Origin of the sequence: Devosia sp. Root413D1 (assembly GCF_001425235.1) — a bacterium.
Lineage (GTDB): Bacteria > Pseudomonadota > Alphaproteobacteria > Rhizobiales > Devosiaceae > Devosia_A.
In genome coordinates, this window is record NZ_LMEA01000009.1 from 341,361 (window position 1) to 570,534 (window position 229,174).

Below are 229,174 nucleotides of genomic sequence, written 5' to 3' on the forward strand. Positions count from 1 at the left end.
AGTCGGCGCGAGCCGCGTCGATGCGGCCGTAGAACAGCGCGACCGTTTCCTTGGCGACCACCGGGCAGCCATTGTCGCCATATTGCTTGGCGGCCCGCGCCAACTCCTCGAAGCCGGCATAGAACGAGACGAACAGTGCCAGGTTCGGCTCGCCCACCGAGATGAAGTTGGGCACGGCGGCGGTGTAGATCGGGGTGTCGCGCTGGAAGGCATCGACCAGCTCGTTCACCGTACCATTGCAGCCGGCGGGCTTGTTAGGGTCGCTTGGCATCAGCGTCTCGCGCAGCAACTGGGCCCGGGCGAGCACGCCGTCGAGATCCCTCGCTTCGACGCGCAGCGCGTTGCCGACCTGCACCAGCGCCTCCTGGTTGCGCCGTACCTGTGTCTCGTCCTGGATGGCGCTCGAGATCGCCAGCACCCCGGCGCCGGTGACGAAGCCGAGCATCGTGCCGATCAGCGTCTGCCACTGTCTGAGCGCATTGAGCCGACCCTTGGTGCCCAGGGTAAAGACGTCGAAGATGATGATCGCGACCAGGAGCGCGATGACGACGAGCACCAGCAGGACCGCCGTGGAGGTCATCTGCTGCTAACCGAACAGGCCGGGGCCGAGGCGCTGCAGCAGCGTATAGGCCTCGTCATAGGTGGTGGGAACTTCGTCGGTGGGGAGGCCGAAATTCTTCACCAGCATCCCCATCAGCGCGCGGCCGGGCGGGCTGAGCGGAGCCTTGCCGGCCGCCTCGGAGAATGGGCCGCCGGCTTCGGGGTTGGGCGGCACATATTGCGGCGTGGTCTCGGGCCAATCGGCTGCCGGGCGCGGATCCGTCAGGTTGATGGCGTTGCCGAGGTCGCGTGCCCCGGCGTCGCGGGCGGTGAGCGGTGCAAGGCCATAGCGGTTGCAGAGCGTCGCGATGGCGGCGGCGTGGTGCATCGGCTCGTTGATGATCGTTCCGGCTTGCGTATAGGCAGAAATGGCGATGGCCGGCACGCGCACCCCGAGCCGATCGAAGGCAAAACCCATCTCAGTATCGGTGAGGCCGGCCGGCGGCGTTGCCGCAGGTGGCGGCACGTGGTCGTAGGTGCCGCCATGCTCATCGAACGTAACCAGCAGCAGCGTGTTGCCGGCATTGGATCCGGTAGGCGAGGCGGAGAGGCGGATCGCCGAATAGACCTCGTGCAGCAGCTTCTCGCCGGCCCGCACGTCGGAATTGCCGCCGACCTGCACGGTGACGCCGTCGGCGCCGACGAAATCGAAGGCAGCGACCGGCGGATGCATGTCGTTGTGGTCGAAAATGATGCGCGGCTCGATGAAGGCATAGGCCGGCAACGTGCCGGCGGCGGCATCGGCATGGAATTGCTGCATGCCGCGAAACCTGGTCTTCCAGTAGGGCATGAGCGCCGGGCCATTGATCAGCCCGGTCAGGGAGACGATCTGCGTCTCGTCGAAATACACCGCCCAGGAGATGCCCGCTGCCTCGAGCCGGTTGAAGATGGTCGGCGCGGCATTGAGCTTGGGGTCCATCCACTTGAGATAACCCACTGCGCCACCGCTATTGGTGACGAAACCGGACGAGGTCGAGGCATTGAAGAAGGCGCGGTTGCAGAAGGTCTGCGACGGCACGGCGCAATGCCAGGCGTCGTAGACCGCAAAGCCGCGGGCCAGCGTGCTGAACACTGGCAGCATGTCGGGGCTGAAGCCGCCCATTACCACGGCATACTCGTCCGGTTCCGGCTGCCGGCTCTGCGTTGCGACGAAGTTGTTGATGTAGTCGGTGATGAAGCCGTTCATGCCCGGCGTGGAGCCGGCGGGTGGCGCGTTGAACGGCGCCGTCATGGCGCTGAAATCGAGCCCGGCATTGCCTGGCGGGTCGACCGTGCCGAACAGCTGCGTGTTGACGTGCGGGTATTCCTCGCCCGGGTCCGGCGTCGGGCTCGCCATGATCGCGTCGGTCGCGCCGGCATAGATATGCGCCGCGATATCACCGCTCGGCGACGGGTTGGCGAAGCTGCCATTGCCGATGCCGTCAAAACTCTGTCCGTCGGGGACCTGACTAGGCGGATAGAGGTGGCCCAAAAGGTTATCGAACGAGCGGTTCTCGAACATGATCACCACCAGGTGGTCGAGCGCTGCGGCCGGATCGCCCTTCGCCACCGCCTCGGCAGCATGGCCCGGCGTGGCGCTCGCCCCGGCCATCGCCGCAGCGCTCAGCTTGAGGAAGTTGCGCCGCGATGGGCCGGCGGCCTTGCTCAAGGCACGGGCGCCTGGCTGGTGGCGGCGATGGCGAGTTTCCAGCCCTCGGCCGGTGTCTCCTCGAGGTTGAGGCGGGTGACCATGTGGTAGAGCCGGTCAGTATCGCTGCCCGAAGCGGTGCAGAAGCGATCCTGCAGGTAGAAGGGCGGCGTCGCCTGGTAGTAGAGCGTGGCGCTGACGCTGGCCGGCTTGCCGCTGATCTCGCTGAGCGGCACCGCATAGGCGATGCTGTCCGAGCCGCCCGCGACGTAATCCGGGTCGTCGCCGATGCCGACCGAGCCGGCTTCGAGCGCCAGGTCGTCGCCGGCGCCCAGCGCATTGGCGATCTCGACCCGCTGCTCGAGCGGCAGGTAACCGTCGGGCAGCAGCCGGTTGTCCTTCACCGTCGAGCAGATCGAGAGGAAGCTCGTGGTCAGCTGACCCGAGGGGGACGAGCCGGCGCCGCAGACCGGCGCCGCGCCGCCAGGGGTCGAGACCAGCTCCTGGTAGACCTGCGCCTGCGATTGGCTGGTGATGGTCTCGAAATGCGGCTGGTGCAGCCGCTGCTCCGGTGCGATGCGGGCCTTGCAATTGGCATCCCACCAATACTCGCCGTCGAGCGGTGCAGCATTGGCGTCGACCAGCGCGCCCGCGGCGTTGGTGTTGCCCGAGCGCCACAACAGCTGGCCGCCGGCATCGAGCACCGAGAACTCGATGAAGGCGCGGCGGAACCCGACCCCCGAGGGGAATTTGTGCCCGACCTTGTTGGTCACCTTCACCGTGGCGGTGAGCGCCGTGTCGCTGACGGCGACACTGCCCACCGCGATATCGGCGGTGTGCTGCCTCGCCTGATCCAGCATGGCGCCCTCGGTCCAGAGCAGCGGGTCGGTGCCCTTGGTGCCCAGCATCGGATCGGCGATCGGGATGCCGAGGATATCGGGGAACTGCTGGGCCAGCTTGACCAGGAAGACATTGAGCCCGACCAGGGTGTGCAGCGCGAAGTTATCGCGCGTCTGGAGGTCGATCTTCTCCGGTGCGGTGGCGTTATCGGCCTGCGGGAAGTTCGAGTATTCCTGGATGCTGGCGATCTTCGACTTGTACGGCACGCCATTGGCGTCGCTGGTCGCCATGTGGCAGTCCTGGCAGGAGAGCGGGGTGGTGCCCGCCCCTTGCGGCAGCACCCCGTCGGGTGTCGAGCCGGTGCGAAAAGCGCTGAACGCCCACTCGGGATAGGTCGTCTGCTCATAGATATGGGCAATGATTTTGCCGTCCTGCAGCACCGGCAGGTGCACCGTGTGGCAGGAGCCGCAGACCTCCGACGCGGCGATGGTCGGATGCTCCTCGGGCGTGATGCCGAGCGCCTGCTTCATCGGCGTGGTCTGCGGCTTGTCGAACGGCCCGATCAGCGAATCCGGCGGGCCGACGAGAAAGCTGCCGGTGAAGGTCTTGGCAAAGCCGGTATTGTCGGGGTTGAGCAGCGCCTGCCGCTCGGCGACGCAGGCGTTCTGCGGCGCCGCGAGCAAGTTCTCGGTGACCCGATCGCCCAGCGCCATGCGGTGGCAGGCGGTGCACGAGACGCCGTCACGGGCCAGCATGGCGTATTGGGCGAGGTGCGACGTGCCGCCCTCCCAGGGCAGCGTCTCCAGCACCGAGCGCTCGAAGCTCGAGCACTGCCCGCCCGCCAGCTTGCTATCGATATTGAACTGCCGTTCCCCGGCAATGCCGTGGCATCCGAGGCAGACCGTCTGCACGGTGTCGGCGGAGTCCGGGTGGAAAGTCTGCGTCTCGCTCGCCAGCTGCGCGAAGAAGAACGGGTCGCGTCCGGCAAGCCCCATCGGCGACGACCGCCAGGTTGCATAGGGCGACAGGTTGTCGAGCGTATTGCCGTGCGGGTTGGGCTGCGTCATGTCGAACTGCAGCCCGGTGCTGCCGGCATCGTGGCAGCCGATGCACTGGCTCGACGTGAGGAAGGTGTCGGCAGCGGTCGGCCCACCCGCCGCCACCCAGGTATTGTCATAGGTCTGCGATGGCATCGGCTGCACGGTGGCGGCCGGCGGCAGCCCCTCGGCATAGGCCATCAGGTCTTTGACAATAGCGGGGTCGGGCGTGCTGAACGGCACCAGCAGGCGCGGCGCCCCGAAATCGGCCTGTGCCGCCGCCTGGTGCTGGGTTGGGGTCGCTGGCGTCGCCGGGTCGTCGACGAAGAAGTTCTGGCTGAGGAACACTGTCGGCGTGCCGGGATGCCCCTCGATATTCGCGGTGGTCGCGAAGGTCAGGTTGTCCTTGGCCGAGGCGTGGCAGTTCATGCAGTATTGGGCAAAGCCCATATCGGGGATCGAGTTGCCAGGCGGCGCCGGCCAGTCCGGGGTCCAGCCGCTCTTGGCGCCAAAGCCGTACCACCCCCAGAACCAGCCATCGAACGAAGCGTCGGGCGCGCGGATCATGACGGCCGCGCCGCTGGTCGGGAACAGCTTCATCGGGTCGACGCTGGCGCAGTCGGCGGCCGGGGCCGGGTACATCTCCTTGATCATTACCGCCCCGGCGGGCACCGGCGGCGGCGTTACATTCGGATCCGTGGCCTCGGAACGATATTGCTCAAGCCAGGCCAGCATCTCGGGCGAGTACCAGATCACCACCGGCGCGTGCGTGCCGTGCTCGCTGCCGATCCACTTGCCATCGGCAAGCGTCGCGGTGAACGGCCCGGTATCGCGCACCGTCTTGTCGCGGGCCCAGCCGCGGGCGGGATCGCGGTGGCAATAATGGCCAAGGAAGGCGTCGAGCTTCTTCTCATAGACATCGAGCGCGAAGCCACCGGGGTTGCGGATATCGGCGTCGAGCGAGAGGCAGAGCTGCGGATCGACCGGTGCCAGCGCCGTCTGCTGCTCGGCCGGGCAGGTACCCGCCACGGCGCCGGCCGCTGACAGCAGTGCCATCGCGAGGCCGCCGACGAGCGTTGCGAGCGAGCGCCTCGGCGTTATGCGCTTCCGTTGCGTGGAGCAGGCCGCCTCGATGGTCACGAGAATCCTCAGCTCGGTTGGGGGATGCCCTCGATCAGTCGTTCGGAGAAGATTTTGGCGATGGTGTAGAGCGACTGCATCGGATTGGCGCCGACCGAGGTCGGGAAGATGCTGCTGTCCATCACGTAGACATTTGGCACCTCGCTGCCATCGGCAGCCCACAGCCGATGGTTGAGCGACACCACGCCGGTACCGCTCGGCCCCATCTTGTTGGTCGCCTGCAGGTGCGCCGAGGTCAGCACATTGCGGTTCGGGATGAACTTGAGGTTTTCATCGATCAGGTCGGCCTGCTTGATGTCGGTGAAATAGGTGCCGACCATCGGATCGAAATTCTCGACCCCGAGCACGTTCTCGTTCGAGGGGATGATCACCTTCTTCGCGCCAGCGAGGAACATCATCCGCACCCCGATCGCCACTCCGATGCGGAACCGCGCCTTGTCGCTATCGCTGAGCGTGTATTCGAGCACCGTGTCGCCGGTCGCGTCGAGCACCACGCGATTGTCCGCCGACGGCGTATCGACAAGCATGCAGCCAAAGCCGACATAATTGTTGAACCGCGCCATCTCCTCGTAGACCTGCTTGCCGCTGCCCGGCACCAGCAGCGCGCCATAGGCGGGCAACCCGGCCATCGTCTCGTAGATGAAGCCGGGCGAGGCGCCGAACGAGGAGACATAGGTGGCGCTGTCGAGCCCATCGAGCAGGTCGATGACCTTGTCGAACAGCCCGAGCAGTGGCACCGATGGATGGAGGATCAGCCCGCGGCCGATCCGGTCATTGGCGACCTTGGGGTTGGCCTTGGCGGTGTTGAGCAGCACCCGCGTCGTGCCGATGGTGCCGGCCGAGACCACGATGTTTTCGGCCGCGATGCTCACCGGCACATCGGGTGTAATGCCGAGCTTTGACGGGTCGACCACCGTATTGCCGTAGTCGGTCCATGGCGCCGTCATGTGCAGGGTGACGCCGGTGGCGCGCGTGCCGGTTGCATCGAACACAATCTCGTCGACCGTCGCGTCCGGAATGATGCCGAGCGGATTGGCGGTGTCGGCGATCGCTGGGTAGAGCAGCTGCCGGGCGGCATCGAGCTTGTCGTTCACCGGCGACGGCGAGTCGCCGACCGGGAAGCGGTTGAGGTGATAGAGCGAGGGGTCGGCGCCATAGGCGGCGGCGCCGTCCCACAGCGCCTGGTTGTCGTTGTTGAGCTCGCTCTCGGCCAGTGTGCGCGTGCCGATCGCCTGGCGCACCCACTCATAGGCGGTGGCGAGCCGCTCGGTCGAATAATAGGTGCCATCCATCAGCCCATCGGCAATCCAGCCATTGATGCGGGTCTGCACCGTGGATTCGAGCGGCGAGAAGGCGAGGTCGATATTGACGGCCGAGCCGCCGCCCAGCGTCTCGCCGCTGCGGATCACCACCGCATTGTCGGCGGTAAAGGACTGGTCGCCCTTGTACATCAGGCGCGGGTAGCTGCGCGTCGTCATCGAGCCCCAGACCACGAACGGCCCCTTCTCGATCAGCACCACCCGCTTGCCGGCCGCCTGCAGCTGGCTGGCGACGGTGGCGCCGCCCGGCCCGCTGCCGATCACCAGATACTCGATCGGCCCGTCGGCATGGCTGATGGTCTTGCTCGCCGCATCGTAGCTGAGCCGGCTCGGTGCGATCGTCGGCGCGTTGAGCATCGAATAGACATCGGGCCGGCTGACGAACACCGGCGGGGCGAGGAAGTTGCTGAGCGGCTGCGCCAGCGGCAGGTCCCAGATCGAGGAGAGATAGGCCTCCCGCAGGATCGAGGCGATCTGCGTCGAGACGGGACCGGCCGTGCCCTCGAACAGGTACGAGTAGAGCGGCGTCCTCAGCGCCGGATCCATCGCGCCGAAGCCCCCCGGGGTGGTGATGAAGGCCTGCACCGCCGGATCGCTCGACGCCTTCAGCTCGGAATAGAACGGCAGCGCCTGCGGTTCGGTGAACCCGGCGAGCAGCTGCGCCACCGGCGAAGCCTCGAAGCCTGAAAGCATGGCCTTGCTGACTTCGGCGGCGATCTCGGCGATGGATTTGGCCGCATCGGGCGGCAGCCCCAGTTCGGCCTGCGGGAACCACAGGTCGAACAGGGCATCGTGGGTTTTCTCGATTGCTGCCGCGGCGGGCGCCGACTGCGCCCAGGCCGGAGACGAGGCAATCGCCGCCACGGCCGCGGCCAGCGACGCCATGAATTGACGCCGGTCCAATCCGGCAGGGCGGAAGGCAGAACTATCAGCCACGAGCCAACCCCTCAGATGACTACTCGGCGAAGTCAGGATTTACGCTGCCAGTCGTGCCGTCAATTCACGTTTCTACTACAATGCGAAGGACTTATTCGGAGTGCGGGCAACATCCGTTCCGGCAGCAATCACGGTGGCGGCGGCGACAGGATGGCCAGCGGCTCGATATCGCCGATGGTGTGGATCGAGCCGTGATAGCCCGGCTCATATGGCAGCCCCGGCCGGTTGTCGGGATAGACCAGCAACTGGCAGGTGATGGCCTCGATCGGGAAGCCGTCCTTCAGTTGCGTGCACAGCTCCTGGTTGAGCGTTTCCCAATAGGGATTTTTGGCAGGATCGACCGCATCCATGAACTTCATCGCATGGCTGCGCAGGTCTTCGTAGTTCGGGATATCGGCTTCGGCGATGCCGCTGTTGTAGCGGTAGTGGAAATACATGTTCATCGTCTGCCCGCCCTGGTTCTGGGTCTTGTACCCCGGCACCTCGAACAGGAACTCGCGCTTGATGGCGGGGCCCTCCGATTGCCCAAGCACTGGCTGTCCTACCGTCACCAGGGGCAGCACCAGGATAATCCATGCCAGTCTGTGAACCCGCATCGATGACATCTTGTCCTCGTCGGATAACTAGGGATCACCGAGCCTAACTCCCGCAAGCTGACAGAACGCCCACAGCCGGGACCAGAGGGCGAAACGCCTGCCGCTACCCCCTCCGGTTGGCATTGCGAAAACTGCTGGGCGACATGCCTTCGCGTTGCGCAAAGACGCGCGAGAAGTAGAAGGCGTCCTCGAAGCCGGTCTGGTGGGCAATCGCCTCGATGCCGGCATTGCTGATCGCCAGCATCTCCTTGGCCCGGTCGAGCCGCAGACGCAGCTGGAACGCTTTGGGCGGCACGCCAGTGGCGGCGATGAACTTGCGCCTCAGCGTCGCCGGCGACATGCCGAACTCCTCGGCGAAGCGGGTCAGGTCGACGGTCTCGAAGGCCCGCTCACGCAGCGCTTCGATCGCCGGGGCGATCGGGTGTTCGGCGCGTTCGCGCCGCTCGATCAGGCCCTGGTGCGCCGCAGTGAGCGCGATGCGCTGCATGCGGGCCCCGGCCGAGGCGCGGGCGAGGTGCGTGTCGTCGCCCATCTCCACCCGCAACAGCGCGAACAGCCGCTGCATTTCACCAAGCTCGTGCAGTTGCAGCAGCGGTTGGCGCGGCTCGATCAAGGCGCTGACCAGCACGTCGTTGGCGATCCGCCCTTCGAACAGCGCCCATTGCTCGTCCCAGTCGGTGCCCTCATCCGGCCCGTAGGAATGCACCATTCCCGGCCACAGCCAGAAGATGGCCGGCGCGACCACAACCTGGCTGCCGCTCGACGCGGTGTGCAACCGGCCGCGGCCACGTTCGACCATCACCACGGCGAACAGCTCGAGCTTCCGATCCTCGATCTGCGTCGAGATCCGGTGCGCCCCGTATTCGAGCACCCCGAGCAGCGGCGCGGTGCCGGGAATATGTGGGCGATAGGCGGCGACGGAAAGGTTGGCCATGAGCGAAAAGTCCAGATGGTGCTTTTGTCTATGGTGACGCTGACGCTCATACCATAGCGATACTGCATCACCAGTCGTTCCAATGGATGATCGAAATGTCAAGTTCCGTGGCTGCGGAGCGGCCTGCCGCTTCGCCCATGCCGCCGCTGCATGCCAATGGCCAGACGCTGTCCTCGGCGCCCAACCGCATGGGCTACCTGACGCCGACCAGTGCGACCACCAGCCTCGTTGAGATGCGCCGGCAGTACGAGGAGCAGGGCTACCTGTTCATCAAGGGGTTTCTGGACCGGCAGGACGTCATCGATTTCCGCGGCTGGGTGTTCGAGCAGCTGGCGGCGGGCCGGCTGACCGAGCCGGGCACCGATTTCGCCGCCGGCATTTCCGCCTCGCGCTCACCCGACAAGGCCTGGCTCGATCGCCGGCTGATGTCGCTGGTGCGCTCGACCGCCTATGAGGGCTTCTGCGCGCAGCCGCGGCTCGCCCGCTTCATGGACGCCTTCCTCGACGGGCTCTCCTACCTGCATAAGCGCAAGATCATGCGCTTCACCCAGCCCGGCACCACGACAGTGACGCCAGCGCATTACGACCTGGTCTACCTGCGCGGCGGCACCAGCCGCATCGTCACGGCCTGGATCCCTATCGGCGACACCTCGGTTGCCATGGGCGGGCTGACCTATCTCGAAGGCTCGCACCGCATCGGCAGCGATATGGAGGCCAAGTTCCAGATCGAGGGCATGGACCTGACGCCGGAGGAGCGGATCAGCGCCTACAACAAGAACATGACCGAAGGCGGCTGGGTCTCCAAGGACCTGCCCGAGATGGCCGAGCGCTTCGACACGCGCTGGCTGGTCGCCGATTACGAGGCCGGCGACGTCATGCTCCACAGCCCGTTCATGATCCACGCCTCGACCACCAACCAGGATCCCGAGCGGCGGATCAGGCTCTCGACCGATATCCGCTACCAGAACGTCGACGACGAGATCGACGCCCGCTGGAACAACCACTGGAGCCTCAACGACATGCTCTAGCAGCCTGTCGCCTCCCAAAAGCCGACCGACAAGCAAGAGGCGCCATACGCGCCCCGCGAGGAGAAACCATGCCGAAAACCACCAGGACTCTCAGCCTATTGGGCTGTGCCGCGCTACTGCTCAGTGCCTCGACGTCGCTGACCACGGCGCAAATGCTGGAGCCGACGACGCCACCCGACCCGCCGAAATTCGACGCGCAGGGCACGCCCAATTTCGTCGGCGTCAAGGACATGTTCGAGTACCGGGCGCTGCCCGAGTACCACGAACCGGCCTGGGTGACCGAGAAGTTCGTTGCGACCGGCAAGCTGCCGCCGGTGGGCGAGCGCCTGCCGAAAGAGCCGCTGGTCTACAAGGCCTCGAACCTGCCCGATGGCATTGGCGTCTATGGCGATGTGATGCGCCACGTCATCGGCGGCCGGCCGGAAGGCTGGAACTATATGGCCGGCCAGTCGCAGGGCTGGGGTGGCACCGATATCGGCACCATGGAGTGTTTGACCCGCACCGGACCGCTGTTCCAGGTGAAGGCCGAAGAGCTCGAGCCGCTGCCTAACCTCGCCAAGGGCTGGGAATGGAGCGAGGACGGCCACCAACTGACCATGCACCTGATCGAAGGGGCGAAGTGGTCGGACGGGGTGCCGTTCACCTCGGAAGATGTGATGTTCTACTGGGAGGACAATGTCGTCGACCCCAACGTTACGCCGCTCAACGGCGCCTCGCCCGAGAGTTTTGGTGAAGGCACCACGCTCCGCGCCATCGACGATTACACCATCGAGTGGACCTTCAAGGACGCCTTCCCCAAGCAGTATCTCTACCAGATGGCCTACGGAAATTTCTGTCCGGGCCCGGCGCACATCTTCAAGCCGCTGCACCCAAAATACTCGTCCAACACCTACGACCAGTACAAGAACGCCATCAAGCCGGAATACCTCAACATCCCCGTCATGGGCGCCTGGGTGCCGGCCGAGTATCGGGCCGACGACATCATCGTCATGCTGCGCAACCCCTACTACTGGAAGGTCGACGACGCGGGGAACCAGTTGCCCTATCTCGACGAGGTGCACTACCGGCTCTCCACCTGGGCCGATCGCGACGTGCAGGCCGTGGCCGGCACCGCTGACAATTCGGCGATGGAGCAGCCGGAAAACTACGTCGAGGCCCTGAAGCGCGCCGCCGACCCCAGTGCCCCGTCGCGCCTGCAGTTCGGCGCCCGTACCATCGGCTACACGCTTTATCCCAATCTCAGCGCCAATGGCTGGGGCGAACCCGACAGTCGCCGCCAGGCGGTGCGTGAGCTCAATCGCAACTTCGATTTCCGCAAGGGCGTCACCAGCGCGCTCGACCGCCAGTCGATCGGCGAGGCGCTGGTCAAGGGGCCGTTCACCGCCATCTATCCGGGCGGCCTCTATGCCGGCACCACCTTCTACGACAAGGCCTCGACGGTCTACTATCCGTACTCGGCCGAGACGGCAGAGGCTTACTTCACCAGGGCCGGCCTCGCCGATACCGATGGCGACGGCATCCTGAACTTCCCGGCGGACCAGGAAGGCGGGCGCAATCTCGAAATCACCATCCTCGCCAATGCCGACTATCAGACCGACAAGAACCTCGCCGAGGCGGTGATCGCACACCTCGAGCGGGTCGGCATCCGGGTGGTCGCCAACTTCATGACCGGCACCCAGTTCAATGCCGCGCAAAGCTCCGGCCAGTTCGACTGGGTGGTGATCCGCAACGGCTCGGAACTGGTGGCCGTGGTGCAGAACACCGCGTCGCTGGCGCCCACCGGCCCGCGCATCGCCGCACAGCACCAGGCCGGACCTGACGGCACCATGGACCTGCTGCCGTTCGAAACCGAGATGGTGGAAGCGGTGAACGCCTTTACTGCCACCGACGACGCGGCGGAGCGCATCGCGCTGATGCAGCGCTACCAGAGGCTCTATACCGAGAACATCTACGCCATCGGGCTGACCCAGTATCCGGGCGCTGAGATCATCAACAAGCGCTTCGCCAACGTGCCGGCCGGCGTGCCGATCTTCATGTTCAACTGGGACGTCGACAACATGATGCGTGAGCGGCTGTTCGTGCCGGCCGACAAGCAGCCGGGCTATGAGCTGCACCCGCAATCGCTGCCCGGCGCCCCGGGCATCGGCAACGGCCCGGTCTCTTAGATCGTTTCACCGTTTCAATGAAACGCCGAAACGCTCCAGGTCATTGGTTTTGTCGCGCTTTCGAACCGGAAAAGTCTGCAACTTTTCCTGAAAGCGCTCCTAGCCAGGATTACTGAACCTCCCGGTGCGGCGGTCGCCAGATCGTCAAAACCGATCACTGCTGCACCAAGGCCGGTGGGGGTGGCGCAAGCCATCCCCACTGCATTTGCTCTCAGCACTAGTTGGTATGTTCGACGCGCCTGACCCGCCCGGATCGGGCTTTCGTCTGTCGCGCACGACCTCAGCGGCAGTTGGCGGCGCTGGTCGCCATTGCAATCATGGCTAATTTTTTGTATAGCTCGGCACACAACTTGTATTCCGGCGCGAACCAAGAATACCGGGACAGCACCTCCGCTCGAATTGCGGAACGAGCTCATGGTGCAGAAGTAGAACTCCCGGCCGTACCATCCGATCTGCGCCGGATGTATTCTGCAACAATCAGAGGCCAACGGTAGATAAGGCTGTGTTGTCGATGATGTCGACAGCGCGGTCGATGATTTGTTTTATTCCGCAGGCGAATACAAAGCGTCAACACGTAAGCGGGGAGCAGTTACAAAACACTCTAGGGAGCAGTCATCATGGCAATCGTTCTAACAGGCGACGAATTCGTCGTGCTCGACGAGTCGCAAGGGCTACAGAACACCGGAGTATCCAGCACCAACGAGGACAACGACGACAACGATATAGTCTATACCGACCTGCCCGCCGCCTTCGCTACGCGGCTCTTCGACGCCGGCCAGCTCAACTTGAGCAGTGCATTTGCCCAGGCCAACGGCGCGGCCCAGAACGACTTCATTTCACTCACCGACGGCTCGACCCTCACCGGTTTCGTCAAGAGCGACGGCAGTGCGTTGCTGGCCTATGACGCCGGCACGACCGTTCCGACCACCGGCGTGCTCGCCGGCTTCACCACCGTTGATGGCGAGGCGATCTATCTGTTCGCCGACGAGGCGACCGGGCTGGGATCTTCCATGTTCCTCGGTGTCGACGTAAATGGCGACATCGTGCTCGCTGGCTACCTCGAGGCAGACGGCACCATCTCGACGGTGCAGTTCGAGGCCATCACCAATCCCGATAGCGGCAACCATGACGATCCGGTCGATCTGAGCGGCCTGCTCGACGTGGGGGCCAGCGGCACCATCGATTTCGATTTCGATGACCTGCCATCGAGCAACAACCTGTTTGCAACGCTGGGCGCGTCTCCCGACGGTCCGGCGATCGTCATCTTCGGCGCCGACATTCATCTTCAGGCCGATGGCACACCCACCAATACAAGCGACATGATGTTCATGTCCCAGGCCGGACCCAATGCCACGATCGGTATGAACAACCAGATGTTCAACCCCGGCGACGCGGCGTTCTTTGCCTATGTCAACGACGTGAACGCCGACTTTCTGTCGGGCTGGGAGCCCAATGGGCTGACCGGCACTGAGGCTGACGATGCCGACAACGCGCTCTATACCGGCGGCACGCTGGACGTGACGGCGGCCCAGTTCACCATCGCTCAGATCCAGGGCAACGGCACCGGCAGCATGAAGCTGACCACCTATCTTGGTGCGGCCGACACCGCCCGTGACCTGCTGACCGGCCCGACCGACGGTGCCACCTCGCCCAATATCATCGCGGTCAACGTCACCATTGGCGGGGTTACCACGACGTTCGACAACGATGCTGATCCGGCCGTGAGTGGCTTTGATGTGTCGGGCCTCGGCACCACCACGGTGACACTGACCGGCGTCGATGACGGCTACCTCATCGAGTTCGTCACCGACAGCGAGCACAACCGCGTCAAGATCGAAGGCACCGCCGGCAAGTTTGATATTGGCGGCTTCACCATCACCGAAGGCACGTTCGTCCACGAGCCGGTCGGTGACCGGATCGTATTCGAAGACGATGGCCCATCGGTCGGCGATGGCGAGGGCACGCCGGCGCTGACGGTCGATGACAGCGACTTCACCACCAATGACTCGGCCAGCTACGCCAACCTGTTCGATGTCGATTTCGGCACCGACGGCGGCAAGGACAGCGACAATGACGGCACCGTCGACGTTGATGCCGTCACCTACAGCCTCAGCATCGGTGTCGGCGCCAGCGGCCTCACCGACACGCTGACCGGCGATGCCGTCGTGCTCAGCATGGATGGTGCTGCGGTCGTCGGCAAGGCGGGGGCCGCTGGCCCCGAAGTGTTCCGCATCACGGTCGACGTCAACACCGGCGAGGTGACGCTCGACCAGAGCCGCGCCGTTGTCCACGACGATCCGGACGATGACGAGGAGAGCGGCTCACCTGCCCAACTGGCCTCGGCCGACCTCATCGCGCTGACCGCCACGGCCACCGATGACGATGGCGACACCGACGACCACACGGTCGGCATCGGAGACACGTTCAACTTCGAGGACGATGGTCCCTCGATCGACCGTAACCTGGTCGAAGTTCCGGCCCTCACGGTCGACGACAGCGACTTCGCCACCAACGACTCGGCCGACTTCTCGGTCCTGTTCACCACCGCCTTCGGCAATGACGGGCCCAAGGATACCGACGATAACGACATCCCCGATGCCGATGCCATCACCTATGAGCTCGGGATCAATGCCGGGGCCAGCGGCCTCACCGACACGCTGACCGGCGACCCTGTCGTGCTCAGCATGGATGGTGCCGTGGTTGTCGGCATGGTCGGCACCGAGGAGGTGTTCCGCATCACCGTSGATGCCGATACCGGCGAGGTGACGCTCGACCAGAGCCGCGCCGTCGTGCACGACGATCCGGACGATGACGAAGAGAGCGGCTCACCCGCTCAACTGGCGGCTGCCAACCTCGTCACCCTGACCGCTACCGCCCATGACGGTGACGGCGATCATGATGATGCCGTCGCTGACATTGGCCTCGCCTTCAACTTCGAGGATGATGGGCCGTCGATCGATCGCAACCAGGTCGAGGTTCCGGCCCTCACGGTCGACGACAGTGACTTCGCCACCAACGACTCGGCCGACTTCTCGGTCGTGTTCACCACCGCCTTCGGTAATGACGGGCCGCTCGATGCCGACGACGATGACGTGGCCGATGCCGATGCCATCACCTACGAGCTCGGGATCAATGCCGGAGCCAGCGGTCTCACCGACACGCTGACCGGCGACGCTGTCGTGCTCAGCATGGATGGTGCCGCGGTTGTCGGCATGGTCGGCACCGAGGAGGTGTTCCGCATCACCGTCGATGCCGATACCGGCGAGGTGACGCTCGACCAGAGCCGCGCCGTTGTGCACGATGATCCGGACGATGACGAGGAGAGCGGCTCACCCGCTCAGCTGGCGGCTGCCAACCTCGTCACCCTGACCGCCGTCGCCGTTGACGGTGATCTTGACCACGATGACGCCGTTGCCGATATCGGCCTCGCCTTCAACTTCGAGGATGATGGGCCGTCGATCGATCGCAACCAGGTCGAGGTTCCGGCCCTTACGGTCGACGACAGTGACTTCACCACCAATGACTCGGCTGACTTCTCGGTCGTGTTCACCACCGCCTTCGGCAATGATGGCCCTCTCGATGCCGACGATGACGACGTGGCCGATGCCGATGCCATCACCTACGAGCTCGGGATCAATGCCGGCGCCAGCGGTCTGACCGACACACTGACCGGCGACGCTGTCGTCCTCAGCATGGATGGCGCCGCGGTTGTCGGCATGGTCGGCGCCGAAGAGGTGTTCCGCATCACCGTGGATGCCGATACCGGCGAGGTGACGCTCGACCAGAGCCGCGCCGTCGTGCACGACGATCCGGACGATGACGAGGAGAGCGGCTCACCCGCTCAGCTTGCCGCAGCCAACCTCGTGACCCTGACCGCCGTCGCCGTTGACGGTGATCTCGACCACGATGACGCCGTTGCCGATATCGGGCTTGCGTTCAACTTCGAGGATGATGGCCCGTCGATCGACCGCAACCTGGTCGAAGTTCCGGACCTGGTGGTTGACGAGTCGGCATTCGGCAGCGTCTTCGCCGATTTCTCGAGCCTGTTCACCACCGCCTTCGGCAATGACGGGCCCAAGGACACCGACGACAACGACATCGCCGACGACGATGCGATCACCTATGCCGTGACGATCAGCAATGCCGGCGACGACACCGGTCTCGTCGACTCGCTCACCGGCGAGGCGGTGGTGCTCGGCGTCAGCGGCCTCGACGTGATCGGCGTTACCGAGATCGGCGGGCTGGAGGTGTTCCGCGTCTCGGCCGACGGGGAGACCGGCGTGGTCACCCTGACGCAGAGCCGGGCCGTCAAGCATGACGATCCGGACGATCCCGATGAGTCCAGCTCGCCCGCCACCTTCACCTCGACCAACCTGGTGAGCCTCGTGGCGACGGCCTATGACGGGGATGGCGACCACGACAGCGCCACCCTCGATATCAGTGCGACGTTCCTGTTCGAGGACGACGGCCCGGCGATCGGTCCGATCTCCGGCGGCATGGTGGACTTCGTCAGCGGCGATACCGTCTCCCACCTGCTTGGAGCGGTTCCCGGTGCCGACGGCGCCAATGCCAAGATCACCGACTTCACCGAGAGTTTCGATTTCGGTTTCGGCGAAGTGATCGGGGTGCAGGAAGGCGACCAGACGGTCACCTACTACCTGGACGAGAACGGTGACGGCTCGATCGGCGCCGACGAGGATACGGCGTTCTTCCGCCTGAGCCTCGATACCACCGCCACCAATCCGGCGAACTGGAGCTACCTGTTCGAGACGCTTGAGGATCCGGAACCGGCCAGTATCGAGTTCAACTTTGACGAGCTGCCTTCGGGTGCGAACCTGTTCGGCGTGGTCGGCGAGTCCTCCTCTGATCCGGCGATCCTCGTCTTCGGCAAGAAGACCGTCGTCAATGCCGCCGGCAACTACACCAACAAGAGCGATGTGATCCATACCTCGCAGGGCGGCACCGGAGCGACCATCGGTGTGAACAACCAGATGTTCGACCCCGGCGAAGGCGCCTACTTCGTCTACATCGACGACCCGGTGGCCAACTACCTGTCGGGCGTGCCCGGCGGGCTGAGCCCAACCGAAGCGGACGATGCCGACAACGTGCAGTACACCGGTGGCACCGTGGACGTGACCACGGCCTCGATCACCATCTCGCAGATGCAGGGCAACAAGGGTGCATCGATGAAGCTCACGACCTTCCTCGGCACCGCCGAGCAGGGCCGCGACATGGTGCTGACCCCGAACGGGACTTCGCCCAACATCATCGAGGTGCGCATCATCAAGCCCGACGGGACGGTCTATGAGTTCGACTCCGACTCCGACCCGGCGATCGGCTTCATCGATGTGACGGGCCTGGGTGGCACCTCGGTGGTCGTTACCGGCCTCGACAAGGGCTACACCGTCGAATGGGATACTGACACGCTTCATAACCGCGTTCTGGTTGAAGGCGTCGCCGGCAAGTTCGACGTCGGCAAGTTCAGCATCGGCGAAACCGGGACGACACCGGACGGCCAGCTCGACTTTGAGGTGACCATCGAGGACTTCGACACCGCGGGTGACACGGCAGTAGCCGACTTCACCATCGGCATCGATGGTGACCTCGACGGGGTGATCACCATCTAGCGGCAACAAGCCTTAGCCGGCCGGGGGCAAACCCCGGCCGGCGTCTTTTGCGGCGCGTTCCTTGCCAAGGCGGTTGTCATGCCCAAGACCCTCTACGAAACCATCATCGATCGCGTCCGGAACGAGCTTCCGGCGCTCATCCTGTTCAGTTGCCTCGTCAACCTGCTGCTGCTCGTCACCGTGTTCTACATGCTGCAGGTCTATGATCGCGTGCTGTCGACCGACTCGCTCGACACGCTGATCTGGCTGACCCTCGGCACGCTCGCCGCCATCATCGTCTACGGCATCATCGAGCATGCCCGGCGGCTGATGCTCACTCGCACCGGCGCCTGGCTCAATCTCGAGCTCACCGGCCCGGTGATCCGCCGCGCCATGGAAGCCCGGCTTGCCGGCGCCGGCCTCGAAGCCGGACCGCGCGATGTTTCGGACCTGCGCGCCTTCTTCGATGGCGACGGTCCGCTCGCCTTGCTCGATGCGCCCTGGGCCATCGTTTTCATCGCTTTCATCTGGCAGCTGCATCCGGCGCTCGGCCTCATCGCCATCGGCGGCGCCCTGGTGCTGTTCGGCCTCGCTGTCGGCAATGACATCGCCACCCGGCCGGCGCAGAAGCGCTCGACGGCCGAGCTGCGCGCCAACCACGACGCGGCGCTCCGCTACATCGACGGCGGCGAGACGCTGGCGCCGCTCGGCATGGCGCAACCGATCATCGAGCGCTGGCAGGAACGCGAGCAGCTCGCCACCGATCGCCAGCAGCGCCTCGCCGAAGACACCGCCACCGTCGTCAGCATCTCCCGCGCCATTCGCATGGCGCTGCAGGTGCTGATCCTCGGCACTGGCGCCTACTACGTGCTGCAGGGCCAGCTCACTGGTGGCGCCATGATCGCCGCATCGATCGTCCTCGCCCGGGCGCTCTCGCCCATCGAGCGTTCGATCAGCGCCTGGCGCCGGCTGCTCGCCGCCGCCGCGGCGCATCGCAATCTCAAGGCCCTGTTCAAGGGCTCTGCTTCTGACCACGAGGCGGTGCAGCTGCCACGGCCGCTCGGCCGCCTGTCCGTCGAGGCGGTGAGCTTTGCCGCGCAGGCTCGGCATGAGCCGATCCTCTCCAATGTCAGCTTCGGCCTCGAGCCCGGCACCAGCTGCGCCATCGTCGGCCCATCGGGGGCGGGCAAGTCGACCCTCTGCCGCCTGCTGGTCGGCGCCGCGCGCCCCAGCTTCGGCCATGTGCGCATCGACGGCGCCGATGTCTTTGCCTGGGATTCCGACGATCTGGGCCGCCACCTCGGCTACCTGCCGCAGCAGGTCGAACTGTTCCCCGGCACCGTCGGCCAGAACATTGCCCGCTTCCGACCCATCGACAGCGATAAGCTGGTCGAGGCGGCCCAGCTGGCCGGCGTGCACCAATTGGTGCTGGGCCTGCCCGGCGGCTACGAGACCGATATCGCGGCGGCCGGTAACCGGCTGTCGCAGGGCCAGCGCCAGCGCCTCGGCCTCGCCCGCGCCGTTTACGGCGATCCGCCGCTGCTGGTGCTCGACGAGCCCAACGCCAATCTCGACAGCGATGGCGACCTCGCACTCACCAAAGCGCTCGCCGAGCTCCGGCGCCGCCGGCGCACCGTGGTGATCGTCACCCACCGGCCGGTCGACCTGCAGGCCGTCGATAAGATCCTCATCATGCGCAACGGCACCGTCACCCGCTTCGCCGACCGCGACGGGGTGCTGCGCCCCTCCGGCGTTCCGGTCGAGGGCGAAGAGCCGCGGCGCATCCCGCAGCCCGCGCGCAAGCTCCCCAGAGCAAACGCCCCAAGTCATTGATTATGTCGCGCTTTCGAACCGGAAAAGTCTGCAACTTTTCCTGAAAGCACTCCAGGAGGTCGCTGCCATGTTCGAGAACCCCACCAAGCTCTGGCAGATGGCGTTGGACTGGTGGCAGGCCGAGGCCCTGCCGCTGGTCGATCGGGCCTGGATCGCCACCCGCGACGCCGGCCTCTCCCCCGAAGGCGTGCTCACTGCAGCCGCCACCGTGGTTGCACTGGGCATTCTGCTGCTCATGCTCGGGGAGCGCCACCGCCGCATCAAACCACGGGTCGAACTCTCCCGCGCCACCCGTGGTCCGCGCTGGCTCGGCTACGTCGCGGCGCTGCTGCTGGTCGGCGGCTTCGGCACCTGGGCCTATGGCGCCCGGCTCGCCAGCGCCGCCATCGCATCGGGCGTGGTGAGCCCCGACGGCTACCGCAAGACCATCCAGCATCTCGAAGGCGGCATCGTCCGCACCATTCACGTCAAGGAGGGAGATGTGGTCGCCGCCGGCGACCCGCTGGTCACCCTCGACGACACCCAGGCCCTGGCCCGTCGCCAGGAGCTGCGCGACCGCTACATTGACCTGCGCGCCCTCGAGGCGCGCCTCCTCGCCGAGATGCAGGGGCGCGATGCCATCACCGTCCCGGCCGAGCTGCTTGCCTTCCCGGCGGCTGACTATGCCAGAGCCATCGACGACCAGCGTGCCCTGTTCACGAACCGCCGCGCCTCGCAGAACGGCCGTGAACAGATTCTCGACCAGCGGGTGAAACAGGTGGACGAGCAGATCGCCGGCCTGACCGAGATGATCGCCGCCGAGGACGAACAGATCGGCCTGCTCGAACAGGAAGCAGCGAACGTCAAGCAACTGTACGACAAGGGCCTCGAGCGCCTGCCGCGCCTGCTCGAGCTGCAGCGCGAGGCGGCCAGCGTCGAAGCCCAGCGCGCCGCCAACCGCGCCGCCATCGCGCAGAACCGCCAGTTGATCGGCGAAACCCAGATGCAGCTCTTCGCGCTGCGCGACGAAATCGTCGAAAGCGTCAGCGAGGACCTCAGCAAGGTCCGCGGTGAGCTCGCGGAACTGGCGAGCCAGTTGGCTTCGCGCGAGGATGTGCTGGCCCGCACCGTGGTCACTGCGCCGATCGCCGGCACCGTCATGCATGTACGGGTCACCACCGTTTCCGGCGTGGTGAAATCCGGCGAGCCGATGCTCGAGATCGTGCCGGAGGGCTCGAAGCTGGTGATCGATGCGCGGCTCAGGCCGCTCGATATCGATACCGTCCATCCCGGCATGCCGGCGCGCGTTGTCCTCACTGCTTTCCGGCAGCGCAACCTGCCGCAGATCCACGGCGTGCTTCGCTCGATCTCGGCCGACAGCCTCATCGACGAGCGCACCGGCAGCGCCTATTTCCTCGCCAAGGTCGAAGTCGACCGGGCGAGCCTCGACGCGCTGGGCGAGGGCATCAGGATGCTTCCCGGCATGCCGGCCGAGATCATGCTGCTGGGCGACGAGCAGACTCTCCTGGACTATCTGGTGAGCCCGATCACCACGTCGCTCGACCATAGCTTCCGGCAGTAGAGCGCGATCAGGAAAAGTTGCAGACTTTTCCGGTTCGATCGCGCGACCAAGCAAAGACTCTCGCGGCATACGACTTTCAGCCTACTCCTCGTTGCCCGATCGGCGGTTGCCAACGCTGCCTCGGGCTGTAACCTGACGTACGTCCCTCGGGGAGGATCGGGGGACAAATAACGAGGGAGAGGCGACGTGAAGATCACTTCGGTGAAGACGGCGGCAACGAGCGGCCATTGCATGCATCTATGGGTCCGCATCGAGACCGACGCCGGCATCACCGGGCTCGGTGAATGCGTGCATGGCGGCTACCAGGCCATTGCCATCATCAAGGAGCTGGAAGAGCGCCTGATCGGCCGCGACCCCTTCGCCATCGATGCGATCTTCGAGGAGACCCGCCGCAGCCTGGTGTTCGAAGGCGGCTTCGCCGGCGCGCTGATCACCGCGCTCACCGGCATCGAAATCGCGCTCTGGGACCTGAAGGGCAAGGCGCTCAAGGTGCCGATCTATGAGCTGATGGGCGGCAAGTTCCGCGACGACATCCGCGTCTATTGCGATTGCGAAGTCTCGCCCGGCATGAACATGGACGAGGTGCAGGCCGAGGTCGACAAGGTGCTCGAGGCCGGCTTCTCCGCGCTGAAGGTCGATCTCGATATCCGCGCCTATGGCCACACCGGATCGGAGACCGGCTGGTACGAGAAGGACAGGTTCAACATGACTCCCAACAAGTGGGAGCATGACCGGATGGTGCAGCTGGCCGAGATGGTGGTGAAGGCCGCCGGTAAAGAGGTCGAGGTCGCTTGTGACCTGCATACCAGGCTCGACAAGCACTCCGCCATCCGCCTCGCCAAGGACCTCGAACATCTGCAGCTGATGTGGCTGGAAGAGCCGATCCCGCCCGAGAACATCGACGCCATGGCCGAGATCACCCGCTCGACCAGCGTGCCGATCTGCGGCGGCGAAAACCTCTATCTGCGTCACGGCTTCCGAAAGGTGTTCGAGCAGCAGGCGCTCGACATCATCATGCCCGACATTCCGAAATGCGGCGGGCTCTCGGAGTGCCGGAAGATCGCCGAGATGGCCGACCTCTATTCCATCCCCTTCGCCCCGCACAATGTCAGCTCGCCCATCGGCACCATGGCCTCGGCCCAGGTCTGCGCCACGGTGCCGAACTTCCTGGTGCTGGAGTTCCACTGGTTCCACCGCGACTACTGGAAGACCATCACCGATGGCGGCGAGATCATCCAGAACGGCCGCATCAAGCTGACCGATCGGCCGGGCATTGGTCTGGAGCTGAACGAGGACGTGGCACGGCAGCACCAGTATCCGGGGACGACCTGGTTTGCGTGAGGGGGACGGCCACGATGCTCTGAGCGTGTGGCCACCCCCACCCTTGATCCCTCCCCACAAGGGGGAGGGAGACGCGTACTGAAGCTGCGGTTCTGGCTCTCCCTCCCCTTGATGGGGAGGGCAGCGCAGCTTGGCGGCTCTGCCGCCTAGCGCAGCTGGGTGGGGCGGGGCGGTAAGATCGGAGCTGTGCTACCGCACCAAAGCCGGCCGCTTCGCGTCAAACGCCCACCCACCGATCAGATACTGCATCGCCGCCGCATCGTTGCGGCTGCCTGCCGGCAGCGAGCGATACCGGGCATGCGCCGCCTCGAGCTGCGCCTCGTCGATCTCCACCCCGAGGCCCGGCCGTTCCGGCACGGCGACGTGCCCGTCGCGGATCAGCGGCGGCTCCACCGTCAGCCGCTGCCCGTCCTGCCAGATCCAGTGCGTGTCGAGCGCGGTGATCGTCCCTGGCGCCGCGGCGCCGACCTGGGTGAACATCGCCAGCGAGATATCGAAATGGTTGTTCGAGTGGCTGCCCCAGGTCAGCCCCCAGCGCTGGCAGAGTTTTGCCACGTCGATCGAGCCGCGCGGCGTCCAGAAATGCGGATCGGCCAGCGGGATATCGACGCTGCCCAGCGTGATGGCGTGTCCCATCTGCCGCCAGTCGGTGGCGATCATGTTGGTCGCGACCTTCACCCCGGTGCGTAGCCGGAACTCCGCCAGCACCTCGCGTCCGGAAAAGCCGGCCTCGGCGCCGCACGGGTCCTCGGCATAGGCGAGGATCGGCTTCAGCCGGCCCGCGAGCTTCACCGCTTCCTCGAGCGACCACGCCCCGTTCGGATCGACCGTCAGCCGCGCCGCGGGGAAGCGCTCGGCCAGCGCCTCGATCGCCTCGGCTTCGGCCTCGCCGGCCAGCACGCCGCCTTTCAGCTTGAAATCGCGAAACCCGTAACGCGCCTCCGCCGCCTCGGCGAGCCGGACGATGGCGGCGGGCGTCAGCGCCACCTCGTCGCGCAGCCGGTCCCAGTCATCGCCACGCGTCGCGGCGCGATAGCCGAGCGGCGTTATGCTGCGGTCGCCGACATAGAACAGGTAGCCCAGCATCTCGACCCGGTCGCGCACCTGGCCGTCGCCGAGCAGCTCGGCCATCGGCACCCCGAGGAACTGTCCCATCAGGTCGAGCAGGGCGCATTCAAGTGCTGCCACCGCATGGATGGTGATGCGCAGATCAAAGGTCTGCGCCCCGCGTCCGCCCGCGTCCCGGCTGGCGAAGGTCTCGCCCACCTGCCGCAGCACCGAGCGATAGGCGCCGATCTCGCGTCCGACCACCAGTTCGCGGCTATCCTCCAGCGTTTTCGCGATCGCCTCGCCCCCCGGCACCTCGCCCAGTCCGGTCCGGCCGGCGCTGTCGGTGAGGAGCACGATGTTGCGGGTGAATAGTGGCCCATGCGCGCCGCTCAGGTTGAGCAGCATGCTGTCCTCGCCGGCCACGGGCACGACGCGGAGGGCGGTGATGATGGGGGTGGCGGTCACGTTTGCCTCAAGACAAGCTGGTGCGTGGGGCTCCACCCCACCCTTGATCCCTCCCCATCAAGGGGAGGGAGACATTGTGGCGCGGGCCGTGGTTCTCCCTCCCCCTTGTGGGGAGGGATCAAGGGTGGGGGTGGGCAACACGCACCGATCGAGCGAACTACCCCTTCACCGCCCCGACGGTCAGCCCACCGACCAGGAAGCGCTGGGCGTACATGTAGAGCACCGCCACCGGGATCGCAGTCAGCAACGAGGCCGCCATCAGTTCGCCCCAGGGCAGGATGTCGCCCACCACCATCGATTGCAGGCCAATCGGCAAAGTCCTGAGCGATTCCGAGGTGATGAACACGAAGGCGAACAGGAACTCGTTCCATGCGTTGGTGAAGGCGAACAGCGCCACCGACAGCAGTGCCGGCGCCGCCAGCGGCAGGGTGATGCGGATGAAGGCATAGAGCCGGCTCGCCCCGTCGATCATCGCCGCTTCTTCAAGCTCCACCGGGATCGAGCGGAAATAACCGATCAGCACCCAGGTGGCGAAGGGGACGAGGAAGGTTGGGTAGGTGGTCAAGAGCGCGCCATAGCTGTTGATCAACCCAAGGTCGCTCAGCGTCTGGTAGAGCGGGATGAAGATCAGCGTCCCGGGCAGCAGGTAGGTGATCAGGATCGCCGTGGTCAGCAGCCCGGCGCCGAGGAATTTGAGCCGGGTCAGCGCATAGGCGGCGAGCGCCGCGATCGCCACCGAGATGATGGTGCTCAATGCGGCAATCAGGATCGAGTTGCCCAGCCAGTGCAGGAACGGCGAGCCGAACAGCAGCTCCTGGTACTGGTTGAGGGTCGGCGGGTTCGGCCAGAAGATCGATTGCCGCTGGCTGATCTGTGTCGTGGTTTTGAACGAGGTGATCAGCACCCAGTAGAACGGGAACAGGACGAACGCCATGATCGGCAACAGGATCAGGATGCGGATGCCGATCCCCATGCGTTCGCGGCCCTGCGGCTTGAACACCGGCTTTTCGGTCGAACCGGTCATCCGCTTGCGCAGCGCCTTGCCCAGCACCTCGATGCCGCGGTTCAGCATGTCGAACGGCCAGAAGAAGACATCGAGCACGAAGCTGAACAGCCCGCCGAAGAACTTGCCGATGCCGAGCCCCTTCTTCTGCACCCCGGCGGCACGCTCGTCGTGGCGCATGTACTTGGAGAGCAGGTAGATCAGGAACGCCATCAGCGGCGCGACGGAAAGCGCGATGGCGCTGCCGGGGCCGTATTGCAGCGAGCCGATCGCCTTTTCATACGCGAGGATCGAGTAGAGGCGGGTGGCGCCGCTCGGTCCGCCGCCGGTCATCAGGAAGATCAGCCCGAACTGGTTGAAGGTGGAAATGAAGCTCAGCAGCAGCACCACGAGGATGACGTAGCGCATCCCCGGCAGCGTGATGTAGCGGAAGCGCTGCACCGCATTGGCGCCGTCGACCTCGGCCGATTCATAAAGCTCGGTATCGATCGCCTTGAGCCCGGCGAGCAGCAGCAGGGTGAAGAACGGGATGCCCTTCCAGACGTTCACCGCGATGACGCTGCCCAGCGCGAGGTTCGAGTCCGACAGCCAGCCCAGCGGCTTGTTGATGATGCCGGCGCCCTGCAGGATCGGGTTGAGGCCACCGAACAGCGGATCGTAGATCGACTTCCAGGCCAGCGCCGTGACGATCTCGGGCACGATCCAGGGCAGCAGCATGATCGCCGACATCAGGTTGCGCCATGGCAACTTGGAATGCAGAATCATGGCGATGGTCATGCCGGTGACGAACTTGATGCTGAGCGACCAGAAGGTGAAGTTGATCGTGTTAGAGAGGCTCAGCAGGTAGTCGGAATTGGTGTAGAGCCGCTGGTAGTTCCTCAGGCCCACCTGCACCGTCTCGCCGGTGTTGAAATTGAATGTCGTCATCGACATCAGGATGGCGCTGATGAACGGCCAGAAGATCAGCCCGGCCATCAGCAGCACCATGGGCAGCACGAACAGGTAGGCGATCCTCCAGTCGCGGCCCAGGATGTTCTTGAGCTTGAACCGCGGACGCGCGGCAGTGGTGGTGCCGCCGATGGGCATGTCGAGAGAGATGCGCTTGTCCAAGGTCAAGCCTCCTTCCAGCTGAAGCACCCGAGAAAGCTGGGTGCAGGAGTTGGGCACGGCCTGGCAGCACGAACTGGCTGCCTTGGCCGGCACGGGGATGGCTGAGGACGGCGGTGGCCGCCCTCAGCCAGGAAGCATCGCGGCCTTAGGGCTGCATGATTCCACCTTCTTCGAACAGGTCGCGCATCTTCTGGTGCGCGTCCTTGACGGCATCGGCGGGCGCCATGCGCCCCGAGATGACGTTGCCGACCGACTGCTCCAGCACGCCCTGGGCGCGGATGGCGTCGACGCCGGCGTTCGGGTTCGCCGGCCACGACTGGCCAAGGAACGGATCCTTGACGTCAACCGCCTGCTTGATCGTCGCCAGGTTTGGTTCGGCAGCAAGCAGTTCCGGGGTCCACAGGTTCTGGTAGGCCGGGGTGAACAGCACGCTGCCCAGAGCTGCGATCTTGCCGAAGTTGGCCGGGTCGAGCAGGTTGAGCGCCAGTTCCTTGGCGAGCGCCGCGTTCGGTGCACCCTTGAACACGGTCATCCAGCCGCCGACGTTGCCGCCGTCGCGGCTGTCGCCGTTGATCGCCGTCGGCGCCTGCAGCAGCAGCGTGTTCGGATAGACCGGGTTGGCGTCACGCTTCGACTGAGCGTAGATCGAGAAGGCGTTCTGGGTGAACCCGATTTGCCCGGCGAGCCAGGCCTCGTTGTTGCCGGTGTCGTTCCAGCTCTCGACGCCCGGCGGCAGCATGGCGGCATACTTGCCGTTGCGGTCGTAGGTTTCGCGCAGGAACTCGAAGGCGGCCACCGTCTCCGGCGAGTCGAAGGTAACGACCTGGCCGGTCTCGTCGGTGAAGTGGCCACCGAAGGCCTGCACCGTGGCGATCAGGAAGCCGAAGCCGTCACCGGACTGGTTGGGCGTAAAGCCCCAGCCGTAGAAGTCGGGACCCGAGATGGCGAGCGCCGCTTCGCGGCGGTCGACGATGGTCTTCAGGGAAGCAGGATCGATGCCCTTTTCCTTGAGCTTGTCGCCACGCGCATAATAGCCGGTGGTCGTGCCGATCAGCGGAACGGCCCACCACTTGCCGTCAAGCTGCGCGGTCTTGGCAGCGTTCAGGCCGGGCATGATGTCGCCGTAAAGCTTGACCGCTTCGTCGACCACGTCGGTCACATCCTCGACCAGGTCGAGCAGGTGCAGTTGCGAGATCGAGACGTTGGATGTGTAGGCGAAATCCGGCGGGTTGCCGGCTTTCACCGCCGCCGTCATCTTTCCCATGAAATCGCCGAATGACTCGGGGTTCGTGGTCGAGATGTCGAGCTGGACCCCCTTGCCGTCGGCAAAGGCCTGCACTGTGTCGCGGAACGCCGTCTGGGCCGCCTCGAAATACTCGGTGCGGTGAATGACGGTGAGCTTTCCCGAACCGCCGACCGGCAGCGGTGCGTCCGGCTTGGGTGCTGCGGCGTCCTGCGCAAAAACCGGAAGGCCGCTCCCCGCGGCGATAAGTCCGGCGCCGGTAGCAACGGTCCCCCTCAGGACGTCGCGACGGCTCAACTTCTTGATAGTCATCGTAGTTTCTCCTCCTCGTCGTTGGGCAGTCTCTCCTAGTCACGGCTCGTTGGTGGCTCTCGTGTCCACCTTGTATGACAACACGTGCAGCATTGAACAGATTTCGCTCTGCTGCAACACGTACCTCACGGTTCGGCTGTCCAGCCCTTGCAGGCCCCCCGTCCATTGCCTACCTTGTGCACAGGCATCGTGCCCGGCAAGAGGCCCGGCGCCCGCCTGTTTCCGCAACACCAGGACAAGAGCATGGATATCGATCCGACCTTGCGGTCAGTCGTGGCCGTCCGATCCACCATCCCCGACGACGCCTTCACCGCGGCCGGCCTCGGCACGCTGCGCGAAGGCAGCGGCGTAGTGATCCGCGAGAACGGCCTGGTGCTGACCATCGGCTATCTGATCACCGAAGCCGAAGAGGTGTGGTTGACCACCAGCGACGGCCGCGTCGTCGCCGCACATGCCCTCGCCTATGACCAGGAAACCGGTTTCGGCCTGGTGCAGGCGCTCGGGCCCCTCGACCTGCCGGCGCTCGAACTTGGTAATTCTGCCGACGCCCAGTTGGGCGATGCCGTGGTCTTCGCCGACGGCACCGGTCGTTCCATCCGCGCCACTATCGTCGCCAAGCAGGAATTCGCCGGCTACTGGGAGTACCTGCTCGACGAAGCCATCTTCACCGCCCCGGCGCATCCTTCGTGGGGCGGCGCGGCGCTGATCGGCGCCGACGGCAAGCTGCTCGGGGTCGGTTCGCTCCGCCTGCAGATGATGCGGGCCGGCGAGACCGCCGACATTAACATGGTGGTCCCCATCGATCTGCTCCGCCCCATCCTCGATGACCTGCTCACCCGCGGCGAGGCCAACCGCCCGCCGCGTCCGTGGCTGGGCGTATTCTCCGCCGAGAGCGACGGTGAAGTGGTGGTGATGAGTGTCGCCGATGGCGGCCCGGCCGCGCAGGCGGGGCTGCGCCAGGGCGATGTGATCTCCGACGTGCGCGACAGCGAGGTCGAAAGCCTCGCCGATTTCTATCGCAAGGTCTGGAGCAGCGGCCCGGCCGGCGCCGAGTTCCCGATGCGTGTCGTACGCGACGGCCGCGACACCTGGGTCCGCATCAAATCCGCCGACCGCAACAGCTTCCTGCGCAAACCGCATTTGCAGTAGGGCGCTTCAAAAGTACCTGTCACAGGACGGTGCGGGAAGATCACCCCCACCCCTGTCCCCTCCCCGCAAGGGGGAGGGAGACCAAAACACCAGCGCCGGTACGAGCGTCTCCTCCCCCCTTGCGGGGGAGGGACAGGGTGGGGGGTGTCTTCCCGCACTGACGGTCGCAGACGAAAGCGCAACAAACACAGGTCAGTTGATGGTCGGGAGCTTCGGCCGCAAGGGCTCGAGTTCCAGGATCTGCCCTGCCGTGCAAGCCCCCGGCTTGCCGGTCAGCGGCGGGATGCAGACGCATTGACCGCGGCGCAGGCGGCTGTCGTCCGGGCAGGCCGGGGTCTGTTCCTCGACGATATCCGGCCGGCAGTTGCCGGGCTCGCCGCTGGTGCCGGGCAGGCAGACGCACTGACCGCGGCGCAGGCGGCTATCGTCGGGGCAGCTCGGCTCCTCGATCACCTCGGGCCGGCAATTGCCCGGCTTGCCGAGTGTGCCCGGCAGGCAGACGCATTCGCCGCGGCGCAGGCGGCTGTCATCCGGGCAGCTCGGCTCCTCGATCACCTCGGGCCGGCAATTGCCGGGCTTGCCGAGCGTACCCGGCAGGCAGACGCATTCGCCACGGCGCAGCCGGCTATCGTCCGGGCAGGTCGGTTCTTCCACCACGTCCGGCCGGCAATTGCCCGGCTTGCCGTGGGTGTCCGGCAGGCAGACGCATTCACCGCGACGCAGGCGGCTGTCGTCGGGGCAGACCGGCTCCTCGACCACATCAGGCCGGCACTTGCCGGGGTTGCCATGCGTGCCGGGCTTGCAGACGCACTCGCCATTGACCAGCCGGCTGTCGCGGAAGTCGCAGCTTGGCGTCGACTGGTTGGGTTCGCACTCGCCCGGATCGCCATGGGTCCCCTTGTCGCAGACGCAGGCGCCGCTATCGGTCAGGTGGCTGTCGGCGGGGCACTTCGGCGCCGTCGGGCGCGGCGTGGCGCATTGCTTGCCGTTCCACTGCGTGCCCGCTTCGCAGCAGTCGCCATTCGGCATCACCTGCTTGACCGGGCATTGCTCGGGCTCGGGCTCCGCGCCCGGCCGGCAGACGCTGGCCGGCAGCTGGGCTGCGGCCGAGGCGGTGTACTGCACCCCCTCGTCGCTGTGCAGCACGGCGGCCGAGATCGACGCATTCACCGTGTTGACGATATTGCACTGACCCGCCACCGCCACATCGGTCGGGATGTGGATGGTGATGGTCATCTCGGTGTATTTGCCCACCGGGATGGTCTTGAACGTCGACGAGCAGTGCATGTCGTTGTCGGTCGTCGGGACGCACGTCCAGTTGCTGGAGGACACAAAGCTCGTGCCGTCCGGCAGCAATTCGTCGACTTCGACCGTGCCGATATAGGGGTCGGGTCCGGTCGATGTGGCCCTGACGGTGAAGGTCGCGTCGTAGCCGTCGCCGGCCTTGACGGTCTTGATCGCCGTCTTGGTCAGCTTGAGGCTTGGCGGGTCGCAATACACCGCGACCGGGCCGGGCCCCAGGTTGATGAACAGCTGCGGCACCTTCTGGGTGGCCTGGGCGAGGTAGCCCGGGTCGCCGCCGGAAGCCGGATTGGTGATCAGCACGGTGTTGATCACGTTGCAGTCGGCTAGCGTCACGCTGTTGGGATTGACGTGCGACGTCGCCTGGAAAGTCCAGTTCGACAGCGCCGGCAATGCCGCCGGACGGGTGCAGAGCCACTGATCCACCCCCGAAGGAACGCAAGCGGCGCCCGAGAAGGTCGTGGGCTTGTCGTTGAAATCCTTGACCTGGATCGGTCCCGGCTGCGGGCCACCGCCATAGTTGAACACGGTGATGTCGAAATCGCAGAGCCAGTCCTCGCTGGATGGATCCGACGCACAGCCGGTGGCGGTCTTTTGGATGTTGAGCTTGGGCAGGCCCGGCGCGATGCAGGCAGGATTGGGCAGCGCCTGGCCGACCGTGTCCGAGTCGTTGCCACCGGGATTCTGTGGTGAACCCGGGTTCGGCGCCAGGATCGACAGGTTGTTGGTCACCGAGCAGACGCCCGGCCCATCCGGAATGAAGGTGTGGAACGGCACGACGATCGGCGTTCCCGGATTGACCCCCACCGCTCCCGGCGGCGTACAGGTGGTGACCGCCGCCCCGGTGCAGAATGGGTACATCAGGGTGAGGAAGTTGGTGGTCACCCCCGCCGAGCTGTCAACGAAGGACAGCGGCCCCAGATAGGGCGTGGTGCCGACATTGCTGATCGTCATCCGCCATTGGCAGAGATAGCCATTCACCCCGTAGAAGAAGGGCGAACAGCCGAGCGCCGTCTTCTGCATCTTGAGGTCGGTATCGAGCGCCGGTCCGGCACAGGCCGGATCCGGGATCGGCGCGGTGACCGCGTCGAAGTCGTTGCCGGCGACGAGGTTGGTCGGCGAGCCCCCGGCGGGCGCGCTGATATTGGCCTTGTTGTCGAGGCCGCAAAGCGCCGGCAGGATGCCCTTGGGGACATGCGAGGTCACGAGGAACCCCGAGGTCCAGCCGGGCGGCACGTTGACCGGTGGCGCGACGATATTGCAGGTCAGCACCGGGCCGGCCTGGACGCAGGCCCAGGGGCCCAGCGTCGTCGCCGGAGCGTTGATACCGAGCGTGTCGGTGACGGTGATCGGCCCGGAATAATTGCCCGGCCCGGCATTCTGCACCAGCACCACGTACGAGCAGTTCCAGGTCGCGCCGGCGTCGGCGCAACTCGGCGCGGCGATCTTTTCGAGCAGCAGGTCGCTGCCGGGTGCCGCAAAGCAACCGGGCGCCTTGATGCCCGCCACGCCGATGTTGAAATCGTCGCTCGGATCGTCGTCATTGCCCCAGAACCAGTCGAGTTCGGCTGCGTTGGCGAGGTGGCAATAGTTCACCAGCGCCTTGGGCAGCTTCACCACCTCGTGCAGCACCACCCCGTCGCCGGGATAGAGCAGCACCGGGCCGGTGACGCACTGATAGGCGGTCGGTCCGGTCGGGCCGCACGACCATGGCGGCTGCGGCCAGAAGCTCATGCTGGCGCCCGGATTGTTGGCCGGCAGGTGATCGTTGACCACCACCGGACCCCAATAGGGCACGCTGCCGGTGTTCTCGACCCGGATGGTGAAGTTGCACCACCAGTTGGCGCCGCCATCGACGCAGAAGAACGGCTTGGCCCATTTTTCCAGCGTCAGATTGCTGTACTCGGGCTCGTCGGGTTCATCGGGTTCGTCCTCGTCCGGCTCATAGCTCGGCGGCAGGTAATCCGGCGGCGGGAAGGCCGGCGGCGGGACGTAGGTAGCCGGTGCGCTCTCGCACACCTGCCAGATGGTGACCGCGCCGACATGGCCCTGCGCCGTCGCCTGGTCATCATCGGTATTGCCGTCATAGTCGGCAAAGAAGGCCAGCGTCGGCGGCTCGTTCTGCGGCCGCACCAGCGCCGCGGCATTGCCCTGCAGGCCATGCACCTGGGTCGGCGGATCGAGCGGCGCATCGACGTTCAGATTGTCGCGCAAGGCATCGCCGGTCGACCACAGATAGGCGCTGCAGGCGCCGCTGAGCGTGCCGGCCTCGTCGTCGAAATCCGGGCCGAGCGCGATGCCGCCCGAGGCGTTGCTGCCTTCCGGCGCCATGCCGATGGCGTAGCTCTGGGGTGTCTCCACCCAAGTGCCCGGCGTCGTCGGGTCGTCCGGGAACTCGCGCTCGTAGCGCACCACCGACGAGGTCAGCGGCGTGGCAAACACCGAATAGTCATAGCTCCCCACCGGCGCGCCGCGCTGCGCGAGGAGCATCCGGCCCTGCGGGTCGAAGACGATGCTGGCGATCTCGTTGCTGGAGGGCAGGTCGGCAATATCGAGTTCCCAGCGTGCCGTGCCGAAGCTGCCGTCGGCATTGATGCGCACCGACCAGATCTGCGCGGCGACGGCGTAGAACAGCCGCCCGCCATTGACCGCGAGGCCGAACACCTTGCGCTCCGGCTGGGTGAAGCCCCAGGTCGCCGGATCCTCGCTGTTGAACGCCGGATCGGTGACCGACATGGTGCTGCCGTCGTCGGCGACGGGTTCGAGCTCGTGCGTCGGTCGTCCGGCGACGCCATGGTCGAAGGTGTCGATGATGACGCCGTCCGCCGCCAGCCGGTAGACGAGGCCGGTATCGAGATCGGAAACGAAGAACTGCGCGCTGGCCGGGTCGAACACCAGGTTGCCCAGCCCCGCGCCGCTATTGGCCGCGATGGTGGTGAACAGCGAGATCTCTCCGGTGCTGCCATCGACTTTCCAGATCGAGCCGGGATAGCCCGCCGTCCCGCCGGCCGTGCCCCACTGGCCCGCCATGAAGCTCGCCTCGGGCGCGCCGAGCTTGCTGCGTACCGGATTGCCATCGGCATCCGGCACGACGATGTTGAGCCCGAAGGCCGAGGTGGCCGCGAGATAGATATTCGGCGCTGCGGCGCCGCTGAACTCGGGAGCATCGTCGAGCGCCACCCCGAAGGTCTGCCCGACATCGGCTGCGGTTGCCGAGAATACCGGTTCGGCCGGGATCAGCTGACCGGTCGGCGGTCCATCCGGCTGCAGCTGCTGGATCACCATCGACGCGCCGGCCGGATCGATGAAGGTGTAATCGAGCGGCTCGCCGCTGGCCGGGGGTGTCGCCGGCGGCACCACGCCCGAGAAGCCGGTGACGACAGGCTCGCCGGGAGCAAAGATCGCCTCGTCCGCCGCCAGGGCGAACGATGTCAGGAGTACCGTGGAAGCAATAACAGTCGCGACAAGTGCGCCGACGAACTGACCCGGGGTCCGCAGACCGAAATACGACGCCATGGCCTCTCCTCGCCATTAACGCCCCTAAGCTCACGCGTCCCCTTCGCGTGCACTCCGCATGAGTACAATACCACGCCACCACGCTGTCGGCACTGCTAATCTTGTGCCGGCGGCAAACGATGCTGCCGCCGGCCTTCGGATGACTTTCAACCGCGATGACTTTTGAAGATCTTCAGCGCCACCACCGCCGCAGCGAGCGCAATGGCGAGGCCCATTGCGGGGTGCAGCATTGAGGACATGCTGGCCTCGGGATCAGTGCGCAGCAGGTACTGCACGAACGGGATGGCGTAGAGCAAGGCGGTGAGCCCGCTCCACCAGCGCAGCGCCCGAACGCGCCTGTCGGTCCAGGTGCCCCAAGTCATCAGCGCCACGGGCACGGCGGCGATGAAGGCCCAGCCGGTCAGCACCAGCACGGGGGCGACGATGGCCGACCAGGTGAGGTAGTTCGGTGCAAGCTTCTGCGACTTGTCCTGGCGCGGGGCGGCGAAGTTATCGGTGGTCATATCAGCTACTCCTTGGGTTAGGGGAAGGGCACCGGCGCGGCGTCGCGCCGGCGCCGGGTGTCACTTGCGGGTGGCGACGGCGGCGATCAGCGCGGCCAGCAGCGCCAGCCCGGCGGCGCCGAGATAGGCGGCCGAGTAGCCACGGGCGAGCGCGGTGATCTCGTCTGCACCACCGGCGCTGAGGCTGCTGGTCAGCGTCGTCGCCAGTGTGAACAGCACGGCCAGCCCGAGGGCGCCGCCAATCTGCTGGCTGGTGTTGACCAGCCCGCTGGCGAGCCCGCTATCGGCTTCGCTGACGCCCTGCACCGCGAGTTCGGTGCCGGCGATGAACGCGCCGCCCAGACCGGCGCCGATGATGATTGTCGGGCCCAGCAGGTGCAGCACGAAATCCGCCCCGACCGGCGCCAGAGCCAGCCAGACGAGGCCGATTGCGAGACCAACCAGCGACACCGCCAGCGTCCGCGCCGAGCCGACCTTCGCCATCACCGGCGGCAACACCCCGGCCGTGACGATCAGCGCCAGCGCCAGTGGCACCTGGGTCAGGCCGGTCAGCATCGCGTCATAGCCGAGGACGTTCTGCATATGCAGCGACAGGACGAAGAACAGCCCGACCACCGCGCCGCCGATCAGCAGCACCACCAGGTTTCCCAGCGTCACTGCACGGTTGGCAAAGATCGCGAACGACACCAGCGGGTCGCGCGAGCGGAGCTCGATCACGGTGAACAGCCCGAGCAGCACCACGCCGGCTGCCCCGAGGCCGAGCGTCACCGGCGACAGGAAGCCGACCTCGAGCACCATCGAGAACGCCGCCACCAGCGCCACCACGCCGAGCGTGATGGTGATGGCGCCCCAGAGGTCGAGACGCGCCTGGCTCTGCGCCACGTCGCGGCTCAGCAGTGAGGGGATCGCGGCGAGCACCACGAGGCCCACCGGCACGTTGATGAAGAAGATCGCCGACCAGCCGATGCTGGCGGTCAGCACGCCACCGAGCAGCACCCCGGCAACACTGCCGAGCCCTGCCACCGCGCCCCAGATGCCGAGCGCCTTGGCCCGCCCGTCGGTCACCGGGAACAGCTGCATCAGCAATGCCAGTGCCGCCGGCGCGAGGAGCGCTGCCGAGGCGCCCTGCACGGCGCGCGCCACGAGCAGCATCGGCCCATTGATCGACAGCCCCGCTGCCAGCGAAGCCACGATGAAGCCGGACACCCCGGCGAGGAACACCCGGCGGTGCCCATAACGATCGGCCAGCCGCCCGCCCAGCATCAGCAGCCCGCCGAACGGCAGCACATAGGCGGTGATCACCCAGGTGAGGAGGTTGTGGTCGAGCCCCAACCCGGCCCCGAGGCTGGGCAGTGCGATGTTGACGATCGAGGCATCCAGCACCACGAGGAACTGCGCCAGCGCCAGGATGGTGAGGGCCAGCCAGCGATTGCGGCTGCGCTCGGTCGGTGGTGCTGCCTCGGCAGCGGTTGCGATCACGGTGGTCATTGCTGTTCTCCCATATCAATAGAGTGACTAGTCACTCACCGGTTGGTTTCAAGAAATGGCGCCTTTGTTCCCGCGCTTGAGCGGGTGAGGGCGCCACGATGGACGTCGTCATAAATCGCCGGGGGGATGCCCCGGCCGGATCAGATCGCCGGCACGTGCCGGATGCCGCGCGCCACCAGGCGGGCCCAGTCCTCACCGAGCTCGTCGATATCGGTGGTGGTGATCAGGTGGCAGAGCTGGCCGAAGGCGATGAAGCGCTGCACGGCTTCGTCGCTGGCGCCCGTACGCTGCTTCACATAGGTGACGATCCGCTTGAGCCCGCCTCGCATGGTGGCGCGGATCGCCGGAACATCCGAGGCACTTTGCGCATGCACCTGGATCATCAGGATGCTGCGGTCGGCAATCAGGCTCGCATAGCCGTCGCCCATCGCATAAAGGATCGCATCGGCATCGCCGTTGCTGACCGTCTGGGCGCTCTTTTCCAGCGTCTCCTCGATCCGGGTGAAGCAGCGCTCCACCGCGGCGATGAACAGCTCTTCCTTGGTGGGAAACAGCTTGAACACATAGGCCTGGCTGATCCCGGCCCGGACAGCGACCGCCGTTACCGGCGTCGCCTGAAACCCCGCATCGGCAAACGCCACCAGCGCCGCCTCGACAATGGCTTCTCTTCGGGTGTCCGCATCGGACAGGTTGGTGCGCGTGTGCTTCATGGTGAGTGAGTGAATACTCACTTGCACTAAGCATGTCAATGGCCAAACAATCTCCGAGCCCTTGGCATCGAAACCGCCCCTCCGGCCGTTTGGCCATCTCAACGAGGGTGCCCCCATGTCCAGCAACGACATCGCCGACCGCCTCAACCACTTCGGCAGGAACATCGAACGATGGCGCACCGAAGCGGCGCGCCTGACCCTGCTCGCCGCCCAGGCCCGGGAGCAGAAGCCCGACGAAGCGCAACTGATCCATCTCGAAGAGACGGCAACAGCCGTCTACACCGACATCACCGAGTTTCAGCGCACCGTCGAGGAAATCGCCACCACCAGCCCCGCTGCCGCCGCTGAACTCGCCCCGGTCGGCGACGCCATCCACCTGGTGCTGCTGGAGATCACCGAACTCGGGATCAAGCTCTACAGCTCTCGCACCGAGCTGCCTGAGGTGACGTGACTTCGCCTCGGCAAGGAGCCGTGCAGTTGGGATACCCTCTCCCGCTTGCGGGGGAGGGGGGACCGCGCGAAAGCGTGGTGGGAAGGGGGTGCCCCACGCACGAATGGTAGGCGGACTGGGCAGAGGCCAGTGTTTGCGGCACCCCCCTCCCACCAGCCTTTCGGCTGGTCCCCCCTCCCCCGTAAACGGGAGAGGGTGCGCCGACTGCAGGCCTCAGTGGCCCGAAATCTCCGCCAAGATCCCCTTGGTCAAACTCCCGGTCGCTGGGTACAGCGGGATCAGACACGCCTGCAGCGCGTGGTAGATGTCGCCCTTGCCGCCGAACAGCGTGTAGCTCGGCTGCAGGTCCTCGGTCAGCTGCTCGTGCCAGCCGCCGTTCTGCTCGTCGATGAACGAACTCGCGATCACGTCCCAGATGTGGCGGTACCACTCCTCGTGGAAGGCGCTCGGCCGGTGCTCGCAGAGGAACGCCGCGGCGCCGATGCCCTCGGAGGCCGGCCACCAGAGCTTGTCGCGCATGTCCGGCTTGTCGTTCCAGTCGAGGTTGTAGAAGAACCCGCCCTTAGCCTTGTCCCAGCCGAGTGCGATCGACTGGGCAAACAGAGCTTCGGCCGCATCGGGCATCCAGGCGTGCTGTTTGCCGCCCAGCGCCCAGAGCTGCAGCACCAGGCGCGACCATTCCAGCCAGTGGCCGGGCGTGGTGCCAGGCGGCCGGAACATCTGGTCGCCGAGATAGCCCTTGTCGACCTGCCAGTTGCCATCGAAGTGCTCGGCCACGCGAAAACCGTTCTCGCCGGCCTTGCGCCGGATGATCAGGTCGGCGATGCGCTCGGCCTTGTCGAGATAGCGGCGCTCGCCGGTGGCCTCGAACGCTGCCATCAACGCCTCGGTCAGGTGCATGTTGGAGTTCTGCCCATGATAGGGCGCGATCACCGACCAGTCGGCGTTGAACTCTTCGGCAATGGCGCCGTGCTGCTCTTCCCAGAATTTGGTCTCGAGGATCTCGGTCACATCGGCCAGCATCTTGTCGGCCAAGGGGTGCCCGACCAGCTTGGCGCTCGAGGAGGCGAGCAGCACGAAGGCATGGCCATAGCCTTGCTTCCGCCCGTCGCGCGGCCCGTTATCGTCCACCGTCCAGAAATAGCCGCCGGCCTTGGTATCGCGATGCCGCTCCCACAGGAACTTCATGCCGTGGTCGACGATCAGGTCCGAGCCCGGCCGGCCGAGCAGGCTGCCGATGGCGAAGCAGTGCACCATGCGCGCCGTCGAGTGGATGCCGCGCACCGGATTGGCGGCGTTCAGCGGCTTGCCGGTCGCATCGAGGTCGAAGAACCCGCCCTTCGGGTTGAAGGCCCGATTCTGGAAGAACCCGAACAGCGCGTCGGCCTGCTCCAAGAGCCAGCGCCGATGATAGCTACGGTTGCGCCAGGGTTGGGTGGTCGTCGCCGGCATGTTCAGCTCCCTTTTTGCTGCGCCAGTTCTACCCAGCGGGCAGCGCAGCGTCGAGGGCTACCATACGAGCATCAGGCCTCGAGCCGCGCCCGGATCGCCGCCTTGGTCGCGTCGTCGGCGAAGGCTCGCCCGATCGCCGCGAGGTTGGCCGCCCGGAACCGCGCCGTGTCCCAGCCGAACACCTGCTGCAGCCGGCCATACTCCTGGGTCAGCGTCAGATCGGTCGGCCCGCGCGCGTCGGTATTGACCCCCACCGACACGCCGCGCCGCACCAACTTGTCCACCGGGTGATCTTCATAGCGGTCGAACACATCGATCTGGATGTTGCACGACGGGCAGACCTCGAGATGCACGTCGCGCTCGAGCAGCAGCGCGATCACTGCGTCATCCTCGATCGAGCGCACCCCATGCCCGACCCGCCGCACGCCCAACTGCTCCACCACTTCGCGCACCTTCTCGGCGCCGCCTGCCTCGCCGGCATGCGCCGTGACGTTGAGCCCGCGCTCGGCGGCCTTGCGAAACACCGGGATGTGCTCGCCGAGCCCATAGCCGGTCTCGTCACCGGCGAGGTCGACACCGCCGACCCCCTGGTCCCGATAGGTCTCGGCGATGCGCACCAGGTCGAGCCCCTGCGCCGTATCGTCGGGCCTGAGGGTGCAGAGGATCAGTCGCGCTTCGACCGGATAGGTCTTTCGCCCCTCGACCAGCGCTGCCAGCACCGTCTCCACCACGTCGTCGGTGGTGAGCCCGGTCTGTCGGTGCAGCTGCGGCGCGAAGCGGATTTCGGCATAGACCACGCCATCCTCGGCCAACTGGCGCAGCAGGTCGATGGTCGACACCGTCAGCGCCCGACGGCTTTGCAGCAGCGCCAGCGGCGGCGCCAGATAGCGGAAATAGTCGACGAGGTTCACGCACTTCTGCGGCGCGAGGAACTCGGCCCGATAACGCTCCGGCGTCACGCTGGGGTCGAGTGCGTTCACCGAGTCAAAGCTCATCGAGCAATCGAGGTGGAGGTGCAGCTCGACCTTGGGAATCGCCCTGAGTTCGTCGCGAGTCATCATCAACCCTTGATACCAGCGCTCGCCAGGCCCTGCACGTAGTAGCGCTGTAGCGGCAACAACAGGGCGATCGGGATCAGCGCGGTGATCACCGATACTGCAAAAAGCTGGTTCCAGATCGTCTGGTACTGCTGCTGGAACGCCGCCATGCCGACCTGGATCACCTTGAACTGCTGGGAGGGCATGGCGAGCAGCGGCCACAGGAACGCCTCCCACTGGAACACGAAGAGGAGCAGCCCGGCGCTGATGCAGGTGGGGATCGAGAGTGGCACATAGATGCGAACGAGGACATCGAACCAGTTGGCGCCATCGAGCTTGGCCGCCTCGAGGTAGTCCTTCGGGACTTCCTTGAAGAACTGGTAGAACAGGAACACCGCCAGCCCGTTGGCAACACTGGGAACGATCAACGCTGCCACGTTGTCGAGCCAGCCCAACTGCAGCGTGACGGTGTAGAGCGGCAGCGCGATCGCTTCGAAGGGCAGCATGAAGCTGATGATGATCAGCGTCAGAATGGCGTTCTTGCCCTTGAAGTCGAACACCGCGAAAGCAAAGCCGGCCATGCCGTTGACGATCAGTCCGCCAATCATCGTGACGATCGCGACGAACATCGTGTTGGCGATGATGATGCCAAAGCCGCGGTCGAACACGCCCTGGTAGGCCTCGAGCGAGAATGGCGAGGGGATCAGCGCCTTGGCGGTGAACGGGAAGATATCGGCGAAGACTTCGGTGTTGGGGCGGAGCGACGAGACGATCGCCCACCACAGCGGCAAGACGAAGATGAACGCAATGGCGATGTAGGCGACGTGCTTCAAACCGAAGCCGATGCCCTTGCGGAGCGCGTGCGGGGTGCTTTGCATCACTTCTTCTCCGGCTTGCCGTTGAGCAGCCGGAACTGCAACCCGACGATGACGAGGAGGATCGCGACCACCACGACGATGATCGCCATCGCCCGGCCCATGTCGCCGAAGATGAAGCCCGACTTGAAGGCCTCGTACATCAGCACGTTCGTGCTGTCGGCCGGCCCGCCCTGGGTGATCATGAAGATGGGCGCGAACAAGAGGAAATTGATTGAGACATCGGCCACCAAGACGAAGAGCAGCGTCGGCCGCAGCAGCGGGATGGTAATGAAGACCAGGCGCTGCCAGGCGCGCGCGCCGTCGATCTTGGCCGCGTCATAGATCTCGGGCGAAATGTTCTGCAGCCCGCCGATGATGAAGATCATCCAGTACGAGATGCCCTTCCAGGTGGCGATGGCGATGATCGAATAGAGCGCCAGGCTCTCCGAGGTCAGCCATGGCTGCCCGGGAATGCCGGCAATGTTGAGCACGCCGTTGGCGAGCCCATCCGGGCTCAGCATGATGCGCCAGATGATCACCGCGGTGGGCAGCGACACCCCGATGGGGATGAGGAACAGCACCCGGTAGAACGCCACGCCCTTGAACTTCTGCACGTAGAGCAGCGCCAGCCCGAGCGCGAGGGCGATCTGGATCGGGTTGATCAACAGGTTGAACCACAGCGTCACCTGCAGCGATTTCCAGAACGCGGAATCGGTGAACAGCGCGACGTAGTTGTCGAGCCCGACAAACACCTGGTTGCCGCGCAGCATGTTGAAGAAGCTGTCGCTGACCGCCAAGGCGATCGGATAGAGGCGGAACACCACGAGGCCGACCAGCGCCGGCGCCAAGAGCACCGCGAGCAGGAAGAGGGGAGTCTTGCTTCTGACCATCTAGAGCGGTTCACCTAGTGGAGAGTCACGGGCACGATTGCTTCGGTGATCGCTTTCTCCCCTTGTGGGAGAAGGTGGCCGAAGGCCGGATGAGGGGGCCGCGCAACGAAGTGTAGCGCGATCCGAGCGTAAGCGAGGAGCGACCGAGTACGCGGAGAGATACCCCTCATCCGCCCTTCGGGCACCTCCGGGCGAGGGCTGCGCCCTCGTCCCGCGCCCACAAGGGGAGAAGGCGCTCCGTCGATTGGCCGGCGACTGGGTCGCCGAAGACAGACTACTGCGCGACGCGCGCTGCCGCGGATTCGAACTTCTGCACGGCGCTCGCCAGTGCATCCTTCACCGCCACGCCATTCGCCATGTCGATGAAGGCAGTGCGGAACGCGTCCTGCAGCTGGCCATAGGCCGCGGTGACCGGACGGGCCTTGGCGGTGTTGAGCGAGTCGTAGACGCCCAGCCGGAACACGTTATTGGGGAAGGCATCGAAATCGGCTGCGGTGCTGATTTCGTCGAGCAAAGGCTTGCTCACCGGCAGCTGGTTCAGCGCCTTGAACCAGACGCGTGTGCCTTCGTCCGAGGTGGTCAGGAACTTGGCGAAATCGAACGCTTCGGCCTGGTTGGTCGAGGCGGCGCTGACGCCGACATACCAGCTCCCGGTCGGGGTCAGCACCTTGCCGCCCTCGAAATACGGGAACGGCGCCACGCCGAAATCGACGCCGGTCTGCGCGAGGATCGGCAGGTTCCAGGTGCCGCCAGCAAACATCGCCAGCTGGCCATTGCCGAACAGCGAGGCCGCTTCGCCATAGCCGAGGCTCTTCGGGCTCACTGCCCATTCATTGTAGAGGTTGGCCCAGTAGGTGCCGGCTTTGGTCCAGGCCTCGCTGTCGAGGTAGCCCTTGGCGGTCACCCCATCGGGCGCGATCACGTCGGTGCCCAGCGATTCCCCCAGCGGCTGCAACTGGTAGAGCTCGCCGAACTGCTCGACCGTAAAGCCGTACTGCGTGGTACGGCCGCCATCTTTGACCGTCAGCTTCTGCGCCGCGTCCGCCACCTGTTCCCAGGTCCAGCGCTTGGTCGAGCCGAGCGCATCGACTTCCGCCTGCGTGGCGTTCTGCCCGGCGGTCAGCCCTTCCGGCGCGGTGATGCCGGCATCGGCGAACAGCTTCTTGTTGTAGAACAGCACCTGCGCCGAATTGTTGATCGGCAGCGCGAACTGCGTCGCATCATACTTGCCGGCATCGATCGCCGCTGGCACCAGGCTCGACGTATCGATGCTGGCGTCAACAGGCGCGAGGAAGCCGCGCGACGCGTAGCTCGCAACCAGCGGCGCATCGACATAGACGAGGTCGATGCCGGCGTCCTTTGAACGCAGCCGCAGCTCCGCCACCTGGAAGAACTGCGCGAACGGATAGGGCTGCAGGTTAATCTTGGTGCCCGGATGCGCCGCCGTATAGGCATCGACGACGGCCTGCATGGCCGTGGTGTCGCCGCCTTCGATGACGATCATGTTGAGCGTCTTGTCCTGCGCCAGCGCCGGTGCCGCGGTCATCGCCGCCACCACGCTGATCGCCAGAGCCGTGTTCCACATCTTCATATTACGCACCCTTCTCTTGTAGCTGAAGAAATCAGGACTTTGCCGCAAACCGCCTGGCGCCCCAGACGAGGCCAGGGGTCACCAGTTCCGTGAACCGCCTCGCATCGACCGTCATCGCGACGCCGACATTCTTGCTGCGCGTGTCATGCTTTGGGTCCTGCGGACGGAAATCGATCAGCGTCTGCCCGTAACCCGGGCCATCGCCGATGATCACCTCGCCCGGCAACTGCGCGACGCCGAAGATTGTCGGGTCGATCAGGTAGGCCACCGCGCAGGGGTCGTGCAGCGGTGCGCCCGGCTTGTCCTCGCCGGCAAAGGCGTAATACGTGCCGCAATAGAACGTCATGATGTCGGCCACCGGATTGTCGCCGGCCACCGCGGCGCGCACTTCGGCGATGTCGGCGCGGCTCAAGAGCGTCTGGTGCGTCAGGTTCAGCCCGAACATCACGAGCTTGGCGCCCGACTTGAAGACGATCCGCGCCGCTTCCGCATCGGCCCAGGTGTTGAACTCGGCCGCCGGGGTCACGTTGCCTTCGGTGGCCGAGCCGCCCATGAAGACGATCTGCTTGAGCTTCTGCGCCAGGTCAGGCCGCAAGGCCAGCGCCAGCGCAACATTGGTCATCGGCCCGATCACCACCAGGGTGATCTCGCCCGGGTTGGCGTCGGCCTTGGCGATGATCGCCTCGACGGCGCCGACCGCATCGGCCTTGCGCTCGGTCTGCGGCAGCTCGACGCCGGCGCTGTCCATGCCCGACGGGCCATGGAACGCCGCGGGGAACTCGTAGCGGTGCAGCAGCGGCAGCACGGCGCCGGCATGCACCGGCACGTCGAGCCCGAACGCGTCGACTATCCGCAGCGCATTGCGCGTGGTGTTCTCGAGCGACGCGTTGCCGCACACCGTGGTGATCGCCTCGATCCGGATCGCCGGGTGCGATGCCGCGAGCAGGATCGCCGCCATGTCGTCATGGCCGGGATCGCAATCGATGATGATGCGGTGGGGAGTCGAAACGGACATAAGAAATCTTGCTCTAGGGAGTGAAAGAGGACGTCGCCGTGCGTGGATCCGGACACGAGGGCGCCAGGCTTCGAAACCTGGAGAGGGAGGAACCCGGTTCCGGCGGCCTGGCGCCTCGCATCCGAGCCAAAACACTAGGCTGGACGGGCCTCGGCCAACAATTTACAAATCGGCCGTTCGATTGAGTTTTCGTCAATGGTTGAGACTGGCCACCTGCTGAATGCCCTGCGCGCCTTCGAGGCGGCGGCCCGGCTCGGCAGCGTCAAGAAGGCGGCGCAGGACCTGAGCGTCACCGATGGCGCCGTCAGCCGCCAGATCAAGCATCTCGAGGATGCGCTGGGGGTCGAACTGTTCGAGCGCGGCAACCGCTCGATCCGCCTCACCCCGGCCGCCGCCGAGTATGCCGCCACCATCTCCGAGGCCTTCGCCTCGATTGCGCGCGGCACCGAGCAATTGCGCCACGCCCATAACCGCCAGACCATCATGCTTACCGCGCCCGATGCGTTCCTGCTCCGCTGGCTGGTGCCGCGGCTGCAGAGCCTCGAGGCGCTGCTCGACGGCACCTCGGTGCGCCTCACCACCTGGAGCCGCGAGATCAACCCGGCCGATCGCTCCATCGATATCTATATCGGCGTCGGCCCCGTGCCCGAGATTCCCGGCATGACCGTTGCCACCGTGGCGCCCGAAACCTTCGGTCCGGTGGTCAGCCCGATGCTGATGAAGGGCCGCGAGGCCGATCTCGAGCATCTGTGGAGCCTGCCGCGCCTCGATACCGTCTGGCCGCCCTACATGTGGTCCAACTGGGCCCGCGAGGCCGGCGTGACGCTCGAGCCGCGCGAGTTCATCTCCTACGACCTGTTGTTCTACACCCTGCAGGCCGCCGAAGCCGGCCTCGGCGTCACCATCGGGCCCGGTCCCGCTGTTTCCGATGCCATCAAGCAGGGCCGCATGCTGGCTCCGCTCGGCCTCGTCACCCGCCCCGGCTCCTGGTACCTCGCCTGGCGCAACGATCGCTCGATCCGCGTCATGAACCTGGTGAAGCGCTGGTTCGAACGTGAGTTCGCCGAGTGATCAGACCGCCGCGTAGTGACCGGGGCTGACCTCGGTCCACTGCCCCACCTCCGCCCTCGCCATGCCGCGCACCCGGGCGACTTCCACGGCGAACGCTGCGGCCGCGGCGCTGTCGCCATCCAGTCGCTCCGACGCATTGGGCACCGCCGACAGCAGCACCCTGGTGTAGGGGTGAACCGGCCGGGCGATCACCTCGCGCGATGGCCCCCATTCGACGATCCGCCCGCCGAACATCACCGCCGTCTCTTCGGCGATATAATGCGCCGTGGCGATGTCGTGGGTGATGTAGAGCAGGCTGAGGCCGCGCTGCGTCTTCAGCCGCGCGATCAGCTCGAGCATCGAGCGGCGGATCGAGACATCGAGCATCGAGGTCGGCTCGTCCGCCACCACCAGCTCGGCCCCCACCGCCAGCACCCGCGCCAGGTTCACCCGCTGCCGCTGCCCGCCGGACAGCTCATGCGGGTACTTGTCGAGCGTGTGGTCGGGGTCGAGCTCGGCCTCCGCAACGATCCCCGCCACCCGTTCGCCGAGCGCCACCCCGCTCAGCCCATGGTGCAGGCGCAATGGCCGCTCCAGGTGATGGCGCACCGTATGCGCCGGGTTCAGCGCCGAGAACGGATCCTGGAAGATCATCTGCACGGCGCGACGATGCTTCAGCCGGGCCTTGCGTCCACGGATCGTCGCGATGTCGCGCCCGCGGAACAGCACCTGGCCCGAACTCAGCGGAAACAGGCCCGTGGCAGCCCGCCCGAGCGTCGATTTGCCCGAGCCGCTCTCCCCCACGATGGCCAGGGCGCGGCCTTCGTCGAGCTTCAGCGACACCTGCTGCAATGCCGCCACCGACTTCTCGCCGCCGAAGATGTTGCGGATGCGGAAGGTCTTGCTGGCGGCGACCAGTTCGAGGATGGGCGGGGTCATGACAGGGTCTCCAGCCTCGGCATGGCGTCCCACAGCGCCCGCGTATAGGCCTGCTCCGGCGCCTCGACGATCTGCTGCGTCGCGCCCACCTCGATGATCCGGCCCTTGAGCATGATGGCGATGCGGTCCGCCAGTTGCGCCATCAGCGCCAGGTCATGGGTGATGAACAGCAGCGAAAAGCCGAGCCGCGCCTTCAGCGCCATGATCTCGGTGAGGATCTCGCGCTGCACCACCACGTCGAGGGCGGTGGTCGGCTCGTCCATGATGATCAGCTCCGGCTCGAGCGCCAGCGCCATCGCCAGCACGACGCGCTGCCGCATGCCGCCCGACAGCTGGTGCGGGTAATCGTCGAGCCGCGCCGCGGCGATGCCCACCAGCTTCATCAACTCCTCAGCCCGCGCCCGCGCCGCCTCGCGGCGCATCCCGGTATGGCCGACCAGCACGTCGCGGAACTGCTCGAAGATGGTCAGCACCGGGTTCAGCGAGTTCATGGCGCTCTGGAACACCATCGATACCTTGCGCCAGCGCCACCGCCTCAGCGCTTGCGGCGTCAGCGCCAGCACGTCCTCGCCATCGACCCGGATGCTGCCGCCCGAGATGATCGCCGGCGGCCGGTGCAGCCGCATCAGCGCGAAGGCAATGGTGGATTTGCCGCAGCCGCTTTCCCCAGCCAGCCCCATCACCTCGCCGCGCCGGATGTCGAGATCGACAGCGTTGACCGCCGTGAACAGCCCCGTCGTGGTCATGAAGTCGACCTTGAGGCCCCGCACTTCGACGAGGTTCGATTGCTGATCCATCGTCATGCCTCCGGCGCCGTCGCATCGACCCGCGCCCGGTCGATAGCGCGCTGCGCCTTCGCCGCCTTGGCGACGGTGCCGAGCGTCCTCAGCCGTGGGTTGGAGATCTCGTCGATGGCGAAGTTGATCAGCGACAGGCCGATGCCGATCACCGCGATGAAGCTCGCCGGCGCCGCCACTTCCCACCACGCCCCGATCATGATCGCTGACGAGGTCTGCGCATTGTAGAGCATGGTGCCCCAGCTCACCGCGTTCGGATCGCCGAGCCCGAGAAACTCCAGCGTCGCCTCGGTGATGATGGTGTAGATGACGCTGCCGATGAAGTTGAAGCCGATGATCGATAACAGGTTCGGCAGCAGCTCCACCGCGATCATCCGCCAGGTCGGCTCGCCCGCCAGCTCCGAGGCCTCGATGAACTCGCGTCGTCGCAAACTCATGGTCTGGGCGCGCGTCACCCGTGCGCCCCAGGCCCAGGAGGTGAGCCCGATGATCAGCGCGATCACCATCGGGCTCGCCTGCCCGACGAAGGCTGCGATGACCAGCAGCAGCGGCAGTTGCGGGATCACCAGCGCGATGTTGGTGAAGAAGTTGATCACCTCGTCGACCCAGCCGCCGAGATAGCCGGCGGTGATGCCGAGCGCCACGCCGATCACCGTGACGATCAGCCCGGCGAGAAAGCCGACGAACAGCGAGGTGCGGGTGCCCCAGATCAGCTGGGTGAACACGTCGCGGCCCATCCGGGTGGTGCCGAGCAACTGGTCCATCGAGGGCGGCTGATGCGGCCGCCCCACCCGCTGCATCGGCGCATGCTCGGTGATCCAGGGCGCTGCCACGGCGATCGCCACATAGGCGAGGACGATGGCGAGGCCGACCACCGCCTTCTTGTTGCGGAAGATGACTTCGAAGGAACCGCTCATTTCAGGCCCTCCTCAGACGCGGGTCGAGGAACACATAGGCGAGGTCGACGGCGAGATTGGCGGTCAGCATGGCCAGCGTCATGACCAGCAACTGCCCCTGGATCAGCGGGTAATCGCGGGCGACGATCGCGACATAGAGGGTGCGGCCGAGGCCGGGATAGTTGAACACCACCTCGGTCACCAGCGAGCCGCCCATCACCGAGCCGATGGTCAGCGCAAAGGCGGTGACGCTGGGCAGGAGCGCGTTGCGCGCCGCATAATTGTAGCGTACCCGCCGGTCGCTCAGCCCCTTGGCCAGCCCCATCACCACATGATCCTCGCCGAGCTGGCCGATCATGTTGTTGCGCATGGTGACGAGGTAGCCGCCGATATGGACGAAGGCCAGCGACACCACCGGCATGATGGCGCTGTGCGCCACGCTGCCGATGAATTGCGGGCTCCAGCCGGGGTCGAGCTTGGGATCGAACGCATAGCCGGTGGGCAACCATTTGAGCGCCACGCCGAAGACGAACAGCGCCGCCAGCGCCACCACCACCGCCGGGATCGCCTGCACCGCCAGCGCCAAAGGCGATGCTACCGAGTCGAAGGCGCCACCGCGCCGCCAGGCGGCGAGGATGCCGGTGATCGAGCCGACCGAGAAGGCGAGGATCGCCGAAGTGCCGGCGAGGAACACCGTCCAGGGCAGGGCATAGCCCAGCACCTGGGAGACGGTGAGCGGATAGAATTTCACCGAGTAGCCGAGGTCCCAGGTGAAGACGCTCCTGAGATAGGCGAGGAACTGCTCGTGCAGCGGTCCGACGGCAAAGCCGAAGGTCTTCAAGAGCGCGGCGCGCGCTTCCGGCGGCAGCGTGTTCTCGGCCTTGGCGAACATGAAGTCGATCGGATCGCCGGGCATCAGCCGCGGGATCAGGAAGTTGATCACCGCGGCAGCGCAGAATGCCACGATGTAAAAGCCGATGCGGCGCAGCACGAACGGCATGCGAACCCTCCCCCGTCGGTTACGAGATCCAGGCGGCGCCGCGTGGGGAGCGTGCCGCCTGGATCAGGCTCTGGTCGTCTCGAGGCCTAAGGTGTCACTGGCCTGAGGGCCAACAGGTGCAGCACGCGCTCCGGCACGCCGCCATAGACCACCGGCCGCGCCACCGGATTGTCGGCGTTGAACCAGCCGGTGAAGCGCTTGGTCGAGTACTCGTACCAGAGCGGGTTGTTGAACACCGCGACATAGGGCAGGTCACGGCCGACGATCTCCTGGATCTGGTCCATGAGCTTGCGCTGCTCGGCCTCGTCGCTGGTCTGGTAGAAACCATCCAGCAGCTTATCGAGTTCGGGGTTCGAGTAGTGCGAGGCGGCCTGCCGGGTCTTGCCGACATTGGCTGAATAGAGCGCCAGGTCGAACATGAAGTGCGGGGTGACGCCGCCGCGGATCGAGTTGATGCCCACATCAAAGTCGCCGGACTTCAGCATGTTGTCCCACGGCCCTTCCTCGGGGGTCGACAGGCGGGCTTCGATGCCGACCTGAGTCAGCCCCTCGACGGCGAGCTGCACGCTGTTGACCCAGTCGGTCCAGCCGTTCGGCACGATGATGTCGAAGCTGATCTTCGAGCCGTCAGGATTCTCGACGAAGCCGTCGCCGGTCACGTCCTTGTAGCCGCTGTCGGCCAGCAATTGCTTCGCCGCATCGAGGTTGTATTTCGAGAACTGGCCATACTCGGTGTCGACCTTGGGGTTGTTCCATGAATGGAAGGCCGCCCCGAGCCCCGACGGATATTCGTTGAGCGTCGGATAGCCATAGCCGGCGATATCCACCATCGCCTGCCGGTCCATCGCCATCGAGAAGGCGCGGCGGAAGTTGATGTCGTTGAAGGCCGCCTTGTTGCCGGCATTCTTGGTCTGCTGGTTGAGGTTGAACACCACCATCGAGCCGCCCGGGAACCAGTAGGCGTTGTGGTCGGGGTCGAGCCCCACATAGGTCTTCTCGATATCGGGCAGGAAGGCGCCGAACCAGTCGAGCTCGCCCTTGGTGACCTCGGTCAGCGTCTGGTCGTTGCCGGCGATCTGCGGGAAGCGCAGGCAGTCGACGAAGAGGTTCGCGGCATCCCAGTAGTTGGGGTTGCGGCACTGCATGTATTCCTGCGGGGTGAAGCGCTCGATCTCGGTCATCGGCCCCGAGCCCACCGGCTTCTCGTTGGTGAAGGTCGCGGGGTCCGCAACGTCCTTCCAGGTGTGCTCGGGCACCACATAGACCTGCACCAGCTTGTAGATCAGGCCCGAATTGGCGGCATTGTAGGCGATGGTGACGTTGTTGCCGTCGACCTCGACGCTCTTGATCTGCGTCCAGATCGCATTGAGGTCGAGCTCCGGATGCACCTTCAACAGGTTGAAGGTGAACAGCACGTCGTTGGCGGTGAACGGCTGGCCGTCCGACCACTTCACCCCGTCGCGGATCTTGAAGGTTACCGCCGTCAGGTCGTCATTGTAGGTGAAGCTCTCGGCCAACCGGTACTCGGGCTTGCCGCCCTGCAGCACGTTGAAGATCACCAGCGGCTCGTACATGAAGTCCTCGACCGTCGACAGCCGCGTCGAGGTGTTGAACGGATTGAAGTTGGCGACGAACGCCGTGGTTTCGGTCGGAAACGCCGTCAGGATGGCCTTGGCCTCGACCGTGGCGGGCGCTCCCAGCGCCGCTGCCACGAGGACGAGGCTGAACGTCGTCGATCTCATCATGTCCACTCCCTGTTTCGCCCGGGCCGTCGCCGGCCGGGACCCCTCGAGACATGCGCACCGCTTGCCGCATCCACCCCACGTCCCTTGCGGCAACCACATCAGCCTTGCCACCCGCCTCCCGTCACCCGGGCAAAAGCGTGCAATTCGTCACGCAAGATCGTCAAAATCGGCAAAATCCCGGGTTAGACGAAAGTGGTATTCTTGCGTCCCGGCGGAAAATTATCCGACAATAGGCTGCGCATTGCAGAGGGCTGGGGATGGGACGTCTGCGACTCGTGCCTAATGGCTTTCGCGGCCGGCTGCTGCTGATCTTCCTGTTGATCAGCACGTTGCCGCTGGTGGCGACCGGCTTTGCCTTTTTTGCCATCCTCAGCGCCAATGTCGAAGCCCAGACCTTCGGTAAGCTCGGCTTCGTGCGCGACGCCAAAAAGAGCGAGATCGAGCAATATCTGGGCTTTGCCGAGCGCCAGGCAGCGAGCCTCGCCCGCTCCAACGCCGTGCGCTACGCCATCGGCGATTTCTACGGCTTCAGCTACGCCTTCCGCCAGATCGACGGCTCACCCGAGCGCGCCACGGCGCTGCTGCAGCAGATCTTCGCCGTCAGCGACCAGGCGGCCGATCACCAGCAGCCGGTGGATGACGATCAACTGCTCAGCCAGGCGCTCGAATATGCCAACGCCCATGTCCAGTTCCACGAGGATTTCGCCAGCTTCGTTCGCACCTCCGAGTTCGACAATGTCTACCTCGTCACCCCGGAGGGCCGCGTCGTCTACTCGATGCTGAAGGACCGCTATCTCGGCCGCGACCTGAGTCTCGGCTTCAGCGGCACGCCGCTCTCCGAACTCATCGAGCGCTCCCGGCTCGCGGCGCCGGGCGCGCCCCCGCTGGTCAGCGATTTCGACCGCGATCCGATCACCGGGGTGTTTGGCGCCTATGTGGCGGTGCCAGTCGAATTCTACCATAAGTTCCGCGGCACCGTGGTGCTGCGACTGCCGACTGCCGGGCTCGACCGCCTGACCCAGGCGCAGAACAGCGAGACGGCGCAGCTCTATTTGCTGAGCGCCCATCACGCCCTGGTCTCGGCGCCGACCGGCGCCAGCGCAGTGATCGGTATCCCGACCCAGGCGGCAGCGGCCGCCGGCGCACCGCGGGCCGCCATCGTCGCGGCGGGGCTTGGCGGCGCGCCGGCCCTGTCGGCCTCCGTCCCGGTGCAGTTCGGCGACCTCGCCTGGACTCTCGTTGCCGAAGTGCCGACGGCGCTGGCCTTCGCCAATGCCGACGAGCTGAAGCGCGTGCTGATCATCGTCGCCGGCATCTCGCTGCCGCTGCTGGTGTTGATCGTCGTGCTGCTGTCGCGCACCATGACCGCGCCGATCGTGCGGCTCACTGGCGTCGCTGAGGCCATCGCCCGCGGCGATCTCGATCGCGACATGCCGGCCATCGCCTCACCCCGCGAGCTCAGCCGGCTGGCCACGAGCTTCCGGCGGATGCGCGATGCGTTGCGCAGCCAGCTGTCGCTGGTCGGCCAGAAGAATGCCGAGCTCGAGCAGCAGGTGCGGGTCATCGCCGAAAAGAACAGCGCGCTGGAGCTGGCCGATCGCCACAAGGATACCTTCCTTGCCAATACCTCGCACGAACTGCGTACCCCGCTGAACGGCATTATCGGCATCGCCGAAACCCTCGCCGGCGGCGTCGTCGGCAAGCTCAGCGGCCCGCAGCGCAGCCAGCTCGACCTCATCACCTTCAGCGCCCGGCGGCTGTCGCGCATCGTCGACGACCTGCTCGACCTTTACCGCATTCGCCAGGGCCGCATGCGGCTCGATATCCATCCGGTGCATGTGGCGACCAGCGTCCGCAACGTGCTGCAGCTGTGCGAGCCGATGCTGCGCGGCGAGCCGGTGATCCTCACGGTCGACATTCCCGACGACCTCGGCTTCGTCCTCGCCGACCCGGTGCGGCTCGAGCAGATCCTCTACAACCTCATCGGCAACGCCATCAAATACACCGACCAGGGCGCCATCGCGATCAGCGCCGAGGCGACGCCGGAGGGCACGGTGCTGATGCATGTCGCCGACAGCGGTCGCGGCATCTCGGCCGGCAGCCTCGAGCGGATCTTCCAGCCGCTCGAACAGGTGGATGGCTTTGATACCGCCCGCCAGTCCGGCGGCACCGGCCTCGGCCTCACCATCGCCCGCCAACTGGCGCACCTGCTCGATGGCGAAATCCTGGCGCAGTCGGCGGAGGGGCAGGGCTCGCGCTTCACCCTCAGGCTGCCGCGCGCCACCCCCGCTGCGGCCACTGACCTGTTGGCCGATGCGGACCTCACCGGCCTTCACTCGGCGGTCGATCACGCCCTCGACGCCCCGATGTTCCTCGCCCAGGACGGTGACGATGCCGCCCCGCAGATCCTCGTCGTCGACGACGAGCCGATCAACATCCAGGTGCTGCGCAACGTGCTGCAGCCGCAGGGTTACGTCGTCCGTACCGCCGATAGCGGTCGCGCCGCGCTCGAGGCGGTGGAGCGGCACGCTCCCGACCTCGTCATCCTCGATGTGATGATGCCCGATATCGGCGGGCTCGACGTGGCGCGGCAGCTGCGCCGCACCCACAGCCTGCTCGACTTACCGATCATCATGATCACCGCTCGCAGCCGCACCCGCGATACCCTCGCCGGCTTCGAAAACGGCGCCAATGACTATGTGATAAAACCCTTCGTCAAGGAGGAGCTGCTGGCCCGCATCGCGACCCTGCTGGAGGCCCGCCGGGCCCGCGGCACGGCGCGCGAAAACCTCGACCTGCGCCAGGAGATCGACCGCCGCGTGCTGGTCGAGGATGCGCTGCGGCTGTCGCAGCAGCGGCTGGCGCGCCTGCTCGACGCGCTCAATGCCGGCCTCGTCTGCGTCGCTGAGAACGGCGCCATCACCTATGCCAACCATGCGGCCTCGACCCTCATGGCGCGGCGGATCGAGCCGGGCGTCACCGCCTTCGCCGATGTCATTCCGGCGGCGACGGCTGCCACGGTGATCGGGCTGGTGCGCGCCGACGGCAAGGCAATGCTCGAGGCGGTGCCGCTCGATCCCGGGCGGCCGCCGGTGCGGCTCAGCGCCTTCGAGCTCGAGGCCGATGCCGGCGGCGGCATCGCCTGCGTCTTGACCGCCGATACCGGCGAAAGCTTCGCCCAGACCGAGGGGCTGGTCCGCGGCCTCCGCGCCGCCATCGACACGGTCGGGCCCGCCCTCACCAACCCAGCGCCGCTACCGGCCACCGCGTCTCCGCTCGATGACGGCGACGATTACCGCCGCATCCTCGTCGAGGTGACCAGCGCCAGCCTCAGCCTGTGGCGCCGCGTCACCGGTCGCTCCAAGATCGATTTCGCCGAAGCCAGCGGCATCTGGCGCGCCAGCTTCGATCGCTCGTCGCTGCAGGTGCGCACCCTCGACAAGTACCTGCTGATCGAAACCCTGCCGGCCAACCCGCGCTGGCGCGACGTGGTGCAGACTGCCGAGTTCGTGCTCGGCGACACCGAGGCAGCGGCCGCCGATCCGGCCATCGCGGCCCTTCGCGCCGAGCTGTCCGAGCGGCTGACGGTGCTGCGCACCCACCTCAAGCTCCACCTCCGCCGCGTCCCCCAGGGCGAACCCGCCGGCCTCGCCTGACACCTCAGCCAAGAAGAAGCACATGACCGATCTGCCCAGCTACGACCTCACCGGCAAGACCGCGCTCGTCACCGGCGCCGCCCGCGGCCTTGGCCGCGCCATTGCGCTGGCCCTCGCCAATGCCGGCGCCGACATCGCGCTCGGTCTTCGCGACAAAGCCTCCAGCGCCGAGGTCATCGCCGAGATCGAGGCGCTCGGCCGCCGCGCCGTGCCGTTGCAGATGGACGTGATGGATCTGCCCCAGGCCTATACTGCGGTCGATGCCGCCATCGCCGCGCTCGGCCACCTCGATATCCTCGTCAACAATGTTGGCGGCGGCACCGAGGGGCCGATCGAGGATTTCACCGAGGACGAGTTCGATTTGACCATCAACCTCAACGTCAAGGCGAGCTTCTTCATCGCCCAGCGCGTTGCCCGCCACATGATTGCTCGCGGCCAGGGCGGCGCCATCGTCAACATGAGCTCGCAGGCCGGCTTCATCGCGCTGCCCGGCGAAGCCATTTACTGCCTCTCCAAGGCCGCCGTCGCCCACATGACCAAGTGCATGGCGGTCGAGTGGGGCAAGTATGGCATCACCGTCAACGCCGTCGCCCCCACCTTCATCGAGACCGACGGCACCGCCGAGGCGCTCGGCCGCCCCGGCTTCCGCGACGACGTGGTGGAGCGCATCGCCGCGCTGCATCGCGTCGGCCAGCCCCGGGAAGTCTCCGGCGCCGTCGCTTTCCTCGCTTCGCCGGCCGCCTCTCTGATCACCGGCCAGACCCTCATCATCGATGGCGGCTGGACCTCGCGCTAAGCTTTGACCAGCCGGTCAACTTCTCGCGCCCGCCACCTAAGCTTTGCCGAGCAAATACAAATCAGTAACCACGCGTAACATCGCCAGCGGGCCGCTACGCAGTTTTTGATATTGTTAACTCGGGCCCGCTTAGGTGCTGTGGTCCAACCGCCGCTTTGGGGCTCAGCCGGTGCGTGTGCTTATCGTCGATGACTCGCGTTCGAGCCTGGCCTTCATCAGCCATGTGATCGGCGCCCTCGAAGATGTCGAGATCGCCGCCTCGCTGCTGCCGAGCAAGGCATTGGCGCTCGCCGCCACCACGCAGTTCGATCTCGTCCTCGTCGATCACGTGATGCCCGAGATGGATGGCGTCGAGCTGACCCGGCGCCTGCGCGCCGAGGAGGCCTACCGCCTGGTGCCGATCGTCATGGTCACCTCCGACAACGCTCCGGCTTTGCGGGTCCGCGCCATCGCCGCCGGCGCCACCGATTTCGTCAATAAGCCGTTCGATTCCACCGAGCTGCAGGCCCGTGTCCGCAACCTCCTCGCCCTGCGCCGGTCGCAGAGCGAACTCGCCGACCGCGCCGCCTGGCTCGCCCGCGAGGTCGAAAGCGCCACCCGTCATTTGGTCGAGCGCGAGGAAGAGATCATCTGGCGCCTCGCCCGCGCCATCGAGTATCGCGACGGCGATACCGGCGAGCATGTCTCGCGCGTCGCCCAGGTCTCCTCGATGATCGCCGCAGCCATCGGCTTGAGCCCCGAGCGCTGCCGCATGATCTACCTGGCAGCGCCGTTGCACGATATCGGCAAGATCGGCATCGCCGACGCCATCCTCAGTAAGCCCGGCAAGCTGACGCCGGACGAGTTGCGCGTCATGCGCACCCACGTTTCGATCGGCGCCCGCATTCTCGAACACGGCTCGTCCGAGGTCATCCGGACTGCCGAGCTGATCGCCCAGAGCCATCACGAGCGTTGGGACGGCACCGGCTATCCCGATCGTCTCTCCGGCACCGATATTCCGATCGAAGCGCGCGTCGTCGCCATCGCCGATGTGTTCGATGCCCTCTGTTCCGAGCGTCCTTACAAGCGCGCCTGGCCGATCGAAGAGGCCTATCGCGAGATCCTGTCGCTCGCCGGCACGCATTTCGACCCTGCCTGCGTGGCCGCTTTCGAGGCCCGCTGGGCGGAAATCCTCGCCCTGATGCTGGCCGTCCCCGAGGACACCCGCCTCGCCGGCTGAACCGGGCTCCTTCCCCGCAAGTCATCGTAATCCGGCGACGGCTGGGCTCGCCCGACGAGATCAGGCACTTCGCCGTGCGGACATCTGTCGAACGCCTCCAATTCCTGAGTATCGGCAGTATTGGCTGTCAGGCGCAGGTCGCCGATGACTCCCGGCAAGCATCCGGCGACTCGATCAGAGTCGCGTGACGATTCTTGTGAGTCATGACAGCGGGTTCGGCTGACTCAATACGCCGCACGCAATACTTGCGATTACTTCATCGCCATAATTCTACCAAATACTGCTTAGCGGTAATTGAGACTTAACAAATAGCGCTGATCATCGTGGTCATCAGGGGCAAACAGCAATTCCGTGGACGCGGGGACTGTTTTCGGGCTGGGGCGACAGAACCGTCGTTCCCGCCGAGGTCGCGGTTTTGCCTCTGAAAACAAGACGTTACGTATCGCAGAAGCATACTTGTCCGGGGCCAGAACGAAGCCATGTCGCGACCATCAGCGCACCCGCTCCATTTGAGCGGCGACCTTTCCCTACGCAATATTTCCGAACTCCATACTCGCATCAAGCAAGCTTTGGCCGAGCATCGGGCTGTCGACCTCGACATCGCCGCCGTTGAGAGCGTCGATGTCGGCACGCTGCAGCTGCTGGTTTCGGCCACCAAGAGCGCTGCCGCCGACGATCGCACCCTCAGCCTTGCTGCCGATGCTGCGACGCCGATGGGCCGCGCTCTGGTGCGCGCCGGCTTCTTCACCGCGGCCGGCCGGCCACTGGTGACAACCCTTTCCTCCTGGACCCTGACGCGCGAGGCGGCATGAGCAAGACCATCCTCACCATCGATGATTCCGCCTCCATCCGGCAGATGGTCGCCATGACGCTGAAGAGCGCCGGTCTCACCGTGCTCGAGGCCGGCAACGGGCTCGAGGGCTACAACAAGGCCACCACCGAGACGGTGCACGCGGTGGTCACTGATCTCAATATGCCGGTCATGAACGGCCTGGAATTCCTGAAGAAGTTCCGGCAGCACCCCGCCGGTAAAGGCATCCCGGTGATCCTGTTGACCACCGAGTCCGACGAGGAGCTGAAGCGCCAGGCCCGCGAGGCCGGCGCCACCGGCTGGATCGTCAAGCCGTTCAAGCAGGACCAGCTCTTGGCCGTGATCAGGAAGGTGACTGGCGCATGAGCTCCGACCCCACCGACACTTTCCGGCAGGAAGCCCGCGAACTGCTCGAGCAGCTCGAGCAGGGCCTGCTCGATCTCGAGCAGAACCCTGGCGATGCCGACCTGGTCAATTCCGTGTTCCGGGCGCTGCACACCATCAAGGGCTCGGGCGCCATGTTCGGCTTCACCGATGTGGCGGCGTTCGTCCACGAGTTCGAGACCGCCTTCGACAAGGTGCGCAAGGGCCTGTCGCCGATCACTCCCGAGCTGGTCGCCGTGGCGCTCGACGCCAAGGACCATGTGCATCACCTGATCGAGACCCCCGACGCCGCGACCGATGCCGGCGACGCCATCCTGGCTGCCCTCCGCGGCATCGTCGAACCCGACCGCTTCCCGGCCGCGCCGATGGCGCAGAGCGCCACTGTTGCTGCCAATGTCGCGCCTCAGGTAACCGGCCGCTGGCGCATCCGCTTCAAGCTGCCCGAGGATGCGCTGGTGCACGGCACCAACCCGCTGCTGCTGCTCGGCGAAATCGCCGACCTCGGTTCCTGCGAGGTCACGGCGCTTATCGACAGCGTCCCCACCCTCGATGTGCTCGATCCCGAAGCCTGCCACCTCGGCTGGCAGGTCGACCTCGCCCATCCCGACCCCACCGCTGCACTCGACGATGTCTTCCTGTTCCTGAAGGACGGGATGGAGCTATCGATCGAACCGCTCGCGGCTGTCGTCGCGCCCGAGCCGATATCTTCGCCGGTGCTCGACATCCTCGCTGAGGATGTACCGGTGCTTGAGGCCGACGAACCCATCGCTGACGCCGCCCCGGTCCGCACCCAACGCGAGCCGAGAGAACCGAAGACCGAAACCGCCGAGCGCGCCCCGACGTCCTTGCGCGTGCCGGCCGAGCGGCTCGACGAACTGATGGATCGGGTCGGCGAGCTGGTCATCGCTCAGGCGCGCCTGTCGCAGATGGCGGCGCAGAGTTCAGACGGCAATCTGAAAACCATCGCCGAGGAGCTGGAGCGCCTGAGCTCCGGCCTGCGCGACACCACCATGGGCATCCGTATGGTGCCGATCGGGTCGCTGTTCTCGCGCTTCCGCAGGCTCGTGCACGACCTGAGCCGCGATCTCGACAAGGAAATCGAGTTCATCACCACGGGTGAGGACACCGAGCTCGACAAGACCATGATCGAGCGGCTCGCCGACCCGCTGGTCCACCTGATCCGCAACTCGGTCGATCACGGCCTCGAGACCGCCGAGCAGCGCATCAGGGCGGGCAAGCCGGTGAAAGGCACCGTGCGCCTCTCCGCCGTCTATGCCGGCGCCGAGGTGGCGATCTCGGTCACCGATGATGGCGCTGGGCTGAACGCCGCCCGTATCCGGGCCAAGGCGGAAGAGCAGGGGCTGCTGACGCCGGAGTCGCGCATTGCCGACCACGATCTGTTCCAACTGATCTTCGCGCCCGGCTTCTCGACCGCCAAGGAGGTGACCTCGCTCAGCGGCCGCGGTGTCGGTATGGATGTGGTCAAGCGCACTATCGATGGCCTCCGCGGCAAGATCGAGCTCTCCACCAGGCCTGGCGAAGGCACCACGGCGACGCTCCGCCTGCCGCTCACCCTGGCCATTATCGAGGGCATGCTGGTCCGCGTCGGCAATGGCCGCTACTCGATCCCGCTCTCGGCGGTCGAGGAGTGCGTCGAGCTGCCGGCCGAAGTCGCGACCCATTCGCGCGGGCGCAACTTCCTCGATATCCGCGGCAGCCTGGTGCCGTTCCTGCGGCTGCGCGACCTGTTCAACACCCCGGGTGACGCCGATACCCACCAGAAGGTGGTGATCATCTCGTCAGGCGAGGGCCGGGCCGGCCTGGTGGTCGACCAGATCATCGGCAACAACCAGACCGTCATCAAGCAGCTCAGTAAGCTCCACACCGACCTCGAGACCTTCTCGGGCGCCACCATCCTTGGCGACGGCACCGTGGCGCTGATCCTCGATACCTCGCGGCTGGTCTCCTACGGCCAGGCGCATGAGGAGAAATATCGCAATACCGAGGGGAGGGCCGCGGCATGACCGCCTTCACCGAACCGATGCGCGCCCTGACCCTCAGGCTCGACGACGAACTCTTCGCCATCGAGGCGCGGAGCGTCCGCGAGATCCTCGATCTGGTGCCGGTCACCGAGGTGCCCAACGCCTCGCCTTTCGCCGCCGGCCTGATCAACGTGCGCGGTCGCGTCGTGCCGCTCACCGATCTGAAGGTGGCGTTCGGCATGCAGAGCGCCGAACCCGACCAGGACACCCGCATCGTCGTCATCGAAACCGAGATCGAGGGCGAGCCGAGCGTTGTCGGCATTCTTGCCGACAAGGTCTACGACGTCACCGATATCGAGCCTGCCGCCATCGAGGAGGCGCCGCGCGTCGGCATGCGCTGGCGGCCCGACTACGTGCGCGGCATCGGCAAGCGCCGGGGCGAGTTCATCATCATCCCCGACATCCACCGCATCTTTGAACTAGAGGGCCGCAGAAGCGGCTCGCCTAACGCATCAGAAGAAAGGGCCGCATCGTGAGGCTAACTATCAAGGCAAAGCTGGCGGCCGTGTTCGGTGCCGTCATCGTCATGTCGGGCGTCAGCATGCTGATCGCGCTGCAGAACCTCGACAGGCTGAACCAGTCGCTCGACACAATCGTCAACGTCCGTGCCGCCAACACCATGGCGATGATGGAGGTGCAGACCCACCTCGAGTCGATCGGCTCGCGCCTGCGCGCCATGATCATCAGCGATGATGCCGCCGAGATCGCCGACTATGTGGAGAAGATCGGTGAGGATGGCGCCGAGATCGAGAAGTACTCGGCCTTCCTCAACGACAACGTCAAGGATGCCCAGGTCCGCGAGAGCCTCGATGAGTTCGCCGCGCAGACTGCGGCCTACAAGGTCGGCGCGCAGAAGGTGATGGATCTCGCCTCGCTCAACACCGATACAGAGGCGCTCGAGATCACCACCACCGATGGCAGCAGCGCGCTCGGCACGCTCGAGGAGGCGATGACGGCTCTCGTCACCGGCCTCTCCAACCGCGTCAGCGCTGGCGACCTCTCGGCCTTTCCCGCCTTCAAGGCGGCGTCCGAGGCCTTCATGACCATCACCGATGCTTTCCGCCAGCAGCGCAACGTGCTGCTCGCCTCCTCGCTCCCGGCCAAGCAGGACGAGTGGTATGCCGACTACAAGGCCGGCATCGAAGGCCTGGCCCAGCTGTTCCCCACCCTCGAGCGCACCGTTCCCGCGACGGAAGCCGGTCTGCTGAAAACCGCTCACGAGGCTTATGACGGCCTGGTCATAGCCATGGACAAGGCGGTCGGGGTCTCGATCCAGCGCGGCGATTACAACGCCCTGTTGGCTGCCAATGAAGCGGCTGAACTGCGCCGGGTTGCCAATGCGGCGATCGACACAATGATCGTGCGCAACAAGGAGCTGCTCAACGCCGCCGACGATGAGGCCCGCCAGCTCTATGAGGGCGCAATGACCCTGCTGATCGGCCTGCTCATCGGCTCGGCCGTCATCGCCATCCTCGCTGCCCTGTGGATCGTCTTCTCGATCTCGAAGTCGCTCGGCGCCGCGCTTGGTCTCGCCAATGCGGTCGCCGGCGGCGATCTAAGCGCCGAAGCCAAGGTCAAGTCGAACGACGAGATCAAGGATGTGATCGACGCGCTCAACCTGATGACGCAGAAGCTGCGCGAAGTGGTGAGCGAGGTCACTGCTGCGGCCCGCAACGTCGCTTCCGGCAGCCAGGAGCTGTCGGCTACCGCCGAGCAACTGAGCCAGGGCGCCACCGAGCAGGCCTCCTCGACCGAAGAGGCGTCCGCCTCCATGGAAGAGATGGCCTCGACCATCAAGCAGTCGGCCGACAACGCCAGCCAGACCGAGAAGATCGCCCGCCAGTCGGCCGCCGATGCCAATGCCTCCGGCGAAGCCGTCGGCAATGCCGTCACCGCCATGCAGACCATCGCTGAAAAGATCATGGTGGTGCAGGAGATCGCCCGCCAGACCGACCTGCTCGCGCTCAACGCCGCGGTGGAAGCCGCCCGGGCCGGCGAACATGGCCGGGGCTTCGCGGTGGTAGCCTCCGAGGTGCGGAAACTCGCCGAACGCAGCCAGGCTGCCGCCGCCGAGATTTCCACCCTCTCGGTCGACACGGTGAAGGCGGCGCGCTCGGCCGGCGACATGCTGAGCAAGCTCGTGCCCGATATCCGCCGCACGGCCGAACTGGTGGAAGAGATTTCCGCCGGCTCGCGTGAGCAGAATGCCGGCGCGGCGCAGATCAACACCGCCATCCAGCAGCTCGACAAGGTCACCCAGCAGAATACCTCGGCGGCCGAGGAAATGTCGGCCACCTCCGAGGAGCTGGCCAGCCAGGCCGAGCAGTTGCAGAGCGCCATCAGCTACTTCCGCATCGACCAGGGCCAGCTGGCCCGCGTCGATGCCGCCAACGACCGCGCCCCGCAGCGCGCCCGTCGCACCGCCCAGTTGCAGGAAGAGATCCTCAGCAAGGCGCCGCACCTGACGCGCAAGAAAACTCCGGCCCGCGCCACCGGCGGCGGCTTCGACCTCGAGCTCGATGACATCGGCGACGATCTCGACAGCGAATTCACCCGCCGCGGCACTGCCTGATCCGACACCGACTGAGTCCGGCCGGGGTGTTCGCTCGCCCCGGCCAATCGCAGAACGCCGATCTTACTGACTGCAGATTTTGGGCAGAGGACCGCAGAAGCGGTCCGTGGGCTAGGGGGCCACGCCAAATGAGATTGACCATCAAGACCAAGCTGATCGCGGCCTTCGCCACGGTCATCGTGCTCAGCGCCATCAGCATGGCCATTGCGCTGCTGAACCTCGGGGCGCTCAACAGCTCGTTCAACGCCGCCATGGAAGGCAACGTCAAGCGCATCCAGCTCGCTGCCGAGCTGGAGACCTCGACCCTCAAAGTGGCGCGCGACGAAAAGAACCTGATCCTCACCCAGGACCCCGGCGCCATCACCGCGCTGGTCACCCAGATGGACGCCGAGATCGACGCCGTCGACGCCGATACCGCGAGACTGCGCGAACTCTCCAGCGAGGTCGGCAAGCCACTGGTCGACAAATTCGGCGCCGATTATGACGCCTACCTGGTCCAGCACGCCGAAGTGCGCCGCCTCTCGACCCTCAACCTCGATGCCGAAGCCTTCGCGCTCGCCGCCGGCAAGGCCGCCGAAGTCCGTGCGGCTTCGGTGGCCCGCCTCGATGAGATCGTCGCGCTCAACGACACCCAGCTCGACGAAGCCATCGCCAACGCCGAAGCCCTCTACGGCTCGTCTTCGCTGCTGCTGACCGCGCTGCTGGTCGGCTCGACCATCATCGCCATCAGCGCTGCCGCCATGATCATCATCGGCATCAGCCGCGGCCTCGGCAAGATCAGCCAGGTGGTCAGCGCCGTCGCTCTTGGTGATCTCGACCAGAACATCGAGATCAAATCCAATGACGAAATCAAGGATCTCGTTGCGACCGTCAACGTGATGACCGCCAACCTCCGCGCCACCGCCGCCATCGCCGACCGCATCGCCGATGGCGACCTCACCGTCGAGCCGCAGCCACTCTCCGACCGCGACACGCTCGGCCTCGCGCTGCAGCGCATGGTCGAAAAGCTGCGCGATGTCATCGCCGAAGCCATCACCTCGGCCAACAACGTCTCCGCCGGTTCGCAGGAGCTCTCCGCCACCGCCGAGCAGTTGAGCCAGGGCGCCACCGAACAGGCCTCATCCACCGAAGAGGCGTCCGCCTCGATGGAAGAGATGGCCGCCACCATCAAGCAGTCCGCCGACAACGCGCTGCAGACCGAAAAGATTGCCCGGCAGTCCGCTGCCGACGCCATCGCTTCGGGCGCCGCGGTCAACGACGCCGTCGCCGCCATGCAGACCATCGCGCAGAAGATCATGGTGGTGCAGGAAATTGCCCGGCAGACCGACCTGTTGGCGCTCAACGCAGCGGTGGAAGCTGCGCGCGCCGGCGAGCATGGCCGCGGCTTCGCCGTCGTTGCCTCCGAGGTACGCAAACTCGCCGAGCGCAGCCAGGCTGCCGCCGCCCAGATCTCGACCCTCTCCGACACCACGGTGAAGACCGCCCAGTCGGCCGGCGAGATGCTGACCCGCCTGGTCCCCGACATCCAGCGCACGGCCGAGCTGGTCGAGGAGATCACCGCCGGAGCGCGCGAGCAGAATGCCGGCGCCAGCCAGATCAACACCGCCATCCAGCAACTCGACAAGGTCACCCAGCAGAACACCTCGGCGGCCGAGGAAATGTCGGCCACCTCGGAGGAGCTGGCGAGCCAGGCCGAGCAGTTGCAGAACGCCATCAGCTACTTCCGCATCGAGGCGAGCCGCGAGGTTGCTGCCGAAGCCACCAAGAAGCCGGCGGCAAAGCGCAGCAACGCCATCCGCAGCGAGATCATGGCCAAGGCCCCACACCTGAAGCCGCGGCCCCGTTCGGCCGGCAAGCCGAGCAGCAATGGCGGCTTTGATCTCGATATCGACGATGCCGGCGACGAGCTCGACAGCGAGTTCACCCGCCGCGGCGCAGCCTGAGGAGAGCCGCGATGGCCGAGAGAGCCCAGTACGTGACGCTCGGGGTCAATGGCGAGTTGTTCGCCGCCCCGGTGGACAAGGTCCAGGAGATCCTCGAGATGCGTCCGGTGGCGCGCCTGCCGCAGGCCCCCGCCAACCTGCTCGGGATGACCGATGTGCGTGGGCAGGGCATCCCGGTGCTCGACCTGCGCCTGACCCTCGGGCTGCCGGAAGCCGAGGACACCGAGAACACCCGTATCGTGGTGCTCAATGTCAGCGGCGGCGCCGGCCCGATGACCGTCGGGCTGCGCACCGACCGGGTCTTCGAAGTCACCGTGCTCGACGCCGCAGAGCTCGAACCGCCCCCGGCCATTTCGGGCAACTGGCGCGGCCACGCCGTCGCCGGCATCGGCCGCCGCAACGGCAGCTTCGTCACCGTGCTGGATCTCGACCGGTTATTGGGCAGCGTGGCTGAGGCGGCGTGATGTTGGGATTGACTGCCACCCCCCTCCCAACCTCCCCCACAAGGGGGGAGGTGCCCGCCAGTGCGCTGGGCACGACCGAGCCACACGCTCAACTCTTCACCTCCCCCTTGATGGGGGAGGCCGGGAGGGGGTGGGGCAGCGCGCGCCAGAACTCTCCGAGGGCGTCCAATGCCTAACCTCGCCCAGAAGCCCCAGCCCGACGACGCCGACGATCATCTCAGCGCGCTCGATTTCGGCCGTATTGCCAAGCTCATCGAAGGCGAGGCCGGTATCAAGCTGCCGCCGGGCAAGCGCCTGATGGTCGAGGGCCGGCTGCGCAAGCGCATGCGAGCGCTCGGTCAGCCCGATTTCGCCAGCTATTGCAGCTTCCTGTTCAAGCAGGGCGGGCTCGAGCGCGAACTCACCCATCTGATCAACGCCGTCACGACCAACAAGACCGACTTCTTCCGCGAGGCCGAGCACTTCGATTTCCTGGTCGAGCACATGGTGCCCGCCCTGCTCAAGACCCGCGAGCGCAACCCGCTGCTGAAGATCTGGAGCGCCGCCAGCTCCACCGGCGCCGAGGCCTATACCCTCGCCATGGTGCTCGACGACTTCGTGGCCCAGCGCAACGACTTCCGCTTCGCCATCCTCGGCACCGACATCTCCACAGCCGTGCTGGCGCAGGGGCGTCGTGCCGTCTACCCGGCCGAAATGATCGCGCCGGTGCCGCCCGAAATGCAGGCGCGCTACCTCATGCATGCGCGCCGCCCCGGCGCCCGTCGCGAGGTGCGCATGGTGCCCGAGCTCCGCCGTCAGGTGCGCTTCACCCATCTCAACCTGATGGACCAGAGCTATCCGTTCGATCGCGATGTCGACGTGATTTTCCTCCGCAACGTGCTGATCTATTTCGAGAAGGCCGATCAGGATGCCGTCGTCGCCCGCCTCGTCGATCACCTCCGCCCCGGTGGCTACATCGTGCTCGGGCATTCGGAGTCGATGATCGGCACCTCGCTCGCCGTGCGGCAGGTCGCCCCCGCCGTGTTCCAGAAGCTCTGAGATCCCCCCGATGTCCGCCTCCGCTGAGCCCGACCGCAAGATCCGTGTGCTGATCGTCGACGATTCCGCCGCCGTGCGCACCACGCTCTCGGACATCATCTCGTCCGACCCCGAGCTCGAAGTGATGGCGACGGCGGCTGACCCCTATATCGCCGTCGAGCGGATCCGCGCCGAAGTGCCCGATGTCATCATCCTCGATATCGAGCTGCCGCGCATGGATGGCATCACCTTTCTCAGGAAGCTGATGTCGCAGCGTCCCATCCCGGTGGTGATCTGCTCGTCGCATGCCGGCGAGGGCAGCGACACGCTGATCGAGGCGCTGGAAGCGGGCGCCGTCGATGTGGTGCAGAAGCCGCGCGTCGATACCGCCCAGTTCCTGCACGATTCCCGCGTCCGCATCTGCGAAGCGGCCCGCTCCGCTGCCCATGCAAGGCTCAAAGGGCGCGTCCGTCCCCCGGCGCCGAAACTCGCAGTCGAAAAGAAACTCACCGCCGACGCAGTGATCCCGCAGCGCTCCGCTGCCCGCGCCGCCTCGGCTGCCGCCTCGATGCCCACCACGGCGCCGGTGATCTGCATCGGCGCCTCCACCGGCGGCACCGAGGCGCTGCGCGATGTGCTCGAGGCGCTGCCCGCCACCACACCCGGCATCGTCATCGTCCAGCACATGCCTGAGCGCTTCACCGCCGCCTTCGCCCGCCGCCTCAATGGCCTCTGCCAGATGGAGGTGAAGGAAGCCGAGGATGGCGATGTGGTCGAACCCGGCCGCGTGCTGATCGCCCCGGGCAACCACCATATGTCGCTGCAGCGCTCGGGGTCGCGCTACACCGTCAGCATCGTCGACGGGCCGCACGTGTCGCGCCATCGCCCTTCGGTCGACGTGCTGTTCCGCTCCGCTGCCTATGCCGCCGGCAAAAACGCGCTCGGCATCATTCTGACTGGCATGGGCGACGACGGTGCCCGCGGCCTGCTCGAAATGAAACAGGCCGGCGCCGCCACGCTCGCCCAGGACGAAGAGAGCTCGATCGTCTTCGGCATGCCCAAGGAAGCCATTGCGCTCGGCGCCGCCGACAAGGTGGTCTCGCTCCGCCGCGTCGCCACCGAAATCACCACCTACGCCGCCCGTGCCCCGCAAAAGGACACCGCATGACCTCGTCCCCTGCCACTGAGCTCTCCGTTATCCTCTCGCGCGTGGCGGGGGAGGGGGCCCATGCAGAGCATGGGGGAGGGGGCGGACAGACTCTCAGTAGTGCTGACGCAGATCTCCTCTCGCCCCGCATTCTCACCCTCGCCGCCGACCTCGCGGCCCCCCGCGACGCCATCGATGGCGCCTTCGTCGCCGTTGGCGGCCGGCTTGCCGAGTGCGCCGAGATCCTGTCGCGCCTCACCGACACCTTCGAAACCCTGCCGGTCGATCTCGAAGGTCCGGACCTCGCCGAGGCCACCGATCGCCTCGCCGTGGTCGGCCGCCGTGCCGGCGAGATTTCCGTCACGCTCGGCGCCGAGCAGGCCGATCTCAACCGCCTCGTCGACGCGCTGCGCGGCGCTTCGCACCCGATCTCGGAGCTGCGCCGTACCGTCAAGATGATGGGCATCGTCGCCATCAATGCCCGCGTCGTCGCCGCCAGCGTCGTCACCGACACCGAGGATTTCGGCGTTTTCACCACCGACATCGCGCAGCTGTCGGACTCTGCCACGACCACCATCCAGCGCTTCTCGCGCACCTATGAAGCGCTCAGCATCGTCGTCGGCGAAGCCGCCACCGCCCGCGCCAGCTTCGAGCAGGCGCACCGCGATACGCTCTCGACTCTCGCCACTGAGCTCGAGCGCGACCTCGCCGAAGTCACCGAGCAGCGCCTCACCTCGGTCCGCTCCAGCGCCGTCACCGGCCAGATGTCCCGCGCCATCGCCGACAAGGTCGCCACCACCGTCATGGCCCTGCAGGTCGGCGACGCCACCCGCCAGCGCGTCGAACACGTCGAAGCCGCCCTCCGCGATCTCTCCACCCTTACCCTCCCCCGCGGGGCGGGGGAGGGGGCCCACGCTGAGCATGGGGGAGGGGGGAGCTCGACACTGAGTGACCCCATCACCGAACTGCAGCGCCAGCAGCTCGCCGGCGCGCGCGAAACCCTCGTCTTCGAAATGGCCTCTGGCGCCGAGGCGCTCACTCAGCTGGCCGACGACGTCGAAGCGGTGCTCGAGCATGCGCGCCAGGTCTACGGCTCTGCCGAGAACCGCTCGGCCCTCTCCGAACTGCACAGCGCCGTGCGCCGCGCCGTCACCGTGCTGCGCGATTGCGAAAGCGAGCGCGAAAAACTCGATCGCGTCGCGGTCGCCGTCTCGGAGACAGTCGGCGTCCTGCTCAACCACGTCGAGGCGGTGCAGGAGATCGAGTACAAGATGCGCCTCGTCTCGCTCAATGCCGCGGTCAAATGCGCCCAGCTCGGCCCGCGCGGCCGTGCTCTCGACGTCATCGCCCAGCAACTCAGGACCCTCACCGGCGAGACCGTGGTTTCGGCGCATGAGGCGGTCGAACGGCTGAACGAAGCTGCCCGCTTCTCCGCCGCCTTCACCAACGCCACCGGCGCCGGTGCCGGCCGCGTTGGCGATCTGGAGCGCGAGGCCGCGGCCTCGCTCACCCAGCTCGAAACCGTCGGCATGCGGATGAAGAAGGCGCTGGTCGAACTCTACGACGACGGCCCCAAGGTCGCCGACCGCCTGCACCAGGCCGTCGACAGCCTCGCCAACCACGGCGCCATCTCGGAAGCCCTGAGCGATATCGAACTGGGGATTGCCGCTCTTATCCTCCCTCGCGGGGCGGGAGAGGGCGACCAAGCGCAGCTTGGTGGAGGGGAGCTCCCCTCCATCGAACTGACCGAGTTCCTCGCCACCCTGCGCAAGCGCTACACCATGGACGCCGAGCGCCGCGTCCACGACGCCTTTACCGGCATCGAAATCGCCCCCGAACCCGCCGCCGACACCGACGCCGCCCTGGACGACCTGTTCTTCTGAACGATTGCGTCCAGGTCAGGACGCTCGGCCCCCACACCCACCTTGGATGACATCGCGTGTGGGGTGATAGCTGCGATCAGCTCGACCACCGGTACTCCCAAGCCTCCCGCTGGTCCACACCCGGGGAGATCACCGTCCAACATGTGATTTGACGTAGCGGGAACTGGTCCGACATATATGCGTTTACACGTATACAGGGGCGGCGGGCCTATCGTTACGTGAGTCTGTCGGGGGCCAATCCGATGAATGACTTGGATAACCATGAGCTCGTCGAGCTCCTGGCGATGTTGCGCCGCAGCGACGAGAACGTCGATACGCAGCGCCTTACCAACTTCTCAGATGCGACGCTGCTCGCGGTCATCAACCCGTTGGGCGACGACCGGCTGGTGACCAACGTGCCGAGCTTCGTCGCAGTCCGCGCGGAACTGCGTCGTCGCGGCCTCTTACCGCGCGACCACTGACAAAAACTCATGGCCGGTCAGCAGGCTGGCGCCGGCGATGAGCACCAAAATCCACGCATCCTGGGCCATCTAGACTCCGGCGTTAACTTCCGGTAACGTTCCCAATAGATGCCGGGAACGGCACGGGAGGGTTGCATGGGCAGACGGCCCACCATCATTGATGTGGCAAGGCTTGCCGGCGTGTCGAAGAGCACTGCCGCACGCGCCCTCTCCGATTCCCCTGATGTCAACGACGCCACCCGGGAAAAGGTGCGCAAGGCCGCCATCGCCAGCGGCTACGAGCGCAACCACCTTGCGGTCGGCATGCGGTCCGGCCGCTCGGGCCTGTTCGGCCTCGTCATCCCCGATATCACCAACCCGTTCTGGGCCGAGGTCGCCCGCGGCGCCCAGGATATCGTCGGCGAGAACGGCGCCTCGCTCTTGGTCTTCTCATCGGACTGGGACCACGATCGGGAAGCCAGCCACCTGCGCGCCTTGCGCCAGGCCCGGGTCGAGGGCGCCATCGTCAACCCGGTGTCCGACAATGCCGAAGATTTCGGCCGCTTCGGGGTGCCTTTTTCACTGATCGGCTCCAGCGCCGAGCGCTTCCCCGATACCCCAAGCATCGGCTCGGACATCCGGCAGGCCGTGCGGCTCGGCCTCGATCATCTGGTCGCCCGCGGCCACGCCGCGCCCGCCCTGATCCTTGGTCCGAAATCCCGCCTGGCTCGGGCCCGCTTCCTGCGTTCGGTGCATGAGCACTGCCTCGAGCGTGATATCGACCCGGCCGTGCTGCTGGTCGAAGATGGCGACTATACCTTCGAGGGTGGCCATGCCGCCATGCAGCGGCTGATGGCGCGCCAGCGCAGCGGCCACCTCACGGTGTTCTGCGCCAACGACCTGATGGCGCTCGGCGCCATGCTGGCAGTGCGCGAAGCCGGCCGCGAGTGCCCGCGCGATGTCTCCATTCTCGGCTTTGACGGGGTGCCGGCCGGCGCCTTCTCCTGGCCCGGTCTCACCACCATCGAGAAGCCGGCGCGTGAGCTTGGCCGCCGCGCTGCCCAGGCGCTGTTCGATGAAATCGCCGGTCGTCCGCAGGATGGTCGCACCTATTTGCCGTGCCGCCTGATAGAGCGAGGCTCACTCGCCGATCTGACGGTACAAACGCCCCTGCGCGTCGCAGGAGCGGGGAGGAGCTAGAAGCATGTCGAGCGTCGAGCAAAACGCGACGGTCATTGCACGCGTCACCGGGAACGTTCCCAGATCGCAGCGCTTCGCCAATAGCGTTCGTCGCTGGTGGCCCTACTACGTCATGCTCGCCCCCGGCCTGCTGTTCTTCCTCGTCTGGCACTATTTCCCGATCTGGGAAGCCAAGATGGCATTCGAGCAGGTGCGCATCATCCCGCCCAATCTCTGGGTCGGGCTGAAGCACTTCCAGACGCTGTTCGCCTCGCCGGTGTTCTACCAGGTACTGGCCAACACGCTGATCATCTCGACGCTGAAGATCCTCTTCGTCTTCCCGGTGCCGATCATCGTCGCGCTGCTCCTGAACGAGGTGCGGAGCGGGCGGCTCAGAAAATTCGTGCAGTCGGCGATCTACTTGCCGCACTTTCTGAGCTGGGTGGTGATCGCCGGCGTGTTCATCGCCATCCTGTCGCCGTCCGATGGCGCGGTGAACCAGATCACCGGCTTCTTTGGCGCCAAGCCAGTGGCCTTCATGACCGATGGCAACTCCAGCCGCTGGGTGCTGGTGTTCTCCGAGATCTGGCGTTCTGCCGGCTGGGACAGCCTGCTCTATCTCGCCGCCATCATCGGCATCGATCAGTCGCTCTACGAGGCCGCCGAGCTCGATGGCGCCAACCGCTGGCAGAAGGTCTGGCACGTCACCATCCCCGGGATCGTCCCCACCATCGCGACGCTGTTCATTCTCAACATGGGCATGTTCCTGTCGGCCGACCTCAACCAGGTCATCAACTTCCTCAACGACGTGAACCGCGGCCAGATCGATATCCTCGATACCTATGTCTACCGCATCGGTTTGCGCACCGGCGAATACTCGCTCGCCACGGCCGCCGGCCTGTTCAAGGCGGTGTTCGGCATGATCCTCATCCTCTCTGCGCATTTCGTTTCGAAGCGCCTCACCGGCAAGGGAGTCTGGTGATGGCCGCGCCCCGTGGCACCGCGATCCGTCGCACCCCGCTCGAGCGCATCGAGTACGCCATCATCGTCACGACCCTGCTGGCGATGGTGGTGGTGATGCTGCAGCCGATCCTCAACTTGCTCGCCGTGTCATTCTCCGATCCGAGCCGGGTCGCCGGCAAGAGCGGCCTCGACATCTGGCCGTCGGGCTTCTCGCTCGATGTCTGGATGCTGCTGCTGCAGCACCCCAACGTGCAGCGCGGTATCCTCAACTCGATCTTCATCACCGCCACCGCGACCTTTATCGGCGTCGTCGGCACGGCGCTGATGGCCTGGGGCCTGAGCCGGCCGAACCTGCCCGGCCGGCGGGTCATCTTTCTGCTGGTCCTCGTCACCATCGTGTTCGAGCCAGGCATCATTCCCGACTACTTCCTGATGAAGCGGATGGGCCTGCTCGACAGCTACTGGAGCGTCATCCTCTACAAGGCGGTGAACGCCTGGTACCTGATCATCCTGGTGCGCTTTTTCGAGGAGATCCCCGAGGAGCTGCTCGAGGCCGCCGAACTCGACGGCGCCAATGCCTTTCAGATCTTCTTCCAGGTGGTGCTGCCGCTGGCCAAGCCCGCTCTGGCGACCATCGCCCTGTTCTACCTGGTCTTCCACTGGAACGAGTTCTTCCGGGCGATGATCTACCTCAACGACCAGACCAAGTACCCGCTGCAGGTGGTGCTCAGGCAGTTCGTGGTCGAAGGCGACAAGCTCGCTATCGTCGGCGCCGACAACGCCGCCAACAATATCGGCGTGGCGCAGATCAACCTGAAGGCGCTGAAGGCCGGGATGATCATCATCACCATCCTGCCGATCCTCGCCATCTACCCGCTGATCCTGAAATTCTTCACCAAGGGCACCATGTCGGGAGCGCTGAAGGGATGATGGATTGCGCTGTCATTGTCGGCCGAAATCGGGTCATCCTGCCGCTCGAGGGCAAGGGAGAGCCGCATGACCGATACCGCGGTACGCCCGAAGACGCCCTGGCTGCGCAATACGATCTTCGTCCTCACCGGGCTGCAGATCGCCCTGTTCATCATCATCGAGGCCGACTTCCTGTTGCGCGCCCCGCAGATGGAACTGATCACCCGTTCGATGAGCCAGGGTTTCTCCCTCATGCTCATCGTGCCCTTCGTGATGATGACCATCCCGGCGCTGGTGCTCGCCATCCTGCGTCGCTGGCTGGTGCTGGCGCTGATCCTCGCGGTGCTGCCGATCCTCGCGGTATCGGGACTGCTCGCCCTCATCCACTTCCGCTAGCCGCGAGCGCCATCTCGTCAAACCCACCGGCCCCCACCTCCCCCTTGATGGGGGAGGCAAGCGAAGCTTGTCGCGTCAGCGACTTAGCGAAGCTCGGAGGGGGTGGGGCCGACGCACTGGCCCAACCGCCATCCCATGAACAACAACAAGCATAACGGAGGAGAATCCATGCTTAAGACCCTGCTTCTGACCACCACGGCGCTGGCGCTCAGCCTGTCGCTGGCCATGCCGGCCAGCGCCCAGACGGTGATCCGCCTGGTATCCAAGGACCTGCTCTCGACCAACCCGCCCGACGTCGCCCATATCGAGCGCATCGAAGCGGCGCTGAAGGCCCAGGGCACCGATCTCGACATCCAGATCGTCGACCTGCCGTCTTCGGGCTACGCCGACGCACTCGGCGTCATGCTGCTTTCGGGCGATATCCCCGACCTGATCTACTTCCAGGGCGGCGATGCCAAGATGGCCGACCAGGGCATCCTCGAAGACTTGAACCCCTGGATCGAGAAGTCGCCCAACCTCAAGGCGGCGCTCTGGCCGCACAATGTCGAGCGCCTGAAGAACTACCCCTATCTGCTCTATGTCTATCCGCCGCGCGCCCCGCAGCCGGTGATCCGCAAGGATTGGCTGGAAAAGCTTGGCATCCCGGCCCCGACCACCGTCGATGAGTACGAGGCCTTCTTCAAGGCCATCCACGATGCCGATCTCGATGGCGACGGCACCCCGGGCAACACTTTTGGTGTCACCACCGCCGACAACACCAATGAGCTCGACTCGATCTTCAACCAGGCCTTCGGCATCACCGGCACCTGGATGAAAGACGCGGCTGGCGAGTGGGTGAGCTCGCGCATCACCGATGCCGAAAAGGCCAAGCTCACCTGGTACGCCAAGCTCGGCGCCGAGGGTCTCTACGACAAGGAATATGTCACCTCGAAGTTCGACGTGAAGGAAGACAAGTTCTACACCGGCAAGGCCGGCGTGATCTTCGGCTCCTCGGCAGAAGTCATCGACATCTATGGCGGCAAGATGCGCCAGGCACATCCGGAAACCCCGATCGAGCTGGCGCTGCTGCCGATCCCGTCGGGTCCGGGCGGCCAGGGGCTCTCGGCCACTGATGTCTCGAAGGAAAGCCGCGGCTTCGCCATCTCGACCACCTCTGAGCACAAGGAAGAAGTCGCAAAACTCCTCGACTTCATGGCGTCGACCGAAGGCCAGATGATGGACCGGATGGGCTTCGAGGGCGAGGAATACACCAAGTCCGGCGACACCTACACCATCACCGACAAGATGAGCACCTGGTACGCCCGCTTCTTCGCTGCCGCCAACTTCGTGCCGCCGGTGGAGTGGAAGTCGACCGCCGCCCAGGAGTCGCTGAAGAACATCACCACCTGGTTCAAGCCGGACAACGCCTTCGTCTGGCCGTCCGACTACGCTGCTGACCTCGACGCGACCGAGAACGTCTACCGCGCCTGGGTCTACAAGTTCATCTCCGGCGAAGCCTCGATGGACCAGTGGGATGCCTTCGTCGCCGAATGGAAGGCCGCCGGTGGCGACCGCCTCAACGAGTACGCCCGGACCAAGCTGAACGGCTAAGCCCGGACCACCGCGTCCCGCCCGTGGCGTCCTCCCACGACCACGGGCGGGTGCGGTGACAGATTTAGACAAGCGGAAGTAGACCATCATGCCCACCTCACTTCGCGGCCGCGTCCGCGCCATGCTGCACGGCATCGCCCTGGGCGACGCGCTCGGCGCCCCGGTCGAAAAGCTCTCGGCTGCCGATATCCGGGCCCGCTATGGCCGGGTCACCTCGCTCGAGGCGCGCTGGCACAAGATGGATCTGCCGCCCGAGCAGCGAAATCACCGCATCCGCGGCAACGGCATCGTCACCGACGATACGCTGATGACCCTGGCGCTGATGGATATCTACGCCGAAACTAACCATCACCTCGACGCCTGGGACATGGCCGACGGCATGGTGCGCCAGATCGCCTGGACCCCCCGCTGGATTCCGGAGATGCAGCGCGAGGCCAACCTGATCGACCGCCTGTTCTACCCCGAAAAGTGGATCTTCCAGCGTCACCAGCTGGCCAATTGCGACCCCCGCCAGGGCGGCATCGGCAACATGGTCAACTGCGGCGCCGCCATGTACATCGCCCCGGTCGGCGTGGTGAATGCCTGTGATCCCAAGGCCGCCTATGACGAGGCCATCGCCTTCGCCCAGGGCCACCAGGAGAGTTTCGGGCTCGAAGCCGCCGGCGCCTTCGCCGCTGCCGTCGCCGCCGCCTTCACCCCAGGTATCGGCATTGAAGAGATCGTCGAGCGGGTCATTGCCCTCAGCAAGGACGGCACGCGCGAGGCGATCCGCGCCATCGCCGAAGTCGCTTCGCGGCTCAAGGGTGCCGAGCACGCCGAGGTGGTCGCCGCCTTTCACGCCGCCATCGCCCCGTTCTCGCCGATGGGCGACGACGTGAACCACACCAAGGCCCGCGCCGGCCGGCTCTCAATGGCTTACCAGCCGTCGCGGCTGGGCTCGATCGAGGAATTGCCGCTGGCGCTCGGCTTCGCCCTGGTCAATGGCGGCGACTTCCGCACTGCCATCGAGGACGGCATCAATTCCGGCCGCGACACCGACTCGATCGGCGTCATGGCCGGCGCCATCCTGGGCGCGCTGCACGGCGAGAGCGTCATCCGCGATGCTGACCGCCAGACCCTCGACAGCGCCAACCGCCTCGATCTCACCGCCGCTGCCGATCGCTTCACTGCGACCGTCACCGATATCCTTCTCGCCGACCGGCGGGCCCGCGAAGCTGCCGAACGCAGCCGCGACAGCCTCCTCGCCGATCTCCCGACCGCCAGCGTCGTCAATCTCTGACCACCGGACCGTTCATGCCCCTGACCACTACCGAAATCTTCGATCGCATCTATGCCGGCTTCATCGGCAAGGCCATCGGCGTCCGCCTGGGCGCGCCGGTCGAGCCGACCATCTGGAGCTATGACCGCATCCGCAACACCTATGGCGAGGTCACCCAGTACCTGCGTGACTTCAAGAATTTTGCTGCCGACGACGATACCAATGGCCCGGTCTATTTCATCCGCGCGCTGCGCGATTACGGCTTGAAGGCCACCGCTGCCGATGTCGGCCGCACCTGGCTGAACTATGCCGCCGAGGAACACGGCATGTACTGGTGGGGCGGCTTCGGCAATTCCACCGAGCACACCGCCTACAAGAACCTCAAATCCGGCATGGAGGCGCCGGAGTCCGGCTCCATCGCCACCAACGGCACCACTGTCGCCGAGCAGATCGGCGGCCAGATCTTCATCGACAGCTGGGGCTGGGTGAACCCGGGCAATCCGACGCGTGCCGCCAAGATGTCGGCCATGGCGGCTTCCGTCGCCCATGACGGCGACGGCCTCAACGGCGCCCGCTTCTGCGCCGCCGCCATCGCCCAGGCCTTCGTCGCCAAATCCATCGACGAGATCGTCGAAACCGGCCTCTCGACCATCGATGCCAGTTCGACCTACGCCCGCGTCGCCCGCGCCGTCATCGACTTCCACAAGGCCAACCCGACCGACTGGCGCCTTTGCCGCGACATGCTGACCGCCGATTGGGGCTATGACCGCTATCCCGGCGTCTGTCACATCATCCCCAATGCCGGCGTCACCGTGATGGCCATCCTCTACGGCGCGGGCGAACTGACCCGTACCGCCGAGATCGCCACGATGGCCGGTTGGGACACCGATTGTAACGCCGGCAATGCCTGCGCCATCGTCGGTACCTTCCAGGGCGTACAGCCGAGCTGGGACAAGTATCGCAAGCCCATCAACGACTTCGTCATCGCCTCCGGCGTCATCGGCACGCTCAACGTCGTCGATATCCCGAGCTTTGCCCGCGAGCTCACCGTCCTCGCCCTCCGCCTCGACGGCAAGGAGCCGCCGGCGCCGTGGGTCGAGGATTTCGAGCGCCGTGGCGTGCGCTTCGATTTCGACGCGCCGGGCGCCACGCATGCCTTCCGCACCGAGCCGTTCAACCAGATCGAGGTGAAGTCGGCGACCGGCAAGCAGGGCCCCAACTCGCGCGGCGCGCTCGAAGTGCTGCTCGATCGGCTCGAGCGCGGGCAGGGCGGTCGCATCTTCTGGAAGCCGTTCTACCGTCGTGCCGATTTCGACGACGAGCGCTACCGCCCGATGTTCACTCCGCTCGCCGATGCCGGCCAGACGGTGAAGTTCAAACTGCAGCTCGACCCCTGGAACGGTGACGGTAACCTTCGCGTCGCCCCCTATGTGCGCCGCGCCATTTCCGGCGAGATCGTCGAGACCGGCGCCTGGCACGTCCCGAGCTCCGCGGGCTGGCAGGACTACGAGTTCGTGATCCCCGAGGGCGACGAGGCGATCGACGAGATCGGCGTCTTGGTCGAGTATTTTGGGCGCCTGAAGTTCCTCGGCCGGCTCTACCTCGCGGAGTTCTCGGTGTCGGGGAAGGGCAGGCTCGCCATCGACCCCAGCACCGAAAAGCAGGAATGGGGCGGCATCACCCGCTTCACCTGGAACCGCGGCCACTGGTCGCTGCAGGACGGCGCCATCCACGCCCACACCGCCGAGGACGCCGACGCCTGGACCGGCAATGGCTATCTCCGCGACGTCACCGTCAGCGCCGACCTGACCCCGCTCGCCGGCAAATCCCACCTCGTCGCCGCCCGCGTCCAGGGCACGTCCCGCTTCTATGCGGCCGGCTTCGAGAATGGCGAAGCCGTAATCCTGAAGCAGGACCATGGCACGACGGTACTGGCGCGGGCGCCGTTCGCGGCGAAGCCGGGCGAGGCGCACAAGCTGGCGCTTACTGTGGTGGGCGATAAGCTGACGCTCAGCGTCGACGGCAAGGAGCTCGTTTCGGCGACCGACGGTCAGTTCCGCTACGGCCAGGCCGGTTTGCGCATGGCCTCGGCCGGCCGGATGACTGTGGCGCGGCTGGAAGTGGTCGAAGTCTGATGCTGGTGCGTGCGGCCACCCCCCTCCCAACCTCCCCCACAAGGGGGGAGGTGTCTGCCGGTGCGTGGGGCACCGTCGCGCCAACAACTCGATCGGCACCTCCCCCCTTGTGGGGGAGGTTGGGAGGGGGGAGCCACACGCTGTGACCCTGCAGTTCAACCCCCTCGCCACCGGCCCGCTCGATGGCATCCGGGTCATCGATCTCAGCCGCCTCGTCGCCGGCAACATGCTGTCGCTGCAGCTCGCCGATTTCGGCGCCGACGTCATCAAGATCGAGCCGCCGCAGGGTGATCCGTTGCGCGAGTGGCGCGATGACGGGCACTCGCTCTACTGGAAGACCTACGGCCGTAACAAACGCTCGGTGCAGCTCAACCTGCGTGAAGCCCCGCACATGGCAGCGCTCAAGGCGCTGCTCGCGACCGCCGACGTCTTCATCGAGAATTTTCGCCCCGGCACGCTCGAGGAGATGGGCCTCGCGCCCGACGCGCTGCTTGTCGCCAACCCCAACCTCATCGTCGTCCGTATCTCCGGCTTCGGCCAGACCGGCCCCTACGCGCAATTCCCCGGCTTCGGCACCATCGTCGAGGGGATGAGCGGCTTTGCCTACCGCACCGGCTTTCCGGATCGCGAACCGGTGCTGCCGCCGCTGGCGCTGGCCGATATGATCGCCGGGGTCTACGGCGCCAACGCCACCGTCACGGCGCTATTCGCGCGCTTCCGGGGCAAGGCCAAGGGGCAGGTCATCGATCTCAGCCTGCTCGAACCGATGTACTCGGTGCTCGGTCCGGAAGCCGCGATCTTTCAGGTGACCGGCAAGGTCAAGGAGCGTTCCGGCTCCGCCTCCAACACCGCCTCGCCGCGCAACGTCTATCGCTGTTCCGACGGCAAGTATGTCGCGCTCTCGGGCTCCACCCCGCAGGTCGCCCGTCGCATCTTCGAGGTGATCGGCAAGCCCGAAATGAACAGCGACCCGCGCTTTGCCACCAACTCCGACCGGGTGAAGCATCGCGACCTCGTCGATGCGGCGGTCGGCGAATGGTTTCTGCGTTACGGCCATGACGAGGCGCTCGCCATTATGCGCGAGGCCGGCGCCACCGTCGGCCCGATCTATTCGATCGCCGATATCGCCGCGGACCAGCATTTCATTGACCGTGGCATCATTGTCGATGTCGAAGACAAGGATTTCGGCGCCCTGCCGATGCACAACATCCTGCCGCGCCTCAGCGAAACCCCCGGCACCTTCCGCCGCCCGGCGCCCGACCTCGGCGAGCACACCGCCGAAGTGTTGCGCGAAGCCGGCGTCGATCCTGCTACGGTACTTGGATGAAGCTCCGCTCCCTCCTCTACGTTCCGGCCCATTCCGAACGCTTCGTCGCCAAGGCGCATGAGCGCGGCGCCGACGCCATTGTCCTCGACCTCGAGGATGCGGTGCCGGAGGCTGACAAGGATGCGGCGCGGGCCAGCCTCGCGGCCACGGTTCCTGCCGTCAGCCGCAACGGCGCCGCGGTTTTCGTCCGTATCAACTCCGGTGCTCGCCAGCGCGAGGATACGCTCGCGGCCTGCCGTGCCGGCGCCACCGGCGTGATGGTGGCCAAAGCCAGTTCCTCCGCCGCGCTCGATGCTCTCGCCGGCGCATTGCGCGCCGAAGAGGCTAAGCTCGGCCGCCCCGCCATGAGCTTCCTGGCCCTGATCGAGGGCGCCGCCGCGCTGCTCGACGCTCGCGTCATTGCCGCCAATCACCGCGTCATCGGCCTGCTGCTCGGCAGCGAGGATCTCGCCACCGAGCTCGGCGCCACGCCGACGCCCGAGGTCCTGCGTCATCCCAAACTGCTGCTGCATTACGCCGCCAAGGCGGAGAAGAAGCTCAGCTTCGGCCTTCTGCAATCGAGCGCCGATTACACCGATCTCGAAGCGCTGGCCGCTGCCGCCGCCGAGGCCAAGGCGCATGGCTTCGATGGCGCCACCTGTGTCCATCCTTCCGCCGTCGCGGTATTGAACGCTGGTTTCTCGCCGAGCGACGCCGAGCGCGACTGGGCCCAGCGCGTTCTCGCCGCTGCGGCGGAGCATGCCGGCGCCTTCCAGCTCGATGGCCGGATGGTCGACGCCCCGATTGTTGCCCGGGCGCGGAGGATACTTGGGAGTTAGTGCGCCCTTGGGGGGCACCACCTGGTCCCCCCACTCGATGTCATCCCAGCGAAAGCTGGGACCCAACTCACCGCTGGCTCGGGCTGCGAAAGGGGTCCCAGCTTTCGCTGGGATGACACCCGCTGGAGGAGGCGAGAGCGTGGACCATCACGGGTGCGGCGCACTGCGGCCGGTGGTTCAACGAAACGCTTAGTCCTAAGCCGCGATCCCGGTGAACTCGAGGAACGCCTCGAGCGGCAGCGGTTTTGACAACAGGTACCCCTGCAGCTCGTGGCAGCCGCGCGCCATCAGGTAATCGCGCTGCTGCTCGGTGGCGACGCCCTCGGCGGTCACCTTCATGTTCAGCGACCGCGCCAGGTCGATAATGGTCCTGACGATCACCTCGGCATCGGTAGATTGGCCGAGCTGGCCGACGAACGAGCGGTCGATCTTCAGCTTGTCGACATTGTAGCGCCTGAGGTAGTTGAGCGACGAATAGCCGGTGCCGAAATCGTCGAGCGCCAGCCGGATACCTGCTGCCCGCAACCGGGTCAGCCCGCTCTCGGTGGCTTCCGACGTATCGAGCAGCACGCCCTCGGTGATCTCGAGCTGCAACCGTGCCGGACTGATGCCGAGCAGCCGCAGCTGCTCGATCACCCGATCGACAAAGCGCCGGCTCTTCAGTTCCACCGGCGAGACGTTCACCGCCACCCAGGGGATTGTCGTCCGCGCCAGCATGCGGCAGGCCTCCTCGAGCACCCATTCGCCGAGTTTCTCGATCAGCCCGCGTTCTTCCGCCACGCCGATGAACACATCAGGCGCCAGCCGGCCGCGCTCCGGGTGCTCCCAGCGCACCAGCGCCTCGGCGCCCGCCACGGTGCGGCCGTCCGCAGCGAAGATCGGCTGGTATTCGAGGGTCAACTCGCCGCCGGTGTCGAGGGCTCGGCGCAGATCCTGCTCGATGCGCCGCTTCTCCTCGACCGTCTCGGCCATCGGCGGCGTAAACACCTCCCAGCGCCCGCGGCCGCGCGCCTTGGCTTCGTAGAGCGCGATGTCGGCCTCGCGCAGCATGCTGAGCGCGTCCGATCCCGGCCGCCATGGTGCGATGCCGAAGCTGGCAGTGATGAACGCCGGATCGTCAAACAGCCGGAACGGCCGCCCGAACTGCAACTGGATCGCCCGGCACAGCGATTCCGCCGCGCCTGCCGCAGGCCCGGAGAGCAGGATTGCGAACTCGTCGCCACCCACCCGCGCCAGCGTCCCCGCCGGCCCCACCAGCTGGAACAGCCGGTTGGCCAGCTGGCGCAGCAGGTCGTCGCCCGCCACGTGCCCCAGCGTGTCGTTGATGTGCTTGAACCGGTCGAGGTCGATCAGCACCAGCGTCGCCGGCACGCCCTCCGCTGCCCGCCCGGCAAGGGCCGCGAGGTCGCGTTCGAACTGGGCCCGGTTGGGCAGCCCGGTCAGCGAGTCGTGGTAGGCGAGGAAATGGATATGCGCTTCGGTGCGCCGCCGCTCGGTGATGTCGCGGGCGCTGCACACCAGCCCGATGATCTGACCCTCGGGGTTGCGCAGCGGCAGCTTCGAGGTCGAGAGCCAGAGCTGCGTGCCGTCCGGGCGGACCACATATTCCTCGTGGTCGATCAGCGCCTTCTCGCCGCGGATGACGCTCATGTCATCTTCGTAGTAGCGCCGCGCCAGCTGCGGCGGATGCACATCGAGATCGGATTTGCCGATCAGGGTATTGGGATCGCCATGCCCAAGGTCCGCCGCCACCGCGCGGTTGGCAATGACGAAGCGTGCGTCCTTATCCTTGATGTAGAGATAGTCGGGCACCTGGTCGATCATGGTGCGCAGCCAGCTGCGCTCCACCTGGGCCCGCTGCTGCTCCCCTGCCAGCTCCGCCGCAAAGCGCTGCAGCCGCTCGTTGGCGGCCACCAACGCGGCAAGCGATTCCGGTGGCTCGGGGCGAGCGACGTGCTGGACGGGAGACCGCTTCACAACCATCGGGGCCTCGGAACCGGATAGTTCGGGCGACTATCATGCTAGGCAGCAATGGATAAGCAACTCCTAATCTACGCTAAGTACAAGGCCTGCCCTCAGCGCCCCGCCGCAGCAGCGGAGCGATAGTCGCTCGGCGAGATGCCGTTGAGCCGCCGGAACGCCTTGGCGAAATAGTTCCCATTGGCGAATCCGGTTGCCGCGGCGATGGCGGCGACTGGCTGGTCGGTGGCGATCAGCAGCCGGGTTGCCCGTTCCATCCGTGCTGCGAAGACGAAATCCGAGGGGCTCTGCCCGGTCTCGCCGCCAAAACGCCTGACGAAATGCGCCCGGCTCAGCCCGGCCACGCGCGCCAGCCGGTCCACCCCCAGCGGCTCGCCCAGGTGCTCGGCGACAAAACTCTGCGCCCGGGCGATCGGCGGCGCCACATTGCTGGCGAGCGGCGTCGCGCCGAACAACCCGTCATGCAGCGCCATCATGGCGTCATACGCCGCGGCCGAGGCCTCGCCGCTGAGCAGTTCGGGTGATCGCATCAGCCGCACGCAGGCCTCCGCCATGCGGTCGACCGCGCCTGCTCCCGGCGTCACCACCGGTCCCTTGAGATCGATGATCGCCCGCATCAGCCGCAGCGCCTCGCGCCCATTGGCGCCGATCCAGAAATACTCCCAGGTCTGGCCCCGATCGAGCCAGTAGCGGTTGGCATGCGGAAAGCTCAGCACCATGGTAGAGCCAGGCAGCAGCACGTGCCGGGCCCCGGCATAGTCGAGCTCGCCCCGCCCGGCGATGGTGTGCTGGATGATAACGAACGGTACGTCGCCGCGCTTCAGGCCCTCCCAGTTATAGACCTCGTTGACGCGCTTCTCGAAGCCGGCGCCGGTGGCCATCACGTGAAAGCCCAGCGGCCCGCGCGGTGGCGCGATGGCCTGGATCTTGTGCCCATGGGCAATCAGGTCGGACAGCATGAAATTACCCGCGATCGCATGTCTTTCCTCTACACCCTCGACCCGCCTTGCCGCTAGATGGAGCCCAATTCAAAGGGGAGGAACGCCATGTCGTTCAAAGTCGCGATCATCGGCGCCGGTTCGGTCGGGTTCACCAAGACCCTGATCTCGGATCTGCTCAAGGTGCCGGAATTCGCCGATGTCGAGTTCGCGCTGACCGATATCAACGCCCACAACCTCGACATGATCCAGCAGATCATCTCGTCGATCGTGGCGGTCAACAACCTGCCGGCCAAGGTCACCGCCACCACCAACCGGCGCGAAGCTCTGTCAGGCGCGCGCTACATCATGAGCTGCGTCCGCGTCGGCGGGCTCGAGGCCTTCGCCACCGACGTCAACATCCCGCTGAAATACGGTGTCGACCAGTGCGTCGGCGACACCATCTGCGCCGGCGGCATCCTCTATGGCCAGCGCAACATCCCGGTCATTCTCGATTTCTGCAAGGATATCCGCGAGGTCGCCGAGCCGGGTGCGCTGTTCCTCAACTACGCCAACCCGATGGCGATGAACACCTGGGCCGCCGATCTCTATGGCGGCGTGGACGTGGTCGGGCTTTGCCATGGCGTGCAGCATGGCGCCCACCAGATCGCCCAGGTGCTCGGCGTCGATGACCGCGACCTCGACTATGTCTGTTCGGGCATCAACCACCAGACCTGGTACATCGACATCCGCGCCAAGGGCCGCAAGATCGAGGCGGACGAGCTGATCGCCGGCTTCGAAAAGCACCCGGTCTATGCAAAGCAGGAAAAGGTCCGCATCGACGTGCTGAAGCGCTTCGGCGTCTATTCGACCGAGTCGAATGGTCACCTCAGCGAATACCTGCCCTGGTACCGCAAGCGCCCGGAAGAGATCTCGCGCTGGATCGACATGAGCGACTGGATCCACGGCGAAACCGGCGGTTATCTCCGCCACTCGACTGAACGCCGGAACTGGTTCGAGACCGATTTCCCCAAGTTCAAGGCCGAAGCCACCAAGTCGCTGTCGGAGCATAAGCGTACCACCGAGCACGCCAGCTACATCATCGAGGCGCGCGAAACCGGCCGCACCTATCGCGGCCATTTCAACCGCCGCAACAACGGCATCATCAAGAACCTTCCGGCTGACGCGATCATCGAGAGCCCGGGCTTCGTCGATCGCTTCGGCATCAACATGGTCGAGGGCATCGAGCTGCCAATCGCCTGCGCCGCCACCTGCTCGGTGTCGATCTCCGTGCAGCGCATGAGTGTCGAGGCGGCGATGACCGGCAATATCGACATGCTGAAGCTCGCCGTGCTGCACGATCCACTGGTCGGCGCCATCTGCACCCCCGACGAGGTCTGGCAGATGGTCGACGAAATGGTGGTCGCCCAGGCCCAGTGGTTGCCGCAATATGCCGACGCCGTCCCCGCCGCCAAGGCCCGGCTGGAAAAGGCCACGGTGAAGACCAGGGATTGGGCCGGCGCCGCCCGCAAGGTGGTCCGCTCGGTCGAAGAGCTGCGCGAGATGAAGGGGGCTCATCACTGAGGTCTCACCAGCGCCGGTGGAGGCCGCCCCCCACCCTTGATCCCTCCCCGCAAGGGGGAGGGAGACGCATGCTGAGATGCTGGTGTGAGGGTCTCCCTCCCCCTTGCGGGGAGGGGACAGGGGTGGGGGTCCGCAACCACCGGCGGGCTGACGAGGCACAAGTTAACTCCCGTTAACCCGACTCCCTGCATGGTGGCGGCATGTCCGATGTCGCCACCGCGCTGCTGCAACTGATCGGCCGTACCGAGCCCGCCGCCGACCCGGCGCTGGCTGCGGTAAAGCTGGCGCGTGCCAGCCTCGACGCGCTGATCCTCCGCCTCGGCCAGAGCATCGACGCCAAGGTCACCGCGCAACTCGCCGGCGGCCTGACCCAGCTCACTGCCGGCGGCGAGAGTTTCGTGCTGAAGCTCGAGACGCCGCTGCCGGTCAACACCGCGGTGACCCTGAAGATCACCCCGACGCCGACCGGTCAGCCTGCCGTCACTGTCAACGTGCAGCCGCAACCTGCAGTTGCCCAGCCGGCTCCGCCAGCGCCACAAGCGCTGCCGCCGCTGCCACCACCGCCTGCCGCCACAACGGCGCCGCCTCCACCGGTTCCGTCGGCTGCGCAACCCGCACCTCCCGCGCCACCACCGCCCGGCGCTTCACCGGCTGCGGCAATGCCGGCGACCCCATCCGCTTCTCCGGCTGCCCCGGCGCTGCCAACCCCCACCCAGGCTCAGCCGCCGATCCCGGCCGCTCAGCCGCCGGCGACCCCGGCGCTACAAGCCGCGCCCGCGGCGCCCCCGCCGGTTCCCCACGCGTCGGTTCAGCAGGCGGCGGCTGCCATGGTGCCAGCTGTGGCGACGCCAACGCTGCCATCAGCTCCAGCCCCGGCAATGCCGGCGCCGCGAACCGCGCCCGCCCCAGCAGCGCCGGCTCAACCAGCGTCGACGGCAGTCCCGCCGCTCAACCAACCGACCACACCTGCCGCCGTCTCGACGCCGCCAGCGCCGGTTGCGGTTTCCACGCAGCCCGCGATCGCCCAACTCCCTCCGTCCGCGCCGACCGTCCCTGCGAGCAACTCCCCCACGACGAGCAGTCCGACACCGCCGCCGATCTCGCAACCCGCGGCCACCACGTTGCCTACGCCAGTTGTCGCAAGCGGTCCGGCACCGGCCGGTGCGCCGCAGCTCGTATCCGCCGTGGCGTTGCCAACCCCCGCACTTCAGGCAGCGGCCCCAGCGACCGCGCTGGCACCGCCCACAGTCGTACCGCCAATGCTCGCAGCACCGATATCGACCCCACGCCCGGCGTCGCTGCCCGCCTCTCCGCTACTCGCCCAGATCCTCGCCGATCCCGTCCAGGCCGCGGCGCGCCAGGATAGCGTCCTGCCGCTGATCGTCCGGCTTGCGACACTCGCCGCGCCCACCGCTGCGGCACTGCCGCGTCCCGCCCTCGAAGCCATCGCCATGCTGCTCGGCACCCGGCTCGACCTCAACCGCGTCCCGCCCGACGGCAAATCGCTTCGCGACGCCGTGCTGCGCACCGGCATCATCACCGAGCCCGGCACTCGCACCCCCACCGATGCCAAATCCGCCCTGCTGCAGCTGCGTTCGGCGCTCTCCGGCTTCCTCGGCGGCGAAGTCGAGGCGATCGCTCCGGTGACGCGCCGTCCGCCCCCGCCGCTGAAGGGCGAGCCTGTCCGTGCCCCTTCCACCCAGCCCGCACCGCCTTTGGCTGAAGAACCCGTCGAGACGGCCCGGCAGCTGCTCGGTCACGCCGATGCGGCGCTGTCGCGCACAAAGCTGCTGCAGCTGGCTTCCAACCCCGGCGACGCCGCCCGCCCCAATATCGCGGCCCCAGCCGCCGAGTTCCGGGTGGAAGTGCCAATGCAGCTCGGCGCCGAAACCGGCATCCTGCAACTGCTGGTCGAGCGTGACGGCAAGCACAAGCGCAGCCCGGCCGAGCGCGGCTGGCGCATGCGCTTCGCGCTCAACTTCGCCGCCACTGGCGAAGTCGGCGCCGAGGTGGCGTTGCTGGGCCGCAGCGCCAACGTCTGGCTGTGGGCCGCCGACCCGGCCACGGCCGAGGCGCTCGAGGCGATGCTGCCCGAGCTCGCTCCGGCGCTGGCCCGCCACGGCCTCGATGTCGCTTCCGTGCGGGTCCGCCGCAGCGCGCCGCAGCCCGCCGCCCGCGCCCCGGGACAATTGCTGGACAGCGCCCGATGAGCGACGCCCCAAAGCCCGTCAGCCTCGCCGTCGCGCTGGAGTATGAGCGCGGCACTCGAGATGCCCCGCGCATCATCGCCAAGGGCCGGGGCGAACTGGCCCGCCGCATCGTCGAGGTGGCCGGCGAGGCCGGTGTCGTCATCGAGGCCAACGGCCCGCTCGCCGAAGCGCTGGCGAGCGTCGAACTCGACGAGCAGATCCCGATCGAGCTCTACGAAGCGGTGGCCGAGATCATCGGTTTCGTCCTTAGGGCGAGTGCACAGCGCCATTGGACGCCTACGGCAGGCAGCTAGCGTCCCCACCTTGCATTCCCACCCGGCTCCGGGCGAAGTGACGCGCCATTCCCTGGAGCCCGCGTCATGCCGACCATTGCCGACCTCGATACTCCCGCCGTCCTCATCGACATCGATCGCGTCGAGGCCAATCTGCAGCGGGCCCAGGCACATGCCACCGAGCAAGGCTATGCCCTGCGCCCGCACATCAAGACCCACAAGCTGCCGCGCTTCGCCAAACGCCAGGTCGAACTCGGCGCCGTCGGCATCACGGTGCAGAAGCTGGGCGAGGCCGAGGTGATGGCCGATGCCGGCATCGCTGATATCTTCCTGCCCTACAATATCCTCGGCCCGAAAAAGCTGGCGCGGCTCAAGGCCCTGAACGAGCGCGTCACCCTCTCGGTCACAGCCGACAGCCCCGACACGCTGTTCGGCTATGCCGCGACCTTCACCTCCGGCAAACCATTGACCGTGCTGATCGAATGCGATTCCGGCGGCGGTAGATGCGGCGTGCAGACGCCGGCCCAGGCGCTGGCGCTGGCCCGTCAGATCGCGCCCGCCCCCGGTCTGCGTTTCGGTGGCCTGATGACCTATCCGCCGCTGCACGGGGTGGAGAAATCCAACGCCTGGCTCAGCGAGGCGGTGGCGCTGTTCGCTGAAGCTGGTATCGCCGTGTCGCGCGTCTCCTCCGGCAACAGCCCGGACATGTGGGCCCCCGCTGCTGCGCCCGTCACCGAGCGGCGCCCCGGCACTTACATCTACTACGATCGCTTCCAGGTGAAGGAGCGGGCGGCCGGCCTCGACGATTGCGCGCTCAGCGTTCTCGTCACCGTGGTCAGCCGGCCCACTGCCACCCGCGTGGTCATCGATGCCGGCTCCAAGTCGCTGACCTCCGATCTCCTCGGCATGGAGGGCTTCGGCCTCGTCATGGGCACTGATCTCACGGTGAAGGGGCTCTCCGAGGAGCACGGCGTCATCGAGCTGCCGGTCGCTTCGGATTGGCCGCGCATCGGCGAGCGGCTGCGCATCATCCCCAACCATGCCTGCGTCATCTCCAACCTCTTCGACAGCGTGACGCTGATCTCCGGCGACGAGGTTCGCGAAGTGGTTCCTGTTGCGGCCCGCGGTCGAGTCGACTGAGCGCTTTCCGGAAAAGTCGACAAAATCGAAAATCCGGAGCTTTCGGCGTTTCACTGCAACGGGGAAATGCTCTAGAACTCCTCACGCAAGGGAGTGGTATTCAAATGGTCGCTGATTGGTATGATGGTTTGACGCTGGCAACCGAGTGGCGTCCGGCCGCTGAAGGTGTGGCGGCGCGCTACCGGCTGATGCTCACCAACGATACGGGCGAGGCGCTGCGCGATTTCCGGCTCGGCATTTCCGGCCCGGCGCGGGTCAGCGACGATGCCGAGATCGTCGGCGCCAAGGTGGTGCACCAGCTTTCCAATTTCTGCGAGCTGGCGCCCGAGCGCGGCTTCGTTCTCGCTCCCGGCGCCAGCTGGACCATCGACGTGCTGAAGCTCGACTATCCGATCCGCCACTGGACCGATGGCGCCACCACCGGCTTCCTCGTTCTCGCCGACGGCACGACGCGCTCGCTGCGCACCGTGCCGACCCGGCGTGAGGGCAGCGACACCTTGCGGAAGAAAGGCACCGCCATCTTCGAGGTGCCCGAGCAACCGCCGGTGCCGGTGTCGATCGTCCCCTGGCCGCAGGATGTGGCGGTTTCCGGCCGCCGCACCGCGCCCGCTGGCCTCGCGCCGATCGCCTCGGCCATTGGCAAATCCGCTGCTGCCGCCTTCGGCAAGCTGACCGACAAGCTGTTCCCCGGCGAAGGGCTGGTCCGTCCCGCCCATGAAGGCGGCTTTCCGGTCGAGCTGGTCGCCGGCGCCGGCGGCAAGGAAGGCTATGCCATCGAGTTCTCCACCGACCGGGCTCGCATCGTCGGCGAAACCGAAACCGGCCTGCTCTATGGCCTGATCACACTGGGCCAGATCCTGCGTGGCGCCCGTATCCACCTGCGCCAGTTCAACTTCCCCACCAGCGGCCGCATCGAGGATGCGCCGGCCATGGTGTGGCGCGGCAGCCATCTCGATGTCGCCCGCCGCTACTACGCCAAGGACGAGGTGGAGCGCTTCATCGCCATCCTCGCCTGGAACAAGCTCAATGTGCTGCACTGGCACCTGAGCGACGACGAATCCTGGCGCGTCGAGATCGACGCCTATCCGCAGCTCACCGGCAAGGGCGCCTGGCGCGGCTACGGCATGCCCGTCCCGCCGCTGCTCGGCTCGGGTCCGGAGCGTACTGGCGGCTACTATTCGAAGGCGGATATCCGCGCCATTGTCGGCTTCGCCACCGAGCTCGGCGTCGACGTGGTGCCCGAGATCGATATGCCGGGCCATTGCTACGCCATGCTGCAGGCCATCCCGGCGCTGCGCGATCCGGGCGAGAATGCCCCGTATTATTCGATCCAGAGCTTCCCCAATAACTGCCTCAACCCCGCGGTCGAAGCCACCTATGGCGTGGTCGAGGCGATCATTGACGAGATGGTCGAGCTCTTCCCCTCGCGCTACTTCCATGTCGGCGCCGACGAAGTGCCCGAGGATGCCTGGCACTCCTCGCCGGCCGCCAACAAGATGCGGCAGAAGCTCGGCGTCACCGGCGCCGCGCCGCTGCAGGCCCACTTCCTGCAGCGCCTGCAGGCCTACCTTACCTCGAAGGGCAAGCTGACCGGGGCCTGGGAAGAAGCCTCGCATGGCGGGGGCATCGACAAGGCCAATTGCTATCTGGTCGGCTGGCGCACCACCGAGGGCAGCCAGCAACTCGCTGCCGAGGGCTACGAGGTCGTCGTCGCCCCAGGCCAGGCCTACTATCTCGATATGGCCAATACCGAGGATTGGCACGAGTGTGGCGCCGCCTGGGCCGGCTGGTCGTCACCGGAAAAAGCCTACAGCTTCGAGCCGACTGCCGGCTGGAGCGACACCGAGCGGAAGAAGCTGCTCGGCGTCCAGGCCTGCATCTGGTCCGAGCCGATGACCGATCGCGCCGTGTTCGACCGCCTGGTCTTCCCGCGCCTCTCGGCCATCGCTGAAACCGGCTGGAGTTCCAACCGCGATTTCAATCGCTTCAAGGCGCTGGTCGGCCTGATGCCGAACCTTTACGGTCGCTACGAAGGATTCTGAGTGAAGGACTGATAGGACAAATGGGCGATCTGCTGGTCCGGCTGTATGACCTGCCGGACATTGCCTCTGAAGCAAAGGTGCAGGCTGCCGGGGTGACCGTCCGCCGCGCCCTGCCGCCGGAGCGTCACGTCGTCACCGCCTGGGTCGGCAAACACTTCAGCCCGTTCTGGGTATCCGAGGTCGAGGCGGCGATGAGCCGCCTGCCGGTCACCTGCTGGATCGCCCACAAGGATAACCAGCTGCTCGGCTTCGCCTGCCACGACGCCACAGCCAAGGGCTTTTTCGGCCCCACCGGGGTCGACGAGGCGGCGCGCGGGCAGGGGATCGGCGAGGCCCTGCTGATCGCCACCCTGCGCGGCATGCGCGAGGCGGGCTATGCCTATGCCGTCATTGGCGGTGCCGGCCCGGTCGAGTTCTATCAGAAGCGGCTCGATGCCATGGTGATCCCCAAATCCGAGCCCGGCATTTACAATGGGATGCTGCGACCACCCAAGTCGGATTGAATGCAGCGTATCGACTAACCTTGCATTTACTCGCTACCGCTAGGCTATGAGCTTCGATCTCCTTGGGATTTCCGGGGCTCCAGCATTTTGCCAAAGACCGGAAAGACATCCACCGCCTCGCCGGACGCGGCCGCGCCACCTGAGGCCGACACCGCGGCGCTGCTGAAACTCACCCGCTCGCTGAGTTCGGCGCGCGGCAAGCTGCGCGCCCAGGAACTGCATCTGCGCGCCATTCTCGACAATCTCGCGCATGGCATTTCGCTCTACGATCGTCACGGTCGGCTGGTGCTGTGCAACCGCCAGTTCCTCGATATCTACCGGCTGCCGCCGGCGCTGGGTAAACGCGGCACCAGCTTCCGCCAGATCCTCGAGGCGCGCGTCGCCGGCAATACTCATGTCGGCGACGATATCGAGGGCTATGTTGCTGACCGGCTGAGCGCCGTACACGAGCAGCGTACTTTGGGCGGCATCCATCGGCTCAATTCCGGGCAGGTCATTTCGATGACCCACCAACCGATCGACGATGGCGGCTGGATCTCGACCCACAAGGACGTGACCGAGCTGCACAATATGCAGGCCGAGCTCACCCACCTCGCCTATCACGATGCGCTGACGGGCCTCCCCAATCGCACGCTGTTCTACCGACGGGTCGGCAACGCCTTCCATGACATTGGCAGGGCCAGCGGCTTTGCTGTGCTGTGCCTCGATCTCGATGGCTTCAAGGCTATCAACGACAGCCTCGGCCACGCGGCCGGCGATGCGCTGCTGAAGCAGTTCGCCGGCCGCCTCGGCGGCTGTCTCGGCCCTACGGACAGTGCCGCCCGCATGGGCGGCGACGAATTCGCCGTGCTGCATCGCGGTGGCGACGCTGAAAGCGCCCTCGACCTCGCGACCAGCATCTGCGCCGCCACCGTCGCGCCTTACGACCTCGACGGTCAGGTGCTGACGATCGCTGTCGGCATCGGCATCGCGGTGGGCGGCGCCGACGGGAACGAGCCCGACGAGCTGCTGCACAATGCCGACGTGGCGCTCTACGCCGCCAAACGCGACGGTCGCGGCGCCATCCGCAGCTTCGAACCCGAACTCAACCGCATCGGCGTCGATCGCCGCCGGCTCGAGGCCGACCTGCGCCGGGCCCTGGAGTTCGGCGAATTCGAGCTGCACTTCCAGCCCATCCTCAACCTCCGCACCCACGCCTTTTCCGGCTTCGAGGCGCTGCTGCGCTGGCAGCATCCGGAACGCGGGCTGGTGCCACCCTGCGACTTCATCCCGGTCGCCGAGGAGACCGGCCTGATCGTTCCGATCGGCGATTGGGTGATCCGCGAAGCTTTGGCGGAAGCGGCCCGCTGGCCGGGCGAGCTGAAGATCGCCGTCAACGTGTCCTCGGTGCAGCTGGTGCGCGGCAGCCTTGTCACCACGCTGGTGCAGGCGCTCGCCGCCTCTGGCATTGCCCATGAGCGGGTCGAAATCGAGATCACCGAGTCGGTGTTCCTCGAAAACTCCGAGCAGAGCCTCGACACCCTGCGCCAGCTCCGCGCCCTCGGTGTCCGTATCGCGCTCGACGATTTCGGCACCGGCTTCTCGGCACTCGGCTACCTGCTGGCCTTCCCGTTCGACAAGATCAAGATCGACGGCACCTTCATCAGAGCGCTCGACAGCGCCGAAGGCGCCGAGACCATCGTCGCTGCGGTAGCCGATATCGGCGCCCGCCTGATGATGGCAACCACTGCCGAGGGCATCGAGACCGCCGAGCAACTGCGCGGCGTGCATGCTGCCGGCTACACCGAGGCGCAGGGCTACCTGATCTCCCGCCCGATGGCCCGTGACGCCGTCCGCCGCCTGGTCCTCGCCTCCGACGCCATGCCCGAGGCGCCGTTCGAAGAGCGGGAAGCGGGGTAGGTTCACGGCTGAGTTGGCTCGCAAAGTCCCCCCATTTGCCACCGCCATTGGTCTCGCGTCCCCTCTCCCCTCTGGGGAGAGGGTCAGGGTGAGGGGTAGCCAAGCACACTAAATGAGCGGCCGTTGCTGCGATGCGGGCCGCGCTTGATGCCGGCGTGCTTGGCGCCCCTCACCCCAGCCCTCTCCCCAGAGGGGCGAGGGGGCGCTTCGGCACGGGCGGTGCAAGGCATTGCCGATCAATGGTGAACCGCGCCCGTCACCCGACCGTCATCGAACCGTCACGGCAGCTTCGCCTGCCGCGTGCACGCATCCCGGCATATTTCCAGGGAGCGTCAGCATGACCGATCGTTTGAAAACCCGCGCGCGCCCGACGCGCCGGCAGTCCTTCACCACCAAATATTCCGACCTGATGGCCGAGGGCTACTCGCGCCGCACCGTGCTGAAGGGGCTGCTTGCCGGCACCGCGCTCGCCACCTCCGGCCTCGGCTTCAGCCGCGCTGCCGCCGCCACCAACTCGCCCTCGAGCCTCACCTTTCCTGAGCTGAGCCGCGTCACCGACAAGACCGACCACTGGCCCGAGGGTTACTCTCGCCAGATCCTCATCAAGTGGGGCGACAAGCTGTTCGCCGACAGCCCGGCCTTCGACATCGCCAGCCTCGATGGCGCCGCGGCCGAAAAGCAGTTCGGCTACAATAACGACTTCACCGCCTTCCTGCCGCTGCCGCAGGGCAGCGAGGCGAACGACCACGGCCTGCTGGTGGTGAACCACGAATACGCCTCGCCCTACCTGATGTTCCCCGGCATGACCGATGAGGATTACCGGGAGAAGCTCACCGACGAGCAGATCCGTGCGGTCGCCGCGTCCACCGGCATCTCCGTCGTCGAGGTCAAGAAGGCCGGCAGCGAGTGGCAGGTCGTTACCGACGGTCAGTACAACCGCCGCGTCCATATGGGCACCGAGATGCGGCTGAGCGGCCCCGCGGCCGGCGACGACCGCTTGAAGACCAGCATCGACCCCACCGGCACCGTCGTCTTCGGCTCGATCTCCAACTGCTCGGGCGGCATCACCCCGTGGGGCACCATGCTCTCGGGCGAGGAAGGCGGCATGGATATCTTCGCCGGCGACTACACCACGCTGCCCGACCAGGAGCTGGTCGAGCGCCAGGGCTGGGATGAAGACGAGAACGACGGTTACGCGCTGGGTCGCGTCGACGCCCGCCTGAAGTTCGAGAACGAACCCAACGAGTGGCTGAAGTTCGACTGGGTGGTCGAGATCGATCCGTTCGATCCCACGGCCAAGCCGGTGAAGCGCACCGCGCTCGGCCGCTTCACTCACGAGGGCGCACAGGTCGCCGTGGCGCCGGATGGCCGCGTCGTCCTCTACATGGGCGACGATGACGACTTCGAGTATCTCTACAAGTTCGTCACCTCGAAACCGTGGAACCCCACCGACCGCGCCGCCAACAAGGACCTGCTCGATGAGGGGACGCTCTACACCGCCCGCTTCGATGCCGACGGCAAGCTGACGTGGCTGCCGCTGGTGCAGGGGCAGGAGCCGCTGACGCCAGAGAACGGCTTTAGCACCCAGGCCGACGTGGTGCTCCGCACCCGCATGGCCGCCGACCTGCTCGGCGCCACTCCGATGGACGCACCGGAAGGCTTCGTGCCGCATCCGAAAACCGGTCGCGTCTATATCGCCATGACCGAGAACGAGGATCGCCTGCCGGCCGGCGAGGGTGATGCCGGGGAACAGGTCAACGTCGCCAATACCCGCGCCCCCAACCCCGACGGACACATCCTCGAGCTCACCCCGCCCGGCGCCCCCGATGCCCCCGACCATGCCGCGACCGACTACACCTGGGACGCCTTCATCCTTTGCGGCGACCCCACCGATCCGGCCTCGTACGCCCTCTGCCACCCCGAGACCTCGGCCAATGGCTGGTTCACCGACCCGGATAACCTGTCGGTTGATCCCGCCGGCCGCCTCTGGGTCACCACTGACGGCCCGCCGGATGCCGGCTTCAACGACGCGCTCTATGCGGTCGATACCGAAGGGGACGGCAAGGCCCTGCCAAAACTGTTCTACTCGCCGCCGGTCGGCTCGGAAGTCTGCTCCCCGGCCTTCACTCCCGACGGCAGGACCATGTTCCTCTCCATCCAGCACCCGGGCGAACTGCGGCTCGAGGACGGCGAGGATTCCACCTCGATTGCCGACGCCGGCACCAACTGGCCCGATTTCATCGACGGCCAGGGCCCGCGCCCCTCGCTGGTGGTGATCAGCAAGGACGATGGCGGGGTGATCGGCAGCTGAGGACAGGGCGGGCTAACTGAAGCAGACGGCCCTCTTCCATCCTCCCCATAATGGGGGAGGCGCTCCGCCGGTTCACTTGGCACGAACGAAGACAGAGCTCCGACTCTTCACCTCCCCCTTTATGGGGGAGGCCGGGAGGGGGCCGTCTCTATCAGTCAACGTACAAAAAAGGCGGGGATCGCTCCCCGCCTCGTCACTCCTGAAACCCCAAGTCTCAGGGAAAGTTTTCAGAGCTTGTCGGTGATCGCCGAGGTGAAGGCGCCCGACGGCTTGTTCTGGATGATCTTCTGGTCCAAGAGCGCCTTCTCGGTGCGGTCATAGGCGGCCGCGTCGAGCTTGAAGTCCTTGGCGTCGACGAGCTTGGCCACTTCGCCCATCATGTACTTCTGATGGTCGAGGGTCTGTGCACCGCTTTCGTCGTTGTCGATGACGATCTGGGCGGCTTCATCCGGATTGTCGATCGCGTACTGCCAGCCCTTCTGCGAAGCGCGGACGAAGCGCACCATCTTGTCGGCGAAGGCCGGGTCGGCGAGCTTGTCTTCCATCGCATAAAGGCCGTCCTCGAGCAGGTCGTTGCCGAGGTCGGTGTAGTTGAAGATCACCAGCTTGTCGGTGGTGAAGCCGGCGTCGATCGCCTGGCCCAGCTCGTTATAGGTCATCACCGAGATGCAATCCGCCTGCTTCTGCACCAGCGGCTGCACGTCGAACGACTGCTTCAGGACGTTCACGCCATCGGCGCCGCCCTCGGTCGGGATGCCCAGCTTGTTCATCCAGGCGTAGAACGGATACTCGTTGCCGAAGAACCAGACGCCGAGCGTGTGGCCCTTGAAGTCGGCTTCGGTCTGCACCGGGCCATCCTTCGGGCAGATCATCAACAGGCCGGATTTCTTGAACGGCTGCGCGATATTGACGAGGCCGACGCCCTGCTCGCGGGCCGCCAGCGCGCCGCCCATCCAGTCGACGATCACGTCGGCGCCGCCACCGGCGATCACCTGTTCGGGGGCGATATCCGGCCCGCCCGGCTTGATCGTGATGTCGATGCCTTCTTCGGTGTAGAACCCCTTGTCCTTGGCGACGAAGTAGCCGGCAAACTGCGCCTGCGTCACCCACTTGAGCTGCAAGGTGACCGGATCGGCCGCCCAGCTCGCGGTGGCACCGAGCGCCAGAGCGCCCGCCACCAGACCAACGAGAAGCTTCTTCATTTTTTGCGTTTCCCTTTTCCCCTGATTACGCCCGACCACCACGGACGGACGGATGCCAGAAGGTGACTGCCCGCTCGATGAGCGCCACCACCCAGTAGAAGACAGAGCCCGCCAACGCCGCCACGGCGATCTCTGCCCAGACCATCTCGACATTGAGCTTGCCGATCTCCGACGAGATGCGAAAGCCCATGCCGACGATGGGTGTCCCGAAGAATTCAGCCACGATTGCGCCGATCAGCGCCAGAGTCGAGTTGATCTTCAAAGCGTTGAAAATGAACGGCGCGGCTGCCGGCAGCCGGAGCTTGAACAGCGTTGACCAGTACCCCGAGGCATAGGTGCGCATCAGGTCGCGCTCCATGTGTCCGGCGGCGTTCAGCCCGGCGACGGTGTTCACCAGCATCGGGAAAAACGTCATGATCACCACTACGGCGGCCTTACTTGGCCAGTCGAAGCCGAACCACATCACCATGATCGGCGCGATGCCGATCAGCGGCAGCGCCGAGATGAAGTTGCCGAGCGGCAGCAATCCGCGTTTGAGGAACGGCGAGCGGTCCACGGCGATGGCGACGAGGAAGCCGGCGCCGCAGCCGAGCGCGTAGCCCGCCAGCACCGCCTTGAGGAAGGTCTGCTGGAAATCCGCCGCGATCCTCGGGATGTTGCCGATCAAGGTCTCCCAGATCCCCGAGGGCGAGGGCAGCAGCACCTTGGGCACGTTGCCGCCCCGGGTGATCGCTTCCCAGGCGACCAGGATGGCAACGCCGAAGATCGCCGGGATCAGCACCCCGACCGCATCCGGCACCTCGTCCCGCGCAATCGCCAGCGCCAGCCGCTCGGCGAACAGCCAGGCAAACAGCCAGCTCGCCACCAGCGCGAACCAGTAGCCTGGCTCGGCCTGCTGCAGCGTTTCGAGCGCCAGCACCAGCCCGACCGCGCCGATCGCTGCCAATACCCCATCTACCCAGTAGCTGATCTTTACCCGGAAGCGGACGAGGCTCAGCACCCCAAGCACCAGGAACACCCCGACCAATGGGAACTCCCACACAGGCAGCGGTGCGCCTTCGGTCGAGGCGAAATCGAAGATCAGGGCCAGCAATGCAAAGCCCGAGGCGAAAGCGGCGAGGACCCGTTGCAGCGCCGTCATGCTCGGGCTCCCAGCCGCTGGTTGGTTAGCCGCTCGGCCAACCCGACCAGCGCGATCAGCGCCCCGGCCAGCAGGGCGGCGGCCAGCAGCGCCGACCAGATCTGGATCGTCTGCCCGTAATAGGACCCGGCCAGCAGCCGTGCCCCGATGCCGTTGCTGGTGCCGGCCGGCAGCTCGCCGACAATGGCGCCGACGAGGCTCGCCGCCACGCCCACCTTCATCGAGGTGAAGAGGTAGGGCAGCGCAATCGGCCAGCGCAGCTTGGTGAACACCTGGAAGCGCGCCGCATTGTAGGTCCGCATCAGATCGAGCTGGATCGACTCGGGGCTGCGAAACCCCTTCACCATGCCGACCACCACCGGGAAGAAGCTGAGATAGGTCGAGATCAGCGCCTTGGGGATCAGCCCGGAAATGCCGACGGCGTTCAGCACCACGATCACCATCGGTGCAATGGCGAGGATCGGGATGGTCTGGCTGGCGATGATCCACGGCATCAGCGAGCGGTCCATCGCCTGGTTGTGGACGATGAACGCCGCGAGCCCGATGCCGAACACCGTGCCCATGGCAAAGCCGAGCAGCGTCGCGGAAAGCGTGATCCAGCCGTGGTAGACGAGGCTGCGCTTCGAGGTCACAGCCTGCTCGACCGTGGTCTTCCAGAACTCGCCGACAATCTGGTGCGGCGCCGGCAGCAGCGGCTTTTCGGCGTTCAGCACATCATTGAGCTGCTGGTTGAAGCTGACACCGGTCACGTCGGTACGCTGGTAGAAATCCGACATCCCCTGCCAGTTCATCAGCACCGCCGCGACGTACCAGACGACAATCAGCGCCGCCACGACGATCAGGATCGGAACGAGACTGCCAGTTGGTTTCACGACATTACGCATTGTCAAACGGGCGAATGACATACACAAACTCTCGGACGCGGTTGTCATCGTCCGGCTTCCTGACGGTGAACATCGCACCCTGCGCTATCTCCCTCGAGCGAATGTTGCACTCGAAGTATCGATCGGTCTCCGCGTAGTCCGATCCGAAGTCCATCTCACCTGTTGGCTGAAGAACGAAGGGGCTGAACTCGCCGCCGAGTTTTCCCCAGGACCCAAAGAACGGCGTCTTTGGAGCGATACGGTCGGCGACAATCTGTGCGTCTATGACGATGGGCCAATCAGGCTCTTCACTGCAGATTGCTACGATGCGGGTCACCTGCATTCCGCTACTCCTCGTAGGAGTGGCCGGCCCTGAGGCCGTCGCGCACCCGGTGGGCGATGGCGAGGAACTCCGGCGTCTCGCGGATTTCGAGCGGCCGCTCCGCGGGGAGCGTGCTTTCGATGATGTCGGTCACCCGTCCCGGCCGCGGGCTCATCACCACGATCTTGGTACTGAGGTACACCGCCTCGGGGATCGAGTGGGTGACGAAGGCGATGGTTTTCTGCGTCGCCGCCCAGAGCTTCAACAGTTCCGAATTGAGGTGGTCGCGGACGATCTCGTCGAGCGCTCCGAACGGCTCGTCCATCAGCAACAGGTCGGCGTCGAACGCCAGCGCCCGGGCAATCGAGGCCCGCTGCTGCATGCCGCCACTGAGCTGCCAGGGGAACTTCTTCTCGAAGCCCTCGAGGTTCACCAGCTCCAGCGCTTTCTTGATCCGCGCCCTCCGGTCGGCGTCGCCATAGCCCATGATCTCGAGCGGCAGCGCCACGTTGTTCTCGATCGAGCGCCACGGAAACAGCGCCGGCGCCTGGAACACGTAGCCATAGGAGCGGTTGAGCCGCGCATCGGCCGGCGAGGTGCCGTTGACCGTGATGCTGCCGGAAGTCGGCTGCTCGAGGTCGGCGATGACGCGCAGGAACGTCGTCTTGCCGCAGCCCGAAGGGCCGATGAACGAAACAAACTCGCCCCGCTTGATCTCGAGGTTGACGTCGGACAGCGCCACCACGTCGCCATCCGCCGTCTTGAACGTCAGGCCGAGCCCCTTGGCCTCGACCACGCTTTGCGATTTGCCCCCATCAGTCGTCAAACTCTCAAACCCCCGTCGCCGGAATGCCGGTACGCTCTACCTTGCGCGGTGCGGTGATCTCTTTCCATGTCGAAAGCGCCCGGTTCACCGGGTTCTTCGCCTCACGTGCGACGAACTGGCCGTGGCCCTGCTCGGTACTGATCTGGTCTTCGGTTACCGCCAGCTGTCCACGCGTCAGCGTGAACCGCGGCAGCCCCTCGACCTCGATGCCCTCGAACACGTTGTAGTCGATCGCCGACTGCTGTTTGGCCACGCTGATGGTCTTCTTGCGCTTGGGGTCCCACACCACGAGGTCGGCATCCGCCCCGACCAGGATGGCGCCCTTTTTGGGGTACATGTTGAGGATCTTGGCGATGTTGGTCGAGGTCACCGCGACGAATTCGTTCATCGTCAGCCGGCCGGTCTTGACGCCCTTGGTCCACAGCACCGGCATCCGGTCCTCGAGCCCACCGGTGCCGTTGGGGATCTTGGCGAAGTTGCCGATCCCGTTGCGCTTTTGCGCCGTGGTGAAGGCGCAGTGGTCGGTCGCCACCACCTGCAGCGAGCCTGAGGCCAGCCCCGCCCACAGCGAATCCTGGTGCTGCTTGTTGCGGAACGGCGGGCTCATCACCCGGCGCGCCGCATAATCCCAATCGCGGTTGAAATACTCGGTCTCATCGAGCACCAGGTGCTGGATCAGGGGCTCGCCATAGACACGCTTGCCCGCCTGCCGCGCCCGGCGGATCGCCTCATGCGCCTGCTCGCACGAGGTATGGACGATATAGACCGGCACCCCCGCCATGTCGGCGATCATGATCGCCCGGTTGGTTGCCTCTCCCTCCACCTCCGGCGGCCGCGAATAGGCATGCGCCTCCGGCCCGTTATTGCCCGCGGCAAGGAGTTTGGCCGTCATCTGCGCCACCACGTCGCCGTTCTCGGCATGAACGAGGGGCAGGGCGCCGAGGTCGGCACAGCGCTGGAACGACGAGAACATTTCGTCGTCATCCACCATCAGCGCGCCCTTGTAGGCCATGAAGTGCTTGAACGAGGTGATGCCGCGATCGACCACATCGGCCATCTCGTTGAACACCTGCTCGCCCCACCAGGTGATCGCCATGTGGAACGAGTAGTCGCAGCTGGCCTTCGAGGTCTTGTTGTCCCACATCTGCAGCGCTTCGAGCAGCGACTGCTGCGGGCTGGGCAGGCAGAAATCCACCACCATGGTGGTGCCGCCACTCAGCGCCGCCCGCGTCCCGCTCTCGAAATCGTCGCTCGAATAGGTGCCCATGAACGGCATTTCGAGATGCGTGTGCGGGTCGATCCCGCCCGGCATCACGTAGCAGCCGCTGGCATCGAGGATTTCCCCACCCGATAAGTTCTGCCCGATCTCGGTGATCCTGCCGCCTTCGACCCGGATATCGGCCGCATAGGTGAGGTCGGCGGTAACGACGGTGCCGCCCTTGATGATCTTGCTGCTCATGCTCGGTCCCTGTCTTTGTTCAGTCTGCCCTCCCCAAGAGGGCCGAAAGCGCGCGCGTGAGGCGCGCTACGATACGATCTCCGCCGTCTCCAGCACTGCCCGCAGCAGCACATCTGTCCCTGCCGCTGCCCACTCCTTCGAGATCTCTTCCGCCTCGTTGTGGCTGAGCCCATCGACGCATGGGCACATGATCATTGCCGAGGGCGCCACCCGGTTGATCCAGCAGGCGTCATGCCCGGCGCCCGAAACGATGTCGCGGTAGGAGTAGCCGAGTTCCTTGGCTGCCTCGCGGATATTGCCCACCAGCGTCTTGTCGAATGTCACCGGGTCGAAATGCCCGACCTGCTCGACCTCGAAGCCGATATCCAGCGCCTCGGCGGTGTTCTCGATGCCGTGGCGGATGCGCTCGTCCATCTCGTCCAGCACCTCTTTGTTCGGTGAGCGGATGTCGATGGTGAACACCGCCTTGCCGGCGATGATGTTGCGCGAGTTCGGCCAGACCTGGATGTGCCCCACTGCGCCGACGGCCTCCGGCTGGTAGTCCATCGCCACTTCGTGCACCAGCTCGATCACCCGCGCCATGCCGAGGCTGGCATTGCGCCGCTTCGGCATCGGGGTGGAGCCGGTATGCGCTTCCTTGCCGGTCAGCGTCACCTGCAGCCACTTCAGCCCCTGGCCGTGCGTCACGACGCCGATATCGACGTTCTCGTCCTCGAGGATCGGACCCTGTTCGATGTGGAGCTCGTAGTACGCATGGATCTTGCGCGCCCCGACCACCTCGTCGCCGCGCCAGCCGATCCGCTCCAGCTCCTCGCCGAAGCTCTTTCCGTCCTTGTCCTTGTGCGTATAGACGTCGGCCTGGTCGAGCACTCCGGCGAACACGCCCGAGGCCATCATCGCCGGCGCGAACCGCGCCCCTTCCTCGTTGGTCCAGTTGACCACCACGATCGGGCGCCGGGTCCGGATGTCGAGATCGTTGAGCGTGCGGATCACCTCGAGCCCGCCCAGCACCCCGAGCACGCCGTCATAGCGCCCGCCGGTCGGCTGGGTGTCGAGATGGCTGCCGACATAGACCGGATCGAGCCCCGGCTCGCTGCCTTCGCGCCGCGCGAACATGGTGCCCATCTGGTCGAGCCCCATCTCCATGCCGGCCGCCTCGCACCAGCGCTTGAACAGCGCCCGGCCCTTGGCATCGTCGTCGGTCACCGTCTGCCGATTGGAGCCCCCGGCAACGCCCGGCCCGATCTCGGCCAACTCATGAATGGAGCTCCACAGGCGTTCGGGGTCGATACGGAGGTTTTCGCCAGGAGCTGCCATAGTCAGTCTTTCGGATTGTGTTCGGATAGTGCCACAGCACCCCCTCGCCCCTCTGGGGAGGCAATGAGGTCGGATCCTTTGGCTATTTCATCGAGCCACACTTGCGCCTGACGTGGTTCGCCCAAGGCGTTGCCTGCGTGTGCAGCCCGGCGCAGTTCGCGTAAGCGAACCAGTTCCGGCAGTTCAGTATAGCCGAGGCTCACTCGTGCTTGGGCGACCTGTTCTCCCAGATCGTCCACCCTTGCGACTGATTCCGGCAAATAGCGCGTCTCGAGATGCGCTGGGTGGAGGCCCTTGTTCCGCTCGAACAGGCCCCACCGCCCGCCTGCGCATTCTTTCAGCGCCTCAACCAGAGCATCGCGGAAGTCCCTCTCGAGGGACTGCCTTTGCTGCTCTAATTTTCCGAGACGCTGCGCTTTCACGTGGGCTCTATTTCTGGCTCGGGAAGCTGAACTCGGCGCCGCTCTTGATCCCGGCCGGCCAGCGTGTGGTGACCGTCTTGAGCCGGGTGTAGAAGTGCACGCCTTCCGGCCCGTAGATGCCGTGGTCACCGAAGATCGAGCGCTTCCAGCCGCCAAACGAGTGGTAGGCCACCGGCACCGGGATCGGCACGTTGATGCCGACCATGCCCACTTCGATCTTGTCGGCGAAGTCGCGTGCCGCGTCGCCGTCGCGGGTGAAGATCGCCGTGCCGTTGGCATATTCGTGCCCGTGGATCAGGTCGACCGCATCCTGGTAGCTCTGCGCCCTGACCACCGACAGCACCGGCCCGAAAATCTCCTCGCGGTAGATCTTCATGTCGGGCTTCACATGGTCGAACAGCGTGCCGCCGACGAAGAAGCCGTTCTCATAGCCCTGCAGCTTGAAGCCGCGGCCATCGACCACCAGCTCCGCCCCGGCTTCGACGCCGGCATCGATATAGCCGACGATCTTGTCGCGCTGCGCCTTGGAAACGATCGGGCCCATCTGCGCGTCCTTGTCGGTCGCGGGGCCGATCTTCAGCGCTTCGACCCGCGGCTTCAGCCGTGCGATCAGCGCGTCTGCCGTCTTGTCGCCCACCGGCACCGCCACCGAGATCGCCATGCAGCGCTCGCCGGCTGAGCCGTAACCGGCGCCCATCAGCGCGTCGGCCGCCTGGTCCATGTCGGCATCGGGCAATACGATCATGTGGTTCTTGGCGCCGCCCAGCGCCTGCACGCGTTTGCCGGCCTGGGTGCCGCGCCGATAGACGTATTCGGCGATCGGCGTCGAGCCGACAAAGCTCACCGCCTTGATGTCGGGGTGGTCGAGAATGGTATCGACCGCTTCCTTGTCGCCATGGACGACGTTCAGCACGCCGTCGGGCAGCCCGGCATCCATCAGCAGCTGCCAGGCGAACATCGGCGCGCTCGGATCGCGTTCCGACGGCTTCAAAACGAAGGTGTTGCCGCAGGCGATGGCCAGCGGATACATCCACATCGGCACCATGGCCGGGAAGTTGAACGGCGTGATGCCGGCGACCACGCCCAGGGGCTGCCGGTCGGAATAGCTGTCGATGTTCGGCCCGACATTGCGGCTGAACTCGCCCTTCAAGAGCTGCGGCACGCCGCAGGCGAAATCGACGCAGTCGATGCCGCGGGCCAGCTCACCCAGCGCGTCGTCATGCACCTTGCCGTGCTCGCGGCTGATCAGCTCGGCCAGCTCGTCAGCGTGCTTTTCCAGCAGCTCCTTGAACTTGAACATCACCCGCGCCCGCTTCATCGGCGTGGTCGCGGCCCAGCCGGGCAGGGCCTTCCTGGCGGCGGCGACAGCGGCATTCACTTCGTCGACGCTCGACAGCGGCAGCGTTGCGGTGGCCTCGCCGGTGGCCGGGTTGAACACCGGCTGAGTGCGCGGGCTCGTCGAGGTGACCAGCTTGCCGCCGATCGCATTCTGTATCGTCTGCATCACAGACCTCCGCTCGTTGGGTGTAGAACGTTCGTTCTATCGGGTGCGATATAGAACAATCGTTCCATTCTACTCAAGCGTCTTCAGGATGCTGCCCAAGGTGCCGATCAGCTCGTCGATCTGCGCCTTGGAGATGATCAGCGGTGGGCTCATCGCGATGATGTCGCCGGTGGTGCGGATCAGGATGCCGGTCTCGAAGGCTTTGACGAAGGCCGAGAAGGCCCGCTTGGTCGGCTGGCCGGCAATCGGCTCGAGCTCGATCGCGCCGATCAGCCCCAGGTTGCGGATGTCGATGACGTGCGGCAGTCCCTTGAGCGAGTGCAGCGCATCGGCCCAGTAGGGCGCCAGCTCCGCGCCGCGGGTCAACAAGCCTTCGTCCTTGTAGGTCTCGAGCGTCGCGAGGCCCGCCGCCGAAGCGATCGGGTTGCCCGAATAGGTGTAGCCATGCATGAACTCGATGACGTGCTCGGGTCCCTGCATGAACGCATCGTGGATCTCGGAGCTCACCAGCACCGCGCCCATCGGGATGACGCCGTTGGTCAGGCCCTTGGCCGTCACCAGGATATCCGGTGTCACGCCGAAATAGTCCGCCGCGAACGGTGTGCCGAGGCGGCCGAAACCGGTGATCACTTCGTCGAAGATCAGCAGGATGCCGTGCTTTTTGGTGATCTCGCGCAGTTTCTGCAGATAGCCCTTGGGCGGGATCAGCACGCCGGTCGAGCCGGCCACCGGCTCGACGATGACAGCTGCGATGGTCGAAGCGTCATGCAGCGTGACGATGCGCTCGAGCTCGGACGCGAGGTCCTCGCCGCCCGCTTCGCGCTCGCCGCGGGTGAACTGGTTTTTGCCCGGCGTATGGGTGTGCGGCATGTGGTCGACGCCGGTCAGGAGCGTGCCGAACATCTTGCGGTTGGTGACGATGCCGCCCACCGAGATGCCGCCGAAATTCACCCCGTGATAGCCGCGCTCGCGGCCGATCAGCCGGAACCGTCCGGCATCGCCTTTGACCTTGTGATAGGCTAGCGCCACCTTCAGCGCCGTCTCGACCGATTCCGAGCCGGAATTGGTGTAGAGCACATGGTCGAGCCCCTCAGGCGCGATCGATACCAAAGCATTCGCCAGCTCGAACGCCTTGGGATGGCCCATCTGGAACGCCGGTGCGTAGTCGAGCTCGGCCGCCTGCTCCTGGATCGCCTCGACGATCTTGGGGCGGCAATGGCCGGCATTGACGCACCACAGGCCCGCCGTGCCATCGAGCACTTTGCGTCCGTCGGAAGTCGTATAGTGCATGTCCTTGGCGCCGACGAACATGCGGGGCGCCTTCTTGAACTGTCGGTTCGCCGTGAACGGCATCCAGAACGCGCTCAGATCGTTCGGCGTGACATTGCGACGGTCGGACACCTTGGACTCCCCCGGAGGCTATTTGTTGAGTTCTGAGGTCAAGTATATTTGGCGCTTGACCTTTGGATGTGTTATCCAGAAATTTGACCAGTTGGAAAAAACGTTATCACTCCCATGCCGCCGATCAAGGTGAAAATGCTGGAGACCGAGGGCGGCAAAGGGGGCGCAAAGGCAGCGCCATCGAAGCGCCCCAGGGCGCAGACGCGCATCCAGCGCGAGAAGCAGGAAGTCATCCTCGAGGCGGCGCTCGATGTGTTCAGCCGCGAGGGATTCCGTGGCGCCACCATCGACCAGATCGCCGAAGCGGCGGGCATGAGTAAGCCCAACCTGCTCTACTATTTCCCGCGCAAGGAGGAGATCTACCAGCGCCTGCTGGCCGAGATGCTCGATATCTGGCTGGCCCCGCTGCGCGAGATCGATTCGGTCGGCGACCCGGTCCCCGAGCTCCGCTCCTACCTTCGCCGCAAGCTCGAGATGAGCCGCGACTATCCGCGCCAGAGCCGGCTCTTCGCCAACGAGATGCTGCAGGGCGCGCCCCGCGTGCTCGAAATGCTGGAGACCGACCTCAAGGCGCTGGTCGACGACAAGGCCAAGGTCATCGAGGGCTGGATGGATGCCGGCAAGATCGTTCGCACCGACCCATACCACCTGATCTTTTCGATCTGGGCCACCACCCAGCACTATGCCGATTTCGACGTGCAGGTCCGCGCCGTGCTCGGCAAGGACCGCGGCGGCGAAGGCCGCTTCGAGGACGCCGCCCGCTTCCTCGAGAACCTGTTTCTGCACGGGTTGTTGCCCAAGCAGTGAGCGGTTCCGGGACCAGCCGCACCGACCGCCTGATCTTTGCCGTGGTTCAGCTACTCTGCCTACTGCGCTACCGCAGCCTGAGGCGCGAGTTCAGACGTGTTCGCGGGCGGCTGCCCAATCTTGCCCAGCCCACCGAACACACCGACCTGGTGCAGTGGCGGAAGATCTTCGACCACGACCCGCGCTTTACCCTGTTCTCTGACAAGCTGGCGACCAAGTACTGGGCCGCCGAACACTTCCCGGATATCCGCGTAGCGATGCCGATCTGGGTCGGCGCGACGCCGGAGGAACTGCCCGATGCGCTCGTCGTTCCCGGCAATGTCGTCAAGGCCAGTCACGGCTTCCGGATGAACCATTTCCCCGAGCGCACGCCGCTGCCGCGCACCGAGCTCAATGCACTGCTGCACAGCTGGCTGCAGCGCTCGCACTACATTCAGGACCAATGGGCTTATCGCGACATTCCGCGCCGGCTCTTCGTCGAGCCGCGCATCGGCAACGGAGCAGGTCTCGTCGAATACACCTTCCGCAGCCACGATGGCGTGGTCTCCGCCGGCTTCGTCTCGCTTGACCAGCATGCCGATAGCGAACGGCAGGCGCATTTCGATGGCGCCGGACGGCGCCTGCCGAACAAGCTCGGTGTGCCCGATACCATGCATCTACCCGCCGACTACGTCCTGCCGCCCAGCTACTTCGAGGCCATGGGGCTGGCGCAGCGGCTGAGCCGCGGCATCGACCATGTTCGGGTCGATTTCCTCGTCGACGGCGCGGACATCTATCTGGGCGAAATGACCGTTTATCCCAGCGCCGGCTACGGTCGCGAACGCGAGGCTTCCAACGCACCGCTGATCGAGCGGGCCTGGTTCGAGGCCTTCCACAACTGCTGGTTCCTCAGTCACCCCCAGCCTTGGCCGCTCTCGCTCTATCAGGGCGCCTTCCGCCGCTGGGTAGTGGAGCACCGGCGCGTGCTCAGTGCCGTTCCTTCAGCAGCGCCAGCACCACCAGCCCCAGCACGGTGATCGCCGCGCCGGCGGCGACGCTGAGGCTGGCCCAGCCATGTCCGGCCAGCCCCTCGAACACGATGACGAAGGCCGGCACCAGGTAGCCGTAGGCAATGACCTTGGCCGCCGGCAGCCGGGCCGAGGCGAACTGGATCAGGAAGAAGCACACCGCCGTCGGGCCGATGGCGAGGTACAGCACCACCCACCAGACCAGCGCCGGCAGGTGCAGCCAGTCGGTGGCAAGGATTTCGGGCACCCCGTAGACGACGATCCACACCGCCGTCGCCACCATAGTCCAGAAGCTCAGCACCAGCGCCGACTCGCCGCGGTTGAAGCGGCGCAGCAGCGGCGTGTAGATCGCATAGGCGACGCAGCCGACGAAGTAGATCAGCTCGCCCTGGCCGATATCGAAGCGCAGGAGCGCGTCGATATCGCCGCGGAAGATCACCCAGATCGCCCCGAGCCCGGCCAGCAGCAGGCTCACCAGCACCGCGAAGCCGGACCGCTGCCCGACGATGAAATAGGCCGTCACTGCCGTCATCAACGGCACCAGCGTGTAGACGGCGCTGGTCGCCACCGGCTGCGTCATGGTCAGCGCGATGAACATGGTGACGAAGTAGACGGCGGTCAGGAAGCCGTTAATGCCGAAGCGCCACGGCGCCGGCGGCAAGGCGAAGGTCTGGCGCGCCACCCCGAAGGCGAACGCCCCCATCAGCAGCGCCGCCATGACGAAGCGCAGCGCGTTGAGCGGCACCGCGTGGATATAGGGCACGGTGAGCGCCCCGAAGGTGAACGAGCCGGCGATCAGCGCTGCGAACAGCAGCATGGCGAGGTGCGACAGCACTCGCTGCCGCTTCGCGTCCGTGCTCTCGATGCTGGCGCCGGCAACGCTCACGAGTGGCTAGAGCGCGTAGGCGATGACGAGCAGGAAAGCGCCGCTGAGCCCGCTGTTCATGATGAACGACTGCACATGCGGCTTCTGCTCCTCGCCCGAAAACTCCCAGAACGGGTGGAACAGCAGGGTGGCGAGGACCAGGAAAACGATCAGCGCCAGCCCGCCGAGCACGCCGGCAACCGGCACAAACGGCGCCAGCGCCGTCAAGGCGCCGCCAACGATCTGCAGGCCCACGCCGAAGGTCGCGGCCGCCTGCGGCTGCGCCACCTTCTTGCCGGCGAGGAAACTCGCGAGGCCCGGAATGCCCTTGATGTTGCGGATGCCGAAAACCACGAAAGCGCCGCCCAGCAGGAGGTGGGCGAGAACGAACAAAGTCGAGAACATGCGTGAAGCTCCTCGGATGTGTGCATAGCGCTTTCAGGAAAGGTTGCGAGACTTTTCCGCTGTGAAAGCGCGACCAATCAAAAAATCGGAGCACTTCGCCGCTTCGCCGAAGCGGTGAGGTGCCCTGGTTACAGAACAACGACGCACGAGGCAGGCCGGAATCGACACCGGCCCACCACAGTTGTGCGTGGATCAGGCGGCAACCGTCTCCGGCGCGACGGTGTGCAGCGTCCTGAGCCCCACGGTGACGCGGTTCCACACGTTGATGGTGCTGATCGCCACGGTGATGTTGGCGATCTGCTCCTCGGTGAAATGCGCCCTGAGCGGCTCGAACGCCTCGTCCGGCGCACGTGTGTTCGCCAGGAGGGTCAGCGCCTCGGTCCAGGCCAGCACGGCGCGCTCGGCGTCGCTGTAGACCGGCGACTCGCGCCACACATTGACCAGGTTGATCCACTGGTCCGAGAGCCCGGTGTGGCGCGCTTCCCTGATGTGCATGTCGACGCAGTAGGCGCAGCCGTTGATGTGCGAGGCATAGAGCTTGATCAGGTGGATATAGCGGGCCTCGAGGCCGCTTTCCTTGACCACGAAACGGTCGAGCGCTGCTACGGCGCGGTAGGCGTCGGGCGCAACCTTGGTGATGTCGAGTCGAGCTCGCATGGCAAACAGTCCTTTTGCTTGGGGAAGGGGGTTAGCTGGCGGCCGGCCGCCGCTCGTGCCGTTCGCGGAAGGCGCAACTGCGCCCCGCAATCGCGTTGCCGAGTTCGGTGTCCGGATTGTACGCCAGCTCCGCGATGCTGACCTTGCGCAGTTCATCGCGATAGGCGCGTTCCGCCTTCAGCATGGCGGCGGTGACGGCGCACGGCTTGGCGAAGAATTTTTGCGGCAGGGGATCCGGCCCGCGTTGCCGGATTTCGCTGCAGCGAAACGCCGGTCCGGCGCCTTCGAGCGCCAGCACCACATCGAGCAGGGTGATCTTCTCCGCCAGCCGGCCGAGCCGGTAACCGCCGCGCGGCCCCGGCACCGAAGTGAGCAGGCCCGCTCCCGCCAGCGCCTGCAGGTGCTTGAGCAGGTAGCTGGTCGAAACGCCGTGATACTCCGCCAGCGCCGCCGCCGGCATGGCGCCGTCGGGTTGCAGCCCGCTCAGCATCAGCATGCAGTGGATGGCCTGCTCCACCCCGTCGCCCAGCTTCATCGTCCGACTCCAATCATGGATACTACTTATCCATGATTATGGCGCGAGTCGAGTCCGCCGATTGAGGTGGGTAAAGCTCAGGCAGCGGCGGAGATGATCGGGGAGTCGGCGAAAACGAAGGCGTGGCCGGGCAGGGCCTTGGCGCGGTAGAGCGCTGCGTCGGCAGCGGCCACCAGCCGGGCGCGGTCGTCGCCGTGCTCGCTGCCCATGGCAATGCCGATGCTGGCGCCGATCTGGATCTGCGTCGCGCCCAGCCGCACCGGCTCGCTCAGCGCCACACCGATATCGGCGGCCAGCTCCGCCAGTTCCGCCCGCGATGTCGGCGGTGAGCGGAGAAAGGCAAACTCGTCGCCGCCGATCCGCGCCACGCAGTCGCCGTCGCGCGCCAACCCTCTCAGCCGGTCTGCCACGATGCGCAGCAGGTCGTCGCCTGCGCCATGTCCAAAGCTGTCATTGACGTGCTTGAAGCCGTCGAGATCGAGGTAGAGCAGCGCTGGGCCATCTGTCGTCTGCCCGAGCCGCTGATCGAAGCCGAGCCGGTTGTGGAGGCCGGTCAGCGCATCCCGCGCCGCCAGGTCCTGCGCCGCGCGGCGCCGCGCCTCGAGCAGCCGCGCCAGCCGATAGAGCCGGTTCAGCACGATGCCGATGCCGCCGAGGAACAGCGCGCTCGCCAATAGCCGGATCGGCGCCAGGTGCTGCGCCAGTTCGGTGCCGATCCGCCGCGGCGTCCACATCAACCGCGTCTCCGATCCCGGAACCGCGATCGCCACCTCACCGGGCTGCATGCCGGCCGCCTCGCCGAAGCGCGCGCCCTTCAGCACAAAGTCCCGAGCCAGACGGGTCGCACCGGCTGCATCGGGCTGTCCGTCCTGCAGCAGCACGGCAAGCGCCACTTGGGCGCGCTCGGTTTCAGCGCTGATCGCCGTTTCATTGATCGAAAGGACCGAATAGCCGGCGGCGATCACCACGCTTAGGCCGAGCAGCACGATGGCCACGATGCTGATGATCAAGAGGCGCCGCGGGTTAGGCAAGTCGAGGTCAGCCGCCATGGCAATAGCGTCGGCTCCAGCAGCCGAACCGACCGTGCCTGCACTACGCTGCGCCATTATCCCCTCCACGTCAGGGGGACGCTACGGCGTCGGAGTTTGCCAATCCCTTAGCGCCACCGCCTCTCGTCGGCGCATGGTTGAACAATGGTTACGGTACTGAGGCGGCCAGAACCGCCGGCTCCCACTTCCCCCTCAGGGCCACCTCAACTGATCTGATAGTGCGGTGCAGGAAGAGTACCCCCACCCTGTCCCTCCCCCGCAAGGGGGGAGGAGACCAAAACACTGGCTCTGGTGATGGCGTCTCCCTCCCCCTTGCGGGGAGGGGACAGGGGTGGGGATACTCTTCCCGCACCGGCTTATGCGCTGCGTTGCACCACAAGGGCCCGGCCCAGCAGGGCAGGCCAGATACGCGCCTATTCCGCCGGCTCAACCGACTTCCGCATCGGGTTGTTCGGGTGCGTCGTCCAGTTGGCGTAGGTCGGCTCCACCACCTTCTTGGTCCGCTCATCGAGCATGCCCGGCTCCAGCTGGATCATGGTGATGCAGTCTTCCACCGGGCAGACATTGACGCAGAGGTTACAGCCGACGCACTCGTCGTCCATCACCTCGAAGTGGCGCTTGCCGTCCTTCTCCTTGGTGATCGCCTGGTGCGAGGTGTCTTCGCAGGCGATGTGGCAACGGCCGCAGCTGATGCACTTGTCCTGGTCGATATGCGCCTTGGTGATGTAGTTGAGGTTGAGGAACTGCCAGTCGGTGACGTTGCGGGTGGCGCGGCCGGTGAAATCCTCAAGCGTTGCGTGGCCCTTCTCGTCCATCCAGTTCTGCAGCCCCGAAATCATCTCCTCGACGATCTTGAAGCCATAGACCATGGCGGCGGTGCAGACCTGCACATTGCCGGCGCCCAGCGCCATGAACTCTGCCGCGTCGCGCCAGGTGGTGACCCCGCCAATGCCCGAGATCGGCAGGCCGTAGGTCTCGGGATCACGGGCGATGTCGGCCACCATATGCAGCGCGATGGGCTTCGCCGCTGGGCCGCAATAGCCGCCATGCGTGCCCTTGCCGTCGATCGTCGGCATTGGCGCAAAGTTGTCGAGGTCGACGCCGGTGATCGAGTTGATGGTGTTGATCAGCGATACCGCATCGGTGCCGCCACTCTTCGCCGCGCGCGCCGGACGGCGCACATCGGTGACATTCGGCGTCAGCTTGGTGATCACAGGCATGCGCGTATGCGCTTTGCACCAGCGCACGATCATCTCGATGTACTCGGGCACCTGGCCGACCGCGGCACCCATGCCGCGCTCACTCATACCGTGCGGGCAGCCGAAATTAAGCTCGACACCGTCGGCCTCGGTCTCCTCGACCACGGCGAGGATGGACTTCCAGCTTTCCTCGGCGAGCGGCACCATGAGCGAGACGACCACGGCGCGATCGGGCCAGTTCTTCTTGACCTGTTTGATCTCCTGCAGGTTCTTCTGCAGGTCGCGGTCGGTGATCAGCTCGATATTGTTGAAGCCGAGCAGCCGCCGGTCGGCGCCCCAGATCGCGCCATAGCGCGGTCCGTTAACGTTGACCACTGGCGGGCCTTCCTCGCCCAGCGTCTTCCACACCACGCCGCCCCAGCCCGCCTTGAAGGCGCGCTCGACATTGTACGCCTTGTCGGTCGGCGGCGCCGAGGCCAGCCAGAACGGGTTGGGCGATCTGATCCCGACGAAATTGTTGCGGATGTCGGCCATGGCGTCCCTCCTCAGTTTCCAGCGAGATAGCGGTTGATGCTCTCGGCCGCGTCGCGCCCCTGCGCCACCGCGGTCACCGTCAGGTCGTCGCCGGCCGCGACGCAGTCGCCACCGGCCCAGACACCCGGCCGCGAGGTGCGGCCCTCGGCGTCGGTCTCTATGCGGCCGGCGGTCAGCGCCAATCCAGCGGCCGTCTCGTCCTCGAGAGTCTGGCCGATGGCCTTGAACACCTGGTCGGCCGGCAGCGTCAGCGTGTGACCCATGCCGCTCAGGCGCCCGTCCTTGAGCTCGGTGTATTCGAGTTCGATCCCGGTCACCTTGCCGTTCTCGCTCAAGACGCGCTTGGGCTGCAGCCAATGGCGGATGGTGACGCCCTTCGATGCCGCAAGATCCTGCTCGAAGCTCGAGGCATTCATGTGCTCCTGCCCGCGGCGGTAGCAGATGGTCACCTCTTCGGCGCCGAGGAGCTTGGATTGCACGGCGGCGTCGATTGCCGTCATGCCGCCGCCGATCACCACCACGCGGCGACCGATGGGGAGCTTGGAGAGATCGTCGCTCTGGCGCAGTTCGGCGATGAAATCGACTGCATCGGCAAGCCCATGCGAGCCGTCCGTTTCGCCTTCGGCCCTGAGCGCATTGACACCGCCCAGCCCGACCCCGAGAAACACCGCGTCGTGGCGCTCCAGCAGGCCATCGAGCGACAGCTCGCGTCCCAACGCCTGGCCCAGCTCGATCTCGATGCCGCCGATCGAGGTGACATAGTCGACCTCGGCCTGCGCGAAGCCGTCCGGCGTCTTGTACGAAGCGATGCCGTACTCGTTGAGCCCGCCCGCCTTGGGGCGCGCATCGTAGACCACCACGTCGTGGCCGTGCACGGCGAGCCGGTGCGCGGCGGCGAGCCCCGAGGGGCCGGCGCCGACCACGGCGATGGTCTTGCCGGTAGCGGGAGCGCGGGTGAAGAACTGTGCGTTCTCCTCCATCGCGATATCGGTGGCATAACGCTGCAGCTGGCCGATCTTCACCGGCTTGCCTTCGGCCTCCATGCGCACGCAGGCGTCTTCGCACAGCTGCTCTGTGGGGCAGACGCGGGCACACATGCCGCCCAGGATGTTCTGCTCGAAGATCGTCTCAGCCGCCCCCAGCGGGTTGTCCGTCGAGATCTCCCGGATGAACATCGGGATGTCGATTTCGGTGGGGCAGGCGTTCATGCACGGCGCATCGAAACAGAAGTAGCAGCGATCGGCCTCAACGAAGGCCTCGTGCCGGTCGAGCGCCGGATGCAGGTCGGAAAAGTTCCGTGCGTACTGGCCGGGCTCGAGTCGCCCGGATGCGATGCCTTGTTTGAGCATTCCCCCGCTCATCGGCAGCTCCCTCTCTCCTTAGAGCCATTCCAGACTGAGGACGCTAACGCAGCTCCGAAATTTTATCAATTGGTCAAAAATAGGAATTTTGAGCTCACCCGGGAGCCTCGACGCCAGCGGAAATTCCCGCGCAGCGATTGGATCTGGTGGGCCGTTTGCCGGTCGTTGCGACCGAAATCGCGCCTTATTCTGTCGATCGGCGCCGGCTTTCGGGGATGCTTTTGCGCTTGGTCGAGAAAAACTTCAGACCGCGGCATCCCTTCCGAGTCATTGGCTAAACCCGGGCAAGTTTCTGGAATCTCGTACAAAATCCTTACGACCCTCGGTAATGCTACTGATGCATTTCGGCAACGGTTGCACTTGGAAGGGCGGTGTTCATTTTCGGTTCATATTGTCGCCACACCGCCAAAGCCTTCTCCCGCCATCGTAAACAAGCGTGAGTAGTCCAAGGTTGAATAGGAAAATCGTTCTGGTCGCCGCAGCCCTCGTGACGGGCCTTATGACCTCAGTCACAGGCGCAATGGCAGATCAGTGCGGTGGGGCGTCCTGGTATGGACCAGGTTTCCACGGCAAGAAGACGGCCTCGGGCGAGCGGTTCAATGAGAATGCCATGACTGCCGCCCACAAGACGCTTCCCCTCGGCACGGTCGTGAAGGTCACGAACCAGCGGACGGGCAAGTCGATCAAGGTCACGATCAACGACCGCGGTCCTTTCGCCAAGGGCCGCATCATCGACCTCAGCAAGGCAGCCGCTGCCAGGCTCGGCACCAAGAATGCAGGTGTCGGCAAAGTGTGCGTCGCCAAGCTGTAAAAACCGAATGGCGCTCAGGACAGGGTTGAGACCTGTCCGCTTTGAGCGCGTGGCCAGTGGCCGATCGGTTCACAAGATCAGGGGTCGCCCAGGTGAGATGGGCGGCCCCTTTGCTTTGGCCTCAGGCTATCGCGCAGGGCTTGCCAACTGCGCCGGATTGCCCCGTCGGGCGAGAGCAGCAGCCAATCGGCGCGCGCCCAGACGAGGCAGCAGACGATCACGCTGGCCGAGAGCCAGTCGCCGGCAAAGCCGACCGCCGCCGAAAGGATCGCCGGCACCCGGCTGACCAGCACCAGATCCTTTGCGAGATCGCCGACGCTGGGCGACCAGCCGGCGAAGTTCAGCCGCACATTGCCGCCCCAGGCGCTTCCGAGTTTGCCCATGGCATGCAGCACCCCGGCGCTCAGCGCCAGCAGCGGGTTGCCCAGAACGAACAGCCCGAACGCCAGACAGATCGCGCCGGCAGTCGACCACAGGTCACCCTGCCGGTTCAGCGCCGCATTGGGTGGGGCGCCTCTGGCCCAGGCTCGGCTATAAACGATGCCGCCCCAGAAAAAGATCATTGTCGCCAGGGTCAGCGCCAGCGCTGCCTGGCTCCCTGCCAGGTGACGGATTACCTTGTCGAAGGTGTCGCCGCCGACCTGTGCGTCATGCAACCACACCGCGGCGATGAGGCCGGCGACAAATCCCAGCACATTGCCGCAGTTGTAGAGAAAGCCAGGTTCGTTCGCTCGGTGCAACGAGCCGGCAAATCGCGCTGCCATTCTCCGTCCTCCCCGGAGCCATGGTCGCGCGGCAACGTAATAACGCGCGCTACCGTAACTCCCCGCAACCGAGGTCTTTGCCTCGTCGATGCAGGAAAGTTAGCAGGCAGCGCGCCGAAGATTATTTGGCAACTATTTGCAGACAGCAGTTCTGGTCTGCTGTTCGGCCGCTTCATGCCAACGCTGAAACGACACTAGAGATCGTTTGCTGCGTTGAGTTCGCCGGTCGTCAGCCCGTCCCCCTCGGGGTCGAGCGGATGCGGCTCCGCCCCGATGATCGCCTCGATATCCACGGCCAGCTTGGTGAGATCGAGATCGGCAACCTTCTCCACCGGCTGCCGCTGCAGCGCGTGCTTGAGCGCCTCCTCGATCAGTTGGGTGCGCCGGGCTTCGTCAACCACCATTGCCATCGATCTTGATCCCTCCTTCGTCGACGCGGATCTCCAGCGCCGGCTTCTGCGATTCCTGATAGGCGATGTAGATGCCGAAGCCGACGGCGAGCGCCGCGAGCACGGCGATAACGGTGTAAAGCGAACTTCTGCTCATGCCGGTTCCTCTGACGCTGTTCAGAGGGGGCAACGCATCAACCCGGCCGCAGGTTCAATCGGCGATCGAGCGCAGCGCCCTGACGAATGAGGCGATCCCAGCGTCCAGCCCGGCCGAGTTGTCGATGATCTGAGGCACGATCCCCTCCGGCACCGGCGCGCCTTCGCGCTGCAGCCGGGCCTCGATGTCCTCGGCGCTTTCGCGGCCGCGCCCGGCGAGGCGCTTGGCCCGCACCTCCGGCCGGGCCGTCACCAGCAGCACGTGGCAGCTGGGGTATTTTTCGATCGCCCGCTCGATCACCTTGCGCGAGGTGTTCACCACCACGATCCGTCCGGCCACCATTGCCGCGTCGATTGCCGCCGGTACGCCGTAGCAGAGCCCATGCGCTTCCCAATCCAGCGCATAGGCGCCGCGCAGCTTCTGTCGGCCGAACTCGTTGACGTCGACGCTGTCGTGATCCTCGAGCTCGACCATCGCGGTGCGGGTGACCACCCGGCGCGGGAAGCTGAAGCGCAGGTCGTCGGCGAGGGCCGCCTTGGCCGCGCCGATCAGCGTATCCTTGCCGGCGCCCGACGGTCCGACGACGAGGACGAGGGCGCCGTGGCTCATCAGCTGACCCGCTTGCCCTGCCGCCACACCGCGCGCACCACCGGCACCGGATCGGTCCGCCGCACCCGCACCAGGTCGGCGCGCTTGCCGACGGCAATCTCGCCGCGATCGCTGAGGTGCGCCGCCGCTGCCGGCCGCGAGGTCACCATGCCCACCGATTCCGGCAGCGTGATGCTGTCGGCGACTTCCGGCAGCAGGAACGCCGCGTAGATCAGCGAGAACGGCACATAGTCCGAGCTCAGCACATCCAGCACGCCGGCCCGCGCCAGCTCGGCCGCCGAGATATTGCCGTTATGCGATTTGCCGCGCACCACGTTGGGGGCGCCCATCAGCACCGCCATGCCGGCCTCGTGGCAGGCGCGCGCCGCCTCCATGGTGGTGGGGAACTCGGCAATCGCCATGCCGTCACGCACTGCCTCGTCGACATGCTCGACCGTCGCGTCGTCGTGGCTGGCGAAGGCCAGTCCGATCTCGCGGCCGCGTTTCAGGATCGCGGCGCGGTTCTTGTCGGCATAGAGCTCGCGCTCGGCCTGCCGGTCGGCGATGTACTGCGCCATCTCGGCGTCCGAGAGGCGGAGCTTCTTCTGGTAGTAGGCGATGTAATGCTCGAGCGTGGTGTACTGGCGCGCCCCCGGCGTGTGGTCCATCAGCGAAGCGAGCCCAACGATCGGGTTGCTGCAATTGTCCTCGAAGTGCTGCGCCACGTCGGGCGTCGCCAGTTCGCACCTCAAATGAATGTGGTGGTCGGCCCTGAGCCGGTCGCCTGCATCGGCCTCGGCCACCGCGTCGACCATGGCGCGCACATCGGCGGTGATGTCGCCCACTTCCGGGTCCGAACCGATCCGCACGGCGTCGAACACCGTGGTGATGCCGGCGCCGGCAACCTGCGCGTCATGGCTCTGCAGCGCCGCAATGGCGTTCCAGGTCACGCCCGGCCGTGGCCGGTAGTGGTTTTCGAAATGATCGGTGTGGAGTTCGACGAGGCCCGGGATGACATAGTCGCCCTCCATGTCCTCACCAGCCCGCACCGAGCCGGTGTCGATCGCCGCGATGACTCCGTCGCGCACCAGCACCGAGCCGGTCACCACCTCGTCATTGAGAACGATACGAGCGTTAGCGAGCGCGAATTCGCTCATCGGCGGCCTCCCCAGTAAGAATGAAATCGCCGAGGCGCACGAACGGCGCCCCTGGCTCAGGCTCGTGGAACAGCACAAGCCTGTCCAGCATTGTTTCGGCTTCAGCGAGTGCTCCGAAATGCGCCGCGGCAGCGCGCGAATAGGCCTCGCGCTCATGCTCGGGCAGCCGGTCGGTCAGGGTCATGTGGAAGCGGAACTGCTCGAACACGTACGGGTAGCCGAAGCGGTCCATCAGTTCGATCTGCCGCTCGCTCAGGTGTCCGCCCTTCAGCCGCCGCTCACGCTCGGCCGCCGATGGCAGCGCGCGGAACGGTTCGAACGCCTCGACCACCTTGGCCGCAAAGTCGGTGAGTTCGCGCGGCTGGTCTGCCGGGATCAGCGCCAGGAAACCGTCGATCAGGTGAAGTTTCAGCCGGCCGATCGCCACCGGCTCCGCCTCGGCGGCGAAATCGGCCAGCCCGTCCTCGAGTTCGGCGCGCGATTTGCCGGCGGCGAGCGTCATCGGCGCCTTGAGCGTGGCGTGGAAGCCGTAGCGCCGGGCCGACACGCTCCGGTCGAACAGCGCGTCCCGCGCCGTGCCGGCCAGCGGACCGTCGATCGTTGCCCCGCTCAGCGGATCACGTCCCAGCCACTCGGCGGATTTCGCCCAGAGCGGCTCGGCCGCACCGGGGGCGTAGTAGATGGCAAAACGTTCGGGCATCGGGACTTCAGGCTCGGCAAGGGACGGGGCTGACTAGCCCCGTTCGATGTCAGTTTTTTGTCAGTCCGACAAGCTGTCCACTGCCGGGTTCAGACGAAGCTCAGATGACGCGCGCCACGCAGTCGGCGGCCTCGCTTGCCGCGCTGTCGAGGACATTGTCCGCCACCAGCGTCTCACCGCCGGCCAGCGGGTTCAGCAGCGCAAAGAAGCCGCGTTTGCCCTCGCTCTTCAGCTGCCACTTGATCCGGGTTCCCGGCGGCAGCTCTTCGGCGCTGTGATTGACCACGACGATAGCGTTCGGCTTGCCCGAAACGGCGCAGCTCAGCTGGACTGTCAGCCCGAAATGCCGGGTCTGCAGCATCGGCTCAGGGACATAGTCGGACGAGGAGTCGCCGTCCCCGCTATCGGCCGTAACCGGCGGGACAAGCTCGTCCGCCGGTCCGGTGCCGGCCGCCGGACCGGTTCCGTCGATTGGGCCGCCGGGCAGCAGCAGGTCAACCTCATCTGCCACCACTGGCAGAACAGCCGCCGTGAGGGGCGACAACATCAGTGCCGCGAGCAACGCGCCCGCGAGAGGACGAATTCTGTTCATTGTTGTTTCCTGCGCAGGCCCATCGATCGCGTCCACGATCGGTGCCTGACTATGTCGCTGGTTTCCTGCGGCGGCAACTAGGTCCCGACGCTTGAACTTCGCGTGAGGTGGCCATTTCGCCCTTGTTCAGCAAGACCAGCTGTTAACGTTGCGCATCGGACACAGACGAGGCCGATGCATTTTCTGCGCGCCTTCTGGCAGAAATGAGCTGTACCGGGCATGAACGCGTTGCCGCATCGCCCGGTGCTTGCCTCGACGGGGCGACGCCGCCAATATCGCGGCAAATCAGTACCCCCGGGGCTTCATGGATCGCGACCTTCTCGAACGGCTCTATCATCGCGCCGTCGACGCCGCCCAGCCGCAGCACGCCATCGCCGCCAACCTGCCGGAGCCGCCAAGGGGACGGACCGTGGTGATCGGCGCCGGCAAGGCCTCCGCGCAGATGGCGCGGGCCTTCGAGCTGGCCTGGCCCGGGCCGATCCACAGTGGCCTCGTGGTCACCCGCTACGGCTACGCCACGCCCTGCGAGCGCATCGAAATCGTCGAGGCCGCCCATCCGGTGCCCGACATGGCCGGCTACCTCGCCGCCCGCCGGCTGATGGAAAAGGTCTCCGGCCTCGGCCATGACGACCTGGTGGTGGCGCTGATCTCGGGCGGCGGCTCGGCGCTGTTGCCGCAACCGGCGGCCGGGCTCAGCTTCGAGGACGAGCAGGCGGTCAACGAAATCCTGCTGGCCTCGGGCGCGCCGATCTCGGTGATGAATGTCATCCGCAACGAACTCAGCGCCATCAAGGGCGGCCGCCTCGCCGCTCTCGCCTCGCCCGCCCGCGTCGCTACGCTCATCGTCTCCGATATCCCCGGCGACGACCCGTCGCTGGTCGCCTCCGGCCCGACCGTGCCGCTGAGTTCCGGCCGCGCCGAAGCTCGCCACCTTGCCTCGCTCTACCGGCTGAAACTGCCGGCGGCCGCCGAAGAGCTGCTGGCCTCCGATCTCAACCCCGCGCCACGCGCCGGCGATCCGCGCTTTCACCACAACACCGTCCGCATCATAGCGTCCGCCGCCTTGTCGCTGGAGGCCGCGGCCGCCGAGGCGCGGTCCGCGGGGCTCGAGGCCCATATCCTCTCCGATGCGATCGAAGGCGAAGCGCGCGACGTCGCGTCGGTTCACGCCGCGCTCGCGCGTGAGATCAAAACCCGCAACCGTCCGTTCGCCAAGCCCGCGCTGCTGCTGTCGGGCGGCGAGACCACCGTCACCATCCGCGGCGATGGCCGGGGCGGCCGCAACGCCGAGTTCCTGCTCGCCTTCGCCCTCGCCATCGATGGCATCGAGGGCATCACCGCGCTCGCCGCCGATACCGACGGTATCGACGGGGCAGGGGATAATGCCGGCGCCATCTGCGATGGCCACACCGCGGCGAGGCTGCGCGCCGCCGGCATCGACCCACGTCGGGCTCTCGCCAACAACGACGCCTACAACGCCTTCCGCGCCGTCGGCGGCCTGCTGCTCACCGGCCCCACCGGCACCAACGTCAACGATTTTCGCGCCATCCTCGTGCGCTGAGATACTGCGCTGGACGTTATTCCTCGACCCACGAGTCGAAGGTGCCATCCTTGCTCAGCCGCGCCACCATGTAGCCGCCGCGCTGCCGCGGCCGCACCTCGTAGTCATAGTCCTTGCCGTCCATCGCCCGCTGCAGGTTGGCAGCGCTCTCGGCGCTTTCCGCCGAGGCGAACACCTGCGGCACGCTGTTGCCTTCACTGACGAATGCCCGCGACATCACAACTCTCCCACCTGACGCCTCAGCATAGCCCACCTTAGGCAGCCGGACGATTTTCCTTTGTGGGGAACTTCCCTTTCCTTCGCCCATGCCTTTAAGTGCCGCCCGCTTTCAGGGAGTGTTTCGGCAATGGCCAAAAAGAAGATCGCCGTCATCGGTATCGGCAAGATCGCGCAGGATCAGCACCTGCCGGTGATCGACAAGAGCCCGGATTTCGACCTCGCGGCCTGCGTCTCGACCCGCGGCCTCGGCCATCGCGACGTGCCGGTGTTCAAGACCCCGGCCGAACTCTACAAGGCCATGCCCGAGGTGAAGCTGGTCGCCATCTGCACCCCGCCCGGCGTCCGCCACGCCTATGTGCGGCAGGCGATCGATGCCGGCAAGGATGTGCTGCTGGAAAAGCCGCCGACCCCCACCATCACCGAGTTCGAGGACCTCGTCGCCTATGGCGAGAAGAAGGGCAAGGTGCTGTTCCAGACCTGGCACTCACGCTACAATGCCGCCGTCGACACCGCCAAACTGATCCTCAAGGACGAAGGCGTCGCCTCGCTTCGCATCGACTGGCGCGAGAGCGTCCGCAAGTGGCACCCGGGCCAGGAATGGGTGTGGGAGCCCGGCGGCTTCGGCGTCTGCGATCCGGGCATCAACGCCATGTCGATCTTCACCAAGATCATGCCGTTCCCGGTCTTCGTCGACAGCGCGCGGCTGAAATTCCCGGCCAACCGCCAGACCCCGGTCGATGTCGAGATCGTCTTCAAGTCCGGCGAAAAGCACCAGCCCAAGCTCAGCGCCGGCTTCAACTGGCTGGAGGAGTCGGGCGAGATCTGGACCATCGCCATCGAGACCCGGAAGGGCACGCAGCTGAAGCTCGAGCGGGGCGGCACCGTGCTCACGGTCAATGGCAAGGAAACCGTCGCCAACCCCTCCGAGGAGTATGAGGCGATCTACGAGCGTTTTGCCAAGCTATTGAAGAAGGGCAAGTCCGAAATGGACGGTTCTCCTTTGCGGCTGGTCGGCGATGCCTTCCTGCTCGGCGCCCGCGAGAACGTCGACGAGTTCCACTGGTAAGGACGAACAGGCATTGGGAATGCAACGGACAGGCTGGTGGCTGTGGACCCCCACGCCTGTCTCCTCCCCGCAAGGGGGAGGGTGCCCCTCCCACTGACATCGCAGTACGCGTCTCCCTCCCCTGGCGGGGAGGGACAGGGGTGGGGGTCAGCCCGCCCTGACCGATCGGTCTTCGTGAGGCTGCCGAACAAAGCCCCCTAGACGTAGGTCGACTGGCAGGGTTAGCTCGCACCGCATACAGCTACCATACCAGTGACGAGGAGACCTGCCATGTACGAGACCTTCAACGGCTCGGCCCATCCGTTGGCGCCCCGGGAAATCGCCATCACCGCCGTCCCCGAGGATGAGCGGGTCTGGGTGCCGCAGGCCGAGGGGGTCTGGTTCCGTCCGCTGTTTCTCAACACGCTGCAGGGCCAGTGGTGCAACCTGCTGCGCGTCCGCCGCGCCGGCATTCTGAGCCGCCACCTCCACCCCCAGCCGGTGCACGGCTACGTCATCAAGGGCCGCTGGCACTATCTCGAGCACGACTGGGTGGCCGAAACCGGCTCCTATGTGTTCGAGCCGCCGGGCGAGATCCATACCCTGACCGTGCCCGAGGACACCCCGGAGATGATCACTTTCTTCAACATCTCGGGCTGCATGGTCTATCTCGACAAGGACAACAAGCAGGTCGGCTTCGAGGACGTCTTCACCAAGATCGACATGTGCAAGAAGCACTACGAAAAGGTGGGGCTCGGGGCGGACTACGTGGACCAGTTCGTACGCTGACCCTTCCTTCCCTCTCCCCTTGAGGGAGAGGGTGCCCGAAGGGCGGGTGAGGGGCAGTTGCGATATCCGTCCCCTCATCCGTCTCGCTACGCTCGCCACCTTCTCCCTCAAGGGGAGAAGGAAGAAACCGATGGGATAGGCCTCAATGACTAGCTGGGCATCAGAGTTCTACGCCAAGAAGACCGTTGTCATCACCGGCGGCACCTCCGGCATCGGCCAGGGCATCGGCCGCGCCTTTGCTGACGCCGGGGCGGTGGTGCATGTCACCGGCGCCACCCAGGCCGAGGTCGAGGCGGGCGCCGCTGCCGAGCCGCGCTTCCGTTACACAGAGCTCGACGTGCGCAATTCCGAACAGGTCGCCGAGTATGCCGCGACCTTCGGCAGCGTCGCCGCACTGATCAACTGCGCCGGGGTGAACCTCCGCGCTGCCGAGCACACCGTCGACGGCTTTGCGACTGTCATCGATATCAACCTCAACGGTTCGATGCGCACCGCCTACGCCTTCAAGGACAAGCTCGCCGGCGGCGCCATCCTCAATATCGGCTCGATGTTCTCGTTCTTCGGCGCCCCGCACGCCCCGGCTTACGCGGCGTCGAAGCACGCCGTCGCCGGCCTCACCAAGTCGCTCGCCACCGCCTTTGCCAAGGAGCAGATCCGCGTCAATGCCCTCGCCCCCGGCTGGATCGAGACCGCGATGACCGCGGTGCCGCGCGCCAACGAGGCGCGCAACGCCGAACTGATGGGCCGCACCCCGCTCGGCCGCTGGGGCACTCCGGCGGACCTGGCGCCCGCCGCCCTGTTCTTGTGTTCGCCGCTCGCCGGCTTCATCACCGGAGCGATCCTGCCGGTCGACGGCGGCTACCTCATCGCATGAGCGAGATCATCAGTAAGAGCGTCGCGAGCATCGCGGCGCCCGACCTGATCGAGTTCCACCGGGTCCAGTCCCTGAGGTAGCTGGCCCAGTAGGCGGCGCCCTCGGGGCTCGGGGCCTCGAACCTGGCCAACCGGTCGTTCATCGGCACATTGATCGCCATGGTCACGCCGAACGTCCCGATGACATAGACCAGCGCGCCGGCCGCCGCCCATGGGCTGCCGCCCGCCACGAACACCGCCAGCACCAGCGCCAGCCCGAGGATCGCGGTCCCCATGAAGGCGCCGAGAAAGCCGGCATTGAGCACCGTCACGTTGATGGCGTTCATCACCGCGATGGCGTTGGCGGGTGGCTGCCGGCCGATTGCCGGCATGATGAAGTTCGAGAACCCGAAGAAGGTTCCGCCGATCAGCGCTGCGCCGAGCGCCACGACGATACTGAGGATATCGATCCAGTTCATGCTTGCCTCCAGGCGCCCTTGGCTGCCGCTTCGCGTGCAAAGTCCGCAACGTCCTTCGGTTGCCGCCCGAGGACCCGCTGCACTCCATCGGCGAGGGATTCGTTACGGCCGTCCAGCACCTCGCTGAACAGCTCTTCGAGCAGCCCGGCGATTTCTTCGGGCATTTCGCTGCCGGCGAGCGAGTCGAGGAACTCATGTGCCGGCATGGTGCGGAACATCACGTTGCTGCCGCTCGCGCGATTGATCTCGGCAACCACCTCGGCGAAGGTCAACAGCCGTGGGCCGGTAACCTCATAGAGCTGGCCGATGTGCCGGTCGTCGGTCAGCGCTGCGGTCACCACGTCGGCGATGTCGTCGCAATCGACGAACGGCTCGCGTACCGCGTCGACCGGCAATGCCACTTCGCCGCCGAGCACCATCTCGAGGAACTGTCCCTCGTCGAAATTCTGGTTGAACCAGCTGGCGCGCACCACGGTCCAGTCGGCGCCCGAGCCGATCAACTGCTGCTCGGCCCGCTGCGCCTCCGGCTCACCGCGGCCGGACAGCAGCACCAGCCGCTTTACCCCCAGCGACAGGGCCAGTTCGGTAATGGCGCCGATGGCCTCGGCTGCGCCCTTAATCGCGATATCCGGGTAATACGTGATGTAGGCGCTGGCAGCCCCCTCAAGCGCTGCCGCCCAGGTGCCGCGGTCGGTCCAGTCGAACCCCGTCGACCGCGAGGCCAGCCGCACCGGCAAGCCGCGTACTTCGAGGCGCTCCGCAACCCGCGCGCCGGTCTTGCCGCGGCCGCCAATGATCAGGATCGGTTTGGTCATTTCATGCTCCATTCGCAAAACATGAGGAAGTCTCATGTTGCGGAAGGTGATAAATCCTCATATTATCGACGTCAAGCAGAAATGTGAGGATTGTTCACTTATGGCCGAAGCCGCCGAAACCGCCGCCCCGGCGCGACGCACCCCGCAGCAGCAGCGCAGCCGCGAGCGGGTCGAGCGCATTCTCAATGCGGCCAAGGGGCTGATCGAGCGGAGTGGCAGCGATGCCATGAAGATGGGGGAACTGGCCGCCGAGGCGGAAATCTCGATCGGCTCGCTCTACCAATACTTTCCAGACAAGGCGGCGGTGATCGGGGCGCTGGCCGAGCGCTACAATGAAGAGGGTCGCGCCTGCATTCGCGATGGCCTCGCCGGGGTCAGCGATGCGCCTGGCTTCCGCCGGGCCTTCGGCGAACTCATCGATATCTATTACGGCCTGTTCCTGGCCGAGCCGGTGATGCGCGACATCTGGTCGGGCACCCAGGCCGACAAATCGCTGCACGGCATCGACCTCGCCGACAGCCACGAGAACGGCGCGCTGGTCGGCGCCGTGCTGCAGCGGATCTATCCCGATGCCGATCCAGCGGAACTGCTCAACCGCGCCACCCTGGTGATGTACCTGGGCAGCGCCAGCATGCGCCTTGCCATTTCGGTGGGCCGCAAGGAAGGCGACGCTTACGTCGGCAACTTCAAGCGCATGGCAGTCGCCGAGTTACTCGGCGACTGATGTCGCCGTCGGCGGCAGGCGCGGCGCGCAGAAATACAGCGCCTGGTTGATCACGTAGAGCGAGCCGTCGAGCGTGATGCCGTTCCTGGGCAGGTCCGGCCCGGCTTTCGGGTCGAGAAAGGCGAGGCCGCCGTTCTTCAGCGCCTCGAGCAGTGGCGCCACGTCGCCCTCGATGCGGGCGTTGTAGGGCGAACCATCGGGCTTGGCGTCGACTTCGTGTCCGTCTTCCTTGTCGATATCGATCCGCCATCGTCCGGCGTCGCCGCCCGGACGGCTGGTGTGCAGATGAATGCCGATCTCGAAATCGTCCTCGCAGCGCACCGCGAGGCAGACGAATTCCTTTGGCGTCGATCCGGCAGCACAACCCAGAGCTGCCCGGTCGCCTTCGCCCTGTAGCGGCGAATAGTGCCAGCCGGCGTCCTGGGCGAGGGCAGGGGCGGCGAGGGTGGCGAGCGCCCAAGCCAACAGCGCTGCGGCCGCAGCCGTCGATGTCATTTGCCGGCGTCCGTCAGCAACTGCAGGTCCTCGGCACTCAGCGTCAGGTTGGCGCCGCGCATCAGGCTCTGCACCTGCTCGACCGATGTCGCCGAGGCGATCGGTGCGCCGACGCCCGGCTGCGCCGCGATCCAGCTGAGGGTGATCTCCGCCGGCAGCGCCCCGGTCCGCTGGCTGATCGCGTCCAGCGCCTCGAGGATGCGATAGCCTTTGGGGTTGAGGTATTTCTCCACCACGGCCTGGCCGCGCGGGCTCTTCTGCGCGTCGGCGGCGCTGCGATACTTGCCGGCGAGGAAGCCGCGCGCCAGGCTGAAATAGCCGATCCCCGAGACGCCCTCGGCCACGCAGGTCGCCTGCACCTCTTCGAACTTCATGCGGTCGTAGAGGTTGAACTCGTTCTGGATCGTCTCGTAGCGCGCCAAGCCGTCGGCCTTCGAGATGCCGAGTGCCTCGCTCAACAGCGCCGTGTCCTGGTTGGACGAGCCGACATAGCGGACCTTGCCGGCCTTCACGAGCTTGTCGAGTGCCTCGAGCGTCTCCTGCTGCGGTGTCGCCGGGTCGGGCCAATGGGTCTGGTAGAGGTCGATATAGTCGGTCTGCAGCCGCCGCAGCGAGGCGTCGACTTCCTCCTCGATCCATTTGGCGCTGAGGTCGCGGTGCCCCTGGCCCATGTCCGAGCCGACCTTGGTGAACACCAGCACCTTGTCGCGGTTGCCGCGCGCCTTCATCCAGTTGCCGATGATCGTCTCCGACTTGCCCTTGCCATAGCTGTCAGCGGTGTCGAGCGCCGCAAAGCCGCCATCGAGGAAGGCGTCGAGCACCGGATAGGCCGCCTGCTCCTCCAGCGTCCAGCCCAGCACGTTGCAACCGAAAACCAACGGGTCGATGAAAAGCTCGGTGCGGCCGAGGCGGCGCTTGCTCATGGTGATCTCCAGTATTGGTGAGGGACAGGCAGGAAGGCCCGGTGAGCCTAGCCTTGCCATCCATCGGCGACAAGCGATGGACGTCTCAACCCTTGGGCTGAATCAGGTCCCATTTGTTGCCGTAGAGGTCCTCGAACACCGCCACCGAGCCATAGGCTTCGTGCCGCGGTAACTCGAGGAACTTGACCCCGCGCGCCACATAGGCGGCGTGGTCGCGGGCGAAATCGTCGGTCTCGAGGAAGAAGCCGACCCGCCCGCCGGTCTGGTTGCCGATATGGGCGGATTGCGCGGTCCCGTCCGCCTTCGCCAGCAGCAGTCTGGCCCCGCCGCCGCCGGGCGTCACGGTGACCCAGCGCTTGCCGCCACCCATATCGAGATCGCTCGCGAGCGCGAATCCGAGCTTGTCGACATAGAACGAGATGGCGTCGTCATAGTCGGCGACGACGAGGGCGATTGTGGCAATGGACTGGCTCATGTGCCGATCATTTGCGGCAGCGCGTCGCGACCGTCAATTGCCGCGGTGTGAAATCGATCCCACCGCGCAACCGCTTTACCTGCCGAGAAACTCAGGTTTGCGGCGATAGGGGCTTTGTTGAAACGGCATTGCGTATGACGGGGCTTTGACCAACCGGTAAAACTGGGCCATTGCGTGGCGGCAGAAAAAGCGCTTTGTTGCGCGCCAAGCTCCGGCCGGCGGAAGGGACTCTGCCGTTGAATGCCGGGGCGTAATGCTTTTCGGGAGACAACCATCATGCATTTGATGAAAACCCTGCTCGCCGCCACCGCGCTCGTCGCGGTGATGGGCGGCAGCGTCTATGCCAAGCAGCTCGTGTTCTGCTCGGAAGCCTCGCCGGCGCACTTCGACCCCGGTCCGACCACCGGTGGTAACGACTTCGACGCCAGCTCGCGCACCATCTATGACCGCCTCGTCGAGTTCGAACACGGCGGCACCGCCGTGCAGCCGGGTCTCGCCGAGAGCTGGGAAGTCTCGGCCGACGGGCTCGAGTACACCTTCAAGCTCCGTCCGGGTGTGAAGTTCCACACCACCTCCTACTTCACGCCCACACGTGAGCTGAACGCCGACGACGTGATCTTCTCGCTCGAGCGGCAGTGGAAGGAAGACAATCCGTGGAACAAGTACCTCGAGGGCATCTCGTGGGACTATTTCCAGGGCATGGACATGCCCAAGTTCCTCAAGTCGATCGAGAAGGTCGATGACCTGACCGTCAAGATCACGCTGAACGAGCCCAACGCGCCGATGCTGGCCAACCTGGGCATGGACTTCGCCTCGATCGTTTCGAAGGAATATGCCGACCAGCTCGCCGCTTCGGGCAACCTGGCCGACTTCTCCAACAAGCCGGTCGGTACCGGCGCCTTCGTGTTCGTCGACTACCAGACCGATGCCGTCATCCGTTACCAGGCCTTCGCCGACTACTGGCGCGGCAAGGTGGCGATTGACGACCTGATCTTCGCCATCACCACCGATCCGGCGGTGCGTGCGCAGAAGCTCAAGGCCGGCGAATGCGATATCATGTCGTATCCCGCCCCGGCCGATATCGAAGGCCTCAAGGCCGACACCAACCTGCAGGTGATGGAGCAGGAAGGCCTGAACATCGGCTATATGTCCTACAACACCACCGTCGCTCCGATGGATAACGTGAACGTCCGCAAGGCGCTCTCGATGGCCATCAACAAGCAGGCGCTGGTCGATGCGGTCTACCAGGGCGCCGGCCAGGCCGCCAAGAACCTGATCCCGCCGACCATGTGGTCCTATGACGACAAGATCGTCGACACTGCCTACGATCCGGAAGGCGCCAAGAAGCTCCTCGCCGACGCAGGCGTTTCGGGCCTGACCCTCGACCTGTGGGCCATGCCGGTCAGCCGTCCGTACAACCCGAACGCGCAGCGCGCCGCTGAAATGATCCAGGCCGACTGGGCCGCGGTCGGCGTCACTGCCAACATCGTCACCTACGAGTGGACCGAGTACCGCGAGCGCGGCAAGCAGAAGGACCGCCCGGGTGCGTTCCAGATCGGCTGGACCGGCGACAACGGTGATCCGGACAACTTCTTTGCGACGCTGTTCTCCTGCTCGGCCATTGGCGTGTCCAACTACTCGAGCTGGTGCAACGACGACTTCGAGAAGGTCATCCAGGACGCCAAGAAGGTCTCCGACCCGGCCGAGCGTACCGCGCTCTACACCAAGGCCCAGGAAATCTTCAAAGCCGAAGAGCCGGCCCTGACCATGGCGCACTCCAAGGTCTTCATGCCGATGAACAAGCGCGTCCTCGGCTACACTATGGATCCGCTCGGGATTCACCGCTTCGACAATGTCGACGTGACCGAATAATTAGAGATAGAGTTCAAGGGGCGGCGCCATCACCGGCGCCGCCCCTTGGCGTACCCAATGCTGCGATTCATCCTCCAGAAACTCGCCCTGATCGTGCCGACCATTATCGGCATCACGATCGCGTCGTTTGCCTTCATCCGCCTGCTCCCCGGCGACCCCATCCTCGCGATGGCCGGCCAGCACGGCGTCACCCCCGAACGCTATGAGATCCTGAAGGAACAGTTCGGCTACAACCTGCCGATCTGGCAGCAGTACTTCAATTACGTCGGCGGCATCCTGCAGGGCAATTTCGGCATCTCGCTCGCCACCAAGCGGCCGGTGATCGATGAATTCCTGACCCTGTTCCCGGCAACCGTCGAGCTGGCGCTGTTCGCTATGCTGATCGCCGTGGCGCTCGGCATTCCCGCCGGCATCTTTGCCGCCATCAAGCGCGGCTCGTGGTTCGACCAGATCACCATGGGCGTGGCGCTCACCGGCTATTCGATGCCGATCTTCTGGTGGGGGCTTCTGCTCATCATCTTCTTTTCCGGCTATCTCGGCTGGACCCCGGTGTCGGGTCGCATCGCGCTCAACTTCTTCTTCCCGCGCATCACCGGCTTCATGCTGATCGACAGCCTGCTCGCCGGTAAGCCCGATGGTTTCATCTCGGCGCTGCGCCACCTGATCCTGCCGGCGATCGTGCTCGGCACCATTCCGCTCGCCGTCATCGCCCGGCAGACGCGCTCCGCCATGCTGGAAGTGCTGGGCGAGGACTATGTCCGCACCGCCCGCGCCAAGGGCCTGGACCCCAACCGCGTCGTCGGCGTTCACGCCTTCCGCAACGCGCTGATCCCGGTCGTCACCACCATCGGCCTGCAGATCGGCCTGCTGATGGCCGGCGCCATCCTCACCGAGACGATCTTTTCCTGGCCGGGCATCGGCAAGTGGATGATCGACTCGATTTCTAAGCGCGACTACGTCTCGGTACAGTCGGGCCTGCTGCTCATTGCGTTGATCGTCATGGCGGTGAACCTCATCGTCGACATCCTCTACGCCGTCATCAATCCGCGCATCAGGGTGCAGTGATGGCCGCAGAAACCACCACCACGACCTCCACCGCTCCGGGCCGCTTCAGCGGGTTGCGCGAGTTCTGGTACTATTTCTCGACGAACCACGGGGCGGTCCTCGGCCTCGCCGTATTTCTGCTGCTGATCCTGGTTGCCCTGTTCGCGCCAGTGCTGGCGCCGTTCTCGCCCGACCAGCAGTTCCGCGAGTTCATCCGCATGGCGCCGCCCTGGGCCGGCGGCACGCAGCCGCAATTCTTCCTCGGCACGGACGAGGTCGGCCGCGACATTCTCTCGCGCCTGATCCACGGCTCACGCTACTCGCTGATGATCGGCTTCATCGTCGTCACCGGCGCGCTGATCGTCGGTGTCACGCTCGGGCTGCTCGCCGGCTACTTCCGTGGCTGGGTCGATGCGCTGATCATGCGCGTCATGGATATCATCCTCGCCTTCCCCTCGCTGCTCCTGGCGCTGGTGCTGGTGGCGATCCTCGGCCCCGGCCTGTTCAACGCCATGCTGGCCATCGCGCTGGTGCTGCAGCCGCATTTCGCCCGCCTGACCCGCGCCGCGGTGCTGAGCGAGAAGAGCCGCGAGTATGTCACCTCGGCCAAGGTCGCCGGCGCCAGCCACATCCGGCTGATGTTCGTCACCATCCTCCCCAACTGCCTTGGGCCGCTGATCGTCCAGGCGACGCTGAGCTTCTCCAACGCCATCCTCGAGGCGGCGGCGCTCGGCTTCCTCGGCATGGGGGCGCAGCCGCCGACGCCGGAATGGGGCACCATGCTGGCGCGTGCCCGCGAGTTCATCACCAGCGCCTGGTGGATCGTCACCATGCCCGGCCTCGCCATCCTGATCACGGTTCTCGCCATCAACCTCGTGGGCGATGGCCTGCGCGATGCGCTCGATCCCAAGCTCAAGCGGAGCTGAGGCGATGCACCTGCTCGAAGTCAAAAATCTCACCGTCAGCTTCGATACCTCGGTCGGCGTGTTCAACGCTGTCAAAGGCATCGATATCCATGTCGACGCCCGCGAAGTCCTGGCTATCGTCGGCGAGAGCGGTTCCGGCAAGTCGGTGGCGATGCTCGCCGTCATGGGCCTGTTGCCGCCCACCGCTCATGTCAGCGCCGACAAGATGACCTTCGACGGCAAGGACCTGCTCGCCATGTCGGCTGCCGACAAGCGCAAGATCATCGGCAAGGACGTCGCCATGATCTTCCAGGAGCCGATGACCAGCCTGAACCCCTGCTTCACGGTGGGCTTCCAGATCGAGGAAGTGCTGCGCTTCCATCTCGGCATGGGCAAAGCCCAGCGCCGCGCCCGCGCCATCGAACTGCTCGATCAGGTCGGCATCCCCAACTCGGCGGAGCGGCTGAAATCCTATCCGCACCAGATGTCGGGCGGGCAGAACCAGCGCGTCATGATTGCCATGGCCATTGCCTGCAACCCCAAGCTGTTGATCGCGGACGAACCGACCACGGCGCTCGACGTCACCATCCAGAAGCAGATCCTCGATCTCCTGGTACGGCTGCAGGCCGAGCACGGCATGGGCTTGATCATGATCACCCACAATATCGGCGTCGTCGCCGAAACCGCCGACCGCGTCGTGGTGCAGTATAAGGGGCGCAAGATGGAGGAGGCGGGCGTGCTCGAGCTCTTCACCGCGCCGAGGAGCTCCTACACCCGCGCGCTGCTCGCGGCGCTCCCCGACAACGCCACCGGCGACCGGCTGCCGACCATTACCGGCACCAACTTCGAGGAGGCCGTGTGATGAGCACCGTCCTCGAAGCCAGGAACCTGGTCCGCGACTATCACATCGGCGGCACGCTGTTCGGCGGCGGCCGCACCGTGCATGCGGTCAAGGGCGTCAGCTTCAAGCTCGAACAGGGTAAGACCCTGGCCATTGTCGGCGAGTCCGGCTCGGGCAAGTCGACGCTGGCCCGCATCCTGACGCTGATCGACCGGCAGACCGACGGTGAGCTGCTGATCGACGGCGAGACCATCGACATCAAGAAGAGCGGCGTCACCGCCGCCATGCGCCGCAAGGTGCAGATCGTCTTCCAGAACCCCTATGGCTCGCTGAACCCGCGCCAGAAGATCGGCAACGTGCTGATGGAGCCGCTGCTCCTCAATACCGATATGCCGGCCGCCGAACGGCGCGACCGTGCCCTCGATATGCTGGTCAAGGTCGGGCTGCAACCCGAGCACTTCAACCGCTATCCGCACATGTTCTCGGGCGGCCAGCGCCAGCGCATCGCCATCGCCCGCGCCATCATCCTGAAGCCCTCGCTGCTGGTGCTCGACGAGCCGGTCTCGGCGCTCGATCTGTCGGTGCAGGCGCAGATCCTCAACCTGCTCGCCGACCTGCAGGACGAGTTCGGGCTCACCTACGTGTTCATCAGCCACGACCTCAGCGTGGTCAAATACATCGCCGACGAGGTGATGGTGATGTACCTGGGCGAGGCGGTGGAGCAGGGGACGCGTGACAGGCTGTTCTCCAACCCCGAGCATCCCTATACCCGCTCGCTGTTCGCCGCGACGCCACGCGCCGATGTCGAGAGCATCAAGGCCAGGTTGGCGAGGAAAGCAGCTCTGGCCTCAGCCTGATCTGCCGCACACTTTAAGCCGGTGTTAAGCCTGGGCCCGTAGCGTTCGGCGATGCTTCCCACGCCGGTGTCACTACTTGCCCAAAGCTGCCAAAAGCACGTCGGCTCTGGCCGCCGGAGCGCTTTCAGGAAAAGTTGCAGACTTTTCCGCCTCGAAAGCGCGACATAATCGCGGCTCTGATGTCCGCAGCGCGCGCAAGCCGGCGCGCCGATCGGCATTGCTGAACTTCACTTTCTGGATCGCCCTGCCGGCGGTCGCTGTCTATTTCGGCGTCTGCGCGCTGGTGTTCGTCGCCATGCATCTGATGAGCGCCGAAATGAACGCTATCGATTCCGATCGCGGCAAGAGCGCTATCGCCGCCGCCGTCGAGTCCCTGGTGGTCGGTCTTGCCGAGAGCACTGCCGATGAGGCGACCTGGACCGAGGCCTATATCAACACCTATATCGAGCCCAATCCGGCCTGGCTCGACTCGGTCTGGGGCGCCACCGCGCGCATCTCCGATACCTATGACACCGCCATTCTCACCGATATGAGCGGCAATATCATCTTCGGCGAAACCAGCCGCGGACCGGTGACCGGTACGCTCGCCGAGCTGTTCAGCGGTGTGCCGCAACTGCTCGAACGGCTCGAGGCGGGTATCGCCAGGGCCGGCGACGATGCGACCGTTTCCAACCTGTCGCGCAATGCCCGTGGCGCTGCGGCGCTTGCCGGTGCGGTGGTCCACGGCAATTCCGGTCAGGCCAGCATCCCGCGCGAGCAGCGCCGCGTGCTCTGGCTCGCCCGCCAGCTCGACGACATCATGCTGCGCGACGTCGCCACCCGCTTCCAGCTGCCGCTGCCACGGCTCGTCGAGGTGCCCAAACCTGACCATGACGTGATGGCGCTCACCGACGCGGCGGGAGCGGCTATCGCCACCATCGACTGGCCGCCGCGTCGCCCTGGCGACCCGGCCTTTGCCCACACCGCGACCATCGCCGTGCTGGTGATGCTGATCATCGGCGTCCTGATCTTCGTCGTCCTTGCCGCCTTCCGCCATTCGATCAAGTTGCGCACCGCTTCAGAAGAGCGCGACTGGTACAATGCCCGCTATGACGGCACCACCGGGCTGCTGAGCCGCTTCGGCCTCGAGGAGCACATCGCCCAGGCGATCCCCAGAAAGCGCGGCGAACTGCCGGTTGCCGTCAGCCAGATCAACGTCGACGGCCTGCAGGATATCGTCGGCCTCTATGGCCGCGAGGCCGCCAATGAACTGCTGGTGGCGCTGGCCGAGCGCTTCGAGACGATCACCGATGGGCAGGCAGTGCTCGCCCGTACCGGCCCGACCGAGCTGTCGCTCGCTCGCCTCGGCGAGGACGCTGGCGAGAAGATCCGCGGTTTCGCCGACCGCATCCTGGCCGGCGCCGGCGAACCGGTCCCGGTCGGCAACCTCAAGCTGAAGATCGGCCTGAGCATCGGCGTCGTCGATGCGCCAACGCGCCGTGACAACGTTGGCAATCTGATCCGCATGGCCGAGACCGCCGTAGCGCGGGCCCGCGAGACCGGCGGCAACCACACCGTGGCCTACGACCCGGCCATCGAGGATGAGCGTCGCCGCCGCATCGAGCTGCAGGCCGATATCCGGCGCGGGCTGGAGGCCGGCGAGTTCGACCTCGAATACCAGCCGATCATCGATTTCCGCACCCAGGCGATCCTCGGGGTCGAGGCGCTGATGCGCTGGAACCGCCGCGCCGCCGGCCCGATGGGGCCCGGCGAGTTCATCCCCGCAGCCGAAGCCTCCGGCCTCATCGACGATCTCGGCATGTTCGCGCTGCGCCGCGCCATCGAGGAGATCGGCCCGCTCGGCGAGCTGAAGATTTCGGTCAACGTCTCGCCGGCCCAGCTCCGCAACCCGACGCTGCCACAGACCGTCTTTGCGACGCTCGACGAATGGGGCGTCGCCGCCAGCCGGCTGCAGCTCGAAGTGACCGAGTCCTTTCTCGTCTCCCACCCCGATCGCGCCATCCGGCTGATCGAACAGCTGCGCCAGTCCGGCATCATCATCGCGCTCGACGACTTCGGCACCGGTTATTCCTCGATCGGCTATCTGAAGCAGTTCCGCTTCGACCGGGTGAAGCTCGATCGCTCGCTGGTCGCCGAGATCGACAGCGACCCGGTGCAGGCGGCATTGGTCGAATCCACCATGATCTACGCTTTCGCCATGGGCCTCGCCGTCACCGCCGAAGGCGTCGAGCGGCGCGAGGAGGCAGCGCTGCTGTCACGCCTCGGCTGTCGCGAATTCCAGGGCTACCTGTTCGCCCGTCCGCTGCGCCTGGCGCAACTCGAACGCCTGCTGCAGGGCGAGCAGGCGTTGCGTCAGGCGAGTTAGCCAATCAGCTGACCCCTGCCGCTGGTGAATCCACAGCCACCGGCCGCAGATCGGGAAGAGCCTAAGCCGCCTTCCGGCATTCGGCACACCGGCCGCGCAGCTCGATCGTCGTCCGCTCGAGCGCGAAGCCGGTCTCCCCGGCCCAGGCGGCGAGCCGCGCCGTTACCTCAGGGTCGGCGAATTCGTCCACCCGCCCGCAGCCCGAGCAGATGGCGAACGCCGCCGTGCCGCTGGCGCGCCCGTGGCAGTTGGCATCGGCGCAGCAGACGAAAGCGTTGAGCGATTCCAGCCGGTGCGCCAGCCCGTGCTCGATCAGCTTCTCCAGCGCCCTATAGACCTGCAGTGGCGCGCGCAACCCATCGTCCCGCAGCTTGTCGAGAATGTCATAGGCCGAGAGCGGCGCCTCGGCATTGTTGAGCGTCGTCAGCACCAGCTCCTGGTTGCGCGTCAGGTCGCGCGGCCGCTCATGGTGGTGGGCTTCGTGGCTATGGGCCATGGCTCAGGCCTCCCGTCTGGCGCGCCACAAATGGACCGGCAGCGCGATGGAAATGAGGAACAGCGCAAGCGCCGCAACGACGATCGACGGGCCGCTCGGCGTATCGAAGCGGAGCGAGCCGAACAGCCCGCCCGCCACTGCCAGCGCCCCGACGCCGGCCGAGATCAGCGCCATCTGCTCGGGCGTGGCGCTCAGCCGCCGTGCGGTTGCCGCCGGAATGATCAGCAGCGCCGTGATCAGCAGCACACCGACGATCTTCATGGCGATGGCGATCACCGAAGCGAGCAGCAGCATGAAGACGATCCGCGTCACCTCGGGCCGCATGCCCTCGGCTTCCGCCACCTCGGCATTGACCGTCGCCGCCAGCAGCGGCCGCCACATCGCGGCGAGCACCGCGAGGATCACCAGCCCGCCGAGGTAAATCACCACGATATCGGTGACCGACACCGCGAGGATGTCACCGAACAGAAAGCCCATCAGGTCGACCCGGATGCCGCTGAGGAACGCCACCACGAGGCCGATGGCCAGCGCCGAATGGCTGAGGATGCCAAGCAGCGCATCGGTCGACAGCGTCTGCCGCCGTTGCAGCAGCAGCAGCGCCCCGGCGACGGCCGCGGCAATGATGAACACCCCGAGCGTCATGTTCACCTGCAGCACCAGGCTGAGCGCCACCCCGAGCAGCGCCGAATGCGCCATGGTGTCGCCGAAATAGGCCATGCGTCGCCATACGATGAAGCAGCCCAGCGGCCCGGTCACCAGCGCCAGCCCGATCCCGGCGATCACCGCTCGGGTGAAGAAATCCTCAAGCATGGCGGTGCCCTTCATGGTCGTGTTCGTGCACATGCTCGTGTGCGTCGACGATCCGCCCGTCCGCTTCCTCGACCCGCCCATCGGGCAGGTGGGTGTGGTCGTGGTGGTGCTGGTACACCGCCAGCGCATTGGCGGCTCGCGCGCCGAACAGGCTCAGATATTCCGGGCTCCGCGCCACCGATTCCGGCGTGCCGCGGCAGCAGACATGGCCGTTGAGGCAGATCACAGTATCGGTCGCCGCCATCACCACGTGCAGGTCATGGCTGATCAGCAGGATGCCGCAGCCGGTCTCGTCACGGATCTTGCCGATCAGGTCGTAGAGCGCCACTTCGCCGGAGAAATCGACGCCCTGCACCGGCTCGTCCAGTACCAAGAGGTCCGGCTTGCGGATCATCGCCCGCGCCAGCAGCGCCCGCTGGAACTCGCCGCCAGAAAGGTGCTGCACCTCGGCATTGGCGAGGTGCGCCACGCCGGTCGCCGCCAGCGCCGCATCGATCTCGGCTCTGGGATAGCTGCCGGTCAGCGACATCAGCCGCCGCACCGTCAGCGGCATGGTCCAGTCGATCGAGAGCTTTTGCGGCACATAGCCGATCCGCAGCCCGGATTTGCGCGCAACCGTCCCGGCATCAGGCTTCAGCACCCCGGTCACCAGCTTCGCCGTGGTCGATTTGCCCGAGCCGTTCGGTCCGATCAGCGTGACGATCTCGCCCTTGCGGATCGTCACGTCGACAGCCTCGACCAGCCAGCGGCCATCACGCCGCACGCCGGCGCCGGCCACATCCACCAGCACCTCGTGCCCTCGATGTGCATCCATGAAATTCACGATTCCGTCTCTTGCTGACGTTCTACCATTACGTTATAGCGTAACACATCGATAGCGTAATGTCATAACATATCGCCTACTCGAGCTGTGTTTCAAACAGGGGTCTTCCGATGCAGAAACCGTTCTTCCTGGCGCTTGCTGCGGCGCTCAGCTGGCCCACCCTGGCGCTTGCCGAGGTGCCCAGCGTTGTCGCCACCATCAAGCCGCTGCATGCGCTGGTCGCCGCGGTGATGGGAGATCTCGGCACGCCGGCACTCATCGTCAAGGGCGCCGCCTCGCCGCACAGCTACAGCCTCAAGCCCTCCGACGCGCAGGCGCTGCAATCGGCCAACCTGGTGTTCTGGACTGGTCACGGGCTCGAACTCTTCCTCGAGGATTCGATCGATACCCTGGCGCCCAAGGCCACCATCGTCGAGCTGAGCAAGGCTCCCGGCATCGAGCTGCTGCCGCCGCGCGAAACCGGCACCTTCGAGCATCACGATCACGGTGAAGCGGAGCACGGTGAGGAGGCGCAAGAGCACGAGCACGGCGAGGAGCAGGACCTGCACTTCTTCCTCGATCCCGGTAACGCCAAGGTGATGGTCGTGGCCATCGCCGACAGCCTCGTCGCTGCCGATCCCGAGCATGCCGAGATTTACCGCGCCAATGCCTCAAGGGAGACCGCCGACCTCGACGCCCTGATCGCCGAGACTGAGGCCAGCCTCGCCCCGATCAAGGATCGCCCCTTCGTCGTCTTCCACGACGCCTACCAGTATTTCGAGAAGCGCTTCGGGCTGAACGTCGCCGGCTCGGTCACCCTCAGCCCCGAAATCGCTCCCGGCGCCGACCGCATCAACGAGATCCGCGCGAAGCTGAAGACTCTCGATGCCGCCTGCGTCTTCGCCGAGCCGGTGTTCGACCCGCGCATCGTTACCGTGCTCACCGAGGGCACCACGGCGAAACAAGGCGTGCTCGACCCCGAGGGCGCCAACCTCGATGAAGGCCCGGGCCTCTATCGCCAGCTGATCGAGAACCTCGCCACCAGCCTCAAGGCCTGCCTCGCGCAGTAACCTCGGGGGGGCCGCCGCGCCACCCGGCGGCCCCTATCCCCTCGCTTTTTCGCCGACCGCCCGCGCGCCATCCGGCGCGCGAACCCTTCCGCTCGACCTCGATTTCACCTTGGGAGACTGCCGATGCCGCGCCTGCTGCACCACCTGATCCTGCCTGCCATGGCCCTGTCCTTCTGCGCCACCCCCGCTTGGGCCGAAGAAGAAGCCACCTTCTGGCGGCTGTTCGTCGCCGACCACGCCAAGCCGCTCGTCACCGCCATTGACCTCGGCACCGACCAGATCGCCGGCAGCTTCGAGCTCGGCAGCCCGGCAAGCCTCTACACCACGCGGCGCAAGGCCGCCGTCTATGCGGTGCAGGGCGAGGCCGACCGTGTCTCCGCCATCGCTTCCGGCATCGCGCTGGGCGACCATGGCGATCATGCCGACCTCGAGGTCAGTGCGCCCAGACTGCTCGATGCCGCCGTCGCCGGCGACAAGCCGGTGCACTTTGTCGAGCACCATGGCGACATCGCGCTGTTCTTCGATGGCGAAGGTGTCGCCCGGTTGATCTCCGAGACGGACTGGCTTGCCGGCAATGCGGCGACCCGTGACCTGAAGGTTGCCGCCCCGCACCATGGCGTTGCCGCGCCGCTCGGCGAATACACGCTGATCTCGCGCCCCAGCCCCGAAGACGCCAAAGCGCTTCCCGTCGGCATCGATGTCTATGGCGCCGACGGCGCCACCATCGGCGATCTCCATGCCTGCCCGGACCTGCACGGTGAAGCCAGCTCCGGCGACACCCTCGCCATCGCCTGCGCCGCCGGCCTCTTGCTGGTGAAGGCGGCCAAGGACGGCCCAGAGCTGCAGCTGCTGCCCTATTCGGCCAGCCTGCCGGAGGGTAAAGCCACCACGCTGCTCGGCGGTGTCGCCATGCAGTATTGGCTCGGCAACTATGGCGCCGATCGCGTTGCCATCATCGATCCTTCCGCAACCGAGCCCTTCCGCCTGGTTGATCTGCCCAGCCGCCGCGTCCACTTCGCCATCGACCCCGAGCGCGTGAAATATGCCTATGTCTTCACCGAGGATGGCGCATTGCACCGGCTCGATGTCGTCTCCGGCGCCATCGACAAGACGCTGCAGCTGACCGAACCCTACTCGATGGATGGCGAGTGGAGCCTGCCGCGGCCGCGGCTTGCTGTCGCCGGCGACCACATCGCCGTCACCGATCCGCTGGCCGGCACCATCCACCTCGTCGATGCCGAGAGCTTTGCACTTGCCCGTGACATCGCGGTGGCCGGCGCCCCCTACAACATCGTCGCCGTCGGCGGCTCCGGCCACACGCACGAGTGATGCATTGCGCCCCACCGTGAGGCGGGGCCTCCTCCTACCGAGCGAGACGTCATGAAACGCCTACCCGTCACCGTGCTCTCCGGCTTTCTGGGCGCCGGCAAGACCACGCTGCTCAACCACATCCTCAACAACCGCGAGGGGCGCCGCGTCGCCGTCATCGTCAACGACATGAGCGAGGTGAATATCGACGCCACGCTGGTGCGCGAGGGCGGCGCCGAGCTGTCGCGGGCCGACGAGCAACTGGTTGAGATGTCGAACGGCTGCATCTGCTGCACCCTGCGCGGCGACCTGTTGCGCGAAGTCCGTGCCCTGGCCGAAGCCGGCCGCTTCGACTACCTGCTCATCGAATCGACCGGCATCTCCGAACCCTTGCCGGTCGCCGCCACCTTCGAGTTCCGCGATGCCCTGGGTGAAAGCCTCAGCGACATTACCGACCTCGACACCATGGTCACCGTGGTCGATGCCGCCAACCTCGGCGCCCAGTTCGGCTCCACCGATCCGCTTTCCGCTCACGGCGAGACCCTCGGTCCCGACGATGAGCGCAGCCTCGTCCACCTGCTGGTCGACCAGATCGAGTTCGCCGACGTCATCGTATTGAACAAGGTCGCGACCGCCACGCCGGAGGGGCTCGCCGCGGCGCGCCGCATCATCCGTTCGCTGAACGTCGGCGCGCGCGTCATCGAGACCGATTTCAGCCGCGTCGCCATCGACCAGATCCTCGGCACCGGCCGCTTCAACTTCGATCGCGCCGAGCAGCATCCGCTGTGGTTCAAGGAACTGAACGGCTTTGCCGACCATGTTCCGGAAACCCTCGAATACGGCATCCGCTCCTTCGTCTACCGGGCGCGCCGGCCATTCAACCCGCTGTTGTTCAACGGCTTCGTCGCCCGGGCTCACCCTGGCGTCATCCGCGCCAAGGGGTTCTTCTGGCTCGCTACCCGGCCGCAATATGTCGGTGAACTGAGCCAGGCCGGCCAGCTGGTTTCGACCAGTCGACGCGGTCTGTGGTGGGCCGCCGTGCCGCAGCAACGCTGGCCCGACGATCCGCAGTGGGAAACCGCGATGTCGGCCTATCTCGACCCCATCTGGGGCGACCGCCGGCAGGAGCTGGTCTTCATCGGCACCGATCCGATGGACGAGGCGGCTTTGCGCCGGGCGCTTGACGACTGCCTGATCCCGGCACGCGCCTTCACCCCATCGGCCTGGGAGCGCCTCCCCGATCCATTCCCGGCCTGGTCGCCGGCCTGATGCAAATCCCGGCCCGGCGGAACATCTCGCCGCCGCCGCCATTCCTCGTTCGGAACAGGACAACAAACATGTACGACGTCATCATCATCGGCGGCGGCTTTGCCGGCCTTGCTGCCGCAACCCAACTCGGCCGTGCCCGTCGCAAGGTGCTGGTGCTCGATACCGGCAAGCCGCGCAATCGCTTCGCCGAACACTCGCATGGCTTCCTGAGCCGCGATGGCGCCGTGCCGGGCGAGCTGCTCGCCGAGGCTCGCCGTCAGCTCGAAATCTACGGCACCGTCGAGCTCCGCAACGCCGAGGCCATTGCGGCGTCGGGTGCGCTCGACGGCTTCAGCATCGAACTCGCCTCACACCAGCAGCTCGCCGCCCGCCGGCTGATCATCGCCCACGGCGTCACCGACGATACCAGCGGCATTCCCGGTATGGCCGAATGCTGGGGCAAGACGGTGCTGCATTGCCCCTATTGCCACGGCTTCGAGGTCGCCGATCGTCGCCTCGGCCTGATGCTGCGCGACGGCGATATCCTCGACCGCGCTCGCTTCTTTCAGGAGTGGACCAGCGACCTGACGCTGTTTGCCAATGGCGGCCCGGTCGATCCGATCGTCCGCGCGGCGCTCGCCGATATGCGGGTGAAGCTGGTCGAGGCGGCGCTGGTGCGCTTCGATCACCGGGATGGCGTGCTGCAATCGGTGGTGACCACCGCCGGATCGACGCCGCTCGACGCCATCTTCGTCCATGCGCCGATCCAGCTCGCCAGCAACCTCGGCCTCCAGCTCGGCTGCGAAACCAAGGCCGGAATGGCCGGCGATTTCTTCCTCGTCGATCACCTGCAGCAGACCAGCATTCCCGGCGTCTATGCCGCGGGCGATGCGGCGCGGCCGATGCACAATATCAGCTTCGCGGTCGCCGACGGGGCAGGGGCGGGCGTCTTCGCCCACCAGTCGCTGGTGGCTACTTCAGCGGCCCGCGGAAAATGAAGAAGGCCCCGGCGAAAATCAGCAGGAAGCCGACGGCGTGGTTCCAGGTGAGCTTCTCGCCCAGAACGAATACCGCGAAGCCGGCGAACACCGTGAGGCTGATCACCTCCTGGATGGTCTTCAGCTCCGCCGCTGTGTAGGCGCCGTAGCCGATCCGGTTGGCGGGCACCGCCAGCCAGTATTCCACCAGCGCGATGCCCCAGCTGACCATCACCGCCACCCACATCGCCATGTGCGGGAATTTCAGGTGCCCGTACCAGGCGACGGTCATGAATACATTGGAGCCGATCAAGAGGAGGATCGGCATCACCGTCTGGAAGGTGAAAGGCATTGGGGGCACCAGGGTCGAATCAGTTGGCTCGCCCCATTGATCGCCGGGCCCCGTGGCGGCCGCAAGGCCGCTCAGTTCGGCCGGACCAGTGGCGTATCGTCGGCGCGAAAGGCGAACAACTGCTCCTGCCCACGCTGGCCGAGCGGCACGAACAGCGGTAGCACCAGATCGCGCACCCGCCGCGCCAGCCAACCCTGTGCCTTCTTGGGCGTGCCGCCCCGCCGGCCGAGCTGCACCGCCGCCTCCACCCGGTCGCGCCGCAATGCCTCGAAACGCCGAAAGGCGTTTTCAGGCGTCGCCTCCGCCTCGAGACAGGCCGCGAGCACCAGCGCGTCCTCGAGCGCCATCGATGCGCCCTGGCCAGAATGCGGGGTCACCGCATGCGCCGCATCGCCGATCAGGATCACCCGCCCCTTCGACCAGTAGGGCAGGCTCGGCACGTCGTAATCGGGATAGATCCGGCTCACCTGCGGCGCGGCAGCCGCGATGATCCGCCGGTTGACCGCGGGGTCGCTGCGATGCAGCGCCTCGAAATACCCGGTCGCCGCCTGGCGGTCGATCAACCGCGCCTGCTGCTCGTCGGCAGGAAAGCTGTTGAACCAGTAGACCGGCCCGCCCGGGTCCTTGATGTAGCCGAAGAACGCCCGTCGCCCGAAGGTCATCAGCATCCGCCCATCGGTCGGCGCCACATCCGGCACATCGACGATGCCACCGCTCCCCAGCAGGCCGTTATAGGCAGGTGACGGCAGCCCGGGCATGGTGAGGCTGCGCACATTGGAGCGGAGGCCATCGGCCCCCACCAACACGTCGAAACTGTGCGTCACGCCGTCACCGGTCGTCGCCGCCACCTCGGTCTCGAGGTTGGCGACCGCGCTTACCGGCGTCTCGAACTGGATCGGCACTCCGGCTGCACGCGCCGCGGCCAACAGGATTTCGCCCAGCGCGCCGCGCCGGATCGTCACTGAAGGGGCGCCGAACTGTGCCGCATGGCGGGCATAGTCGACGGTACCGAGCGCCCTGCCGTGTTCGTTGTGGAGGACAATGGCGCGCGTTTCGACCCCGTGCCGCAGCGCCTCCGCCGCAAGGCCAAAGCCGCGCAGCGCGTTCATGCCGTTGGGCGCCAGCGTCAGGAAAATCCCCTCGTCGATCACCTGCTTTTCGCTGCGCTTCTCGAACACAACGGGCGCAAACCCGCGCCTGACCAGTGCCAGGGCCAAACCGAGCCCGGCGGAGCCGGCGCCAACGATGCCGATGCGTGCTTTCATTCTTGCCTCACCTGCGCGACGCCGCATATCATGCTTCCGTCGTATTATTAGATGAGCATATAGTTAGATGATCGAAGTAGATTCGTCAAGCGACGCGAAGGCGGAGCTGGTCCAGCGGCTCGGCACGCTGATCGTGCGCTGGCAGGAAGCGACGCAGCGTTATGACGAGGAGGTGGGAGCGATGTTCAAGCTCGGCCCTGCCGAGCGCCTGTGCCTCAGCTTCCTCACCAGCGGTCCGCAGACTGCCAGTGCCATCGCCCGCGCCACCCGTCTCACCCCGGCTGCTGTTACCTCGCTGATTGACCGGCTCGAGGCGCGCAACTTCGTCCGCCGCCAACCCGATCCGCATGATCGGCGCAAGGTGCTGGTGGAACTCGCCGAGGCCACCACCGCCGTCATCGAGAAGGCCTACGCCCCGATGGCGATCGCTGGCGCCGAAGCGCTGGGCAAGCGCAGCCTCGACGAGCTGCGCCTCCTCACCGAGGTGATCGAGGAGGTCCTCGCGATCCAGAACCAGATGACCGAACGGCTGCAGTCGGGCCGGTGACCGTGCCCAGCTTCCGCCGCAAGGCCTGCCCAGACTCACCTGGCTCAGCTAGATTCGGCGGGTCAACGGAGGTCGACAATGCGTGCGCTGGTCCTGTTTCCCCTGTTGCTGTTGGCGGCGCCCGCCCTGGCTGCCGACCTCGTCTGCGAGGGCCCGTTCGCCGGTGACAGTTCCGAGGCGCGGCTGATCGAAGCCTTCGGCAAGGACAATGTGGTGACTGGTGATGTCCCGGGCCCCGAGGGCTCTACCGTGCTCGCCACCACCATCTTCCCAAACGATCCCGCCAAGACCATCGAGTTCGGCTGGTGGGACGAGGAAAAGCACGAGCGCATCGCTTACTTCACCGTGCCGCCGGGTGACACCGCGCCGGGTGGCCTCAAGCAGGGCCTGACCGTCAAGGAAGTTGAAGCCCTGCATGGCGGGCCGTTCCAGCTCTACGGCTTCTTCTGGGATTATGGTGGCGCCGCCAGCTTCGAGGGCGGCAAGCTCGCCCCGCCCGAGGGTGGCTGCTCGGTCAGCGTCCGCTTCGCCGTCGGCGACTATCCGGCCGACCTCAATGTCGATGCCATCTCCGGCGACATGCAGATCTCGTCGAGCGAGCCGCTGCTCGAAAAGGTCGATGCGCGTGTCGATACCGTCACCGTCGGCTACCCCGATTCCGCTGCCGCGGAAGATTGACCGCGCCCCCTCCTGCGGCGTAACGATAACCCCACGTTGGTTCCTCAACCCCGTTCGGGCGAGGGGATCAAAAGGGAACACGGTGCGGCGTACCCATCAGGGACCAAATCCGTGGCTGCCCCCGCAACTGTAAGCGGCGAGTGCCTCCGACTATGCCACTGCCATCCTTTGGGATGTTGGGAAGGCCGGAGACCACGGTGACCCGCGAGTCAGGAGACCTGCCAGCGTCCGGGAGTGTTTCAGGAAAAGTTGTCAGACTTTTCCGGTTCGAAACGCGACCCCCGGAAAGAGCTCGGGCGATACGCCCACTTTCATCCGCACGGAGGGTGCAGGCTTATGAATACTCAGGTCCAGACGGCGTCGGTCGCCCGTCTTTCTGTCTCGCAGCGGCTCATCGCAGGTGTGCTGGCATTGTTTATCGGCTTCGTCCTCGTCGGCGGCGTCGGTTTTGCCAGTGACATGGCCATCCACAATGGCGCGCACGATACGCGCCATGCGCTTGGCTTCCCCTGCCATTGAGCTGACTCAGCTCTAAGCACACGAGACATCGATGAAACTCTTCCAGCGAATCTTTTTCGCTGCGGTCCTTGCCGGACTCGCAGCCGGCTTGGCCATGAGCGCCGTGCAGCAATGGCGCGTCGCGCCGCTGATCCTCGCCGCCGAAGTCTACGAGAACGCCGCCCCCGAGGCGCCGGCCGTCGCCGAGCACAGCCACGAGGCCGGCACGCCCGCGCATGAGCATGCCGAAGCCGCGCCGGCCCACGAGCATGACGAAGACGCCTGGGCGCCGCAGGATGGCGCCGAGCGCATCGCCTACACCGTGCTGGCCAACCTCCTCGGCTGCATCGGCTTCGCCTTCGTGCTCGCTGCCGTCTCCGTGCTTTCCGGCATCGAGATCACCGCCCGCAATGGCGTGATCTGGGGGCTCAGTGGCTTCATCGCGTTGCAGCTCGCCCCGGCCCTTGGCCTGCCGCCGGAACTCCCCGGCATGCCCGCTGCAGATCTCGTCGCCCGCCAGGTCTGGTGGGTCGGCACTGCGCTCGCCACCGGCGCCGGCATCCTCGCCATCGCCAAGCTCCACAACTGGACCGGCATCGTCATTGCCGCCGTGCTGATCCTCGCGCCGCACGTCATCGGCGCACCGCAACTGGTCGGTGAACACGCCACCGCCGTCCCCGCCAATCTCGCGACCAGCTTCGCCGCGGCGACCCTCGCCACCGGCGCGCTGTTCTGGCTGATCGTCGGCCCGCTGTTCGGCTGGCTCAACGAGCGCCTCGCCAGATCTTCCGCCTTCGCCCTGAAAGGTGCCCACGCATGAGCAAGATCCCCGTTACCGTCATCACCGGCTTCCTCGGCGCCGGCAAGACCACCCTGGTCCGGCACCTCCTCGCCCATGCCAGGGGCAAACGCATCGCGCTGATCATCAACGAGTTTGGCGAGCTCGGCGTCGACAAGGAAATCCTCGCCGGCTGCGGTGATGAAACCTGCCGCGAAGAGGACATGATCGAGCTGAGCAATGGCTGCATCTGCTGCACCGTCGCCGACGAGTTCATCCCCACCATGCAGGCGCTGCTCGAGCGTGAGGATCGCCCCGACCACATCGTCATCGAGACCTCCGGCCTGGCGCTGCCGCAGCCGCTGATCCGCGCCTTCAACTGGCCCGAGATCAAGTCCGAGGTGACCATCGACGGCGTCGTCACCGTCGCCGACGCGGCGGCGCTCAGCGAAGGCCGCTTCGCCAATGACGAACAGGCGGTCGACGCGCTCCGTTCCGCCGACGCCATGCTCGACCACGAGACGCCGCTCGGCGAGCTGTTCGAGGATCAGCTGATCGCTGCCGACATGGTGATCCTCAACAAGGTCGACCTCGTCACCGACGCCCAGCTCGACACCATCGAAGCCCACCTCAAGGCCGAGATGCGTCCGGGCACCGGCGTGGTCCGCGCCCGCAACGGCCATGTCGATGTCGCGGCGCTGCTCGGCATGGGGCTCTCGACCGAAGACAACCTCGCCGGACGCGAGAGCCATCACGAGCTCGAGCACGGTGGCGAAGGCCACGAGCACGATGATTTCGATTCCTTCTCCGTCACCCTCGACGGCGTCACCAGCAAGGATCATCTGCTCCAAACCATCGAGGCGACCATCCGCGCCCATGACGTGCTCCGTCTCAAGGGTTTTGCCGCACTCCCCGGCGCCCCGGCCCGTCTCGCCATCCAGGCGGTTGGACCGCGCGTCTCCGCCTATTTCGACCGGCCGTGGAAGCCGGGCGAGGCGCGTCGGACCGCTCTGGTGGTGATCGGGGAATCGCCGCTCGACCATGCGGCGATCACCCGGAGCCTCGAGGGTGCCATCGCGGCTGCGGCCTAACTGGCGGCGACGACCTGTGACGCGGGCCGGATCGCTTCGGCCCGCCACGCCAGCCCGAACAGCGGGCGCAGCGGTGGCACGCGCTTGATCGCCTCGGTCAGCACCACGCAACCGACAACCGTTGCGACGGTGATGATGCCGGCCTCCAGTCCCACCGGCAGCAGCAGGCCGCCGACCCAGAACCCTACGGCCACGATGAGGGTCTGATGCAGGATGTAGTACGGGAACACCGCCTCGGTGAGGAAGCGCAGCACGGGACCGCTGCGGTTGAGGTAGCGCTGCGCCAGCCCCAGCATCGCAACGATCGCCGCCCACATGAACACCGTGCGCGCCAGCGTCATCAGCGTCGTGAGGCCCTCGTCGGCGCGCACCGTGCCCCAGTTGAGCCGGGCCACGGCCAGCACCAGCAGCAGCCCGAGAGAGAGGGTGATCGCCGAGCCGAGGTGCCGTTGCACCGCCCCCCAGAATGCCGGGCTTTTCGCCGCGAACCAGCCGATCAGCACGATGCTGAACAGCTCCGCATGGTTGGCCCAGTCATTGTAGAAGGCATGCGTCGAGGGGAAATGCGGCGCCAGCAGCCACTCGTAACAGAGGAACGGCAGCACCGGCGCCAGCAGCAGGCGCCAGCCCAGCGCGCCGCGCCCCAGCCAGCCGAACAGCGCCTCCGCCACCCCATCGAGCGCTCTGAGCAGCGGCAGCAGCGCCACCACGACCAGCGTGTAGGCAAGGATGTAGACCACGTACCACAGGTGGTTCCAGGTCGGCGTCAGGATCGAGAACTCCATGTCGAAGTCGAGATACTGGCCGTAGAACGCCCAGAAATCCGCGCCGGTCTCGCCCTTCCTGTAGAGCTCGAAATAGGCTTGTGGCGCGCACACCACCAGCATGCCGAAGACGATCGGCACGAACAGCCGCATGAAGCGCCGCGGCACGAACTGGCGCAGCCGGCTCCTGTCGATGGCGAAGCGCAGCGCTATGCCCGAGATGAGGAACAGCAGCGGCAGCCGCCACGGGTTGATCAGCGCCATCACCGGCTCCAGCCACGGCCCGGCATGCGGGCTTTTCACGTGCCAGCCCCACGTCACGTAGAACATGCCGATGTGGTAGAAGATCAGAAAACCGAAGGCGATGACGCGCAGCCAGTCGAGATCGTAGCGGCGCTCCGAACCGATGGCGGGAAGGGTCTCTGCTGACATGATGGCTCCAACCTCTGAGCGATTTGCGAGGTGTTCAGAGCTAGGGCAGGCCGCCGCCTTGTCCTATCGCGCTGGTGCGAGAGGCAGGCCGGTGGGACGAGCGGCGACGTGCGCCGGCGACCGTGGGGCCAGCGGCGGCCAATGGGTGACCAATGGCGGCTGATCTCACCGGCGAGGCCGCACTGGAGCGCCGTGTCGCCCGCCGCGTTTTCCTCATCATGACGCTGTTCCTGATCGCCATCGGCGTGCTCAACGCCCTCGGCATTCTCACCGAAGCGCAACGCGAGAGCCGAGTGCTCGACCCCCGCGTGCCGTTCATCCTCGAATTGACCAGCGTCCTCGCCATGGTGGCGCTGGCGCCACTGGTCATCCTGTTCGAGCGCCGTGTGCCGTTCACCGCGGAGACCTGGCGCTCGGCCCTGTTCTGGCACGCGCTCGGTAGCATCGTGTTTTCCCTGCTGCACATCGTGCTGTTCATCGCACTGCGTACCGTCGCCTTCGCCTCGATCCTCGGCATGAGCTACAGCTTCTTCACCGACCTGCCGACTGACCTGCTCTACGAGTACCGCAAGGACATCTTCCCTTACTCCGTGCTGATCCTGATGCTCGGGCTACAGCGCAGCCTCGAGGAGCATCGCCGCGAAGCCGAAGCGGCGCGGGCCGACGCCCGGCAGACCGGCAAGCTCACCCTCAAGGCCGGTGGCCGCACCATCTTCCTCGATGCCGCCTCGCTCGATTGGGCCAGCGCCGCCGGCAACTATGTCGAGATCCGCGCCAATGGCGCCACCCACCTCGCCCGCATCAGCCTGGCGGCGCTCGAGCAGCTGTTGAGCGATGCCGGCGTCGACGTCGCCCGGGTGCACCGCTCGCACCTCGTCAACCGCGCGAAGGTCCGCGAGATCGCGCCGGTCCGCGACGGCGATTTCACCATCCGCATGGCCGACGGCTCCGAACTCCGCGGCTCGCGCCGCTATCGCCAGGAGCTTGCATAATGGCCCGCAACATCTGGCTGTTCGTCGTCTCGCTGTTTATCGGCCCCGCCATCGGCGCCCTGGTGTTCTTCGCCTTCGCCGCCATCACCGACGGCATCATCGTGCATGCCGCCGGCCAGTCGGCGTCGAACTTCCTCGGCGAGAACTGGCCGATCATCCTCATCGCGGCCTATACCCTCGGCGCCATACCCGCTGCCATTTCCTCGGTCATCATCATGCTCGTCAGCCGCTTCCTGCCGCAGCTCTGGCAGCGCCTCGTCGCCGGCCCGGTGATCGGCGCCCTGGTCAGCGCCGCCGTCATCGGCCTCTTCCTGTTTTCCGACGACGTCAGCTCGGTCGATGATGTCATCATCATCAGCGGTGTGGCGCTCACCGGCGCCGTATCGGCGTTCTGCTGCGTCGGCCTGATCGAGCTTTGGCACCCGCTGCCGAAGCGCTCGGCTCCGGTGACCTGATGCACCTGCTCTCCGCCCAGGCCGGTGCCCTGCAACAGGAGGGCGAGGCCATCGACCTCGCCCAGTCCCCGGCGCCGATCATCTTCGCCTCCGCCGCCGACAGCGAACTGGCCATGCTCGCCGGCGCCGCCGATCGCGCCGGCATTTCCGAGCTGCGCCTCGCCAACCTCTTGCGGTTGAGCCACAACCTCTCGGTCGACCTGTGGCTCGAGCAGACCGTGCAGCACGCCAGCCTGGTCGTCGTCCGCCTGCTCGGCGGCCCGGCTTACTGGCAGTATGGCGTCGACGAGCTGACCGCCCTGGCGCTGAGCGGCAAGATCCAGCTCGCCCTCCTCCCCGGCGACGCCAACCCCGACCCGATCCTGCAACAGCGCTCCACCATCCATCCTGACGACTGGGCCAGGCTCCACAGCCTGTTCACCGCCGGCGGCCCGGACAATGCCGATACGCTGCTCAAGGCCTTCGCTGAGCTCGTGCAGTCGTCCTCCTCCCTCTCGCGGGGAGGCAAGGGTGGGGGGAGCCCCGCGCTCGAGCCGAGCAGTTCGGCGCCAAAACCCTTCCACCGCTTCGGCCTCTGGCACCCCAACCACGGCATGCTCGACGCGCTGCCGGCCTCGCCCAACCCGAACGTGCCCATCCTGTTCTACCGCGCTGCCCTCGAAGGCGCCGGCACCGGAACGCTCGAAGCCCTGATCGCCGAACTCGAAACCCGATCCGTCAATCCCGTCCCCATCGTCGTCTCGACGCTGAAGGAAGGCGCCTGTATCCGTTTCGTCCAGGCGGCCTTCGCCGCGTATCCGCCGAGCGTTATCCTCAACCTCACCGGCTTTGCCCTCGGCCTCGACGGCCTCGACGCCAAGCAGAACCCCTTCGCCGGCACCGACGCCCCAGTGATCCAGCTGCTGCAGGGTGGCCGCCCCGAGGCGCAGTGGGCCGCCGATATCCAGGGCCTCACGGCGAAGGATCTCGCCATGCAGGTGGTGCTGCCCGAGCTCGACGGCCGCATCGGCATGCTGCTGGTCGGCCATAAGCACGACGCCATCTGGCACGAGCGCACCCAATGCCCGCTCTCCGCCTACGCCCCCGACGCCGATGGCATCCGCCGCGCCGTCACGCTGGCCAAGAACTGGACGACGCTGCGGGCCACGCCGCGCGCCGATCGGCGGGTTGCGGTGGTCCTCGCCAACTACCCCATCCGCGACGGCCGCCTGGCCAACGGGGTGGGCTATGACGCGCCGCAGTCGACGGTGGAGATTTTGAAGGTTCTTGAGGGAGCGGGGTATCGCTTCGGCCCCTCACCCGGCGCTGCGCGCCACCCTCTCCCTCAAGGGGAGAGGGGCGATGTGGCACGATCCAGCCCCGGCCTTCCCTCTCCCCTTGAGGGAGAGGGTGCCTCGCGTAGCGAGGCGGGTGAGGGGCAGTTTCCGCACGACGGCAACGACCTGATTGCCTTGCTCCAAGCCGGCCCCACCAACGCCCATCCGGAGCGCGGCACCGGCATCCCGTTTCCCGTGAATCGCTACCGTGAGCTGTTCGCCACGCTCCCGGCCAAGATCCAGTCGGAAGTCACCGCCCGCTGGGGCGACCCTGCTGCCGATCCGTTCGTGCGTGGCGACGGCGCTAAATGCGCCTTCCATCTCCCGGCGATCCGCCTCGGCAACGTCGCCATCCTGGTCCAGCCGGCCCGCGGCTATCATCTCGACGAGACCGCCAGCTATCACGATCCGGACCTCGTGCCGCCACACGGCTATCTTGCTGCCTATCTCTGGCTGCGGCACGAGTTTGCGGCCCATGCCGTGATCCACAACGGCAAGCACGGCAATCTCGAGTGGCTTCCCGGCAAGGCCACCGCGCTCGACGCCGCGTCCTATCCCGCCGCGCTCTGGGCCGAGCTGCCGCAGCTCTACCCGTTCATCGTCAACGATCCGGGCGAGGGCACCCAGGCTAAGCGCCGCACCGGCGCGGTGATCATCGATCATCTGGTGCCGCCGCTGACCCGCGCCGAAACCTACGGCCCGCTCAAGGACCTCGAAGCGCTGCTCGACGAGTATTATGCCGCCTCCGGCATGGACCGCCGCCGCCTCGCCGGGCTCAGGAAACGCATCTTCGATTTCACCCGCGACGCGCGCCTAGACCGCGATATCGGTCTCGTCCCGGATGAGTTCGAAACGCTGAAGCGCATCGACACCTTCCTCTGCGACCTGAAGGAAGCCCAGATCCGCGATGGCCTCCACATCTTCGGCCAATCCCCCACCGGCCGCCTCGAGCGCGACCTGATCGTCGCGCTCGCCCGAGTGCCGCGTGGAGAGACGGCGGGCGAAGCATCGCTCATCCGCGCCCTCGCCGACGACCTGAAACTCGGCTTCGACCCGCTGACCGCCGATCTAGGCGCGCCATGGACCGGGCCGGTGCCCGCTGCTCCCCCCCTCCCAACCTCCCCCGCAAGGGGGGAGGTGCTGTCCGGTGCAGTCGGCACGATCCTGCCACAAACACCGGCCGGCACCCTCCCCCTTGCGGGGAGGGTTGGGGAGGGGGGCGCCCCTCGCACCGTCGGCGATATCGTCGAGTATCTCGAAGCGTTAGCTGTCGAACTCGTCAGCGGTCGCGCTCCCGATCCAGACTGGCACGCAACTGCGGCCGTACTCGAAACGATAGAACACGTTATCCGCCCCCGCCTCGCCGCTTCCGGCCCGAACGAGATCGCTTCCCTCCTCCTCGGCCTCGACGGCCGGTTCGTCCCGCCCGGTCCCTCCGGCGCGCCGTCGCGTGGCCGCCTCGACGTGCTGCCCACCGGACGGAACTTCTACTCCGTCGATATCCGGGCGGTGCCCACCCCCACCGCCTGGGAGCTCGGCCGGAAGTCGGCGGAAAACCTGCTGGTCCGCCACTTCCAGGATCACGGCACGCCGCTACGCTCGCTCGCGCTTTCCGTCTGGGGCACCGCCAATATGCGCACCGGCGGTGACGACGTCGCCCAGGCCCTCGCCTTCATCGGCGCCAAACCGGTTTGGGACCCGTCTTCGCTCCGCCTCTCCGGCTACGAGATCATGCCGCTGGCGAAGCTCGGGCGGCCGCGTGTCGACGTGACCCTCCGCATCTCGGGCTTCTTCCGCGACGCTTTCCCCGCCCAGATCGCGCTGTTCGACAAGGCCGTCCGCGCCATCGGGGCCCTCGACGAGCCCGAGGACCAGAACCCGATTGCCGCCCGCATGCGCACCGACGCGCTGGAATTGATGAGATCCGGCGCTGACGATCGCACCGCAGCCCTCAGCGCCGGCCACCGCGTCTTCGGCTCGAAACCCGGCGCCTATGGTGCGGGCCTGCAGGGCCTGATGGATTCGGGCAACTGGGAGAGCAAGGCCAACCTCGCCGAGGCCTTTCTCAACTGGGGCCAATACGCCTATGGCGCCAATGCCGATGGCACGCCCGAGCGCGATCGTTTCGCTGCACGCCTCTCCAACATCGAGGCGGTGGTCCACAACCAGGACAATCGCGAGCACGACCTGCTCGACAGCGATGATTACTACCAGTTCGAGGGTGGCCTCGCCGTCACCGCCGAGAGCCTGACCGGCCGGGCTCCCGCCGCTTATCACAACGATCACTCGCGCCCCGAGCGGCCGATCGCCCGCACGCTGGCCGAGGAGATTTCGCGGGTCGTGCGCTCCCGCGTCGTCAATCCGAAATGGATCGATGGGGTGAAGCGCCATGGCTATAAGGGCGCCTTCGAGATCATCGCCACCGTCGACTATATGTTCGCCTTCGCTGCGACGACCGGCGCGGTGCAGACTCACCATTTCGATCTCGCCTTCGAGGCCTTCGTCGAAGACGATGCGACGCGTGGGTTCATCGAGGCCAACAACCGCTTCGGCTATGACGAGCTGATCGAAAAGTTCAACGAAGCCCGCCGGCGCGGCTTCTGGACCCCACGTTCCAATTCCGCTTTCGCCTATCTCGAGGACACTTGATGACCGACAAAGCCCCCAAGAAGACCGACCTGATGAGCGAAGCCGAGCGCGACGCCTATCACGCCGAAAAGATGCGGAAGAAGAAGGAGGCGCGGAACAAGATCCTCGCCACCAAGACCGAGGAGCGCGGCCTGCTCATCGTCCATACCGGCAAGGGCAAGGGCAAGTCGACCGCCGCCTTCGGCATGGTGTTCCGCGCCATCGGCCACGGCTTCAAGGTCGGTGTGGTGCAGTTCGTCAAGGGCGCCTGGAGCACCGGTGAGCGCGATGTGCTCGACAGGTTTCCCGACCAGGTGACCATCAAGGCGATGGGCGAGGGCTTTACCTGGGACACCCAGGATCGCCAGCGCGATCTCGCCGCCGCTCGCGGCGCCTGGGAAATGGCCAAGGAACTGATCGCCGACGAGCGCTACAAGCTCATCCTGCTCGACGAGCTCAACATCGTGCTGCGCTACGACTACCTGCCGCTCGACGAAGTGCTCGAGGTGCTGCGCAACAAGCCGCGTGACACCCACGTCATCGTCACCGGCCGCAATGCCAAGGACGAGATCATCGAATTGGCTGACCTCGTCACCGAAATGACCGAGATCAAGCACCCGTTCCGCTCTGGGGTGAAGGCGCAGGCGGGGATCGAGTTTTAGCGGGCGCGCCGCACGCACCGGCCCCATCTCCCCTCGGCGGGGGAGAAAGCGAAAACTTGGGCTTAGCGCAGCTAAGTCCTTAGTTTTCGCCAGAGAGGGGGTCGCGAGGAGGCACTGTGGCTCCGCATCCCCTCTCTTGCGATTTCTAAGGGCCTAGCGAGGGCTAAGCCCTTAGAAATCGCTTTCTCTCCCGCAAGGGGAGAGATGATTGAGAGGCCGGTGGATGCCCTCTCACTCCAGCCACCGCGTATCGAATTTCGGGTTGGCGTGGATGTGGATGCTCTTCATCGGGCCGAGCGTCCTGAACTTGTGCGGGATGTTTGCCGGCACCACCAGGATCTGGCCCGGCCCGGCCTCGAGCTCCTCGTCGCCCACCGTGAACACCGCCCGGCCCGCCTCGATGATGAAGGTCTCGGGGTAGGGATGGGTGTGGAGTCGCGGGCCGGCTCCCGCGTCGACGCTGTCGTGGAGAATCACCGTGACATTGGCCTCGCCGCCTTCCCATTCGCCCGACTGGCGGGTGGGTGCCTGGCCCAGTCCTCGCGTTGGTAGACCCGCGCCATCAGCACCCTCCTTTGAGGCTCCGCACCAACTGCTCCACCACCGGCTCCAGCTTGCCGAGGTCCACCGCCGAGTATTCCAGCTGGAAAGCCGCATAGGCGCCATCGCAAAGCGCGATCATCCGCTGGTAGAGGATGCGCTTGCCCTGCGCCCCCGAAAAGCTCGCCCAGCTCGGCGTCACCGCTTCATAGCTGATATTCCAGCCGTCAGCCTCGGCGAAGCCCTTGGCCGAGGCGACGGCGTCTTCGAAGCTGTCCTCGGTGATATTGCCGCCCCATACCAGGAGCTTGCTGGCGCCGCCGCGAAAGGCGCGGCCGTCGCCATTGTCGGCCTCCTTGCCCCACTCGAAGCCCGGCGGCACGTCGATGGTGTAGCCGAAGCGGGCATTGTCATATTGGCCCCAATCGGTGGCAAGCACCGGGGCGGCCACCGGGGCGGCAAGGGCGATGAGCATCAGGCAAATCAAAAGGCGCATGGCGGCGAGGATCGCTCGCCATGCGCCGGCCTGCAACCTCAAACCCGGCGGCGCTTTCAGGAAAGCTTGCAGACCTTTCCGCTTCGAAAGCGCGACAGAGTCAAGGACCGAGGGGCTCAGGCGCCCTTCATCATCACCGCGGCGGCGAGCACGATGAACGCGACGATCAGAATCCAGAACGCGTAGGCACTGACGAACGGTATCGAGACGAGGGCGCCGAGCAACGCGATGACTGCGATGACGACGGCGACGATGAACATGGTCTGGCTAGGCGCATTGAGAGTCATGAAAGATCTCCTGGGTCATGCACACCGGGAGACCTTAGGCGCGCCGCTGAATCGCGGCCATGCCACGCCCGGGGCTTTGCACAGCTTGTGCGGGTCCCGACCGCGTCGCCCTTAACCCAGCTAAGTACTCGCCGGCAAAAGTCGATTTTCATTGTCGGGCTAACAATTCGGCGACAATATCCCCCTAGGGTGCGTGCCGCCTTGGGGGCCCTAGCAGTGTCTACACCCAGATTGGAGCGGTCCATCCGCGCCATAACCCTGTTTACCATTGGCTGCCTGCTGGCGGCCTTGTTTGCGTTGCCGTCGCCGCCGGCCTACGCGCAATCCTCCGCCATCGCCCGCATTCAGGCGACCGGCAAGCTCACCGTCGCGGTGTTTTTCGAGGATGTGGTGCCGTTCTTCTATGTCGGCCCGGAGGGCAAGCTGGTCGGCGTCGACCCCGCCATCGCCGAGGACATTGCCGAAAAGCTCGGCGTGACGCTGGAGTACAACCGCGCCGCCACCACCTTCGATGGACTGATCGACGAAGTGGTCGAAGGTCGCGCCGACATGGCGATCAGCCTGTTGAGCGATACGCTCGAGCGCGCCGCGCGCGCCAGCTTCTCTCAGAGCTATGTCAGCGTCCGCCAGTTCCTGTTGATCAATCGCCTGCAGCTCGGCCGTCTCGTCGCCGCCGATCCCGAGCGCGCCAATGACATCCCGGCGCTGCTCAACAATCCGCAGTCGCGCATCGGCGTCATCGATGGCACCTCCTATGTCGGTTTCGTCGCCGAGGATTTTCCGGAAGCGCAGAATGTTGCCTTCAACACCTGGGCCGAAATGCTTGCCGCGGTGAAATCCGGCGACCTGGTGGCGCTGATGTATGACGAGATCGAGATCGGCAACTGGCGGCTCGCCGATTCCGCCGGCGCCGTCGAGCTGCGGCCCTACCACCTTGCCGGCCATCCCGACACCATCGCCATCGCCATGCCGCCCGGCAATACCGACCTCAAGGCCTGGGTCGATCTCTACCTCACCAAGGCCAAGGGCAATGGCTTTCTCGATGGCGTGCTCAACACCTATCTCTACTCCAAGGACAGGGCGCTGATCGATGGCTGAGGTCTTGAAGGGCCGCCTCGGGCGGCTGCTCCTCCACCCCCTCGCAATCTTCAGCGGGCTCATTGCCGGCGGTGTGCTGGGCTGGCTGGATAAGGGCCAGATGCCGGTCATCGGCACGCTCGGCGATATCTACATTCGCCTCCTACAGATGTGCGTCATCCCGCTGCTGTTCACCGCGGTCGCCACCAGTCTCAGCCGGCTGTTCCTCGATGGCGCCGCCAATCGCTACTTCACCCGCCTGGTGCTGCTGATCATCGGTGGCCTTGCCGTCGCCGGGGCGCTCGGTGTCGCGCTGGGCTATTGGGGCCAGCCCGGCGGCGAGCTGCAGCTCGCGGCGCGCGAGGTCATCGGCAAGGTGATCTTCACCGCCGAAGCGGCCGGCACCGGCGTCGACCCGGCGCACAGCCAGGGCGTGTTCGCCGACCTGGTGGTCGGCATGTTCCCCGAGAACATTTTCGGTGCGCTGACCACCGGCAACAAGATCGCCATCCTGATGTTCGCCGTGCTGTTCGGCGTGGCGCTCGGCTCCATCGCGCGGGAGAAATCCGAGCGCGCCACGGCGCTGCTCGAGGCGTTCTACGACACTTTCATCAAGATCATCGAATGGCTGATGTACGTGCTGCCGTTCGGCCTGTTCTGCCTTGCCTACAGCCAGGTTTCAGCCGTCGGGCTCGACGTGCTGTTCGCCATGACCAAGCTGGTGATCTTCATCTATGCCGGCGCCATCGTGCTAATCGCGCTCTACTCGGTGCTGATCTGGTGGCGTGTCGGCGGCAGCTATCTCGCGACGCTCGGCGCGATGCGCGAAACGGTGGTCGTCGCCTTCGGCACCTCCAGCAGCTACGCCTCGATCCCCTCGGCGCTGCGCGGCCTCAAGGAGGGGCTGCGGCTCGATCGGCGGGTCGTCGATCTGGCGCTGCCGCTCGGCATCACCCTCAATCCACCCGGCTCGACCTTCCACTTCGCCCTCGCGACGCTGTTTCTCGCCAACCTCTACGGGCTGGCGCTCGACCCAGGGCAGATGGTGTTCGTGCTGTTCGGCGCCATGCTGGCCGGCGTCGCCGCCACCGGGGCGCCCGGTGTCGCAGCTTTATCGATGATCTCGATCATCCTCGTGCCGCTCGGCCTGCCGGTCGAGGTGGCGATCATCCTCCTCGTTGCCATCGACCCGATCGTCGACCCGATTCTCACCGTGGTGAACGTCCAGGGCAATGCCGCGACGACCGCGCTGCTGGCGGGGAAGCCGGAGCGAGGGGCGGATTTGCCAACTACACCTACAGCGCCGGTGCGGCCTTTGTAGCTACGAACGATCTTACCTACCCACCGGCGTCATCCCCGCGAAGGCGGGGACCCGGTGGGATGTTTCACCGTCCACCGATGCGGCGAGACCGCACTAGGTTCCCGCCTGCGCGGGAATGACATCGTATGTGTGGCCCGAAGAGCTAACCCCTCACACCACCACGATGCCCGAGTGCTTGGCCTTGTTCTCGGGCTCGACATGGATGGTGATCTGCGCCCGCTCCACTGCCTCGCGGAGCTTCAATTCGATGCCGTCGCAGATCGCATGCGCTGCCTCAACGCTCATCGTGCCCGGCACCACCAGGTGAAAGTCGATGAAGGTCATGGCGCCGGCCTGCCGGGTGCGGATGTCATGCGCTTCGAGCGCCCCATCGGCATTGGCCGAGATGATTTCGCGGATCTGGTTGAGCAGCTTTGGCTCCACCGCCACGTCCATCAGGCCAATGACACTCTGCTTGATCAGCTCCCAGCCCGACCACAGGATCGCCAAGCCGACCAGCGCCGCAAGGATCGCATCGAGCTGCACGAAGCCGGTCGCCGCCGCCAGCAGCACGCCGATCAGGACGCCCAGCGTCGAGACCACATCGGTCCACAGGTGCCTGCCATCGGCGATCAGCGCCGGCGATTGCTCCTCGCGGCCACGGCGCGACAGCCACCAGGCCCAGCCGGCATTAATGCCGGTCGCCAGCACGCTGACGCTGAGGCCCAGCGGATCGAGCTTGAACTCGCGCGGGTTGATGAAGCCGTAATAGGCCTCGCGGAAGATCAGCAGCGCCGCCACCGCGATGAAGATGCCGATCACCACGGCCGAAAAATACTCGGCCTTGTAATAGCCATAGGGCAGGCTGGCATCGGCCGGGCGCGCTGCGAGCCGCACCGCGATCAGCGCCACGATCGCCGTCACCACGTTGACCACGCTTTCCAGCGCATCCGAGAACAGCGCGATCGAGCCGGTCGCCCAGGCGGCATAGCCCTTCAGCGCCAGCACCAGGATGCCGACCACGAGGCTGCCATAGGCGACGCGCACCGCCAGATTTGAAGAACCGCTTGCCATCAGCGGCCAATAGCCGAGCCCTTTCGCGCTGGCAAGTCACTGAATTTGCATGTGATTTTGAGAAGCGTTCGCATCTGGGCCGGAATCGTTTGACCCGCTATGGGCCCCTCACTACAACCCATTGATAGCGCAGCGTTCCTTGATGGACTGAGACTCACGCCCGGTGCGGTCGACCCAATTCGGGGACCAAGTCCGGGGCTGCTGGTTGGTCGAAAAGCGAACTCTGCCTTTGTGCAAAACAGAGGCGAGCATGAATAAATCCCTGATCCTGCCGGCGGAAACCGCCGTGATGCTGTGCGGCCATGGCAGCCGCAACCAGCTCGCCGTCGGCGAGTTCGCGGTGCTGGCCGAACGGCTAAGGCAGCGCCTGCCGGGCGTTCCCGTGGAGTACGGCTATCTCGAGTTCGCCAATCCGGTGATCCATCAGGGGCTGGATAAGTTGCGGGCAGGCGGTGCCAGGCGCGTCCTTGCCGTCCCCGGCATGTTGTTCGCCGCCGGCCACGCCAAGAACGACATTCCCTCGGTGCTCAACACCTATGCCGCCGGCAAGGATGTCGAGATCACCTATGGCCGCGAGCTCGGCGTCGATCTGAAGATGCTGCGCGCTGCCGGCGATCGCATCCAGGAGGCGATCGATGCCTCGCCCAACGAGGTGCCGCGGCACGAGACGCTGCTGGTGGTGGTCGGCCGCGGCGCTTCCGACCCCGATGCCAATTCCAACGTCGCCAAGGTCATGCGCCTCCTCTGGGAGGGCATGGGTTTTGGCTGGGGCGAGGTGGCCTATTCCGGCGTTACCTTCCCGCTCGTCGCTCCGGCGCTCGACCATGCGGTGAAGCTCGGCTATCGCCGCATCATCGTCTTTCCGTACTTCCTGTTCACCGGCGTGCTGGTCAAACGCATCTACGATGCCGCCGACGAGGCTGCGGCGAAGTACCCGCATATCGAGTTCCTCAACGCGCCCTACCTCAACGACCACCCGCTGGTGGTCGAGACCTTCATCGATCGCATCCAGGAAATGCTGGTCGGCCAGAACCTGATGAACTGCGCCATGTGCAAATACCGCGAGCAGGTGCTGGGCTTCGAGGCCGAGGTCGGTTTGAAGCAGGAGAGCCACCACCACCATGTCGAGGGCATTGGCGGCGGGCTGGAGAACTGCCCCTGCAAGGGTGATTGCGATTCATCGTGCCGCGACGAGGCCTTCTGCCTGAAGCATGGCCTGCCCTGGACGCCGCTCCACGCGCACGATCACGGCCATGACCACGGGCGTGACCACGGTCACGATCATGGCCACCCGCACACGCATCCACATAGCCACGCCCCGGTGCGCCACGCCCTCGTCGCCAACCCAGCCTTTCCGGTCATCCGTCTCGGCGGCAGCCACGATCACGGCTACCCCGAGGATCACGGCCATCACCACGGCGACGGTGCGCACCACCACCACGATGCCGATCACCACCATCACCCCTATCCGCACGCCGATCATCCGCTCGGGCCGGTGACGCTGCCCAAGGTTCCCGGCCGCCTTGCCCGTGAAGATGGCGAGAGCTGATGCCGTTGTTCGATCGCTACATCGCGGTGGATTGGTCGGCGGCGAATACGCCGAAGCGCGGCAAGGATTCGATCTGGATCGGCGAACTCGGCCCTGAAGGCCGGGTGCCGAGCCAGAACCCACCGACCCGCCACGCCGCGATGGCAGAGATCGCCGCCCGCCTGCTTGCCGCCCGCGGGCGCGGCGAACGCACCATGCTCGGCTTCGATTTCGTCTTCGGCTACCCCCGCGGCGGCGCTACGGCGATCTCAGCTGCCACCGGCCTCTCGGACACCTCCCCCCTTGTGGGCGACTTCGAGCCGGGCCGCAGGCAAAATCGCTCCAGTGGAGCGATTTTAGGGGAGAAGGCCATGAGAGCTACGCTCGAATGGCAAGGGAGGGGGGGGCCACAGCCACCATGGCTGCAGCTCTGGTCAGCCTTGGCCGGCACCGTCGTCGACAGCGCGGACAACAGCTCCAATCGCTTTCAGCTCGCCGAAGCGATCAACCTTCGGCTCGCCGACGGCCCGCATTTCTGGGGGCACCCGCACCAGCATAGCTACGCCGCTTTGCACCCCAAACGCCCGCCCAGCGCCTACGCAGCCATCCCCGAGCGCCGGATGGCGGAGCATTACGTCCGCAGCGCCCAGCCGGTATGGAAGCTGACCGGCGTCGGCTCGGTCGGTAGCCAGGCCATGCTCGGCATCGCCCGCCTCGCGGCCCTCCGCACCGACCCGCGCTTTGCCGCCGACATCGCCGTCTGGCCCTTCGAAACCAGCTTCGCCGACGACCTCAGCAGGCCGATCATCATCACCGAGATCTACCCCTCGCTGTTCCCGGTCAGCGCGGCCGATGGCTTGCCGCGCGACCGCGCCCAGGTCGAGGTCACCACCACACGCTTCGCCGAGCTCGACCGCGCCGGTCTCCTCCAAACCTTCCTCAACCCGCCCACCGAGCTGACCGCCGACCAGCGCGCCATCCTTATCGCCGAGGAAGGCTGGATCGCCGGCGCCGGCCACCAGGCGCTGCTCGCTCAGTTGCGGAGCGCCGCATGAGCTACCTCCGCGATCCCGCTGCCATCTATGCGCAGAGCTTCGCCACCATCGAGGCTGAAGCCGATCTCTCGTCGCTTGCGCCCGAACTTCACCCCGCCGCCATCCGCATGATCCATGCCTGCGGCATGGTCGATCTCGCAGCCGACATCGTCGGCGATCCCGCTGTTGCGGCGGCTTCTCAGGATGCGCTGCGCGCAGGCGCCCCCGTCCTCTGCGATTGCGAGATGGTCCGCTCCGGCATCATCCGCCGCCATCTGCCTGAATCCACCGAGCTCGTCCTCACCCTCAACGATCCCGCCGTGCCGGCACTGGCTGCCTCGCTCGGCACCACCCGCTCGGCCGCCGCCGTCGAGCTCTGGCGCCCCCGCCTCGCCGGCGCCGTCGTGCTGATCGGCAATGCCCCGACCGCGCTGTTCCACCTCATCGAACTGATCGCGGCCGGCGGCCCGCGCCCCGCCGCCATCATCGCCGCGCCGGTTGGTTTCGTGGGGGCGGCTGAAAGCAAGGCCTTGCTCGCGTCCAACGCGCTTTCTATGCCATTCCTCACGGTGCGCGGTCGCCGCGGTGGCTCGGCCGTCGCCAGCGCCGCCTTCAACGCCATTTCGAAAGACCTCGCATGACCGCCTGGCTGCACATCATCGGGGTAGGGGAGCGGGGGCCGAACGAGCTGCCGGCATCCTACAAGCTGCTGCTCAACTATGCCGATACCGTCGTCGGCCCGGCCCGCTTCCTCGCCGATCTCCAGCCGGTGACCCGCCCCAACGCCAGCGCCGACCTGTTCAACCCCGAATTCGTCACCAAGCGCAGCTTCGAGGCCGTGGCCCGGGCACTGGCCGGCGAGGAGCCCGATCATTCGCCTGCTGCAACCTATGCCGATGGCCGCACGCTGATCGAATGGGAGCCGCCGCTCGAGAGCATGATCGAACAGGTGATGGCGCTGCGCGAGACCCCCACCGTCATCCTCGCCTCGGGCGATCCGATGTGGTTCGGCATCGGCGCCACGCTGACCCGTTACCTGCTGCCCTCCGAGTTCGTCATCCACCCCCACCCCTCGGCCTTCCAGCTCGCCGCGTCGCGGCTGCACTGGCCGCTGCAGTCGGTCGCCACCCTGTCGCTGCATGGCCGGGCGGTGGAATCGATGCACCCGCATCTCCTCCCCGGCAACCGCATCCTGGCGCTCACCGCCGATCACACCACCGTCGACCTCGCCATCGAGCTGCTGGTCGATCGCGGCTATGGCCGCAGCCTCGTCACCACGCTCGAGAATCTCGGCAGCCCCGACGAGAAGATCACCGCCGACGAGGCAGAGAGCTTCAACAGCCGTGATATCGACGATTTCTACGTCCTCGCCATCGACTGCGTGCCCGATTTCACCGCTCCGCTGCTGCCCCCGGTTCCCGGCCTGCCCGACGAGGTCTTCGTCACCGATGGCCAGCTGACCAAGCGCGAGGTGCGGGCCGCCACCCTCGCCAAGCTCGCCCCGTTCCCCGGCGCGCTGCTCTGGGATGTCGGCGCCGGCTCGGGCTCCATCGCCATCGAGTGGATGCGCGCGGCCCGCGACGCCAAGGCCATCGCCTTCGAGCGCCAGGGCGAGCGCCTGCAGATGATCGCTCTCAATGCCGCCGCGCTCGGTGTGCCAAACCTTGAAATCGTCAGCGGTGAGGCGCCGGGGACCTTCGGCCGCACAGCCCCGCCCGATGCCATCTTCATGGGCGGCGATGTCGGCAATGACGACCTGTTCGATGCCTGCTGGAGCGCCCTGAAACCCGGCGGCAGGCTGGTCGCCAACGCCGTTACCCTCGATGCCGAGCACGCCCTCTATTCGCGCCATCTGCAGCTCGGCGGCGAGCTGACCCGCATTGAGATTTCCTCGCTCGACCGCGTCGGCGGTCATCGCGCCTTCAAGCCGCGCATGGCGGTAACGCAATGGCTGGTCACCAAGGCAATGCACGGCCTCGTGGTGACGCCATGAAAACCGAACCCACCACCGGTACGCTGCACCTCGTGGGCGTCGGCCCGGGGGATCCCGAACTGCTGACCTTGAAGGCGGCTCGGATTATCAGTTCCGCCCAAGTGGTCGCCTTCCCCCAGACCGAGAGCGGGACGACGATGGCGTTAGACATTGCTCGCGGTCATGTCGCCCCGTCCGCGGTGCTTGAGCCGATCAGCATCCCGATGACCATTCGCATGCCGAACGGCGAGTTCACCTCGAAAGAGGAGCACTATCTGGCTGCAGCAGCCATCATCGAGGGGCACCTTCTTGCGGGCCGCGACGTTGTCTACCTCTGTGAAGGTGATCCGCTATTTTACGGAACCTCTATCTACGTCGGCACCGGGCTTTGGGACCGCTTCCCCGTCAAAGTCGTACCGGGCATAACCTCGATGAATGCGGCCGCCGCCGCGATCCCCTTTCCGCTGGTTGCCCGCTTCGAGTCACTCACGGTGTTGACTGGGCCCAGTCCTGACGAAATCTTGCTGCCCAGCATCGACGACGCCGGGTCGGTGGTCATTCTCAAAGTCGGTCGTCACTACGATCGGCTGCGGGCGCTGCTGGAAAAGACTGGTCGAGCCGAATGGGCATGGCTTGTCGAGAATGTCGGCGGGGAGCGGCAACGCATTGTTCGCGTTCGCGACGCGGAGCCGGGCCCCAAACCCTACTTCTCACTGCTGCTCTGCTACTCAGGAGCGGAGTTCTGGCTCGAATGACTCCCGCCATCATCATCTTCGCCGATACCGGCCTCGATACCGCCAACCGCATTGCCGAGGCGACCGGTGGTGAGATCTACAGCTGCGGGCAGGGCGGCGCCGACGCGCTGAAACTGTTGCCGCGGCTGTTCTCCGAAGGCCGCCCGATCATTGGGGTCTGTGCTGCCGGCATCCTGATCCGGCTGCTCGCCTCGAGCCTCGAGAACAAGCAGAAGGAACCGCCAGTGCTTGCCGTCTCGCTCGGCGGCGCCAGCATCGTGCCACTGCTTGGCGGCCATCGCGGCGCCAACCGGCTGGCGCGCGAACTCGCCGACGAACTGGGCGGCCATCCGGCCATCACCACGGCGTCGGACAGCAAGTTCCTCCACAGCCTCGATGAGCCGCCTCCGGGCTGGGTGCTCGGCACCCCGCACGACGCCAAGCCCGCCATGATGGCGCTGCTGCTCGGTGCCAAGCTGCAGATCGAGGGTGAAGCGCCATTTCTCGCCGAAGCCGGCTACCCGGTCTCTTCGATGGGTGCGGTCAAGGTGTTGGTCTCCGAGCAGAAGCTGCGCATCGAGCGCGGCGTCGTCTATCACCCCAAGACGCTGGTCGCCGGTGTCGGCTGCGAGCGGGGCGCCGACGCCGAGGAGGTCATCGGCCTCATCGATTTCGCCCTGCGCCAGCAGAACCTGGCGCCCGAAAGCCTGGCCGCCATCGCCTCGATCGACATCAAGGCCGACGAGCCGGCGCTGCTCGAAGCCGCGCGGCACTTCAAGGTGCCACTGCGGCTGTTCTCGGCTGCTGAACTCCTCCAGGAGCGCTACCGCCTCAAGTCGCCGTCCGACTATGTCGAGGAGACCGTCGGCACCCCCAGCGTCGCCGAGGCGGCGGCGCTGAAGGCCGGCCCGCTGGTGGTCGAGAAGCTGAAATCCGACCGCGCCACCTGTGCCATCGGCAAGGCGCTGCACCCGATCGATCCCGAAGGCTTCGGCCGTCGACCGGGCGTGCTGCACCTCGTCGGCATCGGGCCGGGCGAAGCCGTCTCGCGTACCGCTGCGGCGGTGAACGCGCTCGAACAGAGCACCGATTGGGTCGGCTACGAGCTCTACATCGATCTTGTCGCCGATCTCCGCCGCGGCCAGGTCGAGCATCGTTACGGCCTCGGCGAGGAAGAGAGCCGGGTCCGCCACGCCCTCGAGCTCGCGGCCGAGGGCAAGGTGGTTTCGCTGGTCTGTTCCGGCGACGCGCAGATCTACGCCATGGCGGCGCTCGCCTATGAGCTGCTCGACGCCACCGGCCCGCGCGCCGTCTCCGAGGTCGCCCGCCGCGTCAACCTCGAAACCCACCCTGGCGTCTCCGCCTTCCAGGCCGCGTCCGCCGCGGCCGGCGCGCTGATCGGCCACGATTTCTGCTGCATCTCGCTCTCCGACCTGCTCACCCCACGCCAGGACATTCTGAAGCGGCTCGACGGCGCCGCCCGCGCCGATTTCGTCACCGCGCTCTACAACCCGCGCTCGCAGCGCCGCACCGACCTGATCGAGGAGACCAAGCGCATCTTCCTCGAGCACCGCCCGCCCTCGACCCCGGTGATCATCGGCTCCAATCTCGGTCGCCCCACCGAAAAGGTTCGCGTCGTCGCGCTGGCCGATCTCGATCCGACCGAGATCGACATGCTGACCATCGTGATGATCGGCTCCAGTAGCTCGCGCACCTTCCAGCGCGGCTCCGGCACCGTCGCCTACACCCCACGCGGCTACGCAGCCAAGGGGGCTGGCGATGGGCAGTAAGCAAGGCCCCCTCACCCGGATCGCTTTGCGATCCGACCTCTCCCCTCAGGGAGAGTTGAGCTGGGGCGCGATCCAACGTCCTCCTCACCTCTCCCTTTGGGGGAGAGGTCGCCGCGAAGCGGCGGGTGAGGGGGCCTTCTTCAGCCTTGGTAACAAATGACCGTCTACTTCATCGGCGCCGGCCCCGGCGCGCCCGATCTCATCACGCTGCGCGGCCAGCGCCTCATCGAGCGCTGCGAGGTCTGCCTCTATGCCGGCTCGCTGGTCCCCGCCGAGATCGTCGCCGCCGCCCCTGAAGGTGCACTGGTCCGCGACACGGCGCCGATGCATCTCGACGAGATCATTGACGAGATCATCAAAGCCAATGACGCCGGCAAGGATGTGTCGCGCGTCCATTCCGGCGATCCTTCGATTTACGGCGCTGTCGCCGAGCAGATGCGCCGCCTCGATGCACTCGACATCCCGTATGAGGTGGTGCCTGGTGTTCCCGCCTTCGCCGGCGCTGCCGCCCGTATCGCGGCCGAGCTGACGTTGCCGGAGATATCGCAGACCATCATCCTCACCCGTACTTCGGGCAAGGCTTCGGCCATGCCTGAGTCGGAGAGCCTCGAGATCCTGGGCTTGTCGAAGGCAACGCTCTGCATCCACCTGTCGATCCGCAATCTCGGCTATGTCGAGACCGCGCTGACCCCGAATTACGGGGCCGACTGCCCGGTGGTGATCATCTACCGCGCCACCTGGCCGGACGAGGAAGTGATCTTCACCACGCTCTCCGAGATGAAGGCGCGCGTCCGCGAGGAGAAGATCACCCGCACCGCGCTCATCCTCGTCGGCCGCGTCCTCGGCGAAACCCGCTTCCGCGAGTCCAAGCTCTACGACGAGAGTTTTGCCCATGTGCTGCGCAACGCCGGCAAGAAGAAGCTGAGGGCAGGGGGATGATGGCCGCGAGGGCCCGCGCCAGCCTCTCAGATATTCGACCCCAGCTTCAGCGCCGCGATCGCTTGCCCGACCGTCGGCACCTCGTGCGCCGGCGGCAAAGCCGGCCGGGCGATCATGAACACCGGGAGCCGCAGCCGCAGCGCCGCCTGCAGCTTCGCCTCGGTCTGCGCCCCACCGGAATTCTTGCAGATCAGGTGGGTGATTCCCTGGTCCTGCATCATCTGGAACTCGCCATTGAAAAAGAATGGCGGCCGCGCCAACAGCGACGTGGCGTTGACCGGCAGTTCCTTTTCCGGCGGCTCGATCGAGCGCACCACGAAGCTGCAATCGGTGCGCTTCAGATAGACGTCGAGCTGGGTGTGCCCGACGGTCAGCAGCGCCCGCGCCCCCTTGGGCAGGCTGGCCGCCGCCTCCTCGGCATTGGCGACATGCTTCCAGAACGCATATTGCGGCTCGCTCCAGGCCGGCCGGGTCAGCCGTACCAGTCGCATCTCAGCCAGCTCCGCCGCCCGCACGGCGTTGCGCTTGATCTCTTCGGCATAGGGGTGCGTGGCGTCGACCAGCCGGTCGAAGCGCTCGGTGATGATGTAGTTGCCCATCCCGTCGCCGCCGCCAAACCCACCAATGCGCACCTCGCCCGCTGGCAACAGCGGATCGCTGGTCCGGCCCGCCAGCGACGTGGTCACCGCGTGGCCCATCTTGGTCAATTGCGCAGCAAGCTGCCGCGCCTCTTCGGTCCCGCCGAGGATCAGGATCTTCATCTATTTGTATTCCCCAAGTCCGGCGCCCAACTGGGCCGCAGCGCCGCCAGTACCCCCCGGTCCGGTTGCGATAACTCTATCTTAACCGCTAGTCCCAAGATTTTGCAGCATAATCTTCGCGTGCCAGGATGAATGGCCTGATCGTCGCCGCGCCCCGCTCCGGCTCGGGCAAGACTACACTCACCCTGGGCCTCCTCGCCGCACTGACGCGTCGCGGCTTGAGTGTCGCGCCGGCCAAGACCGGCCCCGACTATATCGACACCACCATCCTCGCCCGCGCCGCCGGCCGTCCGGCCATCAACCTCGACCCCTGGGCCATGTCGCCCAACCGCCTGCGAAGCCTCGCCTCACACCACGCCGCCGCTGCCGACCTGCTGCTCGTCGAAGGTGTCATGGGCCTGTTCGACGGCGCTGCCGACGGCCGTGGCTCGACCGCCGACCTCGCGGCTGCCCTCGGCCTGCCGGTAATCCTGGTGCTTGATGCCGAGCGTCAATCGCAGTCGATCGCCGCCCTCGCGCACGGCTTCGCCACCTGGCGCCCGCAAGTGAAAGTCACCGGCCTGATCGTCAACCGCGCCGCCTCCACCCGCCACGAAGCCATGCTCCGTGCCGCGCTGGCAGCTGTCGACATCCCGCTCCTCGGCGTCGTCCCCAGGCGCGACGCCCTTGCACTCCCCGACCGCCACCTGGGCCTCGTCCTCCCCGACGAGATCGCCGGCTTCGACAAGGTCGTCGCCACCGCCGCCGAAGCGGTGGAGGACTATGTCGACCTCAATCACCTCTTGGCACTGAGCTTGCCGCTCCACTCTGTTCACGGGGGAGGGGAGCCGCTTCCCCCTCTCGGCCAGCACATCGCCATCGCCCGCGACGACGCCTTCGCCTTCCTCTACGCGCATTGGCTCGATGACTGGCGCGATGCCGGGGCCAGCCTCAGCTTCTTCTCCCCGCTCGCCGACGAAGCGCCCGACACCACGGCCGATGCCGTCTTCCTCCCCGGCGGTTACCCCGAACTGCACGCCGCCCGCCTCGCCGCTGCAGAGACTTTCATGCGCGGCCTGCGGGCGAGCGCCGAGCGGTCGGCGCTGATCTATGGCGAATGCGGGGGCTTCATGGTGCTCGGCGCCGCCCTCACCGACAAGGCCGGTGCGGCTTATCCGATGTCCGGGCTCTTGCCGCACGAAACCCGCATCGACCGCCCCAAACGGGTCCTCGGCTATCGCCGCCTCGCCCACCAAAGCCCGCTGCCGTTCCCGCAACACCTCGCTGGTCACGAGTTCCACTATTCATCCGCCCGCAAGACCCGTGGCACGCCATTGTTCAGCGCCACCGACGCGCTCGGTGAGGCGCTGCTGCCGATGGGGCTGGTCGAGGGCCGCGTCATGGGGTCGTACGCCCACGTGATCGATGTGGCTCCAGAAGCAAGCGCCGGCGCGGGCTGACCCCCACCCCTGTCCCCTCCCCGCAAGGGGGAGGGAGACCCCAACACGGCGATCTCAGTCTGCGTCTCCCTCCCCCTTGCGGCAGGGCTATCGCATATGGGGGACTGACAGTAGTTGGGTGGCCTTCTCCCCTTGTGGGAGAAGGTGGCCGAAGGCCGGATGAGGGGTCCGCGCAACGAAGTGTAGCGCGGTCGGAGCGTAAGCGACGAGCGACTGAGTGCGTGGAGAGAACCCCTCATCCGCCCTTCGGGCACCTTCTCCCACAAGGGGAGAAGGCACTCACACAACGGCCGGTGGCTTTCCATATGCGATAGCCATGCCCCTTGCGGGGAGGGATCAAGGGGGGCGGCCAACCATCGACGGCTAGACGACAGGAGGCGTCAGCTCTTCTCAGGCTTCCGGATCATGTATGTGTCCATGATCCAGCCGTTCCGCGCCTGCGCCTCGCGGCGCTTCGAATCGATCTCGTCCATCACCTCGGACACCTTTCCGGCAACAAGAAGCTCGTCCGCCGTCCCGAGATAGGCGCCCCAGAAGATCTCGGCTTCGCTCTCGGCGAACCGCCGGAACACCTGGTGGTTGTCCAGCATCACCACGGCGCTGGTCAGTTCGTCCGCCTCGCCTTCGCCGACCCGACGGCCGGTGGTGATGGTCACCGCCTCGCCGACCCGGTTCAGCGTCACCTGGTGTTGGGCGGCCAGTGCCTGCGGCGCCGAAATCCCGGGGATCACCTCGATGGCGATTGGGCAGCCGGCCGCCTGCATATCCCTGAGGATGCGCAGCGTTCCGTCATAGAGCGCCGGGTCGCCCCAGACGAGGAACGCGCCGACGCCCGTCTCGGGCAGCTCGGCGAACATTTGCCGGTAGGCAAGCTCGAGCTTATCCCGCCACTCCTCGACGCTTTCGCGATAGTCGGGCGTCGCCGCCTTGCGGCGCGACGGGATGGCGAACTCCACCAGCCGGTAGCGCGGCTCGCTGACGAACTGCTCGAGCATCGCCAGCCGGATGGCGTTGAGCCCGGCCTTCTCCTCGCCCTTGTCGGGCATGAAGAACACCTCGGCGCGGTTCATCGCCTTGATCGCCTGAAGCGTGAGGTAATCCGGGTTGCCGGCCCCGATGCCGATGACGAGGATGGTGCGCATCCGTCCTCCCTATCGGATCGCTGCGTCACCCGCTAGAACCGCAGCATGGCGAAATCCCTGATGTTCATGGGCACCGGGTCCGATGTCGGCAAGTCGCTGCTGGTGGCAGGCCTTTGTCGCGCCTACACAAATCGCGGGCTGCGCGTCGCGCCGTTCAAGCCGCAGAACATGTCCAACAATGCCGCCGTCACCGCCGATGGCGGCGAGATCGGCCGGGCTCAGGCGTTGCAGGCAAGGGCAGCCCGACGCGCCCCCGTCACCGCCATGAACCCGGTGCTGCTGAAGCCCGAGGGTGAGACCGGCTCGCAGCTGGTGCTGCGTGGCCAGCGCATCGGCAGCTTCCCGGCCCGCGAGTACTGGAAGAAGCGCGGCGAGCTGCTCCCTCAGGTGCTCGCCGCCCATGGCGAGCTTGGCTCGGACACCGACCTGATCGTCGTCGAAGGCGCGGGCAGCGCCTCCGAGGTCAACCTCCGCGCCAACGACATCGCTAATTTCGGTTTCGCCCGTGCCGCCGATGTGCCGGTGATCCTTGCCGGCGATATCCAGCGCGGCGGCGTCATCGCCGCCCTGGTCGGCACTTTCGCGGTGATCGATCCCGCCGATGCCGCATTGATTGCCGCGACACTGGTGAACAAGTTCCAGGGCGATCCGGCCTTGTTCGAAGACGGCAGGCGCTTCGTCGCCGAACGTACCGGGGTGCCCTGCCTCGGCCCGGTTCCGTATTTCAGCGATGCACGAAAACTTCCGGCCGAAGACGCGCTGGCGCTCGAGGAGCAGCAGAGGCCGGGGCAGGGCGGCTATCGCATCGTCGTGCCGCGCCTGCCGCGCATTGCGAACTTCGACGATCTCGATCCGCTGCGGCTCGAGCCCGGCGTCAGCCTCGAAATCGTCCAGCCAGGGCGCCCGCTGCCCTATGGCGAGCTGATCATCCTCCCCGGCTCCAAGGCCACGCGCAACGATCTCGCGGCGTTGCGCGAGTACGGTTGGGACATCGATATCCTCGCCCACCATCGCGCCGGCGCCCGCGTGCTTGGTCTTTGCGGCGGCTTCCAGATGCTGGGCCATACGGTGTTCGATCCCCTGGGACTCGAGGGCGTGGTCGGCACCTCGGCCGGCCTTAACCTCCTCGACATCGACACCGTCCTCGGCCCCACCAAGGAGCTGCGGGTCGAGCAGGCGACTTCGGCCCTGACCGGCGACCCGCTGGTGGGCTACCACATGCATATGGGCGTCACCCGCGGCCGCGGCCTCGAGCGCCCCTTCGCCCGTATCGGCGATGCGACTGACGGCGCGGTGAGCGCCGATGGCACGGTGATGGGGACATATCTCCACGGCCTGTTCGCCGCCGACGCCTTCCGCCGCAACTTCCTGGGTTCGGCCGCCGCGACCTCGGCGCTGGCCTACGAGGCCACCATCGAGGCGACCCTCGACGCGCTCGCCGCTCACCTCGAGCGGCACCTCGACCTCGAAGCGCTGCTGGAGCTGGCGCGATGAGGGCCGTTTCGGTTGTCGAATCTCTCCCCGCGGTACGGGGGCGCAGTCGGCGTCCCTCCCCCGCAAGCGGGAGAGGGAACCTGACTGCCGGCTTTGGGAGAGGGCACCCCTGATGCAAGCCCTCCTCGCTCCCCTGGCGCTGCTGCTCGAGCGCCTCGTCGGTTACCCCAACGGTCTTGTCGCCCGCATCGGCCACCCGGTGATGTGGATCGGCAGGCTGATCTCGCTGCTCGACCTGCGGCTGAACCGCGACGTCAACCGCCGCGGCAAGGGCGTGCTGGCGCTTATTATCCTGCTCGCCGTTACCGGCCTCGTCACCGTGGCTATCGCCTGGCTCTGCCGTCTCATCCCCTATGGCTTTATCCTCGAAGCCATTCTCGCCTCCACCTTCCTGGCACAGAAGGCGCTGGGCGATGCCGTGCGCTTCGTCGCCGCCGCGCTGCGCCGTAGCCTGCCCGAGGGGCGCACCGCGGTGAGCCACATTGTCGGCCGCGATCCGCAAGCGCTCGACGAGCCCGGCGTCGCCCGCGCCGCCATCGAGTCGCTGGCCGAATCCACCTCCGATGCGGTAGTCGCGCCGCTGTTCTGGCTTGTCCTGTTCGGCCTGCCGGGCATCGCGCTCTACAAGGCGGTGAACACCGCCGACTCGATGATCGGCCACAAGACCGAGCGGCACCTCGAATTCGGCTGGGCCAGCGCCCGCTTCGACGACCTGCTGAACCTGATCCCCGCTCGTCTCACCGCTTTGCTGATCGCCGGTGGGGCCTTCTTCATCAAGGGCGCGCATCCGGAGCTGGCCTGGTCCACGGCGCTGCGCGATGCGAGAAAGCACGAAAGCCCCAATGCCGGCTGGCCCGAAGCCGCGATGGCCGGCGCGCTCGGCTTCCGCCTCGGCGGCCCCCGGAGCTATGACGGCGACGTGGTGGATCTGCCGAGTTTTGGCGATGGTCGGGCGGAACTCGGAGCCGACGACATCGAGCGCTCGCTCAGGCTCTACGCCATGACGCTCAACCTGACGCTGGCGGTGACGGTGCTGGTGGCGCTGGTGGTTTGGCGGCTAAGCTAGCTCTCACCCCCACCACGGTGTCATCCCAGCGAAAGCTGGGACCCATTTCGCCGCCCGTGCCAGCCGATAGTTGGGTCCCAGCTTTCGCTGGGATGACATCGAGTTTGAGGTACGATCTCAACCCAAGCACCGGCCGGCTGCTCAGGCCTCATGCACCCGCCGCTGCAGCACTTCTGCCTCCGGCGCCGACCCCTTCAGCACCATCGGCAGCCCGGCCACCACGAAATAGGCATCGTCGCAGATCTCGGCGATCCGCTGATGCGCCGACCCGGCGAGGTCGCGGAACATTCGCGCCATCGCATTATCCGGCACGATCCCCAGCCCCACCTCGTTCGAAACCAGGATCACCCGGGCGCTGGTCGTCGCCGCCAGCGTCGCCAGCAATTCGTCCACCGCCGCCGCCACGTTTTCGTTGGCGACGATCAGGTTGGTGATCCACAGCGTCAGGCAATCGACGAGGATGGCATCATGCGCTTTGGCGGCCTGCATGATAGCGGCGCTCAGCCGCAGCGGCTCCTCGATGGTGGCGAAAGCCTGCGCCCGCTGCTGCTTGTGGCTCTCCACCCGCTCGCGCATTTCGGCATCGAGCGCCTGCGCTGTTGCGAGATAGGCCGGGCGCGTCCCGGCCCGCATTGCCAGCCGCTCGGCAAAGCCGGTCTTGCCCGAGCGTGCGCCGCCCAGCACCAGAACATGACCCATTTGTTGGCCTCCTTGCCGTCCTTGCTGCCATGGAGCAATGCGCTGCGCCGGGCTTCGATCCATCGGCGGCGGACTCTGGCCGCATGCGAGCCATGCGGCAAGCGACCTTTCCAGCCGCTTTCCTTTGCTTATTCTACTTTCGTCTAGAAACCTTTGGCATTAAGGTCCGCGCCGGACTCGGGGGGCTCCTGGGTCGGCAAGCCATTAGTTGTCGCGAAGGAGTGCGCGTTCGGTGCCTAGGTACTATCTCGGGGTGGATGGTGGCGGCACCAACTGCCGCATCCGCCTCGCCAACGAGAACCTCGAAACCCTGGCCGACGCTGCCGGTGGTCGCTCGAACCTGCAGATCGAGGCCGGCGAGCCGGCTTTCCGCTCCATTACCGAGGGCACCAAAGAGGTGTTCCAGAAAGCCGGTATCGATATCGCCGAGGCGGCCAATACCTATGCCTGCTTCGGCATGGCCGGCGGCCGGCTGCCTTCGGCGCGCGAGGCCTTCGAGCAGCGCCCCTGGCCCTTCGCCAAGGTTCGCGTCTATGACGACATCGATATCGCCCGCGCCGGCGCCCATGGTGGCGAGGATGGTGCGGTAATCATCGTCGGCACCGGTTCGGCTGCCCTGGCCATGGTCAATGGCCAGCGCCACCAGTGCGGCGGCTGGGGCTTTCAGATCGGCGACCAGATGTCGGGCGCCATTCTCGGCCGCGAACTGGTGCGCCGCTCGGTCGAAGCTGCCGACGGCCTGCGGTCCGCCTCGCCGCTGACCGAAGCGGTGATCTCCAAGCTTGGCGGTTCGATCGATACGGTGATGGATTGGTCCTTCCCGCAAGACCCGCGCGGCCCGATGCCGGCCGGCAACGGCGCCCCGTCGACCCTGCTCGGCCGGGCGCCCGCCGAATTCGGCGCGCTGATCCCGCTGTTCTTCGATTTCTACGAAGCGGGCGATCCGGTGGCCAAAGAACTGATGGAGCTCGAGCTGAGCTACATCGACACCTATGTGCGCTGGTTCAAGGCGCGCGGCGTCACCCGCATGGCCGCCGTCGGCGGCTTCGGCACCCGCCTCTACCCGCTGATGATCGAGCGCCACGGCGACTTCATCGTCCGCCCCGTCGACGAGCCGCTGCACGGCGCCGTCATCCTTGCCAAGCAGAATTTCGCCTGAGTTTGAGTTGCCATGAACTACCTCGATAGGAGCTTGAAGAGCGTGTCCAGCCGTATCATCCCGGTCCAGCCCTTCGATTACGTGGTGTTCGGCGCCACCGGCGATCTCACCAAGCGCAAGCTCATTCCGGCGCTCTACCATCGCTTCAAGGATGGGCAGTTCGACGAGCACAGCCGCATCATCGGCGTGTCGCGCACCAAGCTGACCGATGCCGAGTTCCAGAAGCTCGCCCGCGAGTCGATCGAAACCTTTGTCGAAAAGTCCTACCAGGACAAAAAGACCATCGACCGTTTCATCGGCACCTTCTCCTACGTCCCTAACGACGTCACCGACGAGGCGCATTGGGGCGATCTATCGAAGAACCTGCGCGAGGATCCCAAGGTGGTCCGCGCCTTCTACCTCGCCATTGCGCCCGACCTGTTCGGGCCGACCTGCGAGTACATCCTCAAGAAGGGCTATTACCGGCGCGATGCCCGCGTGGTGATCGAAAAGCCGCTCGGCCACGACCTCGCCTCCTCGATCGAGATCAACGACGAAGTGTCCAAGATCTTCAAGGAAGATCAGGTCTACCGCATCGACCACTACCTCGGCAAAGAGACGGTGCAGAACCTCCTCGCGCTGCGCTTTGCCAACATCCTGTTCGAGCCGATCTGGAACTCCGCCCATATCGACCACGTGCAGATCACCGTCGCCGAGTCCGTCGGCGCCGGCACCCGTGGCTACTACGACGAATCCGGCGCGCTGCGCGATATGGTGCAGAACCACATCATCCAGCTGCTCTGCCTCGTCGCCATGGAGCCGCCGGCTTCCGACGCCGCCAACGCGCTGCGCGACGAAAAGCTCAAGGTGCTGCGCTCGCTGAAGCCGATCACCGGCGCCGATGTCGGCCGCGTCACGGTGCGCGGCCAGTATCGCGGTGGCAGCGTCGATGGCACCGCCGTCGCCAGCTACCAGGACGAACTGCCCGAGGAGAAGAAGGGCTCGCGCACCGAGACCTTCGTCGCCATCAAGGCCGAGATCGAGAACTGGCGCTGGTCGGGCGTGCCGTTCTACATCCGCACCGGCAAGCGGCTGGTGTCGCGCGCCTCGGAAATCGTCATCCAGTTCCGCAACATCCCGCACTCGATGTTCGACCATGCCCAGGGGGCGCCCAAGCCCAACCGGCTGGTCATCCGCATCCAGCCCGATGAAGGCGTGAAGCTGTTCCTGATGATCAAGGATCCGGGCCCAGGAGGTATGCGTCTCAGAGAAGTGCCGCTGAACCTCAGCTTCGCCGAAACCTTCGCCGAGCGTACGCCGGAAGCCTATGAGCGCCTGCTGCTCGACGTCATCCGCGGCCAGCAGACCCTGTTCATGCGCCGCGACGAGCTCGAGGCCGCCTGGGAGTGGGTCGATCCGATCCGCAATGGCTGGGATCTCGCCAATGACGCGCCGCAGACCTACACGGCCGGCACCTGGGGCCCGACCGGCGCCATCGCGCTGATCGAGCGCGACGGCCGCACCTGGCACGAGGACGGGCATTGAACGCGACCCGGCGCAGCTTCGGCACCAAGGAAGACCTGGCGCTCGCGCTCGCCGAGACCGTAGCCGAACATTTGAACGATGGCATCGCCGCCCGCGGGCAGGCGGTGCTCGCCGTTTCCGGCGGCTCGACCCCGGCACGGTTCTTCGCCGTGCTGGGCCGCCGCAAGGATATCGACTGGGAAAAGGTCACCGTCACCCTGGTCGATGAGCGCTGGGTGGACGAGACCAACGACCGCTCCAATGCGCTCCTGGTCAACGAGAAGCTGCTGCAAGGCCCGGCCGCCTCGGCGCATTTCGTGCCGCTCTATTCGGGCGGCGACGAGCCGACCGACGCTGCCATCGCTCGCACCAATATCGCGGTCAACGCCCTGCCGACGCCATTCGACGTGGTGATCCTCGGCATGGGCAATGACGGCCACACCGCATCGTTCTTTCCCGGCGGCGACAACCTCGCCGCGGCGCTGACCGGCGAGGGGCCGGCCCTCGCCATCCGGGCGCCGGGGGCAGGGGAGCCCCGGGTGACGCTGGTCCTCAGGCGCCTTCTCGACGCCTCGGGGCTCTATCTGCATATCGAGGGGGAGGAGAAGCTGGCGACGCTCGAAAGGGCTGCGTCGGAAGGTCCCGTTGAGGACATGCCGATCAGGTCTATTCTGCGTCAAAGCCAGACACCGCTGACTATCTTCTGGAGCCCCTGAGAGAGTGTTCAGGCGCTCCCCCAAGGAGCATGAAATGTCCGTCGTCAAGATCGTCCAGGAAGTCACCGACCGCATCGCGGCGCGGAGCGCCGGTTCACGTCGCGAATATCTCGATCGCATCGAAGGCGCGCGGGTAGCGGGCGTGCATCGCGCCGCGCTTGCCTGCGGTAACCTGGCGCATGGCTTTGCCGCCTGCTCTCCGTCCGACAAGGCCAAGCTCGCCGGCTCCAAGGCGCTGAACCTCGGCATCGTCACCTCGTACAACGATATGCTGAGCGCCCATCAGCCCTACGAGACCTATCCCGAGATCATCAAGGATGCGGCCCGCCAGATCGGCGCCACGGCGCAGGTGGCGGGTGGCGTGCCGGCCATGTGCGACGGCGTCACCCAGGGCCAGCCGGGGATGGACCTTTCGCTGTTCAGTCGCGACGTCATCGCCATGGCCACGGCCATCGCGCTCAGCCACAACATGTTCGATGCCGCCGTCTATCTCGGCATCTGCGACAAGATCGTCCCCGGCCTGATGATCGGCGCGCTGACCTTCGGGCACCTGCCCGCCGTGTTCGTCCCCGCCGGCCCGATGCCCACCGGCATCTCCAACGACGAAAAGGCCAAGGTCCGCCAGCTCTATGCCGAGGGCAAGGTCGGCCGTGCCGAACTGCTGGAGTCGGAGGCCAAGTCCTACCACTCGCCCGGCACCTGCACCTTCTACGGCACGGCCAACTCCAACCAGATGCTGATGGAGATCATGGGCCTGCATCTGCCGGGCGCCAGCTTCGTCAACCCCAACACGCCGTTGCGCGAAGCGCTGACCCGCGAGGCGGCAAAGCGCGCCCTGTCGCTCACCGCCGAGGGCAATGACTACACCCCGATCGGCCACATCGTCGACGAGAAGGCCATCGTGAACGGGCTGGTCGGGCTGCTGGCGACCGGTGGTTCCACCAACCACACCATGCACCTCGTCGCCATCGCTGCCGCGGCCGGCCTCAAGGTCACCTGGGAAGATATGTCGGATTTGTCCGGCGGCGTGCCGCTGCTGGCTCGCGTCTATCCAAACGGCATTGCCGACGTGAACCATTTCCACGCCGCCGGCGGCATGGGCTTCATGATCCGCGAGCTGCTCGAAGCCGGGTACCTCCACGAAGACGTCAAGACCGTCTGGGGCGCCGGCCTCTCCGGCTACACCGTCGAAGCCAAGCTCATGGAAGATAAGCTCAGCTTTACGCCCTCGCCGGCCGTCTCCGGCAACCCCAAAGTGCTGGCGCCGGTGAAGGACGCCTTCTCGGCCAATGGCGGCCTCAAGGTGCTGTCGGGCAATCTCGGCAAGTCGGTGATCAAGGTCTCCGCGGTGAAGCCCGAGAACCGCGTCGTCGAAGCCCGAGCCCGGGTGTTTCACACCCAGGAAGGGATGCTCGCCGCCTTCAAGGCCGGTGAACTCACCGGCGACGTCATCGCCGTGGTCCGCTTCCAGGGCCCGAAATCGGTCGGCATGCCCGAGCTGCACAAGCTCACCCCGCAGCTCGGCATCCTGCAGGATCGCGGCCACAAGGTCGCGCTGGTCACCGATGGCCGCATGTCCGGTGCCTCGGGCAAGATCCCGGCTGCCATCCACATGACCCCGGAAGCCAGCGACGGCGGCGCCATCGCCAAGATCCGCGACGGCGACCTGATCCGGCTCGACGCCAACGAGGGCACGCTGACCTTCATCGGCGACGAGAAGGAATTCTTCTCCCGCACCCCGGCGACCGAGGATCTTCGCCGCGAGCACTACGGCATGGGCCGCGAACTCTTCGCCGGCTTCCGCGCCCTGGTCGGCACCGCCGACCGCGGCGCGAGTGTGTTCGGCTAGCAAGCCACAGTCCTCTCAGTGATCCTCCCCCGCGTGGCGGGGGAGGGGGACCGCCGCAGGCGGTGGAGGGGGCGGCTCCAAACACCAGCGCTTCTCGGCCGCACAGGCCACCCCGATGCTGACGCAATCGACGTCTTATCTGCAGCCGCGCACGGGGACACGCGCGGGGGGAGATGGGCTGTGGGTTGGAAGGCGGCCATGCCAGCGCTGCGGATACTCGCTGCGCTGGCCTTGCTGGCGCTCCTCGGTATCTCGCTGGTGCCGGCGTTCGGTCCCTGGCCCGGAGACATGATCGCGCCATTTCGACTGCAGCTCGCGGTCGCGGCCCTTGTCGGTTTGAGCGCAGCAGCGGCGCTCAAAGACCTGCGATTGGTCGGCTTGGCCGGAATCGTCGTGGCGGCGACTGTCGTGCCGATCGCCACGCGGCTGATCGATCGCTCGGTCCTGCCCGAGACTGCGCCGGGTCGGCCCCTCAGCCTCGTCGTCGCCAACGTGCTTTGCGACAACACCCAGTATGACCGCGTCGTCGCGCTGGTGCGCGAACAGCAGAGCGATATCTTCGCCGCCGTCGAGACGACGCCGGAATGGGTGGCGTCGCTGGACGAGCTGAAGGATCAGTATCCCCACAGCTTCGCGCCAACGACGCTCGGCGTCTTTGGCGTGGCCCTCTACGCCAAACGCCCGTTCTCGGCGACGCTCCTCTACGCTGGCCGCCGGCAATTGCCGCTGCTGCGGGCCGATTTCGGCGATATGGTGGTCTATGTCGCGCACCCGATGCCGCCTGCCAACGCGCGGCTCACCGCCGACAATCGCGACTACATCGAGGCCTTAGCGGCAGCGGTCGGCGCCGAGACGCATCCGGTGATCATCGCCGGCGACCTGAACACCACGCTCTGGTCGAACAACATCGAGCCGTTGCTTCGCCAGCCCATGCAATGGCCGGCTAACTCGGGGCTCGCCTACTCCTGGCCGACGGCGAGGCCATGGATGGCCATCCAGATCGACCAGGTGCTGACGAGGGGAATGACCGCCGGCAGTTACCGGACGCTCGGCGATGTGGGATCAGATCACTATCCGGTTCGGGTCGATCTGGTGATCTGATACGGAGTCGGGCCCATAACCGGGTTGTGGATACTGTGCCACGCTTGCTGCCGATGTGATCGGCAGCGCCCAGAAAATTCTTGTTCCTATTTTAAGGCGCGTGCACTGTTGCAAGAGGGGGCCGGTGCTGATTTGCCCGGCTGTGACGGTTGCCCTGGCAACTGATCGACAGGAGGGAAGCGTGCTTGCAAGAATTGCCATTGCCGCGTTGGCGTCGGCTTCGATGGTCTCGGGCGCGCTCGCCTGGGATGGGGCGAGGGCCTATCACCTGCGTCCGGGCGGGGCGAGCGACATCAGCCTGGCGCTGAACCTGCTCCATGTCGAGAACACCCTCCTCGGACTCGGGGACACCACGCTGGATGTGGGGGTGCTGACCCCGACCTATCGCAAGACCTTCGACATCATGGGCGATGTCGGCTTCGTGCTGATCGGACTGCCGGTCGGCGGCATGACGTTCGACTCGTTGGCCCCCACCGTCGACACTGGTATTGCCCAGGGCGATCTGGTGCTCGGCGCGGGTGTGGGACTGGTGGGGATGCCGGCCCTCGCCCCCATGGACTACGCCATGCACAAGCCGGGCTTCCAGGCCATGGTCGAGGGTAAGCTGTTCCTGCCCACCGGCGATTATGATGCCAACCGGATGGTGAACCTGGGACAAAATCGCTGGACGTTCCAGGCCAGCCTTCCCATCAGCTATGCGCTGGGCGACAATATGATCGATCCGGAGCTGACCACCTTCGAAATCCGGCCAGTAGTGGTGATCTTCGGCGACAACGAGGATCCCTTCGTTGGTACCGGCGCCAACGTGATAAGCCAGGCCCCGATCTTCGGCCTCGAAGGCCATATCACCCGCAATTTCGGCAACAGCATCTGGGCCGCTGTCGATGCCTACTACGAGACCGGCGGCGAGACCTCGTGGGATGGTGTCGCGAAGGGCGACGGGGTGGAGACGCTGGCGCTCGGCGCCACCCTCGGCCTGGTGCTCAGCCCGAATGTCGCGACCCGCATGACCTATCGCCACACTGTCTATTCCAGTGACCCGGACCTCTCGGGGCACGCCCTCGAGATCACCGCTGCCTATCTGTTCTGACGCCTACTCGGAGGCGGCCGCGTAGGCCGCCTCCATCTTGGCGAAAGCCGACACGGCCGGCTGCGGCGCGCCCAGGTGGATGTGCCGCAACTCGTCCATGAACTCTTCCCAGAGCTGCGGGCCGCCATCCTCGAGCACCTGTGCGCCGGTCGCGAGGTCCGCTGCGGGCAGGGTGTGGCGCAGCCCCCAACTGCCCATCACCGCCATCAGCGGCACCAGTTCGATCGCCTTCTCGGTCAGCGAATAGACCACGCGCTGCTTGTGGCTGGGGTCCCGGCTGCGGGTCAGCAGCCCATTGGCGGTGAGCCGCTTCAGCCGGTCGGTGAGGATGTTGGAGGCGATCCCCTCGATGCTCTCCGTCAGGTAGGAGCGGAAGCTGCGCGGCCGGCCACCGAACATCGAGTCGCGCAGGATGATCAGGCTCCAGCGATCGCCAAAAGTTTCGAGCGTATTGTTGATCGGGCACCCTGCGCGTCGGTAGCTCATCGAAATCCGTCCGCAAAAACTGGTTGCAAAATAGAGGTGGTTTCCAGCCGAGCCCGACTGTTAGCACAGGGACCGGCGCAAATGAACGCGACCCCTTCGGATCGCCGCCGCTCGACAGGAGCCACGCATGGCCAAGCTCATATTTGGAATGATGCAGTCCCTCGATGGCTATGTCGCCGGCGCCGAGGGCCAGCCCGGCCTGCCGATGCCCGACGACGCGCTCCACCTCCATTTCAGCTCCCAGCTCAGCGGCTTCTCCGGCAGCCTCCTCGGCCGGCGCATGTACGAGATCATGCGCTACTGGGACGAGGAGGAAGCTGAAGAGGGCGAGGCCGGTCTCGCCTTCGCCACAGCCTGGCGGGCGAAGCCGAAATGGGTCGTCTCACGCACCCTGAAATCGGTCGGGCCGAACGCGACGCTGCTGAGCGGCGATCTCGAAGCGTCCATCAAGGCGCTGAAGGCCGAGCAGGAGGGCGTTATCGACGTCGCCGGCCCGGAGCTGGCGGGAGGCTTGAGCGCGCTTGGCCTCATCGATGAATACCAGCTCTACCTCCGGCCCTTTGTGCTTGGCCGCGGCAAGCCATTCTTCCACGGCCCCCGGCCGCCGCTCCGCCTCCAATCCAGCGAACAGATCGGCGATACGATGCGGCTCGTCTACGTCCCCGCCTGAACGGCAGGCAGACCTGGCAGGACGGAGAACTGCAATGCGGAACAGAGCCGCGATGAAGGCCGCCGTAGCCGGATCGGCGGTCGCCGAAGCGGCCGTTGGGCAAACCCTGCGCAAGGGAGCGCGAGCGCTATGCTGAGCTGGCAGGTCGGGCGGGTGAAGATCACTCGCATTGTCGAAATGGATCTGCCGATCCCGGCCTCGTTCATGGCCGGCGCTACACCCGAGGCGCTGCGCCGGCTGCCCTGGCTTTATCCGCACTTCGTCAGCGCTGACGACAGCACCCTCAACCTCAGCGTGCATGCGCTGCTGGTCGAGGCGCCCGGGCTGCGGCTGGTGGTCGATACCTGCGTCGGCAACGATCGGCCGCGCGAGTTCACCGGCGGCGAGGCCCTGTCGACACCGTTCCTCGCGCAACTGAGCGAGGCGGGCTGGTCGCGCGACGGCGTCGATGCGGTGGTCTGCACCCATCTCGATGTCGACCATATTGGCTGGAACACCATGCTCGAAGCGGGCAGGTGGGTGCCGACCTTCCCGCGGGCGCGTTACCTGATCGGCCGGCAGGAATATGAGTTCTGGAAGGGCGTCGACGAAGCCGAGCAGGTGGCGGCGATGGCGGACAGCATCAAGCCGATCTTCGATGCCGGCCTCGTCCAACTGGTCGAACAGGATCACGTGCTCTCACCCGAAGTCCGGCTCACCCCGTCGAACGGCCACACCCCGGGCCATGTCAGTGTGTTGATCGAGTCCGACGGCGCACGAGCGGTGATCACCGGCGACATGACCCACCATCCCTGCCAGATGGCGCACCCCGACTGGACGCTCGCCGACATCGACTCCAAGCTCGCGATCGACACCCGTTCGCGGCTCTTCGCCGAATGGGCCGACCAGCCGATCCTGGTCATCGGCACCCACTTCGCCGCCCCAACGGCCGGACACATCCACCGCGACGGCGACGCGTTCCGGTTCGAGGTTTAGGTCCCTTCACTATTGAGCTGAGGCGCCAGCTGAGTGATCGCAGGTGAGCGTGGCTCTCAGTGCTCGAAATGACCCACTGCAAGTACCCCACCCTCGGTGTCATCCCAGCGAAAGCTGGGACCCAACTCGCCGCAGCGCAGGTGGATGAATGGGTCCCAGCTTTCGCTGGGATGACAGCCGGTGGCTGCGGTAGTTCAGTGCCACTTGCAGCCAATGACCAAACGCTTTCGCGCCGCATCAGGCAAGCTTCACTGGTCTTTCGGCCTGTAATCGAGCGTCGGCCAATCGCTGCTGGCAAGCCACTGCAGCAAGTGCTCCCGGAACGGCAGCGCGGCAACCACGGCGCCCGTCCGCCACCACCAGACCACATCGGCCGCCTGCTCTCCGGCAATCGACGGATAGACATAGAGGCAACCGAGGTATTCGCCGGCCCGGCTTTCGATCACCCAGGCGAAACTGCGCCGGGCCTCGAACTCCCGTTGATGCCAGGCGAGATCGATCAGGTTCTTCTCTTTGGTCAGGCCATCCGGCCAGCTCGATCCCGGGTTCGCGGCCTTGATGTCGGCCGCGCTCTGCATCACGGCATTGAAGTCCCGCTCCAGATCGCTGACCGACAGAGCCCGCAGCGTGACCTCGCCGAGGACATGCACGGCCGGGATCGAGCGGTCCTTGAACGCGGGGTGCGGCCTCATCCGGTCACCCCGGCGACCGGTCGAACCTCGGCCAGCCGCCTGACCGAATAGTCATCCTTCCAGCACACCGCCGCTTCCCAGGCTGCCGAGGCCTGGGCGACGATGTCCTGCGCCTCGGCCTCGAAGCCGGCGGCGTTATGAGGCAGGTCGAGATCGAGATCGGCGATGTCGACATGTGCTTCGTCCCAATCGATCAGCGCCACCCGGTCGCCGGTCATTCTCACGTTGCCGGGGTTGGGATCGCCATGCACCGCGCTCATTGGCCGCCCGGCAAGCCGCGCCCAGGCGGCCCGGCAGCGAGCCACCGCCTCGGCCGGCATCGCATTGAGATTGATCCGCGTTCCGGTGTCCGCCACCAGCAGGTCGGTCGAGGAGCGCCAGCCCGGGCGTTGCGGCCAGCCCGCTGTCAGACGATGCAGCTCGCGCAGCGTTTCGGCCACCCGGCGCCAGTCGCCCGCCGATTGCGGCGGCCCGCCCTCCATGTACTTCATCACCACCAGGCCATCCGCGAACAGGCGTCCATCCGTGGTCGGGATCGGCGCCGGTACGACGAGGCCGTTGCGCTCGAGATGCTGCAGCAACTCGGCCTCCCAGGCGAGGTCGGCGTCACCCCGCTTGCCGAGCCGCGCCACCGCCAGTTCTCCGCCGATCCGCACGCTCCAGATGTCGTTGGCGACGCCCCCCTTGAGCCGTTCGACCCGCACCGCATCATTTCCCCACAGCCCGAGCGCTTCCCAACCCACCTGCAACATCCCTCGATATGCAAAGACCGGCCGCTTGTGCGGCCCCGGCCCCGAACAACGCCGATCAGGCACCTGCCGATGACGGGTGCGAAGTCGGCGTGCCGCCAATCACTCTTGAGGCCATGCGCCGGTCAACCCCCATTCCGCAGCTTGACACTTCCGCTGCAATGCTGAATTGAATTCAATTCAAGATTGGGAGCGCCCGTGAATGACCAACACCCGCCAAAACCTCATCGCCGCTGCCCAGGCCGAGCTCATCGCCGGGCACGGCCACCTCGAGATGCAGGCGGTCGCCAGGCGGGCCAAGGTCTCGGTCGGGCTCGCTTACCACCACTTCGGCTCGAAGAGCGGGCTGATCGCGGCGGTGGTGGAAGCATTCTACGCCGAGCTGAATGCCGCGGCTTTCGACAATGCCGAGTTTCCCATCGGCAACTGGGCCGAGCGTGAAAAGGCGCGCATCGGTGCCTACGTGGCGTTCCACTACGCCCACCCGTTTGCGCCCCTGGTGATCGGCGCGCTGAGCCGGTCGCCTGAGGTGCTCGATGTCGAGACAGCTTTCACCAACCAGACCCTCACGGGCGGCGAAGCCATGATCCGGGCGGCGCAGCACGATGGCATCGTTCGGCCGGACCTCGACCCCGCGTTGACCATCGCCTTGATGAGCGGCGGCATCCGGCAGGCGATGCTCGGCGCCCTGACGCGGGAGGATCGGCCCACCCCAGACGCGCTCACCGAAGCGATCTGGAGCTTCATGGCCGCGGCGCTGCGCCCGGCCAGCTGACCGCGAGAGATCCATCATGCCGACGCCGCTCGACTTTCACCGCCCGCAGCCCGCCTACGACCGCAGCGAACTGCTCCGCTCGTCCGCCGGCGGCTATTTCGGTCCCGGCAATGCCCAATTGCCGGCGCCGCCGATGCTGATGATGGACCGCATCACCGCCATCAGCCACGATGGTGGCGCCTACGGCAAAGGTCACGTCATTGGTGAGCTGGCGATCACCCCCGAGCTCTGGTTCTTCGCCTGCCACTTTCCCGGTGATCCGGTGATGCCCGGGTGCCTCGGGCTCGACGCCATGTGGCAGATCATCGGTTTCTGGCTGGGCTGGTCGGGGCTGCCGGGCAAGGGCCGAGCGGTCGGTGTCGGCGAGATGAAGTTCCGCGGCCAGATCACCCCTGAGACGCGCCTCGTCCGTTACGAGGTCAGCATCCGCCAGGTTCGGCGCGGAAGGCTGCCGATCGGTGTCGCCGATGGCAGCGTCTATGCCGACGAGTCTTGCGTCTATGTCGCGAGGGACATGCGCGTCACCCTGATCGGCGGCACCACGTCCGAATAGCCACGGCGGCGGTTCTGGTCCCCGGCATTGTCTCGCTGCCGTCTCAGAGGCAGGGTAGGCGGACAGGCGCCAACCAGCCCTTAGGTCCCCTCCCCGCAAGGGGGCGACAGCCTCGATGCCAGTGTCTTGGTCTCCCTCCCTTACGGGGAGGGGTGGGGCACACGCACCGGCACACGTTGATTCCATCGTCGTCAGCCACACCTGACGAGCCCGCGAACCCTAAGTCGCCTCGAGCTTCGCCCGCACGCTGTCGCGCATCCTGGCCATGCGCTGCTGCATCTCCATCACCCCGTCGATATCCTCACCGCTGGCCAGCGCCAGTTCCACCGCGGCCATTTGGCCGTCGGCCTTGAGGGCGAGCCCGGCCTCGGTGATCTCGATATCGAGCACGCGCTCGTCGTCCCTGTTGCGGGTGCGCTTCACCAGTCCCGCCGCCTCGAGCTTCTTGAGCAGTGGCGTCAGCGTGTTCGATTCCAGCATCACCAGGTCGGTGAGTGCCTTCATCGTGATCTTGCCGTTTTCCCACAGCACCATCATCACCACGAATTGCGGGTAAGTGAGGCCGAGCTTGTCCAGCATCGGCCGGTAGAACCGGCTGAAGGCGTGGCTCAGCGAATAGGCTGAGAAGCACAGCAGCAGATCGAGCTTCAACTGCTCGGCGATCGCTTTCTTGTCCATCGGATGTCTCCAGTCGTGCCTTCTATATAGAGCGTATGCGATCTAATCGCAAGCGATCAATGCATGGCAGCCATGCAGGATCATGCGTTGTCCGAAATTCAATCGCGTGCGATTTAATCGTCATCGCAATGACGCGACCGACTTTCAAACGGGAGATTGAAATGACCGCGAACCTCGAAACCTCAGCAGCCTTTGCCGCCGCCAATGCCGCAAAGAGCAAGACTGCCCTGTTCATCACCGGCGCCTGGATGCACACCTCGAGCTGGGACAAGCTGCGCTCGGTGTTCGAAGCCGCCGGCTACAAGACCCTGGCTCCGGCCTGGCCCTACCTCGAAGGCAACCCGGCCGAGCTTCGCGCCCACCCCGACAAGCGGCTGGGCGGCCTGACCTTCAAGAAGATCGTCGATCACTATGCGTCGATCATCGACGGCCTCGACGAACAGCCGGTCATCATCGGCCACTCGATGGGCGGCCTCATCACCCAGCTGCTGCTCGATCGCGGCTACGGCATCGCCGGTATCGCCATGGATCCCGGTCCGATTGCCGGTGCGTTGCCCGGCCCGGTCTCGCTGCTCGCCGCCCTGCCGCCGATCTTCGCCGGCCCAGGCAATAGCCAGACGATTACCCGCGAGGGCTTTGCCAAGAACTTCGCCAACACTCTGACTGCCGCCGACCAGCAGATCGCCTATGACGATTACGTCGTGCCCACCCCGACCAACATCTTCTACCAGGCCGCCGGCATGTTCGGCACCGCGGTGAAGGTGAAGGCGCGGAAGCAACCTCTGCTGGTGATCTCGGCCGAACACGACCGCACCGTCACTCCATATCTCGCCAAGGCGATCTTCAACATCCAGAAGAAGTCCCCGGCCCGCACCGATTTCCACCAGTTCGCCGATCGCTCGCACTTCCTCGCCGGCGAGAAGGGCTGGGAAGAAGTCGCCCACTACGCCCTCGACTGGGCCAACGAAGTCACCGCGGCTCCGTCTATCCACTGAGTGTTCGGTGGCTCCCTTATCCTCCCCCGCCACGCGGGGGAGGATCACCGACAGAGCGGCACTCGCCACACCTCGCCCATTCCCCCAAGCCGGGGAATCTCGTACCCATCGAACTACGCCCCACGGACGAGGTATCGCCCTGGGGGCAGGGGAGGGGAAGTTGATCCGCCGGACCACCCGTATTGCAGCTGCCGCCCTGGCGCTTGCCGCTCTCGCGGCCTGTTCCTCGATTCCCCTCGGCACTGCCGCCAAGCTTCGCGGCCTCGACTACCTCAACGACGATGTCGCGAACCTGCTGCTGGCCTTCGACCTGCCCCCCTCGCTCGAGCCGGTGCAGGGCGCCTCCACCATCGGCTTCGACATCACCACGCCATCGAGTGGCGAGCGCCACATCAAGGCGACGCTGGTCGCGGCCGATGCCGGTGATCTCGCCGGCACGCTCCCGCCACCCACCGGCGAGCGCAACTACTACCTGTTCGGCTTCTCCGACCCCGACAAGCAGGCGATCCGCGAAGCCCAGGCCTGGGCCAAAACCCTGCCCGCCGGCAACAATGCGCTGTCCATCTCGCTGAGCCCAAAACTCTGCCGCACCGAGCCGATCGATCCGGCCAAAACCACCATCTCCGCCCTCATCGCGCTGCCTGGTGTCCCCGGTCTCGCCCCGCTGCTCAGCAACCAGCCGCTCTCGAGTGTCCTCGCCAGCGCCCCGATCAAGGATGTCCCGCCTTGTACCGGCCATTCGGGGTAGAGCGTTACTGCGCGTGAAGCAGTTCAGCCGGGCGTTTCAGACATCTGGCCTCGATAGCGCAGCGCCTCGACGAAGGCGGTGAAGGCCGGCGAAGGCTGGCGGCGGTTGGGGTAATACAGATGAAAGCCCTGCCAGAGCGGTGACCAGTCGGCCAGCACCTCGACCAGCTCGCCACTCTCGATGTACCTGCGCGCCATGAACTCCGGCACGTTGCCGAGCCCATGCCCGTCGAGCGCCGCGTCCAGCACTGGCAGGATGGAGTTGAAGATCAACTGTCCTTCCACCCGCACGTTGAGCTCGCGGCCGTCCTTCCTGAACTCCCAGGCATAGAGGCTGCCGGCACTGGTCAGCCTGAGGTTGATGCACTGGTGCCTGGTGAGCTCGTGCGGCGTCAATGGTGGCGGGCGCCGCTCGAAATATTCAGGCGTCGCCACCACGCTGAACCGCCAGTCCGGACCGATCCGCACCGCGATCATGTCCTTGGACAGCGCCTCGCCCAGTCGCACCCCGGCATCGAGCCGCTGCTCGACGATATCGACAAAGCCGTTCTGGATTGCCAGTTCCACCGTGATGTCGGGGTACTGCCGAAGGAAGGTCCTCAGCATCGGTCGGAACACCGACGCCACCACCGAGTCGCCGCACGAGACCCGGATGGTGCCGGCCGGCCGGTCGCGCAGCTCGCTGAGCGCCGCGATCTCCGCTTCGATCTGTTCGAAATGCGGCCCGACCGAGTTTACCAGCCGCTGCCCCGCCTCGGTCGGCGACACACTGCGCGTCGTCCGCGACAACAGCCGCAGACCCAGCCGCGCTTCCAGCCCCTTCACCGAATGGCTGAGCGCCGACGGCGTCACTCCCAGTTTCGCCGCCGCCCGGGTAAAGCTCTGCTCCCGCGCCACGGCGAGAAAGGCCTGAATGTCATCGATTGGGCTGCGCGCCATTGCTGAGCCGTGCTCACAACTTCATGGAGATTATTCATCCTAATCGACGGTCGGGCCGCTGGCTACATTGGCCCGTCAGCAAGGAGTGCACTGCCATGGAGATCTATCGCGCCGGCAGCCGGCCCTCGGGCAAGGGACCGACCGACTGGTTCACCGGAACGGTCCGGATCGATCCGCTGTTCAATCCGGCCGCGCCCGATCGCGTACAGGGCGCCAGCGTCACCTTCGAGCCCGGCGCCCGCACCAACTGGCACACCCATCCGCTCGGCCAGACCCTGGTGGTCACGCACGGCGCCGGTCGGGTGCAGCGCTGGGGCGGCCCGGTCGAAGACATCCGCCCCGGCGATGTCGTCTGTTTCGCCCCCGGCGAGAAGCATTGGCATGGTGCCGCCCCGCAAACCGCCATGACCCATCTCGCCACCCAGGAGGTGGCGAACGGCAAAGTCGTCGACTGGCTCGAGCCCGTCACCGAAGCCCAGTACGCGGCGACGACGCGGTAGCCCTGGCCCCCGATTTCCGAAGGACCCCGATCATGCTCGCCACCATCCTCCACGCTCCGGGCGATGTCCGCGTTGAACAGCGCGACGAACCGAAAATCCTCAAACCCACCGATGCGATCATCCGCCTCTCGGCCACCTGCATCTGTGGCTCCGACCTCTGGCCGTTCCGCGGCGCCAACGAGGTTACTTCGCCCATGGCCATGGGCCATGAATATTGCGGCGTGGTGGTCGAGGTCGGCAGCGAGGTGAGGACCGTGCGGCCGGGCCAGTTCGTCGTCGGCTCGTTCGTCCTCTCCGACAATACCTGCCCGCACTGCCGGCATGGCTTCCAGTCCTCCTGCGAACAGCGCGAGTTCATGACCGGCGGCCAGGCCGAGTTGGCGCGCGTGCCGCTCGCCGATGGTACGCTGATCGCCACTGCCGAGATGCCCCCCGACGACCTGATCCCGAGCCTCCTCGCCGCCTCCGACGTGCTCGGCACCGGCTGGTATGCGGCTGATGCCGCCCGCGTGCAGGCCGGCTCGACCGTGGTCGTCGTCGGCGATGGGGCGGTAGGGCTGATGGGGGTGCTGGCGGCAAAACAACTCGGCGCCGACCGCATCATCGCCATGAGCCGACACAGGTCGCGGCAGGATCTGGCGCTCGACTACGGCGCCACCGATATCGTCGCCGAGCGCGGCGAAGCCGGCGTGGCGCGGGTCCGCGAGCTCACCCAGCGCATTGGCGCCGACGCCGTACTGGAATGCGTCGGCACGCAGCAATCGATGCAGACGGCCATCGACTGCGCCCGCCCGGGCTCGATGATCGGTTATGTCGGCGTCCCGCACGGCGTGACCTTCGACGGCCAGTCGCTGTTCTTCGCGCAGCGCGGCATGATTGGCGGACCGGCCCCGGTGCGCCGCTTCCTGCCGCAGCTGATGGAGCTGATCCTCACCCGCAGGATCAACCCCGGAAGAGTGTTCGACCTTGAACTACCGCTCCGCGATGCCGCTCAGGGCTATCGCGCCATGGACGAGCGCCGCGCCATCAAGACGCTGCTCCGTCCGTAACCTCATTCGAAGGAGATCAAGATGCAGAAGCGCAAACTCGGGCAGGGGCTTGAAGTCTCGGCCATCGGCCTCGGCTGCATGGGGATGAGCCAGTCCTATGCCCCGTTCCCGGAGAAATCCGCCTCGATCGCGCTGATCCGCGCGGCCGTCGATCGCGGCCTCACTTTCTTCGACACCGCCGAGGTCTACGGCCCCTTCGACAACGAGGAGATCGTCGGCGAGGCGCTGGCGCCGGTGCGCGACCAAGTGGTGATCGCCACCAAGTTCGGCTTCCAGTACCAGGACGGCAAGTCGACCGGCGTCAACAGCCGGCCCGACCACATCCGCAGCGCGCTGGAGGGCTCGCTGAAGCGGCTGCGCCTCGACCGCATCGATCTCTACTACCAGCACCGCGTCGACCCGAACGTGCCGATCGAGGATGTCGCCGGCACCGTCCGCGACCTCATCGCCGAGGGCAAGGTCAGGCATTTCGGCATGTCCGAAGCGGGGCTCGAGACCATCCGCCGCGCCCATGCGGTGCAGCCGGTCACGGCGCTGCAGAATGAATACTCGCTGTGGTTCCAGCGCCCACCGGTGCTCGACCTGCTCGAGGAACTCGATATCGGCCTCGTCGCCTATAGCCCGCTCGGCAAAGGCTTCCTCGCCGGCAAGATCACTGAGGCCACGACCTTCGAAGCCCACGACATCCGTAACACCATCCCGCGCTTCACCCCCGAGGCCCGGGCCGCCAACCAGGCCATGGTCGATCTCATGGCGCGCATCGGGGTTGGGCTCGGCGCCACGCCGGCGCAGGTGGCGCTCGCCTGGCTGCTGGCCCAGCGCCCCTGGATCGTCCCGATCCCCGGCACCACCAAGCTGCCGCGGCTGGAGGAGAACATCGCTGCCGCATCGCTCGAGCTGCCGCCGGCGACGCTCGCCGAGATCGACGCTGCCGCTGCTGCCATCGAAGTGCATGGCGCCCGCTATAACGAGCAGCAGGAGCGCGCCACCGGGCTCTGACCGTTCCCGCCGCCTTTCGTCGGGGACCGGACTACGGAACGATGATCTCCGCCCCGGTCTTCACCCGATCCAGCGCCACCAGGGTGCGAAAGCTCGCCACCGCCTCGTTCTGTGCGAACAGCCGCCGCGTCGTCGCCTCGTAGCTCACCATGTCGGGCACGACGATGATCAGGACGAAACTGGTGCCGCCGGTGACGTAGTAGCACTGCTGCACTTCCGGCGCGTCGCGGAACAACGTCTTCGCCGTATCCACCGTCTGCAGCCGCTCGTTGCCGAGGTGCACTTCGACGATCGCCGTGATTCCCATTGCCACAGCGCCTGTATCGAGCACTGCGACGTTCTTCTCGATCACCCCCGCCGCTTCCATCGCCGCGATCCGGCGCTGCACCGCCGCCGCGGAGAGGTTCACCGCCTCGGCAATGCTGCGCTGCGGGGTCTTGTTGTCGCGCTGGATGATCCTCAGGATGGCGCGATCGAAACTGTCGAGCTTGCGGGCCGGAACTTTGGCTTGGGTCATGGGTGAGTTTTTGTTGCATTTGGGGGCGCAATCAAGAGCGCAACGCTCGGCTGCCTGATGATATCCCTCGCGCAATTCTTGCGAGGCCAGTATGAGCACCACCACCGCAGCACCGTCGGGCGCCTACCGGACCTCTCTCGGCCTCGCCTTCGGCGTCGGCGCCGGGGCGCTGTGGGGTCTGGTGTTCCTCGCTCCGGAACTGGTGCGCGGCTTCAGTCCGCTCGAGCTCGCTGCCGGGCGCTACCTCGCCTATGGCGTCATTTCCGCCCTGCTGATCCTGCCGCGCTGGCGCGCGCTCCGCCAAGTCCTCACCCACCGCGACTGGCTCTCGCTGTTCTGGCTCTCGCTGGCCGGCAACACGCTCTACTACATTCTCGTCGCCTCAGCGGTACAGCTCGGCAGCGTCGCCATGGCCTCGCTGGTCGTCGGCTTCCTGCCGGTCACCGTCACCCTTATCGGCAGCCGCGATCGCGGTGCCGTGCCGCTGCGTGCGCTGCTGCCTTCGCTGCTGCTCTGCGCGGCTGGTGCCCTCGCCATTGGCTGGCAGGCTATCGGCGCGACCACCGCCGGTACCGAGCTGCTTGGCCTCATCTGCGCCTTCGGGGCGCTCGCCTCGTGGACCGCCTACGCGGTCGGCAACAGCCGCTGCCTCGCCCGGCTGCCGCATCTGTCGGCGCATGACTGGAGTCTCCTCACCGGGGTCGTCACCGGCGCCCAGGCCTTGCTGCTGGTGCCCCTCATCGCCCTGATCCAACCGCAGCACGCGCCGACCGAGTGGCTGCACTTCGCCGGCGTTTCCATCGGCGTCGCCATCCTGGCGTCGATCTGCGGCAACGCGTTGTGGAACCGGATGAGCCGGCTGCTGCCGCTCACCCTGGTTGGGCAGATGATCGTGTTCGAGACGGTGTTCGCGCTGCTCTACGGCTTTCTGTGGGAGCAGCGCTGGCCGCAGCCGCTGGAACTGCTCGCCGGTGCCTTCGTCCTCGCCGGCGTGATATCGTGTCTCCGGGCGCATCGCGGTCACGGCGCCCCGGCCACGCACGCAGACGCCGAGCAGCGGGCGACAGGCTGAGACCCGCCGCCCTCTGCTTGTCGTCCTACTTCAGCACAACGATGGCTTCGACCTCGAACAGCATCGGATCGATCGCCAGCTTGGGCACCGGCACCAGGGTCTGCGCCGGCAGCGTCTCGCCGAACATCGCCTTGACGGTCTCGGTCAGCACGCCGAGCTTCGACATGTCGTGGTCGACCACGAAGATCGTCAGCTTGGCCACCTGGTCCGGCGTCGCCCCGATCCCCTCCAGCGCCGCACCAAGATTGACATAGGCCTGCTTCACCTGCGCGGCGAAGTCTGGGGACAGACCGCCGGTGCTGTCCTGCCCGCCCTGTCCCGAGATATAGGCGATCCTCGCGCCCGCCGGCACGATCACCGCCGTGCTGTAGCCGTTCGGGGTGGGGTCGAACAGGTTCGGTGGATTGACGATGCTGAGCCTGGTTTCGTCCGCCATCGTTGCGGTGGATGCGCCTGCGGTCATGATGAATAGCCCTCCGATAAGCAGCTGGGTGAGTGTGCGTGACATGGTGTTTCTCGTAGCTCCGCGGACCCGCGACAGGGTCGCGGCCGACAGGGGTTGAGCGTTGATCGATTTCGCCGTACGTCTGACTCGTACAGTGTACGAGTGTTTGACATCGTACGATGTACGAGTCAATCGGGCAGGGTCGACATTTGTCGTCGGGCTCGCCTAGATCGACGCCGACAGCGAGGACCACATGCCAGCCAAACCCAGTGGCGCCCCACAGAGGCGCTCCCGCAACACCGGCGCAGCGACCGCCTCGGGCGGCCCGCCGCTCTCGCTGGAGCGCATCATCGCCACGGCCGTGGAGTTGCTTGATACCCAGGGGGTTGATGGCCTGTCGATGCGCCGGCTGGCCGATCGGCTTGGCGCCGGCGCTATGAGCCTCTATTGGCATGTGGGGAACAAGGAGGAGGTGTTCGACCTCGCGTTAGACGCCGTCCTCGCCTACCACCCGCCTGAAGCTGAAGCCCATGGCTGGCGCGCCAATGTCGTCCACATGCTCGAGGATTGGCGCGCCGCCATGCTGCGCCATCCCTGGTCGGCCGCGCTGTTGCCGCGCCGCGCCCTCGGGCCGAGCATGCTGGGGCGCCTCGAACTGCTGAGCCAGACCCTGTCGCGCGCCGGCGTTGCCGATGCCGACCTGAACGTCGCGATCTGGTCGGTGTGGAACTACGTGATGGGCGCCACCATCACCCGCGGCAGCTTCGACCGCTCCCCCGATGACCTCGCTGCGGCGCAACGCCGTCTCACCGAGCTCGGCGAGCGCTACCCCAGCATCGACCGCTCCCGCCTGCTGCTCGACAGCGATTGGGACGGCGCCTTCAAGAAAGGCCTCGACCTGTTGCTCGATGGGCTGACCCCGAAGCGGTGAGGGGCCGACTTGACTTCAATTCGATGATTAGCTAATCATCGAATCATGAGTTTGGTGTTCAAAGCCCTTGCCGATCCGACCCGCCGCCGCGTGCTGCAACTGCTGCAAGCGGGGCCGATGAGTGCGGGTGAGCTCAGCAGACATTTCGACGTCTCCAAGCCCACCATGTCGGCGCATTTCGCCGTGCTGAAGGACGCCGACCTGGTGCATGCCGAAAAGGCTGGCAAGTCCATTATCTATCACCTGAAACTATCGGTGCTCGAAGAGGCGCTGCTGGGTTTTGCGCATTCGTTCGGCATCGGGACCGAGGCAACGCCGACAAAGCTGGAGACCGTGCGATGAAGAAGGAAATCCTCGTAGCCCTCGCCTGGGCAACCGCCATCGTAATCGTGGCGCTGGCCGCACGGTTCGCGCGCGAGCACGGCTACATCGATCCGGAAACGACGAAGCGGGTCGTCGCGATGAACGGGCTGGTGATTGCCTATTACGGCAACCGGGCGCCCAAGGCGATCGCGCCCAGCGCACTGGCGCGGCAAGTCGCCAGGTTCTCCGGCTGGGTGCTGGCGCTGAGCGGTCTCGTCTACGCCGGCTTCTGGGCCTTTGCCCCGCTCCCCCTGGCCATGACCATCGGAACCGGCGGCCTCGCCGCCGGCGTGATCATGGTGATTGGCTACTGCATCGGCCTCAGGACCAAGCTCGGAAACGACGGCCGCGCCGCCTGAGGGGTCCGTTCTGACTGGATGCCAACCTTGCACCGGCGGCGCCGGTGCCCGAAGTGAGCTGCCTTAGAACCCGCCACCCGTCTTGAAGCCGCCGCTGGTGCGGTTGCCGCTGGAGCCGGTACGGGGGCGCGAGAAGCCGCCGCCACCACCACTGGAACCGCCGCCGCCAAAGCCGCCACCGCCGCTGCCGGGGAGCCGCCCCCAACCGCCGCCAAAACCGCCGTCGCGACGGCCGCCCGAAGCGCCGCCGCCGAAGCTCGAATCCGGCCAGCTGAAGCCGCCGCCCGAATTGCCGCCCCACGGCGAGTCCTGCCGCTGCTGTTGCGGCTGCACCCCGCCGGTCCAGTTCTGGCTGCGCCGCCACTGGCCCCAATAGTCGGCCGCGGTGATGCCGCCACGCAGAAAATCGTTGAGCAAATCGCCGACCAGCTTGTCCTCGCGGAAGGTCGAGCGCGGGTTATCGAAATTCTGCTTCTTGAACTCGTACTGGATATCCTCGAGCTCGCGCCGCCGCGCTGCCAGCGTCTTCAGCCGGGCTTTCTGCTCGCGGCTGTCGCCGTCTTCCTCGATGGCCCGCTGGCGGGATTCGTCGATCTGCTTGACGATGGTGTCGTCCTGCCCGGTCTCGGTGGCCCGCGCTTCGGCGAGCAGCGTCTGGATGTCCTCGCGGCCCAGCGCTTCGGCCAGCCCGCTCACCGCCGCGCTGAACGCCGGGTCGCTCCCCTGCGCCAGTTCGCGCTGCGCCCGGGCGCGCTCGTCGCGCTTGTCCTCGGCCCCGACCATCTCCTGGTCGATCGCCGCGATCCGCGCCTCGGCCTTCTCCAGCAGCTCGCGCGTCGGCCGCCCACCGGCCGCGTCCACCGCCGCCTTTTCGAGCTTGGTCACTTCTTCCTGCGCCGCCATCGCGATCTGCTCCTGGCGGTCGGCATGCTCACGCAGCCTGAGCGGGATCTCGTTCAGCATGGCGAAATTCGCCCGCGCCTCGGGGAAGCCGACCAGCCCGGCGATCAGGCCGTCGAAATACTGGATCAGGTTGTTCTCGCGGTAGTTCTTGGTCCCGAAGCCGCGCTCCCACAGATACATGAACAGCTGGTCGTCGCGGTAGGGCTTGCCCTTCTGCTCGCGGTCCGCCTCGGCCTGCTGGGTCTTGCGCAGGCTCTCTTCGGCGATGTGCGCCAACTGCTCGGCGGCCTTGCGCCTTTCCGCATATTCAGGGTTCTTCACCGCTTCCACGGCTACCCGGTCGGCCAGCGCCTTCAGCTCGGCCTGCGCCTTGTCGACTGCTGCCGCCTGCTCGGTCCGTTCCTTGGCGAGCGCCGCGATCTGCTTGTCGAGCCCCTTGAGTTCGCCTTCCGCCGCGCTGAGCTCCGCGCCGTGCCGGCTCAGCATCTCGCGTGCCTTTACCTCGGCCTGGCTCAACCGGCCGGCCAGCGCCGCCTGCGAGGCCGGGTCGAGCCGTACTTCGGCCAGCTGCCGCAGCAGCTCGCTCTCGGTTTCCTTGAACTTGGTGACGAGTTCAGCCGAGCGCGCCAGGCGCTTGGCGATCTCGTCCTCCTCGCGGCGGATGTCGCGCAGCGCCTCGTCGAGGGAGCGCAGGGCCTCGGGTCCGGAAAGGCTCATGACAGAACCTGCACAGTGACTCGCTGCGCCGAGTCAGATGGTGCGGAGCACCCGAGAACCGGAGCGGAGCGTATGCCAATACGTGAGCACCGGAAGCGCAGGGTCTCCGTGCCAGATAGCCGGCGCAGTAGCGTCGATGTGCAGGTTCTCACCACCGTGTCACCGCTCCACCCAGCACGGGCATGACGTAGTCGACGTCGAGGAAGCCGTATTCCTTCAGCCCGAGGATATTGCGCTGCAGGATGCCGTCATCCTTCTTGTCGCTCTCCACTGCGCGATAGGTGCTTTCCGGCACCCGCACACCCCAGACGGCGACGTTCTCGGTCTCGCTGTTTTCCTCGTTGGTGACCGGCAGCGTCAGCGGCTTGCCGTCATCGCCGATCGCCTCGACCACCACGTAGTAGTTGGTCGCCGCCGTATTGACCTCGGGGAAGGTCCAGAACCCGGTTTTCTGCCCCTCGCGGTTGACGATCCTCAACTGGTATTCCTGCCGGATCTGGTCGCGCAGCCCGGTGAGCGAGGCGATTGCCTGCTCGGCGCCGGCGCGGTTGCCTTCGGCCGCGGCGGTCTTGCCGCGCCCCCGTATCTGCTCGGCCTCGGTCACCGCCTGCTGCACCTTGGTCTCTTCGAAGATCGACTGGTACAGCGCATCCATCTCGGCCGGCAGCTTCTCGCTGAGCTCGACCCGCGCCCCTTCGACCTGCGCCTGTTGGTACGGCCGGTAGGCGAAGAAATAGCCGCCCAGACCAACCACCAGGATCAGCGCGATCGCCAGTGCCGCCGGGCCCCATTTCTTGCGGCCGACATAGAGCTTGGCGAGGCTGACCCCAAGGCTCGGCTTGGGCGGCGTGTAAACGAAGCGGCTCTCGTCGAGCGCTTTCACGCCCGCCATGAGCACTGCGTCGGTCACCTCGATGCCCTGCTGCTGATAGATCTCGCGCAGCTTTTCGATCAGCTGCTTCTCGCGGGCATCGCCCGCGAGTTCGCGTTCGACCAGGTCCTGCCGGTGACGGAGCGTGTCGACCACGTCCATCGCCAGCATCACCTCGTCCAGCGGGGCCTTCTCGGCGGTCGCCGTCGTCGTGCTCATGGTCGAGCCCGTTCGCGCTCCAAATTAGGCCTTCTTTTCTTCGAGGATCAGCGCGTTGCCGTCGGCAGCCAGCTGCGCCAAACGGCGCTTGCCGTCTTCGACCGCATCGCGGATCTCGGCCGAGTTCTTGGTCGCTGCATCGCGCATCTCGTTGATGATGACGCGCGACTTTTCCTGGAACGTCACCACCGAGTCGACCAGCTTCTTGACCGCATCGGCGCGGATGGTCGGACCGTACCCGGCCCGCACCGCCGCTTCGCCCACCCGGTCGCCGATCTCCGAGAGCGTTTCGAGGCTCTTGGACATGCCTTCCTTCATGGCGTTCAGCGTCTCGGTCGATTCATGCAGGCCGAACAGCCCGGTGAACGAGGCACTGAGCGCGGTGAACACCGTCTCGTTGGTCGAAAAGAACGAAATCGCCTGCTGGTAGACGCGCTCCTTGGCCTGCGTCGTCTGCATCAGCCGCGCCATTACCACTTCGGAAGTGGAGTAGGAGATGGTGAGGTTGTCGCTCAGGTCCTTGGCGATCTGGTAGCGGCGCTCCTCGTTCTGCAGGTCGCGCAGCTTCTCGTCGCGGTCCATCTCGAGCTTGGCGCGATCCGCCGGCGTGCCGGCGGTGAACGCCGCGAGTGCGTCGCCGGCCGCCTTCAGGATCACCTTCTTGTCGTCGAGCTTCTTGGTCGCGACGTCGAGCAGTTCGAGCGCCATCACTTCGGACTGCTTCAGCGCGCCGCGGAAATCGCGATAGGCCTCGAGGATGGTGTGCTCGCGGTCGACCTGGTTCTTGGTCTCCTTGGAGACATCGAGATAGATGTTGCGGATCTTGTCGAAACGCGAGGCGATGTCGCCGCGGCTGACCTTCATCCAGACGTTGGAAACCCGCTCCATCAGGTCGAGCTTGCCGTCGTCGAGCTGGTCGACCATGCCCTTGGCGTCGTCGCGGATCGAGTTGAAGCCGTTGGTGATGTCTTCGTAGCGCTCGCCGACATTCATCGCCGCGACCTGGCTGCGCACCACCTCGTTGAAGGCGCTCGCCTGGGTCAGCGTGCGGCCGATCAGGATGACCTTGTTTTCGTCGAGGCCGGTGATCTCGTTCAAGAGACCAGTGATCGGCTGCTCGCCTGTCTGCTCGGGCCAAATGCCGAGCTGCTTGATCGCCCCCATCGCCTTGTCGAGATACTGCAGGGGCTTTTCCATCACTTCAGTGGCCATTTGGATGCGTTTCCCTCTATCGGTCACCTTGGGGTGACATGATTCACGTTCTCGGCGTCAGTTGCCAATGTTGCTTATATCGGCCGCGCCTGTTTTGCGCGATATGGTGCTTAAAAGCCTCACGAAAAGGGCATCAGCAGAAGTTTGCGACAACCGTTGCAGCGCCGCCGCGGTTGTCCATCCCGATCCCGCGCACTAGCTTGGTTTCGGACGGCACAATGGCGAGGAAATGACGGCATGGAATTCGGCGGCAGGTACCTCGTTTCGGCGCCCCGGCTCGCGGTCTGGCGGGCGCTCAACGACACCCAGGTGCTGAAAGCCATCATTCCCGGCTGCCGTCGCATCGACTGGACCGGCGAGACCACGCTGGAGCTGGAGATCGAGGTCAATCTCGGCCTGATGCAGCCGGTGTTTTCCGGCGACCTGGAGCTGCGCAACGTTGTGCCGGCCGAGAGCTACACGCTTGCCGGCAAGGGTCGCGGTGGGCTGCTCGGCAAGGCCGAGGCCGCCGCCGACATCGTGCTTTCAGATGCCGGCGAGCACACCCAATTGGTGTTTACTGCCAATGGCGGGGCCGATGGCGGCATCATGAAGCTGGGCAAGTCGCTGATCGGCAACTCCGCGCAGAAGCTCATCGACGGCTTCTTCGAACGCTTCGGCGAAGCCATGGGCGTCGAGGTGAAGCCGATCTCGGGGTGAGGGTGTCATCACCTCGCCGCGCACGCGCGTAAACCTTCCCCGCACGAATTTTGCCCACTTGGTCAAAATTTGCGCAGCTCCCTCTTGCAGAGCGCCGGTTTGCAGGATTGTATTCCTCCCAACGCGCCGGGCTGTCAGGGCGGCATGTGCCGTTGCCGGACGCGATACAGGGAGACTGATCCATGAACTATTTCACCAAGCGCATTTCTGCGCTCGCGGCTGGCGTGGCGCTGTCGGTGCTCGCCGCTGGTGCTGCGCTCGCCGATCCGGCGGTCATTTACGACCTGGGCGGCAAATTCGATAAGTCCTTCAACGAGGCGGCCTATAACGGCGCCGAGGCCTGGAAGAAGGAAACCGGTGGCAGCTTCACCGATCTCGAGCTGCAGAACGATGCGCAGCGCGAGCAGGCGCTCCGCCGCTTCGCTTCGCAGGGCGCCAACCCGATCGTGATGGCCGGCTTCTCCTGGGGCACCGCGCTCGGCACTGTCGCCGCCGAGTTCCCCGATACCCACTTCGTGGTGATCGACGCCGTCGTCGATGCGCCGAACGTGCAGTCGATCATCTTCGACGAGCACACCGGTTCGTTCCTCGTCGGCGCCATCGCGGCGCTGAAGTCGGCTACCGGCACCGTGGGCTTCGTGGGCGGCATGGACGTGCCGATCATCCACAAGTTCTACTGCGGCTACGCCCAGGGCGCCAAGGCCGCCAAGGCCGACGTGAAGATCATCGAAAACTATACCGGCACCACCCCGGCCGCCTGGAACGACCCGGTCACCGCTGGTGAGCTGACCAAGGCGCAGTTCGACGCTGGCGCCGACGTGGTCTTCGCCGCCGCCGGCGGTTCGGGCCTCGGCGTGCTGCAGGCCGCTGCCGACGCAGGCAAGTTCTCGATCGGCGTCGACAGCAACCAGAACTACCTGCACCCCGGCTCGGTGCTGACCTCGATGCTGAAGCGCGTCGACGTCGCCGTGCAGAGCTCGCTCACCGACGCGAACTTCAAGCCCGGCCTTACCGTGCTCGGCCTCAAGGAAAACGGCGTCGGTTATGCTCTCGACGACAACAACAAGGCGCTGATCACCGACGATATCAAGACGGCGGTCGACAAGTTCTCGGCTGACATCCAGTCGGGCGCGATCACCGTCCACGACTACACCGCCGACAACACCTGCCCGTAAGGTCCCTCGCGTGACCGAACCCGTGCAGAACGGCGACAACCTTCAGCAGCGGCCTTCCGGGGCCGCTGCATCTGATCTGGCCCAGACCGATCTGGCGATCGAGCTGACCGGCATCAACAAGCGCTTCGGCGCCGTGCATGCCAACAAGGACATCGACCTGAAAGTCCGTCGCGGCACGGTGCATGGCATCGTCGGCGAAAACGGCGCCGGCAAGTCGACGCTGATGTCGATCCTCTATGGCTTCTACACTGCCGATAGCGGCGAGATCCGCGTCAACGGCACCCCCCATGCCATCACCGACAGCCGCCACGCGCTGGCGCTCGGCATCGGCATGGTGCACCAGCACTTCATGCTGGTCGACAACTTCTCCATCCTCGAGAACGTCGTACTCGGCGCCGAGGATAGCGCGCTGCTCGGCCCCAGCCTCGATCGCGCGAAGAAGGAACTGACCCGCCTCGCCAAGGAATACCGCCTCGACGTCAATCCCGATGCCATCATCGAGGACGTCTCGGTCGGCACCCAGCAGCGCGTCGAAATTCTGAAGGCGCTCTATCGCGGCGCCGATGTCTTGATCCTCGATGAGCCGACCGGGGTGCTCACCCCGGCCGAGGCGGACGACCTGTTCCGCGTGCTCCGCACCCTGCGCGACCAGGGCAAGACCATCATTCTCATCACCCACAAGCTGCGCGAGATCATGGCCATCACCGACTATGTGTCGGTCATGCGCCAGGGCGCCATGGTGGATACGCTCAAGACCTCGGAGACCAACCCCGAGCAGCTGGCCGAGCTGATGGTCGGCCGCCGCGTGCTGCTGCGTGTCGAAAAGACCGCCGCCAAGCCGGGCGATACCTTCCTCTCGGTCGAAAACCTCGTGGTCAAGGACGACCTCGGCGTCACCCGGGTCAAGGATGTGAGCTTCACCGTGCGGGCCGGCGAGATCGTCGGCATTGCCGGGGTCGCCGGTAACGGGCAGTCCGAACTGCTCGAATCCGTTTCCGGCATGCGCGACCAGGCGAGCGGCATTGTCCGCCTGAAGGGCACGCCACTGTCGCTCGAAGGCGATGACGGCGCACATCGTGCCCGCAAGGCCGGTCTCGCCCACGTGCCCGAAGACCGCCAGCGCATGGGCCTGATCACCGCCTTCGAAGAATGGGAAAACGCCATGCTCGGCTACGAGGATGACCCGGCCTATGGCAAGGGCATCATCCTCGACATCCCGGCAGCGCAGGCCCAGGCCCGCGAGCGCATCAAGAAGTTCGACATCCGCCCGGCCAACGAGCGGCTGAAGACCGCCAACTTCTCCGGCGGCAACCAGCAGAAGATCGTGCTCGCTCGCGAGATGGAGCGCAACCCGGACGTCTTGATCGTCGGTCAGCCGACCCGCGGCGTCGATATTGGCGCCATCGAGTTCATCCACAACCAGATCATCAAGATGCGCGATGCCGGCAAGGCGATCCTCGTGGTCTCGGTCGAGCTCGACGAAATCCGTTCGCTGGCCGACCGCATCCTCGTGATGTTCGATGGCCACATCGTCGGCGAAGCCGACCCCGCCACCGCCACCGAAGGCGAGCTCGGCCTGATGATGGCCGGCGTCACCGACAAAAAGGCGGCAGCCGAATGAGTAGCGCCATCCTCAAACCGCTGCCGCGCTGGGCCGACGTGGTCCTGTTGCCGATTCTCAACCTGGCGCTGGCCTTCATCGTTTCCGGCCTCGTCGTGCTCGCCATCGGGCAGGATCCGCTGGCGGCGCTCAACGCCATCGTCACCGGCGCCTTCGGCAATGGCTACAATTTCGGCTACACGCTCTACTACTCGACCAACTTCATCTTCACCGGCATTGCGGTGGCGGTGGCCGCCCATGCCGGGCTGTTCAACATCGGCGGGAACGGCCAGGCCTATATCGCCGGCCTCGGCGTCATCGCCGTGGCGCTGCCGCTGCAGTTCCTGCCCTGGTGGATCACCTTCCCCATCGCCGTCGTCGCCGGCGCGGCGGTGGGTGGGCTCTGGGGCTTCATTCCCGGGTGGCTGCAGGCCAAGCGCGGCTCGCACGTCGTCATCACCACCATCATGTTCAACTTCATCGCCGCGGCGATCATGGTCTACATGGTGGTGAACGTGTTGAAGCCGGCGGGCATCCTCGCGCCAGAATCGGCGATGATCGCCCCCGAAGGCCGCATGCCGAAACTCGGCGCCTTCATTCCGTGGTTCAAGAACACCGACGTCAACTTCACGCTGCTGCTGGCGTTGCTCTGCCTCGTCGGCGCCTACATCCTCATCTGGCACACCCGCTTCGGCTTCGCCATGCGGGCGCTGGGTCAGAACCCGACGGCCACCCGCTATGCCGGCATGTCCAACAGCCGCATCATCATGATCGTCATGACCATGTCCGGCGCGCTCGCCGGCATGGTGGCGGTCAACCAGGTGGTCGGCGTGCAGTACCGGCTGGTGCTCGATTACGTCGCCGATGCCGGCTTCGTCGGCATCGCCGTAGCGCTGATGGGGCGCAACCATCCGATCGGCATCCTCCTCGCCGCGGTGCTGTTCGGAGCGCTCTACCAGGGCGGCAACGAGCTGCAATACGTGATCCCGGGGTTGAGCAAGGAAATGGTCGTCGTCATCCAGGCGCTGGTCATCCTGTTCACCGGCGCCATGGAAGGGCTGTTCCGCCCCGGCCTGCAGCGTGTGTTCATGACCTTGTCACCGCGCCAGAAGGCTGCGGCGGTCGAGGCCAATAGCGTCAAGTCGGGGAGCTGAGCCATGGATCTCGGTCTCATCCTCTCCACCCTCGACGCGACGCTGCGGCTGTCGACGCCGCTGCTGCTCGCCTGCCTTGCCGGGCTCTATTCCGAGCGCGCCGGCGTGTTCGACATCGGCCTCGAGGGCAAGATGCTGGCCTCGGCTTTTGCCGCTGCCGCCGTCGCCGCGGTCACCGCCAATGTCTGGCTCGGGCTGCTTGCCGGCCTTGCCGTCTCGATCACCACGGCAGGGCTGCAGGGTGCTGCCGCCATCACGCTGCGCGGCAACCAGCTGATCGCCGGCGTCGCCATCAACATGCTGGCGGCCGGCCTCACCACCTTCCTCGGCATCCAGTGGTTCGGGCAGGGTGGGCGCACCCCGCAGCTCCCGGTCACCGGCCGTTTCCAGAACATCGACCTGCCGTTTGCCAACGAGCTCGCCGGTGTTCCGATCCTCGGGCAGATCTATTCCGAGCTGATCTCCGGCCACAACATCCTGGTCTATGTCGCCTTCCTCGCCGTGCCGATCACCTGGTGGGTGCTCTATCGCACCCGCTTCGGCCTCAGGCTGCGCGCCGTTGGCGAGAACCCCAAAGCGGTGGATACCGCCGGCATCTCGGTTACTCGCCTCCGCTATCAGGCGGTGCTGATCACCGGGCTGCTTTGCGGCCTCGCCGGGGCGTTCTTCTCGATCGCCCAGGGTTCCGGCTTCGGCAACAACATGACCGCCGGCAAGGGGTTTATCGCGCTCGCCGCGCTGATCTTCGCCAAATGGAAGCCGGTGCCGGCGATGTTCACCTGCCTGCTGTTCGGCTTCCTCGATGCGCTGCAGATCCGCCTGCAGGGCGCCGAGATTTTCGGCGTCGGCGTGCCGGTGCAGGCCATCCAGGCGCTGCCCTACCTGCTGACGGTGATCCTCCTGGCCGGCTTCATCGGCAAGGCCGTCGGCCCCAAGGCCGGTGGCGTCGCCTACACCAAGGAACGCTGATGCCTCATCCGCTGGACCCGCAGCTGCTGGCTGCCGCTGAAGCCGTTCGCGCCAAGGCCTACGCGCCCTATTCGAACTTCCAGGTCGGCACCGCCATCCTCGCCGATGACGGCAAGATCTATGTCGGCTGCAATGTCGAGAACGCCGCCTATCCGGTCGGCAACTGCGCCGAGCCCTCGGCCATCGCGGCCATGCTCGCCGGCGGCGCCAAACGCATCAAGCGCGTCTACACCACCGGGCCGGGCACGACGCCCGTCACCCCGTGCGGCGGCTGCCGCCAGCGCATCCGCGAGTTCGCCGATCAGGACGTCGTCGTCGTTTCGCACGGCATCGACGGCACGCCGCTCGAGCAGACCATCGCACAGCTGCTCCCGCACTCTTTCGGCCCCGAGTTTTTGGGCCGATAATGCCATTCAACGTACTGCCGCAAAGCCGGGCTAACCGGTAAGGCGCAAGGAGGCCATCCATGGAACTTCGCGTCGTCGACCCCGCTGCTGCAAAGCCCGCGAAATCAAAGCCGATCGAGGCTCCCGCCTCTTCGCACCGCAGAAATCCAGGCTTCCCACTCGATCTCGATTGGGTCGAGCGCGTCCGCATGAACCGTTCGGCGCTCGAGCGTCGCGCCGCGACGCTGCCGGCCCGCCGTACGGTGAAGAAGGACTGGCAGGCTGCCTGGCTGTTGAAGGCCATCACCCTGATGGACCTGACGACGCTCAACTCCGACGACACCCCGGGCCGGGTCGAGCGGCTCTGCGCCAAGGCCCGCCACCCGGTCCGGCAGGATATCATCGACGGTCTTGGCGTTGCCGACCTCGAGGTGAAGCCGGCCGCCGTCTGCGTCTACCACTCCTTCGTCAAGACCGCGGTCGATGCCCTCAAGGGCACCGGCATCAATGTCGCGGCAGTCTCCACGGCGTTCCCGCATGGCCTCGCGCCGCTCTCGACCCGCCTCGCCGAGATCGAGGCTTCGGTGGCTGACGGCGCCAACGAGATCGACATCGTCATCGAGCGCGGCATGGTGCTGCGCGGCGACTGGCAGGCGCTCTACGACGAAGTCCGGGCCATGCGGAAGGCCTGCGGCGATGCTCACATCAAGACCATCCTGGGCACTGGCGAACTGGCGACGCAGACCAATGTCGCCAAGGCCTCGCTGGTCTGCATGCTGGCCGGCGCCGACTTCATCAAGACCTCGACCGGCAAGGAAAAGGTCAACGCCAACCTCCAGACCTCGCTGTCGATGGTGCGGATGATCCGCTGGTTCCACGAGGAGACCGGCATCGAGGTCGGCTACAAGCCGGCCGGCGGCATCGCCACGGCCAAACTGTCGCTCGACTACATGGCGCTGATCAAGGAAGAGCTCGGCACCCACTGGCTGCAGCCGCATCTGTTCAGGTTCGGCGCGAGTTCCCTGCTGACTGACATCGAGCGGCAGCTCGAGCACACGCTGACCGGGCACTACGCCGCCGACTACCGGATGCCGATGGTGTGATGGTTCTGCCCCTCGCCCGGCGCTACGCGCCACCCTCTCCCTCAAGGGGAGAGGGGGACATGACTGAGAACTCTCGGCTCCTCCCTTCTCCCCTTGAGGGAGAAGGTGCCCGAAGGGCGGATGAGGGGCAGGCCACATACTCCCTCGTTGGAGAATGAAATGAACAAAATCGCCGAAATCTTCACCTCCCTCGACTACGGCCCGGCCCCGGAGTCCGCCGATGTCGCCCTCGCCTGGCTTGCCGCGCACGACAACACGTTCGGCCATTTCATCAACGGCGCGTGGACCAAGCCGGGCAAGACCTTTGCCTCCGAGAACCCAGCCAACGGCAAGGTCCTCGCCCAGGTCACCGATGGCACCGCCGCCGACGTCGATGCGGCGGTGAAGGCTGCCCGCGCCGCCTTCAAGCCCTGGGCCGCCCTCTCGGGCTACCAGCGTGGCAAATACCTCTATGCCATCGCCCGGTTGATCCAAAAGCATTCGCGCCTCTTCGCCGTGCTCGAAACCATGGACAACGGCAAGCCGATCCGTGAAAGCCGCGACGTCGATATCCCGCTGGTGGCGCGCCATTTCTACCACCATGCCGGCTGGGCCCAGCACCTCGAGCGCGAGTTCCCCGAGCACGTGCCCTATGGCGTCTGCGGCCAGATCATCCCGTGGAATTTCCCGCTGCTGATGCTGGCCTGGAAGATCGCGCCGGCGCTCGCTGCGGGGAACACCGTGGTGCTGAAGCCGGCCGAGTTCACCTCGCTCACCGCGCTGCTGTTCGCCGAAATCTGCGACAAGGCGCACCTGCCCAAGGGCGTCGTCAACATCGTCACCGGCGAGGGCGATACCGGCGCCGCCATCACCGGCCACCCTGACATCGACAAAATCGCCTTCACCGGCTCGACCGAGGTGGGGAAGATCATCAGGAGGGCCACGGCTGGCACCGGCAAGGGCATCTCGCTCGAGCTCGGCGGCAAGTCGCCCTACATCGTCTTCGATGACGCTGATATCGACTCGGCCATCGAGGGCCTCGTCGATGCCATCTGGTTCAACCAGGGCCAGGTCTGCTGTGCCGGCTCGCGCCTCTTGGTCCAGGAGTCGATCGAGGAGCGCTTCCTCGAAAAGCTGAAGAAGCGCATGTCGACCCTGCGTGTCGGCGATCCGCTCGATAAGGCGGTGGATATCGGCGCCCTCGTCGCCCCGGTGCAGGTCGAACGGGTCCGCGACCTGGTGAAGAAAGGCGTCGCCGAGGGCGGCCAGCTCTACGAGCCCGATATCGACGTGCCGGGCGGCGGCTGCTTCATCAAGCCGACGCTGATCACCAATGTGTCGACCGCCAACACCGTCGCCAACGAGGAAATCTTCGGGCCGGTGCTGGTCGAGATGAGCTTCCGAACTCCCGAGGAAGCGGTGGCGCTCGCCAACAACACCCGTTACGGCCTCGCCGCCACCATCTGGACCGAGAACGTCAACCTCGCCCTCGACATCGCGCCTAAGCTGAAGGCCGGCGTGGTCTGGATCAACTCCACCAACAATTTCGACGCTGCGGTCGGCTTCGGCGGCTACAAGGAATCCGGCTTCGGCCGCGAAGGCGGCCGGGAAGGCATGGCCTTCTACCTGAAGGCGAAGTGGGAGAAGGAGCTGAAACCCTTCGTCGCTGCGGCGGCCAAGTCCGGCAAGTCCGCCAATCCGCTCGACGATGCGGGCGGCATCGACCAGACCGCCAAGATGTACATCGCCGGCAAGCAGGCCCGTCCCGACAGCGGTTACTCCCGGCCGGTCCACGGTCCTTCGGGCGCGCTGGTCGGTGAAGTCGGCGACGGCAATCGCAAGGATATCCGCAACGCCGTAGAGGCAGCCCGCGCGGCACTGGGTTGGGCCACCACCTCGGCGCACAACCGGGCGCAGATCCTCTACTTCCTCGCCGAGAACCTCGAGTATCGCGCTGACGAATTCGCCGCCCGCCTCAGGGCACAAACCGGCGAGGATGGCGCCGCCGAAGTCGCCGCCAGCGTCGAGCGCCTGTTCGCCTTCGCCGGCTGGGCCGACAAATACGATGGCGCCGTGCACAATCCGCCGCAGCGCATGGTGGCGACCGCCATGGTCGAGGCGCTGGGCGCGATGGCCATCCTCGCCCCGCCGTCACGGCCGCTGCTCGGCTCGATTGCCCTCATCGCCCCGGCCCTCGCCATGGGCAACACCGTGGTGCTCGTCCCCTCCGACCGCTCGCCGCTGTCGATGACCGATTTCTACCAGGTGCTCGAAACCTCCGACGTGCCCTCGGGCGTCCTCAACATCGTCACGGGGGAGAGCAAGGTGCTGGCCAAGACGCTCGCCGAACATGACGGCATCGACGCCATCTGGTTCGCCGGCGACGCCGAAACCTCCGCCATGGTCGAAAAGGCCTCGGCCGGCAACGTCAAGCAGACCTGGACCAGCCGCGGCCTCTACTACGACCTGAGCGACAAGGCGAAATTCGAGGGTGATTACTTCCTGCGCCGTGCCACGCAGGTGAAGAACGTGTGGATTCCGTACGGGGCTTAAGCGCGATGGGCGCAGCAGGCGGGGCCAGGGGTGGGGGTCAGCCAGCACCGGAGTTTCGGCATGACGGTTGAGCGCGCCAGAGAACTCCGCCACAAAGCGACCGACCCGGAGCGAAGGCTCTGGGCCATCCTTCGCGTCTTCAGCGAGCGCGGCTACCATTTCCGTCGTCAACAGCAGATCGGCCCGTACTATGCCGATTTCGCCTGCATGCATGCCCAACTGATCATCGAAGCTGACGGCGAAACCCATACCTCCGCTGCCGGCCGGGACCATGATCGCGTCCGCGACGATTACCTGCACGCCCGCGGGTTTCGCGTCCTGCGTTTCTGGAACAATGAGATCACCGAGAACGCCGAAGGTGTTTTCACGATCATTGAGCAGACCCTGGCCACCGTGCCCGCACTGACCCCCAGCCTTGATCCCTCCCCGCAAGGGGGAGGGAGACGCAAGAGCCGCAAGGCTCTGCGCGATCTCGCCATCCGCACCGGCGACTAGACCTGACTTGAGGTCAGGCCGTCGCCGCCGCCATCCCCTTCCGCGGCAAAAACACCGCCTCCAGCAGCGACAGCAATGCGATCGCCCCGACCATCGCTCCGCTCGTCAGCACCACGCGTTGCACCACCACTTCGAAGGCATCGCGGGCGCCGAAGGTTGACGACAGCAGCATCACCAGCGCCACCGAGCAGATGTACTGGTAGTAGAGCGGCCGGCTCGCCCCGGTCGTCATCCTGTCGATGAGGAAGAAGGTGATGCTGGCGATCAGCGCCACCAGCACCGGGAACTGCGGCACCACATAGTAGATCGCCATGGCGCCCACTGCCACGACGGCGCCGACGATGGTGCCGCCGCCACGGTCGATCAGCTGCTGCAGCCGCCCGCCGCGATCCGGCTCGGCGCAGATGAAGGCCAGCATGATCGGCACGATCAAGAGGTTCATGTCGCCCGTCGCATAAGTCATCAGCATGATCGGCACATAGACGGCGAGCCGGATCAGCAGCTCGGCGGCCGGGTTCTCCGTCTCGAACGGTTTTGGCTGCTCGACATGCACGCGGGCCGTCTGCGGCGGGAACAGGATGTTCAGCACCACCGCAGTCACCCCGACGATCAGCCCGCCGGTCGCCATCGAGTCACGGATCGCCACCAGCGCCTGGTCGCTATAGAGCACAGACATCGACATCATCGCCGGAAACACCGTCAGCATCACGCCCAGGCGCGAGCCCTTGAACAGCATCAGCCCGATGCCGGCTCCGGCCAGCGCGATGTTGACCAGGACGAACAGCATCGGCTCGCTCACCGTCGCCGCCGCCAGCCAGCTGAAGACGAACGCCATCACCGGCAGCATCACCGGGCCCATGAACGAGCGCAGGTTGAGCGCGCCGCGCTGGTTCGACATCAGGCTCATCCCCAGCACCACCGGCATCATCGGTTGGGTGACGCCGAGCGGGTCGGCAAGGATCACGCAGATCGCGACGCTGAGCGCCGTACGCAGCGCCAGGTACGGATCCTCGTTGGGGTCGACGCGAGTCAGCTCTTCCATCTTCGCCTCCTGGAGAGAAAATCCTAGTTGAGGCCCGACAGCAGGCCGCTGATGCCCATCAGCCCACGAGCGATGGTCGGCACGATCCCGTCTTCTGGCACGATCAGGACGCTCGCTTCCGAGCCGAGCCGTACATTGGCGGGGAACGTGCTCATGTCGTCGATACTGACGCGCACCGGGATTTTCCGCGCCGGCGGGAACCAGCGGGTGTCGTTCGACGATTGCGCCAGGCCATTGGCCGTGGTGCGGCCGCTATTGATGCCCCAGGCAATGCTGTCGACCGTGGCTTCGAATTGCTTCCCCGGCGCCGCCTCGAACATCACCACGGCCTTGTCGCCCGGCTGGACGTTGACCAGTTGGTTCTCGCGCAGGTCGGCAATCACCATCTGCGTTTTGGGGTTGATGAAGGTCAGCGCCGGCGTGCCGGCGGCAACGAACTGCCCCTCGGCCAGCGACAGGTTCGACACATAGCCGTCGGCCGGCGCCAGAACCGTGGTGTTGCGGAGCGCGAATTCGGCCTTGTCGACCGCCGCCTGCGCCGCCCGCACGTTGGGGTTGCTGGCATCCGCCGTGCTGGCCGACGCCTTGATCCGCTCGAGATCGGCCTTTGCCGCCTCGACGTTAAGCGCCGCCGTCCTGGCGTTGGCGTCCGCCGTGTTGAACTTCGCCTGCGACAGCAGGCCCTTATCGTGGAGCTGCGTGGCGCGCTCCAGTTCCTGCTGCGCAATGGTCAGCGCCACCTCGGTCTGCGCCAGCTTGGCCTCGGCGGCCGGCACCGCCGCGACACCCGAAGTCACGTTGTTCATCGCCTGGTCGAGCTGGCCCCTCGCCTGCGCCACGTCCATCAGGAACGTCGTGTCGTCGATCTCGAACAGCGGCTGGCCGGCTTTCACCTCGGCATTGTCTGATATCAGCACGTGCTTGACCGGCCCGGCGACGCGCGGCGCCACCTGGGTCACCTGCGCCGTGATCGAGGCGCCCGAGGCGAACGGCGCATAGTGATCGGCCAGCGGATACCAGGCGACCACGCCGCCCAGTGTCACCAGGAGGCCGATGCCGAACAGCTTTGCCTTCCTGCGGCTCTTGTTCGGCGCCTCGGTCGGTGCTGCCGCGGCCTCTGCCGCAACGGTCGCGGGCAGGGGAGTCGGCCCGGGTTCCGCCACTCGCTCCACGGGAATGTTCACCACCTTGGACTGGTTCGTCGCGCGCCCAATGGCGGGAAGCCCCGCCTTGTCAGCGTTCACAGCGTCTTTGTGGTCCATCGTCGCCTGTGCCTGTGCCATAGTCCGCTCCATTGGCTGCATTCGTCTGATCCCCATCTAGGGCAGCTGATTTAACTTTGCAACAAAGATACTATGTTGCATAGCTATGTTGCGCGTGAGGAATGAGACGTTGGAACGAAAGCCCGAGATGGATGAGCTGCTGCGCGACCTGACCGCCGAGGTGACGCACGTCTATCGCTGGCTGGCCGAGCAGGCAGGTATCAATCACACCGATCTGATGTGCCTGTTCTTCGTGCGCTCGTCGGGCGGCCAGGCGACGCCCAAAGCCATCTCGCAGCATCTGGGGCTCACCACCGGCGCCACCGCCATCATGCTCAACCGGCTGGAGGCCGCCCGCTTCATCGTGCGCCATCCGCACCCGACCGACCGGCGCGGCGTGCTGATCATGCTCGGACCCGCCACCGAGGAATCGGGTCTCCTGCAGCTGCGCGACTATGTGCTGCGGATGAACCAGCCGGTGATCGCCTCATACTCCGAGGCCGAACTGGCGATCGTCCGCCGCTTCATCGGCGATATGCTGGCCAATACCCGCGATACCCTGCGCAAGACCCGCCTCGACAAAGCCGCTCCGGTGCCCACGGGCGAGTAACGGGCCAGCGCAAGCGCCGACGGGCCTCAGACCTCGAGCAGCGATTTCAGCGCGGTGAAATCCGTGCGGATCCATTCGAGCGCTGAGGCCAGTTGCTCGTCGTCCATCCCCGGCCGGCGGTAGAACACGAAGGTCACCAGCGTCCGGTTGCCATCGACGGTGACCCGCAGCGGCATCATCACCGGCTCCTCGCCTGCCTTGTACACTGCATGGTCGAGGATGCCCTCGCCATTGGGTGGGCTGAACCTGACGATGCGCGGCCCGAACTCGGTATCGCCGGCCCACTCGAGCGGGCCGATCTGCCGGAAGGTTGCGGCGTTGATCGCTGCCCAGCGCGGGTAGTTCCACGGCGAAGCAAGGAAGCGGTAGACCTCGGTCACCGGCTTGTCGATATAGGTCTCAATCGCGTGGGGTTCGAGCATGGCGGTCTACCGTTGCCGCCTCACGGGGCGGAACGCACCCTAACCCGCCCAGCGTGAACGACGCGTTGACGCTTCGTAGCGGAAGACCGCCTGCGCCGAAGCGAACAGGCGGTCTCTGCAGCTAACGCAACCCACGTTCAGGCGGCGCGGGCGGCCAGCATTTCCACATAATGCGGGTTGTACATGATCCCCAGCACGTTACCGAACGGGTCGACCACCGATGCGGTGACGAAGCCGGTCTCGCCACGCTTGGTGATCGCCTCGTATTCCTTTGCACCCAGCTCCTTCAGCCGGGCGAATGCCGCCTCGATGTCGTCGACATGCCAGAACAGGACCGCGCCACCGGGCCCGGGCTGCATCGCCTCGGGCGCATAGCGGCGATCGATGATGCCGAACTCGTCCTCGGTGTCACCGATGCGGAACTCGATGTAAGCCGGCTTCTCGCGGCTCGGCATCTGGAAGTAGGCTTCGACGCCGAATAGCTCGGCGTACCAGTCGCGGGCCGCGATGAGGTCGTCGGCGAAGAAGCTGACGGTAGCCATGCCGCGCAGGAAGTGCTTGTTGCTCATTTGGAATTTCCTTTCATCGTTGAGCTGATGCCCAGACAATGACCGATGCTCCAACCCCTGTATTTCAGAAATCCGCAGCGGCCGGAGAGACAGGTGCGTCCGGCGCGCCACGCGAGCCCGGGGAGCCACGCGAGCCCGGGGAGCCACGCGAGCCCTATGAGGCGCGCGGCCGGCTCGATCCCCTGGGTTTCGACCGTCACGTGCAGTTCCGCACCGTGCCGCCTTCGGCCGATCTCGAGCGCTTCATCGAGCATTTCTGGGTCATCCGCTGGGACAGCTCCCTGGGCCCCTACGATTCCGACCAGGTGATGCACCGGCCTTACGTCGATATCTTTCTGTCGGCCCAGGAGTCCGGCATCCAGGGCACCTTCCGCGGCAAGCGCACCTATTCGGCCGCCGGCAGTGGCCGCATCATCGGCGTGCGCTTTCGCCCCGGCGCCTTCCACGCTTTCTGGACCGGCGAAATGGCCGACCTGCAGGACAAGGTAGTGCCGCTGACTGCGGTGTTTCCCTGGGCAGATGCCAAGGGTATCGCCGCCATCCTGGCGCACGACGACGATGCGGTGATCGCCACGCTGCTCGAGCATATTCGCGCTGCCTCGCCTGTGGCCGATGGAACGCTCGAGGAGATCAACACTATTATCACGGCCGTCGAGACCGACGAGAACCTCACCACCGTCGCCGCGGTCGGCGAGGCCTTCAGTCGCAGCGAGCGCTGGCTGCAGCAGGCGTTTCGCGACTATCTGGGGATCGGCCTCAAATGGTTGCTGCAGCGCAAGCGCCTGCTCGCCGCCGCCGCAGAAATCCGTTTGAGCGACGAGCCCGATTGGGTCGGCATCGCCTACGACCTCGGCTACAGCAGCCAGCAGCACTTCATCACCGACTTCCGCACCGTGCTGGGCGCAACGCCGGTGCAGTACCATAAGAGCCTGACCCGCTAGGGCGTCCGGGCGAAGCTCCCTAGCCCGGATTTGTCGAACGCTTCGATCCATACCGAGCGCGCCTTGCCCGCGCCATCGAGCGCGAAGCTCACCCCGCTCAGGCCGGAGGCGTTCTCGCCGATGGTTTCGAAGGTGAACGTGTCGCGGTCGAAATGCGTGAGCCGGAACGAGCGCCGGTTCGGTCCGATCAGCAGGTTGAACCCGTCGGCGCCGGCGACCACCTCGATGGGGCCGTAAAAGTCATTGGCGAAGCTGCCGATATAGGCCGTGTCTGCGGCTGCGGGACCAGCGTCGGCCGGTGGGGTATCGAAGTTGTGCGAGATCCCGTCCGCCGCCATCTGCGCGAAGATGCCGGTAAACACCTCCTGCCATGGGTAGCGTGGCGCGCCGAGAATGGCGTTGTCCATGAAGGCGTTGGCCAGCGTTTCCGATACGCCCACCGGCGCGCCGTTGGTCAACACGATCACCCCCAGCTTGTCGTCGAGCGAGATGTTGACCGTTGTTCCCGCGCCCATGGCGAAGGCGCCCGAGTGCGAGATCGAGTGCCGCGCGTCGCCGCCATAGCCGACATTCCAGCCCAGCCCGTAGAATGACGGCGTCCCGTTGGGGGCGTAGCCGGTGATCATTACCGGCAGGTGCGCCTCCTCGAGTGGCGCGGCGGCGATCACCTGCTTGCCCTCGAACATGCCGTCGTTCACCAGCAGCCGCACCCACCTGGTCAGGTCGTTCACCGATGAGGAGACGCCGCCGGCCGGCGATTGCGCGTCGGGCTGCCGCTGCTCGACGAAGGCCCATTTGCCGTCGACCCTGATATGGCCGGCGGCGCGGTTGGCCTCCGCCATGAAATCGGCATAGCGCGAGCTGGTCGACGCCATGCCGAGCGGCTTGTAGAGCCGCTCCTCCGACAAGGTTTCCCAGTCCATGCCGGTTGTCGATGCTGCCGCCACTGCGGCGGCGGTGATGCCGAAATTGGTGTAGGCGTAGCCGGAGCGGAAGCTGGTCAGCGGCGGCTGGAAGCGCAGCCGGTGCAGCACCGCCTCGCGATCGTAGCCATAGTCTTCCAAGAGGTCGCCGGCATGGTCGGGCAGCCCCGAGCGATGTGCGTAGAGATCGCGAAGCGTCACCTGGCTTGTCACCCACGGCTCCTGCATGGCGAAACCGGGTGTCAGGTCCATCAGCCGCGTGTCCCAGCTGAGCTTGCCGTCGCCGATCAGGCCCGAGATCACCGTCGAGCCGATCGGCTTCGATACCGAGGCGAGCTGGAACACCGTGTCCGGGTCGACCGGCTCGCCGGTCTCGACATTGCGGACCCCGAACCCCCCGGCAAAGATCACCGCGTCGCCGTGGACAACGGCGATGGCAATGCCAGGCGTCCGGTCGTCGGCTACGGCCTGCTTCGCGTCCGCGGCGAGCGTATCGAGCGCTTGCTGCAATTGCGCCGGCGGCAGCGGCTCACGCTCGCCGGCACGCGCTACGCCGGTCGCAGCGACAACGAGAGCGGCCAGTCCGAAACCAAGGTGGCGAAGCACGATAGATCCTCCAGGCGGGGCAGCTGGCGGTCGACAGGTAATGTCGAGCGAAATCGTCGTTGCCAGCTCACATGTGAACATCAGCTTGCGAGGTGCGACAAGAGCAAGTGCCATCGAGTCTTTAGCTAACGCGACCTCCTGCACCTGAAGTCGGTGGTGCGGGCCGGACTTAGTTCTCATGCCGAAGCAAAGGCGCAGCCGGCGCCGGTTTGTATTTCGACATTGTGTACGGAACCGTACCGAGGCCGCATGCCGGGTGGGTCAGAGCGCCGCCGCCTCATCTTGCCTTCGCCCGGCGGGCAGCGCAAAACACCGGCATGACCCTGCTCCCGCAAGAAACCATCATCCGCAAGCGCGACGGTCTCGCCCTCACGTCAGGCGAAATCTCCGGCTTCATCGGCGGGCTGACCGACGGTTCCGTCAGCCCGGCCCAGGCAGCCGCCTTCGCCATGGCGGTGTATTTCCGTGATATGTCGACCCCCGAGCGCGTCGCCCTCACCGAGGCTATGCGCGACTCGGGCACTGTGCTCGATTGGTCCGATCTCGATGGCCCGGTCGCCGACAAGCATTCGACCGGCGGGGTCGGGGACAACACCTCGCTGATGCTGGCGCCGATCCTTGCCGCCTGCGGCGTCTACGTGCCGATGATCTCCGGTCGCGGCCTCGGCCACACTGGCGGCACGCTCGATAAGTTCGATGCCATCCCCGGCTACAGCACCAGCCCGGATAACGCGTTATTTCGCAAGGTGGTGCGCGAGGCTGGTTGCGCCATTATCGGCCAGACCGCCGATCTCGCTCCGGCCGACAAGGTGCTCTATGCCATCCGCGACGTCACCGGCACGGTCGAATCCATCCCGCTGATCACCGCCTCGATCCTCAGTAAGAAACTGGCCGCCGGCCTCGGCGCCCTGGTCCTCGACGTGAAGACCGGTTCCGGCGCCTTCATGCCGACATTGGAGAAATCCCGCGCCCTGGCCGATAGCCTCGTCTCGGTGGCCAATGGCGCCGGGCTGCGCACCGCCGCGCTGATCACCGACATGAACGAGCCCCTCGCTTCGGCTGCCGGCAACGCTCTCGAAGTGCGCAACGCCGTCAACTTCCTCACTGGCAAAGGGGCGGACGGCCGGCTCTTTGACGTCACCCGGGCGCTCTGCGTGGAGGCCCTGTCGCTGACCGGCGTGGAGCGCAGCGACGCGGGCGCCGCAGTGGACCGCCTCCTCCCCAGCGGCGAGCCGGCGGAGCGGTTTGCGCGCATGGTGACCGGCCTTGGCGGGCCCAGCGATTTCATCGATCGCATGGACGATTACCTGCCCCGCGCCAGCATCGTTCGCGACATCTATCCAGATGAAGCGGGCCAGGTTCAGCAGATCGATACCCGCGCCGTCGGCATGGCGGTGGTGGTGCTCGGCGGCGGCCGTACACGCCCCACCGATAACATCGACCATGCTGTCGGTTTCGACAACCTGGCGCCCATCTGGCGTGTGGTTGGGCCAGGCAGACAACCGATCGCTCGCCTCCATGCCAACGATCCGGCTGTAGCCGACGAAGCCGAGCGCCGCATCAAGTCCGCCTATCGCATCGGCGAGGGGGCACCCGACCCCACGATCATCTACGACCGGATCGGCCCCGAGGAGTTTGCCTGATGCCCCGCGCCATTCTCTGCATCCTCGACAGCTTTGGTATCGGCGGCGCCCCCGACGCAGCCGATTACGGCGACACCGGCGCCGACACGCTCGGCCATATCGCCGCCAACTACCAGCTATCGCTACCGAACCTGGACGCCCTCGGACTCGGCGCCGCGGCCAAACTCTCCACCGGTGAGGTTCCTCGCGGCCTCACGGACCAGCCGAGGGGCGGACGCTGGGGCGTCGGCCGCGAGGTCAGCAAAGGCAAGGACACCCCGTCCGGCCATTGGGAAATCGCCGGCGTGCCGGTGCCGTTCGACTGGGGTTATTTCCCGCTGCAGGAGCCGACCTTCCCGCCCGACCTCATCGCCAAACTGATCGAGAAATCCGGCGTCCCCGGCATCCTCGGTAACAAGCATGCTTCCGGCACCACCATCATCGCCGAACTCGGCGAGGAGTCGATCCGGACCGGCAAGCCGATCTGCTACACCTCGATCGACAGCGTCTTCCAGATCGCCGCGCACGAGAGCCATTTTGGCCTCGAGCGGCTCTACCAGCTCTGCGAAACCGCCTTCGAACTCACTGCGCCACTCAATATCGGCCGTGTCATTGCCCGCCCGTTCGTCGGCGAGACCGCCGCCACCTTCAAGCGCACCGGCAACCGCCGCGACTTCGCCATCGCCCCGCCCGAGCCGACCTTGCTCGATCGGGCCAAGGGTGCGGGGCGGCAGGTCTACGCCATCGGCAAGATCTCCGACATCTATGCGGGGCACGGCGTCACCCACAAGATCAAGGCCACCGGCAATATGGCGCTGTTCGATCGCACCCTCGAAGCGATGGAAATGGCCGCCGACGGCGCCTTCATCATGACCAACTTCGTCGATTTCGATCAGGATTTCGGCCATCGCCGCGATGTGCCGGGCTATGCCCAGGCGCTCGAAGCCTTCGATGCGCGCCTGCCCGAGCTGATCGCGGCACTGCGGCCCGACGATCTCGTCGTCCTCACCGCCGACCACGGCAACGATCCGACCTGGCGCGGTTCCGATCACACCCGCGAACAGACCCCGATCATGGCCTTTTCCCCAGCCCTCACGCCCGGAACCATTGGCATCCGGCCGACCTTTGCGGATATAGGAGAGAGTATCGCCCGCTGGCTCGGCCTTGCGCCCGGCCCCCACGGCAAATCCTTCCTCTAGCCCTTCGAGGTATCCATGCGCGGCGTAACGGTGATCGACCACCCGATGGTGCAGCACAAGCTCACCATCATGCGCGACAAGGATACCTCCATCGCGGGGTTCCGACGCCTGCTGCGCGAGATCGCGCACCTGATGTGCTACGAGGTGACGCGCGACCTGGAACTCGAGATGGTCGAGATCGAGACGCCGATGACCAAGATGGATGCCCCCACCATCAAGGGCAAGAAACTGGTCTTCGCCTCGATCCTGCGCGCCGGCAACGGCCTGCTCGACGGCATGCTCGATCTCGTCCCGGCCGCCCGCGTCGCCCATATCGGCATCTATCGCGACCACGAGACGCTGCAGCCGGTCGAGTACTACTTCAAGGCGCCATCAGAGCTCGACAACCGCCTGATCATCGTCGTCGATCCGATGCTGGCGACGGCCAATTCCTCGATTGCGGCAGTGGACAAGCTCAAGGAGCGTGGCGCCAACAACATCCGCTTCCTCTGCCTGCTCGCCGCCCCCGAGGGTATCGAGAAGTTCTCGACCGCCCACCCCGACGTGGCGATCTTCACCGCTGCAATCGACAGCCATCTCAACGAGAAGGGCTACATCATCCCCGGCCTCGGCGACGCCGGGGATCGGATGTATGGGACCAAGTAGGTCTTCACGCGCTGGTCGCGCTCCAGACGGGGCGCGCCACGCGCGGGGTCCTCGCTACGCTCGTCCAAGGGTGTGAACCGATGCCGCGGCGAATCCTCCCCCGCGCGGCGGGGGAGGGGGACCACCCGAAGGGTGGTGGAGGGGGCAGTCAAAGCCGCAGTAGTCCAAACGGCCCCTTACTTCTTCAGCGGCAGCCCCAGCCCGATCAGCTCCTTGCGGAGCGACTTCGGGTCGGTGAAGTGGATCGCGTGCATGCCGAACTTGCGGGCCGAGATCACGTTCGGCTCGCTGTCGTCGATAAATACGCAGCTCTCCGGCGCAAGGCCGTAGCGCTCGCAGAATACCCGGTAGAGTCGCGGATCGGGCTTCACCAGCCCCTCGAGCCCGGACACCACGACGCCGTCGAACTTTTCGAGGAAGGGCCATTCGGGCAAGCAGCTCACCCACTTCTCCCACGAGAAGTTGGTGATGGCGAAGGTCGGAATATCCTCGGCGATCAGCTCGTTATGGATATCGATGGTGCCAGTGATGAACTCGCCGACCGTCTCTTTCCACCTGAGATCGAAGGCCTGGATCTCGCGCCAGTAGCGCGGATAGCGGGTGATGAGCTCGGCCACGCCCTCGGCGAAGATGTCGCCGGCGTCGAACTCGAGGTTCCAGTCCTTGGTGCAGATATTGTCCCAGAACCACTGCGCTTCCTCTTCGGTCTCGAAGAGCTTGCGGAACAGGTACATCGGGTTCCAGTCGACGAACACGCCGCCGAGGTCGAAGACGGGGATCAGGGTATCTTGCATTGGGCTGGCCTCGTAGAGCGCTTGCAGGGAAAGTTGCAGACTTTGCCGTGCGAAAGCGCGACAAAACCAATGACCTCAGGCGTTTCCGCGAAACGCTCTGGCGTTTCGACGTTTCTGTGAAACGGTGAAGCGCTCTGGGGAACGTGAGCCGGGCTATGGCACGCCCGTACTGCCTCGGCAAGCCGCCGCTGGCTACTCCAGCGCGATCTCCCCCTTGAAGCGCGGCAGGAAGTACTGCGTGTGCTTCAGCGTGATCGTGCTTGAGATGACGAGACCAAAAAGTGGCTGGTGCGGGTAGGTGATCTCGGAGGCCACGAGCCAGCCGTTGGCGCCGCGAGCCAGCACATTGATCTTGGCGGTGGCGTCCAGCGGGAACGCGCTGGTCGCTTCACGCGCTGTTGCGGCGCCGTGCGCCCGGCTCCACGCCACCGTGGCCACACCGTCGGCGTTGATGCTGAGCAACGAGACGACCTGCGCCAATCCTGAGGTGGTATACGGGGTCATGATGGTTTCGGCCGCGAGAAAGTACTTGTCGAGGGTCGTCGTCGAGATCGTGCCCTTTTCGCGCGATACGAGATCGGCCATCGTGCTCGCGACCGTCGCCACCTTGTGGTCCGCCGAATAGAGCGTCGCCGCTTCGATGGTGCCGAGATAGAGGGTCAGCAGCAGCGGCAGGATCAGTGCGAATTCCACTGCGGCGACGGCCCGGATGTCGTCGCGGAACTGCTGCAGGCGGCGGATCATGTGCAACTCGCGCAGACGAACGGCTCGTTGCGGAATACCCGCGAGGCACCCAGCAAGCGGGTGCCGTCCGGCAGCGTCTGGAAATTGAAGCCCGGCAGGTTCACCACAGTAGGCCATTTGTAATAGGCCTGCACCAGCACCACGTCGCCACCCTTGCCGGGCTTGTAGTCGTCGACGAGCGTCCAGTCGCACTTGTCCTCCTTGCAGTCCTCGCCGGTCTTCAGCGGGTAACCGAGGGCGACGGCGCCAAAATCGGAGACTACCGTCACGCTGACCCGCAATTTGTCGTCGGCCAGATCGCAATCGAACATGCTGTAAAGCCCGTCGCAGATGGCCTCGCGGTACGCCTCGGCATTGTAGGCGGGTGTGCCATTCTGCGCCTGGCCGGTGCGGATCAGCCGCGACGAGTCGTTTACGGCGCTGTCGAGGATCTGGCCGGCGATAAAAACCAGGGCCGTCTCGACGATTGCCAGGATGATGGTGAAGAACGGCAGCGCCAGCAGGCCGAACTCGATCGCCGTCACGCCGCTATCGTTCCGGCCAAAAGCCTGCGCCCGGCGGATTGCCGGCGACATCAGCTTTCTCAGCCATCGGGAGCGTTGAGACATGCGGCCCTGAAGTTTCCATTCGCCGACGGAAACTAGCGGTTCCTACCTAGTGATTGGTTAGTGCCCGCGCCACATTTGCATGCGATGCAGCGGCTTGGTTAACCGGCAGTTAGTTCGCTGCGGTTTCGACCGCATCCGCCGTCTCGATCTTCTCGATGGTGTATGCCTTGTCGTCGCCCAGCATGATGATCGGCTGGCATATAGGCTCACACGCCATGCTGGTCCGCCGCTCGCCCAGGAACACGGTTACGAGGCCAGCCTGCTCCTGCACCACTTCGATCAGGGTGTCGGCAATCGGGTTTCCCTGGGCGTCCAGCACGATCAGGTTGGTTTGGCCATAACTCTTGCCGGTCAGCACCAGGGTCTGCGGATCCTGGATGGCGGCATCGGCGATGCCGGGGTTACCGATGATCACCGTCGCCGCCGGGGCATTGATCCTGAGGATGCGCGCCATGTTTACTTTCACCGTCACCGGGGCGCTTTCAGCCAGCGCGGCGACAGAGCTGGCGAGCACCGAGAGGATGGCAAGGGCGGCGATACTGGGACGAAACGGCATGACGGGCCCTTGGCGGGAGGTATGCTATGGCAAATGGAGTGTTGCGCGGAATGGTGAAGAATTCGCAAATGGCCGAGTGCCGTTCCGCATCCGCCGGCCGCGGTCGTTAGCGATCGGTGTGGCCGGTCGCTCCTCGCGTATTACTTTGCCGGCACTAGGAACAATTTTGCAGGTTGCTTTAACGATCTGCTCAGCATGCCGGAAACCCTTGTAAACCGGGGCGCTCGGGCTTCGACAATTAACTCAATTTCAATCCGCGCCGCCTAGCGTGAGGCCATGTTCGATGTGTGACGTATCGAACGGTGCTGACGCATCACTTGATGCAGTCACAGAATGACGTGTGCAAGGAGCCAAAAAATGAACACTGTCGCTCGTTTCGTGAATGACGAGTCCGGCGCTACTGCGATCGAGTACGGCCTGATTGCCGCGCTCATCGCTGTCGCCATCATCGTGGCAGCCACCGCCCTCGGTGGTAACCTGTCCAACCTGTTCCAGGGGATCTCCAACCGTCTCGGCACTGTTGCCGTCCCAGGCGGCGCTGCCCCCCCGGCTAATCCCCCGGCTACCCCCTGATACTCCTCGGGGCTAGAAGTTCGAAGGGGACCCCGTCGGGGGTCCCCTTCTGCATTCAGGCTTTCTTAACCATATGTCCGCCACACTGTCCTTGGCCCGGGCGTCCGGCGCTTTCGCAAACCGCCGACCACCGATGCCCGCATTCATCACCCTTCCCGCCATGCTCGTGTTTCCGCTGTTGATGGCCTTTGCGGCTTCCTCGGACCTGCTAACCATGCGGATCTCCAACAAGCTGGTGCTGCTGCTCGTCGGCTCGTTCCTCGCTATCGCGTTGCTCGCCGGCTTCTCCCTCGAACTGCTGGGCATGCATGTCGCCGCGGCGGCGCTGGTGTTGGCAGTGTCATTCAGCTTTTTCGCCCTGGGCTGGATCGGCGGTGGCGATGCCAAGCTGATCGCCGCGACCACCCTGTGGTTCGGCTTCGAAAGCATGCTGGCCTACCTCCTCTTCGCGTCGCTGCTCGGTGGGGCATTGACGCTGTCGCTGCTGGCCGTTCGTCGCTGGCCATTGCCACTGCAGCTCAAGCAGGTGCTGTGGATCGATCGGCTGCACGACAGCAAAACCGGCGTCCCCTATGGTATCGCACTGGCGGCCGCCGGCCTGCTCGTCTATCCCGGCAGCCTGATCTTCCAGCGCCTCGTCGGCTGAAGACTTCGAAACTATTCGTTAACCGTCTTCGGCAAGCAAAGATTAACCAAACTTTGACCCTTTGCCGCGATAGTCGACCGCAAGAGTAGCGGGGTTCCTTCGGGCCCGGCATGTGGAGTTTGGGGCGATGGGAGTCTCGCGTATCATCCTGCTGGTCGTTGCGCTTCTGGCAGGCGGGCTCGCAGCCTTCCTGGCCATGCGCGGCACGGCGCCGCAGCAGGTGGTGGTCGAGGGGCCAACTCAGGTCATCGAGGAAAAGAAGGCCAAGGTGCTGGTGGCCAAGGCCCCCATTGGCGTCGGCCAGCGGATCACGGCGGAAACCATCGAGTGGCAGGAATGGCCGGAGTTCGCCGTCCGTCCCGAATATATCAGCGAAGCCGTGCTGCCCGATGCGCCCACCAAGCTGCTCGACGCCGTCGCTCGCTTCGAGTTCTTCCCGGGCGAGCCGATCATCGACAAGAAGCTGGTGCACTCCGACCAGGGCTATCTCTCGGCCGTGCTGACCAAGGGCATGCGCGGCGTCTCCGTGCCGGTCAGCGCCGACGCGGCGGCCGGCGGCTTCGTGCTCCCCAATGACCGCGTCGACATTGTGCTCAGCCGCGGCGGCATCAGCCAGACCATCCTCTCCAACGTCAAGGTGCTGGCCATCGGCACCCGGCTTGGCGAAACCGGCACTACCGGCGAGAAGGCAAACCCCGAAAACCCCAAGGCCGACGTCTTCCAGGGCGGCACTATCGCAACCCTCGAGTTGACCCCGGCCCAGGGCGAGGCGATCATCAACGCCTCCAAGATCGGCGTCCTCTCGGTGGCGCTCCGCTCGATTGCCGACTTCAAGCCATCCCCTGGGGATGATCTGCAGGGCAGCCGCGCCGTCCGCATGATCCGCTTCGGCATCGGCAGCGACGTGATGCCCGGTTCCAGCCCGAATGTTGCCCAGGCGTCCTTCGACGACACCAGCTCAGAAGAGCAGGTGCAATGATGCGTGAGGATTACGTGATGTCTCCGGCTCTCACCACCCGTTCTCCGCGCTCTCTCAGGGCCAGCACTCTGCGCCTGATGGCGGCCGCCGCGCTGATCGGCGCCGCGCTTGGGCTCGCCCCGCTGGGTCTTGGCGAGGCGTATGGCGCCGATTCCAATCACCTGCGCATCGGCGCCAGCGGCTTCGGCTCGACGCAGCCGGTCAGCATCGGCATCAACAAGTCGATGATCATCGACCTGCCGGTCGACGCGCAGGAGGTGATCGTGTCGCAGCCGGGCGTTGCCAACGCCATCCTGCGCAACAAGCGCCGCGCCGTTATCCAGGCCGTGAGTTCTGGCGACACCAACATCTTCTTCCTCGACGGCGCCGGCCGCACCATTGTCGTGGTCGATGTCAGCACCACCGGCGCCGCCAGCACCGGCGGTTCCAACGTCGCCGCGGTCCTGCGCGAAACCTACAGCAAGATCATGCCCAACTCGGACATCCAGGTTGAGGCGGTCACGCTGACCAACGCGGACGGTGCCGTCGTCAACCGTGTCGTACTGTCGGGCAACGCCGGCAGTACCGACGATGCCGACAAGGCGCTGGCGATCGCCGGGCAGTTCGCCGGGGGCGCTGATAATGTCACCAGCGTGATCGCGGTAGCCGGCCCGCAACAGGTGATGCTGAAGGTCACGGTCGCCGAGGTGAACCGCAGTCTCGCCAAACAGTTCGGCATCGACCTGACCGGCAGCTACTCCAGTGGCGGGCTCACCACCAAACTTATCAGCTCGCAGCCGATCGGTGGCGCCTCCAACCTGTTCAGCAACAACGGCCTCGAGGTTGGCCTCGATATCGGCCCCCTCAGCATCGATGCGCAGATCCGCGCCATGGAGCAGCGCGGCGCCGCCCGCACCCTGGCAGAGCCGATCCTGACCGCCATGTCGGGGCAGAGCGCCGATTTCTTCGCCGGCGGCGAGTTCCCTGTGCCGACCAGCGTCACGGACGGCAAAGTGGCGGTCGAATACAAGGATTTTGGCGTCAAGCTTGCCTTTACCCCGACGATCAAGTCCAACGGCAATATCGCGCTTGCCGTCGATACCACCAGCAGTGAGCTGAGCACCGAGGGCAGCATCACCGTCGGTGGCTCGACTCTGCTCGGCATCAAGCGACGCACCGCCAAGACTTCGGTCGAGATCGGCACCGGCCAGACCCTCGCGATCGGCGGCCTGATCGAGGACAAGACCCGCACCCAGATCCATCGTCTGCCGGGGCTCGGCGATATCCCGATCCTGGGTGCGCTGTTCCGCTCGCGTGACTTTATCCGCTCGCAAAGCGAGCTGGTGATCCTGGTCACTCCCTATCTCGCCCAGCCGACCACTAAGAAACCCGAATTGCCAACCGATCGTATGCAGTTTGCTAACGACGCCGAGGCAATCTTCCTGGGCCACATCGAGACGATGTACGGCGTCGGGCCTGCGGGCACCCGCGGCAGCTATGACGGGTCCGTCGGCTTCCTGCTGGATTGATGGAGTGTAGCAGTCATGAGTTTCCTCTCCCGCGACAACGCCAGGCAGGCTGACGAACCCGCGATCGAGATCGCTGCCGGAACGCGGTTGATCCCGCGCATCACCATCCAGGCCTTCTGCGAACACTCCCAGACGGCGCAACTGGTCGAATCTGCGGTGCACGACCGGCGCATGTCGAAGGTGGCGCTGACCACCCACAATGGCGGTCTCGATGGCGCCATCGAGACCTATCGCTCGAACCCGACGCCGAACCTCATCATCGTCGAGACCTCGCTGCAGCCGGAGGAAATCCCCGGTGCGCTGGAGCGCCTCGCCGAGGTTTGCGATGCCTCGACCCGGTTGATCGTGCTTGGGCACATCAACGACGTGCTGCTCTATCGCGAGCTCATCCGCTCGGGCGTTTCCGAGTACATCGTCCTGCCGGCGTCGGCCCAGTCGATCGTCTCCGCCATCAGCGAGCTGTTCGCCGCCGAGGGCGCGGCGCCCATTGGCCGCACCATCGGCTTCATCTCCGCCAAGGGCGGTGCCGGCGGCTCCACCGTTGCGCACAATGTCGCCTGGGCTGTCAGCCAGACGCTGCGCCAGGACACCCTGATCCTCGATCTCGACTTCGCCTTCGGCACCGCCGGGCTGAATTTCAACCAGGATCCGCCGCATGGTATCGCCGACGCCATCGGCTCCAACGCCAAGCTCGACCAGACCATGCTGGACCGGCTGGCCAGCAAGGCCGCCAATCACGTCAACCTGCTCACCGCGCCCGTGGTGCTCGACCGCACCTTCGACTTCGAGGAGCGCGAGTTTGAGCAGATCGTCGAGCTGAGCCAGAAGTCCACGCCGATCGTTATCCTCGATATCCCGCACATCTGGAGCGCCTGGGTCCGCCACACCATCGCGACCGTCGATGAGGTGATCATCGTCGCCGAGCCCGATCTGGCGAATCTGAGGAACGCCAAGAACCTGTCGGACACCATCAAGGCCTTGCGTCCCGCCGAGAGCGAGCCGCTGCTCGTCATCAACAAGGTCGGCATGCCACGGCGTCCCGAGATCGCGGCCAATGAGTTCGCCGCCTCGGTCGAGTGCCAGCTGCTCGGCCAGATCGGCTTCGACGCCGCCACATTCGGTACGGCCGCCAATAACGGCCAGATGGTCGCCGAGGTCGCCGCCAACAATCGCGCCAACGAAGTGTTCCGCCTGATCGGCCTGCACGTCACCGGCCGCAACGCCCCCGAGAAAAGTGCCTCCAAGAAGCCGGGGCTCAAACTCCCGTCTTTCATCAAGAAGCGCGCCTGAAAGGCCAGTCCTAGATGTTCGGCAAGCGTACCAGTTTCGGAGGCAACACTCCCGGCGCCGCGCAGGCCGCGCGCCCGGCGGCCGCTCCGCTTGTCCCCGCCGCGCCCCGTCAGGACGTAGCGCGCGCTGCTGACAACAAACGCAGTGGCGACGATGGCGGCGTGCTCGACGTGCGCAGTCCCGAGGCGGTGGCGCGCGACAAGGAGTACTTCCAGACCAAGTCGGCGATCTTCAACGCGCTGATCGACTCGATCGATCTCAGCCAGCTCGCGACCATGGACCAGGAAGCGGCGCGCGAGGAAATCCGCGATATCGTCGCCGAGATCATTGCCCTCAAGTCGATCATCATGTCGATCTCCGAGCAGGAAGACCTGCTCGAGGACATCTGCAATGACGTGCTCGGCTACGGCCCGCTCGAGCCGCTGCTGGCCCGCGACGACATCGCCGACATCATGGTGAACGGCAGCCAGAAATGCTACATTGAGGTCGGCGGCAAGGTGAAGCTCACCAATGTGCGTTTCCGCGACGACGCGCACCTGATGAACGTCTGTCAACGCATCGTCAGCCAGGTCGGCCGCCGCGTCGATGAGAGCTCTCCGATCTGCGACGCCCGCCTGCCTGACGGCTCGCGCGTCAACGTCATCGCCCCGCCGCTCGCCATCGATGGCGCCGCGCTCACCATTCGTAAGTTCAAGAAGGACAAGCTGACCCTGCAGCAGCTCGTCAAATATGGCTCGATCTCGCCTGAAGGCGCCGAGGTGCTGCGCATCCTTGGTCGGGTCCGCGCCAACATCCTGATCTCCGGCGGTACCGGCTCTGGCAAGACTACCCTGCTCAACTGCCTTACCGGCTTCATCGAGAAAGACGAGCGGGTCATCACCTGCGAGGACTCGGCCGAGCTGCAGCTGCAGCAGCCGCACGTGGTGCGCCTCGAGACCCGCCCGCCCAATCTCGAGGGCGAGGGCGAGATCACCATGCGCGACCTGGTCAAGAACTGCCTGCGTATGCGTCCCGAGCGCATCATCGTGGGCGAAGTGCGCGGGCCCGAGGCGTTCGATCTGCTGCAGGCGATGAACACCGGCCACGACGGCTCGATGGGAACGCTCCACTCCAACAGCCCGCGCGAAGCGCTGTCGCGTCTGGAATCAATGATCACCATGGGCGGCTATTCGCTGCCCAGCCGTACCATCCGCGAAATGATCGTCTCATCGATCGATGTGGTGGTGCAGGCCGCCCGCCTGCGCGACGGCTCGCGCCGCATCACCCACATCTCCGAGGTGCTGGGCATGGAAGGCGATGTCATCGTCACCCAGGACGTGTTCCTCTACGACATCCTCGGCGAAGACTCGAACGGCAACCTGCTCGGCCGCCACCGCTCGACCGGTATCACCAAGCCGAACTTCACCGAGCGCGCCCGCTACTTCAACGAAGAAGCCAATCTCGTCGAGGCGCTGGAGAGGTCCAACGTCGAACAGCACGAGATCCTCGGTGCATAGGCCCCAACGATGACCCCGCTGATCTTCGCCCTGCTCGCTGCCGTCGCCGTGGGAGCCGCCGGATTCGCGCTGGTGCCGGCCATGCTGGGCGGTGATCGCGCCAACAAGCGCATGAAGGCGCTGCAGGGCGACATCCAGGCTAACCGCCGCAACGCTGATGCGACGCGCAACCGCGATACCCGCCGCAAGGAAATCCAGCAGACGCTGCGCGCCCAGACCGTGGCGCTGGAGCGCAAGAAGAAGCACGTCCCGCTGCAGGACCAGCTTTATCAGGCCGGCATGAAGCTGAAGAAGGGCGCCTTCATCCGCAACTCGGTGATCTTCGGCGTCATCGTCTTTGTGCTCTGCTTCGTGCTGCAGCTCGAACTGATCTACTGCCTGATCTTTTCGGTGGCCGGCGGCTACCTGCTGCCGCGCATGTATGTCGGCCGTCGTCGCAAGAAGTATCAGAACGCCTTCCTCGACGAGTTGCCCAATGCCGTCGAAGCCATCGTGCGCGGCGTGAAATCCGGTCTGCCGCTGAACGACTCGATGCGGTTGGTCGCCAAGGAAGCCAAGGAGCCGATCAAGTCGGACTTCCAGCGCATTCTCGACCAGCAGGCGGTGGGCAAGACCATCCAGGAAGCGGTAGTCACCCTCTACGATCGCGTGCCGCTGCCGGAAGTCAACTTCTTCGTCGTCGTCATTACCGTGCAGGCACAAGCCGGCGGCAACCTCTCCGAAGCCTTGGGCAACCTGGCGCGCGTGCTGCGCAACCGCAAGAAGATGAAGGCCAAGGTCAAGGCGATGTCCGCCGAAGCCAAGGCCTCGGCCGGCATCATCGGCTCGCTGCCGATCCTCGTCGCCTTTCTCGTGTCGCTGACTACCCCCACCTACCTGCTGCCGCTGATCGAGACGCCGATCGGCAATCTCATGCTCGGCATCGCTGCCATCATGATGTTCCTCGGCGGGTTCATCATGAACCGCATGATCCAGTTCGATATCTAGGGGCCGGCGATGGAAAATCTCGTCGCGACGCTGACCAACACGCAGTTCCTGGTCGCAGTGCTGGCCGCAGTGGCGGCCGCTGCCGTGGTGTTCTCCATCGGCGCCACCTTCTTTTCAGGCGGCTCGCAGATGCGCCAGCGCATCCGCCGCGTCGCACTCGAGCGCGAAAAGATGCGGGCCGAGGAGATGGCACGCCTCCGCGGCGGTAGCGGAAGCACCGACCAGCAGACCCGAACCATCCGCCAAGCCGCCGGCCGCGATTACATGAAGAACGTCGTCGAGCGCTTCTCGCTCGAAAAGGCGTTCATGGACGACAGCACCGCCGAGAAGCTGTCCCGGGCCGGCTATCGCGGGCAGGCGGCGATGACCACCTACCTGTTCCTGCGTTTCGTTACGCCGGTGGCGCTTTTTGTCATCGCCTTCGCCTA

At 65.9% G+C, this 229,174-nt stretch carries 209 protein-coding genes and 1 riboswitch (2 of these 210 only partly in view); of the genes, 120 read left to right on the plus strand and 89 right to left on the minus strand.

Translation table 11 applies throughout. The features are described 5' to 3' along the window. The 6 genes from ASC89_RS13660 to ASC89_RS13685 all read right to left on the minus strand — a co-directional run. On the minus strand, positions 1–580 hold the 5' portion of the coding sequence (locus ASC89_RS13660) for a hypothetical protein (protein WP_055998651.1). 32 nt of this gene lie to the left of the window's left edge; only the first 580 of its 612 coding nucleotides appear in the window; it begins with the start codon at positions 578–580; its stop codon lies beyond the left edge, outside the window. 6 nt (positions 581–586) lie between these two features. Beyond that, positions 587–2,248, minus strand: a complete 1,662-nt coding sequence (locus ASC89_RS13665; RefSeq protein ID WP_055998653.1) for an alkaline phosphatase family protein — start codon at positions 2,246–2,248, stop codon at positions 587–589. Further along, on the minus strand, positions 2,245–5,160 hold the full coding sequence (locus ASC89_RS13670; RefSeq protein ID WP_055999005.1) for a hypothetical protein: 2,916 nt from the start codon (positions 5,158–5,160) through the stop codon (positions 2,245–2,247). The genes ASC89_RS13665 and ASC89_RS13670 overlap by 4 nt, the downstream gene beginning before the upstream one ends. Before the next feature lie 92 nt (positions 5,161–5,252). Continuing rightward, positions 5,253–7,448: a GMC family oxidoreductase N-terminal domain-containing protein gene (locus tag ASC89_RS13675; RefSeq protein WP_055998655.1), complete on the minus strand. Its 2,196-nt coding sequence runs from the start codon at positions 7,446–7,448 to the stop codon at positions 5,253–5,255. 179 nt (positions 7,449–7,627) lie between these two features. Beyond that, complete coding sequence (locus tag ASC89_RS13680; RefSeq protein ID WP_156384619.1) at positions 7,628–8,095, minus strand: hypothetical protein; 468 nt, start codon at positions 8,093–8,095, stop codon at positions 7,628–7,630. Positions 8,096–8,198: 103 nt separating this feature from the next. Next, the gene (locus ASC89_RS13685; RefSeq protein WP_055998658.1) at positions 8,199–9,029 is read right to left on the minus strand and encodes an AraC family transcriptional regulator; all 831 of its coding nucleotides are present in this window, start codon (positions 9,027–9,029) and stop codon (positions 8,199–8,201) included. A 95-nt stretch (positions 9,030–9,124) separates the two neighbouring features. Here ASC89_RS13685 and ASC89_RS13690 point away from each other — a divergent pair, with 95 nt between their 5' ends. From ASC89_RS13690 to ASC89_RS13715, 6 genes are all read left to right on the plus strand, one after another. Then, complete coding sequence (locus tag ASC89_RS13690) at positions 9,125–10,057, plus strand: phytanoyl-CoA dioxygenase family protein (RefSeq protein ID WP_055998660.1); 933 nt, start codon at positions 9,125–9,127, stop codon at positions 10,055–10,057. A 68-nt stretch (positions 10,058–10,125) separates the two neighbouring features. Next, positions 10,126–12,222, plus strand: coding sequence for an ABC transporter substrate-binding protein (locus ASC89_RS13695; protein ID WP_055998662.1), 2,097 nt, complete (start codon positions 10,126–10,128; stop codon positions 12,220–12,222). A 617-nt stretch (positions 12,223–12,839) separates the two neighbouring features. Further along, a complete protein-coding gene (locus ASC89_RS13700) occupies positions 12,840–17,849 on the plus strand; it encodes a DUF5801 repeats-in-toxin domain-containing protein (protein WP_055998664.1) in 5,010 nt (1,669 codons plus the stop codon). A gap of 78 nt (positions 17,850–17,927) precedes the next feature. Next, entirely contained in the window at positions 17,928–19,661 is a 1,734-nt protein-coding gene (locus ASC89_RS13705; protein WP_055998666.1) for a type I secretion system permease/ATPase, read from the plus strand. Positions 19,662–19,728: 67 nt separating this feature from the next. Further along, positions 19,729–21,222: an HlyD family type I secretion periplasmic adaptor subunit gene (locus ASC89_RS13710; RefSeq protein ID WP_055998667.1), complete on the plus strand. Its 1,494-nt coding sequence runs from the start codon at positions 19,729–19,731 to the stop codon at positions 21,220–21,222. Between the two features lie 186 nt (positions 21,223–21,408). Further along, the gene (locus ASC89_RS13715) at positions 21,409–22,563 is read left to right on the plus strand and encodes a mandelate racemase/muconate lactonizing enzyme family protein (protein WP_055998669.1); all 1,155 of its coding nucleotides are present in this window, start codon (positions 21,409–21,411) and stop codon (positions 22,561–22,563) included. A 189-nt stretch (positions 22,564–22,752) separates the two neighbouring features. Here the strand turns inward: ASC89_RS13715 and ASC89_RS13720 are convergent, their stop codons facing one another. The 3 genes from ASC89_RS13720 to ASC89_RS13730 all read right to left on the minus strand — a co-directional run bounded on the left by ASC89_RS13720 (position 22,753) and on the right by ASC89_RS13730 (position 27,746). Continuing rightward, a complete protein-coding gene (locus tag ASC89_RS13720; protein ID WP_082533391.1) occupies positions 22,753–24,018 on the minus strand; it encodes an enolase C-terminal domain-like protein in 1,266 nt (421 codons plus the stop codon). 217 nt (positions 24,019–24,235) lie between these two features. Next, positions 24,236–26,191: an ABC transporter permease subunit gene (locus tag ASC89_RS13725; protein ID WP_055998673.1), complete on the minus strand. Its 1,956-nt coding sequence runs from the start codon at positions 26,189–26,191 to the stop codon at positions 24,236–24,238. A gap of 145 nt (positions 26,192–26,336) precedes the next feature. Next, entirely contained in the window at positions 26,337–27,746 is a 1,410-nt protein-coding gene (locus ASC89_RS13730; protein ID WP_055876441.1) for an ABC transporter substrate-binding protein, read from the minus strand. A 243-nt stretch (positions 27,747–27,989) separates the two neighbouring features. Here ASC89_RS13730 and ASC89_RS13735 point away from each other — a divergent pair, with 243 nt between their 5' ends. Next, entirely contained in the window at positions 27,990–28,895 is a 906-nt protein-coding gene (locus tag ASC89_RS13735; RefSeq protein ID WP_055876443.1) for a S1C family serine protease, read from the plus strand. Between the two features lie 192 nt (positions 28,896–29,087). Here ASC89_RS13735 and ASC89_RS13740 read toward each other — a convergent pair whose 3' ends face one another. From ASC89_RS13740 to ASC89_RS13755, 4 genes are all read right to left on the minus strand, one after another. Then, entirely contained in the window at positions 29,088–33,713 is a 4,626-nt protein-coding gene (locus ASC89_RS13740; protein WP_055998675.1) for a DUF11 domain-containing protein, read from the minus strand. A 146-nt stretch (positions 33,714–33,859) separates the two neighbouring features. After that, positions 33,860–34,216, minus strand: a complete 357-nt coding sequence (locus ASC89_RS13745) for a hypothetical protein (RefSeq protein WP_055998677.1) — start codon at positions 34,214–34,216, stop codon at positions 33,860–33,862. 60 nt (positions 34,217–34,276) lie between these two features. Then, positions 34,277–35,704, minus strand: coding sequence for a DHA2 family efflux MFS transporter permease subunit (locus ASC89_RS13750; RefSeq protein WP_055998679.1), 1,428 nt, complete (start codon positions 35,702–35,704; stop codon positions 34,277–34,279). Positions 35,705–35,844: 140 nt separating this feature from the next. Continuing rightward, positions 35,845–36,435 (minus strand): TetR/AcrR family transcriptional regulator, encoded by a 591-nt coding sequence (locus ASC89_RS13755; RefSeq protein WP_197421214.1) that lies wholly within the window; start codon positions 36,433–36,435, stop codon positions 35,845–35,847. A 94-nt stretch (positions 36,436–36,529) separates the two neighbouring features. Here ASC89_RS13755 and ASC89_RS13760 point away from each other — a divergent pair, with 94 nt between their 5' ends. Beyond that, positions 36,530–36,865, plus strand: coding sequence for a hypothetical protein (locus ASC89_RS13760; RefSeq protein WP_055879963.1), 336 nt, complete (start codon positions 36,530–36,532; stop codon positions 36,863–36,865). A 213-nt stretch (positions 36,866–37,078) separates the two neighbouring features. Here ASC89_RS13760 and ASC89_RS13765 read toward each other — a convergent pair whose 3' ends face one another. From ASC89_RS13765 to ASC89_RS13790, 6 genes are all read right to left on the minus strand, one after another. Further along, positions 37,079–38,317: an AGE family epimerase/isomerase gene (locus ASC89_RS13765; protein WP_055998681.1), complete on the minus strand. Its 1,239-nt coding sequence runs from the start codon at positions 38,315–38,317 to the stop codon at positions 37,079–37,081. Positions 38,318–38,388: 71 nt separating this feature from the next. Next, complete coding sequence (add, locus tag ASC89_RS13770) at positions 38,389–39,375, minus strand: adenosine deaminase (RefSeq protein ID WP_055999008.1); 987 nt, start codon at positions 39,373–39,375, stop codon at positions 38,389–38,391. Positions 39,376–39,377: 2 nt separating this feature from the next. Next, positions 39,378–40,232, minus strand: a complete 855-nt coding sequence (locus tag ASC89_RS13775; RefSeq protein ID WP_055998683.1) for a carbohydrate ABC transporter permease — start codon at positions 40,230–40,232, stop codon at positions 39,378–39,380. Continuing rightward, a complete protein-coding gene (locus ASC89_RS13780; RefSeq protein WP_055998685.1) occupies positions 40,232–41,101 on the minus strand; it encodes a carbohydrate ABC transporter permease in 870 nt (289 codons plus the stop codon). The genes ASC89_RS13775 and ASC89_RS13780 overlap by 1 nt, the downstream gene beginning before the upstream one ends. 274 nt (positions 41,102–41,375) lie before the next feature. Continuing rightward, on the minus strand, positions 41,376–42,692 hold the full coding sequence (locus ASC89_RS13785; RefSeq protein ID WP_055876468.1) for a sugar ABC transporter substrate-binding protein: 1,317 nt from the start codon (positions 42,690–42,692) through the stop codon (positions 41,376–41,378). Between the two features lie 31 nt (positions 42,693–42,723). Beyond that, positions 42,724–43,707, minus strand: a complete 984-nt coding sequence (locus ASC89_RS13790) for a nucleoside hydrolase (protein ID WP_055876471.1) — start codon at positions 43,705–43,707, stop codon at positions 42,724–42,726. Positions 43,708–43,902: 195 nt separating this feature from the next. Between ASC89_RS13790 and ASC89_RS13795 the strand changes: the two genes are divergently transcribed. After that, the gene (locus ASC89_RS13795) at positions 43,903–44,778 is read left to right on the plus strand and encodes a LysR family transcriptional regulator (RefSeq protein ID WP_055998687.1); all 876 of its coding nucleotides are present in this window, start codon (positions 43,903–43,905) and stop codon (positions 44,776–44,778) included. Here ASC89_RS13795 and ASC89_RS13800 read toward each other — a convergent pair whose 3' ends face one another. From ASC89_RS13800 to ASC89_RS13820, 5 genes are all read right to left on the minus strand, one after another. Beyond that, positions 44,779–45,696, minus strand: a complete 918-nt coding sequence (locus ASC89_RS13800; RefSeq protein ID WP_055998689.1) for an ABC transporter ATP-binding protein — start codon at positions 45,694–45,696, stop codon at positions 44,779–44,781. It abuts the gene before it with no gap. After that, positions 45,693–46,493, minus strand: coding sequence for an ABC transporter ATP-binding protein (locus ASC89_RS13805; protein WP_055998691.1), 801 nt, complete (start codon positions 46,491–46,493; stop codon positions 45,693–45,695). Before ASC89_RS13805 ends, ASC89_RS13800 begins: the two co-directional genes overlap by 4 nt. A 2-nt stretch (positions 46,494–46,495) precedes the next feature. Then, complete coding sequence (locus tag ASC89_RS13810; protein ID WP_055998693.1) at positions 46,496–47,410, minus strand: ABC transporter permease; 915 nt, start codon at positions 47,408–47,410, stop codon at positions 46,496–46,498. A 1-nt stretch (position 47,411) separates the two neighbouring features. After that, positions 47,412–48,389 (minus strand): ABC transporter permease, encoded by a 978-nt coding sequence (locus tag ASC89_RS13815; protein ID WP_055998695.1) that lies wholly within the window; start codon positions 48,387–48,389, stop codon positions 47,412–47,414. 86 nt (positions 48,390–48,475) lie between these two features. Beyond that, positions 48,476–50,134 (minus strand): ABC transporter substrate-binding protein, encoded by a 1,659-nt coding sequence (locus tag ASC89_RS13820; protein WP_055998697.1) that lies wholly within the window; start codon positions 50,132–50,134, stop codon positions 48,476–48,478. 257 nt (positions 50,135–50,391) lie between these two features. On the opposite strand from ASC89_RS13820, the gene ASC89_RS13825 reads away from it, so the two are divergent. The 23 genes from ASC89_RS13825 to ASC89_RS13935 all read left to right on the plus strand — a co-directional run bounded on the left by ASC89_RS13825 (position 50,392) and on the right by ASC89_RS13935 (position 79,083). Next, entirely contained in the window at positions 50,392–53,790 is a 3,399-nt protein-coding gene (locus ASC89_RS13825; protein ID WP_055998699.1) for a hybrid sensor histidine kinase/response regulator, read from the plus strand. 22 nt (positions 53,791–53,812) lie between these two features. Further along, positions 53,813–54,586 carry an SDR family NAD(P)-dependent oxidoreductase gene (locus tag ASC89_RS13830; protein WP_055998701.1) on the plus strand — a complete coding sequence of 258 codons (774 nt, stop codon included), beginning with the start codon at positions 53,813–53,815 and terminating at the stop codon, positions 54,584–54,586. 169 nt (positions 54,587–54,755) lie between these two features. Then, positions 54,756–55,805, plus strand: a complete 1,050-nt coding sequence (locus ASC89_RS13835) for an HD-GYP domain-containing protein (protein WP_055876498.1) — start codon at positions 54,756–54,758, stop codon at positions 55,803–55,805. A gap of 479 nt (positions 55,806–56,284) precedes the next feature. Next, a complete protein-coding gene (locus tag ASC89_RS13840; protein ID WP_082533368.1) occupies positions 56,285–56,617 on the plus strand; it encodes an STAS domain-containing protein in 333 nt (110 codons plus the stop codon). Next, positions 56,614–56,982: a response regulator gene (locus ASC89_RS13845; protein WP_055876504.1), complete on the plus strand. Its 369-nt coding sequence runs from the start codon at positions 56,614–56,616 to the stop codon at positions 56,980–56,982. Before ASC89_RS13840 ends, ASC89_RS13845 begins: the two co-directional genes overlap by 4 nt. After that, complete coding sequence (locus ASC89_RS13850; RefSeq protein ID WP_055998705.1) at positions 56,979–59,024, plus strand: chemotaxis protein CheA; 2,046 nt, start codon at positions 56,979–56,981, stop codon at positions 59,022–59,024. Before ASC89_RS13845 ends, ASC89_RS13850 begins: the two co-directional genes overlap by 4 nt. Beyond that, positions 59,021–59,518: a chemotaxis protein CheW gene (locus tag ASC89_RS13855; protein ID WP_055998707.1), complete on the plus strand. Its 498-nt coding sequence runs from the start codon at positions 59,021–59,023 to the stop codon at positions 59,516–59,518. The genes ASC89_RS13850 and ASC89_RS13855 overlap by 4 nt, the downstream gene beginning before the upstream one ends. After that, positions 59,515–61,614 (plus strand): methyl-accepting chemotaxis protein, encoded by a 2,100-nt coding sequence (locus ASC89_RS13860; RefSeq protein ID WP_055998709.1) that lies wholly within the window; start codon positions 59,515–59,517, stop codon positions 61,612–61,614. The genes ASC89_RS13855 and ASC89_RS13860 overlap by 4 nt, the downstream gene beginning before the upstream one ends. 128 nt (positions 61,615–61,742) lie before the next feature. Next, positions 61,743–63,557 carry a methyl-accepting chemotaxis protein gene (locus tag ASC89_RS13865; RefSeq protein WP_055998711.1) on the plus strand — a complete coding sequence of 605 codons (1,815 nt, stop codon included), beginning with the start codon at positions 61,743–61,745 and terminating at the stop codon, positions 63,555–63,557. An 11-nt stretch (positions 63,558–63,568) separates the two neighbouring features. After that, positions 63,569–64,021 carry a chemotaxis protein CheW gene (locus ASC89_RS13870; protein ID WP_055998713.1) on the plus strand — a complete coding sequence of 151 codons (453 nt, stop codon included), beginning with the start codon at positions 63,569–63,571 and terminating at the stop codon, positions 64,019–64,021. A gap of 168 nt (positions 64,022–64,189) precedes the next feature. Beyond that, positions 64,190–65,059: a protein-glutamate O-methyltransferase CheR gene (locus tag ASC89_RS13875; protein ID WP_055998715.1), complete on the plus strand. Its 870-nt coding sequence runs from the start codon at positions 64,190–64,192 to the stop codon at positions 65,057–65,059. Positions 65,060–65,069: 10 nt separating this feature from the next. After that, complete coding sequence (locus ASC89_RS13880) at positions 65,070–66,206, plus strand: chemotaxis response regulator protein-glutamate methylesterase (RefSeq protein ID WP_055998716.1); 1,137 nt, start codon at positions 65,070–65,072, stop codon at positions 66,204–66,206. Further along, positions 66,203–68,068, plus strand: a complete 1,866-nt coding sequence (locus tag ASC89_RS13885; RefSeq protein ID WP_055998718.1) for a hypothetical protein — start codon at positions 66,203–66,205, stop codon at positions 68,066–68,068. The genes ASC89_RS13880 and ASC89_RS13885 overlap by 4 nt, the downstream gene beginning before the upstream one ends. Positions 68,069–68,310: 242 nt before the next feature. Next, complete coding sequence (locus tag ASC89_RS13890; protein WP_055998720.1) at positions 68,311–68,529, plus strand: hypothetical protein; 219 nt, start codon at positions 68,311–68,313, stop codon at positions 68,527–68,529. Between the two features lie 135 nt (positions 68,530–68,664). Continuing rightward, a complete protein-coding gene (locus tag ASC89_RS13895) occupies positions 68,665–69,708 on the plus strand; it encodes a LacI family DNA-binding transcriptional regulator (protein WP_156384620.1) in 1,044 nt (347 codons plus the stop codon). Positions 69,709–69,712: 4 nt separating this feature from the next. Then, positions 69,713–70,669: a sugar ABC transporter permease gene (locus ASC89_RS13900; protein ID WP_082533369.1), complete on the plus strand. Its 957-nt coding sequence runs from the start codon at positions 69,713–69,715 to the stop codon at positions 70,667–70,669. Continuing rightward, on the plus strand, positions 70,669–71,580 hold the full coding sequence (locus tag ASC89_RS13905; protein WP_055876534.1) for a carbohydrate ABC transporter permease: 912 nt from the start codon (positions 70,669–70,671) through the stop codon (positions 71,578–71,580). Before ASC89_RS13900 ends, ASC89_RS13905 begins: the two co-directional genes overlap by 1 nt. 66 nt (positions 71,581–71,646) lie before the next feature. Further along, positions 71,647–71,955 carry a hypothetical protein gene (locus ASC89_RS13910; protein ID WP_055876537.1) on the plus strand — a complete coding sequence of 103 codons (309 nt, stop codon included), beginning with the start codon at positions 71,647–71,649 and terminating at the stop codon, positions 71,953–71,955. Positions 71,956–72,123: 168 nt separating this feature from the next. Then, positions 72,124–73,545, plus strand: coding sequence for an extracellular solute-binding protein (locus ASC89_RS13915; RefSeq protein WP_055876540.1), 1,422 nt, complete (start codon positions 72,124–72,126; stop codon positions 73,543–73,545). A gap of 88 nt (positions 73,546–73,633) precedes the next feature. After that, on the plus strand, positions 73,634–74,824 hold the full coding sequence (locus ASC89_RS13920) for an ADP-ribosylglycohydrolase family protein (RefSeq protein ID WP_055876543.1): 1,191 nt from the start codon (positions 73,634–73,636) through the stop codon (positions 74,822–74,824). Positions 74,825–74,838: 14 nt separating this feature from the next. After that, positions 74,839–76,938 (plus strand): ADP-ribosylglycohydrolase family protein, encoded by a 2,100-nt coding sequence (locus tag ASC89_RS13925; protein WP_055998722.1) that lies wholly within the window; start codon positions 74,839–74,841, stop codon positions 76,936–76,938. A 142-nt stretch (positions 76,939–77,080) separates the two neighbouring features. Then, positions 77,081–78,265, plus strand: coding sequence for a CaiB/BaiF CoA-transferase family protein (locus ASC89_RS13930; protein ID WP_055998724.1), 1,185 nt, complete (start codon positions 77,081–77,083; stop codon positions 78,263–78,265). Next, positions 78,262–79,083 (plus strand): CoA ester lyase, encoded by an 822-nt coding sequence (locus ASC89_RS13935; RefSeq protein ID WP_055998726.1) that lies wholly within the window; start codon positions 78,262–78,264, stop codon positions 79,081–79,083. Before ASC89_RS13930 ends, ASC89_RS13935 begins: the two co-directional genes overlap by 4 nt. Before the next feature lie 195 nt (positions 79,084–79,278). Here the strand turns inward: ASC89_RS13935 and ASC89_RS13940 are convergent, their stop codons facing one another. Both ASC89_RS13940 and ASC89_RS13945 read right to left on the minus strand, forming a co-directional pair. After that, positions 79,279–81,066, minus strand: coding sequence for a bifunctional diguanylate cyclase/phosphodiesterase (locus ASC89_RS13940; RefSeq protein WP_082533370.1), 1,788 nt, complete (start codon positions 81,064–81,066; stop codon positions 79,279–79,281). Between the two features lie 92 nt (positions 81,067–81,158). Beyond that, positions 81,159–82,022 (minus strand): AraC family transcriptional regulator, encoded by an 864-nt coding sequence (locus ASC89_RS13945; RefSeq protein WP_055998730.1) that lies wholly within the window; start codon positions 82,020–82,022, stop codon positions 81,159–81,161. 87 nt (positions 82,023–82,109) lie between these two features. On the opposite strand from ASC89_RS13945, the gene ASC89_RS13950 reads away from it, so the two are divergent. Then, the gene (locus ASC89_RS13950; protein ID WP_055998732.1) at positions 82,110–83,564 is read left to right on the plus strand and encodes an alpha-glucosidase/alpha-galactosidase; all 1,455 of its coding nucleotides are present in this window, start codon (positions 82,110–82,112) and stop codon (positions 83,562–83,564) included. A 486-nt stretch (positions 83,565–84,050) separates the two neighbouring features. Here the strand turns inward: ASC89_RS13950 and ASC89_RS28705 are convergent, their stop codons facing one another. Next, entirely contained in the window at positions 84,051–84,239 is a 189-nt protein-coding gene (locus ASC89_RS28705) for a hypothetical protein (RefSeq protein ID WP_055998736.1), read from the minus strand. Between the two features lie 584 nt (positions 84,240–84,823). On the opposite strand from ASC89_RS28705, the gene ASC89_RS28710 reads away from it, so the two are divergent. From ASC89_RS28710 to ASC89_RS14000, 7 genes are all read left to right on the plus strand, one after another. After that, on the plus strand, positions 84,824–85,774 hold the full coding sequence (locus ASC89_RS28710) for a flagellar hook-length control protein FliK (protein ID WP_055998740.1): 951 nt from the start codon (positions 84,824–84,826) through the stop codon (positions 85,772–85,774). Beyond that, on the plus strand, positions 85,771–86,067 hold the full coding sequence (locus ASC89_RS13975) for an EscU/YscU/HrcU family type III secretion system export apparatus switch protein (protein ID WP_055998742.1): 297 nt from the start codon (positions 85,771–85,773) through the stop codon (positions 86,065–86,067). Before ASC89_RS28710 ends, ASC89_RS13975 begins: the two co-directional genes overlap by 4 nt. Positions 86,068–86,133: 66 nt before the next feature. Continuing rightward, the gene (locus tag ASC89_RS13980) at positions 86,134–87,186 is read left to right on the plus strand and encodes a D-TA family PLP-dependent enzyme (RefSeq protein ID WP_055998744.1); all 1,053 of its coding nucleotides are present in this window, start codon (positions 86,134–86,136) and stop codon (positions 87,184–87,186) included. Positions 87,187–87,290: 104 nt separating this feature from the next. Continuing rightward, positions 87,291–89,228, plus strand: a complete 1,938-nt coding sequence (locus ASC89_RS13985; RefSeq protein ID WP_055998746.1) for a beta-N-acetylhexosaminidase — start codon at positions 87,291–87,293, stop codon at positions 89,226–89,228. Between the two features lie 20 nt (positions 89,229–89,248). Beyond that, positions 89,249–89,731 carry a GNAT family N-acetyltransferase gene (locus tag ASC89_RS13990; RefSeq protein ID WP_055998748.1) on the plus strand — a complete coding sequence of 161 codons (483 nt, stop codon included), beginning with the start codon at positions 89,249–89,251 and terminating at the stop codon, positions 89,729–89,731. An 87-nt stretch (positions 89,732–89,818) separates the two neighbouring features. Then, on the plus strand, positions 89,819–91,630 hold the full coding sequence (locus ASC89_RS13995) for a bifunctional diguanylate cyclase/phosphodiesterase (protein ID WP_055998750.1): 1,812 nt from the start codon (positions 89,819–89,821) through the stop codon (positions 91,628–91,630). Between the two features lie 337 nt (positions 91,631–91,967). Next, on the plus strand, positions 91,968–93,941 hold the full coding sequence (locus tag ASC89_RS14000; protein WP_055876593.1) for a PhoX family phosphatase: 1,974 nt from the start codon (positions 91,968–91,970) through the stop codon (positions 93,939–93,941). A 227-nt stretch (positions 93,942–94,168) separates the two neighbouring features. Here ASC89_RS14000 and ASC89_RS14005 read toward each other — a convergent pair whose 3' ends face one another. The 10 genes from ASC89_RS14005 to ASC89_RS14045 form a co-directional block, all read right to left on the minus strand. Continuing rightward, entirely contained in the window at positions 94,169–95,143 is a 975-nt protein-coding gene (locus ASC89_RS14005; protein WP_055998752.1) for an ABC transporter substrate-binding protein, read from the minus strand. A 25-nt stretch (positions 95,144–95,168) separates the two neighbouring features. Continuing rightward, a complete protein-coding gene (locus ASC89_RS14010) occupies positions 95,169–95,969 on the minus strand; it encodes an ABC transporter permease (RefSeq protein ID WP_407065069.1) in 801 nt (266 codons plus the stop codon). A gap of 311 nt (positions 95,970–96,280) precedes the next feature. Further along, positions 96,281–97,168 carry an ABC transporter permease gene (locus tag ASC89_RS14015; protein ID WP_055998754.1) on the minus strand — a complete coding sequence of 296 codons (888 nt, stop codon included), beginning with the start codon at positions 97,166–97,168 and terminating at the stop codon, positions 96,281–96,283. After that, the gene (locus ASC89_RS14020) at positions 97,161–97,490 is read right to left on the minus strand and encodes a hypothetical protein (protein ID WP_055998756.1); all 330 of its coding nucleotides are present in this window, start codon (positions 97,488–97,490) and stop codon (positions 97,161–97,163) included. Before ASC89_RS14020 ends, ASC89_RS14015 begins: the two co-directional genes overlap by 8 nt. 4 nt (positions 97,491–97,494) lie before the next feature. Further along, complete coding sequence (locus tag ASC89_RS14025; protein ID WP_055998758.1) at positions 97,495–98,295, minus strand: ABC transporter ATP-binding protein; 801 nt, start codon at positions 98,293–98,295, stop codon at positions 97,495–97,497. Positions 98,296–98,299: 4 nt separating this feature from the next. Continuing rightward, the gene (gene hydA / locus ASC89_RS14030; RefSeq protein ID WP_055998760.1) at positions 98,300–99,754 is read right to left on the minus strand and encodes a dihydropyrimidinase; all 1,455 of its coding nucleotides are present in this window, start codon (positions 99,752–99,754) and stop codon (positions 98,300–98,302) included. A 66-nt stretch (positions 99,755–99,820) separates the two neighbouring features. Next, positions 99,821–101,071: a Zn-dependent hydrolase gene (locus ASC89_RS14035; RefSeq protein ID WP_055998762.1), complete on the minus strand. Its 1,251-nt coding sequence runs from the start codon at positions 101,069–101,071 to the stop codon at positions 99,821–99,823. 2 nt (positions 101,072–101,073) lie between these two features. Further along, a complete protein-coding gene (locus ASC89_RS28505; protein ID WP_156384621.1) occupies positions 101,074–101,493 on the minus strand; it encodes a hypothetical protein in 420 nt (139 codons plus the stop codon). A 7-nt stretch (positions 101,494–101,500) separates the two neighbouring features. After that, the gene (locus tag ASC89_RS14040) at positions 101,501–102,997 is read right to left on the minus strand and encodes a CoA-acylating methylmalonate-semialdehyde dehydrogenase (RefSeq protein ID WP_055998764.1); all 1,497 of its coding nucleotides are present in this window, start codon (positions 102,995–102,997) and stop codon (positions 101,501–101,503) included. Positions 102,998–103,066: 69 nt separating this feature from the next. Then, complete coding sequence (locus ASC89_RS14045; RefSeq protein ID WP_055998766.1) at positions 103,067–104,398, minus strand: aspartate aminotransferase family protein; 1,332 nt, start codon at positions 104,396–104,398, stop codon at positions 103,067–103,069. Between the two features lie 135 nt (positions 104,399–104,533). Here ASC89_RS14045 and ASC89_RS14050 point away from each other — a divergent pair, with 135 nt between their 5' ends. Together ASC89_RS14050 and ASC89_RS14055 are read left to right on the plus strand one after the other, a co-directional pair. After that, the gene (locus tag ASC89_RS14050) at positions 104,534–105,205 is read left to right on the plus strand and encodes a TetR family transcriptional regulator C-terminal domain-containing protein (RefSeq protein WP_055999019.1); all 672 of its coding nucleotides are present in this window, start codon (positions 104,534–104,536) and stop codon (positions 105,203–105,205) included. After that, positions 105,202–106,221 (plus strand): ATP-grasp fold amidoligase family protein, encoded by a 1,020-nt coding sequence (locus tag ASC89_RS14055; protein ID WP_055998768.1) that lies wholly within the window; start codon positions 105,202–105,204, stop codon positions 106,219–106,221. Before ASC89_RS14050 ends, ASC89_RS14055 begins: the two co-directional genes overlap by 4 nt. Here the strand turns inward: ASC89_RS14055 and ASC89_RS14060 are convergent. The 7 genes from ASC89_RS14060 to ASC89_RS14090 all read right to left on the minus strand — a co-directional run bounded on the left by ASC89_RS14060 (position 106,172) and on the right by ASC89_RS14090 (position 112,817). Next, complete coding sequence (locus ASC89_RS14060) at positions 106,172–107,098, minus strand: DMT family transporter (protein WP_244488463.1); 927 nt, start codon at positions 107,096–107,098, stop codon at positions 106,172–106,174. The genes ASC89_RS14055 and ASC89_RS14060 overlap by 50 nt on opposite strands. Before the next feature lie 6 nt (positions 107,099–107,104). After that, positions 107,105–107,482 carry a hypothetical protein gene (locus ASC89_RS14065; RefSeq protein WP_055998770.1) on the minus strand — a complete coding sequence of 126 codons (378 nt, stop codon included), beginning with the start codon at positions 107,480–107,482 and terminating at the stop codon, positions 107,105–107,107. Positions 107,483–107,674: 192 nt separating this feature from the next. After that, entirely contained in the window at positions 107,675–108,139 is a 465-nt protein-coding gene (locus tag ASC89_RS14070; protein ID WP_055998772.1) for a carboxymuconolactone decarboxylase family protein, read from the minus strand. Positions 108,140–108,170: 31 nt separating this feature from the next. After that, positions 108,171–108,674 carry an Rrf2 family transcriptional regulator gene (locus ASC89_RS14075; protein ID WP_055998774.1) on the minus strand — a complete coding sequence of 168 codons (504 nt, stop codon included), beginning with the start codon at positions 108,672–108,674 and terminating at the stop codon, positions 108,171–108,173. A 77-nt stretch (positions 108,675–108,751) separates the two neighbouring features. Further along, positions 108,752–109,780: a GGDEF domain-containing protein gene (locus tag ASC89_RS14080; RefSeq protein ID WP_082533373.1), complete on the minus strand. Its 1,029-nt coding sequence runs from the start codon at positions 109,778–109,780 to the stop codon at positions 108,752–108,754. Between the two features lie 356 nt (positions 109,781–110,136). Continuing rightward, complete coding sequence (gene preA / locus ASC89_RS14085; protein WP_055998778.1) at positions 110,137–111,456, minus strand: NAD-dependent dihydropyrimidine dehydrogenase subunit PreA; 1,320 nt, start codon at positions 111,454–111,456, stop codon at positions 110,137–110,139. An 11-nt stretch (positions 111,457–111,467) separates the two neighbouring features. Then, positions 111,468–112,817, minus strand: a complete 1,350-nt coding sequence (locus ASC89_RS14090) for an NAD(P)-dependent oxidoreductase (RefSeq protein WP_055998780.1) — start codon at positions 112,815–112,817, stop codon at positions 111,468–111,470. 499 nt (positions 112,818–113,316) lie between these two features. Here ASC89_RS14090 and ASC89_RS14095 point away from each other — a divergent pair, with 499 nt between their 5' ends. Next, positions 113,317–113,628: a septal ring lytic transglycosylase RlpA family protein gene (locus tag ASC89_RS14095; protein WP_082527963.1), complete on the plus strand. Its 312-nt coding sequence runs from the start codon at positions 113,317–113,319 to the stop codon at positions 113,626–113,628. Between the two features lie 77 nt (positions 113,629–113,705). On the opposite strand, the gene ASC89_RS14100 is transcribed toward ASC89_RS14095, so the two are convergent. The 7 genes from ASC89_RS14100 to ASC89_RS14125 form a co-directional block, all read right to left on the minus strand. Then, positions 113,706–114,392, minus strand: coding sequence for a hypothetical protein (locus tag ASC89_RS14100; protein WP_055998782.1), 687 nt, complete (start codon positions 114,390–114,392; stop codon positions 113,706–113,708). A gap of 194 nt (positions 114,393–114,586) precedes the next feature. Further along, positions 114,587–114,802: a hypothetical protein gene (locus ASC89_RS14105; RefSeq protein WP_156384622.1), complete on the minus strand. Its 216-nt coding sequence runs from the start codon at positions 114,800–114,802 to the stop codon at positions 114,587–114,589. Further along, entirely contained in the window at positions 114,786–114,938 is a 153-nt protein-coding gene (locus ASC89_RS28810; protein WP_197421105.1) for a hypothetical protein, read from the minus strand. The genes ASC89_RS14105 and ASC89_RS28810 overlap by 17 nt, the downstream gene beginning before the upstream one ends. A gap of 54 nt (positions 114,939–114,992) precedes the next feature. After that, on the minus strand, positions 114,993–115,547 hold the full coding sequence (phnN, locus tag ASC89_RS14110) for a phosphonate metabolism protein/1,5-bisphosphokinase (PRPP-forming) PhnN (RefSeq protein ID WP_055998784.1): 555 nt from the start codon (positions 115,545–115,547) through the stop codon (positions 114,993–114,995). After that, entirely contained in the window at positions 115,547–116,683 is a 1,137-nt protein-coding gene (locus ASC89_RS14115) for an alpha-D-ribose 1-methylphosphonate 5-triphosphate diphosphatase (RefSeq protein ID WP_055998787.1), read from the minus strand. The genes phnN and ASC89_RS14115 overlap by 1 nt, the downstream gene beginning before the upstream one ends. Continuing rightward, the gene (locus tag ASC89_RS14120) at positions 116,661–117,383 is read right to left on the minus strand and encodes a DUF1045 domain-containing protein (RefSeq protein ID WP_055998789.1); all 723 of its coding nucleotides are present in this window, start codon (positions 117,381–117,383) and stop codon (positions 116,661–116,663) included. Before ASC89_RS14120 ends, ASC89_RS14115 begins: the two co-directional genes overlap by 23 nt. Before the next feature lie 100 nt (positions 117,384–117,483). Continuing rightward, positions 117,484–117,975, minus strand: a complete 492-nt coding sequence (locus ASC89_RS14125; RefSeq protein WP_156384623.1) for a hypothetical protein — start codon at positions 117,973–117,975, stop codon at positions 117,484–117,486. Between the two features lie 304 nt (positions 117,976–118,279). Here ASC89_RS14125 and ASC89_RS14130 point away from each other — a divergent pair, with 304 nt between their 5' ends. After that, entirely contained in the window at positions 118,280–119,536 is a 1,257-nt protein-coding gene (locus tag ASC89_RS14130) for a glycerate kinase (RefSeq protein ID WP_055876655.1), read from the plus strand. Positions 119,537–119,552: 16 nt separating this feature from the next. On the opposite strand, the gene ASC89_RS14135 is transcribed toward ASC89_RS14130, so the two are convergent. Then, on the minus strand, positions 119,553–119,753 hold the full coding sequence (locus ASC89_RS14135) for a hypothetical protein (protein ID WP_055998793.1): 201 nt from the start codon (positions 119,751–119,753) through the stop codon (positions 119,553–119,555). Positions 119,754–119,882: 129 nt separating this feature from the next. Here ASC89_RS14135 and ASC89_RS14140 point away from each other — a divergent pair, with 129 nt between their 5' ends. The 3 genes from ASC89_RS14140 (at position 119,883) to ASC89_RS14150 (ending at position 122,463) form a co-directional block, all read left to right on the plus strand. Continuing rightward, positions 119,883–120,821 (plus strand): Gfo/Idh/MocA family protein, encoded by a 939-nt coding sequence (locus ASC89_RS14140; protein WP_055998795.1) that lies wholly within the window; start codon positions 119,883–119,885, stop codon positions 120,819–120,821. Positions 120,822–121,091: 270 nt separating this feature from the next. Further along, entirely contained in the window at positions 121,092–121,589 is a 498-nt protein-coding gene (locus ASC89_RS14145; protein WP_055998797.1) for a 2,4'-dihydroxyacetophenone dioxygenase family protein, read from the plus strand. Positions 121,590–121,734: 145 nt separating this feature from the next. Further along, positions 121,735–122,463 carry an SDR family NAD(P)-dependent oxidoreductase gene (locus ASC89_RS14150; protein WP_055876665.1) on the plus strand — a complete coding sequence of 243 codons (729 nt, stop codon included), beginning with the start codon at positions 121,735–121,737 and terminating at the stop codon, positions 122,461–122,463. Here the strand turns inward: ASC89_RS14150 and ASC89_RS14155 are convergent. Both ASC89_RS14155 and ASC89_RS14160 read right to left on the minus strand, forming a co-directional pair. After that, entirely contained in the window at positions 122,453–122,920 is a 468-nt protein-coding gene (locus tag ASC89_RS14155; protein WP_055998799.1) for a DUF1772 domain-containing protein, read from the minus strand. The genes ASC89_RS14150 and ASC89_RS14155 overlap by 11 nt on opposite strands. Then, complete coding sequence (locus ASC89_RS14160) at positions 122,917–123,735, minus strand: NmrA family transcriptional regulator (RefSeq protein WP_244488464.1); 819 nt, start codon at positions 123,733–123,735, stop codon at positions 122,917–122,919. Before ASC89_RS14160 ends, ASC89_RS14155 begins: the two co-directional genes overlap by 4 nt. Before the next feature lie 100 nt (positions 123,736–123,835). Between ASC89_RS14160 and ASC89_RS14165 the strand changes: the two genes are divergently transcribed. Further along, positions 123,836–124,459, plus strand: a complete 624-nt coding sequence (locus ASC89_RS14165; protein ID WP_055998803.1) for a TetR/AcrR family transcriptional regulator — start codon at positions 123,836–123,838, stop codon at positions 124,457–124,459. Here ASC89_RS14165 and ASC89_RS14170 read toward each other — a convergent pair. The 3 genes from ASC89_RS14170 to ASC89_RS14180 all read right to left on the minus strand — a co-directional run bounded on the left by ASC89_RS14170 (position 124,445) and on the right by ASC89_RS14180 (position 126,352). After that, on the minus strand, positions 124,445–124,954 hold the full coding sequence (locus ASC89_RS14170) for a hypothetical protein (protein WP_055998805.1): 510 nt from the start codon (positions 124,952–124,954) through the stop codon (positions 124,445–124,447). The two genes, ASC89_RS14165 and ASC89_RS14170, sit on opposite strands and share 15 nt — an antisense overlap. Further along, the gene (locus tag ASC89_RS14175; RefSeq protein ID WP_055998807.1) at positions 124,951–125,877 is read right to left on the minus strand and encodes an aldo/keto reductase; all 927 of its coding nucleotides are present in this window, start codon (positions 125,875–125,877) and stop codon (positions 124,951–124,953) included. The genes ASC89_RS14170 and ASC89_RS14175 overlap by 4 nt, the downstream gene beginning before the upstream one ends. Positions 125,878–125,962: 85 nt before the next feature. Continuing rightward, positions 125,963–126,352: a VOC family protein gene (locus tag ASC89_RS14180; RefSeq protein WP_055998808.1), complete on the minus strand. Its 390-nt coding sequence runs from the start codon at positions 126,350–126,352 to the stop codon at positions 125,963–125,965. A 276-nt stretch (positions 126,353–126,628) separates the two neighbouring features. Here ASC89_RS14180 and ASC89_RS14185 point away from each other — a divergent pair, with 276 nt between their 5' ends. The 6 genes from ASC89_RS14185 to ASC89_RS14210 all read left to right on the plus strand — a co-directional run bounded on the left by ASC89_RS14185 (position 126,629) and on the right by ASC89_RS14210 (position 134,236). Beyond that, positions 126,629–128,224, plus strand: coding sequence for an ABC transporter substrate-binding protein (locus ASC89_RS14185; RefSeq protein WP_055876686.1), 1,596 nt, complete (start codon positions 126,629–126,631; stop codon positions 128,222–128,224). 57 nt (positions 128,225–128,281) lie between these two features. Then, positions 128,282–129,289, plus strand: a complete 1,008-nt coding sequence (locus ASC89_RS14190) for an ABC transporter permease subunit (RefSeq protein ID WP_055876689.1) — start codon at positions 128,282–128,284, stop codon at positions 129,287–129,289. Then, a complete protein-coding gene (locus ASC89_RS14195; protein WP_055876692.1) occupies positions 129,289–130,194 on the plus strand; it encodes an ABC transporter permease subunit in 906 nt (301 codons plus the stop codon). Before ASC89_RS14190 ends, ASC89_RS14195 begins: the two co-directional genes overlap by 1 nt. A 4-nt stretch (positions 130,195–130,198) precedes the next feature. Continuing rightward, complete coding sequence (locus tag ASC89_RS14200; RefSeq protein ID WP_055998810.1) at positions 130,199–131,035, plus strand: ABC transporter ATP-binding protein; 837 nt, start codon at positions 130,199–130,201, stop codon at positions 131,033–131,035. Then, positions 131,035–131,871 (plus strand): dipeptide ABC transporter ATP-binding protein, encoded by an 837-nt coding sequence (locus ASC89_RS14205; protein ID WP_055998812.1) that lies wholly within the window; start codon positions 131,035–131,037, stop codon positions 131,869–131,871. The genes ASC89_RS14200 and ASC89_RS14205 overlap by 1 nt, the downstream gene beginning before the upstream one ends. A 217-nt stretch (positions 131,872–132,088) precedes the next feature. Further along, complete coding sequence (locus tag ASC89_RS14210; protein WP_055998814.1) at positions 132,089–134,236, plus strand: bifunctional diguanylate cyclase/phosphodiesterase; 2,148 nt, start codon at positions 132,089–132,091, stop codon at positions 134,234–134,236. Between the two features lie 61 nt (positions 134,237–134,297). On the opposite strand, the gene ASC89_RS14215 is transcribed toward ASC89_RS14210, so the two are convergent. From ASC89_RS14215 to ASC89_RS14225, 3 genes are read right to left on the minus strand one after another with little or no spacing between them, the layout of a single operon-like run. Further along, complete coding sequence (locus ASC89_RS14215) at positions 134,298–134,732, minus strand: Fur family transcriptional regulator (protein WP_055998816.1); 435 nt, start codon at positions 134,730–134,732, stop codon at positions 134,298–134,300. Between the two features lie 3 nt (positions 134,733–134,735). Next, positions 134,736–135,575, minus strand: a complete 840-nt coding sequence (locus ASC89_RS14220; RefSeq protein WP_055998818.1) for a metal ABC transporter permease — start codon at positions 135,573–135,575, stop codon at positions 134,736–134,738. After that, positions 135,535–136,356: a metal ABC transporter ATP-binding protein gene (locus tag ASC89_RS14225; protein ID WP_055998820.1), complete on the minus strand. Its 822-nt coding sequence runs from the start codon at positions 136,354–136,356 to the stop codon at positions 135,535–135,537. Before ASC89_RS14225 ends, ASC89_RS14220 begins: the two co-directional genes overlap by 41 nt. Before the next feature lie 119 nt (positions 136,357–136,475). Between ASC89_RS14225 and ASC89_RS14230 the strand changes: the two genes are divergently transcribed. From ASC89_RS14230 to ASC89_RS14245, 4 genes are all read left to right on the plus strand, one after another. Then, the gene (locus tag ASC89_RS14230) at positions 136,476–137,414 is read left to right on the plus strand and encodes a zinc ABC transporter substrate-binding protein (protein ID WP_055998822.1); all 939 of its coding nucleotides are present in this window, start codon (positions 136,476–136,478) and stop codon (positions 137,412–137,414) included. 123 nt (positions 137,415–137,537) lie between these two features. Further along, on the plus strand, positions 137,538–138,743 hold the full coding sequence (locus ASC89_RS14235; RefSeq protein WP_055998824.1) for a metallochaperone AztD: 1,206 nt from the start codon (positions 137,538–137,540) through the stop codon (positions 138,741–138,743). A gap of 51 nt (positions 138,744–138,794) precedes the next feature. Then, entirely contained in the window at positions 138,795–139,991 is a 1,197-nt protein-coding gene (locus ASC89_RS14240; RefSeq protein WP_055998826.1) for a GTP-binding protein, read from the plus strand. Positions 139,992–140,059: 68 nt separating this feature from the next. After that, on the plus strand, positions 140,060–140,968 hold the full coding sequence (locus tag ASC89_RS14245) for an NAD(P)/FAD-dependent oxidoreductase (RefSeq protein WP_055998828.1): 909 nt from the start codon (positions 140,060–140,062) through the stop codon (positions 140,966–140,968). Here ASC89_RS14245 and ASC89_RS14250 read toward each other — a convergent pair. Next, positions 140,943–141,299: a DMT family protein gene (locus ASC89_RS14250; protein WP_055998830.1), complete on the minus strand. Its 357-nt coding sequence runs from the start codon at positions 141,297–141,299 to the stop codon at positions 140,943–140,945. The two genes, ASC89_RS14245 and ASC89_RS14250, sit on opposite strands and share 26 nt — an antisense overlap. Before the next feature lie 71 nt (positions 141,300–141,370). Continuing rightward, entirely contained in the window at positions 141,371–142,564 is a 1,194-nt protein-coding gene (locus tag ASC89_RS14255; RefSeq protein WP_244488465.1) for an FAD-dependent monooxygenase, read from the minus strand. Positions 142,565–142,631: 67 nt separating this feature from the next. On the opposite strand from ASC89_RS14255, the gene ASC89_RS14260 reads away from it, so the two are divergent. The 5 genes from ASC89_RS14260 to cobW all read left to right on the plus strand — a co-directional run bounded on the left by ASC89_RS14260 (position 142,632) and on the right by cobW (position 146,156). Next, complete coding sequence (locus tag ASC89_RS14260) at positions 142,632–143,111, plus strand: MarR family winged helix-turn-helix transcriptional regulator (protein WP_082533376.1); 480 nt, start codon at positions 142,632–142,634, stop codon at positions 143,109–143,111. A gap of 78 nt (positions 143,112–143,189) precedes the next feature. Beyond that, complete coding sequence (locus tag ASC89_RS14265; protein ID WP_055998834.1) at positions 143,190–143,789, plus strand: hypothetical protein; 600 nt, start codon at positions 143,190–143,192, stop codon at positions 143,787–143,789. A 20-nt stretch (positions 143,790–143,809) separates the two neighbouring features. After that, a riboswitch (cobalamin riboswitch) is annotated at positions 143,810–144,030 on the plus strand. A gap of 95 nt (positions 144,031–144,125) precedes the next feature. After that, positions 144,126–144,308 carry a CbtB-domain containing protein gene (locus ASC89_RS14270; RefSeq protein ID WP_055876724.1) on the plus strand — a complete coding sequence of 61 codons (183 nt, stop codon included), beginning with the start codon at positions 144,126–144,128 and terminating at the stop codon, positions 144,306–144,308. A 31-nt stretch (positions 144,309–144,339) separates the two neighbouring features. Beyond that, positions 144,340–145,107: a CbtA family protein gene (locus ASC89_RS14275; RefSeq protein WP_055876725.1), complete on the plus strand. Its 768-nt coding sequence runs from the start codon at positions 144,340–144,342 to the stop codon at positions 145,105–145,107. Further along, positions 145,104–146,156 (plus strand): cobalamin biosynthesis protein CobW, encoded by a 1,053-nt coding sequence (gene cobW / locus ASC89_RS14280; protein WP_055998835.1) that lies wholly within the window; start codon positions 145,104–145,106, stop codon positions 146,154–146,156. The genes ASC89_RS14275 and cobW overlap by 4 nt, the downstream gene beginning before the upstream one ends. Here cobW and ASC89_RS14285 read toward each other — a convergent pair. Beyond that, positions 146,153–147,352 carry an acyltransferase family protein gene (locus ASC89_RS14285; protein WP_055998837.1) on the minus strand — a complete coding sequence of 400 codons (1,200 nt, stop codon included), beginning with the start codon at positions 147,350–147,352 and terminating at the stop codon, positions 146,153–146,155. The two genes, cobW and ASC89_RS14285, sit on opposite strands and share 4 nt — an antisense overlap. Positions 147,353–147,504: 152 nt before the next feature. Between ASC89_RS14285 and ASC89_RS14290 the strand changes: the two genes are divergently transcribed. The 4 genes from ASC89_RS14290 to cobO are packed head-to-tail and all read left to right on the plus strand — an operon-like array spanning position 147,505 to position 153,405. After that, positions 147,505–148,344 (plus strand): LytTR family DNA-binding domain-containing protein, encoded by an 840-nt coding sequence (locus ASC89_RS14290; RefSeq protein WP_055998839.1) that lies wholly within the window; start codon positions 147,505–147,507, stop codon positions 148,342–148,344. After that, a complete protein-coding gene (locus ASC89_RS14295) occupies positions 148,344–148,799 on the plus strand; it encodes a hypothetical protein (protein WP_055998841.1) in 456 nt (151 codons plus the stop codon). Before ASC89_RS14290 ends, ASC89_RS14295 begins: the two co-directional genes overlap by 1 nt. Then, on the plus strand, positions 148,760–152,764 hold the full coding sequence (locus ASC89_RS14300) for a cobaltochelatase subunit CobN (RefSeq protein ID WP_244488466.1): 4,005 nt from the start codon (positions 148,760–148,762) through the stop codon (positions 152,762–152,764). The genes ASC89_RS14295 and ASC89_RS14300 overlap by 40 nt, the downstream gene beginning before the upstream one ends. Next, on the plus strand, positions 152,764–153,405 hold the full coding sequence (gene cobO / locus ASC89_RS14305; RefSeq protein WP_055998843.1) for a cob(I)yrinic acid a,c-diamide adenosyltransferase: 642 nt from the start codon (positions 152,764–152,766) through the stop codon (positions 153,403–153,405). The genes ASC89_RS14300 and cobO overlap by 1 nt, the downstream gene beginning before the upstream one ends. A gap of 231 nt (positions 153,406–153,636) precedes the next feature. Here cobO and ASC89_RS14310 read toward each other — a convergent pair whose 3' ends face one another. From ASC89_RS14310 to ASC89_RS28815, 3 genes are all read right to left on the minus strand, one after another. Further along, positions 153,637–153,882, minus strand: coding sequence for a cupin domain-containing protein (locus tag ASC89_RS14310; protein ID WP_244488467.1), 246 nt, complete (start codon positions 153,880–153,882; stop codon positions 153,637–153,639). Positions 153,883–153,967: 85 nt separating this feature from the next. After that, complete coding sequence (locus tag ASC89_RS14315; protein WP_082527968.1) at positions 153,968–154,420, minus strand: hypothetical protein; 453 nt, start codon at positions 154,418–154,420, stop codon at positions 153,968–153,970. A gap of 137 nt (positions 154,421–154,557) precedes the next feature. Further along, on the minus strand, positions 154,558–154,728 hold the full coding sequence (locus ASC89_RS28815) for a hypothetical protein (protein WP_176730404.1): 171 nt from the start codon (positions 154,726–154,728) through the stop codon (positions 154,558–154,560). 216 nt (positions 154,729–154,944) lie between these two features. Between ASC89_RS28815 and ASC89_RS28715 the strand changes: the two genes are divergently transcribed. Together ASC89_RS28715 and ASC89_RS14325 are read left to right on the plus strand one after the other, a co-directional pair. Further along, positions 154,945–155,826 (plus strand): ABC transporter substrate-binding protein, encoded by an 882-nt coding sequence (locus ASC89_RS28715; RefSeq protein WP_162247944.1) that lies wholly within the window; start codon positions 154,945–154,947, stop codon positions 155,824–155,826. Then, complete coding sequence (locus ASC89_RS14325; RefSeq protein ID WP_055998845.1) at positions 155,819–157,126, plus strand: dicarboxylate/amino acid:cation symporter; 1,308 nt, start codon at positions 155,819–155,821, stop codon at positions 157,124–157,126. Before ASC89_RS28715 ends, ASC89_RS14325 begins: the two co-directional genes overlap by 8 nt. A 150-nt stretch (positions 157,127–157,276) precedes the next feature. On the opposite strand, the gene ASC89_RS14330 is transcribed toward ASC89_RS14325, so the two are convergent. Next, on the minus strand, positions 157,277–158,179 hold the full coding sequence (locus ASC89_RS14330) for a cation diffusion facilitator family transporter (RefSeq protein WP_055998847.1): 903 nt from the start codon (positions 158,177–158,179) through the stop codon (positions 157,277–157,279). A 250-nt stretch (positions 158,180–158,429) separates the two neighbouring features. Between ASC89_RS14330 and ASC89_RS14335 the strand changes: the two genes are divergently transcribed. The 7 genes from ASC89_RS14335 (at position 158,430) to cobM (ending at position 166,176) form a co-directional block, all read left to right on the plus strand. After that, positions 158,430–159,728 carry a sirohydrochlorin chelatase gene (locus tag ASC89_RS14335; protein ID WP_055998849.1) on the plus strand — a complete coding sequence of 433 codons (1,299 nt, stop codon included), beginning with the start codon at positions 158,430–158,432 and terminating at the stop codon, positions 159,726–159,728. Next, a complete protein-coding gene (locus ASC89_RS14340; RefSeq protein WP_055998851.1) occupies positions 159,728–160,762 on the plus strand; it encodes a hypothetical protein in 1,035 nt (344 codons plus the stop codon). Before ASC89_RS14335 ends, ASC89_RS14340 begins: the two co-directional genes overlap by 1 nt. Then, the gene (locus tag ASC89_RS14345; RefSeq protein ID WP_055998855.1) at positions 160,759–161,382 is read left to right on the plus strand and encodes a precorrin-8X methylmutase; all 624 of its coding nucleotides are present in this window, start codon (positions 160,759–160,761) and stop codon (positions 161,380–161,382) included. Before ASC89_RS14340 ends, ASC89_RS14345 begins: the two co-directional genes overlap by 4 nt. Then, positions 161,379–162,734, plus strand: a complete 1,356-nt coding sequence (gene cbiE, locus ASC89_RS14350; protein WP_055998857.1) for a precorrin-6y C5,15-methyltransferase (decarboxylating) subunit CbiE — start codon at positions 161,379–161,381, stop codon at positions 162,732–162,734. Before ASC89_RS14345 ends, cbiE begins: the two co-directional genes overlap by 4 nt. Further along, positions 162,731–163,468, plus strand: a complete 738-nt coding sequence (gene cobI, locus ASC89_RS14355; RefSeq protein ID WP_055998858.1) for a precorrin-2 C(20)-methyltransferase — start codon at positions 162,731–162,733, stop codon at positions 163,466–163,468. The genes cbiE and cobI overlap by 4 nt, the downstream gene beginning before the upstream one ends. Next, positions 163,465–165,237: a precorrin-3B C(17)-methyltransferase gene (gene cobJ, locus ASC89_RS14360; RefSeq protein ID WP_055998860.1), complete on the plus strand. Its 1,773-nt coding sequence runs from the start codon at positions 163,465–163,467 to the stop codon at positions 165,235–165,237. The genes cobI and cobJ overlap by 4 nt, the downstream gene beginning before the upstream one ends. A 156-nt stretch (positions 165,238–165,393) precedes the next feature. Next, a complete protein-coding gene (cobM, locus tag ASC89_RS14365) occupies positions 165,394–166,176 on the plus strand; it encodes a precorrin-4 C(11)-methyltransferase (RefSeq protein WP_055998862.1) in 783 nt (260 codons plus the stop codon). A gap of 26 nt (positions 166,177–166,202) precedes the next feature. Here cobM and ASC89_RS14370 read toward each other — a convergent pair whose 3' ends face one another. Continuing rightward, positions 166,203–166,937 carry a cobalt-precorrin-6A reductase gene (locus ASC89_RS14370; protein ID WP_055998864.1) on the minus strand — a complete coding sequence of 245 codons (735 nt, stop codon included), beginning with the start codon at positions 166,935–166,937 and terminating at the stop codon, positions 166,203–166,205. A 128-nt stretch (positions 166,938–167,065) separates the two neighbouring features. On the opposite strand from ASC89_RS14370, the gene ASC89_RS14375 reads away from it, so the two are divergent. Continuing rightward, positions 167,066–168,376: a cobyrinate a,c-diamide synthase gene (locus tag ASC89_RS14375; protein WP_055998866.1), complete on the plus strand. Its 1,311-nt coding sequence runs from the start codon at positions 167,066–167,068 to the stop codon at positions 168,374–168,376. Between the two features lie 380 nt (positions 168,377–168,756). Here the strand turns inward: ASC89_RS14375 and cobF are convergent, their stop codons facing one another. Then, positions 168,757–169,518, minus strand: a complete 762-nt coding sequence (gene cobF / locus ASC89_RS14380) for a precorrin-6A synthase (deacetylating) (RefSeq protein ID WP_055998868.1) — start codon at positions 169,516–169,518, stop codon at positions 168,757–168,759. A gap of 45 nt (positions 169,519–169,563) precedes the next feature. On the opposite strand from cobF, the gene ASC89_RS14385 reads away from it, so the two are divergent. Next, complete coding sequence (locus ASC89_RS14385) at positions 169,564–171,012, plus strand: cobyric acid synthase (protein WP_156384625.1); 1,449 nt, start codon at positions 169,564–169,566, stop codon at positions 171,010–171,012. Between the two features lie 112 nt (positions 171,013–171,124). Further along, the gene (cbiB, locus tag ASC89_RS14390; protein ID WP_055998872.1) at positions 171,125–172,078 is read left to right on the plus strand and encodes an adenosylcobinamide-phosphate synthase CbiB; all 954 of its coding nucleotides are present in this window, start codon (positions 171,125–171,127) and stop codon (positions 172,076–172,078) included. 141 nt (positions 172,079–172,219) lie between these two features. On the opposite strand, the gene cobU is transcribed toward cbiB, so the two are convergent. Beyond that, entirely contained in the window at positions 172,220–172,777 is a 558-nt protein-coding gene (gene cobU / locus ASC89_RS14395; protein ID WP_055998874.1) for a bifunctional adenosylcobinamide kinase/adenosylcobinamide-phosphate guanylyltransferase, read from the minus strand. Positions 172,778–173,009: 232 nt separating this feature from the next. Between cobU and ASC89_RS14400 the strand changes: the two genes are divergently transcribed. From ASC89_RS14400 to ASC89_RS14425, 6 genes are all read left to right on the plus strand, one after another. Further along, entirely contained in the window at positions 173,010–173,936 is a 927-nt protein-coding gene (locus ASC89_RS14400; protein ID WP_162247945.1) for a BadF/BadG/BcrA/BcrD ATPase family protein, read from the plus strand. 42 nt (positions 173,937–173,978) lie between these two features. Continuing rightward, on the plus strand, positions 173,979–175,460 hold the full coding sequence (gene zwf / locus ASC89_RS14405; RefSeq protein WP_055877791.1) for a glucose-6-phosphate dehydrogenase: 1,482 nt from the start codon (positions 173,979–173,981) through the stop codon (positions 175,458–175,460). Further along, the gene (gene pgl, locus ASC89_RS14410; RefSeq protein WP_055877774.1) at positions 175,457–176,155 is read left to right on the plus strand and encodes a 6-phosphogluconolactonase; all 699 of its coding nucleotides are present in this window, start codon (positions 175,457–175,459) and stop codon (positions 176,153–176,155) included. The genes zwf and pgl overlap by 4 nt, the downstream gene beginning before the upstream one ends. Positions 176,156–176,189: 34 nt before the next feature. Then, on the plus strand, positions 176,190–178,004 hold the full coding sequence (gene edd / locus ASC89_RS14415; protein ID WP_055877771.1) for a phosphogluconate dehydratase: 1,815 nt from the start codon (positions 176,190–176,192) through the stop codon (positions 178,002–178,004). Between the two features lie 198 nt (positions 178,005–178,202). Beyond that, a complete protein-coding gene (locus tag ASC89_RS14420; RefSeq protein WP_055998876.1) occupies positions 178,203–179,105 on the plus strand; it encodes an endonuclease/exonuclease/phosphatase family protein in 903 nt (300 codons plus the stop codon). 181 nt (positions 179,106–179,286) lie between these two features. Continuing rightward, positions 179,287–180,195 carry a transporter gene (locus ASC89_RS14425; RefSeq protein WP_156384626.1) on the plus strand — a complete coding sequence of 303 codons (909 nt, stop codon included), beginning with the start codon at positions 179,287–179,289 and terminating at the stop codon, positions 180,193–180,195. A 3-nt stretch (positions 180,196–180,198) separates the two neighbouring features. On the opposite strand, the gene ASC89_RS14430 is transcribed toward ASC89_RS14425, so the two are convergent. After that, positions 180,199–180,681, minus strand: a complete 483-nt coding sequence (locus ASC89_RS14430; RefSeq protein WP_200940449.1) for a helix-turn-helix domain-containing protein — start codon at positions 180,679–180,681, stop codon at positions 180,199–180,201. Between the two features lie 127 nt (positions 180,682–180,808). On the opposite strand from ASC89_RS14430, the gene ASC89_RS14435 reads away from it, so the two are divergent. Further along, entirely contained in the window at positions 180,809–181,351 is a 543-nt protein-coding gene (locus ASC89_RS14435; protein WP_055998883.1) for a dihydrofolate reductase family protein, read from the plus strand. A 129-nt stretch (positions 181,352–181,480) separates the two neighbouring features. Then, complete coding sequence (locus tag ASC89_RS14440) at positions 181,481–182,326, plus strand: MBL fold metallo-hydrolase (protein ID WP_320410474.1); 846 nt, start codon at positions 181,481–181,483, stop codon at positions 182,324–182,326. Between the two features lie 248 nt (positions 182,327–182,574). Here ASC89_RS14440 and ASC89_RS14445 read toward each other — a convergent pair whose 3' ends face one another. Together ASC89_RS14445 and ASC89_RS14450 are read right to left on the minus strand one after the other, a co-directional pair. Continuing rightward, entirely contained in the window at positions 182,575–183,018 is a 444-nt protein-coding gene (locus ASC89_RS14445; protein ID WP_055998885.1) for a hypothetical protein, read from the minus strand. After that, positions 183,015–183,761, minus strand: a complete 747-nt coding sequence (locus ASC89_RS14450) for a phosphotransferase enzyme family protein (protein ID WP_055999034.1) — start codon at positions 183,759–183,761, stop codon at positions 183,015–183,017. The genes ASC89_RS14445 and ASC89_RS14450 overlap by 4 nt, the downstream gene beginning before the upstream one ends. Positions 183,762–183,969: 208 nt before the next feature. Here ASC89_RS14450 and ASC89_RS14455 point away from each other — a divergent pair, with 208 nt between their 5' ends. Then, positions 183,970–184,542 (plus strand): TetR/AcrR family transcriptional regulator, encoded by a 573-nt coding sequence (locus tag ASC89_RS14455; RefSeq protein WP_055998887.1) that lies wholly within the window; start codon positions 183,970–183,972, stop codon positions 184,540–184,542. A gap of 16 nt (positions 184,543–184,558) precedes the next feature. After that, positions 184,559–185,095: a bifunctional 3-hydroxydecanoyl-ACP dehydratase/trans-2-decenoyl-ACP isomerase gene (fabA, locus tag ASC89_RS14460; protein ID WP_055998889.1), complete on the plus strand. Its 537-nt coding sequence runs from the start codon at positions 184,559–184,561 to the stop codon at positions 185,093–185,095. A gap of 219 nt (positions 185,096–185,314) precedes the next feature. Here the strand turns inward: fabA and ASC89_RS14465 are convergent, their stop codons facing one another. After that, a complete protein-coding gene (locus ASC89_RS14465) occupies positions 185,315–185,773 on the minus strand; it encodes a MarR family winged helix-turn-helix transcriptional regulator (RefSeq protein WP_055998891.1) in 459 nt (152 codons plus the stop codon). Between the two features lie 161 nt (positions 185,774–185,934). Here ASC89_RS14465 and ASC89_RS14470 point away from each other — a divergent pair, with 161 nt between their 5' ends. Together ASC89_RS14470 and ASC89_RS14475 are read left to right on the plus strand one after the other, a co-directional pair. Beyond that, entirely contained in the window at positions 185,935–186,768 is an 834-nt protein-coding gene (locus ASC89_RS14470) for an alpha/beta hydrolase (protein WP_055877745.1), read from the plus strand. Between the two features lie 160 nt (positions 186,769–186,928). Next, positions 186,929–187,516 carry a hypothetical protein gene (locus ASC89_RS14475; protein WP_055998893.1) on the plus strand — a complete coding sequence of 196 codons (588 nt, stop codon included), beginning with the start codon at positions 186,929–186,931 and terminating at the stop codon, positions 187,514–187,516. A gap of 23 nt (positions 187,517–187,539) precedes the next feature. Here ASC89_RS14475 and ASC89_RS14480 read toward each other — a convergent pair whose 3' ends face one another. Continuing rightward, positions 187,540–188,454 carry a LysR family transcriptional regulator gene (locus ASC89_RS14480; protein ID WP_055998895.1) on the minus strand — a complete coding sequence of 305 codons (915 nt, stop codon included), beginning with the start codon at positions 188,452–188,454 and terminating at the stop codon, positions 187,540–187,542. Positions 188,455–188,549: 95 nt separating this feature from the next. Here ASC89_RS14480 and ASC89_RS14485 point away from each other — a divergent pair, with 95 nt between their 5' ends. The 3 genes from ASC89_RS14485 to ASC89_RS14495 are packed head-to-tail and all read left to right on the plus strand — an operon-like array spanning position 188,550 to position 191,002. Further along, a complete protein-coding gene (locus tag ASC89_RS14485; RefSeq protein WP_055998898.1) occupies positions 188,550–188,954 on the plus strand; it encodes a cupin domain-containing protein in 405 nt (134 codons plus the stop codon). A 32-nt stretch (positions 188,955–188,986) separates the two neighbouring features. Further along, a complete protein-coding gene (locus tag ASC89_RS14490; RefSeq protein ID WP_055877085.1) occupies positions 188,987–190,003 on the plus strand; it encodes a zinc-dependent alcohol dehydrogenase family protein in 1,017 nt (338 codons plus the stop codon). Between the two features lie 21 nt (positions 190,004–190,024). Next, a complete protein-coding gene (locus ASC89_RS14495; RefSeq protein WP_055998899.1) occupies positions 190,025–191,002 on the plus strand; it encodes an aldo/keto reductase in 978 nt (325 codons plus the stop codon). Positions 191,003–191,033: 31 nt separating this feature from the next. On the opposite strand, the gene ASC89_RS14500 is transcribed toward ASC89_RS14495, so the two are convergent. Further along, positions 191,034–191,519, minus strand: coding sequence for an Lrp/AsnC family transcriptional regulator (locus ASC89_RS14500; protein WP_055998901.1), 486 nt, complete (start codon positions 191,517–191,519; stop codon positions 191,034–191,036). 91 nt (positions 191,520–191,610) lie between these two features. Between ASC89_RS14500 and ASC89_RS14505 the strand changes: the two genes are divergently transcribed. Next, positions 191,611–192,591 (plus strand): DMT family transporter, encoded by a 981-nt coding sequence (locus ASC89_RS14505; RefSeq protein ID WP_055998906.1) that lies wholly within the window; start codon positions 191,611–191,613, stop codon positions 192,589–192,591. A 25-nt stretch (positions 192,592–192,616) separates the two neighbouring features. Here the strand turns inward: ASC89_RS14505 and ASC89_RS14510 are convergent, their stop codons facing one another. Further along, complete coding sequence (locus ASC89_RS14510; RefSeq protein ID WP_055998908.1) at positions 192,617–193,099, minus strand: RidA family protein; 483 nt, start codon at positions 193,097–193,099, stop codon at positions 192,617–192,619. A 190-nt stretch (positions 193,100–193,289) separates the two neighbouring features. Between ASC89_RS14510 and ASC89_RS14515 the strand changes: the two genes are divergently transcribed. Genes ASC89_RS14515 through ASC89_RS14525 form a run of 3 tightly spaced genes read left to right on the plus strand, consistent with a single transcriptional unit; the run spans position 193,290 to position 194,689 of the window. Beyond that, a complete protein-coding gene (locus ASC89_RS14515; RefSeq protein WP_055998910.1) occupies positions 193,290–193,967 on the plus strand; it encodes a TetR/AcrR family transcriptional regulator in 678 nt (225 codons plus the stop codon). A 45-nt stretch (positions 193,968–194,012) separates the two neighbouring features. Then, positions 194,013–194,309 carry an autorepressor SdpR family transcription factor gene (locus ASC89_RS14520; RefSeq protein WP_055877103.1) on the plus strand — a complete coding sequence of 99 codons (297 nt, stop codon included), beginning with the start codon at positions 194,013–194,015 and terminating at the stop codon, positions 194,307–194,309. Then, complete coding sequence (locus ASC89_RS14525; RefSeq protein ID WP_055998912.1) at positions 194,306–194,689, plus strand: hypothetical protein; 384 nt, start codon at positions 194,306–194,308, stop codon at positions 194,687–194,689. Before ASC89_RS14520 ends, ASC89_RS14525 begins: the two co-directional genes overlap by 4 nt. 63 nt (positions 194,690–194,752) lie before the next feature. On the opposite strand, the gene ASC89_RS14530 is transcribed toward ASC89_RS14525, so the two are convergent. The 3 genes from ASC89_RS14530 to ASC89_RS14540 all read right to left on the minus strand — a co-directional run bounded on the left by ASC89_RS14530 (position 194,753) and on the right by ASC89_RS14540 (position 198,611). Then, positions 194,753–196,309, minus strand: a complete 1,557-nt coding sequence (locus tag ASC89_RS14530; RefSeq protein WP_055877108.1) for a hypothetical protein — start codon at positions 196,307–196,309, stop codon at positions 194,753–194,755. Positions 196,310–196,457: 148 nt separating this feature from the next. Beyond that, positions 196,458–197,399, minus strand: coding sequence for a DUF6384 family protein (locus tag ASC89_RS14535; RefSeq protein ID WP_055877110.1), 942 nt, complete (start codon positions 197,397–197,399; stop codon positions 196,458–196,460). 24 nt (positions 197,400–197,423) lie between these two features. Beyond that, entirely contained in the window at positions 197,424–198,611 is a 1,188-nt protein-coding gene (locus ASC89_RS14540; protein ID WP_055877111.1) for a hypothetical protein, read from the minus strand. Between the two features lie 237 nt (positions 198,612–198,848). Here ASC89_RS14540 and ASC89_RS14545 point away from each other — a divergent pair, with 237 nt between their 5' ends. The 9 genes from ASC89_RS14545 to ASC89_RS14585 all read left to right on the plus strand — a co-directional run bounded on the left by ASC89_RS14545 (position 198,849) and on the right by ASC89_RS14585 (position 208,724). Continuing rightward, complete coding sequence (locus ASC89_RS14545; protein ID WP_055998914.1) at positions 198,849–199,310, plus strand: CoxG family protein; 462 nt, start codon at positions 198,849–198,851, stop codon at positions 199,308–199,310. 182 nt (positions 199,311–199,492) lie between these two features. After that, a complete protein-coding gene (locus ASC89_RS14550) occupies positions 199,493–200,485 on the plus strand; it encodes a BMP family protein (protein ID WP_055877118.1) in 993 nt (330 codons plus the stop codon). A gap of 76 nt (positions 200,486–200,561) precedes the next feature. Next, positions 200,562–202,106 carry an ABC transporter ATP-binding protein gene (locus ASC89_RS14555; protein WP_055999037.1) on the plus strand — a complete coding sequence of 515 codons (1,545 nt, stop codon included), beginning with the start codon at positions 200,562–200,564 and terminating at the stop codon, positions 202,104–202,106. Next, entirely contained in the window at positions 202,103–203,239 is a 1,137-nt protein-coding gene (locus tag ASC89_RS14560) for an ABC transporter permease (RefSeq protein ID WP_055998916.1), read from the plus strand. The genes ASC89_RS14555 and ASC89_RS14560 overlap by 4 nt, the downstream gene beginning before the upstream one ends. Before the next feature lie 3 nt (positions 203,240–203,242). After that, positions 203,243–204,208: an ABC transporter permease gene (locus ASC89_RS14565; RefSeq protein WP_055998918.1), complete on the plus strand. Its 966-nt coding sequence runs from the start codon at positions 203,243–203,245 to the stop codon at positions 204,206–204,208. Further along, a complete protein-coding gene (locus tag ASC89_RS14570) occupies positions 204,208–204,615 on the plus strand; it encodes a cytidine deaminase (RefSeq protein WP_055998920.1) in 408 nt (135 codons plus the stop codon). Before ASC89_RS14565 ends, ASC89_RS14570 begins: the two co-directional genes overlap by 1 nt. A 59-nt stretch (positions 204,616–204,674) precedes the next feature. Continuing rightward, entirely contained in the window at positions 204,675–205,697 is a 1,023-nt protein-coding gene (gene deoC, locus ASC89_RS14575) for a deoxyribose-phosphate aldolase (protein ID WP_055877130.1), read from the plus strand. A 159-nt stretch (positions 205,698–205,856) separates the two neighbouring features. Then, entirely contained in the window at positions 205,857–208,229 is a 2,373-nt protein-coding gene (locus ASC89_RS14580) for an aldehyde dehydrogenase family protein (RefSeq protein ID WP_055998925.1), read from the plus strand. Between the two features lie 60 nt (positions 208,230–208,289). Further along, on the plus strand, positions 208,290–208,724 hold the full coding sequence (locus tag ASC89_RS14585) for an endonuclease domain-containing protein (protein WP_055998927.1): 435 nt from the start codon (positions 208,290–208,292) through the stop codon (positions 208,722–208,724). Positions 208,725–208,737: 13 nt separating this feature from the next. On the opposite strand, the gene ASC89_RS14590 is transcribed toward ASC89_RS14585, so the two are convergent. Together ASC89_RS14590 and ASC89_RS14595 are read right to left on the minus strand one after the other, a co-directional pair. Further along, entirely contained in the window at positions 208,738–209,766 is a 1,029-nt protein-coding gene (locus tag ASC89_RS14590) for an FUSC family protein (RefSeq protein ID WP_055998929.1), read from the minus strand. 23 nt (positions 209,767–209,789) lie between these two features. Beyond that, the gene (locus ASC89_RS14595) at positions 209,790–211,049 is read right to left on the minus strand and encodes an HlyD family secretion protein (RefSeq protein WP_055998931.1); all 1,260 of its coding nucleotides are present in this window, start codon (positions 211,047–211,049) and stop codon (positions 209,790–209,792) included. A 109-nt stretch (positions 211,050–211,158) separates the two neighbouring features. On the opposite strand from ASC89_RS14595, the gene ASC89_RS14600 reads away from it, so the two are divergent. Next, positions 211,159–211,638, plus strand: coding sequence for a MarR family winged helix-turn-helix transcriptional regulator (locus ASC89_RS14600; RefSeq protein ID WP_162247946.1), 480 nt, complete (start codon positions 211,159–211,161; stop codon positions 211,636–211,638). Positions 211,639–211,664: 26 nt separating this feature from the next. On the opposite strand, the gene ASC89_RS14605 is transcribed toward ASC89_RS14600, so the two are convergent. Next, positions 211,665–212,060, minus strand: coding sequence for a hypothetical protein (locus tag ASC89_RS14605; protein WP_055998933.1), 396 nt, complete (start codon positions 212,058–212,060; stop codon positions 211,665–211,667). A gap of 137 nt (positions 212,061–212,197) precedes the next feature. Continuing rightward, on the minus strand, positions 212,198–212,629 hold the full coding sequence (locus ASC89_RS14610) for a VOC family protein (protein WP_055877158.1): 432 nt from the start codon (positions 212,627–212,629) through the stop codon (positions 212,198–212,200). A 200-nt stretch (positions 212,630–212,829) separates the two neighbouring features. Here ASC89_RS14610 and ASC89_RS14615 point away from each other — a divergent pair, with 200 nt between their 5' ends. After that, entirely contained in the window at positions 212,830–213,570 is a 741-nt protein-coding gene (locus ASC89_RS14615) for a helix-turn-helix transcriptional regulator (RefSeq protein WP_197421121.1), read from the plus strand. On the opposite strand, the gene ASC89_RS14620 is transcribed toward ASC89_RS14615, so the two are convergent. Continuing rightward, entirely contained in the window at positions 213,567–215,099 is a 1,533-nt protein-coding gene (locus tag ASC89_RS14620; RefSeq protein WP_055998936.1) for a serine hydrolase, read from the minus strand. The genes ASC89_RS14615 and ASC89_RS14620 overlap by 4 nt on opposite strands. Before the next feature lie 323 nt (positions 215,100–215,422). Here ASC89_RS14620 and deoA point away from each other — a divergent pair, with 323 nt between their 5' ends. From deoA to upp, 3 genes are read left to right on the plus strand one after another with little or no spacing between them, the layout of a single operon-like run. After that, entirely contained in the window at positions 215,423–216,742 is a 1,320-nt protein-coding gene (deoA, locus tag ASC89_RS14625; protein ID WP_055877241.1) for a thymidine phosphorylase, read from the plus strand. After that, positions 216,742–217,920 (plus strand): phosphopentomutase, encoded by a 1,179-nt coding sequence (locus ASC89_RS14630; RefSeq protein ID WP_055998939.1) that lies wholly within the window; start codon positions 216,742–216,744, stop codon positions 217,918–217,920. Before deoA ends, ASC89_RS14630 begins: the two co-directional genes overlap by 1 nt. A 15-nt stretch (positions 217,921–217,935) precedes the next feature. Then, positions 217,936–218,565: a uracil phosphoribosyltransferase gene (gene upp, locus ASC89_RS14635; RefSeq protein ID WP_055877166.1), complete on the plus strand. Its 630-nt coding sequence runs from the start codon at positions 217,936–217,938 to the stop codon at positions 218,563–218,565. A gap of 176 nt (positions 218,566–218,741) precedes the next feature. On the opposite strand, the gene ASC89_RS14640 is transcribed toward upp, so the two are convergent. The 4 genes from ASC89_RS14640 to ASC89_RS14655 form a co-directional block, all read right to left on the minus strand. After that, positions 218,742–219,359: an HAD family phosphatase gene (locus ASC89_RS14640; RefSeq protein WP_055998943.1), complete on the minus strand. Its 618-nt coding sequence runs from the start codon at positions 219,357–219,359 to the stop codon at positions 218,742–218,744. Positions 219,360–219,551: 192 nt separating this feature from the next. Next, entirely contained in the window at positions 219,552–220,103 is a 552-nt protein-coding gene (locus ASC89_RS14645) for a TadE/TadG family type IV pilus assembly protein (protein ID WP_055877171.1), read from the minus strand. After that, positions 220,100–220,678, minus strand: coding sequence for a TadE/TadG family type IV pilus assembly protein (locus ASC89_RS14650; RefSeq protein WP_055877173.1), 579 nt, complete (start codon positions 220,676–220,678; stop codon positions 220,100–220,102). The genes ASC89_RS14645 and ASC89_RS14650 overlap by 4 nt, the downstream gene beginning before the upstream one ends. Positions 220,679–220,820: 142 nt before the next feature. Then, entirely contained in the window at positions 220,821–221,267 is a 447-nt protein-coding gene (locus ASC89_RS14655; protein WP_055877176.1) for a pilus assembly protein N-terminal domain-containing protein, read from the minus strand. Between the two features lie 357 nt (positions 221,268–221,624). Between ASC89_RS14655 and ASC89_RS14660 the strand changes: the two genes are divergently transcribed. The 8 genes from ASC89_RS14660 to ASC89_RS14695 form a co-directional block, all read left to right on the plus strand. After that, positions 221,625–221,840: a Flp family type IVb pilin gene (locus ASC89_RS14660; protein WP_055877178.1), complete on the plus strand. Its 216-nt coding sequence runs from the start codon at positions 221,625–221,627 to the stop codon at positions 221,838–221,840. A gap of 133 nt (positions 221,841–221,973) precedes the next feature. Next, complete coding sequence (locus ASC89_RS14665) at positions 221,974–222,486, plus strand: prepilin peptidase (RefSeq protein ID WP_055998946.1); 513 nt, start codon at positions 221,974–221,976, stop codon at positions 222,484–222,486. 127 nt (positions 222,487–222,613) lie between these two features. After that, positions 222,614–223,465 carry a Flp pilus assembly protein CpaB gene (cpaB, locus tag ASC89_RS14670; RefSeq protein WP_055877184.1) on the plus strand — a complete coding sequence of 284 codons (852 nt, stop codon included), beginning with the start codon at positions 222,614–222,616 and terminating at the stop codon, positions 223,463–223,465. 17 nt (positions 223,466–223,482) lie between these two features. Beyond that, on the plus strand, positions 223,483–224,973 hold the full coding sequence (locus ASC89_RS14675) for a type II and III secretion system protein family protein (RefSeq protein ID WP_162247947.1): 1,491 nt from the start codon (positions 223,483–223,485) through the stop codon (positions 224,971–224,973). Positions 224,974–224,988: 15 nt separating this feature from the next. Further along, the gene (locus ASC89_RS14680) at positions 224,989–226,263 is read left to right on the plus strand and encodes an AAA family ATPase (RefSeq protein ID WP_055877190.1); all 1,275 of its coding nucleotides are present in this window, start codon (positions 224,989–224,991) and stop codon (positions 226,261–226,263) included. A gap of 14 nt (positions 226,264–226,277) precedes the next feature. Next, positions 226,278–227,759: a CpaF family protein gene (locus ASC89_RS14685; RefSeq protein WP_055877193.1), complete on the plus strand. Its 1,482-nt coding sequence runs from the start codon at positions 226,278–226,280 to the stop codon at positions 227,757–227,759. 9 nt (positions 227,760–227,768) lie between these two features. Continuing rightward, on the plus strand, positions 227,769–228,746 hold the full coding sequence (locus tag ASC89_RS14690; protein ID WP_055877196.1) for a type II secretion system F family protein: 978 nt from the start codon (positions 227,769–227,771) through the stop codon (positions 228,744–228,746). Between the two features lie 9 nt (positions 228,747–228,755). After that, on the plus strand, positions 228,756–229,174 hold the start of the coding sequence (locus ASC89_RS14695; protein ID WP_055877200.1) for a type II secretion system F family protein. The gene runs 595 nt beyond the window's last position; 419 of the gene's 1,014 nt are visible here — the first part of the coding sequence; its start codon is at positions 228,756–228,758; the stop codon falls past the right edge of the window.

Excerpts from the sequence above, each read along its gene's own strand:
- ASC89_RS14530 (WP_055877108.1), bottom strand. The coding sequence starts at position 196,309 with ATGAGCCTTTCCGGACCCGAGGCCCTGCGCTCCCTCGACGAGGCGCTG.
- ASC89_RS14640 (WP_055998943.1), bottom strand. The coding sequence starts at position 219,359 with ATGCAAGATACCCTGATCCCCGTCTTCGACCTCGGCGGCGTGTTCGTC.
- ASC89_RS14260 (WP_082533376.1), top strand. The coding sequence starts at position 142,632 with ATGATCGAAGTAGATTCGTCAAGCGACGCGAAGGCGGAGCTGGTCCAG.
- ASC89_RS14100 (WP_055998782.1), bottom strand. The coding sequence starts at position 114,392 with ATGGCAGCGCGATTTGCCGGCTCGTTGCACCGAGCGAACGAACCTGGC.
- deoC (WP_055877130.1), top strand. The coding sequence starts at position 204,675 with ATGGAACTTCGCGTCGTCGACCCCGCTGCTGCAAAGCCCGCGAAATCA.
- edd (WP_055877771.1), top strand. The coding sequence starts at position 176,190 with ATGTCCGTCGTCAAGATCGTCCAGGAAGTCACCGACCGCATCGCGGCG.
- ASC89_RS28815 (WP_176730404.1), bottom strand. The coding sequence starts at position 154,728 with ATGACTCTCAATGCGCCTAGCCAGACCATGTTCATCGTCGCCGTCGTC.
- ASC89_RS14090 (WP_055998780.1), bottom strand. The coding sequence starts at position 112,817 with ATGAGCGGGGGAATGCTCAAACAAGGCATCGCATCCGGGCGACTCGAG.
- ASC89_RS14135 (WP_055998793.1), bottom strand. The coding sequence starts at position 119,753 with ATGTCGCGGGCATTCGTCAGTGAAGGCAACAGCGTGCCGCAGGTGTTC.
- ASC89_RS14290 (WP_055998839.1), top strand. The coding sequence starts at position 147,505 with ATGGCGGCTGATCTCACCGGCGAGGCCGCACTGGAGCGCCGTGTCGCC.
- ASC89_RS14445 (WP_055998885.1), bottom strand. The coding sequence starts at position 183,018 with ATGAGGCCGCACCCCGCGTTCAAGGACCGCTCGATCCCGGCCGTGCAT.
- ASC89_RS14505 (WP_055998906.1), top strand. The coding sequence starts at position 191,611 with ATGAGCACCACCACCGCAGCACCGTCGGGCGCCTACCGGACCTCTCTC.
- ASC89_RS14385 (WP_156384625.1), top strand. The coding sequence starts at position 169,564 with ATGGCGAAATCCCTGATGTTCATGGGCACCGGGTCCGATGTCGGCAAG.
- ASC89_RS13720 (WP_082533391.1), bottom strand. The coding sequence starts at position 24,018 with ATGCTGCTCAACCTGAGCGGCGCGCATGGGCCACTATTCACCCGCAAC.
- hydA (WP_055998760.1), bottom strand. The coding sequence starts at position 99,754 with ATGAGCAGCAAGATCATCAAGGGCGGCACCGTCGTTACCGCCGACCTC.
- ASC89_RS13950 (WP_055998732.1), top strand. The coding sequence starts at position 82,110 with ATGTCGTTCAAAGTCGCGATCATCGGCGCCGGTTCGGTCGGGTTCACC.
- ASC89_RS14655 (WP_055877176.1), bottom strand. The coding sequence starts at position 221,267 with ATGCCGTTTCGTCCCAGTATCGCCGCCCTTGCCATCCTCTCGGTGCTC.
- ASC89_RS14195 (WP_055876692.1), top strand. The coding sequence starts at position 129,289 with ATGGCCGCAGAAACCACCACCACGACCTCCACCGCTCCGGGCCGCTTC.
- ASC89_RS14175 (WP_055998807.1), bottom strand. The coding sequence starts at position 125,877 with ATGAGCAAGCGCCGCCTCGGCCGCACCGAGCTTTTCATCGACCCGTTG.
- ASC89_RS13790 (WP_055876471.1), bottom strand. The coding sequence starts at position 43,707 with ATGTCCGTTTCGACTCCCCACCGCATCATCATCGATTGCGATCCCGGC.
- ASC89_RS13670 (WP_055999005.1), bottom strand. The coding sequence starts at position 5,160 with ATGGCACTGCTGTCAGCGGCCGGCGCCGTGGCGGGTACCTGCCCGGCC.
- ASC89_RS14165 (WP_055998803.1), top strand. The coding sequence starts at position 123,836 with ATGGCCGAAGCCGCCGAAACCGCCGCCCCGGCGCGACGCACCCCGCAG.
- ASC89_RS13705 (WP_055998666.1), top strand. The coding sequence starts at position 17,928 with ATGCCCAAGACCCTCTACGAAACCATCATCGATCGCGTCCGGAACGAG.
- ASC89_RS13710 (WP_055998667.1), top strand. The coding sequence starts at position 19,729 with ATGTTCGAGAACCCCACCAAGCTCTGGCAGATGGCGTTGGACTGGTGG.
- ASC89_RS14070 (WP_055998772.1), bottom strand. The coding sequence starts at position 108,139 with ATGCGAGCTCGACTCGACATCACCAAGGTTGCGCCCGACGCCTACCGC.
- ASC89_RS14535 (WP_055877110.1), bottom strand. The coding sequence starts at position 197,399 with ATGAGCACGACGACGGCGACCGCCGAGAAGGCCCCGCTGGACGAGGTG.
- ASC89_RS14225 (WP_055998820.1), bottom strand. The coding sequence starts at position 136,356 with ATGGATGCACATCGAGGGCACGAGGTGCTGGTGGATGTGGCCGGCGCC.
- ASC89_RS13880 (WP_055998716.1), top strand. The coding sequence starts at position 65,070 with ATGTCCGCCTCCGCTGAGCCCGACCGCAAGATCCGTGTGCTGATCGTC.
- cobI (WP_055998858.1), top strand. The coding sequence starts at position 162,731 with ATGAAAACCGAACCCACCACCGGTACGCTGCACCTCGTGGGCGTCGGC.
- cobM (WP_055998862.1), top strand. The coding sequence starts at position 165,394 with ATGACCGTCTACTTCATCGGCGCCGGCCCCGGCGCGCCCGATCTCATC.
- ASC89_RS14235 (WP_055998824.1), top strand. The coding sequence starts at position 137,538 with ATGCCGCGCCTGCTGCACCACCTGATCCTGCCTGCCATGGCCCTGTCC.
- ASC89_RS13855 (WP_055998707.1), top strand. The coding sequence starts at position 59,021 with ATGACCGCCTTCACCGAACCGATGCGCGCCCTGACCCTCAGGCTCGAC.
- ASC89_RS13730 (WP_055876441.1), bottom strand. The coding sequence starts at position 27,746 with ATGACTATCAAGAAGTTGAGCCGTCGCGACGTCCTGAGGGGGACCGTT.
- ASC89_RS14540 (WP_055877111.1), bottom strand. The coding sequence starts at position 198,611 with ATGGCCACTGAAGTGATGGAAAAGCCCCTGCAGTATCTCGACAAGGCG.
- ASC89_RS13945 (WP_055998730.1), bottom strand. The coding sequence starts at position 82,022 with ATGCTGTCCGACCTGATTGCCCATGGGCACAAGATCCAGGCCATCGCG.
- ASC89_RS14680 (WP_055877190.1), top strand. The coding sequence starts at position 224,989 with ATGAGTTTCCTCTCCCGCGACAACGCCAGGCAGGCTGACGAACCCGCG.
- ASC89_RS14270 (WP_055876724.1), top strand. The coding sequence starts at position 144,126 with ATGAATACTCAGGTCCAGACGGCGTCGGTCGCCCGTCTTTCTGTCTCG.
- ASC89_RS14690 (WP_055877196.1), top strand. The coding sequence starts at position 227,769 with ATGACCCCGCTGATCTTCGCCCTGCTCGCTGCCGTCGCCGTGGGAGCC.
- ASC89_RS14245 (WP_055998828.1), top strand. The coding sequence starts at position 140,060 with ATGTACGACGTCATCATCATCGGCGGCGGCTTTGCCGGCCTTGCTGCC.
- ASC89_RS14455 (WP_055998887.1), top strand. The coding sequence starts at position 183,970 with ATGACCAACACCCGCCAAAACCTCATCGCCGCTGCCCAGGCCGAGCTC.
- ASC89_RS13905 (WP_055876534.1), top strand. The coding sequence starts at position 70,669 with ATGGCCGCGCCCCGTGGCACCGCGATCCGTCGCACCCCGCTCGAGCGC.
- ASC89_RS13740 (WP_055998675.1), bottom strand. The coding sequence starts at position 33,713 with ATGGCGTCGTATTTCGGTCTGCGGACCCCGGGTCAGTTCGTCGGCGCA.
- ASC89_RS13980 (WP_055998744.1), top strand. The coding sequence starts at position 86,134 with ATGCCGACCATTGCCGACCTCGATACTCCCGCCGTCCTCATCGACATC.
- ASC89_RS14485 (WP_055998898.1), top strand. The coding sequence starts at position 188,550 with ATGGAGATCTATCGCGCCGGCAGCCGGCCCTCGGGCAAGGGACCGACC.
- ASC89_RS14630 (WP_055998939.1), top strand. The coding sequence starts at position 216,742 with ATGCCCCGCGCCATTCTCTGCATCCTCGACAGCTTTGGTATCGGCGGC.
- ASC89_RS14125 (WP_156384623.1), bottom strand. The coding sequence starts at position 117,975 with ATGAACAGAATTCGTCCTCTCGCGGGCGCGTTGCTCGCGGCACTGATG.
- ASC89_RS14610 (WP_055877158.1), bottom strand. The coding sequence starts at position 212,629 with ATGAGCAACAAGCACTTCCTGCGCGGCATGGCTACCGTCAGCTTCTTC.
- ASC89_RS13830 (WP_055998701.1), top strand. The coding sequence starts at position 53,813 with ATGACCGATCTGCCCAGCTACGACCTCACCGGCAAGACCGCGCTCGTC.
- ASC89_RS13760 (WP_055879963.1), top strand. The coding sequence starts at position 36,530 with ATGTCCAGCAACGACATCGCCGACCGCCTCAACCACTTCGGCAGGAAC.
- ASC89_RS13935 (WP_055998726.1), top strand. The coding sequence starts at position 78,262 with ATGAAGCTCCGCTCCCTCCTCTACGTTCCGGCCCATTCCGAACGCTTC.
- ASC89_RS14335 (WP_055998849.1), top strand. The coding sequence starts at position 158,430 with ATGAATAAATCCCTGATCCTGCCGGCGGAAACCGCCGTGATGCTGTGC.
- ASC89_RS14220 (WP_055998818.1), bottom strand. The coding sequence starts at position 135,575 with ATGTGCACGAACACGACCATGAAGGGCACCGCCATGCTTGAGGATTTC.
- ASC89_RS13850 (WP_055998705.1), top strand. The coding sequence starts at position 56,979 with ATGAGCTCCGACCCCACCGACACTTTCCGGCAGGAAGCCCGCGAACTG.
- ASC89_RS13685 (WP_055998658.1), bottom strand. The coding sequence starts at position 9,029 with ATGGCCAACCTTTCCGTCGCCGCCTATCGCCCACATATTCCCGGCACC.
- ASC89_RS14005 (WP_055998752.1), bottom strand. The coding sequence starts at position 95,143 with ATGAAGAAGCTTCTCGTTGGTCTGGTGGCGGGCGCTCTGGCGCTCGGT.
- ASC89_RS14370 (WP_055998864.1), bottom strand. The coding sequence starts at position 166,937 with ATGAAGATCCTGATCCTCGGCGGGACCGAAGAGGCGCGGCAGCTTGCT.
- ASC89_RS14595 (WP_055998931.1), bottom strand. The coding sequence starts at position 211,049 with ATGGCACAGGCACAGGCGACGATGGACCACAAAGACGCTGTGAACGCT.
- ASC89_RS14250 (WP_055998830.1), bottom strand. The coding sequence starts at position 141,299 with ATGCCTTTCACCTTCCAGACGGTGATGCCGATCCTCCTCTTGATCGGC.
- ASC89_RS14040 (WP_055998764.1), bottom strand. The coding sequence starts at position 102,997 with ATGCAGACGATACAGAATGCGATCGGCGGCAAGCTGGTCACCTCGACG.
- ASC89_RS14660 (WP_055877178.1), top strand. The coding sequence starts at position 221,625 with ATGAACACTGTCGCTCGTTTCGTGAATGACGAGTCCGGCGCTACTGCG.
- ASC89_RS14050 (WP_055999019.1), top strand. The coding sequence starts at position 104,534 with ATGCTGGAGACCGAGGGCGGCAAAGGGGGCGCAAAGGCAGCGCCATCG.
- ASC89_RS13920 (WP_055876543.1), top strand. The coding sequence starts at position 73,634 with ATGCCCACCTCACTTCGCGGCCGCGTCCGCGCCATGCTGCACGGCATC.
- ASC89_RS13915 (WP_055876540.1), top strand. The coding sequence starts at position 72,124 with ATGCTTAAGACCCTGCTTCTGACCACCACGGCGCTGGCGCTCAGCCTG.
- ASC89_RS28705 (WP_055998736.1), bottom strand. The coding sequence starts at position 84,239 with ATGGGGTCGCCGGCATTGCCGCAGCCGGTGAAGCGCCGGGCGGTGGTG.
- ASC89_RS13775 (WP_055998683.1), bottom strand. The coding sequence starts at position 40,232 with ATGCAAAGCACCCCGCACGCGCTCCGCAAGGGCATCGGCTTCGGTTTG.
- ASC89_RS28710 (WP_055998740.1), top strand. The coding sequence starts at position 84,824 with ATGCTCGCAGCACCGATATCGACCCCACGCCCGGCGTCGCTGCCCGCC.
- ASC89_RS14150 (WP_055876665.1), top strand. The coding sequence starts at position 121,735 with ATGACTAGCTGGGCATCAGAGTTCTACGCCAAGAAGACCGTTGTCATC.
- ASC89_RS13750 (WP_055998679.1), bottom strand. The coding sequence starts at position 35,704 with ATGACCACCGTGATCGCAACCGCTGCCGAGGCAGCACCACCGACCGAG.
- ASC89_RS13890 (WP_055998720.1), top strand. The coding sequence starts at position 68,311 with ATGAATGACTTGGATAACCATGAGCTCGTCGAGCTCCTGGCGATGTTG.
- ASC89_RS14315 (WP_082527968.1), bottom strand. The coding sequence starts at position 154,420 with ATGCTCATCGCCCTTGCCGCCCCGGTGGCCGCCCCGGTGCTTGCCACC.
- ASC89_RS14190 (WP_055876689.1), top strand. The coding sequence starts at position 128,282 with ATGCTGCGATTCATCCTCCAGAAACTCGCCCTGATCGTGCCGACCATT.
- ASC89_RS14230 (WP_055998822.1), top strand. The coding sequence starts at position 136,476 with ATGCAGAAACCGTTCTTCCTGGCGCTTGCTGCGGCGCTCAGCTGGCCC.
- ASC89_RS14075 (WP_055998774.1), bottom strand. The coding sequence starts at position 108,674 with ATGAAGCTGGGCGACGGGGTGGAGCAGGCCATCCACTGCATGCTGATG.
- ASC89_RS14525 (WP_055998912.1), top strand. The coding sequence starts at position 194,306 with ATGAAGAAGGAAATCCTCGTAGCCCTCGCCTGGGCAACCGCCATCGTA.
- cbiB (WP_055998872.1), top strand. The coding sequence starts at position 171,125 with ATGCAAGCCCTCCTCGCTCCCCTGGCGCTGCTGCTCGAGCGCCTCGTC.
- ASC89_RS14560 (WP_055998916.1), top strand. The coding sequence starts at position 202,103 with ATGAGTAGCGCCATCCTCAAACCGCTGCCGCGCTGGGCCGACGTGGTC.
- fabA (WP_055998889.1), top strand. The coding sequence starts at position 184,559 with ATGCCGACGCCGCTCGACTTTCACCGCCCGCAGCCCGCCTACGACCGC.
- upp (WP_055877166.1), top strand. The coding sequence starts at position 217,936 with ATGCGCGGCGTAACGGTGATCGACCACCCGATGGTGCAGCACAAGCTC.
- ASC89_RS13925 (WP_055998722.1), top strand. The coding sequence starts at position 74,839 with ATGCCCCTGACCACTACCGAAATCTTCGATCGCATCTATGCCGGCTTC.
- cobF (WP_055998868.1), bottom strand. The coding sequence starts at position 169,518 with ATGCGCACCATCCTCGTCATCGGCATCGGGGCCGGCAACCCGGATTAC.
- ASC89_RS14020 (WP_055998756.1), bottom strand. The coding sequence starts at position 97,490 with ATGCAGGTGACCCGCATCGTAGCAATCTGCAGTGAAGAGCCTGATTGG.
- ASC89_RS14430 (WP_200940449.1), bottom strand. The coding sequence starts at position 180,681 with ATGAGCTACCGACGCGCAGGGTGCCCGATCAACAATACGCTCGAAACT.
- phnN (WP_055998784.1), bottom strand. The coding sequence starts at position 115,547 with ATGAGCCACGGCGCCCTCGTCCTCGTCGTCGGACCGTCGGGCGCCGGC.
- ASC89_RS14000 (WP_055876593.1), top strand. The coding sequence starts at position 91,968 with ATGACCGATCGTTTGAAAACCCGCGCGCGCCCGACGCGCCGGCAGTCC.
- ASC89_RS13895 (WP_156384620.1), top strand. The coding sequence starts at position 68,665 with ATGGGCAGACGGCCCACCATCATTGATGTGGCAAGGCTTGCCGGCGTG.
- ASC89_RS13875 (WP_055998715.1), top strand. The coding sequence starts at position 64,190 with ATGCCTAACCTCGCCCAGAAGCCCCAGCCCGACGACGCCGACGATCAT.
- ASC89_RS14605 (WP_055998933.1), bottom strand. The coding sequence starts at position 212,060 with ATGCTCGAACCCCACGCGATTGAGACCTATATCGACAAGCCGGTGACC.
- ASC89_RS13940 (WP_082533370.1), bottom strand. The coding sequence starts at position 81,066 with ATGGTTGTGAAGCGGTCTCCCGTCCAGCACGTCGCTCGCCCCGAGCCA.
- ASC89_RS13805 (WP_055998691.1), bottom strand. The coding sequence starts at position 46,493 with ATGGATCAGCAATCGAACCTCGTCGAAGTGCGGGGCCTCAAGGTCGAC.
- ASC89_RS28810 (WP_197421105.1), bottom strand. The coding sequence starts at position 114,938 with ATGAGCAGAAGTTCGCTTTACACCGTTATCGCCGTGCTCGCGGCGCTC.
- add (WP_055999008.1), bottom strand. The coding sequence starts at position 39,375 with ATGACTCGCGACGAACTCAGGGCGATTCCCAAGGTCGAGCTGCACCTC.
- ASC89_RS14185 (WP_055876686.1), top strand. The coding sequence starts at position 126,629 with ATGCATTTGATGAAAACCCTGCTCGCCGCCACCGCGCTCGTCGCGGTG.
- ASC89_RS13885 (WP_055998718.1), top strand. The coding sequence starts at position 66,203 with ATGACCTCGTCCCCTGCCACTGAGCTCTCCGTTATCCTCTCGCGCGTG.
- ASC89_RS13800 (WP_055998689.1), bottom strand. The coding sequence starts at position 45,696 with ATGACCCCGCCCATCCTCGAACTGGTCGCCGCCAGCAAGACCTTCCGC.
- ASC89_RS14490 (WP_055877085.1), top strand. The coding sequence starts at position 188,987 with ATGCTCGCCACCATCCTCCACGCTCCGGGCGATGTCCGCGTTGAACAG.
- ASC89_RS14650 (WP_055877173.1), bottom strand. The coding sequence starts at position 220,678 with ATGTCGCCGGCAATCCGCCGGGCGCAGGCTTTTGGCCGGAACGATAGC.
- ASC89_RS13870 (WP_055998713.1), top strand. The coding sequence starts at position 63,569 with ATGGCCGAGAGAGCCCAGTACGTGACGCTCGGGGTCAATGGCGAGTTG.
- ASC89_RS14420 (WP_055998876.1), top strand. The coding sequence starts at position 178,203 with ATGCCAGCGCTGCGGATACTCGCTGCGCTGGCCTTGCTGGCGCTCCTC.
- ASC89_RS14105 (WP_156384622.1), bottom strand. The coding sequence starts at position 114,802 with ATGGCAATGGTGGTTGACGAAGCCCGGCGCACCCAACTGATCGAGGAG.
- cbiE (WP_055998857.1), top strand. The coding sequence starts at position 161,379 with ATGACCGCCTGGCTGCACATCATCGGGGTAGGGGAGCGGGGGCCGAAC.
- ASC89_RS13865 (WP_055998711.1), top strand. The coding sequence starts at position 61,743 with ATGAGATTGACCATCAAGACCAAGCTGATCGCGGCCTTCGCCACGGTC.
- ASC89_RS13820 (WP_055998697.1), bottom strand. The coding sequence starts at position 50,134 with ATGATGAGATCGACGACGTTCAGCCTCGTCCTCGTGGCAGCGGCGCTG.
- ASC89_RS14145 (WP_055998797.1), top strand. The coding sequence starts at position 121,092 with ATGTACGAGACCTTCAACGGCTCGGCCCATCCGTTGGCGCCCCGGGAA.
- ASC89_RS14265 (WP_055998834.1), top strand. The coding sequence starts at position 143,190 with ATGCGTGCGCTGGTCCTGTTTCCCCTGTTGCTGTTGGCGGCGCCCGCC.
- ASC89_RS14065 (WP_055998770.1), bottom strand. The coding sequence starts at position 107,482 with ATGTTCTCGACTTTGTTCGTTCTCGCCCACCTCCTGCTGGGCGGCGCT.
- ASC89_RS14035 (WP_055998762.1), bottom strand. The coding sequence starts at position 101,071 with ATGGCAGCTCCTGGCGAAAACCTCCGTATCGACCCCGAACGCCTGTGG.
- cobW (WP_055998835.1), top strand. The coding sequence starts at position 145,104 with ATGAGCAAGATCCCCGTTACCGTCATCACCGGCTTCCTCGGCGCCGGC.
- ASC89_RS13680 (WP_156384619.1), bottom strand. The coding sequence starts at position 8,095 with ATGCGGGTTCACAGACTGGCATGGATTATCCTGGTGCTGCCCCTGGTG.
- ASC89_RS14345 (WP_055998855.1), top strand. The coding sequence starts at position 160,759 with ATGAGCTACCTCCGCGATCCCGCTGCCATCTATGCGCAGAGCTTCGCC.
- cobU (WP_055998874.1), bottom strand. The coding sequence starts at position 172,777 with ATGGGTCATGTTCTGGTGCTGGGCGGCGCACGCTCGGGCAAGACCGGC.
- ASC89_RS14140 (WP_055998795.1), top strand. The coding sequence starts at position 119,883 with ATGGCCAAAAAGAAGATCGCCGTCATCGGTATCGGCAAGATCGCGCAG.
- ASC89_RS14440 (WP_320410474.1), top strand. The coding sequence starts at position 181,481 with ATGCTGAGCTGGCAGGTCGGGCGGGTGAAGATCACTCGCATTGTCGAA.
- ASC89_RS14570 (WP_055998920.1), top strand. The coding sequence starts at position 204,208 with ATGCCTCATCCGCTGGACCCGCAGCTGCTGGCTGCCGCTGAAGCCGTT.
- ASC89_RS14155 (WP_055998799.1), bottom strand. The coding sequence starts at position 122,920 with ATGAACTGGATCGATATCCTCAGTATCGTCGTGGCGCTCGGCGCAGCG.
- ASC89_RS14665 (WP_055998946.1), top strand. The coding sequence starts at position 221,974 with ATGCCCGCATTCATCACCCTTCCCGCCATGCTCGTGTTTCCGCTGTTG.
- ASC89_RS14465 (WP_055998891.1), bottom strand. The coding sequence starts at position 185,773 with ATGGACAAGAAAGCGATCGCCGAGCAGTTGAAGCTCGATCTGCTGCTG.
- cobO (WP_055998843.1), top strand. The coding sequence starts at position 152,764 with ATGACCGACAAAGCCCCCAAGAAGACCGACCTGATGAGCGAAGCCGAG.
- ASC89_RS14120 (WP_055998789.1), bottom strand. The coding sequence starts at position 117,383 with ATGCCCGAACGTTTTGCCATCTACTACGCCCCCGGTGCGGCCGAGCCG.
- ASC89_RS14240 (WP_055998826.1), top strand. The coding sequence starts at position 138,795 with ATGAAACGCCTACCCGTCACCGTGCTCTCCGGCTTTCTGGGCGCCGGC.
- preA (WP_055998778.1), bottom strand. The coding sequence starts at position 111,456 with ATGGCCGACATCCGCAACAATTTCGTCGGGATCAGATCGCCCAACCCG.
- ASC89_RS13910 (WP_055876537.1), top strand. The coding sequence starts at position 71,647 with ATGACCGATACCGCGGTACGCCCGAAGACGCCCTGGCTGCGCAATACG.
- ASC89_RS14255 (WP_244488465.1), bottom strand. The coding sequence starts at position 142,564 with ATGAAAGCACGCATCGGCATCGTTGGCGCCGGCTCCGCCGGGCTCGGT.
- ASC89_RS14675 (WP_162247947.1), top strand. The coding sequence starts at position 223,483 with ATGTCTCCGGCTCTCACCACCCGTTCTCCGCGCTCTCTCAGGGCCAGC.
- ASC89_RS14515 (WP_055998910.1), top strand. The coding sequence starts at position 193,290 with ATGCCAGCCAAACCCAGTGGCGCCCCACAGAGGCGCTCCCGCAACACC.
- ASC89_RS14295 (WP_055998841.1), top strand. The coding sequence starts at position 148,344 with ATGGCCCGCAACATCTGGCTGTTCGTCGTCTCGCTGTTTATCGGCCCC.
- ASC89_RS14435 (WP_055998883.1), top strand. The coding sequence starts at position 180,809 with ATGGCCAAGCTCATATTTGGAATGATGCAGTCCCTCGATGGCTATGTC.
- ASC89_RS14470 (WP_055877745.1), top strand. The coding sequence starts at position 185,935 with ATGACCGCGAACCTCGAAACCTCAGCAGCCTTTGCCGCCGCCAATGCC.
- ASC89_RS14645 (WP_055877171.1), bottom strand. The coding sequence starts at position 220,103 with ATGATCCGCCGCCTGCAGCAGTTCCGCGACGACATCCGGGCCGTCGCC.
- ASC89_RS14325 (WP_055998845.1), top strand. The coding sequence starts at position 155,819 with ATGGCTGAGGTCTTGAAGGGCCGCCTCGGGCGGCTGCTCCTCCACCCC.
- ASC89_RS13675 (WP_055998655.1), bottom strand. The coding sequence starts at position 7,448 with ATGGCGTCGCTGGCCGCGGCCGTGGCGGCGATTGCCTCGTCTCCGGCC.
- ASC89_RS14115 (WP_055998787.1), bottom strand. The coding sequence starts at position 116,683 with ATGAGCGAATTCGCGCTCGCTAACGCTCGTATCGTTCTCAATGACGAG.
- ASC89_RS13845 (WP_055876504.1), top strand. The coding sequence starts at position 56,614 with ATGAGCAAGACCATCCTCACCATCGATGATTCCGCCTCCATCCGGCAG.
- ASC89_RS13735 (WP_055876443.1), top strand. The coding sequence starts at position 27,990 with ATGGATATCGATCCGACCTTGCGGTCAGTCGTGGCCGTCCGATCCACC.
- ASC89_RS13810 (WP_055998693.1), bottom strand. The coding sequence starts at position 47,410 with ATGAGCGGTTCCTTCGAAGTCATCTTCCGCAACAAGAAGGCGGTGGTC.
- ASC89_RS14550 (WP_055877118.1), top strand. The coding sequence starts at position 199,493 with ATGAACTATTTCACCAAGCGCATTTCTGCGCTCGCGGCTGGCGTGGCG.
- ASC89_RS14330 (WP_055998847.1), bottom strand. The coding sequence starts at position 158,179 with ATGGCAAGCGGTTCTTCAAATCTGGCGGTGCGCGTCGCCTATGGCAGC.
- ASC89_RS14480 (WP_055998895.1), bottom strand. The coding sequence starts at position 188,454 with ATGGCGCGCAGCCCAATCGATGACATTCAGGCCTTTCTCGCCGTGGCG.
- ASC89_RS14130 (WP_055876655.1), top strand. The coding sequence starts at position 118,280 with ATGGATCGCGACCTTCTCGAACGGCTCTATCATCGCGCCGTCGACGCC.
- cobJ (WP_055998860.1), top strand. The coding sequence starts at position 163,465 with ATGACTCCCGCCATCATCATCTTCGCCGATACCGGCCTCGATACCGCC.
- ASC89_RS14160 (WP_244488464.1), bottom strand. The coding sequence starts at position 123,735 with ATGACCAAACCGATCCTGATCATTGGCGGCCGCGGCAAGACCGGCGCG.
- ASC89_RS14285 (WP_055998837.1), bottom strand. The coding sequence starts at position 147,352 with ATGTCAGCAGAGACCCTTCCCGCCATCGGTTCGGAGCGCCGCTACGAT.
- ASC89_RS14015 (WP_055998754.1), bottom strand. The coding sequence starts at position 97,168 with ATGCGTAATGTCGTGAAACCAACTGGCAGTCTCGTTCCGATCCTGATC.
- ASC89_RS14545 (WP_055998914.1), top strand. The coding sequence starts at position 198,849 with ATGGAATTCGGCGGCAGGTACCTCGTTTCGGCGCCCCGGCTCGCGGTC.
- ASC89_RS14340 (WP_055998851.1), top strand. The coding sequence starts at position 159,728 with ATGCCGTTGTTCGATCGCTACATCGCGGTGGATTGGTCGGCGGCGAAT.
- ASC89_RS14180 (WP_055998808.1), bottom strand. The coding sequence starts at position 126,352 with ATGAGCCAGTCCATTGCCACAATCGCCCTCGTCGTCGCCGACTATGAC.
- ASC89_RS14275 (WP_055876725.1), top strand. The coding sequence starts at position 144,340 with ATGAAACTCTTCCAGCGAATCTTTTTCGCTGCGGTCCTTGCCGGACTC.
- ASC89_RS13785 (WP_055876468.1), bottom strand. The coding sequence starts at position 42,692 with ATGAAGATGTGGAACACGGCTCTGGCGATCAGCGTGGTGGCGGCGATG.
- ASC89_RS14375 (WP_055998866.1), top strand. The coding sequence starts at position 167,066 with ATGAATGGCCTGATCGTCGCCGCGCCCCGCTCCGGCTCGGGCAAGACT.
- ASC89_RS14520 (WP_055877103.1), top strand. The coding sequence starts at position 194,013 with ATGAGTTTGGTGTTCAAAGCCCTTGCCGATCCGACCCGCCGCCGCGTG.
- ASC89_RS13690 (WP_055998660.1), top strand. The coding sequence starts at position 9,125 with ATGTCAAGTTCCGTGGCTGCGGAGCGGCCTGCCGCTTCGCCCATGCCG.
- ASC89_RS14080 (WP_082533373.1), bottom strand. The coding sequence starts at position 109,780 with ATGGCGCAGCGTAGTGCAGGCACGGTCGGTTCGGCTGCTGGAGCCGAC.
- ASC89_RS14095 (WP_082527963.1), top strand. The coding sequence starts at position 113,317 with ATGACCTCAGTCACAGGCGCAATGGCAGATCAGTGCGGTGGGGCGTCC.
- ASC89_RS14170 (WP_055998805.1), bottom strand. The coding sequence starts at position 124,954 with ATGACATCGACGGCTGCGGCCGCAGCGCTGTTGGCTTGGGCGCTCGCC.
- ASC89_RS14215 (WP_055998816.1), bottom strand. The coding sequence starts at position 134,732 with ATGGCCCATAGCCACGAAGCCCACCACCATGAGCGGCCGCGCGACCTG.
- ASC89_RS13990 (WP_055998748.1), top strand. The coding sequence starts at position 89,249 with ATGGGCGATCTGCTGGTCCGGCTGTATGACCTGCCGGACATTGCCTCT.
- ASC89_RS13985 (WP_055998746.1), top strand. The coding sequence starts at position 87,291 with ATGGTCGCTGATTGGTATGATGGTTTGACGCTGGCAACCGAGTGGCGT.
- ASC89_RS14580 (WP_055998925.1), top strand. The coding sequence starts at position 205,857 with ATGAACAAAATCGCCGAAATCTTCACCTCCCTCGACTACGGCCCGGCC.
- ASC89_RS13825 (WP_055998699.1), top strand. The coding sequence starts at position 50,392 with ATGGGACGTCTGCGACTCGTGCCTAATGGCTTTCGCGGCCGGCTGCTG.
- ASC89_RS14205 (WP_055998812.1), top strand. The coding sequence starts at position 131,035 with ATGAGCACCGTCCTCGAAGCCAGGAACCTGGTCCGCGACTATCACATC.
- ASC89_RS14510 (WP_055998908.1), bottom strand. The coding sequence starts at position 193,099 with ATGTCACGCACACTCACCCAGCTGCTTATCGGAGGGCTATTCATCATG.
- ASC89_RS14685 (WP_055877193.1), top strand. The coding sequence starts at position 226,278 with ATGTTCGGCAAGCGTACCAGTTTCGGAGGCAACACTCCCGGCGCCGCG.
- ASC89_RS13975 (WP_055998742.1), top strand. The coding sequence starts at position 85,771 with ATGAGCGACGCCCCAAAGCCCGTCAGCCTCGCCGTCGCGCTGGAGTAT.
- ASC89_RS13780 (WP_055998685.1), bottom strand. The coding sequence starts at position 41,101 with ATGGTCAGAAGCAAGACTCCCCTCTTCCTGCTCGCGGTGCTCTTGGCG.
- ASC89_RS14585 (WP_055998927.1), top strand. The coding sequence starts at position 208,290 with ATGACGGTTGAGCGCGCCAGAGAACTCCGCCACAAAGCGACCGACCCG.
- ASC89_RS13765 (WP_055998681.1), bottom strand. The coding sequence starts at position 38,317 with ATGCCGGCGACGACCACCCAACCCTGGCGCAACCGTAGCTATCATCGG.
- cpaB (WP_055877184.1), top strand. The coding sequence starts at position 222,614 with ATGGGAGTCTCGCGTATCATCCTGCTGGTCGTTGCGCTTCTGGCAGGC.
- ASC89_RS13795 (WP_055998687.1), top strand. The coding sequence starts at position 43,903 with ATGGTTGAGACTGGCCACCTGCTGAATGCCCTGCGCGCCTTCGAGGCG.
- ASC89_RS14565 (WP_055998918.1), top strand. The coding sequence starts at position 203,243 with ATGGATCTCGGTCTCATCCTCTCCACCCTCGACGCGACGCTGCGGCTG.
- ASC89_RS14500 (WP_055998901.1), bottom strand. The coding sequence starts at position 191,519 with ATGACCCAAGCCAAAGTTCCGGCCCGCAAGCTCGACAGTTTCGATCGC.
- ASC89_RS13745 (WP_055998677.1), bottom strand. The coding sequence starts at position 34,216 with ATGACCACCGATAACTTCGCCGCCCCGCGCCAGGACAAGTCGCAGAAG.
- ASC89_RS13900 (WP_082533369.1), top strand. The coding sequence starts at position 69,713 with ATGTCGAGCGTCGAGCAAAACGCGACGGTCATTGCACGCGTCACCGGG.
- ASC89_RS13695 (WP_055998662.1), top strand. The coding sequence starts at position 10,126 with ATGCCGAAAACCACCAGGACTCTCAGCCTATTGGGCTGTGCCGCGCTA.
- ASC89_RS14200 (WP_055998810.1), top strand. The coding sequence starts at position 130,199 with ATGCACCTGCTCGAAGTCAAAAATCTCACCGTCAGCTTCGATACCTCG.
- ASC89_RS13840 (WP_082533368.1), top strand. The coding sequence starts at position 56,285 with ATGTCGCGACCATCAGCGCACCCGCTCCATTTGAGCGGCGACCTTTCC.
- ASC89_RS14495 (WP_055998899.1), top strand. The coding sequence starts at position 190,025 with ATGCAGAAGCGCAAACTCGGGCAGGGGCTTGAAGTCTCGGCCATCGGC.
- ASC89_RS14590 (WP_055998929.1), bottom strand. The coding sequence starts at position 209,766 with ATGGAAGAGCTGACTCGCGTCGACCCCAACGAGGATCCGTACCTGGCG.
- ASC89_RS13815 (WP_055998695.1), bottom strand. The coding sequence starts at position 48,389 with ATGCCGTTCGTGCTGCGCCGCATCGGCTTTTACATCGTGGCATTCTGC.